Origin of the sequence: Alcaligenes parafaecalis (genome assembly GCF_026344135.1) — a bacterium.
GTDB lineage: Bacteria > Pseudomonadota > Gammaproteobacteria > Burkholderiales > Burkholderiaceae_B > Alcaligenes > Alcaligenes parafaecalis.
Genome location: NZ_JAPKNA010000001.1, coordinates 1,148,988 through 1,379,673 on the forward strand (window position 1 = coordinate 1,148,988; position 230,686 = coordinate 1,379,673).

At 55.9% G+C, this 230,686-nt stretch carries 207 protein-coding genes, 1 tRNA gene, 1 other RNA gene and 1 riboswitch (2 of these 210 only partly in view); of the genes, 67 read left to right on the plus strand and 142 right to left on the minus strand.

Going from position 1 to position 230,686, the window contains the following annotated elements; genetic code table 11:
* The 4 genes from guaD to OSH09_RS05385 form a co-directional block, all read left to right on the plus strand.
* Positions 1–258, plus strand: the end of a protein-coding gene (gene guaD, locus OSH09_RS05370) for a guanine deaminase (protein ID WP_266120389.1). The gene continues 1,068 nt to the left of window position 1, outside the view; the window shows 258 of its 1,326 coding nt (coding positions 1,069–1,326); its start codon lies beyond the left edge, outside the window; its stop codon occupies positions 256–258.
* A 193-nt stretch (positions 259–451) separates the two neighbouring features.
* The gene (locus OSH09_RS05375; RefSeq protein WP_266120390.1) at positions 452–1,753 is read left to right on the plus strand and encodes a methyltransferase family protein; all 1,302 of its coding nucleotides are present in this window, start codon (positions 452–454) and stop codon (positions 1,751–1,753) included.
* Positions 1,754–1,812: 59 nt separating this feature from the next.
* Positions 1,813–2,487: a response regulator transcription factor gene (locus OSH09_RS05380; RefSeq protein WP_266120391.1), complete on the plus strand. Its 675-nt coding sequence runs from the start codon at positions 1,813–1,815 to the stop codon at positions 2,485–2,487.
* Positions 2,488–2,490: 3 nt separating this feature from the next.
* Positions 2,491–3,795 (plus strand): sensor histidine kinase, encoded by a 1,305-nt coding sequence (locus tag OSH09_RS05385; protein WP_266120392.1) that lies wholly within the window; start codon positions 2,491–2,493, stop codon positions 3,793–3,795.
* A 42-nt stretch (positions 3,796–3,837) separates the two neighbouring features.
* On the opposite strand, the gene lhpI is transcribed toward OSH09_RS05385, so the two are convergent.
* Genes lhpI through OSH09_RS05400 form a run of 3 tightly spaced genes read right to left on the minus strand, consistent with a single transcriptional unit; the run spans position 3,838 to position 9,798 of the window.
* Positions 3,838–4,797, minus strand: a complete 960-nt coding sequence (lhpI, locus tag OSH09_RS05390; protein WP_266120393.1) for a bifunctional Delta(1)-pyrroline-2-carboxylate/Delta(1)-piperideine-2-carboxylate reductase — start codon at positions 4,795–4,797, stop codon at positions 3,838–3,840.
* 41 nt (positions 4,798–4,838) lie between these two features.
* Entirely contained in the window at positions 4,839–8,285 is a 3,447-nt protein-coding gene (locus OSH09_RS05395) for a molybdopterin-dependent oxidoreductase (protein WP_266120548.1), read from the minus strand.
* A 25-nt stretch (positions 8,286–8,310) separates the two neighbouring features.
* Complete coding sequence (locus tag OSH09_RS05400) at positions 8,311–9,798, minus strand: short-chain fatty acid transporter (RefSeq protein ID WP_266120394.1); 1,488 nt, start codon at positions 9,796–9,798, stop codon at positions 8,311–8,313.
* A gap of 133 nt (positions 9,799–9,931) precedes the next feature.
* Between OSH09_RS05400 and OSH09_RS05405 the strand changes: the two genes are divergently transcribed.
* Entirely contained in the window at positions 9,932–10,885 is a 954-nt protein-coding gene (locus OSH09_RS05405; protein WP_207875122.1) for a LysR family transcriptional regulator, read from the plus strand.
* Positions 10,886–11,028: 143 nt separating this feature from the next.
* On the opposite strand, the gene rpoD is transcribed toward OSH09_RS05405, so the two are convergent.
* The 19 genes from rpoD to ndk form a co-directional block, all read right to left on the minus strand.
* Positions 11,029–13,251, minus strand: a complete 2,223-nt coding sequence (gene rpoD / locus OSH09_RS05410; protein WP_266120395.1) for an RNA polymerase sigma factor RpoD — start codon at positions 13,249–13,251, stop codon at positions 11,029–11,031.
* 259 nt (positions 13,252–13,510) lie between these two features.
* The gene (gene dnaG, locus OSH09_RS05415) at positions 13,511–15,517 is read right to left on the minus strand and encodes a DNA primase (protein WP_207875124.1); all 2,007 of its coding nucleotides are present in this window, start codon (positions 15,515–15,517) and stop codon (positions 13,511–13,513) included.
* A complete protein-coding gene (gene rpsU, locus OSH09_RS05420) occupies positions 15,514–15,726 on the minus strand; it encodes a 30S ribosomal protein S21 (protein WP_003799344.1) in 213 nt (70 codons plus the stop codon). Before rpsU ends, dnaG begins: the two co-directional genes overlap by 4 nt.
* Positions 15,727–15,848: 122 nt before the next feature.
* Positions 15,849–16,394, minus strand: a complete 546-nt coding sequence (locus OSH09_RS05425) for a phosphoribosyltransferase (RefSeq protein ID WP_189390842.1) — start codon at positions 16,392–16,394, stop codon at positions 15,849–15,851.
* A 154-nt stretch (positions 16,395–16,548) separates the two neighbouring features.
* Positions 16,549–17,844, minus strand: coding sequence for an adenylosuccinate synthase (locus OSH09_RS05430; RefSeq protein ID WP_207875125.1), 1,296 nt, complete (start codon positions 17,842–17,844; stop codon positions 16,549–16,551).
* A gap of 74 nt (positions 17,845–17,918) precedes the next feature.
* The gene (locus OSH09_RS05435) at positions 17,919–19,076 is read right to left on the minus strand and encodes an ATP phosphoribosyltransferase regulatory subunit (protein ID WP_207875126.1); all 1,158 of its coding nucleotides are present in this window, start codon (positions 19,074–19,076) and stop codon (positions 17,919–17,921) included.
* 169 nt (positions 19,077–19,245) lie between these two features.
* On the minus strand, positions 19,246–20,136 hold the full coding sequence (hflC, locus tag OSH09_RS05440; RefSeq protein WP_207875127.1) for a protease modulator HflC: 891 nt from the start codon (positions 20,134–20,136) through the stop codon (positions 19,246–19,248).
* A gap of 9 nt (positions 20,137–20,145) precedes the next feature.
* Positions 20,146–21,462 carry an FtsH protease activity modulator HflK gene (gene hflK, locus OSH09_RS05445; RefSeq protein ID WP_207875128.1) on the minus strand — a complete coding sequence of 439 codons (1,317 nt, stop codon included), beginning with the start codon at positions 21,460–21,462 and terminating at the stop codon, positions 20,146–20,148.
* A complete protein-coding gene (gene hflX, locus OSH09_RS05450) occupies positions 21,446–22,534 on the minus strand; it encodes a GTPase HflX (RefSeq protein ID WP_207875129.1) in 1,089 nt (362 codons plus the stop codon). The genes hflK and hflX overlap by 17 nt, the downstream gene beginning before the upstream one ends.
* A 78-nt stretch (positions 22,535–22,612) precedes the next feature.
* On the minus strand, positions 22,613–22,849 hold the full coding sequence (gene hfq, locus OSH09_RS05455; protein WP_003799329.1) for an RNA chaperone Hfq: 237 nt from the start codon (positions 22,847–22,849) through the stop codon (positions 22,613–22,615).
* A 127-nt stretch (positions 22,850–22,976) separates the two neighbouring features.
* On the minus strand, positions 22,977–24,059 hold the full coding sequence (gene hisC, locus OSH09_RS05460) for a histidinol-phosphate transaminase (RefSeq protein WP_207875130.1): 1,083 nt from the start codon (positions 24,057–24,059) through the stop codon (positions 22,977–22,979).
* On the minus strand, positions 24,059–25,417 hold the full coding sequence (gene der, locus OSH09_RS05465) for a ribosome biogenesis GTPase Der (RefSeq protein ID WP_207875131.1): 1,359 nt from the start codon (positions 25,415–25,417) through the stop codon (positions 24,059–24,061). The genes hisC and der overlap by 1 nt, the downstream gene beginning before the upstream one ends.
* Positions 25,414–26,592: an outer membrane protein assembly factor BamB gene (gene bamB, locus OSH09_RS05470; protein ID WP_222667106.1), complete on the minus strand. Its 1,179-nt coding sequence runs from the start codon at positions 26,590–26,592 to the stop codon at positions 25,414–25,416. Before bamB ends, der begins: the two co-directional genes overlap by 4 nt.
* Before the next feature lie 3 nt (positions 26,593–26,595).
* Entirely contained in the window at positions 26,596–27,231 is a 636-nt protein-coding gene (locus OSH09_RS05475) for a YfgM family protein (protein ID WP_266120396.1), read from the minus strand.
* Between the two features lie 2 nt (positions 27,232–27,233).
* Positions 27,234–28,517, minus strand: coding sequence for a histidine--tRNA ligase (hisS, locus tag OSH09_RS05480; RefSeq protein WP_266120397.1), 1,284 nt, complete (start codon positions 28,515–28,517; stop codon positions 27,234–27,236).
* Positions 28,518–28,559: 42 nt separating this feature from the next.
* Positions 28,560–29,846, minus strand: coding sequence for a flavodoxin-dependent (E)-4-hydroxy-3-methylbut-2-enyl-diphosphate synthase (gene ispG / locus OSH09_RS05485; RefSeq protein WP_266120398.1), 1,287 nt, complete (start codon positions 29,844–29,846; stop codon positions 28,560–28,562).
* The gene (locus OSH09_RS05490) at positions 29,843–30,337 is read right to left on the minus strand and encodes a helix-turn-helix domain-containing protein (protein ID WP_207875134.1); all 495 of its coding nucleotides are present in this window, start codon (positions 30,335–30,337) and stop codon (positions 29,843–29,845) included. Before OSH09_RS05490 ends, ispG begins: the two co-directional genes overlap by 4 nt.
* Positions 30,334–31,482 (minus strand): 23S rRNA (adenine(2503)-C(2))-methyltransferase RlmN, encoded by a 1,149-nt coding sequence (rlmN, locus tag OSH09_RS05495; RefSeq protein WP_207875135.1) that lies wholly within the window; start codon positions 31,480–31,482, stop codon positions 30,334–30,336. The genes OSH09_RS05490 and rlmN overlap by 4 nt, the downstream gene beginning before the upstream one ends.
* 150 nt (positions 31,483–31,632) lie before the next feature.
* Entirely contained in the window at positions 31,633–32,058 is a 426-nt protein-coding gene (ndk, locus tag OSH09_RS05500) for a nucleoside-diphosphate kinase (protein WP_207875136.1), read from the minus strand.
* A 254-nt stretch (positions 32,059–32,312) separates the two neighbouring features.
* Here ndk and OSH09_RS05505 point away from each other — a divergent pair, with 254 nt between their 5' ends.
* Positions 32,313–35,165 carry a valine--tRNA ligase gene (locus OSH09_RS05505; RefSeq protein ID WP_266120399.1) on the plus strand — a complete coding sequence of 951 codons (2,853 nt, stop codon included), beginning with the start codon at positions 32,313–32,315 and terminating at the stop codon, positions 35,163–35,165.
* A gap of 226 nt (positions 35,166–35,391) precedes the next feature.
* Here the strand turns inward: OSH09_RS05505 and OSH09_RS05510 are convergent, their stop codons facing one another.
* Positions 35,392–36,264: a LysR family transcriptional regulator gene (locus tag OSH09_RS05510; RefSeq protein ID WP_266120400.1), complete on the minus strand. Its 873-nt coding sequence runs from the start codon at positions 36,262–36,264 to the stop codon at positions 35,392–35,394.
* 76 nt (positions 36,265–36,340) lie between these two features.
* On the opposite strand from OSH09_RS05510, the gene OSH09_RS05515 reads away from it, so the two are divergent.
* Entirely contained in the window at positions 36,341–37,327 is a 987-nt protein-coding gene (locus tag OSH09_RS05515; RefSeq protein ID WP_266120401.1) for a DMT family transporter, read from the plus strand.
* Positions 37,328–37,382: 55 nt separating this feature from the next.
* Here the strand turns inward: OSH09_RS05515 and trmD are convergent, their stop codons facing one another.
* The 7 genes from trmD to OSH09_RS05550 form a co-directional block, all read right to left on the minus strand.
* Positions 37,383–38,141 carry a tRNA (guanosine(37)-N1)-methyltransferase TrmD gene (trmD, locus tag OSH09_RS05520; protein WP_207875140.1) on the minus strand — a complete coding sequence of 253 codons (759 nt, stop codon included), beginning with the start codon at positions 38,139–38,141 and terminating at the stop codon, positions 37,383–37,385.
* A gap of 89 nt (positions 38,142–38,230) precedes the next feature.
* Positions 38,231–38,830 (minus strand): ribosome maturation factor RimM, encoded by a 600-nt coding sequence (rimM, locus tag OSH09_RS05525; protein ID WP_207875141.1) that lies wholly within the window; start codon positions 38,828–38,830, stop codon positions 38,231–38,233.
* Positions 38,831–38,863: 33 nt separating this feature from the next.
* Positions 38,864–39,124: a 30S ribosomal protein S16 gene (gene rpsP, locus OSH09_RS05530; RefSeq protein WP_189390859.1), complete on the minus strand. Its 261-nt coding sequence runs from the start codon at positions 39,122–39,124 to the stop codon at positions 38,864–38,866.
* A gap of 143 nt (positions 39,125–39,267) precedes the next feature.
* Positions 39,268–39,522, minus strand: a complete 255-nt coding sequence (locus OSH09_RS05535; RefSeq protein ID WP_207875142.1) for a sulfurtransferase TusA family protein — start codon at positions 39,520–39,522, stop codon at positions 39,268–39,270.
* On the minus strand, positions 39,522–42,149 hold the full coding sequence (gene alaS / locus OSH09_RS05540; protein ID WP_266120402.1) for an alanine--tRNA ligase: 2,628 nt from the start codon (positions 42,147–42,149) through the stop codon (positions 39,522–39,524). The genes OSH09_RS05535 and alaS overlap by 1 nt, the downstream gene beginning before the upstream one ends.
* 284 nt (positions 42,150–42,433) lie before the next feature.
* Entirely contained in the window at positions 42,434–43,366 is a 933-nt protein-coding gene (gene puuE / locus OSH09_RS05545; RefSeq protein WP_207875144.1) for an allantoinase PuuE, read from the minus strand.
* Between the two features lie 11 nt (positions 43,367–43,377).
* Entirely contained in the window at positions 43,378–44,133 is a 756-nt protein-coding gene (locus OSH09_RS05550; protein ID WP_207875145.1) for a GntR family transcriptional regulator, read from the minus strand.
* Between the two features lie 205 nt (positions 44,134–44,338).
* On the opposite strand from OSH09_RS05550, the gene uraH reads away from it, so the two are divergent.
* Entirely contained in the window at positions 44,339–44,692 is a 354-nt protein-coding gene (gene uraH, locus OSH09_RS05555) for a hydroxyisourate hydrolase (RefSeq protein WP_266120403.1), read from the plus strand.
* A gap of 58 nt (positions 44,693–44,750) precedes the next feature.
* Positions 44,751–45,983: a urate hydroxylase PuuD gene (locus OSH09_RS05560; protein WP_207875147.1), complete on the plus strand. Its 1,233-nt coding sequence runs from the start codon at positions 44,751–44,753 to the stop codon at positions 45,981–45,983.
* A gap of 137 nt (positions 45,984–46,120) precedes the next feature.
* Here the strand turns inward: OSH09_RS05560 and OSH09_RS05565 are convergent, their stop codons facing one another.
* The 9 genes from OSH09_RS05565 to OSH09_RS05605 form a co-directional block, all read right to left on the minus strand.
* A complete protein-coding gene (locus tag OSH09_RS05565; RefSeq protein WP_266120404.1) occupies positions 46,121–46,540 on the minus strand; it encodes a hypothetical protein in 420 nt (139 codons plus the stop codon).
* Positions 46,506–47,597: a hypothetical protein gene (locus OSH09_RS05570; protein ID WP_266120405.1), complete on the minus strand. Its 1,092-nt coding sequence runs from the start codon at positions 47,595–47,597 to the stop codon at positions 46,506–46,508. Before OSH09_RS05570 ends, OSH09_RS05565 begins: the two co-directional genes overlap by 35 nt.
* Positions 47,598–48,013: 416 nt before the next feature.
* Positions 48,014–48,610 carry a hypothetical protein gene (locus tag OSH09_RS05575; protein ID WP_266120406.1) on the minus strand — a complete coding sequence of 199 codons (597 nt, stop codon included), beginning with the start codon at positions 48,608–48,610 and terminating at the stop codon, positions 48,014–48,016.
* On the minus strand, positions 48,607–49,440 hold the full coding sequence (locus tag OSH09_RS05580; protein ID WP_376912112.1) for a TcpQ domain-containing protein: 834 nt from the start codon (positions 49,438–49,440) through the stop codon (positions 48,607–48,609). Before OSH09_RS05580 ends, OSH09_RS05575 begins: the two co-directional genes overlap by 4 nt.
* A gap of 260 nt (positions 49,441–49,700) precedes the next feature.
* On the minus strand, positions 49,701–51,014 hold the full coding sequence (locus OSH09_RS05585) for an extracellular solute-binding protein (RefSeq protein ID WP_207875152.1): 1,314 nt from the start codon (positions 51,012–51,014) through the stop codon (positions 49,701–49,703).
* 7 nt (positions 51,015–51,021) lie between these two features.
* Complete coding sequence (locus OSH09_RS05590; protein WP_266120407.1) at positions 51,022–52,275, minus strand: D-amino acid dehydrogenase; 1,254 nt, start codon at positions 52,273–52,275, stop codon at positions 51,022–51,024.
* Positions 52,276–52,312: 37 nt separating this feature from the next.
* Positions 52,313–53,347, minus strand: coding sequence for a CDP-6-deoxy-delta-3,4-glucoseen reductase (locus OSH09_RS05595; RefSeq protein ID WP_266120408.1), 1,035 nt, complete (start codon positions 53,345–53,347; stop codon positions 52,313–52,315).
* 61 nt (positions 53,348–53,408) lie between these two features.
* Positions 53,409–55,718 (minus strand): DNA topoisomerase IV subunit A, encoded by a 2,310-nt coding sequence (gene parC, locus OSH09_RS05600; RefSeq protein ID WP_266120409.1) that lies wholly within the window; start codon positions 55,716–55,718, stop codon positions 53,409–53,411.
* 20 nt (positions 55,719–55,738) lie between these two features.
* Positions 55,739–57,700, minus strand: a complete 1,962-nt coding sequence (locus OSH09_RS05605; protein WP_323178725.1) for a DNA topoisomerase IV subunit B — start codon at positions 57,698–57,700, stop codon at positions 55,739–55,741.
* A 234-nt stretch (positions 57,701–57,934) separates the two neighbouring features.
* Here OSH09_RS05605 and trxA point away from each other — a divergent pair, with 234 nt between their 5' ends.
* From trxA to gdhA, 3 genes are all read left to right on the plus strand, one after another.
* Positions 57,935–58,261, plus strand: a complete 327-nt coding sequence (gene trxA, locus OSH09_RS05610; RefSeq protein ID WP_207875157.1) for a thioredoxin TrxA — start codon at positions 57,935–57,937, stop codon at positions 58,259–58,261.
* A 69-nt stretch (positions 58,262–58,330) separates the two neighbouring features.
* Complete coding sequence (gene rho, locus OSH09_RS05615; RefSeq protein ID WP_009455931.1) at positions 58,331–59,587, plus strand: transcription termination factor Rho; 1,257 nt, start codon at positions 58,331–58,333, stop codon at positions 59,585–59,587.
* 141 nt (positions 59,588–59,728) lie between these two features.
* The gene (gene gdhA, locus OSH09_RS05620) at positions 59,729–61,069 is read left to right on the plus strand and encodes an NADP-specific glutamate dehydrogenase (protein ID WP_063690655.1); all 1,341 of its coding nucleotides are present in this window, start codon (positions 59,729–59,731) and stop codon (positions 61,067–61,069) included.
* A gap of 78 nt (positions 61,070–61,147) precedes the next feature.
* On the opposite strand, the gene OSH09_RS05625 is transcribed toward gdhA, so the two are convergent.
* From OSH09_RS05625 to OSH09_RS05655, 7 genes are all read right to left on the minus strand, one after another.
* Positions 61,148–61,768 (minus strand): flavin reductase family protein, encoded by a 621-nt coding sequence (locus OSH09_RS05625; RefSeq protein ID WP_266120410.1) that lies wholly within the window; start codon positions 61,766–61,768, stop codon positions 61,148–61,150.
* A 7-nt stretch (positions 61,769–61,775) separates the two neighbouring features.
* The gene (locus tag OSH09_RS05630; protein ID WP_266120411.1) at positions 61,776–62,375 is read right to left on the minus strand and encodes an aromatic-ring-hydroxylating dioxygenase subunit beta; all 600 of its coding nucleotides are present in this window, start codon (positions 62,373–62,375) and stop codon (positions 61,776–61,778) included.
* Positions 62,372–63,685, minus strand: a complete 1,314-nt coding sequence (locus tag OSH09_RS05635) for an aromatic ring-hydroxylating dioxygenase subunit alpha (protein ID WP_266120412.1) — start codon at positions 63,683–63,685, stop codon at positions 62,372–62,374. Before OSH09_RS05635 ends, OSH09_RS05630 begins: the two co-directional genes overlap by 4 nt.
* A 32-nt stretch (positions 63,686–63,717) precedes the next feature.
* Entirely contained in the window at positions 63,718–65,604 is a 1,887-nt protein-coding gene (locus OSH09_RS05640) for a dipeptide ABC transporter ATP-binding protein (RefSeq protein WP_266120413.1), read from the minus strand.
* A complete protein-coding gene (locus tag OSH09_RS05645; protein WP_266120414.1) occupies positions 65,604–66,488 on the minus strand; it encodes an ABC transporter permease in 885 nt (294 codons plus the stop codon). The genes OSH09_RS05640 and OSH09_RS05645 overlap by 1 nt, the downstream gene beginning before the upstream one ends.
* The gene (locus OSH09_RS05650) at positions 66,485–67,498 is read right to left on the minus strand and encodes an ABC transporter permease (protein ID WP_266120415.1); all 1,014 of its coding nucleotides are present in this window, start codon (positions 67,496–67,498) and stop codon (positions 66,485–66,487) included. Before OSH09_RS05650 ends, OSH09_RS05645 begins: the two co-directional genes overlap by 4 nt.
* Before the next feature lie 82 nt (positions 67,499–67,580).
* On the minus strand, positions 67,581–69,104 hold the full coding sequence (locus OSH09_RS05655) for an ABC transporter substrate-binding protein (protein WP_266120416.1): 1,524 nt from the start codon (positions 69,102–69,104) through the stop codon (positions 67,581–67,583).
* Between the two features lie 160 nt (positions 69,105–69,264).
* On the opposite strand from OSH09_RS05655, the gene OSH09_RS05660 reads away from it, so the two are divergent.
* Together OSH09_RS05660 and OSH09_RS05665 are read left to right on the plus strand one after the other, a co-directional pair.
* Positions 69,265–69,774 carry a 4-vinyl reductase gene (locus OSH09_RS05660; protein ID WP_243430288.1) on the plus strand — a complete coding sequence of 170 codons (510 nt, stop codon included), beginning with the start codon at positions 69,265–69,267 and terminating at the stop codon, positions 69,772–69,774.
* Positions 69,767–70,447 carry a GntR family transcriptional regulator gene (locus tag OSH09_RS05665; RefSeq protein ID WP_266120417.1) on the plus strand — a complete coding sequence of 227 codons (681 nt, stop codon included), beginning with the start codon at positions 69,767–69,769 and terminating at the stop codon, positions 70,445–70,447. Before OSH09_RS05660 ends, OSH09_RS05665 begins: the two co-directional genes overlap by 8 nt.
* A gap of 55 nt (positions 70,448–70,502) precedes the next feature.
* On the opposite strand, the gene bla is transcribed toward OSH09_RS05665, so the two are convergent.
* Positions 70,503–71,378 carry a class A beta-lactamase gene (bla, locus tag OSH09_RS05670; protein ID WP_266120418.1) on the minus strand — a complete coding sequence of 292 codons (876 nt, stop codon included), beginning with the start codon at positions 71,376–71,378 and terminating at the stop codon, positions 70,503–70,505.
* A 118-nt stretch (positions 71,379–71,496) separates the two neighbouring features.
* Positions 71,497–75,102: a YhdP family protein gene (locus tag OSH09_RS05675; RefSeq protein WP_266120419.1), complete on the minus strand. Its 3,606-nt coding sequence runs from the start codon at positions 75,100–75,102 to the stop codon at positions 71,497–71,499.
* Between the two features lie 100 nt (positions 75,103–75,202).
* Here OSH09_RS05675 and glnE point away from each other — a divergent pair, with 100 nt between their 5' ends.
* Together glnE and OSH09_RS05685 are read left to right on the plus strand one after the other, a co-directional pair.
* Positions 75,203–77,959 (plus strand): bifunctional [glutamate--ammonia ligase]-adenylyl-L-tyrosine phosphorylase/[glutamate--ammonia-ligase] adenylyltransferase, encoded by a 2,757-nt coding sequence (glnE, locus tag OSH09_RS05680; protein ID WP_266120420.1) that lies wholly within the window; start codon positions 75,203–75,205, stop codon positions 77,957–77,959.
* Positions 77,960–78,061: 102 nt separating this feature from the next.
* Entirely contained in the window at positions 78,062–78,760 is a 699-nt protein-coding gene (locus OSH09_RS05685) for an epoxyqueuosine reductase QueH (RefSeq protein ID WP_153230472.1), read from the plus strand.
* Between the two features lie 317 nt (positions 78,761–79,077).
* Here the strand turns inward: OSH09_RS05685 and clpB are convergent, their stop codons facing one another.
* Positions 79,078–81,669: an ATP-dependent chaperone ClpB gene (clpB, locus tag OSH09_RS05690; RefSeq protein ID WP_207875170.1), complete on the minus strand. Its 2,592-nt coding sequence runs from the start codon at positions 81,667–81,669 to the stop codon at positions 79,078–79,080.
* 324 nt (positions 81,670–81,993) lie between these two features.
* Between clpB and OSH09_RS05695 the strand changes: the two genes are divergently transcribed.
* Positions 81,994–82,722, plus strand: coding sequence for a helix-turn-helix domain-containing protein (locus OSH09_RS05695; protein WP_094197086.1), 729 nt, complete (start codon positions 81,994–81,996; stop codon positions 82,720–82,722).
* A 146-nt stretch (positions 82,723–82,868) separates the two neighbouring features.
* On the opposite strand, the gene OSH09_RS05700 is transcribed toward OSH09_RS05695, so the two are convergent.
* The 10 genes from OSH09_RS05700 to aceA form a co-directional block, all read right to left on the minus strand.
* Positions 82,869–83,123: a hypothetical protein gene (locus tag OSH09_RS05700; protein ID WP_207875171.1), complete on the minus strand. Its 255-nt coding sequence runs from the start codon at positions 83,121–83,123 to the stop codon at positions 82,869–82,871.
* A gap of 66 nt (positions 83,124–83,189) precedes the next feature.
* Positions 83,190–83,393 carry a FixH family protein gene (locus tag OSH09_RS05705; protein WP_207875172.1) on the minus strand — a complete coding sequence of 68 codons (204 nt, stop codon included), beginning with the start codon at positions 83,391–83,393 and terminating at the stop codon, positions 83,190–83,192.
* 19 nt (positions 83,394–83,412) lie between these two features.
* Positions 83,413–84,912 (minus strand): cytochrome c oxidase accessory protein CcoG, encoded by a 1,500-nt coding sequence (ccoG, locus tag OSH09_RS05710; protein ID WP_266120421.1) that lies wholly within the window; start codon positions 84,910–84,912, stop codon positions 83,413–83,415.
* A gap of 37 nt (positions 84,913–84,949) precedes the next feature.
* Positions 84,950–85,867 carry a cytochrome-c oxidase, cbb3-type subunit III gene (gene ccoP / locus OSH09_RS05715; protein WP_207875174.1) on the minus strand — a complete coding sequence of 306 codons (918 nt, stop codon included), beginning with the start codon at positions 85,865–85,867 and terminating at the stop codon, positions 84,950–84,952.
* Positions 85,864–86,037, minus strand: coding sequence for a cbb3-type cytochrome oxidase subunit 3 (locus OSH09_RS05720; protein WP_207875175.1), 174 nt, complete (start codon positions 86,035–86,037; stop codon positions 85,864–85,866). The genes ccoP and OSH09_RS05720 overlap by 4 nt, the downstream gene beginning before the upstream one ends.
* Positions 86,038–86,697, minus strand: coding sequence for a cytochrome-c oxidase, cbb3-type subunit II (ccoO, locus tag OSH09_RS05725; RefSeq protein ID WP_207875176.1), 660 nt, complete (start codon positions 86,695–86,697; stop codon positions 86,038–86,040).
* 10 nt (positions 86,698–86,707) lie between these two features.
* The gene (gene ccoN, locus OSH09_RS05730) at positions 86,708–88,195 is read right to left on the minus strand and encodes a cytochrome-c oxidase, cbb3-type subunit I (RefSeq protein ID WP_207875177.1); all 1,488 of its coding nucleotides are present in this window, start codon (positions 88,193–88,195) and stop codon (positions 86,708–86,710) included.
* A gap of 181 nt (positions 88,196–88,376) precedes the next feature.
* Positions 88,377–88,562 (minus strand): cbb3-type cytochrome oxidase assembly protein CcoS, encoded by a 186-nt coding sequence (gene ccoS / locus OSH09_RS05735; protein WP_207875178.1) that lies wholly within the window; start codon positions 88,560–88,562, stop codon positions 88,377–88,379.
* Position 88,563: 1 nt separating this feature from the next.
* Positions 88,564–89,532 carry a hypothetical protein gene (locus OSH09_RS05740; RefSeq protein WP_266120551.1) on the minus strand — a complete coding sequence of 323 codons (969 nt, stop codon included), beginning with the start codon at positions 89,530–89,532 and terminating at the stop codon, positions 88,564–88,566.
* Between the two features lie 591 nt (positions 89,533–90,123).
* Positions 90,124–91,431, minus strand: a complete 1,308-nt coding sequence (aceA, locus tag OSH09_RS05745) for an isocitrate lyase (protein ID WP_207875179.1) — start codon at positions 91,429–91,431, stop codon at positions 90,124–90,126.
* Between the two features lie 308 nt (positions 91,432–91,739).
* Here aceA and queF point away from each other — a divergent pair, with 308 nt between their 5' ends.
* Positions 91,740–92,567 (plus strand): NADPH-dependent 7-cyano-7-deazaguanine reductase QueF, encoded by an 828-nt coding sequence (gene queF / locus OSH09_RS05750; protein WP_266120422.1) that lies wholly within the window; start codon positions 91,740–91,742, stop codon positions 92,565–92,567.
* A gap of 168 nt (positions 92,568–92,735) precedes the next feature.
* Here queF and OSH09_RS05755 read toward each other — a convergent pair whose 3' ends face one another.
* From OSH09_RS05755 to orn, 15 genes are all read right to left on the minus strand, one after another.
* Positions 92,736–93,986: an MFS transporter gene (locus tag OSH09_RS05755; protein ID WP_222667071.1), complete on the minus strand. Its 1,251-nt coding sequence runs from the start codon at positions 93,984–93,986 to the stop codon at positions 92,736–92,738.
* A 5-nt stretch (positions 93,987–93,991) separates the two neighbouring features.
* Positions 93,992–94,564, minus strand: a complete 573-nt coding sequence (pgsA, locus tag OSH09_RS05760) for a CDP-diacylglycerol--glycerol-3-phosphate 3-phosphatidyltransferase (RefSeq protein ID WP_207875182.1) — start codon at positions 94,562–94,564, stop codon at positions 93,992–93,994.
* A gap of 39 nt (positions 94,565–94,603) precedes the next feature.
* Positions 94,604–96,427, minus strand: a complete 1,824-nt coding sequence (gene uvrC / locus OSH09_RS05765) for an excinuclease ABC subunit UvrC (RefSeq protein WP_207875759.1) — start codon at positions 96,425–96,427, stop codon at positions 94,604–94,606.
* Positions 96,390–97,445, minus strand: a complete 1,056-nt coding sequence (gene nagZ, locus OSH09_RS05770) for a beta-N-acetylhexosaminidase (RefSeq protein ID WP_207875183.1) — start codon at positions 97,443–97,445, stop codon at positions 96,390–96,392. The genes uvrC and nagZ overlap by 38 nt, the downstream gene beginning before the upstream one ends.
* Positions 97,442–97,900, minus strand: a complete 459-nt coding sequence (gene acpS, locus OSH09_RS05775) for a holo-ACP synthase (protein WP_207875184.1) — start codon at positions 97,898–97,900, stop codon at positions 97,442–97,444. Before acpS ends, nagZ begins: the two co-directional genes overlap by 4 nt.
* A 130-nt stretch (positions 97,901–98,030) precedes the next feature.
* Positions 98,031–99,344, minus strand: coding sequence for a phenylacetate--CoA ligase PaaK (gene paaK / locus OSH09_RS05780; RefSeq protein ID WP_207875185.1), 1,314 nt, complete (start codon positions 99,342–99,344; stop codon positions 98,031–98,033).
* 74 nt (positions 99,345–99,418) lie between these two features.
* On the minus strand, positions 99,419–99,880 hold the full coding sequence (gene paaI / locus OSH09_RS05785) for a hydroxyphenylacetyl-CoA thioesterase PaaI (protein WP_266120423.1): 462 nt from the start codon (positions 99,878–99,880) through the stop codon (positions 99,419–99,421).
* Complete coding sequence (gene paaG / locus OSH09_RS05790; RefSeq protein WP_042481663.1) at positions 99,880–100,671, minus strand: 2-(1,2-epoxy-1,2-dihydrophenyl)acetyl-CoA isomerase PaaG; 792 nt, start codon at positions 100,669–100,671, stop codon at positions 99,880–99,882. Before paaG ends, paaI begins: the two co-directional genes overlap by 1 nt.
* A gap of 14 nt (positions 100,672–100,685) precedes the next feature.
* Entirely contained in the window at positions 100,686–102,350 is a 1,665-nt protein-coding gene (paaN, locus tag OSH09_RS05795) for a phenylacetic acid degradation protein PaaN (RefSeq protein WP_266120424.1), read from the minus strand.
* Positions 102,351–102,433: 83 nt separating this feature from the next.
* On the minus strand, positions 102,434–103,516 hold the full coding sequence (gene paaE / locus OSH09_RS05800) for a 1,2-phenylacetyl-CoA epoxidase subunit PaaE (protein WP_207875188.1): 1,083 nt from the start codon (positions 103,514–103,516) through the stop codon (positions 102,434–102,436).
* Between the two features lie 4 nt (positions 103,517–103,520).
* Positions 103,521–104,021: a 1,2-phenylacetyl-CoA epoxidase subunit PaaD gene (paaD, locus tag OSH09_RS05805; protein ID WP_121740148.1), complete on the minus strand. Its 501-nt coding sequence runs from the start codon at positions 104,019–104,021 to the stop codon at positions 103,521–103,523.
* A 5-nt stretch (positions 104,022–104,026) separates the two neighbouring features.
* Entirely contained in the window at positions 104,027–104,791 is a 765-nt protein-coding gene (gene paaC / locus OSH09_RS05810) for a 1,2-phenylacetyl-CoA epoxidase subunit PaaC (protein WP_207875189.1), read from the minus strand.
* Positions 104,792–104,799: 8 nt separating this feature from the next.
* A complete protein-coding gene (gene paaB / locus OSH09_RS05815; protein WP_153230488.1) occupies positions 104,800–105,084 on the minus strand; it encodes a 1,2-phenylacetyl-CoA epoxidase subunit PaaB in 285 nt (94 codons plus the stop codon).
* Between the two features lie 94 nt (positions 105,085–105,178).
* Positions 105,179–106,171 (minus strand): 1,2-phenylacetyl-CoA epoxidase subunit PaaA, encoded by a 993-nt coding sequence (gene paaA / locus OSH09_RS05820; protein ID WP_207875190.1) that lies wholly within the window; start codon positions 106,169–106,171, stop codon positions 105,179–105,181.
* A gap of 286 nt (positions 106,172–106,457) precedes the next feature.
* Positions 106,458–107,003: an oligoribonuclease gene (orn, locus tag OSH09_RS05825; RefSeq protein ID WP_207875191.1), complete on the minus strand. Its 546-nt coding sequence runs from the start codon at positions 107,001–107,003 to the stop codon at positions 106,458–106,460.
* Positions 107,004–107,046: 43 nt separating this feature from the next.
* Between orn and OSH09_RS05830 the strand changes: the two genes are divergently transcribed.
* Positions 107,047–108,294: a M48 family metallopeptidase gene (locus OSH09_RS05830; protein ID WP_207875192.1), complete on the plus strand. Its 1,248-nt coding sequence runs from the start codon at positions 107,047–107,049 to the stop codon at positions 108,292–108,294.
* Entirely contained in the window at positions 108,291–109,190 is a 900-nt protein-coding gene (gene rsgA / locus OSH09_RS05835) for a ribosome small subunit-dependent GTPase A (protein WP_207875193.1), read from the plus strand. The genes OSH09_RS05830 and rsgA overlap by 4 nt, the downstream gene beginning before the upstream one ends.
* A gap of 79 nt (positions 109,191–109,269) precedes the next feature.
* Here rsgA and OSH09_RS05840 read toward each other — a convergent pair whose 3' ends face one another.
* Both OSH09_RS05840 and rplS read right to left on the minus strand, forming a co-directional pair.
* Entirely contained in the window at positions 109,270–109,941 is a 672-nt protein-coding gene (locus OSH09_RS05840; protein WP_266120552.1) for an NUDIX hydrolase, read from the minus strand.
* A 153-nt stretch (positions 109,942–110,094) separates the two neighbouring features.
* Positions 110,095–110,469: a 50S ribosomal protein L19 gene (gene rplS, locus OSH09_RS05845; RefSeq protein WP_207875194.1), complete on the minus strand. Its 375-nt coding sequence runs from the start codon at positions 110,467–110,469 to the stop codon at positions 110,095–110,097.
* 276 nt (positions 110,470–110,745) lie between these two features.
* Between rplS and OSH09_RS05850 the strand changes: the two genes are divergently transcribed.
* Together OSH09_RS05850 and OSH09_RS05855 are read left to right on the plus strand one after the other, a co-directional pair.
* Positions 110,746–111,021 (plus strand): biotin--protein ligase, encoded by a 276-nt coding sequence (locus OSH09_RS05850; RefSeq protein WP_207875195.1) that lies wholly within the window; start codon positions 110,746–110,748, stop codon positions 111,019–111,021.
* The gene (locus tag OSH09_RS05855) at positions 111,012–111,788 is read left to right on the plus strand and encodes a lipoate--protein ligase family protein (RefSeq protein WP_376912139.1); all 777 of its coding nucleotides are present in this window, start codon (positions 111,012–111,014) and stop codon (positions 111,786–111,788) included. Before OSH09_RS05850 ends, OSH09_RS05855 begins: the two co-directional genes overlap by 10 nt.
* Before the next feature lie 33 nt (positions 111,789–111,821).
* Here OSH09_RS05855 and OSH09_RS05860 read toward each other — a convergent pair whose 3' ends face one another.
* The 6 genes from OSH09_RS05860 to OSH09_RS05885 all read right to left on the minus strand — a co-directional run bounded on the left by OSH09_RS05860 (position 111,822) and on the right by OSH09_RS05885 (position 117,772).
* The gene (locus tag OSH09_RS05860; protein ID WP_207875197.1) at positions 111,822–112,016 is read right to left on the minus strand and encodes a hypothetical protein; all 195 of its coding nucleotides are present in this window, start codon (positions 112,014–112,016) and stop codon (positions 111,822–111,824) included.
* A gap of 311 nt (positions 112,017–112,327) precedes the next feature.
* Positions 112,328–112,969: a peroxiredoxin gene (locus OSH09_RS05865; protein WP_207875198.1), complete on the minus strand. Its 642-nt coding sequence runs from the start codon at positions 112,967–112,969 to the stop codon at positions 112,328–112,330.
* Positions 112,970–113,155: 186 nt separating this feature from the next.
* The gene (locus OSH09_RS05870) at positions 113,156–114,973 is read right to left on the minus strand and encodes an acyl-CoA dehydrogenase (protein WP_222667061.1); all 1,818 of its coding nucleotides are present in this window, start codon (positions 114,971–114,973) and stop codon (positions 113,156–113,158) included.
* 110 nt (positions 114,974–115,083) lie between these two features.
* Positions 115,084–116,013 (minus strand): electron transfer flavoprotein subunit alpha/FixB family protein, encoded by a 930-nt coding sequence (locus OSH09_RS05875; RefSeq protein ID WP_207875200.1) that lies wholly within the window; start codon positions 116,011–116,013, stop codon positions 115,084–115,086.
* Positions 116,014–116,763 carry an electron transfer flavoprotein subunit beta/FixA family protein gene (locus tag OSH09_RS05880; protein ID WP_009456000.1) on the minus strand — a complete coding sequence of 250 codons (750 nt, stop codon included), beginning with the start codon at positions 116,761–116,763 and terminating at the stop codon, positions 116,014–116,016. It abuts the gene before it with no gap.
* An 85-nt stretch (positions 116,764–116,848) separates the two neighbouring features.
* On the minus strand, positions 116,849–117,772 hold the full coding sequence (locus OSH09_RS05885; RefSeq protein WP_266120426.1) for a histone deacetylase family protein: 924 nt from the start codon (positions 117,770–117,772) through the stop codon (positions 116,849–116,851).
* An 11-nt stretch (positions 117,773–117,783) separates the two neighbouring features.
* Between OSH09_RS05885 and mltB the strand changes: the two genes are divergently transcribed.
* Positions 117,784–118,977 carry a lytic murein transglycosylase B gene (mltB, locus tag OSH09_RS05890; RefSeq protein WP_207875202.1) on the plus strand — a complete coding sequence of 398 codons (1,194 nt, stop codon included), beginning with the start codon at positions 117,784–117,786 and terminating at the stop codon, positions 118,975–118,977.
* Here mltB and cysM read toward each other — a convergent pair.
* The 14 genes from cysM to gyrA form a co-directional block, all read right to left on the minus strand.
* Positions 118,974–119,879: a cysteine synthase CysM gene (cysM, locus tag OSH09_RS05895; RefSeq protein WP_207875203.1), complete on the minus strand. Its 906-nt coding sequence runs from the start codon at positions 119,877–119,879 to the stop codon at positions 118,974–118,976. The two genes, mltB and cysM, sit on opposite strands and share 4 nt — an antisense overlap.
* 99 nt (positions 119,880–119,978) lie before the next feature.
* Positions 119,979–120,365, minus strand: a complete 387-nt coding sequence (locus OSH09_RS05900) for a ComEA family DNA-binding protein (RefSeq protein ID WP_266120427.1) — start codon at positions 120,363–120,365, stop codon at positions 119,979–119,981.
* Positions 120,366–120,481: 116 nt separating this feature from the next.
* On the minus strand, positions 120,482–121,480 hold the full coding sequence (gene rfaD, locus OSH09_RS05905; RefSeq protein ID WP_207875205.1) for an ADP-glyceromanno-heptose 6-epimerase: 999 nt from the start codon (positions 121,478–121,480) through the stop codon (positions 120,482–120,484).
* Positions 121,477–122,406 (minus strand): D-glycero-beta-D-manno-heptose-7-phosphate kinase, encoded by a 930-nt coding sequence (gene rfaE1 / locus OSH09_RS05910; protein ID WP_207875206.1) that lies wholly within the window; start codon positions 122,404–122,406, stop codon positions 121,477–121,479. The genes rfaD and rfaE1 overlap by 4 nt, the downstream gene beginning before the upstream one ends.
* Entirely contained in the window at positions 122,403–123,650 is a 1,248-nt protein-coding gene (gene lapB / locus OSH09_RS05915) for a lipopolysaccharide assembly protein LapB (protein WP_207875207.1), read from the minus strand. The genes rfaE1 and lapB overlap by 4 nt, the downstream gene beginning before the upstream one ends.
* A gap of 16 nt (positions 123,651–123,666) precedes the next feature.
* Entirely contained in the window at positions 123,667–123,999 is a 333-nt protein-coding gene (locus OSH09_RS05920) for a lipopolysaccharide assembly protein LapA domain-containing protein (RefSeq protein WP_207875208.1), read from the minus strand.
* A gap of 114 nt (positions 124,000–124,113) precedes the next feature.
* Entirely contained in the window at positions 124,114–124,473 is a 360-nt protein-coding gene (locus tag OSH09_RS05925; RefSeq protein ID WP_026482971.1) for an integration host factor subunit beta, read from the minus strand.
* 5 nt (positions 124,474–124,478) lie between these two features.
* Positions 124,479–126,197: a 30S ribosomal protein S1 gene (rpsA, locus tag OSH09_RS05930; protein ID WP_207875209.1), complete on the minus strand. Its 1,719-nt coding sequence runs from the start codon at positions 126,195–126,197 to the stop codon at positions 124,479–124,481.
* A gap of 84 nt (positions 126,198–126,281) precedes the next feature.
* Positions 126,282–126,959 carry a (d)CMP kinase gene (gene cmk / locus OSH09_RS05935; RefSeq protein WP_121739137.1) on the minus strand — a complete coding sequence of 226 codons (678 nt, stop codon included), beginning with the start codon at positions 126,957–126,959 and terminating at the stop codon, positions 126,282–126,284.
* On the minus strand, positions 126,956–128,278 hold the full coding sequence (gene aroA / locus OSH09_RS05940) for a 3-phosphoshikimate 1-carboxyvinyltransferase (protein ID WP_266120428.1): 1,323 nt from the start codon (positions 128,276–128,278) through the stop codon (positions 126,956–126,958). The genes cmk and aroA overlap by 4 nt, the downstream gene beginning before the upstream one ends.
* Positions 128,275–129,159: a prephenate dehydrogenase gene (locus OSH09_RS05945; protein ID WP_266120553.1), complete on the minus strand. Its 885-nt coding sequence runs from the start codon at positions 129,157–129,159 to the stop codon at positions 128,275–128,277. Before OSH09_RS05945 ends, aroA begins: the two co-directional genes overlap by 4 nt.
* A gap of 194 nt (positions 129,160–129,353) precedes the next feature.
* Positions 129,354–130,445 carry a prephenate dehydratase gene (gene pheA, locus OSH09_RS05950; protein WP_207875212.1) on the minus strand — a complete coding sequence of 364 codons (1,092 nt, stop codon included), beginning with the start codon at positions 130,443–130,445 and terminating at the stop codon, positions 129,354–129,356.
* Complete coding sequence (gene serC / locus OSH09_RS05955) at positions 130,438–131,547, minus strand: 3-phosphoserine/phosphohydroxythreonine transaminase (protein ID WP_207875213.1); 1,110 nt, start codon at positions 131,545–131,547, stop codon at positions 130,438–130,440. Before serC ends, pheA begins: the two co-directional genes overlap by 8 nt.
* A complete protein-coding gene (gyrA, locus tag OSH09_RS05960; protein ID WP_266120429.1) occupies positions 131,547–134,231 on the minus strand; it encodes a DNA gyrase subunit A in 2,685 nt (894 codons plus the stop codon). Before gyrA ends, serC begins: the two co-directional genes overlap by 1 nt.
* A gap of 439 nt (positions 134,232–134,670) precedes the next feature.
* On the opposite strand from gyrA, the gene ompA reads away from it, so the two are divergent.
* The 3 genes from ompA (at position 134,671) to gph (ending at position 136,775) form a co-directional block, all read left to right on the plus strand.
* Positions 134,671–135,267, plus strand: coding sequence for an outer membrane protein OmpA (gene ompA / locus OSH09_RS05965; RefSeq protein WP_207875215.1), 597 nt, complete (start codon positions 134,671–134,673; stop codon positions 135,265–135,267).
* 83 nt (positions 135,268–135,350) lie between these two features.
* The gene (gene ubiG, locus OSH09_RS05970) at positions 135,351–136,073 is read left to right on the plus strand and encodes a bifunctional 2-polyprenyl-6-hydroxyphenol methylase/3-demethylubiquinol 3-O-methyltransferase UbiG (protein ID WP_207875216.1); all 723 of its coding nucleotides are present in this window, start codon (positions 135,351–135,353) and stop codon (positions 136,071–136,073) included.
* Between the two features lie 6 nt (positions 136,074–136,079).
* A complete protein-coding gene (gene gph / locus OSH09_RS05975; RefSeq protein ID WP_266120430.1) occupies positions 136,080–136,775 on the plus strand; it encodes a phosphoglycolate phosphatase in 696 nt (231 codons plus the stop codon).
* A gap of 6 nt (positions 136,776–136,781) precedes the next feature.
* On the opposite strand, the gene OSH09_RS05980 is transcribed toward gph, so the two are convergent.
* Complete coding sequence (locus OSH09_RS05980) at positions 136,782–137,648, minus strand: LysR family transcriptional regulator (protein ID WP_207875218.1); 867 nt, start codon at positions 137,646–137,648, stop codon at positions 136,782–136,784.
* Positions 137,649–137,734: 86 nt separating this feature from the next.
* On the opposite strand from OSH09_RS05980, the gene OSH09_RS05985 reads away from it, so the two are divergent.
* Positions 137,735–139,270 (plus strand): MFS transporter, encoded by a 1,536-nt coding sequence (locus tag OSH09_RS05985; RefSeq protein WP_323178728.1) that lies wholly within the window; start codon positions 137,735–137,737, stop codon positions 139,268–139,270.
* Here OSH09_RS05985 and fdxA read toward each other — a convergent pair.
* Positions 139,267–139,599 carry a ferredoxin FdxA gene (gene fdxA, locus OSH09_RS05990; protein WP_207875219.1) on the minus strand — a complete coding sequence of 111 codons (333 nt, stop codon included), beginning with the start codon at positions 139,597–139,599 and terminating at the stop codon, positions 139,267–139,269. The genes OSH09_RS05985 and fdxA overlap by 4 nt on opposite strands.
* Before the next feature lie 138 nt (positions 139,600–139,737).
* Positions 139,738–140,811 (minus strand): linear amide C-N hydrolase, encoded by a 1,074-nt coding sequence (locus OSH09_RS05995; protein WP_207875220.1) that lies wholly within the window; start codon positions 140,809–140,811, stop codon positions 139,738–139,740.
* A gap of 236 nt (positions 140,812–141,047) precedes the next feature.
* Between OSH09_RS05995 and OSH09_RS06000 the strand changes: the two genes are divergently transcribed.
* Positions 141,048–143,066 (plus strand): ligand-gated channel protein, encoded by a 2,019-nt coding sequence (locus OSH09_RS06000; RefSeq protein ID WP_266120431.1) that lies wholly within the window; start codon positions 141,048–141,050, stop codon positions 143,064–143,066.
* Between the two features lie 61 nt (positions 143,067–143,127).
* Here OSH09_RS06000 and OSH09_RS06005 read toward each other — a convergent pair whose 3' ends face one another.
* Positions 143,128–143,457 (minus strand): hypothetical protein, encoded by a 330-nt coding sequence (locus OSH09_RS06005; RefSeq protein ID WP_207875221.1) that lies wholly within the window; start codon positions 143,455–143,457, stop codon positions 143,128–143,130.
* Between the two features lie 99 nt (positions 143,458–143,556).
* Between OSH09_RS06005 and OSH09_RS06010 the strand changes: the two genes are divergently transcribed.
* Together OSH09_RS06010 and OSH09_RS06015 are read left to right on the plus strand one after the other, a co-directional pair.
* The gene (locus OSH09_RS06010) at positions 143,557–144,372 is read left to right on the plus strand and encodes a hypothetical protein (RefSeq protein ID WP_266120432.1); all 816 of its coding nucleotides are present in this window, start codon (positions 143,557–143,559) and stop codon (positions 144,370–144,372) included.
* Positions 144,373–144,427: 55 nt separating this feature from the next.
* Positions 144,428–145,552 (plus strand): metallophosphoesterase, encoded by a 1,125-nt coding sequence (locus tag OSH09_RS06015; RefSeq protein ID WP_266120433.1) that lies wholly within the window; start codon positions 144,428–144,430, stop codon positions 145,550–145,552.
* A gap of 30 nt (positions 145,553–145,582) precedes the next feature.
* On the opposite strand, the gene OSH09_RS06020 is transcribed toward OSH09_RS06015, so the two are convergent.
* Positions 145,583–146,359 carry a HEAT repeat domain-containing protein gene (locus OSH09_RS06020; protein WP_266120434.1) on the minus strand — a complete coding sequence of 259 codons (777 nt, stop codon included), beginning with the start codon at positions 146,357–146,359 and terminating at the stop codon, positions 145,583–145,585.
* Entirely contained in the window at positions 146,356–146,844 is a 489-nt protein-coding gene (locus OSH09_RS06025; protein WP_266120435.1) for a MarR family winged helix-turn-helix transcriptional regulator, read from the minus strand. Before OSH09_RS06025 ends, OSH09_RS06020 begins: the two co-directional genes overlap by 4 nt.
* A 335-nt stretch (positions 146,845–147,179) precedes the next feature.
* On the opposite strand from OSH09_RS06025, the gene OSH09_RS06030 reads away from it, so the two are divergent.
* Positions 147,180–148,463, plus strand: coding sequence for a pyridoxal phosphate-dependent aminotransferase (locus OSH09_RS06030; protein ID WP_207875225.1), 1,284 nt, complete (start codon positions 147,180–147,182; stop codon positions 148,461–148,463).
* Positions 148,464–148,567: 104 nt separating this feature from the next.
* Here the strand turns inward: OSH09_RS06030 and OSH09_RS06035 are convergent, their stop codons facing one another.
* Positions 148,568–149,503 carry a LysR family transcriptional regulator gene (locus OSH09_RS06035; RefSeq protein ID WP_266120436.1) on the minus strand — a complete coding sequence of 312 codons (936 nt, stop codon included), beginning with the start codon at positions 149,501–149,503 and terminating at the stop codon, positions 148,568–148,570.
* Between the two features lie 192 nt (positions 149,504–149,695).
* Here OSH09_RS06035 and OSH09_RS06040 point away from each other — a divergent pair, with 192 nt between their 5' ends.
* Together OSH09_RS06040 and OSH09_RS06045 are read left to right on the plus strand one after the other, a co-directional pair.
* On the plus strand, positions 149,696–150,616 hold the full coding sequence (locus tag OSH09_RS06040) for a ketopantoate reductase family protein (protein ID WP_266120437.1): 921 nt from the start codon (positions 149,696–149,698) through the stop codon (positions 150,614–150,616).
* A 42-nt stretch (positions 150,617–150,658) separates the two neighbouring features.
* Entirely contained in the window at positions 150,659–151,960 is a 1,302-nt protein-coding gene (locus OSH09_RS06045) for an MFS transporter (protein ID WP_266120438.1), read from the plus strand.
* A 36-nt stretch (positions 151,961–151,996) separates the two neighbouring features.
* Here the strand turns inward: OSH09_RS06045 and OSH09_RS06050 are convergent, their stop codons facing one another.
* Complete coding sequence (locus tag OSH09_RS06050; protein WP_266120439.1) at positions 151,997–152,584, minus strand: TetR/AcrR family transcriptional regulator; 588 nt, start codon at positions 152,582–152,584, stop codon at positions 151,997–151,999.
* Positions 152,585–153,040: a MaoC family dehydratase gene (locus OSH09_RS06055; protein WP_266120440.1), complete on the minus strand. Its 456-nt coding sequence runs from the start codon at positions 153,038–153,040 to the stop codon at positions 152,585–152,587.
* Positions 153,041–153,669: 629 nt separating this feature from the next.
* Between OSH09_RS06055 and OSH09_RS06060 the strand changes: the two genes are divergently transcribed.
* Positions 153,670–155,412 (plus strand): ABC-F family ATP-binding cassette domain-containing protein, encoded by a 1,743-nt coding sequence (locus tag OSH09_RS06060; RefSeq protein ID WP_266120441.1) that lies wholly within the window; start codon positions 153,670–153,672, stop codon positions 155,410–155,412.
* A 96-nt stretch (positions 155,413–155,508) separates the two neighbouring features.
* Here the strand turns inward: OSH09_RS06060 and OSH09_RS06065 are convergent, their stop codons facing one another.
* The 3 genes from OSH09_RS06065 to OSH09_RS06075 all read right to left on the minus strand — a co-directional run bounded on the left by OSH09_RS06065 (position 155,509) and on the right by OSH09_RS06075 (position 157,360).
* Entirely contained in the window at positions 155,509–156,012 is a 504-nt protein-coding gene (locus tag OSH09_RS06065; protein WP_266120442.1) for a GNAT family N-acetyltransferase, read from the minus strand.
* A 33-nt stretch (positions 156,013–156,045) separates the two neighbouring features.
* Positions 156,046–156,537 (minus strand): RidA family protein, encoded by a 492-nt coding sequence (locus OSH09_RS06070; RefSeq protein WP_266120443.1) that lies wholly within the window; start codon positions 156,535–156,537, stop codon positions 156,046–156,048.
* A gap of 205 nt (positions 156,538–156,742) precedes the next feature.
* Positions 156,743–157,360, minus strand: coding sequence for a LysE/ArgO family amino acid transporter (locus OSH09_RS06075; protein WP_207875235.1), 618 nt, complete (start codon positions 157,358–157,360; stop codon positions 156,743–156,745).
* A 110-nt stretch (positions 157,361–157,470) separates the two neighbouring features.
* On the opposite strand from OSH09_RS06075, the gene OSH09_RS06080 reads away from it, so the two are divergent.
* Entirely contained in the window at positions 157,471–158,370 is a 900-nt protein-coding gene (locus tag OSH09_RS06080; RefSeq protein ID WP_266120444.1) for a LysR family transcriptional regulator ArgP, read from the plus strand.
* A gap of 115 nt (positions 158,371–158,485) precedes the next feature.
* Here OSH09_RS06080 and pdxR read toward each other — a convergent pair whose 3' ends face one another.
* Entirely contained in the window at positions 158,486–160,003 is a 1,518-nt protein-coding gene (gene pdxR / locus OSH09_RS06085) for a MocR-like pyridoxine biosynthesis transcription factor PdxR (protein WP_266120445.1), read from the minus strand.
* Between the two features lie 105 nt (positions 160,004–160,108).
* On the opposite strand from pdxR, the gene OSH09_RS06090 reads away from it, so the two are divergent.
* Together OSH09_RS06090 and OSH09_RS06095 are read left to right on the plus strand one after the other, a co-directional pair.
* Positions 160,109–160,762 carry an FMN-binding negative transcriptional regulator gene (locus OSH09_RS06090; RefSeq protein ID WP_266120446.1) on the plus strand — a complete coding sequence of 218 codons (654 nt, stop codon included), beginning with the start codon at positions 160,109–160,111 and terminating at the stop codon, positions 160,760–160,762.
* Positions 160,763–160,890: 128 nt separating this feature from the next.
* The gene (locus OSH09_RS06095; protein WP_266120447.1) at positions 160,891–161,355 is read left to right on the plus strand and encodes an Rrf2 family transcriptional regulator; all 465 of its coding nucleotides are present in this window, start codon (positions 160,891–160,893) and stop codon (positions 161,353–161,355) included.
* A gap of 10 nt (positions 161,356–161,365) precedes the next feature.
* Here OSH09_RS06095 and OSH09_RS06100 read toward each other — a convergent pair whose 3' ends face one another.
* Positions 161,366–161,989: a glutathione S-transferase family protein gene (locus OSH09_RS06100; protein WP_266120448.1), complete on the minus strand. Its 624-nt coding sequence runs from the start codon at positions 161,987–161,989 to the stop codon at positions 161,366–161,368.
* Between the two features lie 116 nt (positions 161,990–162,105).
* Positions 162,106–162,467, minus strand: a transfer-messenger RNA (tmRNA) gene (gene ssrA, locus OSH09_RS06105).
* A gap of 145 nt (positions 162,468–162,612) precedes the next feature.
* On the opposite strand from ssrA, the gene sstT reads away from it, so the two are divergent.
* From sstT to OSH09_RS06140, 7 genes are all read left to right on the plus strand, one after another.
* The gene (gene sstT, locus OSH09_RS06110) at positions 162,613–163,839 is read left to right on the plus strand and encodes a serine/threonine transporter SstT (protein ID WP_266120449.1); all 1,227 of its coding nucleotides are present in this window, start codon (positions 162,613–162,615) and stop codon (positions 163,837–163,839) included.
* Between the two features lie 158 nt (positions 163,840–163,997).
* Positions 163,998–164,630 (plus strand): LysE family translocator, encoded by a 633-nt coding sequence (locus OSH09_RS06115; RefSeq protein WP_266120450.1) that lies wholly within the window; start codon positions 163,998–164,000, stop codon positions 164,628–164,630.
* Positions 164,631–164,660: 30 nt separating this feature from the next.
* Positions 164,661–165,164 (plus strand): nucleoside 2-deoxyribosyltransferase, encoded by a 504-nt coding sequence (locus OSH09_RS06120; RefSeq protein ID WP_266120451.1) that lies wholly within the window; start codon positions 164,661–164,663, stop codon positions 165,162–165,164.
* 209 nt (positions 165,165–165,373) lie between these two features.
* The gene (locus OSH09_RS06125) at positions 165,374–166,210 is read left to right on the plus strand and encodes a MurR/RpiR family transcriptional regulator (protein WP_207875248.1); all 837 of its coding nucleotides are present in this window, start codon (positions 165,374–165,376) and stop codon (positions 166,208–166,210) included.
* A gap of 188 nt (positions 166,211–166,398) precedes the next feature.
* Positions 166,399–166,710, plus strand: a complete 312-nt coding sequence (locus tag OSH09_RS06130) for a DUF485 domain-containing protein (protein ID WP_088450401.1) — start codon at positions 166,399–166,401, stop codon at positions 166,708–166,710.
* Positions 166,707–168,371 carry a cation acetate symporter gene (locus OSH09_RS06135; protein ID WP_035272637.1) on the plus strand — a complete coding sequence of 555 codons (1,665 nt, stop codon included), beginning with the start codon at positions 166,707–166,709 and terminating at the stop codon, positions 168,369–168,371. The genes OSH09_RS06130 and OSH09_RS06135 overlap by 4 nt, the downstream gene beginning before the upstream one ends.
* Positions 168,372–168,499: 128 nt before the next feature.
* The gene (locus tag OSH09_RS06140) at positions 168,500–169,162 is read left to right on the plus strand and encodes a response regulator transcription factor (RefSeq protein WP_222667021.1); all 663 of its coding nucleotides are present in this window, start codon (positions 168,500–168,502) and stop codon (positions 169,160–169,162) included.
* Here the strand turns inward: OSH09_RS06140 and OSH09_RS06145 are convergent.
* Complete coding sequence (locus tag OSH09_RS06145; protein ID WP_266120452.1) at positions 169,149–172,592, minus strand: hybrid sensor histidine kinase/response regulator; 3,444 nt, start codon at positions 172,590–172,592, stop codon at positions 169,149–169,151. The genes OSH09_RS06140 and OSH09_RS06145 overlap by 14 nt on opposite strands.
* A gap of 30 nt (positions 172,593–172,622) precedes the next feature.
* On the opposite strand from OSH09_RS06145, the gene OSH09_RS06150 reads away from it, so the two are divergent.
* A complete protein-coding gene (locus OSH09_RS06150; RefSeq protein WP_266120453.1) occupies positions 172,623–173,042 on the plus strand; it encodes a hypothetical protein in 420 nt (139 codons plus the stop codon).
* A 10-nt stretch (positions 173,043–173,052) separates the two neighbouring features.
* A complete protein-coding gene (locus OSH09_RS06155) occupies positions 173,053–174,762 on the plus strand; it encodes a sulfate adenylyltransferase (protein ID WP_266120454.1) in 1,710 nt (569 codons plus the stop codon).
* A gap of 107 nt (positions 174,763–174,869) precedes the next feature.
* Here the strand turns inward: OSH09_RS06155 and OSH09_RS06160 are convergent, their stop codons facing one another.
* Both OSH09_RS06160 and OSH09_RS06165 read right to left on the minus strand, forming a co-directional pair.
* Positions 174,870–176,069: an MFS transporter gene (locus tag OSH09_RS06160; RefSeq protein ID WP_266120555.1), complete on the minus strand. Its 1,200-nt coding sequence runs from the start codon at positions 176,067–176,069 to the stop codon at positions 174,870–174,872.
* A gap of 11 nt (positions 176,070–176,080) precedes the next feature.
* Positions 176,081–177,271, minus strand: a complete 1,191-nt coding sequence (locus OSH09_RS06165) for a serine hydrolase domain-containing protein (protein ID WP_266120556.1) — start codon at positions 177,269–177,271, stop codon at positions 176,081–176,083.
* A 120-nt stretch (positions 177,272–177,391) separates the two neighbouring features.
* On the opposite strand from OSH09_RS06165, the gene OSH09_RS06170 reads away from it, so the two are divergent.
* On the plus strand, positions 177,392–178,324 hold the full coding sequence (locus OSH09_RS06170; RefSeq protein WP_266120557.1) for a LysR family transcriptional regulator: 933 nt from the start codon (positions 177,392–177,394) through the stop codon (positions 178,322–178,324).
* 282 nt (positions 178,325–178,606) lie between these two features.
* Here OSH09_RS06170 and speE read toward each other — a convergent pair whose 3' ends face one another.
* Complete coding sequence (gene speE, locus OSH09_RS06175; RefSeq protein WP_266120455.1) at positions 178,607–179,884, minus strand: polyamine aminopropyltransferase; 1,278 nt, start codon at positions 179,882–179,884, stop codon at positions 178,607–178,609.
* 172 nt (positions 179,885–180,056) lie between these two features.
* Positions 180,057–181,202, minus strand: a complete 1,146-nt coding sequence (locus OSH09_RS06180; protein ID WP_266120456.1) for a sensor histidine kinase — start codon at positions 181,200–181,202, stop codon at positions 180,057–180,059.
* Positions 181,203–181,994: 792 nt separating this feature from the next.
* Between OSH09_RS06180 and OSH09_RS06185 the strand changes: the two genes are divergently transcribed.
* Positions 181,995–182,621, plus strand: a complete 627-nt coding sequence (locus tag OSH09_RS06185; protein WP_207875258.1) for a helix-turn-helix domain-containing protein — start codon at positions 181,995–181,997, stop codon at positions 182,619–182,621.
* Between the two features lie 202 nt (positions 182,622–182,823).
* Positions 182,824–184,530 (plus strand): methyl-accepting chemotaxis protein, encoded by a 1,707-nt coding sequence (locus OSH09_RS06190; protein ID WP_266120457.1) that lies wholly within the window; start codon positions 182,824–182,826, stop codon positions 184,528–184,530.
* 5 nt (positions 184,531–184,535) lie between these two features.
* On the opposite strand, the gene OSH09_RS06195 is transcribed toward OSH09_RS06190, so the two are convergent.
* Positions 184,536–185,111: a TMEM165/GDT1 family protein gene (locus OSH09_RS06195; protein WP_207875260.1), complete on the minus strand. Its 576-nt coding sequence runs from the start codon at positions 185,109–185,111 to the stop codon at positions 184,536–184,538.
* Positions 185,112–185,288: riboswitch (yybP-ykoY riboswitch) on the minus strand.
* 91 nt (positions 185,289–185,379) lie between these two features.
* On the opposite strand from OSH09_RS06195, the gene OSH09_RS06200 reads away from it, so the two are divergent.
* Entirely contained in the window at positions 185,380–186,936 is a 1,557-nt protein-coding gene (locus OSH09_RS06200) for a glycosyltransferase family 39 protein (protein WP_266120458.1), read from the plus strand.
* Positions 186,937–186,941: 5 nt separating this feature from the next.
* Here OSH09_RS06200 and OSH09_RS06205 read toward each other — a convergent pair whose 3' ends face one another.
* Positions 186,942–187,850, minus strand: a complete 909-nt coding sequence (locus tag OSH09_RS06205) for a LysR family transcriptional regulator (RefSeq protein ID WP_207875262.1) — start codon at positions 187,848–187,850, stop codon at positions 186,942–186,944.
* A gap of 125 nt (positions 187,851–187,975) precedes the next feature.
* On the opposite strand from OSH09_RS06205, the gene OSH09_RS06210 reads away from it, so the two are divergent.
* Entirely contained in the window at positions 187,976–188,602 is a 627-nt protein-coding gene (locus OSH09_RS06210; RefSeq protein WP_207875263.1) for an FMN-dependent NADH-azoreductase, read from the plus strand.
* A gap of 247 nt (positions 188,603–188,849) precedes the next feature.
* Here OSH09_RS06210 and ribA read toward each other — a convergent pair whose 3' ends face one another.
* The gene (gene ribA / locus OSH09_RS06215) at positions 188,850–189,521 is read right to left on the minus strand and encodes a GTP cyclohydrolase II (protein WP_266120459.1); all 672 of its coding nucleotides are present in this window, start codon (positions 189,519–189,521) and stop codon (positions 188,850–188,852) included.
* A gap of 311 nt (positions 189,522–189,832) precedes the next feature.
* Here ribA and OSH09_RS06220 point away from each other — a divergent pair, with 311 nt between their 5' ends.
* Both OSH09_RS06220 and OSH09_RS06225 read left to right on the plus strand, forming a co-directional pair.
* On the plus strand, positions 189,833–190,345 hold the full coding sequence (locus tag OSH09_RS06220) for a hypothetical protein (RefSeq protein WP_266120460.1): 513 nt from the start codon (positions 189,833–189,835) through the stop codon (positions 190,343–190,345).
* 80 nt (positions 190,346–190,425) lie between these two features.
* Positions 190,426–191,124: a cytochrome b/b6 domain-containing protein gene (locus OSH09_RS06225; protein ID WP_207875266.1), complete on the plus strand. Its 699-nt coding sequence runs from the start codon at positions 190,426–190,428 to the stop codon at positions 191,122–191,124.
* Positions 191,125–191,279: 155 nt separating this feature from the next.
* Here the strand turns inward: OSH09_RS06225 and OSH09_RS06230 are convergent, their stop codons facing one another.
* A complete protein-coding gene (locus OSH09_RS06230; protein WP_266120461.1) occupies positions 191,280–192,926 on the minus strand; it encodes an ABC1 kinase family protein in 1,647 nt (548 codons plus the stop codon).
* Between the two features lie 267 nt (positions 192,927–193,193).
* On the opposite strand from OSH09_RS06230, the gene ypfJ reads away from it, so the two are divergent.
* Complete coding sequence (ypfJ, locus tag OSH09_RS06235; RefSeq protein WP_207875767.1) at positions 193,194–194,048, plus strand: KPN_02809 family neutral zinc metallopeptidase; 855 nt, start codon at positions 193,194–193,196, stop codon at positions 194,046–194,048.
* A gap of 72 nt (positions 194,049–194,120) precedes the next feature.
* A tRNA-Lys gene (locus tag OSH09_RS06240) sits at positions 194,121–194,196 on the plus strand.
* A gap of 144 nt (positions 194,197–194,340) precedes the next feature.
* Here OSH09_RS06240 and OSH09_RS06245 read toward each other — a convergent pair.
* The 4 genes from OSH09_RS06245 to OSH09_RS06260 all read right to left on the minus strand — a co-directional run bounded on the left by OSH09_RS06245 (position 194,341) and on the right by OSH09_RS06260 (position 197,735).
* Positions 194,341–194,508, minus strand: coding sequence for a hypothetical protein (locus tag OSH09_RS06245; RefSeq protein ID WP_207875268.1), 168 nt, complete (start codon positions 194,506–194,508; stop codon positions 194,341–194,343).
* A gap of 436 nt (positions 194,509–194,944) precedes the next feature.
* On the minus strand, positions 194,945–196,255 hold the full coding sequence (locus OSH09_RS06250) for an MFS transporter (RefSeq protein WP_266120462.1): 1,311 nt from the start codon (positions 196,253–196,255) through the stop codon (positions 194,945–194,947).
* Between the two features lie 36 nt (positions 196,256–196,291).
* Positions 196,292–197,116, minus strand: coding sequence for a TauD/TfdA dioxygenase family protein (locus OSH09_RS06255; RefSeq protein WP_266120463.1), 825 nt, complete (start codon positions 197,114–197,116; stop codon positions 196,292–196,294).
* A 142-nt stretch (positions 197,117–197,258) separates the two neighbouring features.
* Positions 197,259–197,735, minus strand: coding sequence for a MarR family winged helix-turn-helix transcriptional regulator (locus tag OSH09_RS06260; protein ID WP_266120464.1), 477 nt, complete (start codon positions 197,733–197,735; stop codon positions 197,259–197,261).
* Between the two features lie 855 nt (positions 197,736–198,590).
* Between OSH09_RS06260 and glnK the strand changes: the two genes are divergently transcribed.
* Entirely contained in the window at positions 198,591–198,929 is a 339-nt protein-coding gene (gene glnK, locus OSH09_RS06265) for a P-II family nitrogen regulator (protein WP_207875272.1), read from the plus strand.
* Positions 198,930–198,943: 14 nt separating this feature from the next.
* A complete protein-coding gene (locus OSH09_RS06270) occupies positions 198,944–200,185 on the plus strand; it encodes an ammonium transporter (protein WP_207875273.1) in 1,242 nt (413 codons plus the stop codon).
* Positions 200,186–200,304: 119 nt separating this feature from the next.
* On the opposite strand, the gene OSH09_RS06275 is transcribed toward OSH09_RS06270, so the two are convergent.
* Together OSH09_RS06275 and purB are read right to left on the minus strand one after the other, a co-directional pair.
* Positions 200,305–200,757, minus strand: coding sequence for a c-type cytochrome (locus OSH09_RS06275; protein WP_207875274.1), 453 nt, complete (start codon positions 200,755–200,757; stop codon positions 200,305–200,307).
* A 98-nt stretch (positions 200,758–200,855) separates the two neighbouring features.
* Complete coding sequence (purB, locus tag OSH09_RS06280; RefSeq protein WP_207875275.1) at positions 200,856–202,232, minus strand: adenylosuccinate lyase; 1,377 nt, start codon at positions 202,230–202,232, stop codon at positions 200,856–200,858.
* Positions 202,233–202,469: 237 nt separating this feature from the next.
* Here purB and OSH09_RS06285 point away from each other — a divergent pair, with 237 nt between their 5' ends.
* Positions 202,470–203,081, plus strand: a complete 612-nt coding sequence (locus OSH09_RS06285) for a glutathione S-transferase family protein (RefSeq protein ID WP_207875276.1) — start codon at positions 202,470–202,472, stop codon at positions 203,079–203,081.
* Between the two features lie 59 nt (positions 203,082–203,140).
* Here the strand turns inward: OSH09_RS06285 and OSH09_RS06290 are convergent, their stop codons facing one another.
* Entirely contained in the window at positions 203,141–203,986 is an 846-nt protein-coding gene (locus OSH09_RS06290) for a helix-turn-helix domain-containing protein (protein ID WP_266120465.1), read from the minus strand.
* Between the two features lie 83 nt (positions 203,987–204,069).
* Between OSH09_RS06290 and OSH09_RS06295 the strand changes: the two genes are divergently transcribed.
* Complete coding sequence (locus OSH09_RS06295) at positions 204,070–205,164, plus strand: alpha/beta hydrolase (RefSeq protein ID WP_266120466.1); 1,095 nt, start codon at positions 204,070–204,072, stop codon at positions 205,162–205,164.
* On the opposite strand, the gene OSH09_RS06300 is transcribed toward OSH09_RS06295, so the two are convergent.
* The 6 genes from OSH09_RS06300 to OSH09_RS06325 form a co-directional block, all read right to left on the minus strand.
* The gene (locus tag OSH09_RS06300; protein ID WP_207875279.1) at positions 205,151–205,963 is read right to left on the minus strand and encodes a sulfite exporter TauE/SafE family protein; all 813 of its coding nucleotides are present in this window, start codon (positions 205,961–205,963) and stop codon (positions 205,151–205,153) included. The genes OSH09_RS06295 and OSH09_RS06300 overlap by 14 nt on opposite strands.
* A gap of 9 nt (positions 205,964–205,972) precedes the next feature.
* The gene (gene mnmA, locus OSH09_RS06305; protein ID WP_266120467.1) at positions 205,973–207,088 is read right to left on the minus strand and encodes a tRNA 2-thiouridine(34) synthase MnmA; all 1,116 of its coding nucleotides are present in this window, start codon (positions 207,086–207,088) and stop codon (positions 205,973–205,975) included.
* A 219-nt stretch (positions 207,089–207,307) separates the two neighbouring features.
* Positions 207,308–208,729 carry an FAD-binding oxidoreductase gene (locus OSH09_RS06310; RefSeq protein WP_207875281.1) on the minus strand — a complete coding sequence of 474 codons (1,422 nt, stop codon included), beginning with the start codon at positions 208,727–208,729 and terminating at the stop codon, positions 207,308–207,310.
* A gap of 26 nt (positions 208,730–208,755) precedes the next feature.
* The gene (gene aroG, locus OSH09_RS06315) at positions 208,756–209,850 is read right to left on the minus strand and encodes a 3-deoxy-7-phosphoheptulonate synthase AroG (protein ID WP_279382253.1); all 1,095 of its coding nucleotides are present in this window, start codon (positions 209,848–209,850) and stop codon (positions 208,756–208,758) included.
* Between the two features lie 485 nt (positions 209,851–210,335).
* Positions 210,336–210,566, minus strand: a complete 231-nt coding sequence (locus OSH09_RS06320; protein WP_153230571.1) for a YbdD/YjiX family protein — start codon at positions 210,564–210,566, stop codon at positions 210,336–210,338.
* A 1-nt stretch (position 210,567) separates the two neighbouring features.
* Entirely contained in the window at positions 210,568–212,655 is a 2,088-nt protein-coding gene (locus tag OSH09_RS06325) for a carbon starvation CstA family protein (RefSeq protein WP_207875283.1), read from the minus strand.
* A gap of 523 nt (positions 212,656–213,178) precedes the next feature.
* Between OSH09_RS06325 and ehuB the strand changes: the two genes are divergently transcribed.
* The 4 genes from ehuB to ehuA all read left to right on the plus strand — a co-directional run bounded on the left by ehuB (position 213,179) and on the right by ehuA (position 216,296).
* Positions 213,179–214,042 carry an ectoine/hydroxyectoine ABC transporter substrate-binding protein EhuB gene (ehuB, locus tag OSH09_RS06330; RefSeq protein WP_266120468.1) on the plus strand — a complete coding sequence of 288 codons (864 nt, stop codon included), beginning with the start codon at positions 213,179–213,181 and terminating at the stop codon, positions 214,040–214,042.
* A gap of 105 nt (positions 214,043–214,147) precedes the next feature.
* Positions 214,148–214,819 carry an ectoine/hydroxyectoine ABC transporter permease subunit EhuC gene (gene ehuC / locus OSH09_RS06335; RefSeq protein ID WP_207875285.1) on the plus strand — a complete coding sequence of 224 codons (672 nt, stop codon included), beginning with the start codon at positions 214,148–214,150 and terminating at the stop codon, positions 214,817–214,819.
* A 2-nt stretch (positions 214,820–214,821) separates the two neighbouring features.
* Entirely contained in the window at positions 214,822–215,514 is a 693-nt protein-coding gene (gene ehuD, locus OSH09_RS06340) for an ectoine/hydroxyectoine ABC transporter permease subunit EhuD (protein WP_207875286.1), read from the plus strand.
* Positions 215,511–216,296: an ectoine/hydroxyectoine ABC transporter ATP-binding protein EhuA gene (gene ehuA / locus OSH09_RS06345; protein ID WP_243430293.1), complete on the plus strand. Its 786-nt coding sequence runs from the start codon at positions 215,511–215,513 to the stop codon at positions 216,294–216,296. Before ehuD ends, ehuA begins: the two co-directional genes overlap by 4 nt.
* Positions 216,297–216,424: 128 nt before the next feature.
* Here the strand turns inward: ehuA and OSH09_RS06350 are convergent, their stop codons facing one another.
* Positions 216,425–217,036, minus strand: a complete 612-nt coding sequence (locus tag OSH09_RS06350) for a DUF2239 family protein (protein ID WP_266120469.1) — start codon at positions 217,034–217,036, stop codon at positions 216,425–216,427.
* Between the two features lie 113 nt (positions 217,037–217,149).
* Complete coding sequence (locus OSH09_RS06355) at positions 217,150–218,349, minus strand: MFS transporter (RefSeq protein WP_266120470.1); 1,200 nt, start codon at positions 218,347–218,349, stop codon at positions 217,150–217,152.
* Between the two features lie 137 nt (positions 218,350–218,486).
* On the opposite strand from OSH09_RS06355, the gene OSH09_RS06360 reads away from it, so the two are divergent.
* A complete protein-coding gene (locus tag OSH09_RS06360; RefSeq protein WP_266120471.1) occupies positions 218,487–219,374 on the plus strand; it encodes a LysR family transcriptional regulator in 888 nt (295 codons plus the stop codon).
* Between the two features lie 136 nt (positions 219,375–219,510).
* Here the strand turns inward: OSH09_RS06360 and thpD are convergent, their stop codons facing one another.
* The 5 genes from thpD to OSH09_RS06385 all read right to left on the minus strand — a co-directional run bounded on the left by thpD (position 219,511) and on the right by OSH09_RS06385 (position 223,325).
* Complete coding sequence (gene thpD, locus OSH09_RS06365) at positions 219,511–220,434, minus strand: ectoine hydroxylase (RefSeq protein WP_207875288.1); 924 nt, start codon at positions 220,432–220,434, stop codon at positions 219,511–219,513.
* A gap of 14 nt (positions 220,435–220,448) precedes the next feature.
* Complete coding sequence (locus OSH09_RS06370; RefSeq protein WP_009456191.1) at positions 220,449–220,841, minus strand: ectoine synthase; 393 nt, start codon at positions 220,839–220,841, stop codon at positions 220,449–220,451.
* The gene (ectB, locus tag OSH09_RS06375; RefSeq protein WP_207875289.1) at positions 220,841–222,148 is read right to left on the minus strand and encodes a diaminobutyrate--2-oxoglutarate transaminase; all 1,308 of its coding nucleotides are present in this window, start codon (positions 222,146–222,148) and stop codon (positions 220,841–220,843) included. Before ectB ends, OSH09_RS06370 begins: the two co-directional genes overlap by 1 nt.
* Before the next feature lie 95 nt (positions 222,149–222,243).
* Complete coding sequence (ectA, locus tag OSH09_RS06380) at positions 222,244–222,774, minus strand: diaminobutyrate acetyltransferase (protein WP_376912138.1); 531 nt, start codon at positions 222,772–222,774, stop codon at positions 222,244–222,246.
* Between the two features lie 23 nt (positions 222,775–222,797).
* Complete coding sequence (locus OSH09_RS06385) at positions 222,798–223,325, minus strand: MarR family winged helix-turn-helix transcriptional regulator (protein WP_153230579.1); 528 nt, start codon at positions 223,323–223,325, stop codon at positions 222,798–222,800.
* A gap of 371 nt (positions 223,326–223,696) precedes the next feature.
* Here OSH09_RS06385 and yddG point away from each other — a divergent pair, with 371 nt between their 5' ends.
* Positions 223,697–224,614: an aromatic amino acid DMT transporter YddG gene (gene yddG, locus OSH09_RS06390; protein WP_222666981.1), complete on the plus strand. Its 918-nt coding sequence runs from the start codon at positions 223,697–223,699 to the stop codon at positions 224,612–224,614.
* A gap of 157 nt (positions 224,615–224,771) precedes the next feature.
* Here yddG and tldD read toward each other — a convergent pair whose 3' ends face one another.
* The gene (tldD, locus tag OSH09_RS06395) at positions 224,772–226,232 is read right to left on the minus strand and encodes a metalloprotease TldD (protein ID WP_207875292.1); all 1,461 of its coding nucleotides are present in this window, start codon (positions 226,230–226,232) and stop codon (positions 224,772–224,774) included.
* Positions 226,233–226,830: 598 nt separating this feature from the next.
* On the opposite strand from tldD, the gene OSH09_RS06400 reads away from it, so the two are divergent.
* Positions 226,831–227,109, plus strand: coding sequence for an H-NS histone family protein (locus tag OSH09_RS06400; RefSeq protein WP_376912094.1), 279 nt, complete (start codon positions 226,831–226,833; stop codon positions 227,107–227,109).
* 94 nt (positions 227,110–227,203) lie between these two features.
* Here OSH09_RS06400 and OSH09_RS06405 read toward each other — a convergent pair whose 3' ends face one another.
* A complete protein-coding gene (locus OSH09_RS06405) occupies positions 227,204–227,851 on the minus strand; it encodes a DUF4136 domain-containing protein (protein WP_266120472.1) in 648 nt (215 codons plus the stop codon).
* Between the two features lie 164 nt (positions 227,852–228,015).
* Between OSH09_RS06405 and pepN the strand changes: the two genes are divergently transcribed.
* Positions 228,016–230,686, plus strand: partial view of an aminopeptidase N gene (pepN, locus tag OSH09_RS06410; RefSeq protein ID WP_266120473.1) — the 5' portion only. The gene runs 8 nt beyond the window's last position; 2,671 of the gene's 2,679 nt are visible here — the first part of the coding sequence; the start codon lies at positions 228,016–228,018; the stop codon falls past the right edge of the window.

The following is a 230,686-nucleotide window of genomic DNA, read 5'->3' on the forward strand; positions in this document are numbered from 1 at the left end:
GCTGCCTCCATGTTCTACATGGCCACCGAAGGCGCCGCCCGTGCGCTGGACATGCAGGGCCAAATCGGTACGCTGGCTCCAGGTGCCGAGGCTGACTTTATTGTGATGGACCCCAAGGCGACGCCCTTGATGGCTCGCCGCAGCACCATGCTGAACTCGCTGGAAGAACAATTGTTCATGCTGGCCCTGCTAGGTGACGATCGCTGCATTCAAGCCAGCTACAGCGCAGGCCGCTGTGTGCATCAGCGCGATCACTAAGCCCATCTGAAACGGGTTCCTGCCTGGCAATTTCAACTATTAAAACCACTGCCAGGAACCCTCTTCTGCCTACTCAAAAAAGCATCTACACGCGTTTTGTGATTTAACGCGGATTTTACGGCGCCAGCGATACATTGATCCCGTCAGTAGGGAGCCAGCCCGGGCTCCTTCCTCTTCTTGGCGAGATTTCACTATGTCCGGCACATCTACACTGGTGCAACGCAACTCCCTGTTCTACCTGTTAACGCAGGTCGTGGGGGTGACTTTTTTATTTCTTTGGCTGGCCAGCCTGACGCAGAACTGGTCTCCACTCAACCCCTTATTGGCCTCCAGCCCGCAGCCCGGCCATATGGCTCATGAAATGAAAGAGGCTCAAGGCCTGCTGACCGGCCTGATTGCCGCTGCTGGCTTGTCTTTTGCCGCTTGGAAGCTGCTTCGTTTGCGCGGTCAGGATGGCTTGTCAGGCAAACGCATCCTGCTCCTGGGCACCAGTCTGTTTCTGGCCGTCCCTTTGCTGATGCTGTTCCTGCAAAGCTCCGCCACCTCTCCGGAGCTGGAGTCCGTCTATCGCTGGATGCCAGAGATCAAGCCTTTGCTGGAAGTCGGCGCAGTTCTGGCGGTCGGTGCTGGTTTGCTGCATTTGTACTTTGCGGGCTGGGCCCTGAACCAGGCTCGTCTGCGCTGGGGAGGCCTGCTGGCCGGTCTGGTGTGCGCCTTTTTGCTGGGTCTGCTGGAAGCTGATCAGGAACGTATCAAGCTGACCCAAGTGTTTGCCTCCTTGGCCATTGTCTGGCTCTTGGGCAGCATTGCTTTTTACCCCCTGATCGTGAACCCCAAGCGTTGGTCAGCCTCCCACAGTGAGCGGGCCACGGTAGAAGAAGCCTGGGAACACCTGGCCAGCATCCAGGTACAACGCCGTCGCACCTTGGGTGTCTTTGGTGGCCTGATGGTGGTGATCCTGCCGTTCTTTGCCTCCACCTGGGCCGCCGATTCGCTGGGGTTCCAGTTCACCCGGATGGCGGGTCTGGCTTTGGTGCTGATCGCCGTCCTGGGCCGTTGCTGGTGCATGCTGTACCTTGGCGGGCATAAAGGCTCCAGCCTGATTAGCCAAGGCCCTTACTCCATCAGCCGCAACCCCCTGTACCTGTTTTCACTTTGCGCCGTCATGGGCATGGGAGCGCTCTCGGGCAGCCTGCTTCTAGGCCCTGTGCTGGCCCTCTTTGTGTACGCCGTCTTTAATAATGTGATCGACGAAGAGCAAGTTCTGCTGCAAAAAGTCTTTGGCAACAGCTATCAGGTTTACTGCCAGCGTGTCCCCCGTCTGGTCCCGAATCTGCGTCTGTGGAATAGCCCCAAAGAGCTGCAAGTCTCTCTGACAGGTCTGGCCCGTACTCTGCGCGATGCCCTGCCCTACTTCCTGATCTGGCCTGTCTTTGCCCTGGCACAGTGGCTACAAATCCACGGCTGGGTCCCCGTACTACTACGTCTACCCTGATTAAGCCCAGGTGCAGTAAGCTGAACAAGAACTGTCCCAACCAAGTGGAACAAGCTGTCATGCGTGTTTTGATTGTTGAAAACGATACGACCATTGCCGAAAACCTGTACACCTATCTGGAACTGAAAGGCTTTGCCGTGGATGCCGCCTACGACGGCAATGGCGCGCTGACGCTACTGCAAGAGCAGGATTTTGATGCTCTGATCCTGGACCTGGGCCTGCCGGGCCTGGACGGTTTTGGGGTACTGCAGGCGCTGCGCCAGTCCAGCCAAACGCCTATTCCCACTCTGGTTCTGACCGCACGCAGCCAATTGGAAAGCAAGCTCACCGCCTTTGACCTGGGGGCAGACGACTACCTGATCAAACCCTTTGCTCTGGCCGAGGTCGAGGCCCGGCTCCGGGCTTTGATGCGCCGTGGGCCACCCCAGGTCCAACATGGCTCCCTGCATTGGGACAGCCTGGAATACAACCTGGATACAGCCCTGGTTACCGTCAAGGGACAAGACCTGCACCTGAGCTTCAAGGCCCGCCAACTACTGGAAGCCTTGCTACGCGACCCACAAGCCATTCTGACCCGTCGGGCACTGGAAAAAACACTGTGGCCCCTGGGTGCGCCTTCACCCGAGGCCTTGCGCAGCCAAATCCATCTCTTGCGACGCGCCTTGTCCGATGCCGGAGCAGGCTCCATCGAGACCTTGCCCGGCATGGGCTGGCGCTTGCAAAAGGATCAGTAATCAATGGCAAAAACCCTGCGCCGAAGCCGCTTCATGAGCACCCTGACACAACGGGTGTCCTGGGCCTTGACCCTGATTGCAGCCTTGCTGGTCATCATTATGGGTGGACTGGCCTATGTCGCTTTTGCACGCATGGAAGACGAAATGGTCAATGCCATGCTGATCTCCTACGCCCGCAACCCCACCTTGCTGCCAGACAGCGCCTACGACCGCAGCGAGGCACTGGGGGCCGAGCTGGACAGTTACTGGTTCTTGCCGGGCCAGGCTCTGGATAATCTGCCCGAATTTGCCCAAGTCCCCAAACCGGGCATTTACGAATTTCATATAGGCAGTGATACCTGGCACGTGCTGCGCCAGGACCAGGAGCAAGACCACTTGTATCTGGTGTATCGCGCCACCCCGCATGAAGACCGGGTGCGTGAATTTGGTCTGATTCTGCTGCTGATCGGTTCCGCCACCATTTTGCTGGTCTTTTTACTGGGTCGCCGCGTCGCCCGCCATGCCGTCGCCCCCATGCTGACCTTGTCCCGACACCTGGAAAACTGGGCACCGGGCCGCTCGGGCTTGCCCGAGCATCAGGACGATGAAGCGGGACGCCTGATTCGTGCCTTTAACCGCATGCAAGAGCAAGTTGAAGAGCTGCTCACCCACGAACGGGAATTCGCCGCCAATCTGGGCCACGAACTACGCACGGGCCTGACCGCCATACGCAGCGATTGCGAACTCTTGCTGCTGCAACTGCCCGAAGGCTCCCAACAGCAGCGCCTGCAGCGCATGATGGTCCACGCCGACGCGGTCACCGCCAGTCTGGATGCGGCAGAAAGCCTGGCCTATACCGCAGAGCGCCATGTCCGCGAGGTGGAGCTTCACGAACTGGGCCAACAAACCTGGCAGGCCGTCGCACTGCTGGACGCCGATAGCAGCAAAGTGCGGTGGAGTAATTTGCTGCCCGACACCCTGATCTACACCCTGGACCCTTATGCCTTGTCCATGCTGCTACGCATCCTGATGCGCAACGCCATCGACCATGCCGCCCCCTGCAAGCTGCAATTAAGCTGGATTGCCCCCTCTGTACTCGCCCTGCAGGACGACGGCCCAGGCATAGCCACGCAAGACCAGATCCTGATTTTTGAGCGCCACTTCAGTCAAGGTAAACAACTGGCGACAGGCTTGCGTGAACAGGGCCACCGAGGCATAGGCCTGGCGCTGGCACGCCAATTGGCCCTGGCCCAGGGCTGGAGCCTTAGCGTCCAAAGCGGAGCGAATGGGAAAGGCTGTGTTTTCATGCTGGATCTTGATCCGTCATAAGCCTGTTTGAAGTCAGACTGATACGCCCTTTCCAGGACCGGCTCAAGACACCGTATTCACCGCTGAAACTGAGCTCTCGTAAACCAGGATGGCCGCAGCCAGATCTTCCAAAGCGGTCCCCACCGCTTTAAAGACCGTGCGGCCATCTAAGTCCTTCCGGCCTTCAACCCGCTTGTTCACCAAATCCGCCAGGTCTCCGACCACATCACCCGGCGTAAAGACGCCACGCGACATAGGCCCCAGTAGCTCCCCACTCTTTTGCAGTGCCTCTTGCGTATCGATATACAGACGCGCATGACTGAAGCACGCATCATCGGCTTCTCGCATCTGCGGGGTGAAGCTACCAATCAGATCAAGGTGACTACCGAAACCCAGCAGCGCACCACGAATAATCGGCTCGGTAGCCAGCGTCGCACAACTAACAATGTCAACCTCGCCCACGGCGCTGTCCAAGTCTGATGCAAGCCGTGCATCAAAGCCTTGCTGGCTCAAACTTTTTACCAGCCTCTGCGCTGCCGTCACATCCCGATCCCACACCAGCACCCGCTCAATAGGCCGGACAACTCGGTAGGCTTCCGGGATCAGACTGCCCACACGCCCACACCCCACGACCAGCAGGCTCCGAGCCGCTGCAGGAGCCAGGTAGGCGGCAGCCAATGCCGATGCAGCCGCCGTTCGGCGAGAGGTAATTTCATTGCCGTCCAGTAATGCCAATGGCTCACCCGTCTTGGCGTCATACAGCAGATAACTGGAATGCAGGCCTGGCAGGCCACGTTCAGCATTGGCGGGGCAGATAGCAACTGTCTTAATACCCAAATATCGGTCTCCTTGCCATGCAGGCATGATCAGCAAGGTTCTGGGAGACGCCTCATCCGTCTCATGCAGTGAGTGAGTATGCCGCAAAGGAACGTGACAACCCGTGATGAACATCTGTTCCAGCGCGGGAATCAAACGATCAAAAGAAAGCGCCTGCCGTGTGTCCGCCGTATTAACAATTTTCATAGTAGTCATGTGTTTAAAAGGGAATGAAGGTCTGCGCGTCCTCACGCATCCAGGACAACATCCTCAATAGGAATCGCCTGACAGACCAGACAAACGCCTGGATCCTCTGGTTCACCACCATGAAGGTGACGTACCTTGCCAGAAACCAAACGCACCGCACAGCTTTCGCACTGCCCCACCCGACAACCGCTAGCCATCTGCAAACCCAGCGATTCAGCAAAGCTCAGCAGGGTCCCTTGCTGAGGCCTCCACTCCACGGCATCGCGGCCCGAGCGTAAAAAGCTGACCTTGAAACGCTGATCACCCTGCGGAGGTTCAGTAGGCGAACGAAAAATTTCGCTAAAGATGTCAAAACGGGGAACACCCCGCTCCACCAGTCCGGCGGAAACGATATCCATCATCATAGGAGGGCCACACATATACACCCGCGCACGCAATTCGATCAGCCTGTCATCGACCACACTGGCGTCGATATAACGCTGCTCCGTGAAATCGATTCCCTCCCGATCCCCTTCAAGCGGCGCGGCGTAATAGTTGAGCACCTTCAACTGAGGCAGACGGGACTGGTGATACAAGATGCGCTCACGAAATGCATGTGTGCGACTATTTTGGTTGCCGTAATACAGCCAGATTTCCGGCCCTTCCGCCCCGTTTGGCAGGGACTCCAGAAGACTGATGAAAGGCGTGATACCAATGCCACCCGCAAATAGACAAAGCGGCTGCTGGGATTGACGCGGCAAAACCCAGCCTCCGGAGGGCGCGCGCAGCGACACCACGTCACCCAGGCGGAGTCGACGATGCAACAGGCCAGACATGCGGCCCTCAAAGGGCACACCATCAGGCGATAGCCCCTTTTGATGGCGGACAGCGATACTGTAGCTGCGTCGATGAGGGACTTGAGCCGCAGCAGTCAGCGAATAGGCCCGCGACAAGGCGACTCCACCCCCTCCATCCCACTGAATTTCGATATGTTGCCCTGGTCTAAAGTCCGGCAACTCCAGCGCCTCTACAGACTCAAAATGAATACCCAGAACTCCCTCCGCTTCCGGATGCAATCTGCTGACTTTGAAATCACGATAGCCCGCCCATTTGCGTTGGCGCGCCTGAGTTTCAGGGTCCAGCTCCACATCACAGAGAAAAGAGCGCATGGGCACAGAACCACTGACAGGATCATGGTGGTCGGCAGAGATCAAGGTATTGAAATTGCTAGATTGAACACCCTCAATGGGCAGGTCCGGGCGGTCCAGCTCCGGACAGCTTTGCCACCAGCCGAACTCCGCCACAATCAGGTTTTCAGCGAGTTGTGGCGTGATACGGGCAACGAATCGTGCCTTGCCTAGACGGGTGCTGATGTGTATCCAGTCTCCATCCAAAATCCCTTTCGCATTCGCCAGCACAGGGCTCAACTCAGCGACCGGGTCTGGAGCGCGTTTACGCAGCGACACCAGACTGCGGTGCTGACTATGACAATAAAAACCGTTTTTAGCCGAGCTCAACACATAGGGAAAGCGCCCCTGCTGCGTCGCCTTAAGATCATGTGGTGTATCGGCTGGCTCAATAAAATTGGGCAGGGGCGGTTGGGAATGCTTCAGCAGCCTCTCTGAATAGAGTTCAACCCGCCGCGTCGGCGTATCAAACCCTCGCACTCCCTTTACGGTGGCACGCGCATACTTTCTTTCACTGGCATCAATAGGATAGGCAATACCCTGCGGCTGCTGCCGCAGTTGTTCCACCGACAGGCCCAAGGGCCCCAGAATATGATTCCACCCAGCATCCAGGCTACCCCCGAAGAAATCATCCCTCATGCCCAGTCGGCAGGCCAGGTCAAAAACGACATCATTGTCGGATCGTGACTCGCCTTGAGGCGGCACCATACGCTGACGCAGTTGCACCCACCCTGCAGCCCGATCAGTAATCTCAAAGCCGACGCGCAGGCCCTCACGCTCCCAGGGCGTATTGATGGGTAGCACAATGTCCGCATACTTGGCTGCTGGCGTCTCAAACAAATCGCAGTGCACATAAAACTCAAGCTGAGAAAGCGCCTGCTGCGCTTGCGCCGTGTCAGCCTGCGATACCAGCAAGTTCGTGCCAAACGCCAACATTCCGCGTACCTGGTACGGTTTTCCCTCCAGAATGGCCCGGTACGTATCGCGTGCTGTCACCCAACCTTGGGCGGGTGGGCCAATAGGCCGCTCATCAATCCCCAATGCCTTCATACGCTGACGATCAGCCAAAAGGGAAAGTGGATTCACTGACTGAGTAGGCGGCCCAATGCGCACTCGGTTAGCCCCTATACGATCAAAACTCCCAGTTAGTGCATACAAGCAGGCGACTGCCCGCTCCGTCTGCGTTGCATTGGAATGCTGTCCAATGCCCGTCCAGGCGTGATAGGCAATGCGGGCGCTGGACGCGAACAGTGCAGCAGCGGCACGCAAGGCCTTTTCCGGCACACCACTGATACGCTCAACCTCCTTTGGCTGATAGGCGGCACTGGCCTGAGCCAGCAGTTCAAATGCAGGATGGCAAAGAAGCCCTGCGACCTTTTCGGTATCAATTGAAAAAGTACCCCGCAAGCAAAAATGCTCACCACCTTGCTCCTGGGCGCTTTGCTCGGTGTCATACGGCACCGCACACTGATGCGCATCGCTCCACACTACATAGCGGTTCTGCCCGGCATGAGGCCAAAGGTCTTGCTCTCGTAAAAAATGCCCGTTATCGCTACGGACCAACAAAGGCCCGTTCGTCCAGTCACGGACAAATGCCTTATCGAAGCCCTCGTCACGTAGCATCAAGTGCATCAGGCCAAGCGCAACCGCCGCATCCGTGCCTGGGCGTACCGGCAGCCACACCTCGGCCTGGCGCGCTAATGCCGTTGGCCTAGGGTCAACCACAATCATCCTGGCCCCTTTTGCCCGCCCCTTGCCAATTGCATTGGCCTGCGCCAACCAGGTATTGGTGGGGTTGTGCCCCCACAAGACCATCAGATCTGCATTGGCATAATCAGCCGGTGGCATGCCACAACCAAAGGTAAAAGCATGCGCATAGTCCTTATGCCAATTGCACACCTCGGTTGCGTAGCAAATATTGGGACTACCAAACAGGCGGACAAAACGCTCAATCCAGTCGATGCTGTCACTGAGCGAGGTTCCACTGGGTGTCGTCACGGCAAACACGACCGCCTCCGCGCCGCTCTCGGACTTGATTCGGCCTAGCTGTTGCGCTGTCTCCGAGAGCGCCTCCTCCCAACTGATGCGCACCCACCCAGGATCAGCACTGCCTTTGGGCTGGGTGCGTCGCATCGGATAGTGCATGCGATGAGGGCTATGCACCATTTCAGGTGCCGACTTCCCCTTCATGCACATGGCCTCCCCGGTCGGATGCGACGGGTCGGGACGTACGGAAATCAAGCTTTCCCCACGCACCTCGTTGACCGTGCCGCAACGCGAACGACAAAGCGTGCAGTATCCCTGTTTGAATTCAGTTGGTATCACGATGAATCACACTCCCTCTGAATCAAGGCATCACAGGAGGGATGTAGGTCAAGGTACGCCCAAAGAACCAGAGCATGAACAGGACCAGCGGTGCATGCACCAGCAACTGCAAAAAGGTGAAGCCAACAATGTCGCGGGCTTTCAAGGCCAGCACTCCGAGCAGCGGCAACATCCAGAAGGGATTGATCAGGTTGGGCAGCGCCTCAGCCGCGTTATAGACCTGGACGGCCCAACCCAAATGTACCTTCAGTTCATTCGCTGCCTGCATGACGTAGGGGGCTTCAATAATCCATTTCCCACCACCCGAGGGGATGAAAAAGCCCAAAACTGCCGAATAGGCTCCCATCATCACTGCAAAAGTCTCTGTGCTGGAGATGCTGACAAACAAATGTGCAATACGGTCGGCCAGGGTCACTCCCCCGGCCCCCTTGGCGGCCGTCAACATAGCGGCAATGGCGCCGTACAAGGGGAACTGAATAATGACGCCTGCTGTAGAGGGGACTGCACGCGTTACCGCATCAAGAAAGTTGCGTGGACGCCAATGGAGCAACAAACCCAGCAAGAGGAACAAGAGGTTATAGGTGTTCAGCCCGGAGATTGCCACCAGAGGACTCTTGGCAATCAGCTCTTGTGCCAGCCAGCCAAAACCAAGAGCGCACAGAAGAATGGTCAGAATGGGGCTACGTTCAAACCATTCGCCCGGACGCCGGGTGGTGGATTCTTTATCAGCCGATTTGAATTCCGTCAGGTCCACACCCAGCTCCTGAGCCGTCACCGCCTTGGAAGCCGTTGGAGCGGACAGAAACGCAATCAGCACCGATACCGTGATCAGAATCACGGCCATGACCATGGACTGCCATAAAAAAATGGTCTGGCCGAATGGGATCACCCCGGTAATATCGAGAATGCTTTTAGGCAGACTGTCCGGATTAGCCTGCAACTGTGCGGCTGAAGAACTGAGACCCAAGGCCCACGTGCCACCCAGGCCCAGATACGCGGCGGCGCCTGCTGCGCGGTAATCCAGCCGCAAATCAGAACGACGTGCCAGGGCCCGTGCATAAAGCGCACTGAAAATTAATGACACCCCCCAATTGAACAAGGACAAAATCATGCTGATGGCCGCAACGCAAGCGATGCCCTGTCGGCCAGAACTGGGTACCGCAGCAAGGCGTTCAATAAGGCGGGCGGCCAGCGGCGAAGTCGCCACCACGTAACCACCAATCGCCACCAGAGCCATTTGCATCGTAAAAACGATCAGGCTCCAGAACCCGTCACCAAAGGCCTTGGCAACTGCTTGCGGGCTGGAGCCATTAACCATAGCCGCACATGCCACAACAACCACGGCAATCGCGGCAAACACATAAGCATCAGGAAACCAGCGCTCTGCCCAGGCCGTAAAGCGCAAACCTAGTCGACTAAGAACACCAGACTGACTGTCCGTATCGCCAGGCGCATGAGAAAGAGGTGTACCCCGCCCTATCCCGGCAGGGACTTTTGATGAAGATTGCATGAGTGTCTCCGTATATTGGAACTGTTGGCGTTCCTTGTTGCACATCGACAAACGGTGTGCTGATGGGGATCCTAGCAATCGTCATGTGATATTCATAATCCTTTAAATCTATGCAGTGATATAGAATAAATCTATGCAAATCACGATCAAACAACTGGAGCACTTCGTCGCTGCCGCCCAAACGGGGCAGGTTTCTCGGGCTGCCCAGCGTTGTTATGTCAGCCAGCCCTCGCTCACCACTTCCTTGAAAAACCTGGAATCTTTTCTGGGGGTGCAACTCTTTAGCAGGCATTCTGCTGGCTTGCGGCTGACCTTGCACGGCGAAGGCTTTCTGCGGCATGCCGAGCACATACTGGCATCCCTGGAAATGGCGGTCGCAGAGACCAAGGACGCTATTTCGTCCGTAGAAGGCTCAGTGAAACTAGCCATTACGGACACAGTCTCGGAGTACATGCTGCCCAAGATTATCGGTGCCATGCGCCGCCAACTCCCGCAGGTTTCCTTTGAGCCGGTTGAACGTAACCGCCTTCAAATCGAGCACGGAGTACGAGACGGCGAATTCGACCTGGCTGTCGTTCTTGTCTCCAACTTGACGCGCCGCTCAGACCTTCAGCAAGAACGACTACTGAAGTCCGAGCGCCGACTCTGGACAGCGCTGGATCATCCCTTGGCGACGCAAAGCTCTGTCTCCTTGCAGGAACTGGCTGATCAGGCATTTATCTTGCTGGATATGGATGAGCATGTGGCTACCGTCAATCGCTACTGGAGCGCAGCAAAGCTCAAGCCCAAGGTCGTTTTTCGTACGAAGTCCATTGAGGCGGTGCGCAGCCTGGTGGCCCAGAATGTCGGGGTCACTATTTTGTCAGACCTTGTTTTCAGGCCTTGGTCCCACGATGGCGGCAGGATACGCAGAACGGCCATGACCAGTGGCGTGCCCTCCATGGATTTGGGCCTGATTTATCGGCATGAGGCCCAGATGTCCAAAGCAGCCCTGGCCTGCGCCAACACCTTGCGTTTGCTGGCAAAAAGCGTTCTACGCGAATCCCATCTGATGACGGAAGGGAATGTGCAAGTACCCGGAAATTGAGCCCTAAAAGGCCCGCGCCAAACAAGCTGATCTGAATAAGCAATGCATAAAAAAACACCCCAAATGTCGGAGAAAACTCCAACTTTTGGGGTGTGATTCAGAAGGCCGGTTTTACTACCGACCCCGGCTGAAGAGCTAAAAACTTACTGGCTTTCCAGGAAGCTCTTCAACTTGTCAGCACGGCTAGGATGACGCAGCTTGCGCAAAGCCTTGGCTTCTATTTGACGAATACGCTCACGCGTTACGTCAAACTGCTTGCCCACCTCTTCCAGAGTCTGGTCGGTGCTCATCTCGATACCGAAACGCATGCGCAGCACTTTGGCTTCGCGTGGCGTCAGGGAATCCAGGACATCTTTCACCACATCGCGCATGGAACCGTGCAAAGCGGAATCCGATGGCGAAACGGTGTTGTTGTCCTCGATGAAATCGCCCAAGTGGGAATCGTCATCGTCACCGATAGGCGTTTCCATGGAGATAGGCTCTTTGGCGATCTTCAGGATCTTGCGAACCTTGTCCTCGGGCATGTCCATCTTCTGGGCCAGGGTTGCGGGATCGGGCTCGACGCCGGTTTCCTGCAGAATCTGACGATTGATACGGTTCATCTTGTTGATCGTCTCGATCATGTGAACCGGAATACGAATCGTGCGGGCCTGGTCAGCGATCGAACGCGTAATGGCCTGACGAATCCACCACGTTGCATATGTGGAGAATTTGTAGCCGCGACGGTACTCGAACTTGTCCACTGCCTTCATCAAGCCGATATTGCCTTCCTGAATCAGATCCAGGAACTGCAAGCCACGGTTGGTGTACTTCTTGGCAATGGAGATCACCAGACGCAAGTTGGCCTCGGTCATTTCGCGCTTGGCTTTACGTGCCTTGGCTTCGCCCGTGGTCATGCGTTTGTTGACTTCTTTCAGGTCCTTCAAAGGCAGCACAACGCTGGTTTGCAGGTCGATCAGTTTTTGCTGAACTTCCTGAATCGCAGGGATATGGCGTTCCAGAATGGAGCTGTACGCGTGACCAGCAGCCACTTCCTGAACTACCCATTCCAGATTGGTTTCGTTGCCTGGGAAAGCCTTGATGAAGTGTGCACGTGGCATATCAGCACGGTCCACACAGATGGTCAGGATTTCGCGCTCGTGCTGACGCACAATAGCGACCTGCTCACGCATGGTGTCGGCCAGCTTTTCCACCATTTTGGCGGTAAAGCGAATACCCATGAATTCGTTCAGGATGGTTTCTTGCGCCTGCACATAGCCCTGGCTCTTGTAACCGTCCGTCTCGAAAGACACGCGCATCTTGTCAAACCATTCGCCAATAATGTCGAATTTCTTGAGGGATTTGTTGCGCAGGTATTCGATCTGCTTGCTGCTCATGCCGCCAGCGGGACCTTCATCCTCGTCGTCAGCCGTCACACCCGAACCGGCGTATTCTTCGCCATCGTCGTCCACCAGACCGTCAACCACTTCGTCGATCTGCATGACGCCTTCGCGTACACGCTGAACGTAGGCCAGGATCTCGTTAACTGTGGTTGGGCAAGCGGCAATCGCCATCACCATGTGCTTGAGGCCGTCTTCGATACGCTTGGCGATTTCAATTTCGCCTTCGCGGGTCAGCAGCTCTACCGAGCCCATTTCGCGCATGTACATACGCACTGGGTCAGTCGTGCGACCAAAGTCGGAATCCACTGTGGTCAGTGCAGCTTCAGCTTCGTCCTCGACGTCGTCGTCGCTGGATGCCATGGGCGCGTTATCGCTCATGAGCAAGGTATCAGCGTCGGGAGCCTGGTCGTAGACCGAAATACCCATGTCACTGAAGGTGCCGATAATGCCATCAATGGCTTCGACATCGACCAGATCGTCAGGCAGGTGGTCATTGATTTCGCTGTAGGTCAGGTAACCCCGATCCTTGCCCAGCTTGATCAGTGCCTTGAGGCGATTGCGGCGGGCTTCCTGTTCTTCAGGGCTGAGCTGGCCACGTACACCGAACACGTCTTTTTCGGCTTTGGCACGCTTGGCACCACGTTTGGCCACCGGTTTGAGATCAGGAATGACCTCTTCTTCGCCCATTTCGTCGTCATCGACAAAGTCAATACCGTCGTTATTGGCATTTTTTGCGGGACGTCCACGGCGACCGCCGGTAGCGGCTTTAGCGGCCGTTTTCTTGGCAGCCGCTTTTTTGGCTACCGTTTTTTTCGCAGCAGCCTTTTTAGCGGCTTTCTTGGCAGGCGCTGCGCCTGGCTCTCCACTTTCGTGAAGTTCATCGAGCTCTACCGAGCTTGATGCCCCTGATTTTGCTGTCGCGGCCAAGGTTTTCTTAGCAGACCGAGAGACCGTCGTCGAGGTTTTACCAGTCGTTTGAGTCATATTTTCTTCCATAGACGCCATTTACCCCTGTGGCACTAAATATGTAGCCACCGAGTCGTACAGGCAAGAGCCTGATGATGAGCGTGTCCACAACCGGCTTGCTCCTGGGCGTGTTGCGCGAGCGAACCCTAAGTCATTTAATCCCTGGCTCATGGGCTCAAGGCATAAGGTGGTTCACAATCCGCTAACCCGCCGCATTTGCTCGCGTACCAGTTTTAACCCCCTGGCCGGCCACAAACACAACACATAACCCAATATTTTACTTCACTTGCCGAGTATAAGCAGCATTCAACAAAGCAATACGGCGTGTCAATTCTTGATAACGCTGACGCTGTTCAGGCTCTTGCAAGCCCGTAGCCACCAGTGCCGACTGCTCTGCTTTGATCGCATCCAGTTCAATGCGATGCAGCGCATCCCGCCATTCGCCTTGAGGATCGGGCAATTCTTCTTCGCCCAACAGCTCCGTAGCCAAGGCTTCCAGTACCGGGGCCAGGTCGGACTCGGGGTCCACGGCCTCCAGTAAAGCGCCTGCGTGACGCGCCGAGCTGGTATTGCTTAAGGCAATCAGCTCTTGCACTAATCGTAAGTGGGGACTTTGCGCCAAAATTTCAAGTTGTTGATCGCCAAGCCCGCCCACCAAGGTGGGATGCCCGATCAGCAAGCGCAGCAAACGCTTGGCCATCGGGGTCACGGCACGGCTGCCGCCCACGACTGCGCGTTCGGTCCGCTGGCGATTATTCTTGCCTTTGCCACGAGCGGCGGCAGGCCGTTCCTGATATTGTTCGGGCTGCGAATGCCAGTCCGGTTCGTCCTGCCAGCCTTCCATTGGCAGACTGTCGGCAAACGAACCGTCAAAGCCGTCCTCAAATGGCTCCATGCCATCCGACGACGGTGCAGGCTGCACCGGCACGGGTGGCCGGGCAACCAAACCATCCTGAGCCGGAGGCGTATCGACCACAGGCCGACGCACGGGTTCAACCGTGCTCAGGCGTTGTGCCAATTCGTCCGGGGTCAGCAAGACCATGCGGGCAAATTCATGTTGAATCTGCACTTTCAAGGTGCTGTCAGCCAACTCCAAGAGCAAGGGCAGCGCTTCATGCACGCAAGCAGCACGGCCTTCTGCCTCGTCCATACGATGGCGGGCAGCCAGCTCGTCCAGGAAGAAGCGCGACAAGGCGGGCGCTTCCTGGGCTTGCTCGCGAAACGCGACCGCACCGTGTTCACGGACAAAAGAGTCAGGATCGTGATTGTCCGCCAGGAACATGAAGCGGATGGACACATCGTCACGGACTAGCGGCAAGCAGGTATTGAGCGCACGCCAGGCGGCTTTGCGCCCTGCTCCGTCACCATCAAAGCAAAACACCAGCCGGTCGCTGGCGCGCATCAATTTGGTGATGTGATATTCAGTCGTCGCGGTGCCTAAAGTCGCCACGGCATTGTGCAAGCCATGTTGCGACAGCGCCACCACGTCCATATAACCTTCAACAATCAGGACAAAGCCTTCTTTGCGTATGCCCTGACGTCCTTCCCACAAGCCATACAGCTCGTGACCTTTGGAAAACAGCGTGGTTTCTGGTGAATTCAGGTACTTGGGCTCGCCCTTTTCGATCAGACGGCCGCCAAAGCCAATAATATGGCCCTTGCTGCTGCGGATCGGAAACATGACGCGCGAGCGGAAGCGGTCGTAGCGACGACCATCCTCGGACTCGATGACCAAGCCCGATTCAACCAGTTGCTTGTCTTCATACTGCGGAAATACAGCCGATAGTCCACGTCGCTCCGTGCCTGTCCAGCCCAAGCCGAAACGGGCAGCCGTCTCCCCATCCAGGCCGCGACGTTTTAAATAGTCGATAGCAATGGGAGATTGTTTTAGCTGACGTAGGTAATGCCCCTGGGCCGTCTCAAGAATGAGATGCTGGCGCGACAATTCGTCTTTACGACGGGCATCGGCAGCACGTTGACGTGGGGTGCGATCTGCTTCGGGCACGGTCATCCCGACGGAACCAGCCAAGCTGCGTACCGCCTCAGGGAATGAAGCCCCTGTGTGTTCCATCAGGAACGAGATTGCCGATCCGTGAGCGCCACAACCGAAGCAATGGTAAAACTGCTTGGTGGGACTGACTGTAAATGAAGGGGATTTTTCGTTGTGAAAAGGGCACAGGCCAAGCAAGTTGGCCCCGCCTTTACGCAACTGCACATATCGCCCGACGACATCTACGACGTCGACACGGGCGAGCAGTTCCTGAACAAAAGATTCAGGGATCAATACAAGCGTGGAGGCAGTTGCTGGCTGCGGATGCGTTTGTAGTGACGCTTCACGGCGGCAGCGTGCTTGCGCTTGCGCTCAGCCGTTGGCTTTTCGTAGAATTCGCGCGAACGCAGCTCGGTCAACAGACCAGTTTTTTCAATAGTGCGTTTGAAGCGGCGCAGAGCAACTTCAAAGGGTTCGTTTTCTTTCAGGCGAACAATGGACATGTAATCCCTGACCTTTGTAAAAAGAGTTAGCGTAACAGATAGCCCAATATGGTAGCACGATTGCAGGCATACACCAAGCAAGGCGCCATCAGGCTATCCACCAATTATCTGAATGCCAGCGATCAAGCCTGGCCAGTACCCTTGCGGATCCAAGCATCTAGCTGATGAGGGCGAATGCTATCGTAGTCCTCAAAAGGCTGATGAATCCAGGGATTTGTGGGCAACTTGGACACGTAGTAGTCCGGGTCGACCTGGGCGTGGCCTTTCCACCACAAAACGGCGGTTTTCAGCTCGGTGATCGCGGGAAACTGTGCACGCAAGTGATCACGCACACGCATAAAAGTCTTGCCCGTATCGACCATATCATCGACCAGCAGCACATTACCATCCAGGGTGCCACGAGTAATGGTGATGTATTGCGCAATATCCAGATCACCCTGTTCGGTACCGGCGGCTTCTCGATAGCTGCTGGTGGCCAAAATGCCCAGGGGAACATCATAGATACGCGAAATAACGTCTCCCACTCTCATGCCGCCTCGTGCCAGGCAAACAATTTTGTCGAACTTCCAACCTGACTCGTGAATGCTCAGGGCCAATGTTTCAATCAGGCGATTGTATTGTTCCCAGGAAACCCATTCATCAGTATCGCTATTTGGGGGCAGACTCATATGTATTCCAGATATAAATGCAATAGCTGCGCCTTTCATACCCGCAAAACAAGAGTCTGGTAGGCCGCGCAGCATCCAGAACGACAAAGCGGCCCTTCAGGCCGCTCTGTACGCACCGTACAACGGTGCAAGGCATTATACCGCGAGAAATCGCTTATTTGGTAAACGGATCGCGCAATACGATGGTTTCGTTGCGATCTGGCCCCGTAGAAACCATGTCGATAGGTACATCGCACAATTCAGCAATACGTTCCAGGTAACGACGGGCATTGATAGGCAGCTTGTCGTAGTCGGTCACGCCCACGGTGGACTCGGTCCAGCCGGGCATTTCTTCCAGAACAGGTTCGGCCTCAGCAACCGCGTGCGCGCCGTAGGGCAGCACGTCCAGGAACTCACCCTTGTAGCGGTAACCCACACCAATCTTGATCTGCTCAACGCCGTCCAGTACGTCCAGCTTGGTAATGCACAGACCGGAGATACCGTTGATCATCACCGAGCGTTTCATGGCAGCCGCGTCAAACCAGCCACAACGACGTGGGCGACCCGTTACCGAACCGAATTCCTTGCCGACGGTAGCCAAACGCATACCGGTGTCGTCCAGCAACTCGGTAGGGAATGGACCCGAGCCAACACGAGTGGTGTAGGACTTGGCGATACCCAGCACGTAGCTCAGTTCCTGAGGACCGACACCCGAACCTGCGGAGGCAGCACCGGACAGGCAGTTGCTGCTGGTGACGAAGGGGTAGGTACCGTGGTCAATATCCAACAAAGCGCCTTGAGCACCTTCAAACAAGAGCTTCTGCCCTGCTTTCTTGGCTTGGTACAGATTATTGGAGACGTCAGCCACCATAGGAGCAAGCTGTTCAGCATGCTTCATGGCCAGTTCACGAACCTGCTCGGCGGAGACCGCTTCGGCGCCCAGGTATTGGGTCAGCACGAAGTTGTGGTAATCCAGCGCTTCGGACAGTTTTTCGTCGAAGATTTCGGGATCGTACAGGTCCTGAACACGCAGGGCACGGCGTGCCACTTTGTCTTCGTAGGCTGGGCCGATACCGCGGCCGGTCGTACCAATCTTGCCGTCGCCTTTACGTTTTTCACGAGCCTGGTCCACAGCGATGTGGTAGGGCAAAATCAGCGGGCAAGCAGGCGAGATCTGCAGGCGCGAGCGCACGTCCAGACCAGCGGCTTCCAGCTCGGCGATTTCGGTCAACAGGGCTTCGGGCGAGAGCACCACGCCATTGCCAATGTAGCAAGTCACGTGCTCGTGCATGATGCCCGAAGGAATCAGGCGCAGAATCGTCTTCTTGCCATTAATCCACAATGTATGGCCAGCGTTATGCCCACCCTGGAAACGAACCACGCCATGCGCGGACTCGGCCAGCCAGTCGACGATCTTGCCTTTGCCTTCGTCACCCCACTGGGTGCCAATCACCACAAGGTTTTTGCTCATGTCTAGTATCAGAATAAAGGAGGCCGGCACAGTGCCGGACCAATAACAATCACCAACGCCGCAAGCTCTCTGGCTTACAGCGCCCTAACTTGCCACTGATCGTCCAACGAGACCAGCTCGCGGTCGATCACGAATTCATCCAGATTCAGCTCTTGTCCGGGCAGCATCTGGACCACAATTTCACCGCTTTGACGCAACTGCTTCACCGCTGCGATCAGGTCTGCATCGCTGCCCCAGGGAGCACGCACGGCACGCGCGGCTTGCGCCGGAGGCAGGCCAGCGGACAGCTTGCGCAAATCCAGACTGAAGCCGGTAGCAGGACGAGCACGACCATACATGCGGCCAATACCATCAAAGCGTCCGCCCTTCACCAGAGCGTCGTGCCAGCCCTCGGCGTACACCGAGAAAATCAGGCCCGAATGATAGGCGTAACCACTGCCTATGTCGGCCAGGTCCACCGTGATTTCATGGCCGGGCAAGGCATCAATAAAACGACGCAGACTGCCCAGGGCTTCACGCACCTCCGGCTCATCGGGCAGAACCGTGCGAGCACGCTCCAGCACGCTGCCATCGCCGTACAGCGAGGTCAAAGCCAGCAGATAACGGGTGGTTTCAGGCAGACAGCCCGACTCACGCCCCAGGGCGCGCAGGCCCGACACATCCTTGGCGTTCAGAAGCTCACACACCTCTGCCACGCGGGTTTTCAAAATAGGATCGCGCTCGATCAGGAAGCGCCCCAGATCGGGGTAGTTAAGGTCCAGGCGAGGATGATGCACCCCTGCCCGACCCACGCTTTCCAGCGCCAGTTGCACCACTTCCAGATCGGATTCAATACCGGCATGGCCAAAAATTTCAGCGCCGATCTGCAGCAATTCACGATCCGACAGCAAACCAGCCGGACGGGCATGCAGGACCGAACCACAGTAGCAAAGCCGAGTTACGCCTTCGCGGTTAAGCAAGTGAGCGTCGATACGGGCTACCTGAGGGGTCATATCGGCGCGTACGCCCATGGTACGACCCGAGATTTGATCGACAACTTTGCTGGTACGCAGATTCAGATCTGTGCCAGAAACCGCTTGCAGGGATTCCAGATACTCCACCAGAGGTGGAGCTACCAGCTCGAACCCGTAAGTACGATACAAGTCTAGCAAATCGCGGCGCAATTCTTCGATGCGGCGCGCCTCTGCAGGCAAGATATCAGCCAGGCTCTCTGGCAACAACCAATTGGACATACTCGTGCCTCGGACTACTTATAAACGAAAGTTCCAGCCAAACAAAAAGCGACTTGGGGCTTGTAAGCCGCCCAAGTCGCATGCGAAGTGGTGTTAGTAACTTACACGCTAGTATAAACGATCAGGGCCGCGGGTGGAACACCCGCGGCCCTAAGTTCTCTAGCGTAGATCAGTTAGCAGCCGGTGCTGCCGGTGATCCTTGCTTGCCCCAGTACTTGAAGAAATCAGAGTCGGGGCTGATGACCAAGGTATCGGTCTGCTGACTGAAAGCACTGCGGTAGGCTTCCAGACTGCGGTAGAAACGGTAGAACTCGGGGTTCTTGCTGTAGCTGTCGGAGTAGATGGCAGCGGCTTCACCATCACCCTGACCACGGATGGCCTGGGCTTGGGCGTAGGCGTCGGCCAGCAGCTCTTCACGCTGACGTTCCGCTTCAGCACGAATACGCTCACTTTCAGCGGCACCGGTTGCACGCAAACGGTTGGCTTCTTGTGTACGCTCGGCTTCCATACGACGGTAAACCGATTCCGAAATCTCCGGAGCGAAGTCAATACGACGCAAACGTACGTCGATCACTTCTACCCCCAGAGGGCGGGCACGAGCCTCAACAGCAGTCAGCACTTCGCGCATGATGGCATCACGCTCGGTAGAGACCACTTCTTTTACGGTACGTACGTTCACCGAGGCGTTCAGAGCGTCACGAATCTGGGCTTGCAAACGCTCGACAGCACCACGGTCGGTTGCGCCGAACGTCACGTAAAACAGGCGTGGATCGGAAATACGCCATTTAACGTAAGAATCGATCAGCAAGTTTTTCTTTTCAGCCGTCTGAATACGCTCGGGGTCCTTGGTTTCAATCGTCTGCAGACGCTTGTCCAGGAACACCACGTTTTCAAACGGTGGCGGCAGCTTGAAGTACAAACCGGGGGTCGTGATCGTACCGCGCACTTCACCCAGAGCAAAAACCAGCGCCGCATCGCGCTCACGCACGATAAATACGGAAGACAGCAGCAGACCGACAATTACCGCCAGGGCCACCAGAGCAGGAAATAAACGTTGCATCAAGCTCTCCTAGCGTGCGTATGGGGAATAAGGACTGACCAAAGAGCCAAGCGAGGTATCCAGATTGGCTGGATTAGCTGGCGCTGGCGCTTTAGGTGCCACAGCCGGAGCTGGACGGCTGACCTGTCCTTGCGAAGCGGCCGAGGCGACAGGAGCAGAAGGCTCCATATCGGTACGGCTACCCACCTGACGCACGATCTTGTCCAAAGGCAGATAGATCATGTTGTTATCGCTACGGGTATCAACCAGTACCTTGCTGGTGCGCTCCAGGATTTCCTGAATCGTGGACAGGTACAGACGATCCCGAGTCACACCCGGTGCCTTCACGTATTCGGCTTCAACACTGCCAAAACGTGCGGTATCACCCTTGGCGTCACCCACCACACGAGCCTTGTAACCCTCAGACTCCTGCATCATGCGAGCCACTTGACCAGCGGCTTCAGGCAAGACCTTGTTAGCGTAAGCCTGACCTTCGTTGATCTGACGCTCGCGGTCCTGACCCGCTTTGACGGCATCGTCAAAAGCAGCCTGAACCTGCTCGGGCGGCTGCACGTTCTGAATAGCAACCGTGCTGATCTGAATACCGGTACGGTAGCGGTCCAGAATGGACTGGGCCAATTGCTGTACATCGACCGCAATCTGGGTACGACCGGAGTACAGCACAGAGTCCATAGGCTGTTTGCCCACGACTTCGCGCATGGCGGTTTCAGCCGCCTGACGTACCGACTCGTCTGGATTATTGGTGTTGAACAGGTAATCCGGTGCGCCTGTAGGCAGCAAACGGTACTGAACCACATACTGCATATCGACGATGTTCTCGTCGGTCGTCAGCATCAGGGATTCAGGCAAGACTTTGTTGCGCGCACTTCCGCGATAGCCCACCTCGAAGGTACGCAATTGGGAAATATTGACGGTCTGGTGATCCTCGATCGGAGCAGGCCAGCGCCATTGCAGACCGGGATTCAAGGTCTTCGTGTATTCACCAAAGCGGGTGACCACGGCAACCTGACCTTCCTGCACGATGGTAAAGCCACTGGCCATCCACAGACCCACGGCCACCACACCGCCGATAATCAGCAGTTTGGGCGAGCCCTTGGGAATGGACGGGCCATTGCTGCCACCGGGAGGCATGCCACCGGGAGGGGAACGACGTCCCTTTTTGCCGAATAAAGATCCCAAGCGACTATTGAAGTCACGCCATACCTCGTCGAGGTCAGGCGGGCCATCTTGTTTCTCGGGGCGGCGAGGTGGCTCGGAACCGTTTTTGCCACTGTCTCGTCCCCAACCGGGATCATTGAGATTGAATATTTTATTGTTCAGACGCATTGTTTTCCGCGAAATGACCTGATTCGACGATTGCTGTACGCAACCCATCCAATCCGATGCGCTCTAAAGCGCTAACAAAGACTCGGGCAATAGTACCATGTTCGTCCCGCTCTACCCGTGGCTCGTAGCCTGCCTGGTCAATTTTGTTATAGACCAGAATCCGAGGTATTTCATGGGCCCCGATGTCCTCCAGAACCTTATGAACTTCAGCGATTTGCTCATCGCGCTGAGGGTTGGCGGCATCGACCACATGCAGCAATAAATCTGCATGGACGGTCTCTTCCAAAGTAGCGCGGAAAGCAGCAATCAAGGTCGGTGGAAGTTCACGAATAAAACCCACCGTATCCGAGATCACGACCTGCCCTGCCCCTTCAATCCAGATACGACGTGTGGTCGTATCCAAGGTAGCAAATAACTGGTCTGCCGCGTAAGCGTCAGCACGAGTCAGGGCATTGAACAGCGTGGACTTGCCCGTGTTGGTATAGCCCACCAGCGACACCGACAAGGTGCCACTGCGAGTGCGCGCCCGACGCTGGGTGCTGCGCTGACGCTGCACCTTGGCCAGACGTTCGCGCAGGGTACGGACTTTATCGCCAATCATGCGGCGGTCCATTTCCAACTGCGATTCACCCGGACCACGCATCCCGATACCGCCTTTTTGACGTTCCAGGTGAGTCCACATACGGGTCAGCCGGGAAGTCAGATGCTGCAACTGAGCCAGTTCGACCTGCAATTTACCTTCGTGACTTTGTGCACGCAGGGCAAAAATATCCAGAATCAGGGCGACGCGATCCACCACACGCAATTCCAGCTTGCGCTCCAGATTACGCTGCTGAGCAGGGCTTAAGGCATGGTCAAACAGCACCACTTCCGCCCCTGTAGCCTTGGCCAGCGCAACGGCCTCTTCCAGCTTGCCCGTACCGATATAGTAGGCAGAGTCCGGACGGGAACGACGCACCACCAGCAGCTCAACAATCTGGGCACCAGCACCTTCAGCCAGCATGACGAACTCTTCGGCATGAGCCTTGTAGTCCAGCTCGCCCATATCCACACTAATAACCAGTGCCTTCAACGCTTGCTCCAGAAACAAAGACCCGCCCGCGAGTACCGCGAGACGGGTCTTTCAGAGTACAAAGAACTGGGTGAGGATTTATTCAGCCTGCTCATCCGCAGCCAAAGTAACAGGGCGTGCAGGAACGACGGTAGAGATCGCGTGCTTATACACCATTTGAGTGACTGTATTGCGCAGCAGTACGACGTACTGATCGAAGGACTCGATCTGACCTTGCAGCTTGATGCCGTTGACCAGGTAGATCGACACAGGGATATGCTCCTTGCGTAGCGCGTTCAAAAACGGGTCTTGTAGAATTTGCCCTTTATTGCTCATTGGTGAGGCTCCGGTTATGTTGTTTTTCCAGAAATGGAAGCGAATCCCACTACTTTACCGGGTTTTCCCTGAATCCGCACGTTCCAAACTGGAGATTTTTATCTAATAGGTGTATATCAGGCGCCGATCAGGCACCTTGCCCTAAAATCTGCCGCAAACTGTTGCACAGTCGGGCACATTGCTCGGGCGATCCTACGGTAATACGCAAATATTGCTCAATGCGTGGCTGGCGGAAATGGCGCACCAAAACCCCTTGTTCACGCAAAGCCTGCTGAATACCTGCTGCCGAATGCTTAGGGTGCGTTGCCATCAAAAAGTTCGCTTTGGAAGGCAGAATCTCGAAACCCAATTGCTCCAGATCAGCACGCAACTGCTCGCGAGCATCGATCACGGCCTGACACTGGCGTTCAAAGTACTCGGTATCTTTCAGCGAAGCCACGGCACCCACCTGGGCAATCGTGTCCATCGGGTAAGAGTTAAAGCTATCCTTGACGCGTTCCAGAGCCTGGATGATCTCGGCGCTGGCCAAGGCATAGCCTACGCGCAGACCGGCCAGAGCACGCGACTTGGACATGGTTTGAATCACGACCAGGTTGTCGTACTTTTCCAGCAAGCCCACAGAAGACGTACCGCCGAAATCAACGTAGGCCTCGTCCACCACCACCGTGGTATCGGGGTTGGCAGCCAGGATGGCCTCGATGTCCGTCAAGGACAGCGGAATACCAGTAGGCGCATTGGGATTGGCGAAAATAATGCCGGCCGGTTTCAAGCTGCGCTCGCGCACATAGTCCTGCACATTCAGCGTGAAATCATCGCGCAGCGGCACGATATCAGCCGGGACACCAAAGTACGAACAGTACGTGGTGTAGAAGCTGTAAGTGATATCGGGTAGCAGTACGGGACGCACACCACGCAGGAACAAGGCGCTGAACACATGGGCCAAGACTTCATCCGAGCCATTGCCCAAAAAGACATTGTTCGCTTTTACGCCGTGATTATGGGCCACGGCGTCACGCAGTTCCTGCGCGCTGTAGGAGGGGTAAAGACGCAAATCATCGGTCGCCGCCTGGCGGATCGCTTCCAGCGCCTTGGGCGACGGACCGAAAGGATGTTCGTTTGTGTTCAGCTTCAAGAGGTTATCCAGCTTGACCTGCTCGCCCGGTACATAGGGAGAAAGCCCAGCTACATGATCACTCCACAAACGACTCATTACGCATCCTTCAGATAAGGGTTTTTAGATGATTTGAATTCAATGCGTAAAGGCGTACCTTCCAGCTTGAAGGCCTCGCGAAAACGCGTTTCCAGATAGCGGCGGTAACTGTCCGAAATAGCATCCAGGGCGTTGCCGTGAATCACCACAATCGGAGGGTTCATGCCACCTTGGTGAGCATACCGCAACTTGGGACGGAAAATGCCTTTGCGTGGCGGCTGTTGCTGTTCCACCGCTTCTTGCATGATGCGAGTGAGCTTGGGGGTAGACAGCTTGGAGAAAGCAGCAGCATGTGCGGCATTGATCGACTTGAGCACAGGATTGATACCCTGCCCTTTCAGAGCCGACAACGTGTGCATCTTGGCAAAGTTCAGGAAGCGCAATTTGCGATCAAACTCGCGCTTGATCCACTCGCGCTGGTACTCGTCCAGACCATCCCACTTGTTGATACCCACGACCAGCGCACGGCCCGTTTCCACCACAAAGCCCGCAATGCTGGCGTCCTGGTCAGAAATTTCTGTGTGCGCATCAATCATCAGCAAGACCACGTTACACGCCTCAATGGCCTGCAAGGTCTTGATAACGGAGAACTTTTCAACAGCCTCGAACACCTTGCCGCGCTTGCGCAGACCGGCGGTATCGATCAGGGTGTATTCCACCCCGTTGCGCTCGAATTCGATTTCAATGGCATCGCGAGTCGTACCAGGTTGGTCAAAGGCAATAACGCGCTCTTCACCCACCAGGGTATTGATCAGGGTGGACTTGCCCACGTTAGGACGGCCCACAATCGCCAGCTTGATACGGTGCTGGAAGTCCTCGTCATCCTGGCCATCGTCTTCAGACTCAGGAGCAGGAACTTGCTCCAGCGCCAGATTGATCAGCTCTTCCACGCCGTCGCCATGAGAAGCAGAGATCAGGTAAGGCTGACCCAGGCCCAGTTCGTGGAACTCCACGCCACCGGCCTCGTAACGCATGCCTTCGGCCTTGTTGACGGCCAACAGCACTTTCTGACCCAGCTTGCGCAGCAACTGCGCAATTTCCAGATCCAGCGCATTGACGCCTTCACGGGCATCAACCAGGAAGACGACCACATCCGCTTCAGCAATGGCTTGCTGGGTCTGGCGGGCCATTTCCAGCAACATGCCGGTTTTGGCCACAGGCTCAAAACCGCCCGTATCGACCACGATATAGGGACGGCTACCTACCCGGCCTTCGCCGTAATGACGGTCACGAGTCAGACCAGGGAAGTTCGCCACCAGAGCCGCGCGCGAACGCGTCAGGCGGTTGAACAAAGTGGACTTGCCGACGTTGGCACGACCGACCAAAGCCACTACGGGCTTAAAAGAAACGCTTTTCAATTGATTCCAACCAAGACCAAATTACCATTGCCGGTCTGGACCAGGACCCCACGCGAGGTTCCGACCAAAGGCGACACAATGGCACCACCGCCGACACTGACCCGGCCCAACAAGGTGCCGTCCAGTCGCGATAGAAAGTGAACATAGCCTTCCATGTCACCGGCGGCAAGCGCCTGGGGCAGGACGGCCAAAGGAGCCAGACCACGGTTACGCAAAGCATTCTGCGTCCAGATGGTTTGCCCGTCTGTCATGGCAAACGCTTCAATCTGGTCGCGGCTATTAGCGGCATACAACATATGGTTGTCCGCTGCGATACCGGTACCGGCCGAAAATTCCCTATCCCATACCAGACGACCACCTTGGGAGACGTCAAAGCAGGCAACGCGACCTTGATAGGTTGCACCGCACAGCAGGGGATCGATGACCTGGGGAGCACCCACGACATCATTAATGCGCTCCAGATCGGTCGCGCCGCGGGAAACAGAAATACTGCCTTCCCACACCAGATGACCTTGAGCCGCGTCAATCGCCATCAAGCGGCCATTGGGCATACCAGCCAGAAGCAGGCCGTCGATAATGCGCATTTGCATGCTGGTTTTCAGCGACAAGGCTGGACCGGGACGCTGCAGGCTCCAGCGCAGATCACCGGTGCTGGCGTCAAAGGCTTGCAGGCGGTAATCGCTGGTGCGAACCACTACGACACCGGCACCAACAGCAGGAGGCACATTCACGGCGCTGCTGCTACGGCTGCGCCACAATTCCTTGCCCGAGTCGTCAAACGCAATCACGTTGCCGTCCACCGAAGCAACCGCAGTCACTACACCGTCCGAACCGGCTCCGGCTGTCAGCTTCTTGCCCGCGTTGGTCGACCACTGCACACGACCCGTTTCCAGATCTACCTTGCTGACCTGACCGGATACGGCGGCTGCATAGACCGAGGAACCGGTCAACTGAGGTGCAAAGCCTGAATCCGCACCGCTACCAATGGATGTGCTCCAGCTAATCTTGGCGGCCACACCCGGTGTGTACTCCGTCAAAGGAGTCGGTTCAAAGCGAGGGTCCTTGCTGGAGAACATGGAGCAACCGGCCAAAGCGGTCAGGCTCAGAGCCAGTGCGCTCAAGCGCAGTGCACGCATGGCAGACGATGGGGATTTGCGAATAGAAGGAAGAGACATGAATTAAGCTCCTGCCAGGGCATCAAGTTTGATCTGTACCAACTGGGAAATAGGGTCTTGCTTGAGCAACTCCACAGCCTGTTTCCAGGCCTCGCGCGCTGCATCGTTCTGTCCTTGAGCGGCCAGAATATCGCCTTTGCGATCTGCAAACAGACCGGCAAAGCTGGCAGGAGGGTTCGTCAACTGAGCCAGGGCATCGTCGTAATTCTTCTGTTCCAGCAAAATACCGGCCAGACGCAGGCGTGCCAGCGGAGTCAGGGCTGGGTCGTGGTTGGTTTTGACCATCCACTCCAGTTGCTCACGAGCAGGCGTCAGATTGCCACGCTGCTGCAAAGCCTGGGCAGCCAGCAAAACACCACGAGAGGTGTAGCCGGACTTGGGGAAATCGTTACGCAAGGTCGTGCTGGCTGCTAGCACGCGGGCATCGGCCTCTTCGCCAGTCTGGGCAGCCGCGCTTTCCAGTGCCTCAAAGTAACCCATGGCCTGTCCTGCCTGATGGCCCTGATACCACTGCCAACCGCGCCAACCTGCTACCGCCGCCAAAGCGACAAACGCCAGCACAATGCACAAGGTGCCCCAGCGGTCCCACCATGCCCGCATGGCATCTAGTTTTTCCTGTTCTTCAAGATCGTAGGCCATGCTCAAATCCTTGCTGACAAAACACTGGCGAGTTCAGAAAAATCAACAGACTGTTGTTGCTCGGCGCCATCCGCAGCACGCAACCATTTCACACTGGCCTGTTCGTTTTGGAGTTCATCGTCACCCAAAATCACGGCAGCCTGCGCGCCACTGGCATCAGCCCGTTTGAACTGGGACTTGAAGCCACTGGAGCCTGCGTGGACAATCACCTGCAAACCGGCATCACGCAATTGCTCGGCCAAGAGCGAAGCTTTGCGTTGCGCCGCCTCGCCTTGATGAACCATATATACCTGGCATTCGGGGATGGCTGCCTGCTCACCATCTTGCGAGCACAGATCCAGCAAACGCTCCATACCGATAGCAAAGCCGACGGCTGGAGAGGGTTTGCCACCCATCAATTCGATCAGGCCGTCGTAACGGCCACCACCGCACACCGTACCTTGCGCACCCAGACGGTCAGTTACCCACTCGAACACGGTCAAGTTGTAGTAATCCAGACCACGCACCAGACGCGGGTTCAGTGTGTAAGCAATACCGGCATCGTCCAGACGGTCGCACACGCCCTGGAAGTGAGCACGAGACTCCTCGCCCAGGAAGTCGAACAGGCGTGGGGCCGCATTTGCCATTTCCTGCATGGCCGGATTTTTTGTATCCAGCACACGCAAGGGATTGGTGTACATACGACGCTGGGCTTCTTCATCCAGTACGTCTTTATGCGCTTCCAGGTGTTCGATCAAGGCTGCACGATGAGCCGCGCGCTCTTCAGCCTGCCCCAGGGAATTGAGTTCCAGACGGATATCCGTCAGACCCAGTTTTTTCCACAAACGAGCCAGCATCACGATCAGTTCGGCATCCACATCCGGGCCGGGCAAACCCAAGGCTTCCACGTCGATCTGGTGGAACTGGCGATAGCGGCCACGCTGCGGGCGCTCGTGACGGAACACGGGGCCCAGCGCATACACGCGATGTGGCCGATCGTACAAAAGATTATGTTCGATAGTGGCGCGCACCATGCCCGCCGTAAATTCGGGGCGCATGGTGAGCTTGTCGCCGTTCAGCGAGTCGGTAAAGGAATACATTTCCTTTTCGACAATATCGGTGACCTCACCAATACCACGGGCAAACAACTGGGTATGTTCCAGTACGGGCGTACGCATATTGCGATAGCCATAACTGGCCAACCATTCCCGCACAAGAGCCTCCAGGGCTTCCCACTGTGCGCTTTCACCCGGTAAGGTGTCTTTCATGCCCGTCAGGGCGCGGAGCTTTTGAAACTGCTGCGTCATAATTCTAATGGTTTGCTCGCCATAGACTGACAAGCGTGTTGATCAAGCCGTTGATGTTTTGCCGTAGCGGCGCTCAACGTAATTCTGGACAATGGTCTGAAATTCCTGAGCGATAGTATCACCCTTCAGGGTAACGACCCGCTCGCCGTCCACATAGACCGGTGCCGAAGGCACTTCCCCGGTTCCCGGCAAACTGATGCCAATATCGGCGTGACGGCTTTCCCCCGGACCATTGACCACACAGCCCATCACCGCGACGTTCATGGTTTCCACGCCGGGATACTGATCTTTCCAGACAGGCATCTGGTCACGCAAATAGCTTTGAATATCATTGGCCAGTTCCTGGAACACCGTGCTGCTGGTGCGACCACAACCTGGACATGCCACCACCATAGGAGTGAAGGCGCGCAGACCCATGGTCTGCAAGATTTCCTGCGCCACCACCACTTCACGGGAGCGATCGCCACCGGGTTCGGGGGTCAGGGAAATACGAATGGTGTCGCCAATGCCTTGCTGCAGCAAGACCGACAAGGCGGCGGTCGAGGCCACAATGCCTTTGCTGCCCATCCCCGCTTCGGTCAAACCCAGATGCAAGGCGTAATCGCAACGCGCGGACAAATCCTGATAAACAGTAATCAAGTCCTGTACATGGCTGACTTTGCACGACAGCACAATACGTTTACCGTCCAGACCCAATTCTTCGGCACGCTGGGCATTGCTGATGGCAGAAAACACCAGGGCATCACGCATGACAGCCTGTGCCGTCCAGGGATTCGCCCGTTCGTTGTTCTCGTCCATCATGCGTGCCATCAGCTCGTGATCCAGGCTGCCCCAGTTCACGCCAATGCGTACGGCCTTGTCATAGCGGCAGGCAATCTCGATCATCTTGGCGAAGTTGTCGTCCCTGCGCTTGCCACCACCCATATTGCCCGGATTGATCCGGTACTTGGACAAGGCTTGCGCGCACTCAGGGAAGTCCGCCAGCAGTTTGTGGCCGTTGTAATGAAAGTCCCCCACCAAGGGAACATTCACACCCATCCGGTCCAGTTGTTCACGGATAGCCGGAACCTCCCGGGCCGCTTCGGGAGTGTTAACGGTAATACGCACCAGCTCGGAACCAGCACGCGCCAGCTCTTTAACCTGAATGGCAGTTGCAATGGCATCGACCGTATCGGTGTTGGTCATGGACTGAACCACCACCGGCGCCGAGCCCCCCAGTTTCACCACATGATTGCCCCAACGCACGTCAACCTTACGCGTTACCCGCTTGGGTTGGGCACCCACCGGCAAGGGTTGGCAAGCAGAGGGAGTTTCTGGGCCCTGCGTCATTTCTTCAAATCCTTGAGCCAATCAAATACCAGCCATTCCTGGGGAATCCAGCCCCGATCAATGGCGTAAAAACCAGCGACCAACAACAACACAACAATGATCAGAATCCAGATCCAGCCAAAACCGCCACGGGAATCGGCATACAGGCTCAAATCCGCACTGGACAGGCCCGAACCGGACTGACTGCGGGGCACGGGCTTGGGCGCGGCCGTATCACTGACCTGCGCTTCCAGCATGACCAGTACAGCGGACACATCCGCCTCCAGAAAGCGCGCGTAATTGCGCACCATGCCACGCAAGGGCTGCCCACCGGGCAACTGGTCCCATTCCTGGGCCTCCAGGGCCTCTAGCTGGCGAACCGAAAACTTCAAGCGCGTGGAGGCTTCGTTCAGCGAACAGGATCGCGCCAGACGCAGTTCACGCAATGTAGGGCCTACACCTGAGCCCGTTTCCGGAGCCGATTGGTTGGAGGGGACCAGAGTCTCGCTCATGCACGTTCCTGTTTGATTTGAATAACAGCACGATCAGGCAAACGCTGTTCTATACGGGTGCGATCACGAATATCGCCCGCCAACTGTCCGCAAGCGGCAGCAATGTCATCGCCGCGCGTCTTGCGTACTGTGGTTACCACCCCACCATCCATCAGCCTTTGGGCAAATTGTTTGACCCGTGCTGCTGAGGAGCGTTTCAGACCGGACTGCGGAAAAGGATTGAAAGGAATCAAATTAAATTTACAACGCACGATACGTGCAATATCCAACAGTTCCTGCGCATGCTGGTCGGTATCGTTAATCCCGTCCAGCATGATGTATTCAAACGTGATGAAGTCACGCGGGGCGTGCTCCAGATAGCGATTACAGGCATCCAAAAGCTCGGCCAGCGGGTACTTCTTGTTCAGCGGCACCAGACGGTCGCGCAAGGCATCGTTAGGAGCATGCAGCGAGACGGCCAGCGCCACCGGGCAATCCTGGGCCAGACGGTCCATCATGGGCACCACGCCGGAGGTCGAAACCGTCACACGGCGGCGCGACAGGCCGTAGGCATTATCGTCCAGCATCAGGCGCAAGGCACCGAGCACCTGATCATAATTGAGCAAGGGTTCGCCCATGCCCATCATGACCACATTGCTGATGACGCGCGTACTGGTTTGCTCGGCATCGCCAATGCGGGCCGTTTCAGGCGCGCCCAGCAAAGCACGGCGGGCAAACCAGAGCTGGCCAATGATTTCAGAGGTCGTCAGGTTGCGGTTGAAACCCTGGTAACCCGTAGAACAGAATGGACAGGCCACCGTGCAACCAGCCTGGCTGGAAATACACAGGGTGCCCCGGTCGTCCTCGGGGATGAAAACCGCTTCGACGGCATTGTTGCTGCCAACATCAAACAGCCATTTACGGGTGCCGTCGGTAGAAATATGTTCATGCGACATGCTGGGCGCGGTAACAACACAATTGGCCGTCAACTGTTCGCGGAACTCGCGCGCCAGATCAGTCATCTGCCCAAAATCGTCCTGTTGACGCTGGTGTATCCAGCGCTGCAATTGGCGCGCGCGGAAAGGCTTGCCACCCCATTGGGCGACCAGTTCAACAAGTTTCTCCGGGCCCAGGCCCAGAAGATTGGTAGGTTCGAGCGATGACATAAAAAATAATACCTTCACGCGCTACGGCATTTACTTTTTTGCACAGGCGCAAAAAAGTCTCTTTCTGTTGGATTTGCCCGGCTCACCGGAAATCCGGTGAGCCGGGCAAGTCTTGCTCAGAGTGCCGCCAATACTGCGCGGTTTAACAAATTAACGGCTGTAGACGTTGCACTCTGGGAAGAAGAAAGCGATTTCAACAGCGGCTGTTTCTGGGGCGTCAGAGCCGTGAACAGCGTTAGCGTCGATGCTTTCTGCGAAGTCAGCACGGATGGTGCCAGCGTCAGCTTTCTTGGGGTCGGTAGCGCCCATCAGTTCACGGTTCTTGGCAATGGCGCCTTCGCCTTCCAGAACTTGTACGAATACAGGACCGGAAACCATGAAGTCGACCAGATCCTTGAAGAAAGGACGCTCGGCGTGCACGCCGTAGAAGCGCTCGGCTTCGCCACGGGACAGGTGAACCAGGCGACCAGCGATCACTTTCAGGCCAGCGCCTTCAAAGCGGGAAACAATCTGACCGATCACGTTTTTAGCAACGGCATCGGGCTTGATAATGGACAGAGTGCGTTCAATAGCCATGTGAAAATCCAATTAAGAACAATATAGTGTAGTCTTTGCTGCGTAAAGCAAAATGCAGATCCGACGGTTCGCGCTAAATTTTTTAATGAAAACAAGCACTTTCATCAGATTTACGGCAACCCGGCATTTTACCACGCCAAAGACGCGCGGCCACATCTTAAAATAGTGCATCTTACATTCGTTTTTTACCCAGGATTAGTCCAGCCTGACGCCGCGCCCTCCAGCACGTCACCAGGCAGACAGACCGCATCACCATGACCAACTCATCCGCAACGACCTCCGACGAGCAGTTATCCAAGAGCTTTGAACCCCAGGAAATCGAAACGCGCTGGTACGCGCGCTGGGAGCAAGCCGATCTTTTCAAGGGCGGCCAGCACGTCCAGCCCTTGGGTGACCATCAGTCCGAACCCTTTGTCATCCAGTCCCCGCCGCCAAACGTGACCGGGACCTTGCACATGGGTCACGCCTTTAACCAGACCATCATGGATGGCCTGACGCGCTACCACCGCATGAAAGGCGACGACACGGTCTATATTCCCGGCACCGACCACGCCGGGATTGCCACCCAGATCATCGTTGAACGCCAGCTTGATGCCCAGAACATCAGCCGCCACGACCTGGGCCGCGAAAAATTCCTGGAAAAAGTCTGGGAGTGGAAAGAGAAGTCGGGCAATACCATTACCGGCCAGTTCCGCCGCCTGGGCGCGTCCTGTGACTGGAGCCGCGAATACTTCACCATGGACGACAATCTGTCCCGTGGTGTGCTGGAAACCTTTGTCCGCCTGTACGAGCAAGGTCTGATTTACCGTGGCAAGCGCCTGGTGAACTGGGACCCCGTGCTGGGCACCGCCGTGTCTGACCTGGAAGTGGTCAGCGAGGAAGAAGACGGCCATCTGTGGGAAATCAGCTACCCGCTGACAACACCCCAGGGCGGCATCACGCATCTGACTGTTGCTACCACCCGTCCCGAAACCATGCTGGGCGACGTCGCCCTGATGGTGCACCCAGAAGACGAGCGCTACACCAGCCTTATTGGCCAGACCGTCACCCTGCCCCTGGTTGGCCGCTCTATTCCGATCATTGCAGACGACTATGTAGACCCGGCCTTTGGCACGGGCGTGGTCAAGGTTACGCCTGCCCACGACTTCAATGACTACGCCGTTGGCCAGCGCCACGGTCTGGAAATGATCAGCATCCTGACCCTGGATGCCCATATCGCCGACACGGCTCCCGAAGCCTACCAAGGCCTGGAGCGCTTTGCTGCCCGCAAGCAAATCGTGGCTGATCTGGAAGCCCAGGGATTTCTGCACGCTGTCAAACCTCACAAGCTGATGGTGCCACGTGGCGACCGCACCAATACGGTGATCGAGCCCATGCTGACCGACCAGTGGTTTGTCGCCATGAGCAAGCCCGCCCCTGAAGATTCGCTGCACCCCGGCAAGAGCATCACCGAGGTCGCCTTGGACGTGGTGGCCGATGGTCGCGTGCGCTTCTACCCCGACAACTGGTCCAACACTTACAACCAGTGGCTCAATAACATTCAGGACTGGTGTATTTCCCGCCAACTGTGGTGGGGTCACCAGATTCCTGCCTGGTACGCCGAAGATGGCCGCCTGTTTGTTGCCCGTTCAGAAGAAGACGCTCTGGAACAAGCCCGCGCCGCTGGCGTGACCGGCCCTCTGCGTCGCGACGAAGACGTGCTGGATACCTGGTTCTCCTCCGCCCTGGTGCCCTTTACCGATCTGGGCTGGCCGGAAGAAACGCCTGATCTGGCCCGATACCTGCCCTCCAGCGTGCTGGTGACTGGTTTCGACATTATTTTCTTCTGGGTTGCCCGCATGGTCATGATGAGCATGCACCTGACCGGTCGCGTTCCTTTCAACACCGTCTACGTTCACGGACTGGTGTGCGATATGGAAGGCAAGAAGATGAGCAAATCCAAGGGCAATACCATTGACCCGGTGGATTTGATCGATGGCATCGATCTGGAAAGCCTGTTGCACAAGCGCACCTTTGGCCTGATGAATCCCAAACAGGCACAAAACATCACCAAGCGCACCAAGAAAGACTATCCCGACGGCATCCCCGCCTTCGGTACGGACGCGCTGCGCTTTACCATGGCCGCCTACGCCACTTTGGGCCGCAACATCAACTTCGACATGAAGCGTTGCGAAGGCTACCGCAACTTCTGCAACAAGCTGTGGAACGCCACCCGCTTTGTGTTGATGAACACCGAAGGCCATGAGCTGCACACCGACGCCCCTGCCGAACTGAGCTTTGCAGACCGCTGGATCATCAGCCTGCTGCAAGGTCTGGAGCAGGATGCCGAGCGCGGTTTTGCCGACTACCGTTTCGACAACGTCGCCAACGCCATTTACCACTTTGTGTGGGACGAGTACTGCGACTGGTATCTGGAACTGGCGAAGACCCAGATCCAGAACGGTACGCCCGAGCAGCAACTGGGCACCCGCCGTACCCTGATCCGTGTACTGGAAGTGGTGCTGCGCGTCGCGCACCCCATCATCCCGTTCATTACGGAAGAGCTGTGGCAGAAAGTGTCGGTTGTCGCTGGCAAGCGCGCTGCTGACGAAACCACCAGCATTTCGGTCCAGCCCTACCCGATTGCGAACCTTGCGGCCATTGATGAGCAGGCCGTGGCCCAGGTTGCCGAACTAAAGGCCCAGGTGGACGCCATTCGTGCCCTGCGCGGTGAAATGAACCTCTCGCCCGCCCAGCGTGTACCTCTGGTTGCCCAAGGTGACGCCGCAATCCTGACGGCCAACAGCCCTTACCTGGCCAGCTTGTGCAAACTGGAAAGCGTGGACATCGTGGATCAGCTCCCCGCCGACGCAGGTGCTCCCGTCCAAGTTGTGGATACCACCCAACTGATGCTGCATGTAGAGATCGACGTGGAAGCGGAGCGTATCCGTCTGTCCAAGGAAATCGAACGCCTGCAAGGTGAAATCAGCAAGGCCGAAGGCAAGTTGGGCAACGCCAGCTTTGTGGAACGCGCACCCGCCGCCGTGGTTGAACAAGAGCGCCTGCGCGTGGCTCAGTTCGGTGAAACATTGGTCAAGGTAAAACAGCAGTTTGATCGTCTGGGCTAATTGCTTGAACTAAGCCCCGGTGACAAGAAAAGGCCCTGCAGTATTGCAGGGCCTTTTTGCATCTATTTACCCTCAACCCAGCACAACGATTCTGTTTACCCGTGACGCCTCCCGCTTGCCCATACAGCGCAAAAGAACAGGGGGACACCACACAAGCACAAACCAGTCGCACCAGAAAAACAGAACACCCGACGCAGCATCAAGAAGCAAAGCCGCCCTTACAGCATCACTTCTTGCGATGCATTTTCCGAGCGATCCGCAAAAAGGCCTGCGCGGCTGGGGAAAGCCGCTCGAAATTCAATGCAGCCAGAGCAATTTCACGCGGTCGGCGTGGCTCCAGACTCCGATAGATCACGCCCTCCGGGGGTTCTGGCAAAGCCAGCCTGCCCGCAATCGTCACAGCCACCCCTTGGGCCACAAAACCCAGCATGGAGGACAACTGCTCAAAACGAAACAGAGTCTTGGGAGTAGCACCCGCAGCCGCCAGAAACTGATCCACATGCGGCCCGGAACCCGCCGCCGTACGGATAAACGGCAGGCCATGAAAATCGCTGGCAGACACGCTGCTACAAACCGCCAAGCGATGCCCTGCAGGCAAGACGGCCACCAGCTCATCCTCGGCCACAGGCAGAACATCAAAACGCTCATCAGGCAAGATGACAGAGCCCAATTCGACGCGTCGCTCCAGCAGCCACTGCGCCACCTCGCTGTCTACACCCTCATCAATCAGCACCTCCACCTCGGGATGCGTCTGCCTGTAGCAGGCCAGCAAATGCGGCAGCACATGCAAGGACGAGGAAGCCCCAAAGGAAGCGATCCGCAAGGTGCCACGGGCAATACCCTGCTCGTAGCAGGCCTCCTGATGCAAGGCTTCTTTCTGCTGAAGGATGTCGTTGGCACGCAGCAGCAATTTGACTCCCACCTCCGTCAGCTCCACTGCCGTCGGACCGCGAGAAAACAGGCAAACACCCAGATCCGCCTCTAGCTGCTTGAGCGCATGGCTGACCGCACTTTGCGTAATCCCTAAAGCACTAGCCGCCCGAGAAAAGCTGCCGATTCTAGCCAGCATGGAAAAAATTTCAAGTTGGGTGAAGGTCATGAGCGTTTACTCATTCGACTATGAAGCAATAAAAGTAAATAGTACCCCTGCTGAAATCTCTCCCATAGTGAATTTAATGAAATCTCCCAACTACTCCGTACACCTGAGCATGATTGGCATGTCCGCCCTGTGGGGCGCTTCCTGGCCCTGGGGCCGGGTGGTCGCTCAAGCCATGCCACCCCTGGCAGCCGCCAGCCTGCGCTTTCTGATTGCCAGCGTGGTACTGCTGCTTTGGATGGGCTTGAGTGGTCGCCTGAAAACCCTGCGCACGCTTGACTCCAGAGAGTGGCTAGGCCTGCTCAATGCCTCTGCCTTTGGGGTGTTTGGCTATTCAATCTTCTTTCTTCTGGCACTGAAGCTGGTCCCCGCAGGCAAGGCAGCCATGGTTGTTGCGCTGAATCCGGTCTTGATCCTGATTCTGGCCTCTTTGCTGTTTCGCGAGCCCGTCAATAAAAAGATGGGCCTGGGCGTAGTGATGGCCGTTTCGGGCGCTCTGTACGCGCTAAGCGCAGGTTCTATCAGCAGTTTGATGCCCGGCCAAAATGGGATAGGCGAATGGTTACTACTGGGCTGTGCCCTGTGCTGGGTCAGCTATACCTTGATTGGCCGCACTGTGCTGACAACCGTAGATTCCCTGACCGCAACCAGCATGACCACACTGATAGGCGCAGTCCTCCTGTCCATCAGCAGCCTGAGCATTGAGGGCATCTCTGCCTGGAGCGGCCTGGCTCATGTTCCCACCCAAGCTTGGTACAGCATATTTGGTCTGGCCTTAGGTTCTACAGCCCTGGCCTTTGCCTGGTATATGCACGGCGTGAAGAGCCTGGGTGCCACATCCGCAGGCGCTTATCTGGCTCTGGTGCCGTTATTTGGTGTTTTGTTTTCCAGCCTGTGGCTTAACGAAGCCCTGAGCCCATCCTTGATAAGCGGCGGTTTGCTGGCGATTAGCGGGATGGTCTTGATGAGCTGGGGACGGCAAGCACTGAATGCCAAAGACGGCACCCCCGCGAAAAAATCGGGGCTACAGCTTGGCCAGTGCGACCAAGCAAAGCAGCTCAGATAAAAAACGGCCCGCTTGAAGACGGGCCGTTAAGATTTAGCGAACTCTTCAAGCAAGACTATTCGCCCAAGGAAGCCAGAGACGCCAAAAAGCGTTCGTCCGCCTTGCTAAGCTCACCACGCTGACGAGCCTGCTCGATCAGCTCGGGCCGACGCAAGGCAGTCAAACGCAGGGATTGCTCGCGTCGCCATGCCTGGATACGGCCATGATGGCCGGACATCAGGACTTCGGGCACAGCTTGATCGCGGTAAACCTCGGGACGCGTGTAATGAGGACTATCCAGCAAGCCGCTATTGTCAGCATGAAAGGAGTCCTGACGCGCTGAGTCGGCATCATTCAATACACCCGGCAAGAGCCGAATGACGCTATCGATAATGGCCAGAGAAGCGATTTCACCACCAGACAGCACAAAATCACCCAAAGACAGTTCCTGGGTAATACGCGCATCAATAAAACGCTGATCTATGCCTTCGTAGCGACCACAAACCAGAACCGCGCCGGGGCCTTGGGCCAATTCCTGCGCGACTGACTGATCAAAACGACGCCCTGTAGGGCTAAGCAAAATCACCTCAGGGCGATCACCACGATCAGCCAGGGCCTGATCCAAGGCGTCATTCAAAGGGTCAGCCAGCATGACCATGCCGGGACCACCGCCATAGGGGCGATCATCAACTGTGCGATGCACATCTGTGGTGTAGTCGCGCGGATTCCAGGTGCGCATCTGCCAGATGCCCTGTTTGTGCGCACGGCCGGTGACACCAGCTTCGCTGACCACATCAAACATGTCCGGGAACAGGGTCAGGGCATCAAATCGCATGAGGACTCGGCAAGAAAAAAGCGGATACGCTACAAAAAAACACAGGCCCAGTCAGGCCTCGGTGTTTCCAGCGCGCAGGATTGAAACGATCAAACAGCCCAATGGCTATGCAGTTCGCGGGCGGACATATCCACCGTATGCACAATAGCTTGCACAAAGGGGACCAGCTCTTCCAGCGGCTTGCCCTGCTCGTCTTTTTCAGGCGTAAAGACACCTTCGGCATCCCAGGAGCCACGATGCACGACCAAAATGGAATGGGCACTGTTATCCAGCACTTCCACCACTTGCCCCATGCTTTGCGCCTGGCCATCCTGCTCGCCAAAGAAACGGCAGCCGATCAGATCGACCCAATAAAATTCGTCTTCGTCCGCTTTGGGGAAAGCGGCGCGGGATACCCAAACGGTATGCCCCTTGAGAGCCTGAGCCAGCTCTCGATTATCCAGACCCTCAAACTGCGCCACGATGGTTGCACCATGCTGCTTTGCGGTTTGTATCTGTCTGGGTGATGCAGACGCAAAAACGCCCGCCTGAGATTCAGGCCGGGGCGTTTTTAACCACCACGTTTTTGCATTCAATAGCGCTTTGGTCTGCATAGAATGCGGCTGGATCTTGACCCAACCACGCACACCATAAGCGGAAACAATACGACCAAGCTCAACAAGGTCAGCAGGAATCGCAGTTTGTTTCACACTAAACGCTACTAAAAAAACAGGTGAATCAACTTAGGCAGCCGAAGCAACCTTAGCCGAGTATTCTTTCAACAGGCGAGCCACAGCAGGCGAAACCTGAGCACCGTTGTCGGTGAAGTGCTTTACGCGATCCATTTGCAGACGCAGGTTTTCATGACCTTCGCCAGCAACTGGGTTGTAAAAACCCAAACGTTCGATGAAGCGACCATCACGGCGTTCACGCGCCTCGGCGGCTACTACGTTGTAAAAAGGACGCTTTTTGGAGCCACCACGGGCCAAGCGAATTACCACCATTGATAATCCCTTTATTGTGTAAGGTAAACGGTAAACAAAAAATTCTAGCACTTTTCTGGCATGCATGCCAAAAGCAACACGCAAAAATACCAGATTCAGTGCTAGATACGCAACATACAAAGCAACATTCTACCGCCGACGGCTTAGCGACGGCGTAAAAAATGCAGTGTTTTTTCGGCTTGCTGGTCTTGAGCCAACAGTTCGTTGCCAGTTTGGCGACAAAAAGCCTGAAAATCTTGAATGGCGTGCTGATCGGTGGTGATGACCTGCAACACTTGCCCGGACTCCAACTGTGCCAAGGCTTTCTTGGCGCGCAAGATGGGCAAGGGGCATTTCAGCCCGCTGGCATCAACCTGCAGATCGCTGCTGGGCAAGGCGCCGGTATCCTGTACCGTCATTACGCGCCCAACTTGCTTTCGACCCAGGCCTGCACCGAGGCATTAGCCTGTGGCAAGACACTGGCATCGGTGCCACCACCCATGGCCATGTCAGGGCGACCACCGCCCTTCCCGCCCATTTGCGAGGCCACGAAGCCCACCAGATCGCCTGCCTTGACCTTGGCGGTCAGATCGGGCGTTACGCCCGCCACGAGGCTGACTTTACCGTCAGCAACGATGGACAGCAGAATCACAGCAGACTGCAGCTTGTTCTTCAACTGATCCGCCATTTCACGCAAGGCTTTGGCTTCTACGCCTTGAAGCGTAGCCACCAGCAAGCGGCTGTTGTCGTTCAAAGGCACAGCCTGAGCCAGCAGATCCTGGCCTGCCGAAGCAGCCAGCTTGGATTGCATTTGTTCGCGCTCGCGCTCCAGATCCTTGATCTGACCTTGCAAGGCACTGATACGGGCAACCAGACCTTCTGGCTGGGTACGCAGGCTGGCAGAGGCATCGTTCAGCAGACGTTCCTGGGCTTGCACCCAGTGCAGGCTATTGGTGCCAGTAATGGCCTCAACACGGCGCACGCCAGCGGCTACACCGCCTTCCGAGACAATCTTGAACAAACCGATATCGCCCGTGCGCTGAACGTGAGTACCACCGCACAGCTCACGCGAGAAACCAATATCCAGTACGCGCACTTCGTCGCCGTACTTTTCACCAAACAAAGCCATGGCACCACCGCTGACGGCCTCATCAAAGGACATCAACTGGGCTTGCACAGCCTGGTTAGCCAGGACCTGATCATTCACAATGGCCTCGACCTGAGCAATTTGCTCGGCCGACATGGCAGCATCATGCGCAAAGTCAAAACGGGTTTTTTCAGCGTCTACCAGGGAACCACGTTGTTGAACGTGACCGCCCAGCACCTGACGCAGCGCTTTGTGCATCAAGTGAGTAGCCGAGTGATTACGAATCACGCGTGCACGACGTTCGGTATCCACCTGAGCTTGCAGCGTCTGGCCAACACTCAACGTGCCAGCGTTCAGTACGCCCTGGTGACCGAACACCTGATTGGAAATCTTCTGGGTGTCCTGAACGTCAAAAGACAGGCCATTATCGCCGCTCAAGGTACCGGCATCGCCCACTTGGCCACCGGACTCGGCGTAGAAAGGCGTCGCATCCAGAACCACCACAGCTTGCTGACCTTGGGTCACGGATTGCACAGAGGTGCCGTCCACATACAAGGCGGTAACGGTGCCGCTACCTTCCAGCGTGGTGTAACCATCAAAGCGGGTTTGCACACCGGAATAGCTCAGGCCTTCAGCCGTTTTGAACTTGCCCGACGCACGCGCCATCTGACGCTGGTTTTCCATGGCGACTTCAAAACCGTCCAGATCGACCTCAATGCCACGCTCGCGGCAGATGTCGGCGGTCAGGTCCACAGGGAAACCGTAAGTGTCGTACAAGGTGAACAGTGTTTGGCCATCCAGCTTGCTGCCCTCTGGCAAGGCAGCCAAAGCCCCTTCCAGAATGCGCATGCCATTTTCCAGCGTTTCGCTGAAACGCTCTTCTTCCTGGCGCAGTACTTGTTCGATACGTTCGCGTTGAGCAATCAACTCGGGGTAGGCTTCGCCCATCGCCTGACCCAGATCCTGCACCAAGCGGTAGAAGAACAAACCCTTCTGACCCAGCTTGTGACCGTGACGCAAGGCGCGACGAATAATGCGGCGCAGCACATAGCCACGGCCTTCATTGCTGGGGATGACCCCATCAATGATCAGGAAGCTGCAAGCACGGATGTGGTCAGCAATCACCTTGAGCGAGTTATTGCTCAGGTCGCTGGTCTTGGTTTCACGTGCGGCGGCCTGAATCAGGGATTGGAACAGGTCGATTTCGTAGTTGGAGTGCACATGCTGCAGCACAGCCGAAATACGCTCCAGGCCCATGCCGGTGTCCACACAAGGCTTGGGCAGCGGTGTCATGGTGCCATCAGCAGAACGCTCGAACTGCATGAAGACCAGGTTCCATACTTCGATGTAACGGTCGCCGTCTTCTTCGGGCGATCCGGGAGGGCCACCCCAGACATCAGCGCCGTGGTCGTAGAAGATTTCCGAACAAGGACCACAGGGACCGGTATCGGCCATCTGCCAGAAGTTGTCCGAGTTGTAGCGCACGCCGCCCTTGTCGCCAATGCGGATGATGCGCTCTTTGGGCACACCAATTTCCGAGGCCCAGATATCGTAGGCTTCATCGTCTTCCTGGTAGACGGTGACCCAGAGTTTTTCTGCAGGCAGTTGGTAAACCGTCGTCAGCAGTTCCCAGGCATAGCGAATGGCGTCTTGCTTGAAGTAATCGCCAAAGCTGAAGTTGCCCAGCATTTCAAAAAAGGTGTGGTGGCGGGCGGTGTAGCCCACGTTTTCCAGGTCATTGTGTTTACCACCGGCACGAACACAGCGCTGAGAGCTGGTAGCACGGTTGTAGGGGCGGGTTTCTTTACCCGTGAACACGTCTTTGAACTGCACCATCCCTGCGTTAGTGAACAGCAAGGTAGGGTCATTACCTGGAACCAAGGAAGCCGAGGAAACGATGTGGTGTCCCTTGGATTCAAAAAAAGAAAGAAACTTCTGACGAATTTCTGAGGTTTTCATTACATGCAACGCGATGGAAAATTTAACTGCCTATTATAAGACGATCAGCCTTGCAGCCCATGCGCGCGCTGCGCTGGCACAACACCTGCCGCCCCGGCATAGCAGTGAGAAGCCCGGACGCCACACTCCCTGTACGAGCGGCTGCGTAAGCGTCAAATAGTACTGTTTTCAGCGGGCAGAAACAACAATTCCGACCCCGGAGAGTCGGAACGTGAGACTACTCTGCCCGGAATCGGGAGGTCGCCATGACAGGCCAGAGAGCGCTAACCCTGGCCTGGGGCCGATCAGGCCTTGGGCTGGTAGGGATGATGCTCGGCCCAGTGGCGAGCAATATCTACACGACGACATACCCAGACGCGTTCGTGCGATTGCACGTAATCCAGGAAACGCTGCAGCGCACGGAAGCGGCCAGGACGGCCGATCAGGCGGCAATGCAAACCGATGGATAGCATCTTGGGCGCTTCTTCACCCTCTTCGTACAACACGTCAAACGCGTCTTTCAGGTAAGAGAAGAAATGATCGCCTGTGTTGAAGCCCTGAGGAGCGGCAAAGCGCATGTCGTTGCTGTCCAGGGTGTAGGGCACGATCAACTGAGGTTTGACGCTGTTGTCGCTCATCGGGACTTCGGCCCAGAAAGGCAGATCGTCACCGTAGTAGTCGGAGCTGTACAGGAACTGGCCTTCTTCAGCCACCAGACGCAAGGTGTTCGGGCTGTCACGGCCGGTGTACCAGCCTTCGGGGTGGTGGCCCAGCAAGTCCGTCAGCACTTTCACACACTGACGCATGTGTTCGCGCTCTACCTCTTCGGACACGTTCTGGTAGTGAATCCAGCGGTAACCGTGGCAGGCAATCTCGTGCCCCAGACGCACAAATTCTTGTGCCAGCTCGGGGTGACGCTCCAGCGCCATGCCCACACCAAACACGGTCATGGGCAAGCTGCGTTTTTCAAATTCCTTCAGAATCCGCCACACACCGGCACGCGAGCCGTATTCGTAAATGGATTCCATGGACAGGTGACGGTCCGGGTAAGCCGCCGCACCAATGATTTCGGACAGAAACTGCTCGGAGCCCGGATCACCGTGCAAGACGCAGTTCTCACCGCCCTCTTCATAGTTCAAGACAAACTGCACCGCAATGCGCGCCCGATCAGGCCATTGTGCATGGGGCGCGTTTTTACCGTAACCGATCAGGTCACGAGGGTACTTACTCAAGGACATACCGTCTCCGTTTAGCGTTTTACGCTGAGTGCCAGCCAAGGATCGGCAGCACTGCCATCACCCGCTTCGCTCATGCGATGTTCACAATCACTTAAGTGATGATGCATAGCCAGATGCGCGCCGTCGGCGTCGCCCTGGCTAAGCTTGTCCAAAATCTCTTTGTGCTCGTAGAACGAGCAGGCCTGTTCGCCCGGTGTGTCGTGATAGGCAATGATGAGCGTGGTGCGCGCACACAAGGTATGCATCAGTTCAGTCAGCTCGTCATTGCCGGCGCAGCGCGCCAGCATCACGTGAAACGCATTGGACAGGCGCAACCAGCTAATGCGGTCGCCATGTTCAAAGGCGTGTTGTTCACGCTCCACCAGTTCATACAAGCCAGCCAGGCGCTCCGGCAAATCAGGAAAGCTGATCAGTTTTTTCAGGATCAAGGCTTCCAGATCACGCCGCAGTTCAAACACATCACGTGTTTGCTTGGCGGTGGGCTTCCAGATAAAGGCGCCGCGATTGGGTTCAATCACCACAATCTTGTCGTGTTCGAGGGCAGCCAAAGCAGCACGTACGGTGGCACGTGAGCACTCAAAAATCGTGCACAGCGTGGCTTCCGTCAGTTTGGTTCCTGGCAAAAGACGCCGATCGACCACTGCATCAAAGATCTGGCTATATACACGCCCGACCTCACTATCTGCCAAGCCTCCCTCTAGCAGCGAGGAGGCGCTTGGCGCTTGGGATTCGCTCGTCGTCCCCTCTTGCCGCCGTATCTGAAGCATAGAATTTCTCGTTATTGACTATTGACAATTATTCGGTACCCCGACAAAATCGTCAACATAAATTGTCGACAATCTGATTCCTCAAACAGAGCGACAGTTTCGGGGCCTCAACCCAGCGCACTGATCCTTGCACCGTTGGCCCCCGGCCGGTTCTCAAAACTGGGCTCGCTGGACCTTTTTTGATCACCATAAACCGGAGACATTTATGGGAAAGCTATCAACCCACGTCCTTGACACGACTCAAGGCCGCCCAGCCAGCGGCGTGCGCGTCGATCTGTACACCATCGAAAACGATCAACGCACTCTGATCAAAACCACTCACACCAATAGCGACGGTCGCTGTGATGAGCCCCTGCTGCAAGGCGAGGCCATGCGCACGGGCGTTTTTGAATTGGTGTTTCATGCAGGTGCTTACTTTGCCGCCAACGGTGTTGCCGTACCCGAGCCACGCTTTGTGGATCAGGTCGGCATTCGCTTCGGCATTGCTGATGCCAACGCCAACTATCACGTTCCCCTGGTCGTGACGCCCTGGTCCTGGTCCACCTATCGCGGTAGCTGATCGCGTATCCAAGTCGACTTTTCGCTTCTATACGAAACCACTCTGATACGAGATCTTTATGTACGCTTACCTACTTGAGTACGGCAACCTGCTGCTGCGCTGGTTGCACGTCATCGCGGCGGTCGCCTGGATTGGCGAGTCCATCTACTTTGTGATGCTGGACAACGGCCTTAAACCCCCGAAAGGCGAAGAAAGCAAGAAACGCGGTGTATTTGGCGAGATGTGGGCTGTCCACGGCGGCGGCTTCTATCACAATCAAAAGTACCTGACCAACCCGGCCGAGCTGCCTGATGACCTGCACTGGTCTTTCTGGAAGTCCTACACCACCTGGCTGTCCGGTTTCTTCCTGTTCGCCCTGCTCTACCTGACCAAACCCGAGTTCTACCTGGTCAACCCCAATAGCCCCTGGGAATGGGCTGCCCAAATGACCGGCACACAAGCCAACGTCATGGCCATTGCCTTCCTGGCACTGGGCTGGGTGGTTTACAACGGCCTGTGCCGTCTGATCAGCCCCAACATGAACCGCGACGGCCTGCTGAGTGTGGCTGTGGCCATCATGATGGTGGTGGTGGCTTACCTGAGCGCCCACATTTTCTCGGGCCGTGCTGCCTTCTTGCTGACCGGTGCTGTCATGGCCACCAGCATGTCGGCCAACGTGTTCTTCTGGATCATTCCCGGCCAGCGCCGCATGGTCAAGGCACTGAAAGCTGGTCAGGCGCCCAATCCTCTGGATGGCAAACGCGGCAAACAGCGTTCGGTACACAATACCTACTTCACGCTGCCCGTTCTGCTGCTGATGCTGAGCAACCACTACTCGTTCACGTATAACAATCCGAATGCGTGGATCATCATGGTGCTGTTCATCTTTGCCGGTGCCCTGATCCGTCAATACTTCGTGCTGATGCACGCTGGCATCAAAAAGCCTGCCTACCCCGCCGCCGGTGTTGTCCTGCTGCTGATCGTGGGTTACCTGGCTGCTCCTGCCAGCCTGAAAGGTGAAGTTGCCAGTGCTCCTGCAGCCGCTAACGGCGCAGAAACCGTCAGCGTTGCCCGTATCCAGGAAATCATGGATGCCCGATGTGTTCAGTGTCACGCCGTCAAGCCTAACGCCGACTTTGGCTTTACGGCTGCCCCTGCTGGCATGTTGCTCGACACCATCGACAACACCGTGCTGCACGCCGACCAGGTAAAAACCGTGGTGCATTCCATGTACATGCCCCTGGGCAACATGACGCAAATGACCGACGAAGAGCGCGCAGCCATTGCCGCCTGGAGTGGCAAGCGCGACTAATGCAGAACAAGGCTCAAGCCTGACGAGCGACAAGCTCCGTAGTAACTTCCAACCCCGATATGATGAAAAATCATGTCGGGGTTTTTTCTTGCTTCGGGCCTGCGGGCTTGCTGCATGCGTAGGCATACCCCCTCCCCCTATAAAGGCAAACAGAGTTTGATCGCTTGGGCGTGTTGAGGTGGCGCGTCCATTTCAAGCTCAATACAACGACTACTCAGCGACAACAAACGTATGTTTTGATCCCGCTCTCTCCCAATAGGCCAGCGTTGTCCTTGCTGAAATACAAGCAGACGCTGTTCATGCTGAACTTCAGCCAACAGTTGCGTATCTCGCCCATAAATCGCCTTCAGCCTTGGCACGTTCACGAGCTTTGGTGGTGGGCTCTGAATAGCATCGCGATGATGGCTCTCGCCCTCTGCCGCTCTGCTGCAAGACGACATATTCTGACGAGCCTGCTCGGCTTCCAGCAGCAACATCTCCCTGACTATCGACACCATGGCTTCCGTCGCCCCAGCCGGTGTACTAAACGTCAACATCAGACCAAACAGAATGCTCAAAAGTCTGCATGTGATCCGCCAAATCCTGGTCGGCCAAGTCCCGATCCACAGATTCATAAACATAGCCTTCCAGCTCCACGATAAAAGCACTGCCCAGCAGCGAGGGATATGACTGCGGATTCAAAGACAAGCTCAAGCGCTCCCATTGCAGATCAGGGAGCTGTGCCGCTAGCAAATACACCGAGCGCAATGGCGATTGACTGAGCCAGGAGCGCCGCCACATACCTGCCCCTGTTTTTGCGTTCTCATCAGCAGACTCGACCCACTGGGCAGGAGCCAATGACAAGCGCATGAAAGCAGGCTGCAGGGCTGCCAGCTCGGTATGCAAACGTGAAGATGCCGCAACTAGCAGTCGCTCCTGATCTGGACTTGCCAAGGAATGAGGATTCAATGCCTGATACCTCCGCCGGATACGCAACTCAGCCTGCCCTAGTCCGGTGAACTCCAGCTCATTCGGCTCTCGAGTCTGGCTATGCATGGCTACGCTAAAACTGTGCACATTCTCAAACCCATAGTGCGCCTGACAGTCCCACAAGGCAGTCTGACGACGACAATCCACCTGCTGCAATTGCCAGTCCGCTCCCTGAGCGGGGAGCTCCTCCATCAGGCCCAGCACAGCCTGGATACTCGTCAAACCGGACTCCTCTTCCTGGGCTGGGCTGAACTCCCAATCAGACACGTTGGTGGCTAAGCGCCCCCGCAGATCAGCGGACAACACGCCCCCAAGCGTAGCCATCATCAGCAAAGACAACAGCACCAGACGAAGCGGAATCTTTTCACGCCACCTCACGCGTCTGACAGGCTGGTGTTGCATACGGCTCTGTGGCCCTCTGCCCTGCTCCAGGCAAACCCATAAATCGTCAGGCTGTCGCAGCTCACGGATGGAGGGATAACGAGCCTGCATGGCCTGCCGCAAGATCTGCACCTGCCCAACCTGAGCCAGGAGACAATCGCTACCCTCCATCACCAGGCCATGCTCCAGCACCAGAAACCACAAACGGCCAGGAGCCACCGTCCATAAAAGAAAAATTGCCTCTTGCGGGTGATGGGCAGCCATACAAGCAGCCGCGGAATAGGCTTGGGCTCGCGTCAGTCTTGCTCTTGAGGGCCCGTTCTGAGCCAGGCGCAGGACTGACTGCGTCCGCCGAGTGTTGAGCCAACTACTCGGCACCCAACCCATTGTCTGCCCTGCTCTTAGCCCTGCAGTTTGTCCTGCTGTCTGTTCTACGGTTTGGCCTACGACCTCCCCATCAACCTCTCCCCACACTTGTTGTACTTCTGCCTGCCTCTCCATTCGCGTTTCTATTTGCCTTTCTGTTGGCTTGCCTGCCTGCTCTTTCAAATCCCCACCCGCTGCCATCGCGCAAGACCAATACGATTGATGCATCTGAGGGGTTTGAGTCCGATGACTATCTCGCCCGGTATTTGCCCATTGCAATCCGAACCAGTACTCCCGTTGGGATAGGGCTGCACTCATTTCGCGCCTCCATCGCTTGAGCCACCTGCCGATGACTGATCCATGCGCCGCAATCCAGACTGCGGCTCCAAAGCCAAGCGACGTGTTTCATGGCGGTACAGCTCGATACGGCCTGCCTGATAACGCCACTTCAGGCTATATACCGCTGTAATCTGATCAAGCAACGCTGACAAACGCAGTTGCTCAAAAATCAGACCACCTTGCTGAGTCGGTTCCAGCACCTCCTCCACACCTGTTCGTGGGGAAACCTGCGTTAACGACAAGCGAGCCTGCGGACTGATGAACACGGTCAGCTCAGACAATAAAGACAAACGACGCGCCAGTTCATCCAGATCGGGCAAAGGCGTTTCCAAAGAAAAACTGAAGGTTTGGCTGGAGCGTAATGCCGCAGGCAAGACAGCCTGTTTTCGTAAAGGGACGGCCTCCCCCAGCAACCAGGGCTTGTCGACAGACTGAGCATGGGGCATAAGAGCTGCGCTGCCGTCATCCAGTGATACGGCATCATCCAGCCACGCCTGATCGACGTGCTGCCCTCGTGTTTGCAAGGTGCAGCCCGTCATCAAAAGCAAAAACAATAGGCAGAGGTAATTCATGACTGCCCCTCAGGCGGCACGCTCGGATCGCAGGCGTGCGGCCAAGCCAGAACCCTAAGCACCTGATTGGAGTAAAAACAGGCCTGCAAAGGATGTGCATTCAGTTGGGCAGCCGCTAATAATTGAGCCACAGCAGACTCAAAGCTTCCCTCAAAACGGGCCGCTGCCTTGACGGGGAAATCAAGCTCCAAGGTCCAGTGTTCAGGTGCAAAAGTCCATTTCGCTTGTTTAGCCCATCGGACTAATGCCTGCCTTAAGGTTCTATCCTTTATTCGCAGCTCAAAAACCGACTGTTCACTGGACGCTGTATCCAGAACAAGGGCTGGAACTGGCAGCACCTCTGAGCGGGCTTGAAAGGCCTGTGTCTGCACCAATTTCACTGGTGCAAATTCCCCTTCCTTCTCTTGGGCCGCCACTAAATCTGACGCAAACTTCCCAGGAGAAAAATTACTTTGGGCGGAAGAACCGGCCCGAGAAGGACTTGATGAGAAATGGCCTAGTAGAGGGTGAGCAAGCTGAGAGTGGCTTGCTTGGGCAGACTGCAAATGATCTTGCTGGAGGCGATCCTGTGGCACGGCATCTGACTTTTCTACGCCAAGCCATACAGACCCCTCACCATGGACACTCTTGCGCCCTAAGCTGGCCTGTGCCTGTGCTCGCCCAGCACGAAATATCAGCTCCGCCCATAAGCCGTCAATCACTTGAAACTGCCCCAAGGGTTTCAAAGACAGCAATGTTTCCTGCCCATTCCTGCGTCCCAACACCGCTGGCAGCATTTGCTCCGGTGAAAAATGCAGCCAAATCCGAACCCCATTATCAAAGACCTGCATAGGGCCTACCTGTGGGTCGCCGGACAAGCGCCAATCGAAGTTAAAGACGCGTGTGCCCGGGTCAGCCAAACGACCATCCGGGCCCAGGCTGGTCTGACAGGCGGGCAGCCCCAAACCACACATCACCAACACGCAGAAACGGACAAGAAAACGCATCACAGACACCCAAAGAAAAAACCCCATGTCCCGTTCAAGGGCATGGGGTTTATCTTCCGTGATGCTAGCCTAGGCGGCTAGATCGGCTTGTACGCAGAGATAAATCAGCGTCCTTTCTGGGCCACCAAACGGTTGGCTTCAGTGGCTGCCGTACGCAAGGCAGTCATCGCGGGCTGCTGACCATCCAGAGCGCTTTCCAGGCTCTGATTGAACACGGCACGAATCTGGCGGTAGTTACGGAAATTGCCTTTGGCTGTACCCGAGGTACCGCTGCTATAGGCACCCACCAGGTGCATCCAGTCGCCCTTGTCCTTGTAGTAATCGCTGCCTGTAGCATTGAAGGCTTCACGGCTCACCGGCAAGAAACCTGTTTTCTGATACCAGCGTGCTGCGTTTTCGGGTTGGGCCAACCAGTTGATGAAACGCGCCGAAGCCTGATCCTGCTCGGACTTATGGCCTTTGACCGCCCACAAAGCCGAACCCGTCACAAAAGGCTTACCGGGGGTTTGGGTGACTTCCGGGTAGTACGGCAAACCTGTCACGGCGTACTTCAAGCCGCGTGTGTCGCTGTATTCACCGATATGACCCGAATTGGAGAACATGACAGCACATTCACCCTTGGCAAAGCGCTGGGGCGATTCAGGCAGCGTGCCAGGCTTGACCATCAGTTCGGACTTCACCCAACTGATCATCATGGACAGGTGGCGGATATACATGACGTCAAAGTCAAAACCGACCTTGCCTTTGACTTTGGGGCCGGGAGCCAGACCATAAATCTGGTTATTCACGGCAGCCAGATTCTCCAGATTGATGGAGACAGACTGGTCAGAGGTCAAAGGGCAACGACGCGAACCTTTATTGGCCAGATCGACCAACTGGGCCTGCAGATCCAGCCAGACACGGCTTGGGACCGCTGGCTCGATCTTGGCCTTATCAAAGGCATCCAGGTTGTAGTACATGACCGGGATTTCGGCCATGAAAGGGAAGCCTTGCAATTGGCCGCGGCCATTGCGCACAAAGGAGTTCGAGGCCAGGAACCAGGACACATTGTCCATTTTTTCCCGAGCCAGCAAGGTGTACATAGGCAAGATATAGGAGCGATCAGCGACCTCGTCCAGACCGGACATCTCGCCTAACTGCACCAGATTGGGCAAGTCTTTGCCCGCTTGCATGGCCTGATCCAAAGAGGTTTCCGTATCATGCGCCTTGACCGTCACTTTGACGTCTTTCTGGCTACGATTGAAATCCCGAACCAAGCTTTCAAACTCGTCCTGATTGTGCGAGTTCAAAGCGGTCCAGACCTGAATATCAACGGCTGCCAGGGCGGTGGACCCGAACAGCAAAGCGGCTGAGCCACCCGCTGCCATCGCCAAAGCCATAACACCACGTTTCAACAGTAATCCGCGTAGATTTTTCATACATCCTTCAAGATAAAAAAGGAAATTCAGGTTCGGGTTGTCGTCCCATGACCAGGTCCGCCAAGGCTCGGCCAGAGCCTATACCCATGGTCCACCCCAGGGTGCCATGTCCGGTATTCAGGTACAGGTTAGGAATGGAAGATCGGCCTATCAGTGGGACATTAGATGCTGTGGCAGGACGCAGTCCTGACCAGAAATGAACATTATCAAAATCCAATGCGCTTGGGAACAGATCTGCGACATGGGTTAACAAAGCCTGACAGCGGGCGGGATTCAAACTGCGGGAATAGCCCGACAATTCAGCGGTTCCAGCCACCCGCAGGCTATCGCCCAGACGGGAAAAAACAAGTTTTTTATCTTTGTCCGTCAGACTGACGGTGGGTGCCCCCTCGGGCACCAGCACCGGGAAAGTGGCCGAATAGCCTTTGGCCGGGTAAACGGGGCAGGAAATCCCCAGCGGCTGCAGGACCGTGGGGCTGAAACTGCCCATGGCGACAACAAAAGCGTCCGCCTGGATGGACTCGTACGCGCCATCAGCACCAATCACCTCAACTCCTACGACTCGGCCCTTGGTCGTCAGCAAACGGGTGATCTGTGTGGAAAAACGAAACTCCACCCCGGCGCGCCTGGCCATCGCGGCCAAACCACAAGTGAACTGATTGGCATCACCAGATTCATCGTCTTTGGTGTAATCACCACCCACAATCTGATCGCGGGCCGACGCCAGAGCAGGCTCAAGCTGCACCAGTTCGTCCACGCTCATGATGCGCCGGTCCACCCCCATATCGCGCATGACATCGGCCATTTGCTGGGAATCATCCAGACTTTGCGCATCACGGTAAAAGGTGATGATGCCCTTTTCCTGATGTCGGTAATCAAAGTCCAGGCTAGGCCGCAATTGCTTGAGCGTGCTGCGGCTGTATTCAGCCATCGCCACCAGGGCACGCACATTAGGCGCAACCCGGCCGGGCAGACACTCTCGCAGAAAAGACAGGCACCAGCGCCACTGACGCAGATCCAGGCGCGGACGGAACAGCAAAGGAGCATCGTCCTGCAGCAACCATTTCAGCAGTTTGAGCGGCATTTTCGGGTTGGCCCAGGGCTCGGCATACGACACCGAGATTTGCCCACCGTTGGCACGCGAGGTTTCTTGTGCGGGACCGGTCCCCCGATCCACGACCACCACTTCACAACCTTGCTGGCTCAGCCACCAGGCAGTTGAAACCCCAATAATGCCGCTGCCCAGAACTGCTACTTTCATGTTTACTGTCCGCTTGTTGAGCTATTGATCAAGACGCTTACTTTACGTCTGCCAGGGACGTAAAGGCATCTGCAAAATAATTGTCCGGATTCAGTTGAGCTTGCTCCACAAAATCCTTGCGAGCCGCCTCAACCATACCCGGCGCACCACAGGCGTAGACCTGCCAGGCCGACAGATCAGGCAAATCAGCCAATACGGCCTGATGCACAAAGCCGGTACGTCCCGTCCAAGCATCTTCGGGCTGAGCGTCCGAAATCACCGGGATGAAACGCACATTAGGCAGTTCGCTAGCCCACTTTTCAGCCAGTTCGGACTGGTACAGATCCTTGGGTCGACGACCACCCCAATACAGGGCCACTTCACGCTGGCTGCCGGTTTGAATCAAACGCTCGATCAAGGCCTTGATCGGTGCAAAACCCGTGCCGCTGGCCAGGAACACCATAGGAGCAGCGCTGTCTTCACGCAGGAAGAAAGAACCCAAAGGCGCTTCCACGCGCAGAATTTCACGCTCTTTCATGGCGGTGGCACCGGCACCGAACACGTGATCGGTAAACACGCCGCCGGGCATGTGACGGATATGCAATTCCACCTGATTGTCTTCCCGTGGCGGTGTGGCCATAGAGTAGCTGCGACGGCTGCCATCTTTCAGGATGAACTCCAGATACTGGCCGGGGTAGTAACGGAATGGCTCGGACGATGGCATTTGCAGACGCACCACCATCACATCATCACGTACCTTTTCCAGCCCCACGACGCGCGACGGCATTTTGCGAATCTGGATATCGGTCGCCATACGAATTTCGTGGGACTCGATCAGCATATCGCTGCTGGGCTTGGCCTGACAGAACAGGGTGTAGCCCGCCGCACGGTCGTCTTCGCTCAGCAATTGCTCGGGCGCACGGCCTGCATCATATTCACCTTCAATGACCTTGCCACGGCAAGACGAACAGGTGCCATTACGGCAGCTATAGGGCAAGACAATGCCCGCATTCAGCGCGCCATCCAGCACAGATTGTCCGGGCTGTACGTCAAAACTATGCCCGCTGGGCTGAACCGTGACTTTGAAACTCATATCCCACACTCAAAAAAGAAAGCTATCAGGCGGAGGGCCAGCCTCCGGCGACAATACAAATTCAGGACTCTTCAGGCCGATGCAAAACTGGGTCGTTCAATTTGAGCGACAGGGTCTTGCCCTTGCCTGCCCGCTTGCCCAGATAATTGGCCAGCATGTCCAGATCCATCACGATGGTGGACGGACGCTTGCGGTTTACTCCGCTAACCGCCAGACCAGTTTCACCAAAAGCCACCCACTGACTCAGCGTATCGCCTTCATTGAGCTTGATCAGCACGGTGCCACGTCCACCTTTGGACAGCACTTTCAGTTCCTTGATGTCCACCACCAGGAAACGTCCCTGCTCGCTGAGCAGGCCCACGTACTGGTCGTCTGGGCGTAAAGCCAGGGGTTTAAGCAGCTTTTTGCCATCTTCAATAGTGACAAACTGCTTGCCTGCTTTCTGGCGCGTATTCATGTCGCCTTGGGAGGCCACAAAACCGTAGCCATCGCAGGCCGCCAGCAAGTAGTTCTGCTCCAGAGGCGCGGCCAGAATATGTTCGATAGGCGCGCTGGAGCTGACTTCAATCATGGAGGTAATGGGCTGACCATCTCCACGCGCTGAAGGCAAGCTGGAAACCGGCACAGTATAGACCCGGCCATCGGTACCGATGGCGACCAGATCAGTGGTACTACGGCACTCCAGCGAATCGCACAGATCATCACCCGTTTTGAAGCTGAATTGCGAGGCGTCGTGACCGTGGCCCTGACGCGAACGCAGCCAGCCTTTGCGCGACACAATCACGGTAACTGGCTCGTCGACCACTTTGGTTTCCAGCACGGCGCGCTCGGCCGCTTCAATCAAGGTGCGACGCTCATCACCGTAGGTTTTAACGTCTGCTTCGATTTCACGAATCATCAGACGTTTCAAGGCCTTGGGATCATCCAGCAGCTTTTGCAAGGACTCCTGCTCTTCCAGACGCTCTTGCAGCTCTTTCTCGATCTTGAAGCCTTCCAGACGCGCCAACTGACGCAAGCGCATTTCCAGAATATCGTCGGCCTGACGTTCGCTTAACTCAAAGCGCTCCATCAAGGCTGCACGCGGTTCGTCAGATTCGCGAATGGTTTGGATGACTTCATCCACATTCAGGTACACCACCATGCGCCCTTGCAGCACATGGATACGATCAGTGACTTTGTCCAGACGATAGCGGGTACGGCGCTCCATCGTATGACGGCGGAATTCCAGCCAGCTTTGCAGAACCTGACGCAAGGAGCGCTGGCCGGGACGGCCGTCAGTATCAATACACACCAGGTTGATGGAGACGTTGCGCTCCAGACTGGTCTGCGCCAACAGGGTGGTCACAAACTCGTCCCGATCAATAGCGCGGGATTTGGGTTCAAAGACCAGACGCACGGCGGCCTGCTTGCCCGACTCGTCACGCACGGCATCGAGCATATTCAGCATCAAGGCTTTAGTCTGCTGTTGCTCGGTGCTCAGGGATTTTTTGCCCGCTTTGACCTTGGGATTGGTGCGTTCCTCAATCTCCTCCAGAATCTGCTGGGAGGAGCTGCCGGGCGGCAATTCAGTCACGACCAATTGCCATTGACCACGCGCCATTTCCTCGAATACCCAACGGGCACGAGCTTTGATGGAACCTCGGCCTTGCGCGTAAACCGCTGCAATGTCAGCCGAAGAGGAAATGATTTGGCCACCACCGGCAAAGTCCGGGCCAGGAACGATCTCGTGTATTTCCTGATCGCTCAAATTCGGATTGCGCAGCAGGCTCACGCAAGCCTGGGCAACTTCGCGCAGGTTGTGGGAAGGAATCTCGGTTGCCATCCCCACCGCAATCCCCGATGCGCCGTTAAGCAGCATGATGGGCAAGCGAGCAGGCAAGGTCACTGGCTCTTTCTGGCTGCCATCGTAGTTGGGGATAAAGTCCACCGTGCCTTCGTCCAGCTCGTCCAGCAGCAAACGCGAGAACGGAGTCAGGCGCGCTTCCGTGTAACGCATGGCGGCGGCATTGTCGCCATCGCGCGAACCGAAGTTACCCTGCCCATCGACCAGCGGGTAACGCAGCACAAAATTCTGTGCCATACGCACCATGGCGTCATAGGCAGCCTGGTCACCGTGCGGGTGGTACTTACCCAGCACATCCCCCACCACACGGGCCGATTTCACTGGCTTGGCAGTTGGGCCCAGGCCCATCGCGTCCATCGCGTAAAGAATGCGGCGCTGCACCGGCTTTTGGCCATCCGTCAGGTCCGGCAAGGCACGCCCGCGCACGACCGAAACGGCGTAATCCAGATACGCTTGTTCGGCGTACGTCGCCAGCGTGATGCTATCGTCCGATCCGGCCGGTTCAAAATCCAATTGATTGCTATCCATAAATAACTCTTAAGTCGGGCTCAGACGTCCAGATCGGCCAAATTGCCTTTTTCTTCCAACCAGGCACGGCGGGCCGAGGCCTCGCCCTTGCCCATCAGCATGGTGAACATGGTTTGCGTACCGCTAAGCCCATCCTCACCCCAATGCACAGGCAATAAACGGCGGGTATCGGGGTTCATGGTGGTATCCCACAACTGTTCCGCGCTCATTTCACCCAGACCTTTAAAGCGGCTGATGCTCCAGGACTCGTTGCGGATACCTTCATTGCGCAGCTTTTCCAAAGTGGCATCCAGCTCGCCCTGATCCAGGCAATAGATTTTGCGAGCCGGGCGTTTGCCAGCGGCAGGCACATCTACGCGGAACAAGGGGGGGCGCGCTACATACACGTGGCCCGTCTCGATCAGTTTGGGGAAATGACGGAAGAACAAGGTCAGCAAGAGCACCTGAATGTGCGAGCCGTCCACGTCCGCATCCGACAAGATACAGATGCGGCCATAGCGCAAACCGGACAGGTCAGGTTCGGACTGGGCATCGTGCGGATCTACGCCGATCGCCACGGAAATATCGTGAATTTCCTGGTTGGCAAACAAGCGATCACGATCCACTTCCCAGGCATTCAAGACCTTGCCGCGCAGGGGCAAAATGGCCTGAAACTCCTTGTCGCGCCCCATTTTGGCCGAGCCGCCTGCCGAGTCACCCTCGACCAGAAACAGTTCGGAGTTTTCCAGATCGTGGGATTCGCAGTCCGTGAGCTTGCCGGGCAAGACCGCCACGCCCGAGCTTTTGCGTTTTTCCACTTTCTGGGCCGAACGCGTGCGGGCCTGAGCCTGACGCACGGCCACTTCAGCCAACTTGCGACCTTGATCCACATTGGCGTGCAGATGCAGTTCCAGCGCATTGCGCACATAACCACTCACCAGACGTACCGCATCACGGCTATTGAGCTTTTCCTTGATTTGCCCTTGGAATTGCGGGTCCAGAACCTTGGCCGACAGCACAAAGCTGGCACGCGCAAATACGTCCTCGGCCTGCAGCTTGACGCCCTTGGGAATCAGGCTATGCAGCTCGGCAAAGCTGCGCACGGCTTGATACAGGCCATCACGCAAACCCGATTCGTGTGTGCCACCGGCACTGGTGGGAATCAGGTTGACGTAGGACTCGCGCACAATCTGCGAATCCAGCGTCCAGGCCACCACCCAATGGGCCCCCTCGCCGGGGGAGAAATTATCATCATCTTGCGGGGCGTATTGGCGGCCTTCAAACAAGGGCACCAGCAACTCCACGCCTTCCATCTCTTCCTGAAGGTAGCCACGCAAACCGTCCTGATAGCACCATTGCTGGCGCTGGCCGGTTTTTTGCTGCACCAGCTCCACGGTCACCCCTTCCAGCAAGACGGCCTTGCTATGCAGGATATGAGTCAGTTGAGCCAGAGGAATCTGAGCAGAGTCGAAATACTTGGGATCGGGCCAGACCCGAACACGGGTGCCCGTTTTACGCTTGGCCACCGTCCCCGTTTGGGCCAGAGGCTGCTCCAGCTCGCCATCGGCAAAGACGATTTCATTGGCTTGCCCATCACGCCAGACCAGCACTTCCAGGCGACGCGACAAGGCATTGGTCACCGAAACCCCCACCCCGTGCAAACCGCCGGAGAAGGCATAGGCCCCGCCATTGAGCTTGTCGAACTTGCCCCCGGCATGCAGCCGTGTGAAAACCAGTTCCACCACAGGCGCATTCTCTTCGGGGTGCAGGCCGACAGGAATACCGCGCCCATCATCCTCGACCTGGATACCGCCGTCCTCCAGCAAGGTAACCGTCAAGGTACGGGCAAAACCAGCCAGGGCTTCATCGGCCGCGTTATCGATGACCTCCTGCACAATATGCAGGGGATTATCCGTGCGGGTATACATGGCCGGGCGCTGACGGACCGGTTCCAGCCCTTTGAGCACCCGTATAGAAGATTCGTCGTAACGTGTAGTAGACAACTTGATTCCCGGTAGATCGTACAGAAAAACGCTATTTTACGAGTGGTTAGGCGCCAGTGGGGAAACGCTTTATTGGCGCGCGTTGCGCAGTGAATGCACATTATCAACCAGACGCAATGGTATCCTGTCAAAAATTGGCAACAAGACCGTCGCAATTGGCCGTAGAATACATTGTGCTCAGGTCACGCCACACGTATAGTTTTTCGTTATCTTTTAATTTTTTTGCATCTTGCCATGAGCGACTCCATCATTCACGTTACAGACGCCTCCTTTGAGAGCGACGTCCTCAATGCCGAACTTCCTGTTCTGGTCGATTACTGGGCTGCATGGTGCGGCCCCTGTAAAATGATTGCACCTTTGCTCGACGAGGCTGCCGAACTGTACAAAGGTCGTGTTATCATCGCTAAGCTCAACGTCGATGAAAATCCCGACACCCCTGCTAAATTCGGTGTTCGCGGTATTCCAACGCTCATGCTGTTTAAAGACGGCCAAGTCGCCCAGACTAAAGTCGGCGCACTGGCCAAGTCCCAACTTAGCGCGTTTCTCGACAGCTCCCTGTAATCTCTGATTAACCGCACGCAGGCCCTTCGCTGGCCTGCGGTCTGCTGCTGAAAGCCCTTCCCCACACCCATGCACCTGAACGAATTAAAAGCTCTGCACGTCTCGCAGCTGCTAGAAATGGCTGCCACTCTGGAAATCGACAACGCGAACCGCTTGCGCAAGCAAGAGCTGATGTTCGCCATCATGAAAAAGCACGCCAAAAAAGGCGAGCAGATTTTCGGCGACGGGGTGCTTGAAGTCCTGCCTGATGGTTTTGGCTTTCTGCGTTCGCCAGAAACCTCTTACCTGGCCAGCACAGACGATATTTACATCTCGCCTTCGCAGATTCGTCGTTTCAATCTGCACACGGGTGACTCCATTGAAGGCGAAGTGCGCACCCCTAAAGACGGCGAGCGCTACTTTGCCTTGGTCAAGGTGGACAAGGTCAACGGCATGCAGCCCGAGGCCATCAAACATCGCATCATGTTTGAGAACCTGACCCCGCTGCATCCCGATCAGCCCATGCGCCTGGAGCGCGACATCAAAAGCGAAGAGAACATCACAGGTCGTATCCTGGATATCTTCTCGCCCATCGGTAAAGGCCAGCGCGCCCTGATCGTGGCCAGCCCAAAATCCGGTAAAACCGTGATGATGCAGCATATGGCTCACGCCATCACGACCAATTACCCCGAGGCCATCATGATCGTCCTGCTGGTGGACGAGCGCCCCGAGGAAGTGACCGAAATGCAGCGCACCGTGCGCGGCGAAGTGGTGGCCTCCACCTTTGATGAACCCGCTACGCGTCACGTGCAAGTGGCCGAGATGGTCATCGAAAAGGCCAAACGCCTGGTTGAATTGAAAAAAGACGTGGTGATCCTGCTGGACTCCATTACCCGTCTGGCTCGTGCCTACAACACCGTGGTCCCTGCTTCGGGCAAGGTTTTGACCGGTGGTGTGGACGCCAACGCCCTGCAGCGCCCCAAACGCTTTTTTGGCGCTGCCCGTAATCTGGAAGAAGGTGGCTCCTTGACCATCATCGGTACTGCCCTGATCGAAACCGGCAGCCGCATGGACGAAGTCATCTATGAAGAATTTAAAGGTACCGGCAACTCCGAAATCCATCTGGAGCGCCGTCTGGCCGAGAAACGAATTTACCCTGCCATCAACCTGAATAAATCAGGTACCCGTCGTGAAGAGTTGCTGATCAAACCCGATCTTCTACAAAAGGTCTGGGTTCTGCGCAAGTTCATCCATGGGATGGATGAAATTGAAGCCATGGAGTTTATCCTGGACAAAATCCGGGCTACCAAGACCAACTCCGAATTCTTCGACATGATGAAGAAGTAAATCGAACATCCCGCGCAAGCCTCTCTATACGAGAGGCTTGCTTGCGATGGGCGTATGATCGGGTGCATTCCCGTGCATCCATTCTTTCAATCTGCTGAGTTCTACTCGAAATCTCAGTATTGCAAACAGAGTTCGCTTGCAATGAAATCTATCTCTCTAGAACAGTTCCTAGCCAGAGTGCAGTCCCGCGACCCTAACCAGCCTGAATTCATGCAGGCCGTACGGGAAGTCATGACCAGCTTGTGGCCCTTCATCGAGAAAAACCCCCAGTACGCCGATCATGGTCTGCTCGAACGTCTGGTCGAACCCGAACGCGCTATCCAGTTTCGTATCTCCTGGGTAGATGATCGTGGCCAGGTTCAGGTTAATCGCGGTTTCCGTATTCAGCACAGCAATGCCATCGGTCCTTTCAAAGGCGGCATGCGCTTTCACCCTTCGGTGAACCTGTCCATTCTGAAGTTCCTGGCTTTTGAACAAACATTCAAAAACGCCCTGACCACTCTGCCTATGGGCGGCGGTAAAGGCGGCTCGGACTTTGATCCCAAGGGCAAGTCCGATGGCGAAGTGATGCGTTTTTGCCAGGCCCTGATTGTTGAGCTTTACCGCCATCTGGGTCCAGACACAGACGTACCTGCCGGTGATATCGGCGTGGGCGCACGTGAAGTTGGCTTTATGGCTGGCATGATGAAAAAACTCTCCAATAGCGCAGCCAGTGTCTTCACCGGTAAAGATTTGTGCTTTGGCGGCAGTTTGATTCGTCCTGAGGCCACGGGATATGGCACCGTATATTTCGCACAAGAAATGTTGGCTCGCAAAGGCTTGTCCTTTGACGGCATGACAGTGTCGGTTTCCGGCTCGGGCAATGTGGCTCAATACGCCATTGAAAAATGCCTGGATCTGGGCGCGAAAGTGGTTACCGTTTCCGACTCGCAAGGTTGCGTGGTGGACATGGACGGCTTTACCCGCGAAAAACTGGCTTCCCTGATGCACGTTAAAAATGTGCAACGTGGTCGTCTGGTGGATTACGCCAAAGAACACGGCTTGCTCTTTCAAGAAGGCAAACGTCCTTGGCATGTCCCTGTGGACATCGCTCTGCCTTGCGCAACCCAGAATGAGCTGGATGGCAAAGATGCTGAAGTCCTGATCAAGAACGGTGTGCGTTGCGTTGCCGAAGGCGCCAATATGCCCAGCACGCTGGACGCGGTCGATGCCTTTATCCACGCCAAAATCTTGTATGCCCCTGGCAAAGCCAGCAATGCGGGCGGTGTTGCCGTATCCGGTCTGGAAATGAGCCAAAACGCCCAGCGTTTAAGCTGGACACGTGAACAAGTTGACGCCAAGCTGCACTCCATCATGCGTGACATCCACGAAAATTGTGTGAACTATGGTCAAGAAAGCGACTTCATCCACTACGTTAACGGCGCCAATATTGCCGGCTTTGTCAAAGTCGCCAATGCCATGCGTCATCAAGGTGTTTATTAAGTTTTGCGCCTTGCTCAGTAGTAAAAAAAACCGCCCACAAGGCGGTTTTTTTGTTGGTCCACTACGCGGAGCACAGACTCAAGGCAGAAGAATATCCCCACGCTGTGCATAATACGGCCCGGCCCACCGCGCCAAAGGCCGATACACCTCCAGATCTACTTTCCCCTTCTCGTCCATCAAGGACGAATCAACGTGAAAAGCCAGCACTTCCAGAATATGTAGCTGGTTCACGCCACGCCCCAAATCCACTACCTGATCCAGCTTGCACTCCATCTGCACGGCGGCCCCATCCAGGCGAGGCACGCGCACATACTGGCTGGGCACCAGACTCATGCCCAACTCCTGTACCTCGCTCTGGCCAGGCGGCAAAGCAGCCGCACTGCCGTGAACTGCAGCCAGATCAGACTGACGGCATAGCTGCACCACACATTCATTGCTGGCCTGCAAATTACGGGCAGTATCCTTCAAGCTGCCGTCATCATTACGGTTGATATTGATCGCCAGCATGGGCGGGCTGTGTGCCACGTAGTTAAAGGAGCTGAACGGTGCCAGATTCACACTGCCCGACTCCTCCAAAGTACATACCCAGGCAATGGGGCGCGGCACGATCAGGGACGTCAGCAGGCGGTAAGCCATGTTGTCGTCCATGCCTTCACAAGACATGCGGCGATAGCTGGGTGATGTGTCAGTCGTGTGCATAGCTGGCCTAAATGAAGAGCTGAATGGTAGGCAAATAGCCATCCACGCTCAACAAGTCCACCCGCTTTTCCACGATCTCCCAAGCCTGATCGACGGCGCGCAAACGGTAAGAAGCAGTAGCGGGCAGAACCTCGGTTTTTTGCTTCTGATACTCCGAATAAATCAGATTGGTGCGCACGGTATAGCAGCCGTCCTCGTCAGGATGTTCGGACTGAACGCGCGGGGTTTGAATCACGCGCAGACCACGCACGCCGGGTTGCAAGGAAAAGGCACGATGGTGCGACAGACGGTCAATACGCAAGCGCATCAACATGCGATTTTCCAAGGCAATGCACATGCGCCCTTCGGGGCTTTCCTGCCCGGATTCACCAGGAATCCAGTACAGGCCGTCTTGTGCAAACAACTCGTACCATTCATCAAAGCGACCCTGGTCCAGCAAGGCGTTCTCTTGCCATACAAAGTTCTGCAGGCTTTGTTGCAGACCCTCCGTTTGGCCCAGACGCTGGCCTTGCCCCTGGCTTTGCTGCTGATTCAACTGCTGCTGACCTTGCAATGCATCCTGTCCTTGGCCCCTCTGCTGGCCCTGCTCTTGCATCATCCCCATCATTCCTGCTCCTGCTGCGTCATGCCTTGCTTCCAGGCACGGTATTGATTGCGTATGACCCATTCATTATTAGCATCATCAAACGTGCCCTTGCCCTGCTCGCCTTCCTGCGCATCGTATTGACGCAGCAGGTTCACCCACGGATTGCCCTGGGCTTTCAGGCTGGCTTGCTGACTCTCGAACAAATGCACATCGTCATGCGCGACGACGCTCATGGGGGAATAGACCAAGCGACTGTAGGTCAGGCCGCGATCCAGCATTTCACGCGGTGCCCCTTTGGGCTGAAACACCCACACTTCCAGCAAAGTCCGGTCTACTGCCAGAGGCCGCAACACACGAATAATCTGTGGCGAACCCTTGGCCGCCATGCTGGGGTAGAACACCACGTTTTGTGGATTGAAACCCAGCACCCGAGCCGCTTTTTCCTCGCCCCAGGCTTCATTCATCATGGCTTCGTAGCCCGGAATTCCGGAGTAGTCGGTATGAATGCTGAACTTGGTGCCCAGAATGCTGTGCCCGTTCGGGTAGGTTTCCACGCCCATGCGTGAATAGAAGTCATAGCCCGAACCGAAGGGCAGCAATTGCTCCAGCGCAGTGGGGTCTTCTTCCTTGAACACTTCACCCACTTTGGCTGCCGAGCTGGAGGCCGACTCATGCGTGGAGATGGGATGCACGGTGTCGTTGATGTTCTCCATGTACATCTTCCAGTTGCAGTTGATGACGGTACGAATCGAACCGCCTGCCACCTGCAACTCCCCTTCCGGAGAGCGATCCGCCATATTATCCAAGGCCTGCAGCACATCACCGAAGTACTCTTGCAGGCTGAAGCCTTCTTTGCTGAGGCGGGCAAACACAAAGCCGCGATAACTTTCTACCGCCCCCGGTGTGGACAGGCCGCCCGCAGCAGGACATTGTGAAAACTCCGTGTTTTCGTAGGCATTTTTCAGCGGCACAGCCAGCAGCGAGCCATCCAGCTTGTAGGTCCAGGCGTGATACGGGCAACGCAGCATCTTGCCCACATTGCCACTGGACTCACTGACCAATCGGGCCCCTTTATGAGCGCAACGGTTCATCACCACTCGCACCGAGCCATCGCTATGGCGCAGCATGATGACAGGGCTTTGCGCCAAGGTCACCGATACATAATCGCCCGTCTTGGGCACCTGACTTTCATGGCCCACGTAGAGCCAGGCACGGCTGAACAGCCGCTCCATTTCCAGTTGAAAGACATCCTCGTCCAGATAGGCATCCCGATGGACCTGGTGGTCCTGGGTCAGGCCCGACAAGGCGGCCTCGTTATTGGCATAACTCATAGTGCTTCCTGTAAATACGAGTAGAACGGGATTCAGACCGCCATAGCGGGTACTAAAGCGGGCGCGACATCGCCCACGATTTGGGAAGGACAGTCCAGGGGAGCAGGCCAGATCTGGCTGGAATCATCCGGCGGCACGCTGCCCAGCAAAAGACGGGTATAGGGATGCTGCGGCTTGGCAAACACCTTGGCGGTATTGCCTTGCTCCACAACTTCACCGTTTTTCATCACCAGCACTCGTGTGCACAGATAGCGAATCACGGACAAGTCATGGGAGATGAACACCACCGCGACGCCCAATTCCTTATTCAGTCGCAGCAAGAGATTCAGGATCAGTGCTTGCACGGATACATCCAGGCCCGAAACAATTTCATCGGCGACCAGCAGACGCGGTTGCACGCACAAGGCGCGGGCAATGTTCACACGCTGCTTTTGCCCACCGGACAGCTCCGAAGGGAAACGCAAACCGGCATCCTGGGCAATGCCCACCTGTGCCATCAATTCGTCGGCTTTCTGACGACGCTGCTCGGGCGTCATCCCCGGCTGCAACTCCAGCACCTGCGTGACCAACTGCTGCACACTGCGGCGTGGATTCAAGGCCGAATCCGGGTCCTGAAAGACCATCTGAATCGTCTGCGACAAGGACTCGCCCTGCCCTTTGGCAAACTGCTCGCGGGACTGGCCTTGCACCAACACTTGTCCACCGCTAGGCTGCAACAAACCCACCATCAAACGGGCGACGGTGCTCTTGCCACTCCCGCTTTCCCCTACCACACCAACCATCTCGCCGGGGCGCACGCTCAGGGATAGGGGTCGCAAGGCAATCATCAGGCTGCGACGACCATTACGCGTCACACGGTAGCTGCGCTCCACATTCTGAAACTCCACCAAGGGAGCCAAGTCTTCAGACGGCCCTTGCGGCAAAACATGCAGCGCAGCCTGGGCTGCGGCGTCGCGCGTCAGACAGGGGCCTGCACAGCTCACCCAATGACCGGGCTTAACCGCTTCCAACTCTGGGACGCGCTGCTCACAAAGCGCATTACGAGTCGGGCAACGGCGCGCAAAGCGACAGCCAGGCAGATCCCGCATATCTTTCAGGCCGGGCATGATGTCGGCCAAGGATGGCAACGCGTATAAAGGGCCATTCAATGCCGGCGTGGCATTTTTCAGCGCCCAGGAATACGGATGCAAAGGCGTATCCAGCACGTCTGCAGCGGGACCTTGTTCGACCACATCTCCGGCATACAGCACGGCAACCTCATCACAAACGTGGGCCGCCATGCGCAAATCGTGGGTAATCAGAATCACGGCCGTTTGATGGCGCTGCTGCACATCTCGCAAAATACGGATGATTTGCGCTTGAGTAATCACATCCAAGGCGGTTGTAGGCTCGTCGGCCACAATCAGCTCCGGGTCGCCGGAAAAGGCCATGGCAATCAAGATACGCTGGCACTGCCCACCCGAAAGTTCATGCGCATATCGGCCCAGCATGGAGGGAGGATCGGGCAAACCCACCTCTTCCAAACGCTCCAGACAGTATTGCTCGCGCGATGCGCGGGGAATACCCAGTCGAGCCAAATGCTCAAACATCTGCTGGCGTATGGTCAGCACGGGGTTCAGGGAGGACAAGGGCTCCTGCGGCACAAAAGCCACTTTTCGGCCCAGCAGGCGACGCATTTGCGCGCCCGTTACCACCGAACCCTGAAAACAGACTTGCCCCGAAGACAAGCGAAGATTGCTAGGCAACATGCCTGAGATCACCCGCCCTATCATGCTCTTGCCCGCGCCGGACTCCCCGACCAGGCCCAAGGTGCGGCCTGCTTGTACTGCAAACGAGACCTTGCGCAGCAGCTCTACCGATTGCCCTTGCACCGGCACTGAGACACTGACTTGCTTGAATTCAATAACTGGCACGCTCATCAGTGCGCTCCTCGTTGCTTGAGCCGAGGATCCAGCGTGGTGCGCAAACCATCACTCAGCAAATTGAAACCCAGCACTGCAAACACAATGCCAATGACTGGAGCCATCAAGCCCCAACCCGCCTGGTAAATCTGGTCGCGGCCATCGGCCAGCATCACACCCCAGGCCACTACGTCCGAAGGCACAGACAAGCCCACAAAACTGAGGATCGCTTCAACCACAATAGCTACCCCCATTTGCAGGCTGAACAAGGTGACGATCAGTGGAGCCACGCTAGGGAGCACTTCGCGCAGCATGATGCGCAGGTGGGAAAAGCCCAGCAGATGCGCGGCATAGACATAGTCACGCTGACGCGCCACCAGAACTTCGGCCCGAACCACACGATAAAAACGGGTCCAATCCACCAGCACCACAGCCAGAATCACGTTGAACAGACCCGTGCCCAGTCCCACCATCAACATCATGGAAAAGACCACAGGCGGAAACGCCATCCACAGCACCACCAGGGAGCTGACACCTCGATCAAACCAGCCACCGATATAGCCAGCCAAAATAGCCAGCACCGTGCCCAGCACCATCGTGCCTGCCGCGGCGGTTACTGCCACCTGAAAGGCCACACGACTGCCATAAATCAGGCGCGACAAAATACATCGCCCCAGGCCATCCGTTCCCAAGGGATACTGCGCCAGACCGCCGTCCTGCCAGGCAGGTGGCAAGAGCGTTGCCAGCAAGTCCTGGGCGTTGGGATCATTCGGAGCCAGCAAGGGGGCAAACAAGGCCACCAGGGCAAAGATCAGTACCAAGGTGCCACCGACCAGCACCTTGGGATGGGCCAGCACAGGCCACAGCCGCGCTTGCCAAAAAGAATGTGGATGCGCGCTCATGCGGACCTCAGACGTGGATTCATAACGCTGTACAAGCCATCGACACAGAAGTTGACGGCCAGCACCATCAAACAGAACACCAGGGCCACGCCCTGAATCAGGGGAAGGTCATGGTTCTTGATGGCTTGCACCATCAGATTGCCGATACCGGGGAAGGAGAAAATGACTTCGATCAGCAAGGTGCCGCCAAACAAAAAGCCAAACTGCACGCCGATCAGGGTCAAGGTGGGCAGGGCCGCGTTTTTCAGCATGTGCACCAGCAGCACGCGCCATTCCGGCACACCGCGCAGACGAGCGACATTCACGTACTGGCTATTGGCCGTTTCAATCAGGCTGGAGCGCAAGACGCGAATCACAATGGGACTGAAAGCCAGCGCCAGGGCCAATGCAGGCAAGATCAAATGCGAGAAGGCATCCCACCAGGCCAGCCATTGACCGCGTATCAGCAGATCAAACAGCAAAAAGCCCGTGCCACCCTCTACGGCTGGCGTGCCTTCCATCCGCCCCATAAAGGGCAGGACCGGGAACAGCACACCAAACACCACGATCAAAATGATGCCCCACAGAAAGGACGGCACGGACAGCAGCAGCACCAGTACAAAGTCGGCCACAAATTCGATCTTTTTCTTGTCCAGCAAGTACAGAACAATGCCGCCGGGAATAGAGATCAACAAAGCCATCAGCAAGCTGACACAGGCCAGCTCGAGCGTGGGGGGCAAGGCCTGGGCCAGCAAACCTGTCACCGGCTGATGGAAGAAGATGGAGTTGCCCAGATTGCCGCGAAATACACCGCTCAACCAAACCTGGTACTGATGCAAGGCCGAGCCATCCATGCCCAGCTCAACACGCAGCGCCTGTGCATCGGCTTCGGTGGCCGAAGGAGGCAACATCATGCCCAGCGAATCAGCCGGAATGACGCGCAGCATGAAGAACACGATCATGGACAGCAGGAACGCCGTCACCAGCACGAAGACGAGCTTGCGCGCCATCAGGAAGCAAACGTTTTTCATGAAGAGAACCGCAGGAAAAAATACGCCGGGAGGAACCCGGTAGACCACCCCGCAGCATCACGCTGCGGGGCGCATGAAAGGCTTACTGCCAGGAATATTCCTGTGGCAGGATGTAGCCCGTCTGATAAGTGTTGAGCTTCAAGCCCTTCTTGTAGGCAATGGTGGAGATGGACTGCAGCACTGGCAGGCTCCAGGCCTGTTCCGCGGCTTCACGGTTCAGCGCCTGGTAACCGGCTACTCGCTTGTCCTCGTCCATCTGACGATTCAGCTCATCCAGCGTGCCCGCCAGACGCTCTTCTTTCCAGGTGGAGAAACGCAGGCGTGGGTCCAGAATGCGGCCCGTGAAAATCTCTGGATCGCCGGTTGCATTGGCCCAGCTATACAGCATGGCGCCCGTCAATTTGGACGAATGGCTCAACTCCAGATACTTGGCCACGGTAATTTCTTCGACCGTGGTCTGCACACCGATCTGGCTCCACATCTGCGCCACCGCACGGGCGACGTCATAGTCCGAAGGGAAGGTGTTATTGGTGGAGTACAAGGTGATGGTCAGCGGTTTTTCCGTGCTGTAACCCGCCTTGGCCAACTCCTCTACAGCCGCTTTCTTGTCGAAAGGAATGTTCAGATCAGGCACATCACCAGGCGAGCCTTTGGTAGCCAACACCGACAAGGGCTGAGCCACATTTTTATAGAAGGCACGGGACAGACCCGCCTTGTCGATCGCCATATTCATGGCACGACGCACATGCACGTCTTTGAAACTTTCTACATAGCTGGGCATTTGCAGAATGTAGATTTCGCTATAGGGATAGACCTTGGCTTCCAGCTTGGGATTCTTTTCCAGGCGGCTGATCTCACGCACAGGAATCTGCACAGAGACATCCGCCCGGCCTGACTCGACAGCAGCCACCCGTGCAGACGAATCCGGCACAATCTCGAACACCACTTGCTTCAAATCTGGCGCACCTTGCCAGTAGTCCTCGAAAGCTTCCAGGGTAATGCGGGAACCACGCTGATAATCACTCAGCTTGTACGGGCCCGCGCCTATAGGACGCTTCAGGAATTCCTCTTCCCCCACCTTCTCGAAATAGGCTTTGGGCAAGATATAGGCGGACAAGAAAGCCAGACCTTTCGGTGCTGTGGGTGTAGGCGAACTGAAATGAATGATGGCCTCCAGAGGGCCGGTAATTTCTACCGACTTCAGGGTAGGTAACATGCCATTCAATGCCAATGTTTTCTTGTTGATCGCACGATCAAAAGTGAACTTCAGATCCTCGGCTGTCATGTCACTGCCGTCATGGAATTTCACCTTGTCGCGCAGCTTGACCTTCAAAGCCTGACCAGTCTCATCCGCCCATTCCCAGGACTCGATCAGGCGGGGTGCCACCTTCAGATCGTCACCCACAAACAGGGGGGAATCAAACACCGCTTTGTAAATCGACTGGCCGGCCGGGAAAGTCACCGAAGTGGGGTCCCAGGACGGGATATCCACCGGGAAAGCAATCTTCAGCTCGTTCCCGGCTGCCAGGCTGGCCGTCCCACAGCCCATCATCAAGGCCGCCCCCAAGGCCAACCCCATCACGCTTTTTCGCAACGCTTTCACCATGTGTCCCCTTTTGTTATGCACATCATCCCAGCGGGAGTCCGCCTTGCTAAAAAGTATATAGTTTATTCTTAAATTAAATGGATAATGGTTTTCCCTATAATTTATTTTCTTTAATATCAACATATTATCTAAAAACAAAACAATATACTTTTTATTAAAAATGACTGAATTTAAAGATAGATTGCACTGGGATACGGCTCAGGGCCAGATTCTGGATGCAGATCGGCGTTACCTGATGATGCGTGCCGATGTGCTGATGGGGCTCTTTCGCCGCCTAGATGAACCCGCCCGAACACAGGCGCTGGATGCCTTGGGGCAGGCCGTGATGGAACAAGGGGGCTTGTCGGCCAAGGCCTATTGGGAAGCCATCAATCACGAGCCGCAGGCCTTGCTGGACAGCATTGCGGATATTTCGGCACAGCTAGGTTGGGGGAACTGGGATATTCAAACGGCCGCCAGCGCAGGTTTGCAGGTCAGTGTGAAAAACAGTCCCTTTGCCTGGGGGTTTGGGCCCCATGATCAGCCCCTGTGCCGACCTATCGTTGGTATGCTTACAGCCGTCGGCAAACTGATCTACGATCAGCACGTCCAGGTGCAGGAAACTCACTGCTGCGCACAGGGCCAACATGCTGACTGCCTGTTCACCGTCTTACCCAAAATCAATGAATAAAAACCAGCCTGCCGCCCCCAAACTGAACATACGCCAGCAGGTCTACAAGCACTTGCGCAGCCGCATGCGCAGTGGCGACATCAACTATGACAGCCGTCTGGTCGACCATGAAATTGCGGCTGAATTGCAAGTCTCGCGCATGCCAGTGCGCGAAGCCCTGCTGCAACTGACCAACGAAGGATTGCTGGAAGGCACCTCACGCGGCTTCATGCTGCGGCGCTTCACGCCTGCCGATATTGCGCAGATCTTTGAAATACGGATGTTGCTGGAGCCGGAAGCGGCGGCGGCGGCTTGCCTGCAAGCAGGTCTGGAAGGCCTGGCCTTGATGAACAAGGCCGCCACGGCAGCCGAAAAAGCACATGAAGCCGCAGACCCCATGCAATACATGATTGCCAACGATGCCTTTCGGGAAAGCTGGATCATGCTGTGCCCCAACCCGCATTTAAGCACCATGATCATGCGCCTGAGCGACCACGTGGAAGCGGTGCGTCTGGCGACCTTGCGCGATACGCGTTACCGGGAGCTGTCCATGCAGGCCACTCGCGGCATCCTGCAGTCCTTTCTGGATAAAGACCCGGAACAGGCCCGCGAGCATGTGCGCGGCAATCTGCGCCATGCGTCCATGAGCTATTACGCGACGCTGGACGAAATGCTGGAGCGCCAGACTGGCTAAGTGCCTGATTGCATAAGGCTGCGCACGGGGCTGCTGATGCTCAGCACAAGGGACGTCAAGGCTGCGCTTTCTGCTCCACCGACGCTGCAATGGCCTTGCCAATCCTGGCGATAGCCGCATTGCGCTCTTCCATCGATGCCTTGGTTTCCGTGATGTAAACGGCCGTCACCAAGGGTGCACGTTCTGGCGGCCACATCACTGCGACTACTCCGCGTGTGCCATGCCCCCCTGCCCCTGTTCGGTCTGCGACAAGCCAGCTTTCAGGCACACCGGCCCGCAATAAAGGCCCACCCACTTCGTTATGGCGCAGCCAGTCAATCAGCCGATCACGGGAAGGAGATTCAAGCCCCTCTCCCAGAACCAGCTTCTGCAAGGTTTGCACCATGGCCTTGGGAGTAGTCGTGTCACGAGGGTCGCCCGGCGTGGCTTCATTCAAGTCCGGCTCATTGCGATCCAGGCGAGTCACCGTATCGCCCTGCGTGCGCAGAAAAGAGGTGATGGCCTCTGGCCCACCCAACATTTCCAAGACCCCGTTAGCGGCCGTATTGTCGCTGTTACGCATCGTGATCGCACATAATTGAGCCGCCGATACATACTGACCAATCATGTTTTCCGTGGTGGGCGCATACGACTGTATAGCCTCCTCCTTGACCAGCCAGGCGGTCTTCATCGCCCCCTGTCCTCTGGCCAGCAACGCGGCACAAATCAGGGCTTTGCTGGTACTGGCCATAGGGAAACGCTCATCAGCACGGTACTGCCAAAGCTGCGCATCTGCGGTATCCAGGACAGCCACGCCGACACGAGCCTGCAGCAACTGTTCAGCCTCTTGAGCGGCCTGAACGACAGGATGGGTTTCAGTCCCAAACACATTGAAAGACAGGCCTGCTGCAATCAGCAGCGCCCCGAGTCGTGCCAGTTTATTTGTACTCATCGGCCTATCCTTTACACATCAGTTAACACACAGAAAAAACCTTGCTGCCGGACCGGCCTTTAACTTGAATCTGGCCCCATCAAGTCATGCCACCCAACTTGATGGACTACGGCGAACCTTAAGGTTCAATCCGCGGCGGCGGCTCTCTTTTCTCAGCGCTGACAACTGGGGCATCCAGCTCTTTCAATTGGGGATCATCAATTTTGCCGGTCACCGCGTAAGTCACTGACAAATGGCTGCTCATCGGAATTTGCATCAGCCACTGCGTCAGCAAAGCCCCTACCCCCACGACGGGGTTAACCGTGAAATACGCGGCAATCGCCGCACCACTCATATCCAGATTGGGGTTCACCACCGCCACCAGATCCAGCGTCTCGTCCTTGATGTCAATCCAGCCCTTCAGCTTGATTGCCCCCGCCGGGCCTTTGATCTGATAGTTATCCAACTCCAGCTTGCCCTGTGCCAGGTTCATGCGCCCAGTCAGGCTATCAAAAGCAAAGCCTGTTTTGACGGCTCCGAACAAATCCAGATCCAGTCGGCTTAAACGTGAAATGGACTGCAAACTCAAGAGCTCCAGCAACTTGGCCGAACGCGAGTTCAAACTGATAAAGCGCCCTTTTTTCAAATCCACATTGAACTGCCCGCTGATCTTGCGCTTGTCGAATGTCCAGGGGAAGTCGCTCCAGAACAAGGCAGCTTGTACTGTGCCGTCACCGTCTTTGATTGACTCAGTCAGCAAACCACTGACATCAACAAACTTCCCCAGATCCGCAACATAACTATTGGCAATCAACTCCAGGCCACGCTGTGGTCCACGCAATGCCAAGGAGCCCTGTCCTTGCAATTGCATACCGTCCGCACTCAGGGCAAAGTTCTCCAGCTTCCACTGCTGTCCCTTTCCGTCAGGCTTGCCCTTGGCTTCCAGCTTGCCAAAGCGCATGCCCTGAATCTGCAAGTCATCAACCTTGAGCGAGATCGCAGGCAAGAGCAGATCGTCGTCCATAGGCAAGTCGGCATCGGGCCAGGCCCAATCCGGGCGACGGCTATCAATATGCAAACGGGAAAAATTGGCACTGAACAAGCCGGTAAAACGTCCGTCCTGATGCTGCGCCTGCACATTCCCTTCTGCTTGCCGGGCTTTCAGACTCATGTACAACTTGCCTGCGGCATCTTCGGTACTTTCCAGTTCCAACTGATCAAGCCACTGCCCTCTGAAAAACGCTTGATCTGTTTTCAGGCGTACCCGTTCCAACAGGGGCAGCAAAGGACGGGCCGAGGAAGCCAGGGCACTGCCATCCAAATTCTGGCCAAACTCCTGCACGACCTGCTCCCACGCATCCAGATCTATCCGGTTGTAGCGACTGTGCAATTCCAGACCACGCTTGGGCCAGTTCACCAGACCGGGGGTTCCTATGCTTCCGCTCTGGAAATAACTGCCTTGGCGGGAGCCTTGCAGGTGCAGCAGATTCAGCAAAAAAGTCTGCCTGTCTTCCAGACTGATCTGCAAACGATCTAGCTTGGCGGCGGAGTCGCTACGCCAATCCGCCTTCAATTTAGCCGCCCGCTCCGCAGGCTTATGAAAAGGCTCGGGCAAGTTCAAGGCCAGCCCGCTCAGATCAGATTCCACACCAAAAGAAAAAGAGCTCTTGGCATCCAACATCATCAATGCGCTGTACGGTGTCTGGCCTTGCAAACGCTGCAGGCCTTTCAATTCCAGGTACTGCTCCAGACCTTGTGCGGTCAGCACGCCATTCAAACGCAAGCCGGGCTTGCCCGGCTCCAGCACACCGCTAATTTGGGTATCACCGCCCAGTAGCTTGCCTGACAAAGTCTGCGCGCTAATGCCTTTTTCGTTAAAGGCCAGCTCCCCCTTCAAGGCTGTCAAAGACGGCGCCTGAGGCATGTATTGAAACTCGCCATTGTCTATCTGGATCTGGCCCTGGACTTGTGTGTTGTCTGCATTATCCAAGGGAATCTGCAGCTTGAGAGGAACCGTCCAGTCCCCTTTGACCCGGCTCTCTGACAGCAAGCCATCCAGGAGCGAATCCAGGGGGGATTGATGCACCAAAGCCAGATAGCTGGTGGCCGGGGCTTGAGACAAGCCTTCCAGCTTCAAGAAGCTTTCTTTTTCCAAAGAGGTGATGTGTGTCTGGATATCCCGCAGGGCAATATCCTGATGCTTGGCAATTGGCATGCGCGCCTGCTGAGCCAGGATATCCAGATTGTCGTTGTGCATGCGTATGCTGCCCTGCACGCCTTCCAGACGCGGCCAGGCCAAGCGCTTGGGACGTGCAGGCTGGTAATCCACAATCCCGTTATCCAAGGCCCCCGCCACTTCAAAACTGCCATCTTCCGGACTCAAGCCATAGGGAAAGGTATCCAGACCGCCCTGCACACGAATCGTGCCATCACGTACCGCCCCTTGCACCAATCCAGTCTGCATCCATTCGCGGGCCAGCGGATTAACGGTTAAAGGCAGGTAATTCACCAAAGCGCCCAAATTCAGGTATTTGAATTGGCCCTGCCAATCCGCCACCCCGGCTTCAAAATGAGCATCTTCACGCCAGCTTCCACTGATCTGTGCATCCAGATCGGGATTACGCACACCCAGACTCATCTTGCTGATGCTCAGTCTGGCCTGCTCATCACGATGAAGGGTGCCTTGAGCAGCAAGCTGGTCCACGGCCAGATACTGGGCGAACACATCCGGTACACGCAGGCCAAAGCTATTCATAGCCAGCGCCCACTGCAGATCGCCACTTTGCTTGCCTTGAGCCAGCGCCTGCACGTCGTTCAGCCCGCCAGCCAGCTCAACAGCGGCCTGTTCCAGTTGCAGCCGATCTTCGCTTTCAGTCAGCACGGCCACATCGCGCAGTTGTGCGGCTAACTGCATCTGTATGGGCTGAACCGATTGGGTCTGACTGGCCTGGGCGCGCAGATCAAGCCAGCCCTTGTCCAGAACGGCAGGTACATCCAGCCAAGGGCGCAGCGCGGGAGTATCTACTCCTTTGGCCTGCACTGTCATCTCCCAAGGCAGGTCCATCACATCCACATTCTCTGGCAGACGACGCTTGCCTTGCACCCGCAAGGCAAGGTCCAGGGACTCTCCCAGATTCGCGGGCAAGGCCGTGGCCAGATTCACCTCGTGCCAGCCCTGTCTATACCCGATCTGCAACTGAATGGAAGGCAGGCCCAACACCGGCGCACCGCGCAAGTCGTCCTGCCACTGCAAGGATGTGCCCTGAATACGAATGCCCCGCTGTTCCAGCAGCCAACGAACCGGCCCTTGCCAAGCCTGAGGCTCAGTGTCCGTGCTGTCATCCTCCAGATCCAGCACTTGCCCCATCACCAGAATCTGGCCTTGAGGATCGCGCCGCACAGGAATCGTCAAACCTTGCACATCCAGTTGACGCAATTGCAGCGAGCCGCTGAACAGCGACTTCCAACTGATATCGGCTTCCAATTGAGGCAGTTGCAGCATGGGCTCCTGGCCCGGCTCAGCCAGGGACAGACCCGTCACCGCAATATGGGGATTCCAGCCTTGCCAGTCGCCTTTTAATTCTTGAATCTGGACGTTCAGACCGGTTTGCTCACTGATTTTCTGCACCAGAAAAGGACGCAGATTATCCAGTTGGGGCACGAGCAGGTAACGTAGCCCGACCAGGCTTAGCATCAGCGCAAAATAGAGCAGCAGCGCCAGTCGCACAAGCCCTCGAACTACCATGCAATCAATTCCCGAGTATAGTTAGATGCGGTCATTTCCGGCATTGTCAGACAAGTAATGGCACTTGCCGTTCCCCCTTCTCCGAAAAGCCTCTTATCGTATGAGCCCGTCCATTATATTGAAGCCCGTGATGCAATGGTCCGGCCCCTTGCGTCGAAAAGTAAACGCTCAGCCACAATTTGGAACGTGGCTGGAAGAGCAAGCCCAGCACGCGGTCACCCCCACCCTCATTACGCAATGGTATCGGACTTTACTGCCCGAGCCCGATAATGATCGTCTGGCACAAGTGCGCCAGGCCTTGCGCCAACTGCGTGAACGGGTCTTTCTGGTGCTGATGATCCGCGATATCAATGGCCTGGCGCCCCTGGAAGAAGTCATGCAGGCCATGAGTAGCCTGGCTGATCTGGCCGTCGCTCAAGCCTACGAAACCGTGGCCCGGCAACTGGCGGAAATCCACGGCATCCCAAAAAATTCGGAAACCGGCCTACCCCAGGAGATGATTATTTTGGGTATGGGCAAGCTGGGTGGGGGCGAATTAAACGTCTCCTCGGATATTGATCTGATCATGCTCTACGACGAGGACGGTGAAACTGACGGTCGCCGCCCCCTGAGCTATCACGAGTTTTACGGCAAAGTTACCCAGCGCATGATGCCCGTGCTGTCCGATACCGACGCCTTCGGCCAGGTGTTTCGCACCGACTTGCGCCTGCGCCCGGACGGAGATTCCGGGCCGCTGGCCTGGAGCATGCAGGCGCTGGAAAACTACCTGGTCAATCAAGGCCGGGAATGGGAGCGCTATGCCTGGATCAAGGCCCGCCCTATCAAGGCCCAGGCTTTTGAAGGCAGCAGCAGTGCAGGCGATGTGCATCACTTCGAGGCCCTGCGTACCCCATTTGTATACCGCAAGTATTTTGATTTTGATGCCTTGTCGGCCCTGCGTGGCCTGCGCGAGCGCATCCGCCAGGATTGGACCCGCCGCGCCCTGAACCGCAATGGCGTGGAGACCTGGCACAACATCAAGCTGGGCGACGGTGGAATTCGGGAAATTGAATTCGTGGTCCAACTGAATCAGTTGATTCGGGGTGGGCGACAGCCTTCCTTGCAAACCCCCAGCCTGCACAAAGCCCTGAAAGGCCAATGTGCCGCTGGTTTGCTGGATCAGGAGGTCTGCGACAAGCTGTTGGCCGCCTATACCTTCTTGCGACGCGTCGAACACCGTTTGCAGTACCGCGAGGACGAGCAAACCCATTTGCTACCTCAGGACGAGGAGCAGCGCACCGAGCTGGCCTCCACCTTGGGGCTGAGTCTGGCCGATTTCGACGAACAACTAGGCCAGCACAGAAAGTTTGTGTCGCACACCTTCCGCAATGCCTTCCGCCTGGCGGGTATGGGCGAAGAAGCTAGTGCCGAGCCGCCTGCGGCCACAGCTCCCACCCCCGAAGTCAACAGCGCCGAGCAGGATCAGGCTTTGCAGGAACGCATCGAACAATTGCGTCAGGCCCTGCTGAACAGCCATCGCCTGCGCAGCCTGCCTAATGCCAGCCTGGATCGCGTCCAGCGCTTGATCCCCTTGGCCGAAGATTACGCCTACCGCTCCGAAAACCCGGAAATGACAGCGACCCGGCTCTTCAATCTGATCGAGCTGATTGCCCAACGCAGCGCCTATCTGGCCTTGCTGGCCGAATACCCCGATACCCTGGCCCGCGTCGCCCGTATTGTCTCGGCCAGCCCGTGGGCCGCGCAGTATCTGGCTCAATACCCGCTCCTGCTGGACAGCCTGATCGAATGGCATTCCCTGATGGAGATTCCGGACTTCGCCGCTCTGTCCGAACAAATGTGCCGGGATCTGGACGCCTGCCGTCTGCCCGATGGGCAGGCCGATGTCGAACAGCAAATGAACATGATGCGCGACTGGCAGCATCAGATCACCTTCCAATTGCTGGCTCAGGATCTGGAAGGCGTGCTAACGGTTGAGGCCCTGGCCGACCAGCTCTCGGCCCTGGCCGATATGATGCTGGCCGAAACGCTGGAGCGCACCTGGCCACTGACGCGCCCCCGCAGCCTGGGCCCCGAACACGACACCCCGCCGCGCTTTGCCGTCATTGCCTACGGCAAGCTGGGCGGCAAGGAAATTGGCTACGCCTCGGACCTGGATCTGGTGTTTCTGTACGACGATCCCAGCCAGGACAATGTGGAGCGCTACATCAAACTGGCTCGCCGCATGACCAGTTGGCTGTCCGCCATGACCTCCTCCGGCCGCCTCTACGATATTGACCTGCGTTTGCGCCCGGATGGCGATGCGGGTTTGCTGGCTGTCAGCGTCGATGCCTTCGAGCAGTATCAAACCCGCAGCGCCTGGTCTTGGGAGCACCAAGCCATTACCCGCGCCCGTTTTGTAACCGGGGATGCCCAGATCAAAGAGCGTTTCGATGAAATCCGCCGCTCCATCCTGTTGATGGAACGTGATCGCCGCAAACTGCGTGCCGATATTCTGGACATGCGCGACAAGATCAGTGCCGGACACCCCAATCGCAGCGAACTGTTTGACTTGAAACACGACCGAGGCGGCATGGTGGATGTGGAGTTCATCACCCAATATCTGGTGCTGTGCCATAGCCGAGAGCATCCCAAACTGCTGGAAAATCTGGGCAATATCGCCCTGCTGGGCATTGCCGCCCAGGCAGGACTGATCGAAGTCGACCATGCCCAGGAAGTGGCAGACGCCTATCGCGCCTTGCGCCGTCGTCAGCATGCATTGCGTCTGGAAGGGGCAGAAAAAGCCCGTGTGCCGCAAACCGAGCTGACCCAGGAGCGGCAGGCCGTAACCCGGCTGTGGGATGAGGTCCTGGGGTACTAAGGCAACAGATTGATTTCACTAAACTTTGCCAAGAATCTACAATAGTCGCATTGATTTATTGTGCGACCGACTCGGGACGCCTTTTTACTCGGATTCAGATTCATGTCCACTCAGCTCAATCGTCCAGTTTTAACCATGCCGGAGAAGCGCGAGAAATTGCTGCTGCACTCCTGCTGCGCCCCCTGTTCGGGCGAGGTGATGGAGGCCTTGCACGCCTCGGGGATTGAATACACCGTTTTCTTCTACAACCCCAATATCCACCCTGCCCGCGAGTACGAACTGCGCAAGCAGGAAAACATCCGCTTTGCCGAAGAACACGGCATCGAGTTCATTGACGCCGATTACGACGTGGATAACTGGTTCGAGCGCGTACGCGGCCTGGAACACGCTCCCGAGCGTGGCGAACGCTGCACCGTCTGCTTTGACATGCGCTTTGAGCGTACCGCGCTCTACGCCCATGAAAATGGCTACGACATTATTTCTAGCGTGCTGGGTATCTCGCGCTGGAAGGACATGAACCAGATCAACGACTGCGGCGAACGCGCTGCAGCACGTTATCCGGAAATGAAGTACTGGACCTACAACTGGCGCAAAGGTGGCGGATCGCAACGCATGCTGGAGATCAGCAAGCGCGAGAACTTCTACCAGCAGGAATACTGCGGCTGTGTGTACTCGCTGCGCGACACCAACCGTCACCGCCGCTCGCAAGGCCGCCCTCGCGTCGAGATCGGCGTGAAGTTCTACGGCAAGGATGAACTGGACCTGACACCGCCTCCGGCTCCGGTTCAAGAGAATGCCTAAGCAAGACCTGCACGGTCTTTACGGGCTCAGTACACCTGGCTAAGACAGCCTCCGCCTGACCGATGTCCCATATACGAACATTGCATCGATGAGCCACACCAAGACTCTGGATAGCTTTGTCTTTGCTAAAACCCGAGTGGGTGGCACAGATCAGAGGTAAAGCAACCCAGGCTTGAAACATTCCGTAGAGCCGAAGAAAAAGCGCCTTGGGTACCCAAGGCGCTTTTTTACTGCCGTTTCAACTACGGTTTACTGCATGTGCTGGTCAGCTCTACTGCTCAACTCTCACCAGCACAGCAGTAATCAGAGTCTGCTTATTACTGGATACTGCGGCTGAACGTAAACTCGCCGTCCTTCCAGTCCACAGGCACCACATCTTTAGGACCAAAGCGGCCTTCTAGAATCAAACGTGCCACTGGGTTTTCAATGTGCTGCTGGATAGCACGTTTCAAAGGACGTGCACCGAACACAGGGTCAAACCCGGCTTTGGCCAACTGCTCCAAAGCAGCCTCGCTGACTTCCAGATGCATGTCACGCTGAGCCAGTCGCTGATCCAGACGTTGAAGCTGGATACGAGCAATAGACGCAATGTGTTCTGCTTCCAGACCGTGGAACACCACCACCTCGTCGATACGGTTCAGGAACTCGGGGCGGAAATGCTGCTTCACTTCTTCCCACACCACTTCCTTGATCACATCATAAGGCTCACCCGACAAACGCTGGATATGCTGCGAACCCAGGTTGGAGGTCATGATGATTACCGTATTGCGGAAGTCCACCGTACGGCCCTGGCCATCGGTCAAGCGACCATCGTCCAGCACTTGCAAGAGCACGTTAAAGACGTCGGGGTGTGCTTTCTCCACCTCGTCCAGCAAAATCACCGAATAAGGTTTGCGACGCACAGCCTCGGTCAGGTAACCGCCCTCTTCGTAACCCACGTAGCCGGGAGGCGCCCCGATCAAACGAGCCACCGAGTGCTTCTCCATGAATTCGCTCATGTCGATACGAATCATGTGATCCTCGGAGTCAAAGAGGAAGTTGGCCAAGGCCTTGGTCAGCTCGGTCTTACCCACACCGGTTGGCCCCAGGAACAGGAAGGAACCATAGGGGCGGGACGGATCAGACAAGCCCGCACGCGAGCGACGGATTGCATCCGACACCAGACGTACTGCCTCGCTTTGGCCGACCACACGTTTGTGCAGGTAGTCTTCCATCTGCAAGAGCTTTTCACGCTCGCCCTGCATCATCTTGGATACAGGAATACCGGTAGCGCGGGACACAACTTCCGCAATTTCCTCAGCACCCACCTGAGTACGCAGCAAGCGTGGCTTTTCCTGATCAGCCTTGTCCATATTGGCTTCGGCTGCTTTCAGGCGTTCTTCCAACTCGGGCAACTTGCCGTATTGCAGCTCGGCCAACTTGTCGAACTGGCCCTTGCGCTGCAGCTCGGCCATTTCGGCACGAACTTTCTCGATTTCCTCTTTAACGACTTGCGAACCCTGAACGGCCGCTTTTTCGGCTTTCCAGATTTCTTCGTAGTCGTTGTACTCGCGCTGCAGCTTTTCCATCTCGTCATTGATGGCCTGCAAACGACGCTGAGAGGCCTCGTCCGTGTCCTTGATGACGGCTTCACGCTCGATCTTCAATTGAATGATGCGGCGATCCAGCTTGTCCATGACCTCGGGCTTGGAGTCGATCTCCATACGGATACGGGCTGCGGCCTCGTCAATCAGGTCAATAGCCTTATCGGGCAGGAAGCGGTCCGTAATGTAACGCTGTGACAGCTCGGCCGCGGCCACAATGGCGGGGTCGGTAATCGCAACACCGTGGTGCAGCTCGTAGCGCTCCTGCAAACCGCGCAGAATCGCAATCGTGGACTCCATATCGGGCTCGTTCACCAGCACCTTCTGGAAACGACGCTCCAGAGCGGCGTCCTTCTCGATGTACTGGCGGTACTCGTTCAGGGTGGTAGCACCGATACAGTGCAACTCGCCGCGCGACAAGGCAGGTTTGAGCATATTGCCCGCATCCATCGCACCCTCGGCCTTGCCAGCGCCCACCATGGTGTGCAGCTCGTCAATGAAGACAATGGTTTTGCCATCGTCCTTGGACAGCTCTTTCAGCACGGCTTTCAGGCGCTCTTCAAATTCGCCACGATACTTGGCACCGGCCAGCAAAGCGGCCAGATCCAGCACTAGAACGCGCTTGCCCTTCAGGGTTTCAGGCACTTCGTTGTTCACGATACGCTGCGCCAAGCCTTCCACGATGGCGGTCTTACCCACCCCTGGCTCACCAATCAGCACAGGGTTGTTCTTGGTACGACGCTGCAGAATCTGGATAGTGCGACGAATTTCGTCGTCACGGCCAATGACCGGGTCCAGCTTGCCCAGACGGGCACGCTCGGTCAGGTCTGTGGTGTATTTATCCAGGGCTTCACGGTTGCTATCGCCTTCGGCGTCGCTCACGTTGGCACCACCACGTACGGCTTCAATCGCGGCTTCCAGGGCACGGCGCTGCAAACCGGCATCGCGCAGGGCACGCCCGGTTTCGCCTTTGTCATCAGCCAGGGCCAGCAAGAACAGTTCGCTGGCAATATAGGTATCACCGCGCTGGGCCGCTTCCTTGTCGGTCTTGGCCAAAGCCGCTTGCAGGGCCGAACTTAGCTGCTGCTGACCTTCCGCCCCTTGCACCTTGGGCAGATTGGAGATCAGGCGGTTAAGCTCACTTTCCAGACGAGGAATGGCAACGCCCGCACGAGCCAGCAAGCTGCCGGTGCCAGAATCAGCATCAGCCAGCAAGGCGACCAGTACGTGAGCGGGTTCCAGATAGGGGTTGTCTTCGCGAACAGCCAGGCTTTGCGCATCCGCTAAAGCCTGTTGAAACTTCGTTGTCAATTTATCGATTCGCATAGAATTTTCACTTCAGAAAATATGCGATAAGCTAAAGCAAACAGTTACTAAATACTGCTCGCCCAGATCTCGCAACAAATAACAGGATGAATTGAAGATAAGGACAAAAACCAAGTATTCAAGTGTTTAGATCGCTTTTAAACAACAACATGGCAGGGGTAGCTACAGTGCGCTGTACCCGGCATGGGGAGCCACTTCCCGCGTGGCGCGGGCCTTAAGAACTAAACATATTAAGGATTATCGGGAATACCAACCAATAAAAAGCTACAATTACACTTGATTTGACTCAAAGATTTAGCGTTTCGCCATCTGACATTATTCCTTATGCAAAAACGTATCTCGGTTACCGCTGACTCCATACGCTGCTCTAGCTGTATGCTCAATGAGGTGTGTCTACCTCTTGGGATGCCTAAGCATGAAATGGAGCGGTTGGACGAATTAGTCAAGGAGCGCATCCGCATCCCTAAGGGCGGCGTGCTGTTTCGACTGGCCGATTCAGTCGAAGGAATCTATGGTCTGCGCTCTGGTTCGATCAAGATGCAGTTGGAAGATTCCACCGGCCACATCCAGATTACGGGCTTTTTATTACCGGGTGAAATCCTGGGTATGGACAGCCTGGTTGAAAATCGCCACGTCTCCCACGCCATCGCGCTGGAAGACAGCGAAGTCTGTGTGATCCGTCTGGACGATCTGGATCGCCTGTCGGCCCAACTGCCTATCTTGCAACAACAGTTCCGTCGCCTGATGAGCAAGGAAATCAACCGCGCCCATCAATTGATGATGACCTTGGCCGGACTGCGTTCTGAACAGCGCCTGGCCGCCTTCTTGCTGAATCTGTCCCAGCGCCTGTCGCTGCTTGGCTATTCCCCTTACGAATTCATTCTGCGCATGAGCCGCGAAGAAATCGGCAACTTCCTGGGCCTGACGCTGGAAACGGTCAGCCGCCTGTTCTCGCGCTTTGCACGTGAAGGTCTGCTGAAAATCTCGCAACGCGAAGTCCACTTGCTGGACCTGGCTGCCCTGCGCTCCCTGGCAGGCACAGAGTGCGACTAAACGGCCCTGCTGCTGTCTAGGGCTCAAGTACATCGCTGAACACCCCTGCGGCCTGCTGGTGCCCTCCTGAGCACTCACTACTACAAGATAAAAAAAAGCACATGCAATTTGCATGTGCTTTTTTTATCTCTTCCCGACGATCTGAATCAATCCAGACTATCCGCCGGTTCAGTCAGTACAGCAGGCGACCCTGAGGACATATACAGACTAAGCGTACAAGCCACCGAGACGGCCACCCAAAACAGGAAAAACGCTACCGTATAAAAAGTCAGTCGATCTACTTGCATATGTCCAAGTACAACAATGTCCAACGGGTCCACCAAAGCAAACACAATTGCGCTTAGCACCCCAGCGACCAGGAATGAAGGCCACAGTATCCACATCAACGATCGGATGGTCATTCGTACCCCCTTCTTGAACGGAAACATACTTCTCTCAACCCTAGCGTAACGGTGAATCGACTGCTTTTAGCGCTGCTCGCGGGCAGGCTCTACTTTGGTGACAACCAGACCTTGCTTGACGCCACCATCCGTAACTCCTTGATTACTGAAGTTCTGGAAGGCCAGCACAATAGTGATGACGCAGCCCACGATAGCCAGAGCGGGGCCGGCCATCAGCAACCAGGGCCACGGCTCACGCCACCAGGGTCCACTGTCCTTTGATTCGTCCATGTTTTTGCTCTTTATAAAGTTACTGAGGAATATAAAAACTACTGCGTTCGTTCACGTAGGTCTTGCGGCCCCCTTCATGCTCGCCCACTGCCTGAATGGAAATATCATACAGGCCCGGCTTGGCACTACTAATTGGGACTTGCACCACAACCGGTAAGAGTCGGTTGCCTGCAGGCGCCACATGAATATGATCCTGACCATTCTCGGTCAGGTGAATACTCGCACCTTCCAGACCCGTCACCGACAACTGCAGCTCCATCGCCTCTTCCGAGGTATTGATCACCTGCAAGCGGAACACGTTTTCAATCAGGCCACCGGGCACTTCACGTCCCAGAGCACCACGATCCCGGATAACGTCCACACGCATCGGCGTACGAGTAGCCAATGTGTACACAAAGGCACCACAGATCACGGCCAGAATCAGAATGTAGGACAGAACACGTGGGCGCAGCATACGACGTCGCACTTCAGGCTGGGTCATGCGCTCTTTGATGGCGCGCTCCGAGGTATAGCGGATCAAGCCTTTCTCGTAGCCCATTTTGTCCATGACCTGATCACAGACGTCCACACAGGCACCGCAACCAATACACATGTATTGCAGGCCATCACGAATATCAATACCGGTCGGACAGACCTGCACACACAGGCTGCAGTCGACACAGTCGCCCATACCCGCTTCCTTGTGATCGATCTTGCGAGATCGACCACCCCGGGTTTCACCACGCACGAAGTCGTAGGTCACCACAAAGGTATCGCTGTCCACCATGGCACTTTGGAAACGAGCGTAGGGGCACATGTACTTACAGACCGCTTCGCGCATGAAACCTGCGTTACCCCAGGTGGCAAAGGCGTAGAACAAGAGCCAGAACCACTGCCAGGGGCCCAGGGACAAGGCGATCAGCTCGCCACCCAGTTCGCGGATAGGTGCGAAGTAGCCAATAAAGGTAAAGCCGGTCCACAAAGCCAGCACGATCCACAGGAAGTGCTTGGTGGCTTTGAGACGTAATTTTCGGGCGTTCCAGGCTTGTTCATCCAAGCGGATACGCGCCAGACGGTCCCCTTCCACCTTGCGCTCCACCCACATGAAGATCTCGGTGTAGACCGTCTGCGGACAGGCATAGCCACAGAATAAGCGGCCCGCCATGGCGGTAAAGAGGAATAGGGAAAAGGCTGATATCAGCAGCAGCACCGTCAGGTAAATAACGTCCTGGGGCCACAGTATCATGCCAAAGATGTAGAACTTGCGTTCCAGCAGGTCGAACAGCACGGCCTGACGGCCATGCCATTCCAACCAGGGCAGACCATAGAAAATGATCTGCGTGAAATACACCATCCAGATCCGCCAGCGGGCAAAGACGCCCTTGACGGATCGTGGATAGATTTTGCTGCGTACATCGACCAGCGCCTTCTCGACTTGCGGAGAGGTTCCACCCGCTCCCTTGGCGTTGCGTGGAGGTTGCCACTTGGGCACGGTTCCCTGCGCGTTATCAGCGCTGGGTTGGGGAGAATCACTACTCATTGCAAGTCCTGAAGGCGTCAGATCAATTTAAAACACACTAGTTAGCCTGGGCAGGCTCGGCATTGTTGGACAAGCCCCAGACCCAACCTGCCAGCAAACGAATCTGCTCAGGAGTCATGGTGGCTTTTTGTGCCGGCATCTGGTTAGTGCGACCCTGCAAGACGGTCTGAACGATAGTGGCTTCAGAACTGCCATACAGCCAGTAGTCGTCGGTCAGGTCAGGCGCACCCAACAAGGTATTGCCCTTGGCATCAGCACCGTGACAGGCAAAACATGCGCTGTCATAAACACGTTTACCAGCCACCAGGCGCAAAGGATCTGCAGCCAGGCCCGACAGGGAGCGCACGTACTGCGCCACATCGGAGGCTTGAGCTGGGGTGAATTGCGCTTGTGGCGGCATCATCCCGGTACGGCCTTCGGTAATGGTGTGCAGAATCTGCTCAGGCTCACCGCCCCACAACCAGGCTTTATTGGCCAGGTTAGGGAAGCTGGGCGCACCTTGTGCATCCGAACCGTGACACTGGGCGCAGTTGTTCAGGAACAGGCGCTGACCGATTTCACGGGCTTCCTGATCGCGAGCAATCTCTTCGATAGGCATTTCGCGGTAACGGGCGTACACAGGCTCCAGGCGAGCATTGATCTCGGCCTGTTGCTGCTTGACCTGTTGACCGGAGCTAAAGCCCAACGTGCCCTTGAAGTTGCCCAGGCCGGGGTACAACACCAGATAGCCCAAGGCAAACACACACAAACCGATGTACATCACGGTCCACCAGCGTGGTACGGGTGTATTCAGTTCGGTCAGGTCACCGTCCCAGACGTGGCCGGTTTCTTCTACGTCGACGGTCTTGCCCAGAAATGCGCGCTGGGTAAAGAGCAGCCACAAGCAAAACACGATGCCCAGCAAGGCGATACCGGAGATCCAGAGGCTCCAGCCATTATTAAAAAAGTCACTCATTCGGAACCCCCAGGGTTTTTATCGTTACTTCCCTCGTCGGGCAAGGCGAAAGGCAGAAGCGCTGCTTCTTCGTTGGCCTGGCGGCGTCCCCGAGAGAACGCCCACCAGCAAATGCCAAGGAAGGTAGCCATCGCCAAAGCGGTCACAACACCGTTGATGATGGCTAACATTTAGTGGCTCCCCTGCTCCACAGCCTTGGCGGCTGCGTCGCGACTCGCCACACCCAGGCCTTGCAGATAAGCAACCACCGCGTCTTCTTCGGTCTTGCCTACCAGCTCCTGAGGAGCAGCATCAATTTGTTCCTGCGTGTAAGGCACACCCAAAGTACGCAAGACGTTCATGCGATCCTGAATGTTTTCGCCTTCCACCGAGTTTTTCTGCAGCCAAGGGTAGGCAGGCATATTGGACTCTTTGACCACGTTACGTGGGTTGCGCAAGTGAATGCGGTGCCATTCGTCGCTGTAGCGCTGACCCACACGAGCCAGATCAGGGCCGGTACGCTTGGAGCCCCACAGGAAGGGGTAGTCGTACACGGACTCACCCGCCAGCGAGTAAGGACCGTAGCGCTGCACTTCGGACTGCAGCATACGAATTTGCTGCGAGTGACAGCCCACACACCCTTCACGGATGTAGATATCGCGACCCATCAGTCTTAACGGCTCGTAAGGCTGAATGCCTTCGGTAGGCTGGGTGGTCGAGTGTTGAAAGAACAAAGGTACGATCTGCACCAGGCCTGCGAAGGAAATCACCAAGATACTCAGGATGATCAGCAGCCCGGTGTTTTTCTCGATCGTGGCGTGCGAAAAGCGCTTATTAGTGTCATTAGCCATGATTTACTCCTTAGGCCAGCAAAGTGGTTTGACCCACCAGCGCTGGATCGCGGGCGTCCGGATTCTTGAGAGGCACAACAGGGTTGATACCTTTCTCACCTGCACGAATGGTCAGGAACACGTTCCAGGACATCAGCAAGATACCGGCCACAAAGAAGGCGCCGCCCAAAGCACGGATTGCGTAGAAGGGGTACGTAGCCTTCACGACTTCCACGAAGCTGTAGGTCAAGGTGCCATCAATACCGGTAGCACGCCACATCAGACCTTGCATCACACCGGCAATCCACATCGCGGCGATATACAGCACCACGCCAAGGGTAGCCAGCCAGAAGTGCAGGTCGATCAAACGTGGACGGGCCATTTCCGTACGGCCGTACAGACGTGGGATCAGGTAGTACAGAGAACCGAAGGTAATCATGGCAACCCAGCCCAGCGCACCGGAGTGCACGTGACCAATGGTCCAGTCGGTGTAGTGCGACAGTGCGTTCACTGTACGGATGGCCATCATGGAGCCTTCAAAGGTAGACATACCGTAGAAGGACAGCGCCACCACCATGAACTTCAGGATCGCGTCAGTACGCAGCTTGTGCCAGGCACCCGACATCGTCATGATCCCGTTGATCATGCCACCCCAGGAAGGAGCCAGCAGAATCAGGGAGAAGGTCATGCCCAGGGACTGGGTCCAGTCTGGCAAGGAGGTGTACAGCAAGTGGTGAGGACCGGCCCACATGTACGTAAAGCCCAGCGCCCAGAAGTGAACGATGGAAAGACGGTACGAGTAGATAGGACGGTTGGCCTGTTTGGGGATGAAGTAGTACATCATGCCCAGGAACGAGGTCGTCAGGAAAAAGCCCACGGCGTTATGGCCGTACCACCACTGCACCATGGCGTCCTGAACACCCGCGTAAGCCGAGTAGGACTTCATGAAGCTGACGGGCAGTTCCAGGTTATTGAAAATGTGCAGTACAGCGATGGTGACGATGTACGAGCCAAAGAACCAGTTGGCCACATAGATGTGACGCACGCGGCGCTTGACGATCGTGCCAAAGAACACAATGGCGTATGCCACCCAGACCAATGTGATCAGGATGTCGATGGGCCATTCCAGTTCGGCGTACTCTTTGGAGCTGGTGTAGCCCATAGGCAGCGTGATGACAGCGGCTACCAGCACGGCTTGCCAACCCCAGAAGGTGAAGGCTGCCAGCTTGTCGCTGAACAAACGGGCCTGACAGGTACGCTGCACCACATAGTAGGATGTCGCGAACAAGCCGGTGCCACCAAAGGCAAAAATCACAGCGTTAGTGTGCAGTGGACGCAAACGTCCAAAACTAAGCCACGGTGTGTCGAAATTGAGTTCTGGCCAAATCAACTGCAAGGCAATAAAGAGGCCTATTGCCATGCCGATGACGCCCCAAAATACGGTCATGATGGCGAACTGCCTCACAATCCCGTAATTGAAGACTTCGGCGTTATTTCCGACTGCATCGGAAGTGCCCATTTGCTTCCCCTAAACAAACATTGTTAATACAAGCGACAACAAGCTACATCATCCAGCAAGTCGGTAATTCGCTACTTGATGCTTATCAAAAAACTTCGGAAAGCACGCACTCGCGCGTGTTTCCGCCCCGCAGACTGTGTGTCGCCGACCATTTGCAGGGCTAAAAACCAATCAGTAGGTATCAGGTATCGGGCGGACGCTTTACACCCGACAGGCTGGCCGTGGAGTCATCATCAAGCAAGATGGAATCAGCCGCATTGCCCGTATCTTCAAACTGACCGGCAAAAATAGCCCACCAGAATGCGATGCCGATGACAACGACCAGGAAAATGGAGATGGGGATCAGGACCAGCAGGGAGCCGAACATATCAGCCCTGCCTTGCTGCTGGACCGGTCCATTGCGCCGGCACCTCGCGGGTGCGGCTGCGATAGATGCGCCAGGAGTTGGCCGCAACGGCCAAAGAGGACACCAGCATGCTGACCGCGGCCAACCAAGGGGCCACAATACCCAAGGCAGCCAACGGAGTCATGAGCAAATGCCAGACAATCGAACCGTACAAGTTCTGGCGAGCGATGCGGCCGGTTTGCTGGGTCAATTGAACAACTTCAAATTCGTTCTTGGCGGGTCGTGCCAGTAGACCGGCATGGGCCGACGCCACGGCCGAGGGCACCGACATGGACATGGCACAGGGACAGCTCATGACCAGCATGGCGACCACGACGGGGACCACATGCGAAGGGTCCATCCAGTACCAGACCAGACCAAAGGCGGCAGCCAGCACCAACTGAATACTGACGAACCAAAATGCCAGCGTATTGGAATGACCTGTCACGGACTGGCGAAAGCGCTCGATCAGATCATGGGAAGCGGATTGCGTAACCGACTGGCGCGCACAAAGCTCCAGATAACGAGCGGTCAGCAAAAAGGCCACGAACATCGTGACCGAGTCGTAATAGACCTCGCCTTGCTGGGTCCAGGTGTTATAGACGCTGGGCAGGAAGGCGCCAACAATACCCAAGGCCACCGGCACATCCATGCCAACGCGACCTTCGGACAGGCTTTTGACAGCCCCTTTCAGAATAGGCCAAGCACAGTACAGGACAACAGGCATGGTCAGGCACAGGCCTGCCCAGTTCATGAGCACGATGACTTGCGAGAGGGATTCAATGTCTTCAGGCCGGGTGCTGAAGGAGCGCATATAACCGGGGAAAGCAAACATCATCACCTGCATGGCCGCCAGCCATGCTAGGCCCAAACGGGCTAAGGTGTGCCGCCGACGCGACCGCTGCTCATCAGTGAGGGGCTTGGGAAGAGAAAAAATCGAATATGCGCGCATGGAAGGACTATAAGCCACTGATATTTCTTCATTCTTGATTTAAATCAATACGACTTTGCTTCGATCCTATATCGTTGTCCTTATGCATCTTGTTCAGGCCGTTACCCCCCCAACACGGCGCTAACTGTTCAATGCTTTCAAGGCTGCTCATTGGCAGCCTTTTTTTTATTCCCTACCCGCAAGGTTGGACAAGAATTCCGCACCCAACAATCCCCCCTTGCGCGGCCAAAGTCTACCACGCCTTTTCCCTATGAGAATGCCTTGATTATCAAGACTTTTCATACCGAAATTACATGACCCTGAGAATGCAAATCAATTCATGAAAAGTTGAACCTTGAATATAAAAAGGGGTAACTCTCGCCGCCCGCTTTGGACGCCTTCCCGAGCTTGTTTTCAGGCGCAATAAACAGCCTTTTTGAGGCCTATTCAAACCCGGTTTTACAAATATCAAGCCTTCAAATTTGATATTTTAAATATGTAGCTTTTAAGCAAAAGAATTAGAGACTCAAACAAAAAAGCAGCCCACCGACTGGAGCGTACGGTGGGCTGCCTGCAACCAGGAAAGGGGCTATCTACCCTTCCCTGTCCTGCTTATGCCTCGGACGGTGCAAACTGCTCGGCTTCTGTCGAGCCAGCCAATGCGGTTGTCGAAGACTTACCGGCTTCAACTGTCTGTGTGACAGCGTCAAAGTAGCCTGTACCCACTTCGCGCTGGTGCTTCACAGCGGTAAAGCCCAGTGGTGCAGCGGCGAACTCTTTTTCCTGCAACTGAACGAAGGCGCTCATCTGGTTGCGAGCGTAGCCGTGAGCCAGCTCGAACATGCCGTAGTTCAGTGCGTGGAAGCCAGCCAGGGTGATGAACTGGAACTTGTAGCCCATGGCACCGAGCTCACGCTGGAACTTGGCAATCGTGGCGTCGTCCAGGTTCTTCTTCCAGTTGAACGAAGGCGAGCAGTTGTAGGACAACATCTTCCCTGGGAACTGGCGGTGAATGGCTTCGGCAAAACGGCGGGCGTATTCCAGATCCGGCGTGGAAGTTTCGCACCAGACCAAATCGGCGTAAGGAGCATAGGCCAGACCACGAGCAATGGCTTGATCCAGACCAGCCCGGGTACGGTAGAAACCTTCAACCGTACGCTCGTCCAGAATGAAAGGACGGTCGTATTCGTCGACATCGCTGGTGATCAGGTCAGCAGCATCTGCGTCGGTACGAGCAACCAGAATCGTCGGCACGTCCAGAACGTCAGCCGCCAGACGCGCAGCCACCAGCTTGGAGACGGCTTCACGTGTAGGCACCAGTACCTTGCCACCCAAGTGACCACACTTCTTGGCCGATGCCAGTTGGTCTTCAAAGTGAACGCCTGCGGCGCCAGCCACAATCATGGCTTTCATCAGTTCAAATGCGTTCAGCACACCACCGAAACCGGCTTCCGCGTCGGCCACGATAGGAGCGAAGTAATCCACGTAGCCTTCGTCGCCTGGGTTCACCCCTTCCATCCACTGGATCTGATCACAGCGGGCCAGGGAGTTGTTGATGCGACGCACCACGGATGGCACCGAGTTAACGGGATACAGCGATTGGTCAGGGTACATTTCGCCAGCGCTGTTGGCGTCGCCCGCCACTTGCCAGCCCGACAAGTAAATCGCTTTCAAACCAGCCTTGACCTGTTGCATGGCCTGGTTACCCGTCAGGGCGCCCAGTGCATTCACAAAGGGTTCCTGATTGATGGATTGCCACAGACGCTCAGCGCCACGGCGAGCCAGAGTGTGCTCCTCGACCAGAGAACCACGCAAACGAATCACTTCCTCAGCGGTGTAACCACGCTTGATCCCTTGCCAGCGTGGATCTTCTGCCCAGCGTTTTTGCAAATTGCGGATCTCAGTTTCTCGAGCATTCATGATGGACTCCTAAGATGGATTTAACAGTGAACAAGATGACTACAGTCTACCCAAATGCTGCACCGCACCCATGTTTTCTATCTTATATAAGAGTAATTATTTTTTTATTTAAAATCATATAGATAAATAATTAATTTCGAGATATGAAACGACTTACCTGTTAGTGAAATGAAAAACTGTGCGGCGCGACAGCCGTTTTTTGCATACTGAGACAAGGATTTCACAATGTGGGATAATCGCCTTTATACCGCCCGGTGGGCGCCTGCTCGCTGCACCGGTTTCCTGTTTTATTTCTGCAGCACCCGCCAATGAGCAACACCTCCCCTCTGAAAGACTCGCCTCTTGGGCACGATGTGGTTTATCCCACACAGTACGACCCCAGTGTCCTGTTTGGCATTGAGCGCTCCCTGAACCGCCAGGCGCTTCACGTTCCCGAGCAATGGCATGGCGCCGATATCTGGAACGGTTACGAGATCTCCTGGCTCAATCCCAAAGGCAAACCTGTGGTTGCCCTGGCCCGGTTCGTGATTCCCTGGAATAGCCCACGCATCATCGAGTCCAAATCCTTCAAGCTCTATCTGAATTCGTTCAACGATGAAGTCGTGGAAGACTGGAATAGCCTTGTTCAGCGCATGGAGCAGGACTTAAGCGCCGTGGCAGGCGCAGCCGTTCATGTGACACTGCTCCCTCTTGGCGCCTTGAATGGCCAGCCCATTGCCCAATTGGAAGGCCATTGCATTGATGAGCTGGATATCAGCATTCAGGACTACACGCCTCAAAGCGGGCTGCTGACATGCCTGCCAAACGCTCCCATCGTGACCGAGTCCCTGGTCTCTGACCTGCTCAAGTCCAATTGCCCGGTAACTGGCCAGCCAGATTGGGGTAGCGTGCAAGTGCGTTACACCGGCCCACAGATCGACCCAGCGTCCTTGCTGCGTTACATCGTCTCCCTGCGCCGCCATACCGAGTTCCACGAACATTGTGTGGAGCGCCTTTTTAGCGATATTCAGCAAAGCTGTCAGCCCGAGCGTTTGCTGGTGTACGCCCGTTATACCCGCCGTGGCGGCCTAGACATCAACCCCTGGCGTAGCAGCCATGCTGATAGCGTTGAAGAGCCACGACTGGCTCGTCAATAATCTCTATATAGTTGGGCTCAGAAAAAGTAGAAAAGCCGGACACTTTTCTGCGACTACAGCATCAAGCTCTGTCTTGGCACAGGGCAAGAAAAAACCCCAAAAACACAGTACGTTTTTGGGGTTTTCTTTTAAAGCTGTTTGAGGCAGCTATTCCTCTCACTCAGCGAATCAGGATTTGCTGGCACGACTTACCGTAGAAGCCACATACACGGCCAAACCGGCCGCAGTCCAATATCCAATGGCCGCTCCGTACCAGGGAGCCTGGGTCAAACCCACGTCCAGCAGCAAACCAAAGCCGACTGGCGCCATGGACGAACCCACATCCATCCCCGAATACACCAGGCCATACACCGCCCCGGTCGAACCTTTAGGGGTGACGCGGCGGATCAGCATATCGCGCGATGGCGAGGCAATACCGGAACAAAAGCCCGCCGCCCCCACCACAAACAGCGCCAGGGAAGGCATCACCCACCCTGCCCCCAATACCAGGAGCAAGGCCCCCGATACGCATAGGGAAACAAAGACGATGAGTTCCGAGCGCGGGGTCGTGGAAGCAATAAAGCCACCTACAAACATGCCTGCTGCCGAGGCCAGCATAAAGCCGGACAGTGCTGTACCCGCCACCACCTTATCAATACCGTAGGTGTTATGCAGCATGGGGATGGTGTAGTTCTGTACCACCGCCATCGCGGCCGTCGCAAAAGCAAAAAACAGGAAGGCGCCCCACAAGGAAGAACGCGACAGCAAGGTGGACAAGGTCGTCCAGACCGACTCTTTGCTTTGCGGCCGGGCCTGTGTACCACCCGCAACCGTCCGCCCCGCCAGGGCATCCCTATTCAGCAGCACCAGCACCAGAATTGACGCAATCAAGGCGGCCGCTGCCAGCACTGCTACGCGCCAGTTGAAGTAAATCGTCAAGCTTGTGATAAAGACAGGCGTCAGCGCCCAGCCCAAGTTCCCGGTCAAGCCGTGCGCGCTAAAGGCATGGCCCAGACGAGCCGGACTGACACGGTGATTCAAAATGGAGTAATCCACCGGATGAAATACGGCATTGCCCACGCCACCTATCAATGCAGCGGCCAGCAACATGCCATAGCCATTGGCCGTCCCGATCAGCAAGGCCGCGACCACAAAACAGGACAGCCCCACTTTCAGTACCGGCAAGGCACCAATGCGATCAACCAGAAAACCCGAAGAAGCCTGCCCAAAACAGGACACCAGATAAAAGGTAGTGACCAGACCACCCAAGGTCAGGAAGTCGTAACCGAACTCCTGGCCCAGGGAGATATACAGCGTAGGCAGAATGAGCTGAAAGAAGTGCGAACTGGCGTGTGCAATACCGATAACGCCAATAACCCGCCAGTCCTGTGAACCATCAGGCCCCGCCCCATCCAGCGTCGTTGTTGATGAATTAGCCATTTGTCTCAGAGTTGCTTTTTCTTGATTTCCGGCCAGGCCTTTTGCAGGTAATAGCACATGGACCAGACCGTCAGAACCGCGGCCACAATAATCAGGGCTTGCCCAATAATCCGTGTTGGCAGCCCCATGACGGGGGACCAGTACAGCAGACAAGGAATGGCAACCATTTGCGCGGCGGTTTTGAATTTACCCAAGCGATGCACTGCCACACTACCACTGGCACCAATCTTGGCCATCCATTCCCGCAACGCCGAAATGGTGATTTCGCGGCCAATAATAATCAGGGCAATAAAGGCATCGACACGACCCAGGTCCAGCAAAACCAGCAAAGCGGCGCTGACCATGAGCTTGTCGGCGACGGGGTCCAGAAAGGCCCCGAAAGAGGACGTCTGGTTCCAGCGTCGAGCCAGCCAACCGTCAAACCAGTCCGTTGCGGCGGCCACGATAAATACGGAGGCGGCCCACAGATCGCGCGTCTCCATCGTCAGCCAATGCTCTGGCAAATAAAACAAGGCGACGATCAAGGGGATCAGAACGATACGAAGCCACGTCAGGGCAATGGGCAGATTAAAAGGCATAGCTTGGATACCAACCTAATTTAAAACAAAGGCTCTCGCCTATCGTAAAGCATGATAAATGCGTTCGGCCAGTTCAGTAGATATTCCATCAACCGCACTAAGCTCATCAATACTTGCATCGGCAACGCCGCTAAAACCACCAAAACGAGCCAGCAAACGCTGACGCCGTTTAGCGCCAATCCCGTCAATATCTTCCAGGCGTGACACATTGCGCGTTTTGGCACGTTGGGCACGCATGCCCGTAATGGCAAAACGGTGCGCTTCATCACGCACCTGAGCGACCAGCATCAGTGCCGCAGACTCCACGCCCAAAGCCACAGGCGGGCGATCATCGGCAAACACCAGGGTTTCCAGACCTACTTTACGCTTTTCCCCCTTGGCAACACCGACCAGGACGTGAATATCCAGGCCCAGTTCCACAAAAACCTGGCGGGCAATTTCAACCTGGCCCTTGCCACCGTCAATCAAAACAATGTCCGGCAAAGGTGCCAAACCTTCGGCAACCCGCGAGAAACGTCGGTTCAGCACTTGGCGCATGGCCGCGTAATCGTCGCCCGGCGTGATGCCTGCAATGTTGTAGCGGCGATAAAGCGAGTTCTGCATTTCGTGGTGTTTATAAACCACACAGGAGGCCTGGGTGGCCTCCCCCGCCGTATGGCTGATGTCAAAACATTCGATGTGCAGGGTATCGAGCTGGGCCTCGTCCAGATCCAATTGCAGGGCTTCGGCCAGGGCTCGGGTACGGTCGGCACGGGCGGTGGATTCGCTCAACACTCGGGCCAGTGCCAGACCGGCGTTCTTGGTGGCCTGCTCCAGCCAGATCTTGCGCACCCCTTGCGGGCGCACGACAACACGCGCTTTTACGCCCGTTTGCTCGGCCAGCAGTGGCATCAGGTCCGCATCGGGCAAAGCGTGCGAACAGACCAGAACCGGCGGCATGCGGCGTTCCAGGTAGTGCTGGGCGATAAACGCCGCCAACACATCACTGGGAGTGTCATCGTTGATTTGTGTGGGGAAGAAAGCACGGTCACCCAAGTGACGTCCGCCTCGCACCATGGCCAGATTCACACAGAACTTACCGCCCGCGTTCAGAACCACAATAATATCTACGTCTTCCTTGCCCACCTGCTCCATGCTTTGTTGCTGCAGCACGGCCGACAAGGCTTTCATCTGGTCACGCAGGGCCGCCGCCTGCTCAAAGTCCAGGGAATCAGACGCCTGCATCATGCGCTCTTGCAGCTCGCCCAGAATTTCCGCCGTATTGCCGTCCAGAAAACTGATCGCGCGCTGCACGTCGAGCTGATACTGCTCGGGCGAGATCAGGTTCACACAGGGGGCCGAACAGCGTCCGATCTGATGCAGCAAACAGGGACGGCTGCGGTTGGCGTAGACGCTGTCTTCACAGGTACGCAGGCGGAACACCCGTTGCAGAATCTGTATGGTTTCGCGCACCGCCCAGGAATTGGGATAAGGACCGAAGAAATGTCCCTTCCCGCTGGTACTGCCCCGGTAATAGGCAATACGCGGCGCCTGGTGGGCGCTGATCATCAGGTAGGGGTAGGACTTATCGTCCCGGAAAAGAATGTTGTAGCGCGGCCGTAGACGCTTGATGAGGTTATTTTCCAGCAGCAAGGCCTCGGCCTCGCTGCGGGTCACAGTGACCTCGATGCGCGCGACGCGCGCCACCATATGGGCAATACGGGGACTGCTCAGCGTTTTCTGGAAGTACGAGCTGACACGGCGCTTGAGATCACGCGCCTTGCCCACATACAGTACCTCGCCCTGATCGTCGATATGCCGGTACACGCCCGGCAGATTCGGCAGATCAGACAGATAGGATTTTAGATTGAAGTCCGCGGGCATATTGATAGTGTTCATCCGCTTGCAAAGCGTCCCAATCCAAAGCTGGCGTCGTAGGCATCAGACGACGAATGCGATTTTGCGATTCCTCGGAAATCGTGAAATCCAGGCGCGACAGCAAATCGTCTGCCAGGTCTGGGCGATTGCACACCAGCACCATATCGCAACCCGCCCCCAGAGCGGCCTGGGCACGAGCCAGGATGTCGCCCACAACGGTGGCGCCTTCCATGGTCAGGTCGTCGGAGAAAATCACGCCGTCATAAGCCAGCGCCTTGCGCAGTACACGTTGAATCCAGTAGGGCGAGAAACCGGCAGGCAGCGGGTCTACCTTGGAGTAGATCACGTGAGCGGGCATCACCGATGGCAGTTGCAAGGTGCCCAGCCAGCCATAGGGGGCGGCATCCTCGTCCAGAATCTCTTCCAGCGTACGCTCATCAACCGGAATTTCGTGGTGTGAGTCCGCCTCTACACCACCATGACCGGGAAAGTGCTTGCCGCAAGCGGCCATACCCGCCTTGTTCAAACCACGAATCAGGCCAGCAGCCAGCATGGAGACGGCACGAGGGCTGCGGTGGAAAGAGCGGTCGCCAATTACCTTGCTGACACCCCAATCCAGATCCAGAACGGGCGTGAAACTCATGTCCACACCACACGCGCGCAGCTCGGCTGCCAGCACGTAGCCTGTGTCTGCGGCAACAGCAGCCGCCTTGACCGCGTCACGGGTCCAGAGCTGTCCTAGCTGGCTCATGGCGGGCAAGGTCGTGAAACCGTCTTCGCGGAAACGCTGAACGCGGCCACCTTCGTGGTCTACCGCGATCAGCAAGGGCTCGTTACGCGCTTCGTGAATGGACTGACACAAAGCAGTCAGTTGGGCACGGTTTTCAAAGTTGCGGCTGAACAGGATCACGCCACCCACCAAAGGATGACGCAGGCGCTCGCGCTCCTGATCCGTCAGGACCATGCCCTGCACGTCCACCATGACTGGGCCCGGAGGCAATACGGCTTGCGAGGAAGAACTCATTTAGTGTCAGACTCAGCTAAGGATAAGGAAGGGATGGCAGGCGCTTTGACTTCCAGCACAACAAAGGCCATGGCCATATCAGACTCGTCGGTCAGGGAAATATGAACAGCCCCGTAGCGGGCATCAAACCAGCTTTGCAGATCTGCGGACAGGCGCACCACCGGGCGGCCGCCCGGTGCATTCAGGGTTTGCATGCGCGACCAGGCCATAGGCATGCGCATTCCCAGGCCCACGGCTTTGGAAAAGGCTTCTTTGGCTGCAAAACGGGTGGCCAGATAACGCAGACCACGCACCGGATCACGTGCCTGACGGCGGGCGTAGACTTCGCGCTCTTGCTCGCCCAGGATGCGCTTTACAAAGCGATCACCATGACGAGCCAAGGCGCGCTCGATCCGGTCAATACGGATCAGGTCGGTGCCGATGCCGGCAATCAAACCGGGCTGTATTGGGGGCATGATGTTATCGAAAAAAAAACGCAAAAACGGCCTGCGCCGCCTACCAGCTTGCAATGATACCGTGAGAGCGCCGAATACAAAAACGGCCCTGCCTGGGCAGAGCCGTTTTTTTACTTCAGGCCAGGTACGTTCAGAACGCGCGTTTGTCGATCACACGTTTGGCTTTACCTGTCACCGTACGCTCCACCATGCCGGAGGACTGCACACGGATACGTGCGCTGACCCCGATAAAGGTCTTGATAGAGTGAGTCAAGCGACGAGCCAGTTGCTCGCGCTGGGCTTCATTCAAATGATTGAACTCGGCACGCACTTCCACCAGAATTTCCAGCTCGTCCATATTGCCGTTACGGCTCAGAACCAATTGGTATTGGGCGGCCAGCTCAGGCATTTTCAGAACCAGTTCTTCGACCTGGGTCGGGAACAGGTTCACGCCACGCACAATCAGCATATCGTCACTGCGGCCAGTAATCTTGCCGATGCGGCGCATGCTGCGCGAAGTGGGTGGCAACAATTGCGTCAGGTCGCGAGTGCGGTAGCGAATGACGGGCATGGCTTCTTTGCTCAAGGAGGTGAAGACCAGCTCACCGCTTTCGCCCTCAGCCACCGGTTCGCCGGTTTCAGGGTTGATGATTTCGGGGTAGAAATGGTCTTCCCAGACCACTGGGCCGTCCTTGCTTTCCACACACTCCATGGCCACGCCTGGGCCCATTACTTCGGACAGACCGTAAATATCTACCGCATCGATACCGGCACGCTGCTCGATATCCAGACGCATCTGGCCTGTCCAGGGCTCGGCACCAAAAATACCGATGCGCAGGGAGGTGTCACGTGGGTCCATGCCCTGGCGCTCGATCTCTTCCACGATATTGCAGAAGTACGAAGGGGTCACCAGAATCACGTCGGGACGGAAATCCTGAATCAACTGAACTTGTTTTTCAGTCTGACCACCGGACATGGGGACCACGGTACAACCCAGGCGCTCTGCACCGTAATGCGCACCCAGACCGCCCGTGAACAAGCCATAGCCGTAAGCCACGTGGGCGATATCGCCAGGACGAGCACCGGCCGCCCACATGGAGCGGGCAAACAGATCGGCCCAGGTGGAAATGTCATTGGCGGTGTAACCGACCACGGTAGGTTTACCAGTGGTGCCGCTGGAAGCATGAACGCGTGCTACCTGTTCGCGGGGAACCGCAAACATCTTGAAGGGGTAGTTATCACGCAAGTCTTGCTTGGTCGTGAAGGGAAACTTGGAAATATCCGACAGTTGCTTCAAATCATCGGGATGCACGCCCGCTTCATCAAATTTCTGCCGGTAATGCGGCACATTGTCGTAAGCATGCTTCAACGTCCATTTCAGACGTTCCAGTTGCAAGTTACGGATTTCGTCAACACTTGCATGCTCGATGGCATCGCGGCCAACCTGTTCTTTAATTGCTGTCATGGTGTACTCCTGCCCTGCCGCTGGTGTGGTACTTCCGACCCCCCCGGGTCCACAGGGTATGTATCTTCAAAAAGTTATTTTTTCTCAATTCCGCCCAGTACCGTGCCATTCAGCCGGTACGAGCGCCCACGGAACAAGGCAATACGCTTGTCGTTCTGGTTGACCACTTCGATGTCATACACACCAGTGCGACCTGCCAGGGAGGCCTCGACAGCGCGAGCCGTCAGGACATCCCCTTCAAAGGCAGGTGCCAGGTAATCAATGGTGCAACCTGAAGCAACGGTCGGTGCATTGCGAGAATTGCAGGCGAACGCAAACGTGCTGTCAGCCAAAGCAAAAATGAAACCACCGTGACAGGTCTTGTGGCCGTTAAGCATGTCGGCGCGGACCGTCATGCTCATATTGGCCGCACCGGGTGCCACGGTATCCAGGCTCAGGCCCAGAGCCTGGGATGCCTGGTCATTGCCATACATATGCTCGCTGACCTGTTGGGCCAGCACTTGTGGATCTTCAACAGCAAGTGCGTTGCTTTGCATCACTTTCCTTTGAATTGGGGGGCACGTTTGCCCAGGAATGCATTAACACCCTCGCGATAATCCTCGGATGCACCCAGCTCACGCATCAGATCGCGCTCCAGGTCCAACTGCTGATCAAGCGAATGGGCATCACTGGCATAAATCGCTTTCTTGGCGTAGGCCAGACCTTTGGTCGGCGCCTGCGCAAAATGGGCAGCCAGCTCGTTCAGGCGAGCCTGGAACGCGTCATCGTCGACACATTCCCAGATCAGGCCCCACTGAGCCGCCTGCTCGGCCGAGAGCTTATCGCCCAGCAAAGACAGACCCATGGCGCGTGCCGTACCCACCAGACGCGGCAAGAAGAAAGTACCGCCGGTATCAGGCAGCAGGCCCAGACGGCAGAAAGGCTGGATGAAGCTGGCCGAGCGAGTGGCGATCACGATGTCACCGGCCAAGGCCAGGTTGGCCCCGGCACCGGCGGCCACACCATTCACACCCACTACAACGGGAGCCGCCAGCGCGCGCAGACGACGCACCAGGGGTGCGTAGTATTTTTCGATGGTGCCACCCAGATCCACGGGAGCATCACCGGCGCTCATCTGACGCTCGGACAAATCCTGACCCGCGCAAAAACCACGGCCATTACCCGTCAGAATCAGTACGCGCAGATCCGCGCACTGTTCGACTTTATCCAGCGCCTGAGCCAGCTCACCGTGCATATCGGCCGTAAAGCTGTTGAGCTTGTCGGGACGATTCAAGGTAATGCGTGCTACGCCATTTTCTAGCTGAAATTGAATACTTTGGTCAGTCACCTGGCCACCCTCCTTTAGAAATGCCAGCGAGTCTGAACGACACGGAAACGGTTAGCGACATAGGCCGAATCCGACAAGGATGCGTTGGCAGCCGGGTTGGCGCCCGTGCCGTGGAAGTCGCTGTAGGCTGCAGTCTGGTTAATGAACACAGCGCCGGTCAGGTTCAGGGACAGGGACACGCCGGAACGCTCGGCCATACGCTGAATCTTGGCAGTCACAGCATCATCGGTGCTGTAAGCCGACAAGGTCAGTGCGCCGTGCTCGATCACGTTGCGACCTGCCACTTCAATGCTTTGCTCGGTCGACTCGGTTTGCACCACAAACACGATGGGGCCAAACCATTCTTGCTGGATTTCAGGCTGGTCCACACGGGCCTGCAAAACCAGCGGTGTGCGTACGCGGGCACCGGGGAATGCGGGGTGTTCCAGCGTCTGGCTGTCAGCCAGGATAGGCATGCCCAGTTGGCGAGCCTGATCAATACGCTGTGCGCAAGCGTCGTTTTGCACGGCGCCGGTAATTTCAACGGCACGGGCCGGGTCAGACACCAGTTTTTGTACAGCCAGAGCCAGGCCTTGAGCCACTTCATCAAAGCTCATCACGCCGTCGGCCGTACGGATACCGTCACGAGGCACGTAGATGTTCTGAGGAGCGGTACACATCTGGCCGGAGTACAGCGCAAAGGAGAAAGCCAGGTTGCGGGCAACGGCCTTGAAATCTTCAACCGAATCAATAATGACCTGGTTCACACCGGCTTTTTCGGTGTAGACCAACGCGTGGCGGGCATTTTCTTCCAGCCAGTTACCGTTTTGGCTGCTGCCGGTAAAGTCGATCAGCTTGACGGCCTTGTTCATCGCCAGTTGCTGTGCGGTATCTTCCGAAGGGTCGTGAGCGGCCAGCAAGACCACATTCGGATTGAAACCGGCTTCAGCCAGCACTTCGCGAGCGATAGCAACGGTAATAGCCAAAGGCAGGATTGCACCAGGGTGCGGCTTCACAATTACCGTGTTACCGGTTGCCAGGGAAGCAAACAGGCCTGGGTAACCGTTCCAGGTCGGGAAGGTGGAGCAACCAATCACCAGACCAATGCCACGGGGCACCACTTTGAACTGCTTCTTCATCTGGATGGGATCGTGCTTGCCCTGAGGCTTGATCCAGTCAACCAGACCGGGAATGCGAGACATTTCCTGCCAGGCGTAGGCCACGGCTTCCAGTGCGCGTTCCTGAGCGTGAGGACCACCAGCCTGGAAAGCCATCATGAAGCCCTGACCCGTGGTGTGCTGCACAGCGTGCGCAATCTCGAAGCTGCGCTGATTCAGACGATGCAGAATTTCCAGGCAGATACCGACCCAGGCTTGTGGGCCCGCGTCACGCCAGCTATCCAGCGCCAGTTGCGACTGGGCCAGCAATTGGTCCACTGGCACTTTGGGGTAGCGGATGCCCAGATCAAAACCAAAAGGCGATTGCTCATTGCCCACTTCACCTTGTGCGCCTTCCAGCGTCAAAGGAAAGGCCTTGCCACGGTAGGCTTCAAAAGCAGCCTGACCATCCTGAGCCGCGGTTTCACCATAGGCGCGCGGGCTGGGATTTTCAGGGTAAGCGCTCCAGAAGTTGCGCTCCAGAATACTGCTCAAAGCTTGATCCAGCGTCGCCCGATGCGTCTTGAAAAAATCTGCTGCCATACAATGTGCTCCTGAAACTAGTAGGACGCCAAGCTGGGAAGCTGGCGTCCAGATTCTTGAAAAACCGCTTGTTTGCTGCGGTCTTAGGTTTCCTGATCGAAGTCAATGACCACCCGGTCGGTGACCGGGAAGCTTTGACAACTGAGCACGAAACCGCGGGCTACTTCGTAATCTTCCAGTGCAAAGTTGGCGTCCATGTCCACTTCGCCCTCTACCACTTTGCAACGGCAGGTGGAACAAACCCCACCTTTACAGGAGTAAGGCAATTCCAGCCCTTGCTCCAGCGCCGCGTCCAAAATACTGCTGTTGCTCTTGCTGATGGTCAGGTTGCGGGTGATACCGTCCTGAATCACGGTCAGCTCGCACTCTTCCTTGCCCGGAGCCTTGCGCGACTCCTCGCCCGTACGCAGGGCACGGGGGCCTTTAGGCGCACCAAACAGCTCGAACTTGATCTGGGATTTTTCCAGGCCATTTTCCTGCAAGGCAGCGACTACCTGCTCGCTCATGTCCTGGGGACCGCAGACAAAGGCCACATCCACACTGCTGGGATCAAACCATTGCTGCATCAACTGGCGTACTTTTTCGCCATCCAGACGACCATTGAAGAGGTCAATATCCTGCGTTTCCCGGCTCATGATATACACGATGGAGAAACGTTCCATATAGGTGTTTTTCAGGTCCTCGATCTCTTCGCGGAACATGATGGCCGAGGAAGCACGGTTACCGAAAAACAGCGTGAAAGTGGAATTAGCCTCGGTATCCAGCGCGGTTTTCACCAGCGACAGAATCGGCGTGATTCCGCTACCCACCGCAAAGGCAGCGTAACGGTGAGCCTGGCTGGGATCAAAGTCCACAGTGAAATTGCCATCCGGTGGCATCACTTCCAGGGAAGCTCCCGCCTCCAGATTGCTATTCGCCCAGGTGGAGAACGCACCATCATTCACACGCTTGATCGCCACACGCAGCAAACGGTCGTGCGGCGCCGCACAGATCGAATAGGAGCGACGCAGTTCCTGGCCGTCCAGATGGGTACGCAAGGTCAGGTACTGACCGGGGCGGAACTGAAACACATCCTGCAAATCGTCGGGCACGGTAAAGGCCACCACCACGGCGTCGCGGGTGCTGCGGGAGACCGAGGCCACAGGAAGAGAATAAAACTGACTCATAGGACTAATGCGCCTTAAAGTAATCGAATGGTTCACCGCAGCTAATGCAGCGATACAGCGCCTTACAGGGTGTGGAGCCAAACTGGCTGATCACCCGTGTATGCGTGGACCCGCATTGAGGACAGGCCACCACGGGCGCCTCGGGCTGACGGAGCAAACCAGAAATATCAACCGCATTTTGGGCTGGAGGAGCGATGCCGTAATCGCGCAAGGCCAGCTTGCCCTGCTCGCTCATCCAATCGGTCGTCCAGGCCGGAGACAACTTGGTATCCACCCGAACCTGCTCGATACCGGCCTGCTGCAAAGCCTGCTCAATGGAGTGGCTCATCTCGTACATCGCCGGACAACCGGAGTAGGTCGGTGTGATGGTGACCACACACACGCCCTCCTCCCAGTTCACATCACGCACAATGCCCAGGTCCAGCAAGGAGATCACGGGGATCTCCGGATCGGGAACCGTAGCCAATACGTGCATGACCTGCTCGGTGCTCCAGGTCTGTGTCATGACGATCACCAGCGAGCGTCGGGGTACATACGTGGCAGATGCTGCATTTCTGCCAGCAGAAACCCTAACGCTTCCGTGTGACGGCCTTGCGGGCCACCGCGATACGCTTTGTGCTGAGCATCCTGCTCGGCCGGGCAACGCAAGGTGGCGCGTTCCAGCACAGACTGAATGTAAGCCAGGCAAGGCTCCCACAGGCTGGCCATCAAGGGCACGGCCTGACGCTGGGCCAGTTCCTCGGTGACTTCGTCATCCAGGAACAATTCGCCGGTGTAGTACCAGGCCTCATCAATCGCTTGTTGCATGCGCTGATGGCTTTCTGGCGTACCGTCGCCCAGACGCACGATCAGATCGGTCGAGCGGCGCAGGTGATACAGCACTTCTTTATGCCCTTTCTGAGCAATGGCACGAATCTGCTCGTCGCTGGATTCGACCAACTGCTCCAGCAAGAAGCAATGCCAGGCATCAAACAGGAATTGACGTGCCAGGGTTTCGCCGTAATGACCGTTTTCACGCTCGACCAACAGGTAGTTGGTGTACTCGTGCACATCACGGTGATAAGCCAGACGATCTTCGTCACGGCCCTGACCTTCGGTCTCGCCAGCCAGTGTCAGCCACATGCGGGCCTGACCCAGCAAGTCCAGTGCGGTATTGGCACAGGCCAGCTCTTCTTCCAGTGCCGGACCGTGGCCCGTCCACTCACCCAGACGCTGAGCCAGCACCAAGTTGGAATCGCCCATGCGCAGGGCGTAGGAAAATAAGGCTTTATCCATACCGATTCCTACATATTGATGCCGTCAGGCATGGGGAAAAACGTAGGGTGACGATAGACCTTGGTGTTGGAAGGCTCGAACAGCGGGCCTTTGTCGCCAGGGCTGGACGCCGCGATATCTGCCGCACGCACAACCCAGATGCTCACGCCTTCGTTACGACGGGTGTAGACATCACGGGCATTGTTGATCGCCATTTCGGCGTCCGGAGCGTGCAGGCTGCCTACGTGTTTGTGGGCCAGGCCGTGCTGGCTGCGAATAAAGATTTCCCACAGGGGCCAATCGTTCTTGCTCATAACTGAAAATTCCTTGCTGTGCAGCGGCGCGGTCAAAGCGCCTGCTGCGAATCGGATCGAATCAGAAACCGTGCCGGTTTCTTAGCCTTATTGATCAGGCCACCTTGCGGACGGCTTCCTGCTTTTGGGCATGTGCCTCCAGGGCATCACGGAACCAGGCGCCGTTCTCGTGGGCCTGGACTCGAGCCTGGAGTCGCTCACGATTACAGGGACCGTTGCCCTTGATCACTGCCCAGAATTCTTCCCAGTCAATCTCGCCAAAGTCGTAGTGACCGCGCTCTTCGTTCCAGCGCAGATCAGGATCAGGAATGGTCAGGCCCAGGTATTCGGCCTGAGGCACGGTCTGGTCCACCATCTTCTGGCGCAGCTCGTCGTTGGAGAACAGCTTGATCTTCCACTGCATGGACTGGGCGCTATTGGTGGAGTCTGCGTCCGAAGGACCGAACATCATCAAGGCAGGCCACCACCAGCGGTTAATGGAATCCTGAACCATGGCCTTTTGCTCTGGTGTGCCGTGCAGGCACATCTGGATCAACAGGTCGTAACCCTGGCGCTGGTGGAAGGACTCTTCTTTACACACGCGCACCATGGCACGGGCGTAAGGGCCGTAAGAACAACGGCACAGCGGAATCTGGTTGATGATGGCTGAACCGTCGACCAGCCAGCCAACCATGCCAATATCGGCCCAGTTCAGCGTAGGGTAATTAAAAATGCTGGAGTACTTGGCTTTGCCCGACAGCAGGTCGTCGACCAGCTTGTCACGGCCTACGCCCAGTGTTTCAGCAGCGCTGTACAGATACAGACCGTGACCGGCCTCGTCCTGCACCTTGGCCATCAAAATGGCTTTGCGCTTGAGCGAGGGTGCGCGGGTAATCCAGTTGCCTTCAGGCAGCATCCCGACGATCTCGGAGTGCGCGTGCTGAGAGATCTGGCGCACCAAGGTTTTGCGATAGGCTTCGGGCATCCAGTCCCTGGCTTCGATGCGGACACCCTCATCGATGCGCTCTTGGAACCGACGTTCTTCGTCGGACATCTGCTCGATATCCTGGACCTGCTTGACGCCTGTCTCTACAAGTTGTGCATACATGACCATCCCCGGTAAGAGTGCAGAAAGCGCCAAACAAACTTTGTTTCGACGCAAACCATATACACTTCATTATTTAATACGAAAAATGTGATGTCAATCGCAAAACCGTATCATATGGCCTCAGAACAGATGCTTTAAGGGTAAATACTTAGACATAAAAAAACCGAGGAGCGACAAATCGCTATCCTCGGTTTTGATCCTGCCAATGCGTCTTTGCTCAAGGGCTGCAGACAGGTCGCAGACCATGCCTGGGCCAACGCAACATCCGCCTTGCCCCCCTCTCCGTTTACAGGCGGATAAAGTGCTCGCGGTAGTGCTTCAGCTCGTCAATGGACTCGTAAATATCAGCCAAAGCCTCGTGGCGGCTTTGTTTGACGAAACTTTTAACCACTTCAGGCTTCCAACGCAAAGCCAGCTCTTTCAAGGTGCTGACATCCAGATTGCGATAGTGGAAGAAGGCCTCCAGACGAGGCATGTAGCGGTACATGAAACGACGATCCTGGCTGATGGTGTTGCCACACAAAGGGGACTTGCCAGCCGGAACGTGTTCTTTCAGGAACTCCAGCAACTGGTCCTCGGCCTGCGCTTCGGTCAGGGTGGACGCTTTGACCTTGTCGATCAGGCCACTGCGGCCATGCGTCCCTTTATTCCAGGCATCCATGCCGTCGAGCAATTGATTGCTTTGATGAACCACCAGAACCGGACCTTCGGCCACCAGGGTCAAGTCTGCCTCTGTGACTACAACCGCAACTTCGATGATGCGCTCTTTGTCCGGATCCAGTCCCGTCATCTCCATATCGAGCCAGACCAGACGCTGTGTATGAACCGCCATATAATCATTCCTCAAAACGCCCATTTTACATATAGCTGCCTACATGCTGACCTTGTTGTTCATTATCTTTCTGCTTGCGGATGTTTTGCTGCGCTTTTATTTAGGCCTGCGGCAGATCCGGCACGTGTACCGTCATCAGAACGAAGTACCTGCCGAGTTTTCCGAACGCATTGGCCTGCATAGCCACCAGCGTGCAGCGCGCTACACCATTGCACGCACCCGATTGGGCTTAAGCGAACGCCTGGTCGAAGCCATTGTCTTGCTGGGCTTTACGCTGTTGGGCGGCCTGGAATGGCTGGATATCGTCCTGAGCAACTGGATCAGCCACGAGTTACTGCGTCAACTGAGCCTGATTGGTGCCGTGCTGGCGATTATGGGGGTGGTTGGCCTGCCCTTTGCCTGGTATCGCAAGTTTGTGCTGGAAGCCCGTTTTGGCTTTAACCGCATGAAACCCGCCCTGTTTTTTGCAGACACCGCCAAAACCTTGATCATCGTGCTGATTCTGGGCACGCCCTTGTGCGCTGCCCTGCTTAGCCTGATGGCCTGGGCAGGTCCTGCCTGGCCCTGGTATGGCTGGGGCTTGTGGCTGGTGTTCAATTTGCTGGTGCTGTGGCTGTACCCACGCGTCATCGCCCCCCTCTTCAACACGTTCAAGCCGCTGGACGACGCCAGCTTGCGTGACCGCATTAATGCTCTGGCCCAACGCTGCGGTTTTCAGACCAATGGCTTGTACGTGATGGACGGCTCGCGCCGCTCGGCTCACGGCAACGCCTACTTCACCGGCCTGGGCCGCCAAAAACGGATCGTTTTTTTTGATACCTTGCTGAACAAGCTGCAGCCTGAGGAAGTGGAAGCCGTATTGGCCCATGAACTGGGCCACTTCAAGCATCGCCATATTCAACGTCGACTGCTGATCAGCGTTGTCACCTCGCTGATCTTTTTCCTGCTGGCAGGCTGGGCCTGGGGGCACGTCGACTTTTATACGGGCCTGGGTGTGATTCCTCAACTGGATCACGCCAATGATGCCCTGGCCCTGATTCTGTTCTTCATGGTGGTGCCCACCTTCACTTTCTGGATGGGCCCCTTGAGCGCCCTGCTGTCACGCCGTGACGAATATCAGGCGGACAGCTTTGCGGCCGAGCACAGCCAAGCCCAGGACTTGATCAGCGCCCTACTGAAACTCTATAACGACAACGCAGCTACCTTGACGCCCGACCCCATGCATTCTGCCTTTTACGACAGCCACCCCAACGCGATTGATCGCATCCGACACCTGAAAAGCCTGGCATGACATCAAAATACATTAGCGGTCTTGTGACTGCCGCCCACGGTCGCCACTACTTTGTCGAGCTGCCTGACGGAGAAACGATCAAGTGCTTTCCACGCGGCAAAAAAGCAGGCATCGCCGTTGGCGATCAGGTCGATGTGCTGATGCAGGCCAAGGGGGAAGGCTCTATTGAATCGGTACAGGAACGGCGCAATCTGCTGTATCGCTCTGACGATTTCCGCACCAAACAGTTTGCTGCCAATATCGACCAGCTTCTGATTGTGGTCGCGCCGGAACCAGCCTACTCCGAAGACTTGCTGGGGCGTGCCCTGGTAGCAGCCTGGAGCGTGGATATTGAACCGGTCATTATCTTGAACAAGGCCGATCTGGGCACCCATCTGGAACGAGCACGCAAGAAGCTGGCCCCTATTGCCGCTCTGGGTGTACCTATTCTGGAAATGGTCGCACTGGAGCCCGAACAGACCCGTCAAACCCTGGCACCTTGGCTGGCCAACAAACGCACCTTGTTGCTAGGGCAAAGTGGCATGGGTAAATCTACGCTGCTCAATGCCCTAGTCCCGGATGCAGGTGCACTGACCCAGGAATACTCCATTGCACTCGGAGCCGGTCGGCACACCACCACCAGCACCCGCCTGTACCACTTGCCCAATAGCGGCGACCTGATCGACAGCCCCGGCTTTCAAGCCTTTGGCCTGTCGCATATGACACAGGAAGATATTGCCCACGGCTTCCCCGATTTTCGAAAGGCGGTGGAATCCTGCCGCTTTTATAACTGCACCCACAGGCATGAGCCGGGCTGCGGTGTACTGGCAGCTATCGAAGCAGGCAGCATTCACCCCGAGCGACACGCGCTATACCAGCGCCTGCTGGCCGAGCACGAAAACAAGCCACGCTATTAAGAGAATAAGGGGCGAAGCAGAACGCCCCTTTTTTGTGAAGGCTAGGTCCGCTGCCAGAGCGCTCGCCTGACAGGCCTGTTTACAGGCCCTTGGCGCGTGTATCTCCACCCGCAGACAACTGCACCCAGGCAGCCGACAGGTGGTGGTAGAGATTGCGAATCAAGACCGCTGTGGCACCCCAGATAAAGTAGGGGCCCCAGGGGATAGAAAAGTAGTAGCGGCCTGCCCCATCGGGCAAATCCGCGTGGTGCAATTGATGGCGCTGCGGGTCCAGCAAGACAGACAGTGGTACCTCGAAAACCTCGGCCACTTCAGAGCTATCGGGCAGCACCTGAAAACCTTCTTGCAGTTCGCCAATAATGGGGCGCATCGCAAACTGAGTGCTGGTCACAAAAATAGGATGCTGGCCCAGATAACGCACAAAGCGCGGCTCGATGCCGATTTCTTCCTGCGTTTCGCGCAAGGCAGCCTCTACCGGCCCCAGGTCTGAGGCTTCAATACGACCACCCGGAAAACTGATCTGCCCGGCATGATTATGCAGGTGCATGGCCCGGCGCGTGAAAATAACAGTTGGCCCTTCCGGGCGCTGCATCACGCCAATACAGACGGCGGAGCGCACATTCATGGAACCAGGCAAAAACTCTGGATAAAAGGAGCTGCGAAACAAAGGCTCTACCTGCCACTGTATGGGCTGAGCAAAAGCACTACGCAGAAAATCCAGTTGCTGGGCCTGAGCAGGCAAATCAGGCAAGGGGTCTAGAGCAACCAAGGGCTGGCTGCGAGGGTCGAATCCAGGAACGATAACGGGCCTGATACGAGGCTTATCCATATGAACTGGTATGTGATCCCACATAAAAACAAAGGCACCCGCCTGGGTGCCTTTGCATCGCTGTTCGCTTGGGAATTAGTTACCCGAACGACGAACGAGTTTTTCTTTGATGCGAGCGGCTTTACCCGAGCGTTCGCGCAGATAGTACAGTTTAGCACGACGCACAGCGCCACGACGCTTGACTTCGATGCTGGAGATCTGCGGGGAATAAAGCTGGAATGTACGCTCAACAGCTTCGCCAGAAGAAATCTTGCGAACGATGAAAGAAGAGTTCAGACCACGATTGCGACGGCCGATAACCACGCCTTCGTAAGCCTGGACACGCTTACGCGTACCTTCAACCACGTTTACGTTCACAACAACGGTGTCACCAGGACCGAACTCGGGAGGCAGTTTGCCACCGGTCAGGCGCTGGATTTCTTCTTGCTCAAGAATAGCGATCAAATCCACGATTAACTCCAAAACCATCGTATCAGCCGCACACACAATTAAAACAGCGCTGACAGAGGATGAAAAAATGATTAGCCCATGATTCTATCAGCAAAAAGCAGGAATTACCAAGCTTTTTGACAGATCAAGGCGTCGTTCAAGGGCGTTTAACTACGCTAAAATACGACACTTTGGGCATGGTGCCCCAGCATTAAACGCAGTGCGAGTGACATTTTACTCGTGCCGCCCGCCCCCGTTCCTCCCATGGGGGCCGACCTTAGCAAAAGGACATAGTCTATGCATGCTGAATACAAAGTTCCTGGCGGCAAGCTGGTCGTGGTCGATCTGGACGTCAAAGACAATCTGATCGAACAAGCACGATTAAGCGGCGACTTTTTTCTGGAACCCCCCGAAGCGCTAGGCCTGATCAATCAGGCCTTGTTAGGCCTGTCCGTCAATAGCAGTGCTGAAGAAATTGCTGCTCACGTAAGCCGTGCCCTGCCTGCCGATACCGAAATGTTTGGCCTGGACCCGCAAGCCATTGGCGTGGTCGTGCGGAGGGCATTGGCATGATGAGCTGGAACGAGTTGCCCTGGGAACTGGTCCATATGGAGCCACAACCGGCTGCCCTGCATATGGCACTGGATGAAATTATCACCCAAGAAGTCAGCGAAGGCACCCGCGCCCCCACCCTGCGTATCTGGGAATGGCAGGAAGCCGCGGTAGTGATTGGACGTTTCCAGTCCTTGCGTAACGAGATTGAAGCCGATGCGGCTGCCCATCATGGTATTCGAGTCGTACGCCGCATCAGTGGCGGTGGCGCCATGTTTATTGAGCCAGGCAACACCATTACCTATTCGCTCAGCGTGCCCAAGCAGTTTGTAGCAGGCATGACGTTTCAGGAGTCCTATGAGTTTCTGGATTCCTGGGTGATTGAAGCCCTGCGTGAAATCGGTATTGATGCGTGGTATCAGCCCTTGAACGACATTACCAGTGCCGGAGGCAAAATTGGTGGTGCTGCACAAGCACGTCGCGGCAATGCCGTTTTGCACCATGTGACCATGGCCTACGACATTGATGCCGACAAAATGCTGGAAGTCCTGCGCATCGGCAAGGAAAAGCTGTCGGACAAAGGCACAACCAGTGCCAAGAAACGTGTGGACCCTATCCGTAGCCAAACCGGCATGAGCCGCGAAGCAGTCATTGACGCCATGCTGGACGTATTCCGCAAGAAAACGGCACTGAAACCCAGCACACTGGATGCCCCTACATTGGAACGGGCCGAGAAACTGGCACGGGACCGCTTCCTATCGAACGAATGGACACAACTGGTGCCCTGATCGCCCTCTGAAGGGCAGCGTTGCAGTGCCGGTTCAGAACCCGCCCATGCTGCCCAGCCACAACAAGCCAGGAATGCTGGCACCCCACACAGCAACCAAACACACATCCATGACTTTGGCCTTCAAGGTCAGGGGTTTGGTGAACGGACCCGATGTCGCAGCAGAACGTACTGGCCCACGAAAACGTGGTGTGGCTTGAGGACGGTAATGGCGGCTTGGACTGGTCATGGTTAACTCCGTTTACTGTTTTCTTATACAGTACTGTACTTAAAACCAGCATCTAGTGCAATCAGTACCTGCAGTGATGTTGCGCCCACCCCACTGACAGGCTGAAACCCAGTCCTGACGCCATTCACAGCCAACTCCCCACCCAACCGGCCATGCCTTCCCGAATCATTGTCGGGGCTAAACAGTCATATTCACCCAGTACTTTATACAGTAGTTCTGTACAGCCACGCTCCCCATAACACCCACAAAAAAGCCCTCGTGCCACTATGGCAGGAGGGCTTTTTATCTGAACCCGAAGGCCCAGCTAATGCTTACTTGTTAGGCTGAGGCGTCACACGCAGGTAAGGACGGATCTCGGTAAAGCCTTTGGGGAATTTCTGCTTCAGAACTTCAGGATCTTTCAGGCTAGGAACGATGATCACGTCGTCGCCGTCTTCCCAGTTCACTGGCGTAGCCACGCTGTGGCTGTCAGTCAGTTGCAGGGAATCGATCACGCGCAGAATTTCGTTGAAGTTACGGCCCGTGCTGGCTGGGTACGTAATGATCAGACGCACTTTCTTGGCAGGGTCGATGATGAACACCGAACGCACAGTCACGGTGGTGCTGGCGTTGGGGTGGATCATATCGTACAGATCCGACACCTTGCGGTCAGCGTCAGCCAGGATAGGGAAGTTAACAGTGGTCTTTTGGGTTTCGTTGATGTCATCAATCCACTTGCCGTGGGAATCAACATCGTCAACCGAAACGGCAATGACTTTTACGCCGCGCTTGGCGAACTCGTCCGCCAGTTTGGCGGTGTAGCCCAGTTCGGTGGTGCACACAGGCGTGAAATCGGCTGGGTGGGAGAACAAGACGCCCCAGCTATTACCCAAGAACTCGTGAAACTTGATGGTGCCAGCGGAGGATTTTTGTTCAAAATCAGGGGCCAGGTCACCCAGACGAAGTGTAGCCATTACGTTCCTCTTTTCTAAATGCAGCAGCGATTAGGAGATCACTGACTTAAATAATCAGGACTAGTCAGATGATTTTGTCAGTATAAAGAGTGCGTTTCAAATAATTAAAAGCTATATTAATATACCCAAAAAAGGCCCGGCAGCCAAAGAGGCGGCGCGGGCCTTTATGCCTTGCGGCTTGTCGACTTACAGCAGTTCAGTCGACAGGTAAGGAGTCAGCTCCACACCATCCGCCACAGACTGAGCCAAGGCACCGGCACGTGGCAGCAAGTGGCTGGCAAAGAACACGCTGGTCGACAGCTTGCGGCGCAGGAATGGATCCTGATTGCCTTCGCTCAATGCTTTTTCTGCAGCCAAAGCAGCACGAGCCATTTGCCAACCCGTCAGCACGTAACCGGACAGCATCAGGAATGGCACGCTGCCCAGGAATACCGCGGACAGGTCTTTCTGAGCGTTCATCAAGGTGAACATGGCCGCACGTTCCACGCTCTTCACACCTGCTTCCAGGCGATCAGCGATCAAGCTCAATGCAGCTTTGTGCTCACCGCCTTGAGCAGCGCGTTCACGCAGCTTGGCAACGGTTGCACCCAGCTCTGGAGCCAGACCCTGGATCACAGCACCTGCATCACGCAGCACCTTGCGACCGATAAAGTCGTTGGCCTGAATCGCTGTGGTGCCTTCGTAGATAGGCAGAATGCGAGAGTCACGGTAGTGCTGAGCGGCGCCCGTTTCTTCGATAAAGCCCATACCACCATGCACCTGCACGCCCAGGGAAGTCACTTCCAGGGACATTTCAGTGCTGAAACCCTTGACCACAGGCACCAGGAACTCATACAGAGCCTGATAACGCTTGCGAGCATTTTCGTCTGCGCTGTGACGTGCCTTGTCATTTACACCGGCGGCAAAGTAAGCCAGCGCACGGGAGCCTTCAGTCAGGGCACGCATTTGAACCAGCATGCGCTGCACATCAGGGTGATGGGCGATGGAAACGGCTTTACCGCCCGTCAGGGGAGCACCCTGCACACGGTCGTTCGCGTATTCAACCGCTTGTTGCAAAGCACGTTCAGCCACAGCAATACCCTGCACGCCCACAGCGTAACGGGCTGCGTTCATCATGATGAACATGTACTTCAGGCCTTCGTTTTCCTTGCCGACCAGGTAACCAACAGCGCCCTCGCCTACATCGCCCTTGCCCGAGCCGTACAGCAGCACAGCAGTTGGGCTGCCGTGAATGCCCAGCTTGTGCTCCAGCGACGCACACCAGACATCGTTACGCTCACCCAGAGAGCCATCGTCCTTGACCATGAACTTGGGCACGATGAACAGCGAGATACCCTTCACACCGGCAGGCGCATCAGGCGTGCGGGCCAGCACCAGATGAACGATGTTCTCGGCCATATCGTGCTCACCGTAGGTGATGAAAATCTTTTGACCGCTGATACGGTAGCTGCCGTCATCCTGAGGAACGGCACGGCTGGCAACCTGGGCCAGATCCGAACCGGCCTGAGGCTCGGTCAGGTTCATGGTGCCGGTCCAGCGACCTTCCATCAAAGGCGGCAGGAAACGTTCTTTCTGCTCGTCCGAGCCGACCATGGACACGGCTTCGATCACGCCGTCGGTCAGCAAAGGACACAGGGAAAAAGCCAGGTTGGCGGCATTGATGTTCTCACATGCCACAGCACCAATCAGCTTGGGCAGGCCTTGGCCACCCAGCTCGGCTTCGTGTTGCAAGCCTTGCCAACCGGCTTTTGCAAATTCTTCAAAGGCTTTTTTAAAGCCGGGTGTGGTGGTGACCACACCGTCATTCCACTTGGCGCCATTCTGATCACCGGCGCGGTTCAAAGGTGCTACTTCCTGCTCAACGAAGCGGGCGTTCTCATCAATAATGGCATCGATCAACTCGGCCGAGAAATCCTCAAAGCCAGGCAATTCCAGCACACCAGGTAGATCAGCCAGCTCTGTAAGTGCAAAGCGGATGTCTTGGGTGGGTACACGATACGTCATGAACACTCCTACACAGAAACAAAAAGGACCGAAGCCACAATCAGGCCCCCCAGGATATATACGTACTGAAAAAAAGCCTGCTGGAGAAACCCCAGCAGGCCGATTGGCGCTTAGAGCGCTTTTTCTAACTCAGGCACGGCTTCAAACAGATCCGCAACCAGACCGTAGTCGGCCACGCCAAAAATAGGCGCTTCTGGATCTTTATTGATAGCAACAATCACTTTGGAATCTTTCATGCCAGCCAAGTGCTGAATGGCACCGGAGATACCGACGGCTACGTACAACTGAGGAGCCACGATCTTGCCTGTCTGCCCCACCTGCCAGTCGTTCGGCGCATAGCCAGCGTCAACAGCCGCACGCGAAGCGCCCAGTGCCGCACCCAGCTTGTCTGCCAGACCGTCCAGCAACTTGAAGTTTTCGGCACTGCCCATACCGCGGCCACCGGAAACCACGACACCTGCACCGGCCAGTTCTGGACGGTCGCTCTTGGCCACTTCACGGCTGACAAAAGTCGAACGGCCCGAATCAGCCACAGCGCTCAGTTCTTCAACCGCAGCACTACCACCTTCAGCGGCCACAGCGTCAAACGCGGTAGTACGCACGGTGATCACTTTAACGGCATCGCTGGACTGAACCGTTGCCACCGCGTTACCGGCATAAATAGGACGGGTGAAGGTGTCAGCCGACTCAACGGACAAAATGTCCGACAGTTGGGCAACATCCAGCTTGGCCGCAACGCGAGGAGCAATGTTCTTGCCCGAAGCGGTAGCGGGGAACAGGATGTGGCTGTAGCCGGATGCAATGGCCAGCACTTGAGCGGCCACGTTTTCAGCCAGACCCTCAGCCAGTGCTGGGCCATCAGCCAACAGTACTTTGCTGACACCCTGGGCTTTGGCAGCCGCCTGGGCCACGCCAGCAGCCTGGTTACCTGCGACCAGAACATGCACATCACCGCCGATTTTCTGAGCGGCAGCCAGAGCGTTGAGCGTTGCAGCCTTGAGCTGCTGATTATCGTGCTCGGCAATAACAAGGATAGCCATTTAAATCACCTTCGCTTCGTTCTTCAGTTTCTCGACCAGTGTCGCTACGTCGGGCACCATGATGCCAGCGGCACGAGCTGGGGGCTCTGTCACTTTCAGCGTTTTGATACGGGGAGCCACATCAATGCCCAGCTCTTCAGGAGTCAGGGTTTCCAAGGGCTTTTTCTTGGCCTTCATGATGTTGGGCAGGGTCACGTAACGAGGCTCATTCAAGCGCAGGTCAGTCGTGATCACTGCGGGCAGGCTCAGTTTCAATGTTTCCAGGCCGCCATCCACTTCACGGGTAACCGACACGCTGTCGCCCGAGACTTCAACCTTGCTGGCAAAGGTGGCTTGTGGCCAGTCCAGCAGCGCAGCCAGCATCTGGCCGGTTTGGTTGGCATCGTCATCAATCGCTTGTTTGCCCAGGATCACGAGCTGAGGCTGCTCTTTGTCCACCACGGCCTTGATCAGCTTGGCCACGGCCAAAGGCTGCAATTCTGCGTCGGTTTGCACCAGGGTGGCCCGATCCGCACCAATGGCCAAGGCCGTGCGCAGCGTTTCCTGGCTTTGTGCAACGCCGCAAGAAAGCGCGATCACTTCAGTGGCTGCACCGCTTTCTTTGAGGCGAGTAGCCTCTTCGACAGCGATTTCGTCAAAGGGGTTCATGGACATTTTCACATTGGCAATGTCCACCCCGGTTTGGTCAGATTTCACGCGCACCTTGACGTTATAGTCAACTACGCGTTTCACGGGTACTAACACCTTCATGTAATGTTCTCCAGTGCAGTCTTAAATAAAAATTGTTCTGTTGAAATAAGGCTTTAGAAGAATTCCAAAGCCCGGAGCCACTTGCCTAAAGCCCGGCAAGGGCCCTGATGTGGGCCACCACGCTGCGTCCCAGGGACGAGGGATCGTACCCCCCTTCCAACATACTGACCAGACGTTGTCCGGCACTAGGCGCACAGGCTTGAACCACCATCTCGGTCAATTCCGCATAATCGGCTTCCACCAGGCTTAACTGTCCCATCTCGTCTTCGCGGTGAGCATCAAAGCCTGCCGAGAAAAAGACCATTTCAGGGGCAAACGCCTCTATGCGGGGCAAACAAAGCTGTTTGAACAGATCGATAATCTGCGCAGACTTGGTGTAAGCCTCAACCGGTATATTTACCATGTTTTGCGCCGCCGGGTCCTGAAAGGAATCAGGAAAAAACGGGGACTGAAAGAAACTGCACATCAGAACCCGCTCGTCACCGGCAAAAATCTGTTCGGTCCCATTGCCGTGATGCACGTCAAAATCGACGATCAACACGCGCTTGAGATCATATTTTTCCATCGCATAGGCCACGGCCACCGCGATATTGTTGAAAAAACAAAACCCCATCGCCCGAGCCCGTTCGGCATGATGTCCGGGGGGCCGCACTGCACAAAAAGCACCGGTCGCTCCCTCGTTCATGACGCCATCGACCGCATCCAGACCCGCCCCGGCAGCGGCATAGGCCGCTTCCAGGGTATGGGGATTCATCAGGGTGTCAGGATCGATATTGAAATACCCCTGCTTGGGCAATTGCTCTTTGAGCTTTTGCAGATAAGCAGCATCATGCACCCGCAGGATATCCTCATCCGTCGCCAGCCGAGCTTGCCGCTGGGCCAGATAGGATGCCAGACCGCTGGATAGCAGTTGATCGTTTATGGCATCGAGTCGCTGCGGACTTTCCGGATGCCATCGACCCATCTCATGCAAATGGCACGATGGATGGATAAAATATAGTGTCTCCATGAGGATGGATTATGTTCAGACCCACTCGAATTTTGCAAGCAGTACTGATCGCGCTGAGCACTGCCGGCTGCGCCACAACCACCACCCAAGCCCCGGCCTTGGACTCCAAACCCAGTAAAGACGCGGCTTCCCAAGCCTCTTCAAAAAAACCAACGATCGTCGCCATCAAGGCTTTGGACGAGCCGGTGTCCATTCAGGCCGGTGAATCTCGCTCCGGACGGACACAATTTTTTAAATTAAACGGTGAATTAAACGATGACATTGCGGCCTATGCCCAAGAAGTGGCAAGTGCACGCAAGATTCCATTGGATCTGGTCACCGATATTTTGCAGCAAGCTCAATATAACGAGACCGCTGCCAAATTAATGCGCCCTACAAAAGGTCGTATCAAGCGCAGTTGGGTCACGTACAAGCAGCGCAATGTGGACCCTGCCCGTATTCAGGGTGGCGTCCAGTTCTGGCAAAAACACCGTCTTGCCCTGGACCAGATCTCCCAGACCTACGGTGTCCCCCCGTCTATTATTGTGTCGATTCTGGGAGTGGAAACTGTCTACGGCAAAATCATGGGGGACTTCAAGGTACTGGATGCCTTGTTTACCCTGGGCTTTGCGTACCCGGATGACAGCCGCCCCGAACGCGGCCAATTATTTCGCGATCAACTGGCTGACCTGATCGAGCTGCACTATCAAGGGGAACTGGATGCACGTATTGTTCAGGGCTCGTTTGCTGGTGCGATGGGTATGTCCCAATTCATGCCAGGTAGCCTGATACGGTATGCAGTAGACGGCGACGGCGATGGTCGAATCGACCTGCGCAATAATCCGACTGATGCAATGGCCTCGATTGCCAACTTCCTGCGCGCCCATGGCTGGGAGCCAGGCCTGCCAGTCTTTGCCCCGGCCCAGCTTAGCAATGCCAATAAAGGCATGGTCGATGGCGGCATCTACCCCAAACTGAACTGGACACAGTTGCAAGCGGCCGGAGCCAGCGTAAAAGGCCAGAGCCAGAATACCGGCCCCTGGCAGCAGGCTCAACTAGGCGTCGTGAACCTGGTGGACGAACCGCGCAACACGACAGAATATCGCCTGGGTACGCCCAACTTCTTTGCCATTACCCATTACAACCGCAGTTATTTTTATGCCAGCTCGGTGGCAGATCTGGCCTCCGAACTGGCTAAACAAATGGGCTATGGCGACCCTAATTAATTAAAGATACCGGTAGACAAGTAGCGGTCGCCACGGTCGCACACAATAAAAACGATCGTGGCGTTTTCTACGCGCTGAGCAACGCGCATGGCGGCAACCAGTGCCCCACCCGAAGAAATACCAGCACAGATCCCTTCTTCCGCGGCCATACGACGCGTCATGATCTCGGCCTCTTGCTGACCAATTTCCTCGAACATATCCACTTTGGACGGATCGTAAATCTTGGGCAGATACGCCTCAGGCCATTTACGAATACCAGCAATCTGCGCACCGGGCGCAGGCTGTGCACCCACCACCACAATGCCACTGTTCTGGCTGCGCAAGTAATTACCTACACCCATGATGGTGCCGGTCGTCCCCATGGCGCTGACAAAGTGAGTGACCTGGCCGTCGGTCTGCTGCCAGATTTCCGGGCCAGTGCTGTGTACGTGAGCTGCCGGGTTGTCCATATTGGCAAACTGATCCAGCACCTTGCCCTGCCCTTCGGCCTGCATCTTCATGGCCAGATCTCGGGCATACTCCATGCCGCCTTGATCTGCTGGTGTCAGAATCAGCTTGGCACCGTAAGCGGTCATGGAAGCGCGACGCTCCAGCGACAGATTGTCGGGCATGATCAAAATCATTTTGTAGCCACGCACGGCGGCGATCATGGCCAAGGCAATACCCGTATTGCCGCTGGTAGCCTCGATCAAGGTGTCTCCCGGCTTGATGTCACCGCGGCGCTCGGCCTCTTGAATCATGGAGCTGGCTGCACGGTCTTTCACCGAACCGGCGGGATTATTGCCTTCCAGTTTGGCCAGCAAGACATTACCGCGTGCCTGCCCAAACTCGCCGGGGATACGCTGCAAGCGCACCAAGGGGGTTTGGCCAACGGTATCTTCAATGGTGGGATAATTTTTCATCGATCAATCTCTTACCTTGAGCAAGAAGGCAGCCAGCTCACACTGACTGCCCATGCAGACTAAACAAACTACTAGCTTAAAGCGAGTCTACGCCCAGAGCTACGGCTTTCTTCTTATATCCGCGTCGGCCGTATTGGAAACTGCTTTGGTGGCGGCCTTGGCTGACTCCACTTTCAAGCCGGATTGCTCCATCGTAATGATCTTTTTCGCGCCTATGCCTTTGACGCGATCCGCCAGATCCTGAAGAGAGTCAAAAGGACCACCACGCTGACGCTCTTCCAGAATCAATTCCGCAGTACGAGGGCCTATGCCTTTAATCTGCTGCAGTTGCTGAGCATCTGCAGCATTCAGATCCACCGCAGCCGCCAGGCCGAACGGCCCAAACAAACATAGCGCCAGCAAGAACCGCAGCACAGATCCGCGCCAGCCTTGCATCAAGGACAAGCGACGAGGGGCGTCAAAGGAAAATTTCAAGCAGATAGACATGATAAAGGCTCCTTGGAAAGAAGCCTTTATGGTGCTGCCTGCGGGATCACAACGCCTGTTGGAAGACAGCGTTTAGCCATGCGTGGCAGCCCGCATGGACTTTATCGTCCGAATACTTAGCGCAAAGCCCCCGACTGCAGCAGACGACGTACATACTCGGCCACGCCAGTCTGTACATCATGGAAAGGTTTGTCGTAACCAGCAGCCCGCAACTGAGTCAGATCCGCTTGCGTATGGCTTTGATAGCGACCTTTCAGATCATCCGGGAACGGGATGTATTGCAGGAACTGCTGCGTCACCAGGTCTTCCAATGGCAAAGCGGCCAAGCCGTCATGCTCACGCAAGGTATTGACGACCGTCTGGGCCACATCATTGAAAGGCTGGGCACGACCCGAACCGCAGTTAAATACACCGGACTGATTGTCCTGACCCAGGAAATGCAGGTTTACCGATACAACGTCATCAATAAAGACGAAGTCACGTTGCTGGCCACCATCCACATAACCATCCCAGCCACCAAACAGCAGCACATGGCCATCACGGCGGTATTGCAGCATATTGTGATACGCCACCGACGCCATGCGACCTTTGTGCTGCTCTTGTGGACCATAGACGTTGAAGTAACGCAGGCCCACCACCGGCGCACGCAAGCTATCCAGATGACGACGTAGTACTTGGTCAAACAGGAACTTGGAGTAACCGTAGACATTCAAGGGCGCTTCATTACTCAGATCTTCGGCATACAGGGGACCCGCACCATAAACAGCGGCCGACGAGGCGTACAACAAGGGAATACGTTTGGCCTGGCAATACTCGAAGATTTCCAGCGTCACGCGGTAGTTGTTGTCCATCATGAACTGACCATTGCGCTCGGTGGTATCCGAACATGCGCCCTGATGCAGAACCGCTTCAATATTGGAAAACTCGTCCCGAGCCAGACGGGCACGGAAATCGTCCTTATCCATATAGTCAGCAATTTGGCCATGCACCAGATTGACGAACTTGTCGCCATCACTCAGATCGTCCACCACCAGAATATCGGTCACACCCTGCTGGTTCAGACCCTTCACCAAATTGCTGCCAATAAAGCCAGCGCCACCGGTCACTACGATCATGCCAATTCCTTTGCCGTCACAATGGACGTACCCAATTTTCCGACTACGATACCGCCCGCACGGTTTGCCCAGCGCATGGCCTGCAACCAATCCAGGCCCGCGGCTCGCATTACCGCCAGCGTCGCCAATACCGTGTCCCCTGCACCGGAGACATCAAACACTTCTTGTGCCTGAGCATCCACATGCTCACGCCCCTGTTCGGTGAACAAGGTCATGCCTTGTTCGGAACGGGTGATCAGCAGGCATTCCAGATTCAGCTTGCGACGCAAATTCTGGGCACGCTGCATTAAATCGTCTTCATCTTTCCAGGCCCCTACGGCTTCCTGCATTTCCGAACGGTTCGGTGTCAGGATAGTGGCGCCCTGATAGCGCTCGTAGGTCTTGCCTTTGGGGTCGACCAAAACGGGAATATTCTTGGAGCGTGCCAAAGCAATCAGGCTTTCAACCTGCGCCAATGCACCTTTGGCGTAATCAGACAGAACCAGCACCTGATGCTGATCCAGCAAGTCGCTCATGTTTTGCTGTAGCTGCTCCAGAGCGCCGTCAGCGGGGCTTTCTTCAAAGTCCACCCGCAACAACTGCTGCTGACGACCTAGTACCCGCAACTTCAAGGAAGTGGGCATCAGAGGGTCTTGCACCCAGTGGGCCTGAACATGGTCGGCTTTCGCCAGATCTTGCACTGTCTTGCCTGCTTCGTCCTGCCCAATCACGCCCAGCAAACTGGCTTGAGCACCCAAAGCGGCGATATTGCGTGCCACGTTGGCCGCACCACCCAAACGATCCTCCACTCGACCCATCTTGACCACAGGAACAGGCGCTTCGGGGGAGATACGATCCACATCGCCGAACCAGTAACGGTCCAGCATGACATCGCCCACGACCAGCACACGGCTGGCAGCGACGGCTTCACCAGGAAACGTCATCATTTCAACTCCTCAAGACGTCGAGGAGCATAGGTTTCCCAGGAGTTGCAACCGGGACACTGCCAGTAAAAATGGCGTGCCTCAAAGCCGCAGGAACTGCAGGAATAACGATCCAGACGCTGGGTGTGTCGATGAATCAAAGAGCGCAGCAGGCTTAGATCGGCCCCTGCAATAATCTGGTCTACGCCGACGGCATCCACACCCTCGACACCCTCTTTGTTTTGCCCTTGATCCTGAAGTTCGACCTCCAGCATCTTGTCCAGACCCAACAAGGAAGGATGAGCGCGCAGGGCATCACGCGCAAACGCCCAGGCCTGCAAATGGCCTTCCTGTTCACGCAGAACACGGAACAGCACATTGAAAATATCCAGGCTGGGGTGCTGCTGATAATGGCTGCGCAACATGGCAACGCCTTCTTCAGCACGACCCAGCTTGCGGTAGCTGTCCAGCAGCTCCGTGGCGTACAGGCCCACATATTCTGGAGCACTGCTCAAAATGGAGACCAGGTAAGCACGCTCTTGCTCGCTCTGCCCTTGCATCCGGGCCACGCGAGCACGCAAACCGGCGACTCGAGCCTGAGATGCGTACATACCTTGACCAGTCCCCAGTTTGCGAATGGCATTATCAGCCTCATCCAGCGCTTTGGCGGCGCGATCAAAATCCGGCTGCTTGCCCTGCAAGGCCCCTTCGGCCTGCTCACACTGGTAATGCACCAGTTGCGGCACGGGTTCGTCGACCAAGGCGCGCAAGCGGCGCACCGCTTCAATGGCACGCGGCCAATCGTGCTCGGACTCGTAAATACGGATCAGGGCGCGCATGGCAGGAATGGCAAAACGGGTTTCGCGCACTGCCTCAAAAGCGGCCTCCGCCCGATCCAGCATGCCTGCTTTCAAAAAGTCCTGGGCGATCTGGAACTGGGCGTTTTCACGGTCAGCAACGGGCAAGTCTGCCCGCGACAACAAACTTTGGTGCACACGAATGGCACGCTCCATTTCGCCACGACGACGAAACAGGCTGCCCAGCGCAAAGTGCAGCTCGGTGGTTTCAGGGTCCAGCTTGGCCACTTCCACAAAGGCGTCAATGGCACGATCCGGCTCTTCGTTAAGCAGGAAGTTCAAACCCTTGAAGTAGGAATCCGGCAAAGTACGGGTTTCGGACATCATTTGCCGAAAGTCCACCCGCGCCGCGACCCAGCCCAAGGCAAATAGAATTGGTACAAAAACCAACCACCAGGTTTCAAAATCCACTGTTTACTCCAACGGCTTACAAAGGCGCCAAGGGGGCGACGGTCTCGGGCGCAACGGCTGCCGTATTCACGGGCGCTTGCTGCATTTGCTCCAGCCTGTCTTGCAGACGGTCCATTTCGCGACGCAAGCGGTTGACCTCGCGACGACGACGCATCACAGCACCGACCATCAGAAGCAGTCCCAACACCAAGCCTAAAATGAACGCAGCCAGCATCACGACGATCAGTGGAACGTCTTGAATAATATGCTCGGCAAAAAAGCTGACCTGCACGGGCTCCGTGTTCTTGAGTGCAAACAGCAGCACGATCACAAAAACGAGCAGACGCAATACCCAGACTAGATAGCGCATTATTAGGGCTCCAACAGTGTTTTTATAATGTCTGATTGTACGTGCAAGCGGAATTTAGCGCACACGCAAAACAGGCCCTAAAAAGGGCCTGTGTAATCAGTGTGCAAGTAGGTCTTAACCGTGACGGACTCTTGCATTGAGCTGCTCGAAGGCAGACGACTGGTCGTCTGCTTCGATTTGCTCTTGCTCAAGAAAGACAGAATCAACTCGCTCGCGCAATTCTTTACCGGCTTTGAAGTGCGGCACCTGTTTACCAGGCACCATCACTTTCTCACCCGACTTGGGATTGCGCCCTACCCGCGGCGAGCGGGTAGAGAGCGAAAAACTGCCAAACCCGCGGATTTCGATCCGTTGACCACTGGCCAAGGCCTGGGTCATTGAATCCAAAACCGTTTTCACGGCGAAATCCATGTCGCGCAGAGCCAGCTGCGGATAGCGGCTGGCCAACAGCGCGATCAGCTCAGACTTTGTCACGCTGATTAACCGTCGTCACGTTGCTGCTGGTCCAGCTTGGCACGCAGCAGAGCACCCAGGTTGGTCGTACCGGACGAAGCGCTAGCTTCGGTCAGACGGGCCATGGATTGAGCGGTTTCGGCGGTATCACGTGCCTTGATGGACAACTGAATCGAACGGGTCTTGCGATCCACGCTCAAGATCATGGTGTCGATTTCCTGACCTTCTTTCAGTGCGGTCGTAGCGTCTTCCACACGGCCCGAGGAGATCTCGGAAGCACGCAGGTAGCCTTCAACGTCCAGCGACAGCGTTACAACAGCACCCTTAGGCTCAACCGACTTGACGACGCCGTTTACCACAGCACCCTTGTCGTAGGTGGCTACGAAGTTGTTGAACGGATCGCCTTCCAGTTGCTTGATGCCCAGGGAAATGCGCTCTTTGTCGGTGTCGATACCCAGAACCACGGCGTCAACTTCGTCGCCCTTCTTGAAGTTGCGAACGGCTTCTTCGCCAGTCTCGGACCAGGACAGGTCGGACAGGTGAACCAGACCGTCGATGCCGCCAGGCAGACCAACAAACACGCCGAAGTCGGTGATGGACTTGATGCCACCGCGAACCTTGTCGCCGCGCTTGAAGTTGATGGCGAAATCTTCCCATGGGTTGGCACGGCACTGCTTCATGCCCAAGGAGATACGACGACGATCTTCGTCGATTTCCAGAACCATGACTTCGACTTCTTCACCCAAGGTCACAACCTTGCGTGGGTCGACGTTCTTGTTGGTCCAATCCATTTCGGATACGTGAACCAGACCTTCGATACCGTCTTCCACTTCAACAAATGCACCGTAGTCGGTCAGGTTGGTAACCTTGCCGAACAAACGGGTGTTTTGTGGGTAGCGACGTGCCAGGCCGATCCATGGATCTTCGCCCAACTGTTTGACGCCCAGGGAGACACGGCTCTTTTCTTGATCGAACTTGAGAACCTTGGCTTCGATTTCCTGACCCACCTGCAGAACTTCGGATGGGTGACGAACACGGCGCCAGGCCATGTCGGTGATGTGCAGCAGACCGTCGATGCCGCCCAGATCCACGAACGCACCGTAATCGGTGATGTTCTTGACGATACCTTTGACGATAGCGCCTTCGGACAGGGTTTCCAGCAGTTTCTGACGCTCTTCGCCCATGGAGGCTTCCAGCACAGCGCGACGCGACAACACGACGTTGTTACGCTTGCGATCGAGCTTGATAACCTTGAATTCCAGGGTCTTGCCTTCGTATGGCGTGGTGTCCTTGACAGGACGCAGGTCAACCAGCGAACCAGGCAAGAAGGCACGGATGCCGTTGGTCATGACAGTCAGACCGCCCTTGACCTTACCGGTGATGGTACCGTTGACCAGCTCGCCGGACTCAAGCGCTTGCTCGAGGGACAACCAGGCCGACAGACGCTTGGCGCGGTCGCGGGACAGGATGGTGTCGCCGTAGCCGTTTTCAAAGGCATCGATTGCCACGGAAACAAAGTCACCAGCTTGAACTTCCAGTTCGCCCTGATCGTTCAGGAACTCTTCCAGAGGGATCAGTGCTTCGGACTTCAGGCCAGCATTGACCAGCACGTAGTTGTGGTCAATACGCAGAACCTCGGCGGAGATAACTTCGCCGCTTTTCAGGTCTTGGTTTTTAATGCTTTCTGCAAACAAATCGGCAAAACTTTCGCCGCCCGTTGCGTCTGTGTGAAGGTTAGTGGACATTAAATCAATCCGTTAGCCAAAATGGCCATAAAAAACACACCAGGCAGAACCCGGTGGAGTGAACAAAGCCCGATCAGCACGGGATTAGGCTGTCGGGACCGCAATACCCGACCAAAGGTCGAGCACCTTATTTACAACTTCCTGGATGCTGAGCTGGGAAGAATCCACAATGTGGGCACCCTGCGCAGGCACGAGCGGGGCATGGGTTCGAGAACGATCACGTTCGTCGCGCGCACGCAAGTCCGCCAAAAGACTCGTAAGATTAGCAGAAATACCCTTTTCGCTCAACTGTTTACAGCGTCTTTGGGCTCGCACTTCGGCATCTGCCAGCAAAAATATCTTTAAAGGCGCGTCCGGGAACACAACTGTGCCCATATCGCGCCCATCGCCCACCAAACCGGGTGCAACGCGAAAATCCCGCTGCCGTTGCAAAAGTGCCTCACGCACCAGCGGCAAGGCGGCTACTTGCGAAGCCAGATTGCCCACCTCTTCCTGGCGGATGGCATCGCTGACATCATCGCCATCCATGTAGATATGGGGGTAGTCAAAACGCACATTCAGGTTCTGGGCAGCGTGCTGGACCTGAGCCTCGTCCTGCACATCGACGCCACGACGCAAGCAGGACAAGGCTGTCAGGCGATACAAGGCCCCGCTATCGAGCGTATGCCAACCCAGTTTCTGCGCCACCAGCGAGGCAATGGTGCCTTTACCGGAAGCGGTCGGACCATCAATGGTAATGACGGGAATGGTTTGTTCGGTCATGCCTGCACCAATTGTTCAAAAACAGAAAAATACTCGGGGAAGGTTTTGCTGACGCAGGCGGGGTCCAGAATAGTGATCGGCACCGGGCCAAAACTGGCTAATGAAAAGCACATGGCAATGCGGTGGTCATCATAGGTCTCGATGCTGGCCGAACGCCATTGATCAGCCACAATAGGATGGACTGTCAGCCAGTCCGGGCCAGACTCCACGGTCGCACCCAGCTTGCGCAACTCGGCCTGCATGGCATCAATACGATCCGTTTCCTTGACCCGCCAGCTCGCGATATTACGCAAGGTGCAAGGACCATCGGCGAACATGGCCATGGCAGCGGCAGTCATGGCGGCATCAGGGATGTGATTGAAGTCCAGATCAAAGGCTTTCAGCTTGTCGCCCTGCGCCACACACAGGCCCGAGACGATCAGCTCATTGGCATGGCGCTCGATACGAGCCCCCATGGCCTCGGCCACATCGGCAAACTGGATATCGCCTTGCAGGCTTTCTGTACCCACGCCCTGAATACGCAGTGGGCCACCGCCAATCGCTCCCAGCGCAATGAAGTAAGAGGCAGAGGAAGCATCGCCTTCCACCACATACAAACCGGGGCTGACATAGGCGGCATCAGCCGCTACGGTAAAACTGCTCCACCCATCCCGATCCACCTGCAAGCCAAAGCGCGCCATCATGGCCAGGGTGATTTCAATATAGGGTTGGGAGATCAGCTCCCCTTCCACCTCGATGCGCAAGGGCTGTCCGGTACGGGCGGTCAACAAGGGGGCGGCCATTAACAAGGCCGTCAGGAACTGACTGGACACCGAGCCTTTTACCGAAACCCGACCTTGATCTGCCTGAGCCAACTCACCAATCGCCAAGGGCGGATAGCCTTCCGCACCCAGATACTGGACATCGGCACCCAGACTGCGCAAGGCATCTACCAGATCACCGATAGGACGCTCGTGCATACGGGCAATGCCACTCAGATTGAAGCGGCCACCCATCAGAGCCAAGGCGGCAGTCAGAGAACGAAAGGCCGTACCCGCATTACCCAGGAACAGATCCGCATCGCGATGTGCAAAGGGGGCACCGCCGTCAATCACGACCGTACCCTGCCCCAGATCCTGTACCGCCACGCCCATTTGCTGCAAAGCAGCCATCATGACACGCGTGTCATCAGAGTGCAGCAAGCCTTCCAGACGCGTTTGCCCTTGGGCCAAGGCGGCTAACAACAGGGCTCGATTGGAAATACTTTTGGACCCTGGCAAGGACAGTTGTCCGCTGGCACGACTGACGGGATTCAAAACAAGACTGTCGCTCTGGCTCATTGCAAACCACTCCTACTTGCCCAAAAACGGCGCGCCAAAGCAGCGCGCTCCAAGAATTCGTATAAAGCCTGGCCGTCCTGATCCTGCAAAGCCTGCTCTGCCTGATCCAAAGCCTGACGTACTTCCTGCAACTGCCCCAAAACAGCCTCGCGATTGCTCAGGAAAATATCACGCCACACCTCCGGCGAACCGGCAGCAATACGGGTGAAATCCCGAAAGCCCGTCCCCGCCAAGGCGAAGCGTTGATCCGAGTTCGCACTGGAGGCCACCTGCCACATAAAGACCGAGGATAGAAAATGCGGCACATGGCTGACCGAGGCCAGCACTTCATCGTGGGTCGCCGGGTCCATCAACATGACCCGCGCCCCGCAGGCTTCCCACACGGCAATCAAGCGTTCGCGCGCACTCGCGCTGTTTTCTTCCAGGGGAGTCAAAATGACATTGCGGCCATCATAGAGATCGGCACGCGCCGCTTCTGGCCCTACTGTTTCCGCACCCGCAATGGGGTGGCCGGGAACAAACTGGCCGATACGATCACCCAGCGCGTCACGCGCCACACTGACCACATCCACTTTAGTGCTGCCGGCATCGCTGATCAGAGTGTCGTCGCGCAGATGGGGACGTAAAGTTTTCAGTGCCGAAGCCATTGCGCCAATAGGCGTAGCCAGCACAATCAGGTCTGCTTGTTGGGCAGCTTGTTCAAGCGTGGCGACCTCGTCGATCAGGCCCAGCTCCTGGGCGCGTCGCAGGCTTCTTAGCTGGCGACCTACACCCAGCACTTTCCCTACAGCCCCAAAGCGCTTGAGCGCCAAAGCCAAAGAGCCGCCAATCAAACCGACTCCGACGACCGCCAGCACCGGAACCAAAGGCGGCGGCGCCATAGTTTCTGATGACGCTATCATGATTAATTCCGTTCCCTCTCAGGCCGTCCATGCTTGGCGTATTGCGTGAAATATCGCTAGCAAAACCGGGATATTGATGCAGACTTTGCCTTGCTGTCGCGTGAACTCAGGCAAAAGGCCTTGAGGGGGAAAAGCGAAACCTTCCCCACTCAGGCCTTTCTTGTTTCTGATGCTTAAAAGTCGTTTACGGGGTAAGAACCCAGAATCTTGAAAAAGGCGACTTGTTTCTTCAACTCGCTCAAGGCGGCTGCCATGGCAGGCTCGTCACGATGACCGATCAGGTCAACGTAGAAATAATATTCCCACTGCCCGGTACGGGCTGGACGGGATTCCAGACGAGTCATGGACACACCATGCACCGCCAGGGGAGACAGCATGTCATAGACTGCACCGGCCCGGTTGGGCACGGCCAGAATAATGCTGGTTTTGTCATTGCCGCTAGGCAGGGACTCGACATTGCCGATGGCCAGGAAACGGGTGCGGTTATGCGGATCGTCCTGAATACCGGCTTCCACCACGCCCAGATTCCAGGCAGTGATGGCGGTATTGCCAGCAATCGCCGCCACGCTAGGATCAGAGGCCGCCAGGCGAGCCGCTTCCGCATTGCTGGAAGCCGCTTCACGCGAAAGCTGAGGGTAATGCTTTTGCAGCCAGTTCTGACACTGCGCCAAAGCTTGAGGATGGGCCATCACACGGGTGATGCCTTCCATCGTGCCGGACTGGGTCAGCAGATTGTGGTGTACGCGGATGGATCGCTCACCCAAAACGCGCAAGGGCGAGTTCAGCAGCAAATCCAGCGTGCGGTTCACAGCACCTTCAGTCGAGTTTTCGACCGGCACCATGCCGACCTCAGCCTGACCCACTTCAACGCTGCGAAAAACCTCGTCAAAGGAATCGCATTGCAGGCCATCCAGAGCATGGCCGAAATGCTCGTACGCGGCCTGCTCGGAGAAAGAGCCTTGTGGGCCCAGGTAAGCCACGCGCAACACACTTTCCAAACCGCGGCAGGCAGAAATAATCTGCCCCCAGACGGCTTCCACCGCTGCCGGAGTAAACGGGCCATCATTTTCAGACTGCAAACGACGCACAATACGTGCCTCGCGCTCGGGCTTGAGGATGACTTCCTCGGTATTGAAGTCCTGCTTGATCTTGCCTACTTCCAAAGCCGCACGAGCACGCTCGTTGAGCAGCTCCAGGATCTGGCGATCCAGCTCATCAATACGATTGCGCCAAGGGAGCAGGCGCTCAGTTAAGGTATTAGCCATTCCGTCGTTCAAAATCAGTCATGAAATCGATAAGTGCCTGCACACCCTCCAGCGGCATGGCGTTATAGATCGAAGCGCGCATACCGCCCACGCTCTTGTGTCCTTTCAGGGAGGTCAAACCTGCTGCCGTGGCCTGTTCCAGGAACAAGGCATCCAGGGACTGGTCACGCAAGAGGAACGGTACGTTCATGCGCGAGCGGTAGGCCGGGTGCACGGTATTGGTGTAGAACTCCGAGGAATCCAGATAGCCGTACAAGGCCTGCGCCTTGGCCGCGTCACGCGCCTGCATTGCCGCCACACCACCTTGACGCTCCAGCCACTTGAACATCAGGCCAGCCATGTAGATCGAGTAGGTCGGCGGCGTGTTGAACATGGACTGCTGCTTTTCAATGTTGGCGTAGTTGAACGCCGACGGGCACAAGTCCATAGCGTGCCCCAGCAAGTCCTTGCGGATCATCATCAAGGCGATACCGGACATGCCTGCGTTCTTCTGCGCCCCAGCGTAAGCCACGGACACACGCGAGAAATCAATCGGGCAGGACAGGATGTTGGAGGATACGTCCGCAACCACCGGAACATCCAGCTTGGGAATATCGTTGAACTCTACGCCGCCAATCGTTTCATTGGTGCAGACATGCAGGTAAGCCGCATCCGGGCGCACATCCCATTGGGAGGGCTCGGGAAACCAGGTCCAGGGCGCCCACTCTTTGCCCTGATCCTGCCAAGCCTGACCACTGGTACCGGCGACGTGAATGTCGCCGTAGCGCTGAGCCTCTTCGCAGGACTTGACCGACCAACTGCCCGAAAGCACGTAGTCGGCCTTGCCGCTGCCATTGCGCTGAATCAGGTTCAAAGGCAGCAGGCCGTTCTGGCCCTGTGCCCCACCCTGAACAAACAGCACGGCAAAGTCGTCCGGCACAGACAGCAGGCTGCGCAAATCGGCTTCCGCCTCATCACGCACACCCATATAGTCTTTGCTACGGTGGCTCATTTCCATGATGGACATGCCAGTGCCGTGCCAATTGGTCATTTCAGCAGCGGCTTGTTCCAGCACTTCCAACGGCAGCATCGACGGGCCTGCCGAAAAATTCCATACACGCATTACTCGTTTTCCTCGCCGGAAGGGTCCGCCTGGTCTTGGGCGGAATCAGTTTGATTGTCCTGCTCAAGACTTTCTGGCGCTTGACCGTCTTCGGCCAGCTCGGCATCGACCTCGTCGTCGGTCTCTACCACGCGGTACACACCAGAGAGTTCGCTGTCGTCATCCACGCTGATCAAGGTAACGCCTTGCGTTGCACGGCCCATCTCGCGGATTTCAGCCACGCGAGTACGGACCAGCACACCGGCATTGGTAATCAGCATGATTTCGTCGGTTTCACGGACCAGCACAGCCCCCACCACCTTGCCGTTACGGGCAGAGGTCTGGATGGCAATCATGCCCTTGGTACCGCGACCGTGACGCGTGTATTCGCCAATCGGGGTGCGCTTGCCGAAACCGTTCTCGGTCGCAGTCAGCACGGATTGGGTTTCGTCTTCAGCCACCAGCAAGGCGATCACGGACTGACCGTCTTCCAGCGTCATGCCACGCACACCACGGGCTGCACGGCCCATTGGACGTACATCACCTTCGTCAAAGCGCACGGCCTTGCCCGCATCCGAGAACAACATGACGTCGTGCACACCATCGGTTAGCTGAGCACCGATCAGGTAGTCGCCCTCGTCCAGGCCCACGGCGATAATGCCGGCCTTGCGGGGGTTGGAGAAGTCGGACAGCGGGGTCTTTTTAACCGTACCGCGCGAGGTCGCCATGAACACGAACTGATCTTCGCTGAATTCCTTGACGGACAGCACCACGTTGATCTTCTCGCCATCTTCCAGAGGGAACATATTGACGATAGGACGGCCACGCGAGTTGCGCGAGCCTTGTGGCACTTCCCAGACCTTGAGCCAGTACACACGGCCACGGTTCGAGAAGCACAGCAGGTAATCGTGCGTGTTGGCAATGAACAGCTTGTCGATCCAGTCGTCCTCTTTCATGGCGGTGGCTTGTTTGCCACGGCCACCACGACGCTGTGCACGGTACTCGGACAGCGGCTGGCTCTTGATGTAGCCGGTATGCGAGAGCGTCACCACCATATCCATGGGGGTGATCAAGTCTTCAGTATCCAGCTCGGTGGCGTTGTGCTCGATTTGCGAGCGACGCAGATCCTTGCCTGTGGCCGAGAATTCGTCGCGCACAGCGATCAGTTCATCACCAATAATGGCGGATACACGCGACGGACTGGACAGAATATCCAGCAAGTCAGCAATCTTGTCCATGACCTCGCGGTACTCCTGAACAATCTTGTCCTGCTCCAGGCCAGTCAAGCGCTGCAAGCGCATGTTCAGGATTTCCTGAGCCTGCACTTCGCTCAAACGGTACAGACCTTCCGAGCTCATGCCGAACTCGGCGCCCAGATCATCAGGACGGTACGCGTCGCGCCCACCCACAATGGCGCTGGTGTCAGCACGAGCCAACATCTCGCGCACCAGACCGGAATCCCAGGAACGAGCCATCAGCTCGACGCGGGCAACCGGTGGAGTAGGAGCGGCTTTGATGATTTCGATGAACTCATCAATATTGGCCAGGGCTACAGCCAGACCTTCCAGCACATGACCACGCTCGCGCGCTTTACGCAGTTGGAATACGGTACGGCGTGTCACCACTTCGCGGCGGTGGCTCAGGAAGTAATCCACCAACTGTTTCAGGTTGAGCAAACGGGGCTGGCCATCGACCAGTGCCACCATGTTCATCCCGAAGGTTTCTTGCAGTTGCGTGTTCTTGTAGAGGTTGTTCAGAACAACTTCAGGCACTTCGCCGCGCTTCAGTTCAATGACCAAACGCATGCCGTCCTTGTCGGACTCGTCGCGGATATCGGAGATACCCTCAATGCGCTTTTCGTTGACCAGCTCGGCAATACGCTCTTGCAGCGACTTCTTGTTGACCTGGTAAGGAATGGCGTCGACCACGATGGCCTGACGATTGCCCTTTTCCATGTCCTCAAAGTGCGTGCTGGCGCGCATGATAACGCGACCACGACCCGTACGGTAGCCTTCGCGCACACCGGACATGCCATAAATAATGGCGCCGGTCGGAAAGTCAGGGGCCGGGATGTATTCAATCAGTTCATCAACCGTGCACTCGGGGTGGCTCAGGCAGTACAGACAGCCGTTGACCACTTCAGCCAGGTTATGCGGCGGAATATTGGTCGCCATACCCACAGCAATACCCGAGCTGCCGTTGACCAGCAGATTGGGCAGGCGCGAGGGCAACAGGGCCGGTTCTTTTTCGCTGCCATCATAGTTAGGCACGAAATCCACGGTTTCCTGGTCGATATCGGCCAGCAACTCGTGGGCGATCTTGGCCAGACGGATTTCGGTGTAACGCATGGCAGCGGCGTTATCCCCGTCGATGGAACCAAAGTTACCTTGTCCGTCGACCAGGGTGTAGCGCATGGAAAAGTCCTGCGCCAGACGCACGATGGTGTCGTAGACGGCAGAGTCACCATGAGGGTGGTACTTACCGATCACATCACCGACGATACGAGCCGACTTCTTATAGGCACGATTCCAGTCGTTATTGAGTTCATGCATGGCGAACAAGACACGGCGATGCACGGGCTTCAAACCATCTCGCACGTCGGGAAGAGCACGGCCCACAATCACGCTCATGGCGTAATCGAGGTAGCTGCGGCGCATCTCCTCTTCAAGCGAAACGGGAAGCGTCTCCTTGGCAAAGGAATCCATAGGTCAATTCTTTATAGATATGGGTTAAGCAGTAAGCCAGCCGTAAACGGACAAGAGGAAATTCTAGCACTTTCACATAGAGGGACGCAGCGTCGGGCAACGACAAGGCGGACGATGTGCAAGTGAAACAGCAGATTCACCAAAAATCTGTCGTCCACTAATCGTATCGATCATCGATCCAGTAAGCTGCCCCACCCTCAGCCTGTTGCCTAAAACCAACAATAAAAGGAAAGAACAAGGCTAATTCCACGCATCTTCACGAATCGTTCCCCGTCCCCCTCACGCATGTGGCCGAAATGTCTTAAGATTCGACCTAACACGCATGAAACCCAGCGCAAGCAGTCTTTAATCCGTTCAAGGGATTGCTATACTGGTTCCGTTAATCAGCGGCAGGGGTTCGCTGCGGTCACTTAACAGCATCAGCTCAACGAGGAGAAATATGAACAAACCCTCCAAAATCGCACTTGTACTCGCCATTGCCGCCGCATCGGCCACCAGTGCAGTTTCCGCACAAGAGTCCGGCGAAGTTAACAACTGGCGCAATCCGTTTGGCGACGTTTGGAAAAACGGCACCAACGAACTGTGCTGGCGTAACAACTTCTGGACACCTGCTACAGGTATTCCAGGTTGTGACGGCGTGCCCGTTGCTCAAGCCCCCGAAGCTCCTGTCGTCGCTCCTACTGTCACTAAAGTGACTTTGAACGCTGACACTTTCTTCGACTTCGACAAAGCCACCATCAAGCCAGAAGGCCGCCAGGTTCTGGATCAAGTAGCTGACACTGTTCAGTCTATCGATCTGGAAACTCTGATCGCTACCGGTCACACTGACTCGATCGGCGCTGAAGCTTACAACCAGAAGCTGTCCGAGCGTCGCGCCAATGCTGTTAAAGCATACTTGGTCAACAAGGGCGTATCCGCTGACCGTATCTACACCGAAGGCAAGGGCGAAGCTCAGCCAGTGGCGTCCAACAAGACCCGTGAAGGCCGTGCCCAGAACCGTCGCGTAGAAATCGAAATCGTGGGCAACCGCAAGTAATTCTTGCCGCATCACGTATTTCTGTAGCTAAGGCTACAATTAAGGCTCCGCTTTTGCGGGGCCTTAATTTTTTTGGATGAGCCATGACTGCTTCCACCGCCACTAACGTCAATGTCGATCCCGCAGAGATCGATAAATTCAGCGCACTGGCTTCCCGCTGGTGGGACCCAGACAGCGAATTCAAACCGCTGCACGCTATCAACCCTTTGCGTCTGGACTGGATTCTGTCCTACACCGGCTCCCTGGCGGGCAAGCAGGTACTGGACGTAGGTTGTGGTGGCGGGATTTTGTCGGAAAGCCTGGCTCAAGCGGGTGCTGAAGTCACTGGCATTGATCTGGCTGAGCGCTCCTTGAAGATTGCCCGTTTGCACAGCCTGGAGTCGGGCGTGCCGGTCAAATACGAGATGGTCAGCGCCGAAGACATGGCCGATCAGCATCCTGGCCGTTTTGATGTGGTCACTTGCATGGAAATGCTGGAACACGTCCCGGACCCGGGCTCCATCATTCAAGCCTGCTCCAAACTGGTTAAACCCGGTGGCTGGGTCTTTTTCTCGACCCTGAACCGCAATCCCAAATCTTTCTTGTTTGCCATTGTCGGTGCCGAGTATCTCTTGCGCCTGATCCCCAAGGGCACACACAGCTATGAAGGCTTCATCAAACCCAGCGAGCTGATTTCCTCAGCCCGTCGCAGTGGTCTGGATGCACTGGCTTTGAAAGGCCTGGAATACAACCCGATTACCGAGCACTATCGCCTGTCCGGCGACACCTCCGTCAACTACCTGCTGGCCAGCCGCCGCCAAAGCTAAGCCCTCATGAATAAACTGGTTCTATTCGATTTTGACGGCACTCTGGCCGACTCCGCCCCGGATCTGGCCGCTACCGCCAATCGCATGCGTCAGGCCCGTGGCCTGCCCGATCTGCCCTACGAAGCCTTGCGTCCTTACGCCTCTCATGGTGCTCGGGGCCTGATCAAGGTGGCCTTGGATATCAGCACCGACCACCCCGAATACGCACAACTGCGCACGCATTTCCTGCAGGACTACAACGATCACATGACCGAGTTGACCCATTTGTTTGAAGGCGTGGCTCCCATGCTCAAACAACTGGAACAAGCAGGCTATACCTGGGGCATTGTGACTAACAAGTTGGAATATCTGGCTCTGCCACTGATTCGTCACCTGGGTCTGGAAGCGGGCTGTGCCGTCACGGTGGGCGGCGATACGACGCCTCATACCAAGCCTCACCCGGCGCCCCTGCTGCATGCGGCCCAGCAAACAGGTTTTGATCCTAAGGATTGCCTGTACGTCGGTGACGACCTGCGTGATATTCAGGCAGGCCAGGCAGCCGGTATGGCCACCATGATTGCCGCCTACGGCTATTGTGCACAAGACGATAGCCTGAGCACGTGGCAGGCTGACCTGACCGTGCACCACGCCGATGATATCTGGGAAGGCGTACAGCGCTGGGCGAACGACCAACTGTCCCGCCCTTCCCCACTGGCCTGCTAAATCAGCCTAAGGCAGCAGCTCCGACAGGCGCTGCTGCATCCACACCGCTGCCGGGGGCAAAGACTGCCCCTGCCGCCACAGCATACGCACTGGTAAAGGTGGCAACACCATCTCCTGGCAATGCAACTGCGCCAGCTTATTGCGCAAGTTTTCATACTCCGCAATATTCAGCGGCAAAATTGCCCAGCCCATACCATCAGCCACCATATCGGCAATTACATAAAAACTATCTGAGCGCCACACACTGGGGCTGACGACGGTTTGCTCCATCCCCTCGATATGAATCAGCAACTGCCTGTGCGCGGTCAACTCCTTACGGCTGACTTGATCCTGGCTGGCCAGTAGATGCGTACGCGCAACACAAATCGCCTGAGGCACGGCACCGATATAGCTTTGCGCAAACGAAGTCGTATCAGCACCCCGATCAAACTGAAAAGCCACATCCGAGCGACCATCGCTGACGTAATCCATCACCTCGGATGCCGTTCCATTCCAGATCGTCAATTCCAGAGCAGGCCAGCGTAGAGCCAGTTCTTTGAGCAGCAGACGTAGCGGCTCTTGGGGCAGGGCCTCATCCAGACTGATTTCCAATCGCGCCGACTGCCCCTGCGACAGATCCAATGCCCGGCGATTGAGCACATCCACCTGACGCAATAAAGCCTTGGCCTCCAGCAGCATGATTTCTCCCGATACTGTCAGACTCAAGCTGCGACGCGAGCGATCAAACAGCTCCAGGTTCAGGTCGGCTTCCAATAAGGCAATAGAGGTGCTGACCGCAGACTGCACCTTGCCCAGATCTTTGGCAGCCTGAGTCATGGTGCCGGTTTCCGCCACGGCCACGAAATGTCGAATACGTTCTAGTGTCCAATCCATACATCTATTTTAGAGATGCTAATCAACTTTGTCTGTTGATATTATTGATAGATCATAAGGGCTTTTCCCTACCCCTCTGGTTTTATATGCTGCACAGCTCGATTACCCATCAAGCCCAAACTCCCCCGCTGTCTTCAAGCCGTCGCTGGTTGATCCTGGCGATTGTATCGGCAGCACTCTTGTTGATCGTGGTGGACATGACGGTGCTCTATACCGCCCTGCCACGCTTGACGCATGATCTGCAAGCTTCGGCCTCGGACAAGCTGTGGATCATCAACAGCTATGCCCTGGTCGTCTCCGGACTGCTCCTGGGCATGGGTACTCTGGGTGACCGCCTGGGGCATAAACGTCTGTTTCTGTCCGGTTTGGCCCTGTTTGGGCTAGCCTCGATAGCGGCTGCCTACTCGCCCAATCCGACCGCCCTGATTGCCGCTCGCGCCTTTCTGGGCGTCGCCGCGGCCATGATGATGCCCGCCACCCTGTCGCTGATTCGCATCACTTTCCATGATGAGCGTGAACGCGCAGTCGCCTTTGGTGTGTGGGCCTCGATCGCTTCCGGTGGCGCAGCCTTCGGCCCCGTGGTGGGCGGTTTTCTGCTGGAGCATTTCTGGTGGGGCTCAGTCTTCCTGATCAACGTCCCTATCGTGCTGATTGCACTGCCTGTAGGCTGGGTGCTGGTACCACGCTCGACTCCCGATGCTTCCCGCCCCTGGGACATAAAAGGTTCTTTGCTGATTATGGTGGGGCTGGTCGCCAGCACCCTGGCCATAAAAGAAATGGGCAAGCTGCACACCAACTGGAGCCTGACGGCTGCCGCCTTGATCATTGGCATTGCCTTTCTAAGCTGGTTTGTCCGTCAGCAGAACCGCAGCCGCTTTCCCTTGCTGGACTTTGCCCTGTTCAAAGATGCGACGCTTAGCACCGCAGTCTTGTCTGCACTGACAGCCTCGGCTGCCTTGATTGGCATGGAACTGGTCTTTAGCCAACGTCTGCAACTGGTACTGGGTTTCTCGCCTCTGGAAGCGGGCCTGGCCATTATTCCTTTGCCACTGGCCGCCTTTATTGCGGGCCCCCTGGCCGGTCGCCTGCTGACGGTGATTGGCAGCAAGCACTTGCTGATTGGCTCCTTGAGTCTGGCCGGAGCCGGGATGGCCGCTTACCTGGCCTGGCATAACAGCGCACAAGGGCTGCAAATCCTGGGGCTGGTGATGTTGGGCCTGGGTGTCGGCGCTGCCATGACAGCGGCCTCCAGCACCATCATGCAAAGCGTGCCGCCCTCACGGGCCGGGATGGCCGCCTCGGTAGAGGAAATGTCGTACGAGCTGGGAGGCGCCCTGGGCGTCACCATCATGGGTAGCCTGCTGTCCTTCGTGTACAGCGCCAGCTTGATCTTGCCCAAAGAGCTGGGCGAGCACTCCCTGGCCTATGACAGCCTGGATCAAGCCTTATTGATGGCCGAAACCATGCCACAAAATTTGGCACTGAACCTTAGCGAATTGGCTCGCGATTCTTTTGACAAAGGCTATGTTGCCGTGCTGGCCAGTTGTACCGCCCTGCTACTGATGGCAGCCGTGGCAGTCTGGTATTTCCAGCGTACGACTCGCCACCCTCAGGCCCATTAATCCCGCTGTAGCAGCGCCAACTTGCCGGTCTGAGTCGCCCAGTGTTCATGATCCGGCAAGGGCGCTTTTTGCTGGCTGATTCGCTTCCAGGCCGGGTCCTCGCTCAAGGTCCGATTCAATTCCACATAGATCTGCTGCTCTGGCGTCACATCCTGATCGCTGACAATCGCTCCCACCGGACATTCCGCTACGCAAATGGAGCAATCAATACATTCGTCAGGATGGATGACCAGAAAATTCGGACCTTCAAAAAAACAGTCCATCGGGCACACCGTGACGCAATCGGTGTACTTGCACTGGATGCAAGCTTCCGTCACTACATAGGTCATGAGACAGCTACTTCAACAAATAAAGACGGGACATAGCATAACAGCCCAACATGGAAATCATGCGTTCGCTGTCGGCCATGTCCCGATTAGCTCGCCTGACCTCAGGCTTGCCCCGGACGGCTTACACCGCTGCCACGCTTAAATAGCAGGTGGCTTCACGGGCAAGAAGTGGAAAGGCTTGGAGGGTTTGAAGTGCTCCAGCACCTCGCCCATATAAACCGTGCTTTGCTCTGGTCCCAGCTCCAGCTTCATGACCTTACCCGTTTCAGCCGAAAAATCGACCTTCTTCATATCCAGCCAGAAAGCGCCGGGCGACAGAACCGAGTCAAAGTAGTACAGGCTACGCTGATGGTCGAACACGGTACGCCAGCGGGTCGAGGAGTTGTTAGGCTGATCCGGCACGGTCATGCCGTAAGGTGTCGAGGCATTGCGAATCACGCTCAACACACTGGCCACTGCCTTGTCATCACTAAGATTGCGCGGCACCGCATTGATGTAGAAAGAAGCGCGGGCAAAACGGTCTGCCGCACGGCTCGTGCCTGGCAACATATTCAATCCGCCCACATCCTGCCAGTAGTCCTTGATGGCCAACTGCTGATCGTAGGTGGGCGAGTTCGTCATCACCTGATATTTGCGGTTGTGGTGGATGTGCTGCTTGCCATCGATGTACTCGATAATGGCGCTGTCGCCGGACGCATCCGACATGGCCATATGCAGCGTTGCCAGACGCTCCTCATCCGGCATCTTGTCTGTCAGCACGACAAAGGGATTCTTTTCCAGCGCCTCTACCGCTTCAGCCACTGTTGCGAAATTGTCCAGTACATACTGCCCCCACAAGGACAGACTCATGGTCTTGTCACCTTTTTTCGGGGTGGGAAACTGCGACTCGGGCAACCACAAAAGGTTGACGTTCAAGCCCTTTTCATTCGCGCCATCGGTTGATGCAATGTCATAGCCCGAGGCAATGACGCTGCCATACTTCGAGGTCCATTCCAGTGCGGTAGGACCTGTTTCACCATTCCGTTTTTCGCCACGCGGAAAAATCCAGAGATTCGTTTCGACATCCCTTTTCCAGTCCATGGAACGACCGGTAATGACCTGCCCGTTATCACCCAGAAAAACTGCTCGGGTACACGCCTGAGAGGCCGCAGGCACTAAAGCCAGCCCGACTGCGCATGCCAGCAAAGTACGACGACATTTTTTTAGCAACATCTTTCTCTCCAGAGACGGCTAGCCGCCCAATTAATCAAATAAAAAAACAGACTGTTTGCACAGTCGATACATTGGACACGGGTGTAACAAAAACAGGATTAAATCGGCTCGTCAAGCGAGGTGCCTAATTGTGGCAGAAGACCTACAGATACATGAAAAAGAGCCCTCTTAATTTGAGAATCGGGTCGATTAGATAATAATAACTGTTCTCATTATTGTTCCTTCTTCTGATTTCTATGTCTTCCTTGTTCCCCCTTTCTCCGGCGGCCCGTGCCGTAGCCATTCTTGCTGGCTCCATTGCTCCCTTTTCCTGTTCTTTGGCCCAACAAAGCGTTAACCAGCTCGACAATATCGTGGTTACAGCTTCCGGCTTTGAGCAAGCAGTTCAGGATGCCCCGGCCTCCATCAGCGTAGTGCCACGTGCCGAACTGGAAAAGAAGGCCTATCGTGACGTCACTGATGCCTTAAGGGATGTTCCCGGTGTTGTGATTACTGGAGGAGCCAGTGGCAGCGATATCAGTATCCGTGGCATGGCATCGGCCTACACCCTGATCCTGGTTGACGGCAAACGACAAAATTCGCGTGAGACACGTCCTAATAGCGACGGTGCCGGTATCGAACAGGGTTGGTTGCCGCCCATGCAGGCAATCGAACGTATTGAAGTGATCCGCGGCCCGATGTCGTCCTTGTATGGCTCAGAAGCCATGGGTGGTGTGATCAATATCATTACCCGCAAAGTCCACCAAGAATGGACCGGCTCCTTACGCACGGAAGCGACCGTCCAGGAGGACTCCAAGTCCGGCAATATTTATCAAGGCAATTTCTATCTGGCAGGCCCCATCAAGAAAGACATGTTGGGCCTGCAGATTTATGGTCAGGAATCCCGTCGCAACGAAGACGAAATTCTTAACGGCTTCAACAAGCAGAACACCTCCTCGGGTACCGTCAAGCTGACCTTGACCCCTTCTGCCAATCACGACTTTACTGCCGAGTTCTCCCGTACCTTGCAAGAGCGTACGTCTACGCCCGGCAAGACCATGGAAGCTGTAACCTGCCGCAAGGACGGTCAATGCTCACCCAACCCGATCTCCACCAGCAAGTACTCGCGCAATGTGTTCTCCGTGGGCCACAACGGCCGCTGGGGACAGGCTGTCTCCAACACCTACGTGCAACGTGAAGAGATTGATAACCCCGGCCGTAGCATGTTCCTGAAAAACACTGAGTTCAATACGCAATGGAGCCTGCCTTTGGGCAACCATATGCTGACCTCGGGCTTTCAATATCTACATGAGCAACTGCGCGACAACGGCAACCAGTACAAACCTGATGTCAATCGCCTGAGCCGTGAACAATGGTCGGTATTCGCTGAGGACGAATGGAGCATGACCGACAACTTTGCCCTGACTGGCGGCGTGCGCATGACTCACGACGAGAACTACGGCAATCACTGGACTCCCCGTCTGTACGGTGTGTGGCATGCGACTGAGCAGTTAACGTTGAAAGGAGGTGTATCCTCCGGCTTCAAGGCCCCCTCCCTGCGCTCTGCCGTGGCGGACTGGGGCCAGATCACCGGTGGTGGTGGCGGTGGCGCACCTGCCGTGATCGTTGGCAACCCGAATCTGAAACCGGAAAAGAGCCTGAGCCAGGAACTGGGCATTGTTTGGGACAACCAGAACGGTATGGTCAACAGCCTGACCTTCTTCAATACCAACTTCAAAGACAAGATCTCTGAAACTCGCCGTTGTACAGATCCGGATAGCCTGCCTAATTGCCACGTTTTCCCAGGCGATCAAGGCTACAAATTCATCAGTGACCGCGTCAACGTAGACAGGGCCATCATGCGCGGTGTGGAAGCATCCACAACCTGGTCGATTACTGATAACCTACGTCTGGCCGCCAACTACACCTACACCTACTCCAAACAAAAGAGCGGTGACTTCTCCGGTCAGCCTTTGAACAAGATGCCCAAGCATATGTTTAACGCCACCCTGGATTGGGATGCCAATGAACAACTGGGATTGTGGACCCGTGTCAACTACCGTGGCAAGACTTCAGACTACCTGGGCCGCACCAGTATGGCTCAAGGCACCCCATCCTTCACTTTCCTGGATGCTGGCCTGAACTACAAATTCAACAAAACCACCACGGTTGGCTTTGGCGTGTACAACATCTTTGACAAACGCGTCACGGATGAAACCTTTGATGCTGTGTATGATGGCCGCCGTTACTGGGCACAATTGACCGTTGGTTTCTAAAAGCTATCGCCTCATACAGAATCAAAAAAACGGCCCTTAAGGGGCCGTTTTGCAAATCTGCCTAAAACTCCAGACATTCAAAAAAGCCTGGCAAACGCACGTAGTGATTCATTAACTCTTCAATCAGATATGTGCTGTCACGGGTTTCCAGCGCCAGCAGATTCTCCCGATAATCCTCATCTGCCAGCCCTACCGCCCAACGCCCTGGATCGACACGGGCACCGGCCAAAAGCTCGGACAACTTGGGATCTTGCAAAGCCTCCAAGGCCGTACGCAGGGCCAGCTCCTGATCCGTGAAACCAATCTGTCCATCACGATCAGCTTGTAACGCCGCTTGCACTAGGGGCAACAAATTATCAATATCTTGCTTGCTAAGGTAAAACACATGCATGACACCTTCTCCACGGTTGGTGATCGGCTGTTCCAGCATACCGAAAGAAACAAGACTGGCGCCAGTACGCCATCATTTACAGAATTAGAAAGGGGGTCCATGACAATGATGCGTCAACTCAATCATTACCGCTGGCTATTGCTGGGACTCTTGCCGCTAGCCAGTCTGGCTCAAGCCCAAGTCAGCGTGCCAAACTCTGCCCCCTTGCCTGACACGGACACGGTCGTCTCGTCGCCTTACACCTTGCAGATTACCCCCTACGCCTGGATCACCGGCTTGTCCGGGGAGTCCTCCCCCTTCAAACGCGCACCCTCTCTGGATATTGAGAAGTCCTTTTCAGATGTGCTGCACGATCTGCGTGCGGCTGCCTTTCTAAATGTCTGGGCGCGACGCGACCGCTATGTGCTCAATGGCGACCTGCTCTACGTGAACACGCGGGAAAGTGAAGTGGTCGGTGGCCTGCCCTTGGTGGGAGCCGCAGAAGGAACGGTGGACACGCGTCTTTTCATGGCAACGCTGCAAGGGGGATACCGTGTCTATGACTCCGAACAAGCCAGCGTGGATGCACTGGCCGGTTTTTCATTTTGGGATATCCGTACCCGTGCTCACCTGAGCACAGCAGGCCGAACCCGGCACCATCAGGAAAGCTTTAGCTGGGTTGACCCCACTATCGGGCTGCGTGCCTTTTATCGCTTTACCCCTGAACTTTCCACTCAGGCCCAGGTCCATCTGGGGGGCTTTGATGTGGGCTCACGCCTCAGCTATCAGGCCACCCTGACCCTGAACTACGACCTGTCGGACAATTTCTCTGTGGCTGCCGGGTACAAGATGTTGAATGTGAACTATCGCCGCTCTGGCCATATTTTTGACACGCGCATGTCCGGGCCGGTAATCGGTCTGACCTGGCGTTACTGATCCCGCCCAAGACTCACGCCCCATCGCGTGACCCTGCTATTTTTTGGATGATTTTGTGTTTCAAGTCGCTGCCCTTGTTTTTGCCCTGTATGTCGCTTGGCGACTGATCAAACCCCTGAAGATCAAACCCTGGATCAAGTGGCTGCTCAGTGCCTTGGCTGTTGCCGCCACCTTGCATCACTACACGGTTGCCCTGTTCTGGGGCACCCGCGCCTCTCCGGAAGTTCCTGCTCAAGTCATCATGGTTCTGGGCTGGGCCTTTGGTGCCGTCTTGCTGGCGGCCTGCTTCACCTTGCTGACCGATCTGGCTGGCCTGGTGATGCGCGTCTTGTACAAACCCGCCGGACTGATTCTGCTGCGCTCTCCTGCCTTGCGGGGAGTGCTGGGTGTGGCGGCAATCAGCCTGTCGGCGCTGGGCGTCTGGCAGGCGGTGAAAGTACCCGAGATCAAATCCATTGAGGTACAGCTAAAGGGCTTGCCTGCCAGCCTGGATGGTTTCAAGCTGGTTCAACTGACAGACCTGCACGCCAGCCGTTTGCTGCAAGGCCCCTGGATTCAGGCCATCGTGGACAAGACCCAAGCCCTGAACCCTGATCTGATCGTGATTACCGGCGACCTGGTCGATGGCACCGTCGCCGCGCGCCGTAACGATGTCGCCCCTTTGCAGGCGCTCTCCGCTCCACAAGGCGTCTATGTGATTGCGGGCAATCACGAGTACTACACCCAATATCAGCCCTGGATAGAACACTTCAACAGCCTGGGCCTGCGCTTGCTGCTGAATGAGCACAGCATCATCCAACAGGGCGATGCGGCTTTTGCCTTGGCCGGTATTACGGACAAATCAGCCGCAACACATGGTCAGCCTCTGCCCGATATCGCCGCTGCGGTAGCAGGAATTCCGTCAGGCATGCCCATCATCATGCTGGCCCACCGCCCGGACACCGCCAAAGAAAGTGCCGCGGCTGGAGCAGCCTTGCAGCTTTCCGGTCATACCCACGGCGGTCATATTGTGGGCATGCACAAGATTGTGCAGATGGCCAACGACGGCTATGTGGGTGGGCTATATCAAGTAGGTGATATGAAGCTGTATGTCAGCTACGGAGCAGGCTTGTGGGCGGGCTTCCCGCTGCGTCTGGGACGCGCCTCAGAAATCACCTTGATTACCTTGCGGGCTTCCTGAAGTCCATCTCTCAAGGCCTGAACGCCCCCATCACGACACGCTGCGCAGCGCCCTTCGACACAGGCGCTGTACAGCGGCACTCTCCGGCGACTGCGCCAGCCACTGAGCACATAGATCACGCACCCACTGCGGCTGATCCTTGGCGGCATCGTTCAAATAATTGGCCACGGAATCCTGCACATACACACTGCTATCACGGTACAGAGCATCCAGAATCGGCAACATGCGTTCAGGCTCCTTTTTCAGAATAGCAATATGTGCGCACCACACTCCCCGAGGGCGCAGAGCTTCACACGCAAAGCGACGCAGATACTCCGAGTCTGAACGCGCCCACTGCTGCAAGTTCTGAATCGACACATCCAGCTCAGCCACCAAGTGCGGGCGTACCGCCATCCAGGCCCATTCACGCACACCAAAATGCGGATCATCAGCCAAGGGACGCAGTGTCTCCAGGCGCTGGGACACGCTTAATGATTCGCGCGCTCCCACCATAAAGCAGGCCCAGCCACGCACCACATCAGCCGGGTGCGCGAGGCAACGTGTCCAGGCCATCTCGCCATAGGTTTCCAGCAAGTACTCTCCTACGGCTTTCATGCGCTTGAGAATACCCAGTTCGGCCAAGGTGGCGATCTGCTGCACGCCCTGCTCATCCATGTCGGGGAAAACCGTTGCCACCAGCACACGCTGATCAATAGCCAAGGACTCGGTCAACGTAGCGCCCTGAATTTCCCCCTTGGACAGGGCCAGCAAAATATCAGCCGGTATGTCCGCAACCCTGGCATAAGCCTTGCGGTTTTCTGTACTCATGATGCCTGCTCTCCATGGGCGGCTTTGTTTAACAGGGCGCTTAGCTGCGTGCATTCGGTCTCGGACAAATGCTGGAACAATTGGCCTATCCACCGGGCGTGGGTTCCTACCAGCGTCTTGGCCAACTCCGCCCCCTGAGGACTGAGTTTCACCATGACGGAACGCCGGTCCGTCTCGGCTGCAAAGCGCTGCACCAAGCCCGCTTTCAGCAGCCCATCAACCAGAGTTGTGACGGTTGCTCGCGTAACGCCTGCCCGTTCAGCCAGGATGTGGGAGGGCATGCCGTCTGGTGCCTCTTCCAGCAGGAATAAAAGCACAAAACGGGCTTCGCTCAAGCCATGGGGGGCCAACAAGGCGGCGCAGTCTTTATCGATACGAGCAGACAAGGACAGAAGTTGAAAACACAGAGACATGCCCTGCACGTTAGCGCCCTTCTGCTGCTCGGCATGCGAGAGCAAAGCCTGATATTTCGCTTCCAGTTTCATAGTTCGACATCAAATTATTTGATGTCAAATCTTAATATTGAAGCCCATTAAAAACAAGAAAAATAAAGGAAGTCTCCTGGTAGAAAATAAACGTGGGCGAATTTCGCATCATGCCAACTCAATTCACAAAGCGGAATATGCCCAGGTAGTAAGGAGTCCATCAGCAAAGACAGCCGATTTTTTGACTAAAGAGTGTCGCCAAAATTCGACAATGCCAAATTTTAAGCTTGATGCTTACGAGAGAGGCTCACGCATGCGGTAAGGTATAAGGCTGGCCGGGCAACAGGCCCGCCACCGATTATCAGCAGCACACATGGAATCCGATTACCAGCATCATGAATAGCATCAAGAAATCGAGCAAATTGGCGAATGTTTTGTACGATATTCGCGGCCCCATCATGGACCGGGCCAAGCAGATGGAAGACGAGGGCCAACAACTGATCAAGCTGAATATCGGCAACTTGGCGGTATTTGGTTTCGACGCCCCGGAAGAAATTCAGCTCGACATGATCCGCAACTTGCCCAATTCCTCGGGCTACTCGGACAGCAAAGGTATTTTTGCAGCGCGTAAAGCTGTCATGCACTACACCCAGGAACAAGGGATCAAGGGCGTGACGCTGGAAGACGTGTACCTGGGTAATGGCGCATCGGAACTGATTGCCATGGCCACCAACGCCTTGCTGGACGATGGTGACGAACTGCTTTTGCCCATGCCCGACTACCCGCTCTGGACTGCAGTGACCAGCTTGTCAGGCGGCACACCCGTGCATTATCTGTGCGATGAAGCCAATGGCTGGATTCCCGACCTGGACGATATACGCGCCAAGATCACACCGCGCACCAAGGGTCTGGTCGTGATCAACCCAAATAACCCCACTGGCGTGCTCTACCCCGACTCGGTCCTGCAAGCCCTGGTCGATATTGCCCGTGAATTCAATCTGGTGCTGCTGGCTGACGAAGTCTACGACAAGGTCTTGTTCGATGACATGAAGCACACTGCCATGGGCAGCCTGTCCAACGATGTGCTGACCTTGACCTTCAACTCCCTGTCCAAGAGCTACCGCGCCTGCGGTTACCGGGCTGGCTGGTTGGTGATTTCCGGCGATAAAAAAGCCGGTGCCGATTACATCGAAGGTCTGAGCATGCTGGCCAACATGAAGCTGTGCGCCAACGTGCCCGGCCAATGGGCCATTCAGACCGCCTTGGGCGGCTATCAAAGCATCAATGACCTGGTTTGCGAAGGCGGACGCCTGCGTCGCCAACGTGATCTGGCGTACGAGCTGATCACCGCGATTCCAGGGGTAAGCTGCGTCATGCCCCACGCGGCGCTATACATGTTCCCGCGTCTGGACCCCGAGATTTACCCTATCAAGGACGACCGTCAGTTCTTCCTGCAACTGCTGGAAGCCACCCGCGTGATGCTGGTTCAGGGCACGGGCTTTAACTGGCCGCATCCAGACCACTTCCGCATGGTATTCCTGCCACACGAACCGGACCTGCGTGAAGCGATCAACCGCATGGCCAAGTTCCTGAAGGACTACCGCATCAAGCACGGTACAGAACGACCTGAATTTGCTCAGGCAACCCTGCCTGCCGTGGGTAGCGCCGAAGCCGTGTAAGCCCGCAAGCAATGGGCTGGCGACATCGCCAGGCTCTACCGCTATAAAAAAACGCCTGATGCCATCGCATCGGGCGTTTTGCTTTCCAAGCCTCTGATCCGCATTCAGGTTTTCACAGATTTCTTGTTGATCAGATTCTGGATCTCGTCCAGGAACTTCAAGGCTGGGCCGGGCAAGCGGCCAAAGCGGCGGTAATAGGTAGAAAAGCGCCGCTCCTGATTCATGCCTTCCACCATGATTTCCTGCACCATACCGGCCTGCAATTCAGCCAAATACATGGGGCGGCCCAGCCAACTAATAAAACCGGATTGCGTAACCAGGCTTTTCAATAAGGGAATGGACAAACTGGAAACCGTGACCGTAGGTGCAGACAAGCCTTCATCCAGAAACAGGGCCATCAAACGATTGTGTGGCTCGGTATTTTTAGGCACGAAGCACCAACGCTCCTGCAGCAAATCTTCCATCGTCACTTGCGGCCTGGACAATAAAGGATGCTGCGCCCCCACCACCACCCGCATGGTTTCGCTCCATTTCTCGTCACCGGCAACGGTGCGCTCGGTTTCTATGGTTTCAGGCGCAATCAGCAAGTCCAGATGGTAGTTCTCCAACTTTTCTACCAGACCATTCCAGATCCCTTCCGTGACCTCGATCTCTATCCCCGGCCAGCGATCCAGATAGGCCGCAATCGCCGTGGGCGCAAAAATGGCTGAGGTTCCCGCTGTCACTCCAATACGCAACACCCCGGTAGCCAAACCCCGTAGGCGATTCATCTCATTGCGGGCAATTTGCTCTTCCTGACTCAGTGTTTGCGCATGTGGTGCCAAGGCCGTGCCAAATGCCGTCAAACGCATGCCTCCCGAATGACGCTCAAACAGAGGCTCCCCAACCGCCTCCTCCAGGCGCTTGATGATGCGGCTCAAGGCAGGCTGCGTCAGGTTCATTTTGTCGGCGGCTCGACCTAGGGATCCAGTCTCGACCACCGCCAAAAAAGCGCGTAGTTCATTCAAGTTGTAGACCATACCAAACTGTAATGACTTCACCCTTAAATAGCAATATTCAGGAATACCCCTCGCTCCTACACTATCGAAAAAAAGATCAATCCTTGGGGGACAACAACATGCTTGAACTAGCACACCACCTGGCCATCACGCGCCACGTATTCCTTTTTTAAAAGATGGCCTGCCTTGCGCAAGCCATCCGCTTTCATCTTCCAAACCATGAACACAGCAACCATGAAAATTTGCATTGGTGGCGGCGGAGCTATGGGCAGCCTGTTTGCGTGGCAGCTCTGGCGCTCCGGTGCCCAAGTCCATATTTATGACCCCTGGGTCGAACATGTACAGGCCATACAGGCACAGGGTCTACGGGTGGATTACGCCCAGGGCCAGGACAGAGCAATGATTTCTGCCAGTACCGACGCAGGCGAGATTGGCCCCTGTGACGTCTTGATGATTTTTGGGAAATTCCATCAGACCGAAGCCCTGATTCAGGCCTGTCAGCCTGTGCTCCGACCCGACACCCTGATCCTGACCTTGCAAAACGGCCTGGGCAATATCGAGATTCTGAAAGCCGCCAACCCTCGGCATCGCCTGGCTTTTGGCCTGACCACCCTGACCAGTGAGCTACATGGCCCGGGCCATATCGAGTCCAGCTACAGCGGCATGGGCGAGACATTTTTCTGGCCCTTGGACGGACAGATCAGCAGCATCGAAACCCGCCTTGGCCACTTGCTCAGCAGCCCTATCGGCACCATGAGCCTGGACGCGCAAATTGAACTGCGTATCTGGAAAAAACTGGTGATCAATTGCTGCCTGAACACCGTCTGCGCCCTGGCCAACAGCAATGTGGCCCAGGTCGCGTCCACAGAAGGCGTCTGGCAACTGTTCGAGAACATCATCAGTGAAATCGTGACCCTGGCAGCCATGAAAAAAATCCCGCTCACACGTGATATGGCCTTGTCGTATTTAAGCCAAGTGTGTGAGGACGCTGCGGATCACTTCCCGTCCATGGTGATGGACATACGGCGTGGCAAACGCACCGAGATCGACTGTCTGAATGGCGCCATCGTCCAGCAGCTTAAAACGCGTGGCATCCCTGCACCCTGCAATGAGACGGTGACCTCGCTCATCAATGTTTTAGAGGCGCGAGCCTGAATACCCAAAAGAAACCATAAAAAGCACTATCAGGAGGAAATAATGGCTGGAACGACTTACTCGGGCGCTGCTTGGCCAGTGCCCACCCGCATCACCTTACGAGTTGTATTTCTGTGTTTTTTAGCCATCTTGTTTGAAGGCTACGACGTCGGCGTCATGGGGGCGATCTTACCTGCCCTGGCGGCTGATAAAGCGTGGGAACTGACACCACTGGAGCTGGGCGCACTAGGCAGCTACGCCTTGCTGGGCATGTTTTTTGGCGCACTGGCCATAGGCACACTCAGTGATATGGTCGGCCGCAAGAAAATGCTGATTCTGTGTGTGGCGGGGTTCTCCCTGTCCATGGCAGGCGCAGCCTGGGCTCCCACTCCGACTGTCTTTGGCATCTTCCGCTTTTTAGGAGGGCTGGCGCTGGGTGGTGTGATTCCTGTCGCTGCGGCCTACACCATCGAGTTTTCGCCCCCGCAGCGCCGTAGCCTGAACTATGGCCTGATGTACTCAGGCTACTCCTTGGGAATTTTATCCTCGGCCCTGTTTGCCATCTGGCTACTGCCCCAGTTTGGCTGGCGAGAAGTCGTCGCCGTGGGTGCCCTGCCTATTATCTCCGTCCCCTTTTTGATCAAGTTTCTGCCTGAATCACTGGATTACTTGCAGACCAAAGGACGTCACACAGAGGCCTTGGCGCTGGCAAACAAGCTGGGCATGAACGCCCTGCCCGTCGCCAGCACTACCGAACCGGTACAAGCCAACTGGCGCAGTGTGCTGCGAGCCATCTTTGGCCCCGGCTATCTGCGTGCCACCGTCTGCTTCTGGATGGCCCTGTTTTTCGGCATGATGCTGGTCTATGGCCTGAACACCTGGCTGCCGCAAATCATGCGCCAGAACGGTTTTGATCTGGGCTCCAGCCTGATGTTCCTGGTGGTATTCAGCCTGGCCTCGGCCATCGGTGGTGTATTCCTGGGAAGCCTGGCGGATCGCAGCGGCCCACGCCGTATTGTCTTCCTGTTTTACCTGCTGGGTGGCCTGGCAATTCTGGGCCTGATGCTGGGGAATTCACTGGTGACCAACTACATTCTGGTGGCGCTGGCGGGCATAGGCAGTATTTCCACGTCCCTGATTCTGACGGGCTATCTGACCAACTACTACAGCCCCCATGCGCGTGGCACGGCAACCGGCTGGGCAATGAGTTTTGCCCGCCTGGGGGCTGTTTGTGGTCCGCTGGTAGGGGGCTATATCGGTAATCTGGGCTTGGCCGTAAGCTGGAACTTTATTGTGTTCTCGGTGGCAGGCCTGGGGGCGGCATTGATGGTAGCCGCCATTCCGGCTCGCCCGGCGGGGGAGTAGACCTATGCGTGACCCTGCACCAGCCGATCTCATTTTTTAATCGGATTCACTACCCGGCAAGGCTGCCAGCACGGCAGCCTGCATGGTTTGCGCAAATGCCGTTTCACCCACGGCACGGCTGATCATGCCTGTGCCCAGCATGGCCGCAAACAAGAGCATGACTTGTTCTTCGGACTGCTCGGCACCGGCCTGCAGCGCAACCGCCCGGAACTGCTCGAACAGGCTCTCCACCCCTTCGCTATAAACCGCAGTGGTCTGGGCATCCGAAGGCGAACTGCTGGCCAATGATGAAAAGGCCAGAATCGGGCAGCTTTGGGTTTGGGGACGGTGCTTGAAGTAACGCCGCATCAAGGCTTGAAAACCCTGCACCGCATCCTGTTCATAACGCTGATTGATCCGTTCCCAGGAATCAAAGGACTGCGTAAACGCAAAGCGTGACGCTTCCTCAACCAGGGCCTCTTTGGACGCGAACTGCTTGTAAAAAGCGCCTGCCGTCAGGCCAGCATCTTTCATGATGTCGCCAATCGAGACCCCTTCCACCCCCTGTTTGCGAAACAGTCGGCAAGCCGTTTCCAGCACCCGCTCACGGTTTCGTTCGGCCTGCTCACGCGAGACTCGCCCCATTCAAAGCTCCGGACGACGAAAGGCAATCAGCTTGGCAATCAAGCGCTGACACAACTCGTTATTCTGGTTCAGGGTGTGCGACTCTACCGTCACCATCCCCCTGTCCGCTTTGGAGCGCGAGGGCTGAATGTCAATGATTTTACTGACCACATGCAAGACATCGCCCGGACGCGTTGGGCGCGGCCAATCGATCTGCCCACCGGCCCCAATAATCCCTTGGCTGAACACCAGACTATCTACCAACAACTTCATGGTGATGGCTGCTGTATGCCAACCACTGGCCGCCAAACCTTGGAAAAACGTATCCTTGGCCGCTTCTGCATCCAGATGAAAGGGCTGCGGATCAAACTGGCGAGCAAAGCTGACAATTTGCGCTTCATCCATCGCATGTTCCGCGCTGCGAAACTCCATTCCCAGGGCCAGATCTTCAAGATAGACAGGTGCTGTAAGGCTCATCCGAATGCTCTCCAGAAAGTATGTGAGTGCGACTCACTGCCCGCACAAATAGATTATGTCTGGCAGCTATCCTGTCACAGCCATTTATCAAAAGCAAGAATAGATTATTCTCATACTCTATTTTGATAAGAGTGATCATTCGGCTTCATCTGAAAGACAGTGGCGAATCCCCAAAGACACCGCAGCTACAAAGACCGTGAGTATGCGCCTTCAATGCGACACATCCTCACAAAATCCACCGCCTTTGTTTTCCAAGCCCCGCCATCCTGTCTACAATTGCATCCTTGCGGTTTTTGCCGGGGTGCACGGTGTTTCATACCTGCCTTGGCACAACCAGTCCTTACCCTGCTCCGAGGCCGCAAACCCGTTCACAAAACGGCCCGTTGCATCCGCTTCAAGCATGGCTAACCCATCGATTAAGAGGAGATCCTACACCTATGTGCAAATTCATTTATGCACTCTTCTTTGGTATAGAGAACGGCTCAAGTTTTCGATTTCGCAGCGCGATAATCTAGACTTGAGCGAAGCAAAGACCGACTGAATTACTTCACTCAGGCCTCAAGAATTATCGTCAGCTTCTATTGACGAGGATGTGCTGTACCCGCGCACCTGAAAAACTTGAGCATGTCATGAGTACATTACTAGCAGTCCACTCCCTCTCTTACGAGACCCCATCCGGCCCTTTATTCAAAGAGCTGTCCCTCACTATCAAGGCCGGGGATCGAGTTGGACTTATTGGCCACAACGGTTGTGGCAAAAGCACCCTGATCAGCCTGCTTTGTGGCGAACTGACGCCCAAGCAAGGCAGTATCTCGCGATCTAACCATTGCATCCTGGCACGTGTTGAACAATACCTGTCAGCGGATCTGCACGCCTTGAGTTTGCTAAATGCCGTACTGGCTGCCCTGCCTGCGGAGCAGCACAGCACGGATGCCTGGCGAGCAGAAACTCTACTGTCTGAAATGGGCTTTCAGGAGCGGGACTGGCACACCCCCATTCATGCCTTGAGTGGCGGGCAATACACACGCCTGCTGCTGGCTCGGGCCTTGATTACCCAGCCCGACCTGCTCTTGCTGGATGAACCCAGCAACCACCTGGACTTGCCCTCTTTGCTGTGGCTGGAAAGCTTTTTAAGCAATTGGCGTGGCAGCTTTGTACTGGTGTCTCACGACCAGCGCTTGCTGGATCGGGTGACCAACAGCACCATCATTTTGCGCGATCGATCACTCTCTTTTTTCTCGCTACCTTGCTCGGCAGCGCGTGAGGAACTGCAAAACCGGGATGAGGCGGATTTCCGTCGTCATCAAGGCGAGCAAAGGGAAATTGATCGCATCGAACAAAGCGCAAAACGTCTGGCCACTTGGGGACAGGTTTACGACAACGAAACCTTTGCCCGAAAAGCCCAAAGCATGGAAAAACGACTCTCCAAGCTGCGGGACAGCCAAACCGATCTGACGGACGGCACGCCCTGGACCTTGCAACTGCATGGTCTGGACATGAAGGCAGATCGTCTGCTGGATATCGTGGATATGGCCGTCAGCCCGGCAGAAAACCTGCCTGCGCTCTTTCAAGTGCAAGGCCTGCAAGTGCGCAGCGGGGATCGCATTGGTTTGGTGGGGCGTAACGGTTGCGGGAAGTCCTCTTTGCTGCGCCAGCTATGGCGACACTGGCAGGCAAAGGCCGAGACCACAGCCTTGAAGTTTCACCCACAAGGTCGCGTGGGCTATTACGACCAGGATCAGCAGCTATTGGACGGCTCCAAAACCTTGCTGCATGCGCTACAGGATTTTTCGTCCCTGCCGGATGATGCCAGAAAAATGGCGCTGATCAGTGCCGGTTTTCCGTATCTGCGGCATGCGCAGCGGGTAGATAGCTTAAGTGGTGGCGAGCGCGCTCGGCTGATGTTTATTGCCCTGTCACTGGCCAAGTATCATCTGCTTTTTTTGGATGAGCCCACCAATCACCTGGATCTGGAAGGCAAGGAAGAACTGGCAGAGCAACTGTGCCAATTCAAAGGTGGTTTTATCCTGGTCACCCACGACCGGGAACTGCTGGAGAAAAGCTGCAATCGCTTCTGGCTGGTGGACGATAGGGCTTTAACTGAGAGGCAGGATTTGACGCAGTTATACGCCTCACTAGTCCAGGCCGACCATCCTGGCGCATCCACACCTGCTGTGAACCCAGGCACACCTGGTCACAAGACAACTGAATCAAGCACATCCAGCGACGACACCTTGCTGGAGCAATTGATTGAGCTTGAAAGCAGGCTGGAGGCTGATTTGGCACGCAAACCCAAGCACCAGAAAGTGGCCTTGCACGAGGGCTGGCAGGCGGAAATCCACCGCCTACGCAAAGCCTTGGACCTGGAGTAAACCAGACCTTATGCCCCGCCGGTTCGACAAACCCGGCAAGGCATAAAAAAACAGCCCCTGCTTGTCAGATTCAAGCAGGGGCTGTCCTTATTTTTTTTAATCCGCTACATTCAACACCAGAGTCTGTGACATCAAAGGCGAGCCGTCACGCAAAGGCTCCACCTCTCCGTTCGGGGCAAAGCCATAATTGGTATAGAGCCTAACCGCTGCTTCATTGTTCTGTGTCACTCCTAAACGCACACAAACAACCTGCCTGCTTTTCGCCCATGCTACCGCTGCATCCAGCAAGCCATAGCCCGCCCGCAATCCTCGCGCAGACGGCGCCACCCACATCTGATAAATGTCAGCCAGACCAGGCTCCGAGTCAGACAACTTGCACCAGATCAGACCGCAAGCCTGCCCTTCTTTCAGAGCGAATAACACACAGTCCACCTCGGACGCGCACGCGACTTGAATCCGTTCCTGCCAGAAATGTTCAGGATGTGTGATCTCCAGCCCATAGGTACTCCCAAAAGCATCAGGCGAGTCGCGCAGGGCACTTAATCTCAGCGTTTGATAGGTACGCCACTCGTGCGGCTGAACCGGGCGAATAGAGATCACAACACATCCTTTAAAACAAGAGTCTGGCGACCATCAAGGCCGTACGGCTGTCACTTCAAGCTCGACCAGCCAGCCCGGGTTCACCAGAGCCTGCACCGCCATAGCGGATCGCACTGGCAGATTCGGCTGCTCCTTGGTACCAAAGTACTTGGAGTAACCCGCCATGAAACCATCAAAATCCAGCTTTCCACCCTCTGGGGCAACCAGGAAAGCCTGCATCTTGATAATGTCCCCAACCGACATCCCCATGCCTTCCAACTGAGCCTTGATCTGCTCCATGATGGACTCGGTTTGCTGCTGCATGGTGCCATAAGCGGCAGCACTAGCCGCATCGGCCGACTTGTTTCGTACAGCCGGGACAGTGCCGCTTAAATAGACCGTGGTTTTACCGGCGGGCACTTCCACCGCCGTCAGAATCGGGAAATCCGAATTGGGAATAGGATGGCGCTTCACATCCTGCGCCAGCGCCGGGGCAGCCAAACTACTGATGAGTGCAGCACCAGCAAGCATCTTCACGACATTCATCGTTCTCTCCTGATTGAAGGTTCAAAAATCAAGACTTCATTAGGTTTACGCTCTTCCCTGAGTCTATTTAATTTCAGAAACCGGCTCACCGTTCAATCCGTTATCTTTTGATTCAAAAAACCTGGCTCGCTGCGCACCACAGTACAGATCACCGTTCACTGTCGGTGTGGGCTGTTCAGGCACAAAATGCAGGTGAAAATACGGTTTAGTGCAAAGGCCGCATCAAGAGCAACGCACACAAGGCCAACATGAAAACCGCAATACTGCCATCCAGCACCCGCCATGCCAGAGGCTGACGAAAAACGGGTTGTAGCAGCCGGGCACCATAGCCTAAAGCCAGGAACCAGGTCGCACTGGCGATACAGGCTCCCAAGGCAAACGCCCACTGCAATTGGCCGGGATAAGGCGTAGACAAGCTACCCAACAACACCATCGTGTCCAAATACACATGGGGATTTAAAAGGGTGAAAGCCAAACAAGTCAGGACGATACGACGGCGCTTACGCTCGCTCCCCTGCCCTGCCAGCAAACTGCCCTTGCCCGTCCAGGCCCGTTGCGCGGCCAGCAGCCCATACCAGGCCAGAAACGCAGCACCACCAAAACGTAGCACTTGTAGCAAACCTGGCCATTCGCGCACCAGGGTGCCGATACCGGCTACCCCACACAGGATCAACACAATATCGGCCAGCGCACAGATGCCTACCACCAAGCCCACATGACTACGCTCCAGGCCCTGTCGCAACACAAATGCATTTTGCGTGCCAATGGCCATGATCAAGCCCGCACCCGTCAGAAAGCCAGTTGCGACAACGGAGAAGAACATGCCATCTACCCACGAAATTTGAAAACTGCGCTATGGTGCGGTCATTTACGGATTAAGAAAAGCTAATTATTCTTTATCAAGTTAAGAACAGCTAATCAAACAGGCAAATCATGGATCTGCTGAATCCACAGCTAAGAGCATTTACAGCCGTTCTGGAAGAAGGCAGTTTTGAAGCAGCCGGACGCACGCTCTACATCACAAGCTCGGCCGTCTCGCAACGGATCAAAGCGCTGGAAGACAGATTGGGACAAGTGCTGGTTCTGCGCCAACCACCTTGCCGTCCGACACCCGCAGGGGAGCGACTGCTACGCCGCGTACGCCCCATGCAAGTGCTGGAAGCGGAGGCACTGGCGGACTTTCTGCCAGAAAAAAATGGGCCTCGCCGACCTATTACGATTGCAGTCAATAGCGACTCTCTGGACACCTGGTTTCTGGCTGCCTTGGCCAAACTGAGCCAGGATCACGGCTACTTGTTTGATGTGCGCGTGGACGACCAGGACCACACACTGGAGCTGATACGCAATGGTTCCGTGCTGGGAGCCGTCACCGCCGAACCCACGCCCTTGCAAGGTTGCGAGGTCCAGGACCTGGGCATCATGCGCTATCAGGCCATTGCCTCCCCGGCATTTGTCGCCCGTCACTTTTCCTTGGGGGTGGATGCCAGGACCTTGGATCACGCTCCCATGATCGTCTTTAATCGCAAGGATGAATTGCAGTGGCGTTTTATACGTCAGATCACGCCAAACACGGTGGCTCCACCGATTCACTACTTGCCCACCTCAACCGGCTTTGTGAAGGCGGCGGCACTAGGGCTAGGCTGGTGTCTGGCCCCGGAGACCCTGGTGAATGAGGCCTTGGCGGCGAAGGAGCTAGCATTGATCGCCCCCGGTCTTTGTCTGGATGTCCCCCTGTATTGGCAGCATGCCGCGATTCGATCCAGCACCTTGAAAAACATGAGTACGGCACTACAACAGGCGGCCAGCACCTCTATGCGTTCAGCTCAGAACTAATCCGTTTTCTCCTGCTTTTTGCTGATTTTTCAGGCTTCAATAGGCAGGCTTTGAGATACCGATGAGCACATTGCATCCGTGCCCTATCAGCTCAACTTTTAAGCAAGCAACACGGTCAACTAGCGTCAGATTTCTTCTTCGATTTATGGGCTTGAGCCAGCTCGGCAATAATGCGCGCCAGCTTTTTAGCAGCCTTTGTCATTTGCTCCGGACTAAACGCACTCAAGCCTAAAATCAGCCCTGGCCTCCCATCACCAGCCTTGTACATGGTGGACACCGGACGCACTGCCACGCCCTCTTTCAAGGCTCGTTGAGCCACCGCCACATCATCAATATGCTCAGCCAGCCACAGCACAGAATGCATGCCCTGATCGCAGGGCTGCAAGCGTGCCAATTCGCCCGGCAGGACCGCGCTGACAATCTCAAAAAGGTGATTGCGACATTGGGTATAGATCCCGCGCATGCGTCGGATATGACGCTCCAGATGCCCCTCTGAAATAAAGCTGGCCAACACGTGCTGATCTGCACTGGGCGGGTGTCGATCCAGCAAGATACGCGCCCCGCAAAAGGCCTTGACCAACTGCGGCGGCACAATCGCATAAGCAAGGCGCAAAGACGGAAAAAGCACCTTGCTAAAGGTCCCCAGATAAATCACCCGCTCCGGGTCCAAACCCTGCAAGGAAGGAAAGGGATGACCGGAATAGCGGAACTCGCTGTCGTAATCATCCTCGACAATCCAGGCGGATTTGGCACGTGCCCAGGCCAGCAAGGCATTACGTCGCGCCATGCTCATGGGCATACCTAAAGGGTATTGATGCGAGGGAGTCACAAAGGCCACTCGCGCATCCGCTTTCACGCGTATCCCCGCCTCTACATCCAGGCCCTCCTCATCCACGGGGACACGAACCATACGATCCGGTGCACCTACCGTATTCAAAATAGCGGTGATACCCGGATAAGCCGGATTCTCTACCCAGGCAAAATCCTCTCGGCCCATCAAGATCAGGCAAGCCAGAAACAGGCCTTGCTGAGTGCCTGTCGTCACAATCACCTGTTCTGCTTCGCAACGGACCGAGCGGGAGCGTCTTACATACTCCGCAATGGCTTCCCGTAACGGCAAAGCACCTTGCGGATCTCCATAACCTCCCGGCGCCCCCAGACCATGAGATCGCAGGCGATTCCCCAAACGTCGCCACACCGGTCCAGGCGAGGCAGCGCCAAGCGGAATCGACACGGCAAAAGGCACAGGGGGCAGCGGCTCAAATTGTGCGGCCACGGCATTGAACGGCTCGGCAGAGGGTGGCGACGGTTGGGTGGCAAGGGCCACGTTGCGGTGTTTGGTGGACCGAGCTTCAGAGCTGCTCAGTGCATGAGCAATGTACGTGCCTACGCCCGGAGAAGACTCCAGAAAACCTTCAGCAATCAGTTGCTCGAACGCCTCCACCACCGTTCCCCGCGCAACCCCCAGCGAACTGGCCAAGGCGCGGGTAGAGGGCAAGGCATCACCCGCTTTAAGTGCACCACCTTTAATCGCCTCACGCAGTTTCTGAGCTAACTGGCGCCCCAACGCACCGGCACTGCGGTCCAGCTCGCCAAGGGATGGAATCTTCGGGTTAAGGGCCGTTCGGGACATGCTTGTGGTCCATAAAAATAGCACGAAACTGGTACAAGCCAGTAAACCAGAATAGACCAATAATAGACACATCGAAGCTGAACCCCAAGCCCTTCAAAAAGAACGATGTATATTCCCGCCCACTTCAATGAATCCAGACCTGAGCAACTGCACGAGCTGATCGCCCAACATCCTTTGGGCATTCTGATTGCCCATGGCAAAAGCGGCTTGAGCGCCAATCACCTGCCCTTCATGCTGCACCCCAAAGAGGGCGAGCAAGGCGTCTTGCACTGCCACGTCGCCAGAAACAACCCCGTCTGGCAGGACATCGACAATGGGGATGAAGTGATGGTGATTTTTCGGGCCGGGGACGCCTATATCTCCCCACAATGGTTTCCGAGCAAGCACGAAACACACAAGCAGGTGCCGTCCTGGAACTACATCGTGGCCCACGCCTATGGACGGGTGACGATACGCGATGAGGAACGCTATGTTCGCGGTGCCGTGGCACGTTTGACCCGCATCCACGAAGCCAGTCAGCCTGTGCCCTGGAAAATGACGGATGGGCCCAAAGACTATATCGATGCCATGCTCAAAGCCATTGTCGGGATTGAAATTGAAATCACGCGACTAATTGGCAAGACCAAACTGAGTCAGAATAAAGAGGCTCGGGATGTGGAGGCAGCATCAGCAGCGTTAATCAGCCAAGGTGATCATTGCATTGGCAATGCGATGCAGGCGGTGGCAGCAGACAAACGGGCACAAGAAGCCGAGAAATAAACAAGGTAATGGCCCGCGGCAAGGCATCAGCCCTCCCCGATCTGACTATCCGCTTCCTGCTACTTATAATGTGACATCGTGCACCGAGACACCCTCCCCCTTCTCCGGTGCATCACGAGGTCAAGAATATGAGAAGTGATAGTCGGCTCTCCCGCATGCTGCATGTTTTGCTGCACATGGCCAGGCTCGATCAGCCATTTACCTCCGAGCAAATCGCCACCATGCTCAGCACCAATCCCGTGGTCGTCCGACGCACCATGGCGGGCTTGCGCAAGGCAGGCTACGTGCGCTCCGAAAAAGGGCACGGGGGCGGCTGGACACTAAGCTGTGATCTGAAAGAAGTCACGCTGCTGGACATACACAAAGCGGTTGGGGGACCGCACATCTTCTTTATCGGCCACGAGAACGAGAACCCAAGCTGCGGTGTCGCCAAAGTGGTCAACGCCGCCTTGGGCGATGTGCTCAAGGAAGCAGAGGCCCTGGTCATGCAAAGGCTGGAAGCCATTCCCTTGGCAGAGCTGCTGGCCGAGTTTGAGCAACTCCATGAGGCAGAAAGGCGTTACGCCGTGCTGAACACAGCGCAACACACCTAGAGAATGTCGCTCAGGCGGCGGCCTCGGCCACCGCCTTGCGCACAGCTTCACGTGCCCCTACCCGCTCCAGATAGGCACTGAGTTTGGGAAATTGGCTCATATCAACCGAGTCGCCTTCCAGCCAGCCACCGACGGTATACAGGTACGCATCGGCCACGCTGAACTGCTCGCCCAGCACCCAGGGACCGGCAATCAAGGATTCCAGATACGCCGCACAAGCCCTCATGTTTTGCGGCACCTTGGCACGCATGGCTTCTTCCGCGGCAGGATCATCTGCCCAACGGGAACCACGACGCTTGTGCGCGTGAGCCACATGCACGGTGGATGCCAGATAGCTGTGCAGCTCCTGCATACGGGCGAACGCAAAAGGGTCATTCAAAGGAGCCAGCTTGGCAGCCGGAAAGCTCTGGGCCACAAAAGCCAGCAAAGCCGGGGTTTCCGTCAAAGCACCCTGCTCTGTCACCAGCGCCGGAACACGCCCCTTGGGATTGACGCGCAGAAACTCCGGGCTTTGCTGTTGATTCGCACCAAAATCCAGCTTGACCACATCAAAGTCAGCCCCTGCTTCATGCAGTGCAATATGAGTTGCAAGCGCGCAGGTTCCTGGCGCGGAATAGAACACCCAACGAGACATGTCGATCTCCTTTTGTCCATAAAACGAAGGGATCATTATGACGCTGAAGTGTTGTTGGGCAAGCAAAAAACAAAAAACCCAACAGCCGTTAAGCTGTTGGGTTTCTTGGGATTTCTTGGTGGAGTCGGGGGGAATTGAACCCCCGTCCGCAAGCCGTCCACAGACAGTTCTACATGTGTAGTCAATTAATTTTAAGTTTTAACCTTGGACTGTGCCAATTGACAGGCCTTTCCTTGGCGATCCACTAAGTTTTAGAACCGGACTACGTGGCACAGGCCGATTCGATTCTTTGTAAATAACACTGCTGTAGGTTGCCCTACCTAACCCAAAGACAAATTAGTGCAGTGGCCCAGCCTTAAGCGGCTAGAGCGAAACGCTCGTCGTTGGCGTTTATAGTTTTCCAGTGGATTTACGAGCGTACTGGTGCTCGACACGCCCTGTGCTGCTTCTTGACCCACGTCGAAGCCATGTCGACCCCATGTGGATTAGCAACCATATCACACTGGCTACAAAATGTATAGCTCGTGGTGCTAGAATAACCCTCTTCCGCGCTCTGGCTGAGTCCTCGCCAGAGCGTTTTTTCACGTACTTCACACCTACCCTTTTGTCTGGAGTCGCTTTTCATGGCCCATCCCGCCAATCAAGCCAGAGGCCCATTAGGCTTTATCCTGCATGGCAGTCTTGTTACTCAAATTGTGATCGGTTTGATCGCCGGTATTTTGCTGGGGCGCTTTGCTCCTGATGCCGCACACTCGATCGCCCTGCTTGGTCAATTGTTTGTCTCTGCCTTGAAGTCGGTAGCGCCGATTCTGGTGTTTGTGCTGGTGATGTCTTCCATTGCCAATCAGAAAGCCCAGTCCTCCAGCCGCATGGGCCCGATTTTGCTCTTGTATGTTCTGGGCACTTTCCTGGCCGCGCTGATTGCCGTGATCGCCAGCTTTGCCTTCCCGGTCAAGCTCAAGCTGGATCTGGCCGACGCCACCCTGAACCCACCCGGCAATATCGTTGAGGTGTTGCTGGATCTGCTGACCAGCATTGTCGTCAACCCGGTTGATGCCTTGCTCAACGCCAATTACATGGGCATTTTGGCCTGGGCTATTGCTCTGGGCCTGGCGCTGAAACACGGCTCGCAAGGTTCGCGTGACCTGCTGACCGATATGGCCAATGCCGTCTCCTCTCTGGTGCGTCTGGTCATTCGCTTTGCGCCACTGGGGATTTTTGGTCTGGTCGCGGTCACCATTGCTGAGTCCGGCTTTGACGCACTGCGCCAATACGGCTTGTTGCTGCTCGTACTGGTAGGCTGCATGCTGGTGGTAGCCTTGGTCATCAATCCCTTGATTGTGTTCGCCAAGCTGCGTCGCAACCCTTACCCGCTGGTATTCACCTGCCTGCGTGAAAGCGGTATCACAGCCTTCTTCACCCGCAGTTCGGCTGCCAACATCCCTGTGAACATGGCTTTGTGCGAACGTCTGGGCCTGCATAAAGACACCTACTCTGTTTCTATTCCGCTGGGTGCCACGATCAATATGGCCGGTGCTGCTGTCACGATTACCGTGCTGACGCTCGCTGCAGTGCATACACTGGAAATCCCCGCTGACCTACCTACCGCTCTGCTACTGAGCCTGGTTGCTACGATTGCTGCATGCGGTGCATCTGGCGTCGCTGGTGGCTCTTTGCTGCTGATTCCACTAGCATGCAATATGTTCGGTATCTCCAACGATGTTGCCATGCAGGTTGTTGGCGTAGGCTTTGTCATTGGAGTGGTGCAAGACTCGGTAGAAACAGCCTTGAACTCCTCAACCGATGTGCTGTTTACCGCTGCGGCAACACTCGAACCAGGCCGTGCCTGATTTGACACCTTGACGCACAAGGGGCCAGCCATTCAGGCTGGCCTTTTTTGTATATAGTCCAAGCCAAACCCGATCGCATCAGCCCAGACAGCAGCCATACTGTAGCGTGCTGGCTCCGCCAGATGCTCCTGCAGCCTAGCCTTTATCAAGGAATCTTCGTGGATTTAGCCAGCCTTTCTCTGTATATCATTGCCGTGTCGGCCGTCACTATCATGCCGGGCCCAACCATGCTGCTTGCCTTGAACAATGGCGCGCGTGGCGGCAAGCGAATTGCGGCCTGCGGTATTGCGGGTGCCGCGCTCTCGGACCTGATTCTGATCGCCGCCGTGGGCTGTGGACTGGGGGCGCTGCTGCTAGCTTCCGAGCAGCTTTTCAGCGTGGTGAAATGGATTGGTGCAGCCTATCTGCTGTATCTGGCCTATGGACTCTGGAACGCTCCGGTCAGCGCTATCCAGGCAGAAACCTCCACAGAAAAAGTCCTGTCTGGCCGGGCCGCCTTTCTGCGCTCCTTGCTGGTCGCCTTGTCCAACCCAAAAGGCCTGCTGTTCTTCTCTGCCTTTCTGCCGCAATTCATCCGCCCGGAAGACGCGATTGCCAGCCAGTACATTACATTGGCGCTGATTACCGCCTTTATTGATATTGCCCTGATGACGGTCTACGCCGTAGGGGGCCATCACGCCATGCGACTGCTGTCGGGCCAGGCCATGCGCTGGCTGAACCGGGGCTGCGCAGGCATGCTTGCAGGCCTGGGTATTGCGCTAAGCCTGTATCGACGCGGCAACTCCAACTAAGCCTGATTGTTTGCTCACCAAGGAGCCAATATGAAGCGTATCTATTTAGCGGGCCCTGACGTTTTCTTCAGCGATGCCACCGAGCGCGCCAAGCTGCACAAGCAATTGGTACGGGACTTTGGCTTCAAGCCCTTGCATCCCGTTGACCAGGAAGAGATCGAGGCCTCCTCCATCTACCACCACAATATTCGCCTGCTGGACCAGGCTGATGCTGTCGTAGCCAACATCACCCCTTTTAGAGGGGCAGAAATTGATACCGGCACCGCCTTTGAAATTGGCTATGCCGTGGCCCTGGGTTTACCTGTTTTCACCTACCGCTCCACGGCGGACACCGTACTGGATACGGTGCGCGAACACTACAGCCCCGTCGTACTGAACCCCGCCAGCCAGATCTGGCGTGATCGCAATGGGGCCCTGATTGAAGATTTTGGCTTGCCCTCCAATTTGATGGTGGCGATCAGCACGGAGTTTGTACACGGCTCTTTTACAGATGCCCTGATTGCGGTGCAAGATTATTTCAAAGCCATAAGCTGATTCGTTCATCAGAAAAACTCTGCTTATTAATCAAGAAGAAGGAATCAAACAGGGCTGAAATTAAACGGATTTAGACGAAATTAAACGCTCTGCGCACTCAGGTATCATGTGGCCTTGAAATCTTCGACCAGGCAATACAAGCCGCAACCTTGGCTCTATAGCAGCACCCGCTTTCCTTGATTGAAAAAAACAGGGCAACGCCCCGCACCATGCCAGACATCAGCAACATTTCCTTTTTTGACCGTGTACGCGCCATCCTCAGCGATCTCCCCGCCTCCGAGCGACGTCTGGCTCAATTCACGCTGGAGTTTTCAGGTGATCTATCCAGCTACAACGCGTCGGAACTGGCCAGCCTGGCGCACGTCTCCAATGCCACCGTCACACGTCTGATTCGCCGTCTGGAATACGTGAACTACGAAGCCGCACGCAAACAGATTCGTACTGAGCGAAAAGACGACTCCCTCACCACGATCACACAGCCGCTTTCCCCCGGTGAAACGGCTCTGAACACGCATCTGCAAGAAAGCTATAGCAAGCTGGGCAATACCTACCGACACCTGTCGCACTCCGTTTTGCTTGATGCCAGCCAGGCCATTAGCCACGCGCGCCAGATTTGGCTGGTGGGTTTGCAGGCAAACTACTTCCTGGCGGGGCATTTTTACTGGCATTTATCCCGATTCATGCCCGGCGTAAGGCTGATCCCCGGAGCAGGCCAAACCGTCTCGGAGTACCTGGCCGACATCAATAGCCAGGATGTCATCCTGATTTTTGATTTGCTCCCCCGACATGCTCAGATGCCGGAGCTGATCCGTCTTCTGGAAAGCCGCTGTGCGGATATTGTGCATATCACGGACCAGGACTACAAAGAGCGGCCCAAAACGCGCTGGCCTCTGCCCTGCCAGCCAGGGCTTGAGCAGCAGCCTGATAATGCGGCGGCCGTTGCCAGCGTGTCTCATCTGCTCTTGTCTGAAGTTCTGAAGGTCAGCGGCGTCACTCACCGGGACAAGCCAGCACAGGAACTTGCCACGGCCGAAGCGCTTTTTTAATACCGTCCAGAGCATAAAAAAGGCACCGCCTCCCCCCTCATCTACGACCAAAGTCGCCTGTCAGGAAAAGTTGATTCGTTCTATACATGCTGTACATAGAGCGCCCCCAAGCGCCCACTCTTTGTACATGCACTGTGTTCAGAGAGCCTCGATGCTAAGAATCATCAAACCTATAAGGAGACATAACGATGAGCTCAGCCAATACTGTCGTCACGGCAGTAACCCAGCACCCCGCCTATCAAGAGTTGCTCAGAAAACGTAACCGCATGAGCCTGATCTTCTTTGGCTTAACCGTCATTGTTTACGCAGGCTTTATCTTGACGCTGGCCTTTGATCCCGAGCTCTTTAGCCGCTCCGTGGGCTCCATGACCATGACCATTGGGGTGCTTAGCGCCGCCATTGTGCTTATCAGTGCCGTTGTTCTCGTTTCCACGTTCGTCTACATCTCCAACAAGGTTTATGACCCCTTGCTGGCTCAAATCATGAAGGACGTGACATGAAGAAACTACTTCTGAGCCTGGGCCTGTTTGGTATGGCCAGCGGCAATGCCATGGCGGCCTCATCTGGCCAGGCCAATACCTCTGCCATCGTCATGTTCCTGATATTTATTGCCGGGACCATGGTCATTACCTGGTGGGCGGCTCGCCGCACACGCACCACATCGGACTTTTACACGGCGGGTGGCGGCTTGACCGGCTTTCAAAACGGCCTGGCAATTGCCGGAGACTATCTGTCCGCCGCCTCCTTCCTGGGGATTGCGGGCATGGTGTACGTCAGCGGTTTTGACGGCATGATTTACGCCATCGGCTTCATGTTCGGCTGGCCGGTTGTGATGTTCCTGATTGCCGAGCGCCTGCGCAATCTGGGCCGCTACAACTTTGCCGATGTGACCTCATTTCGCCTGTCCCAGAACCCCATGCGGATTCTGGCGGCCAGCGCCTCCCTGCTGATCATTGCCCTGTATCTGATCGCGCAAATGGTCGGCGCAGGCAAGCTGATCGTGCTGCTGTTTGGTCTGGACTACAACGTGGCCGTGGTGATTGTGGGTTCCTTGATGATGATTTACGTCACCTTTGGCGGCATGACAGCCACCACCTGGGTGCAAATCATCAAGGCCGTACTGATGCTGTTCGGTGCCACACTGATGACGATTCTGGTTCTGGCTGCGTTCTACTGGGATGTGGACAGCATGCTGGCCGCCGCCGTGGAAACACACCCTACCGGACACGCCATTCTTGAACCCGGCGCTGCCGTCAGCAGCAACCCGCTGAACGTGCTGTCCCTGGGTATTGCACTGGCCTTCGGTACCGCAGGTCTGCCCCATATCCTGATGCGTTTCTTCACCGTGGCCGATGCCAAGGAAGCCCGCAAATCGGTTATCTACGCCAGCAGCTTTATTGGCTACTTCTACCTGCTGACCTTCATCATCGGTTTCGGTGCCATCGCCTTGCTGGTCAAGCATCCCGAGTACTTCCAGACTGGCCCGGATGGCTCCTTCAACATGCTGACCAACCTGATTGGTGGCACCAATATGGTGGCGGTGCACCTGGCCAATGCAGTAGGCGGCAATCTCTTGCTGGGCTTCCTGGCAGCAGTCACCTTCGCCACCATTGTGGCCGTGGTCGCAGGTTTGGCTCTAGCTGGTGCCGCAGCCATTTCGCATGACTTGTACGCCAACGTCATAGCCAAAGGACGCGCAACCGAAAAAGACCAGATGCGCATCTCGCGTATCTCCACAGTGGTTCTGGGTGTGCTGGCGATTTTGCTGGGCATTATTTTTGAGAACCAGAACGTCGCCTTCATGGTGGGCCTGGCCTTTGCCATTGCAGCCAGTGCCAACTTCCCGGTCCTGGTGCTGTCGATTGCCTGGCGTGGCTGCACCACGCGTGGTGCCACCATTGGCGGCTTCCTGGGCTTGGTCACCGCCACGGTGTGGGTGGTCTTGAGCAGCACGGTATGGGTGGATGTATTCGGTTTTGCCGAGCCCATCACCCCCTTCCCTAACCCTGGCATCCTGTCCATCCCGCTGGCTTTCTTCTCGATCTGGCTGTTCTCAACCCTGGATAACAGCGCCCGCGCTACCCAGGAACGCGAAGCCTTCGAGGCTCTGACCGTACGCAGTCAAACCGGCATTGGTGCGGCCAGCGCCAGCGCTCACTAAAGCTTTTACGCTGATTTGATCAGCATGCAGGAACAGAAAACAGGGCATTTCGGTGCCCTGTTTTTACTGATGTGCAGCTCATCCTGGCAGGCACCATTACAGAACCTAGGACATGGCATAATCCCCTCATGAATGAACTGCTCATTGCTGACGATCACCCGCTATTTCGTGAAGCGTTACGAGGAGTCGTAGCCAGCCTGTTTCCCGGCACGGCCATCTACGAAGCGGATCGTATCTCCAACTTATATCCACTGGTCGACGACCATCCTGACGCCGATCTGCTCCTGCTGGATCTGGATATTCCGGGGGCCATTGGTTTCAGTGCGCTAGTCCATTTGCGCGCGACCTACCCCTCCCTGCCCATCATTCTGGTCACCGCCCATGAAGAGGCCCGTTTCATGCGCCGCGCCATGGATCACGGCGCCATGGGTTTCATCCCCAAATCCATTGATGCACAAACACTGGGTGTGGCCTTGCAAGTGGTTCTGGATGGCGGCACCTGGCTGCCGGACATTGGCTCCTCCGCCCCCGGCATCAGTCTGGACGAACGCGAAGTGGCCGCGAAACTGCGCGAGCTGACGCCCCAGCAGTTTCGCGTGCTGCAAATGCTCAGCACCGGGCAACTGAACAAGCAGATTGCCTATGATCTGAATGTCTCGGAGGCCACCATCAAGGCGCACATGACGGCCATCCTGCGCAAGCTGGGTGCTTCCAATCGCACCCAGGCCGTCTTGATGGCCAGTCATCTTGGCCTGAACCAGGATGAAGCCCAGGACGCTAATACGTTTTAATCTGTGCGGTCAAAAAAGCTCGCAGCGAAGCGGGCTTTACCGGCTTGGTCAGCACCAGATAACCGTATTGGCGGGCAGCGGCTTTCAGTTCATCACTTCCGTCCGCCGTTAATAAAGCACCTTGTGCGTGGGGCAAATGCAGGCGCAATAATTGCAGTGCCTGCAAGCCGTCCAGACGATCATGCAAGTGATAGTCCACCAACAAGACATCCGGGTTCAGCTCAATTTTCTCCAAAGCACTATCCACTGTATTCGCGGTAATAATCTGTGCCCCCCAACGGCCCAGCAATACCTCCATGCCCGCAAGAATATCCAGATCATTATCCAGGCACAGTACCCGCAAACTTTTCAAAGCCAAGCCATCGGCAGGTTGGCTGGACTCATTGCTTGGGTGACTGCTGGCCTCACAAGCCTGACTCAAGGGCACACGAATCGAAAACATGCTGCCGCGCCCCACTTCTGATCGCACATCCAAGGTATGGCCCAGCAGGACGGCAATCCGCTGGCAAATCGACAAGCCCAGACCCAGACCGCGGCCATCCCAATCAAAAGCCTGCTCGTAGCGATGAAATTCCGCATAAATCTGCTGAATGTGATGAGGCGGTATACCTTGGCCGGAGTCCCAGACCTGAAACTCCAGCTCCTCGCCCCGAACCCGCACACCGAACACTACCCGCCCTTCCTGGGTATAGCGCAAAGCATTGGCCAGAAAGTTCTGCAGCACCCGCCGCAGCAAACGATGATCGCTATACACCCGCAGCGGGCGGGCATGTATCCGCAACTGAATGCCGCGCCGTGCCGCCATGGGAGCATATTGATCCGCCAAATGCTGCAACAGGTGCTGGACATTGATCACGCCCAGATCCGGCTTCAAGGCACCAGCATCCAGCCGGGAAATATCCAGCAGGCCTTCCAGCAATTCCTCCGCCGTACGCAAAGAGGTATCGACCCGTTCAGCCAGATTGGGCATTTCCACAAGATCATGGGTATCGCGCAAGGCCGAGGCAAACAGGCGTGCCGCGTTAATCGGTTGCAGCACGTCATGGCTGACCGCAGTCAGGAAACGGGTACGGGACTCCTGCGCTTTTTCCGCCTCCTGCGTGCGCACCGCAACGCGCTGCTCCAGACTGTCGTTCATCTCACGCAACTCGCGCTCCACACGCTTGTATTGTGTGATGTCGCTATAGCTGGTGACGTAGCCGCCGCCCGGCAAAGGCCGCCCCCGCAACTCGACCACCTGCTTGTCATTCAACATGCGCTGGGTCACATAGGAAGAGCCTTCGCGCATGAACTGAATACGACGTTCGATAGCCTGCTCCACCCCTATGCTTTCCACGCCATCAACCTTGCCCCGCTCCGCATTAAAACGGATCAGGTCCGCCACAGATCGGCCTACATACAACATGCTGGGCGGGTAATCGAATAGCTGTTGGTAGCGTTGATTCCAGGCGACCAGACGCATATCTGCGTCCACCACACTGACGCCCTGATCAATATTTTCCAGCGTAGCCAGCAAAATATCCCGGTTGAAACGCAGCTCCTGGCCCGCCTCATCCAGCACGGCCATAATGGCCGCTACCTCCATGCCCGAACCACGCAAGGCACTGGTCAAGACCAAACGAGCGGACGCTGCTCCCACTGCGGCCGCCAGCAAGAGCTCGGTGAAATGCACCCAGGCACTGTCAGCCTTCAAACCCGGTTCCAGCGATTGCTTGAGCTGTCGGGCCTGCGTCTCAAACCCACGCCGTGCCATCTTCTTGCCAACAATACGCTCGGCCAGCAGCAGCAAATCCTGTACCGACAAATCCCCATACGCATGTCGTGCCGCCAGGGTCTGACGTTCCGCATACGGATTCAGAAACGGCTCGGCACGCAAGCGCTCCCCCAGCCCCGGACGTCTGCGCCAGGACACCCACAGAAAGGCGCTGATATTGCACAACAAGGACCAGAACGTGCCATGCGTCAGCGGGTCCCAACCCTCCAGCCCGAAGAGCTGATAAGGGCGCAACCAGGACAGCCCCAAGGGCCCCTGATGCAACCAGTCATCTGCCAGCAAACCGACCTCGGTCAGCGTTGGCAGGAGCAAGGTATAAACCCAGATCGCAAAGCCCAATAAAAGACCGGCCTCCACCCCTTGCCGACTGGCACCGCGCCAATACAAACCACCGATCAAGCCTGGTCCAAACTGAGCAACTGCCACAAAGGCCATCAAGCCATAGGCCGCCAAGGTCGTGTCACTGCCACTGAGCATGTAATAACCGTAAGCCACTCCGGCCAGCACCATGATGGCGACACGACGTATCCATAGCACCGTAGAGGCCACAGTGCTCTGTTGGTACTGGGCCCAGCCCCGGCGCAGCAACAAGGGCATGACCAGATCGTTACTGACCATGGTGGAGAGCGCCACGCTGGTCACAATGACCATACCCGTCGCCGCAGAAAAGCCGCCGATATACACCATCAAGGCCAGCCCCACCTGGTTTTGCGACAAGGGCAATGCCAGCACAAAGCTATCCGGTGCCACGCCCTCGGCCCCAGTGCCAAACAGGCTGACACCCGCTGCTGCAATGGGTAAAACCATGACACTGACCAGCAGCAGATACGCCCCAAATAACCAACGTGCCCGTCGAATATCGACCACATCACCACACTCGACAATGGCCACATGGAACTGGCGGGGCAAACAAATAATGGCGGCAAAGGCCAGCAGGGTCTGCCCCACAAACCCCACCGGCGGGCTGCTCTCGAACAGGGTACTGACGGCCCCCACCATATTGAGTTCAGCCTTTCCGAACCAGCGAACAGCGAACAGACCGACAGCCACCAACGCCACCAGTTTCACCACGGACTCAAAGGCCACCGCCAACATCAGACCCGGCCTGTGCTCGGTAGCATCCACTTGGCGCGTGCCAAACAGAATGGAAAACAAGGCCATCAGGATCGCCACATACAGGGCCGGATCCCCCAGAAAACTGGCATGAAATTCCGTGCCAGCCAGCACACTCAAGCTCAAGGCCACGGCCTTGTACTGCAAGGCCAGATACGGCACCGCTGCCACCACAGCGATCCCGGCCACCATCGCCGCCAAACGCTGCGAGCGTCCATAACGGCTGGCCATGAAGTCAGCAATGGAAACCGTATTCTGGGACTGGGCCACCAGGGCAAGCCGTTCAATAATCCGCCAGCCAAACAGCAGCATCAAAAACGGGCCTAAATAAATAGGCAAAAAACCAATGCCATAGCGCACAGCCGAGCCAACCGCCCCGTAAAACGTCCAGGACGAACAGTACACAGCCAAGGCCAGGCTGTAGACCGTGGGTCGCAACCAGGGGCGCTGGGTATACAAGGGATTCCTGTCCCCGAACCAGGCAATCGCGAACAAAATTGCGGCGTAAATCAAAGAAGCCAACACCACCCAAGCTGGCGTCATCTGCACTGTCTCCTACTTTGGTATAACGCGATGATTTTTCTCGCGATTGTGAGTAATACTAAGACAGTTCCTGCGGGATCTGGACTTGGAAAACTAGGGCTTATCACCTATACCCAATTTGAATTTCAGGACGGATCTCTTGGGGCAAGCAGCACACGCAGCATCATGGGCTACGGTGAAGATCACCTCACCATCCAACAGGCCCGAAACAATGTCTGCATCCCTGTCGTCATGCCGTATCAAACGACCGCAGCAAAACAAGGCGCAGGCGGTATTCAAGCCAGCGCTGCATCACCTGTTCAGACAAGGATTTCTCGTCTGACATCACAAGAAGAAATAGAGCGTTTCAAACCCAGGGACCAGGGTCCCGGTCTGGAACTCATCTATCACTCGCAAACGGAAACGCCCCGACAAAAAAACTATCTTTCATCGTCATGCGGGGCAAATTAAAGGAGGCAATATGAACCACTCAACATTGAACTTTGATCGCTACCCACAGCAACCGCACGGTGGAACGCTGGTCAATCAGGTCGTCCCGGAAGATCGCGTCAAGGACGAGATTGAGCGTGCGCGCTCCCTGCCCAGCATCCGCGTGGATCTGGAAGCCGTCATCACTATCGAGATGATTGCGACCGGGGTGCTCTCCCCCAACAAAGGCTTCATGAACGAGGCCGACTACAACTCCGTGCTCAAAGAGGGTCGTTTGAGTAATGGTGTGGTGTGGCCTGTGCCTTTGAGCTTCGCCCCGATTGGCGATCGCAACCGCGACATTATTAAAGGACTTTCGGTCGGCTCCGAGGTCGCGCTGACCAATAGCCAGAACGAGCCGGTAGCCATCCTGAGCATCGAGGACATCTTCTCCTACGACAAGGAGCAGCGCGCCCAGCAATTGTTTGGCACTACGGACAGAAACCACCCCGGCGTGGACTCCATTTACCGCCGCATGGGCGATGTGTCCCTGGGTGGTACGTTGCACCTGCTGCAGCGTGTGGACTGGGGCCCGTTCGAGAAGCTGCGTCGCGAGCCCAAAGACACGTGGCGTCTGTTCTACGAAGAAAAGAAATTCAATTCCGTAGCAGGCTTTATCACCGGCGCAAACCCGCTGCACCGGGGCCATGAGTACATACACCGCAATGCGCTGGAAGGCATTGATGGCCTGTTCCTGCAGCCACTGGTGGAGATGGCCAAGCGTGAATACGTGCGCCATGAATTCCGCATGATGGCCTACCGGAACGTGCTGGATACCTACTACCCCAAAGAGCGAGCCATCTTGTCGCCGCTGCGTGTCACCTATATTTTTGCTGGCCCGCGCGAAACCATTTTGCATGCCCTGATCATGAAGAACTACGGGTGTACCCATGCCCTGATTGGACGGGATCATGCCGGGATTGGCAGCTACTACGACAAGTACGCCAGCCACAGCATTTTCGATCAGTTCAGCCCCAAGGAAATGGGCATTGATGTGCGCCTGTTCCACGAAGTGTTTTACTGCACGCGCTGCGCCTGCCATGCCACTTCCGAGACCTGCCCGCACGATGATCGCTTCAGGCTGACCATCTCCGGCACCGGCATTCGCGAGATGCTGCGCCACGGCATCATGCCGCCCAAGGAGATTTGCCGCCCCGAATCCATTTTGCCCGCCATGCAAGGCGTGCAACCCAAAGGACTGTGCGAGGAGGGCGAAGCTATCCAGCCCGTCAGCAAGGTTATCCAGAGCATGTTCCCCTACTACACTCAGTACACCCGTCTGGGCGGGGCCAAGCGTAGCAAACCGCTGGATCCGTCTCAGCTAACCGTACGCGATCTGGAAATTGCCAGTCACGACGTCCGGCACCATGCGGGGGATATTTATAACGGGGTGTACACCGAGTACAGCGCCGTGGTGGACCACAACCGCAGCATGCAAGCCTCCTGGATTGAAGATGCCCGTGCAGCCTTGCGCTTCCAGCAAGAACGTCTGATCAGCGATCTGGAGGAAAAGCAGCAGCAAGCACCGGAAGAAGCCTCGGACGAGTTCATGTATCAGGACAAGCAAGAGGTCGTGCGGGAGCTGCATTCGGCCCGCAGTTTGCTGGACGATATTCCGGCGGTGATTTCTGCCAAGCAACTGACCACACGTACCTGGAACGTCCTGCCCTACCAGCGTTATCGTGGGGCGGATAAGGAATAAGGCGGTATCTTGCTGCACCGTCCTGCTCGGATTGAAATCGAGCAGGACGGCTTGAAAAAAATTGGGCAATTAACCGTTCAAGATCAAACATCAAGGCGTGCTGGGAATCACCAACCACGCCCCGCCTGACTGTTCACTACAGTGACTGCTAATGCTGCGACGAGCAGCGCCAGCACACTCCACGGAAAGGCGGACACGCTAAAAGTTTCGAGCAGAATGCCGCCTACGATTCCGCCACCGGCAATGGCGATATTCCAGACCGTCACCATCATGGATTGCGCCACATCGGTGGCTTCCCCTGCTGCCTTGGCCAAAGCCGTTTGAAAGAGCGTTGCCGAGCCGCCAAAAGCTAGCCCCCAGATGGCGACAGACACGTAGACAGCAGCTGGTACGGTGCCGACAAGGCCAAGAGCCAATGCGGCAAGTGCGAACAAGGTCGTGCTGATCAGCACCAGTTCACGCAAGCAGCGGTCGATCAACACACCCACAATCCAAATGCCCAGTAGCGCGGCTGCGCCAAAAACCAGCAGTACGAGATCGGTCCGATCCGCGATACCGGCTGGAACGAGAAAGGGCGCAATGTAGGTGTAGAGGATGTTATGAGCCAGCACATAGAATAGAGTGACGAACAGAATCGGCCGAATACCCGGTAGAGTAAAAACCATCCTGAGCGCGAACCCCTTTCCGCGTGCTTGCCCAGGAAAGTCCGGCACCTTGGCGATCACCCAGAACACGAGAATCACGGTCAGCAAACTGATAAGACCAAAAGTCGCGCGCCAGCCGTAGGCCACACCCAGAAATGTACCGGCTGGAATACCGAGAGAAAGCGCAATCGGTGTGCCCGCCATGGCAACCGCAATAGCGCGCCCCTTCAAGTGTGCGGGCACCAAGCGCGCTGCATAGCCAGCCACCAGGGCCCAAAGCAGCCCGGCAAATACACCGGCGAAGAAGCGAGCGACAAATGTGACGGTGTAGCTGTCAGAGACGGCGGTCACCATATTGACCAAGGCGAAGCCGCTGATGGCGATCAGCAGCAATGGCCTGCGCCGCCAACGCTGCGTGACCACCGTCCATGGAATTGCGGCAAGCAGTGAGCCAATCGCATAAATGGTGACGAGTTGGCCGACTAATGCCTCCGATACCGTCAGGCTTTGCTCCATCAAAGGCAGCAGGCCAGCAGGCAAGGCTTCGGTCAGGATCGTGATGAAGGCTGCCATCGCCAAGGTCAGCAAGGCAGGCAGCGGCAGACGATCCTGATTGTTCACAAGTGTCTCATTGTCTTCCTGCGAGCAGGCTGATCTGTTCATAGCGGTCGAACTCATTGTCCAGACTCCAAAGCAGCATAGACTGCATCACGCAAATCGGTGACGAAGCGGCCAGACATCCCTTCGTACAAGGTGTTGGAGAAGGCGACCACAGTGAGCCTTTGCGCCCGGTCGACAAACCATGAATGGCCGTAGGCTCCACCCCAGCGCCAGGTTCCATTGGACTCGGGCGATGCAGCCAGTGTCCGGTCCCGCAGGACCGAAAAGCCCAGTCCAAACCCGAATCCCGGTGCATCCGGCAGTTCGTCGCCATTCGTCTGGTCCCACTCCATTTCCGCGACCATTTCGCTGGGCAGCAGGCCGCCGCCCCCTTGGCGCAAGGCCTCCAGCAAGCGCAAGAAGTCACCTGCCGTACCCGCCATGCCCGCTCCCCCCGAAGGAAATGCCTGCGGATCGAAGATGCGCGCAGGACTGAAAGGGATACCCACCGCCCCCTCAAAGGGCGAGACCGTTTCGCCTTCTTGCAGTAGATGCGGCTGAGGTGTGCCATTTACATAGGCAGTCGCCACGCCTTGCGCATCCCGCGCGATAAAACCGGTATCCGCCATGCGCAGCGGACCCGTCACAAGCTGGCCCACGGCCACATCCAAAGGCGCGCCATACACCTGCTCGATCACGGCACCCAGCACGTCGATTGCCAGGGAGTAGCCCCAGGCCGTTCCTGGCTCGTACAGCAGCGGCACAGTGGCGATGCGACGCAGATTCTCTCCCAGACTGATACCCGACGCATCCATACCGTCCGACACACCAGCCCGTGCATAAGGACCCTGCGCATCAGTCTCCAGGAAGCGATAGCCCAATCCGGCCGTATGGCTGAGTAGTTGCCGAACCGTGATCTGCGCAAGCCGACCATCAGCCAAACTCGGCCGGAATTCAGGCAGCCAAGAGTGAATGCTGTCATCAAGCCCCAGGCGCCCTTGCGCCACCAGTACCAGTGCGGCGGTGGAGACAATGGGTTTGCTCACGGAGGCCAGGCGAAAGACCGTATCCACCGTCATCGCACGACGACTTTCATGATCGGCCCAGCCATAAGCCTGGTGATGGATCAGCTTGCCATCCTGGGCCACCAGCACGACCGTGCCGACCAGGCGACCTTGGCCCAGTGCCTGTTGAACAAGGGTCTGCACACGGGTGGAAAGATGCGCTGACGGGACGCTGGCGCCTGGCGTAATTACTGAAGTCATCACGGATAATTCCTTTCATCAATGGAGCGAACTGCCATGATAGAAAGCCTGAAATTAAAGAAAAAGTCAGGTAGAGTTCCGTTTTAAGCGGAACTTTATGTCCGTAATCGAGGTGTGATGATGGACAGTCTCAACAGCTTCACGGTGTTCGTTCAAGTGGCTGAAGTACGCAGCTTTGTTGCGGCTGGTCGGCTGCTGGGCGTGTCGGCATCCGCTGTCGGCAAGAGCGTAGCGCGGCTAGAGGAAAAGCTGGGTGTGCGCCTGTTCCACCGCAGCACTCGCAGTGTCACGCTGACAGCCGAAGGCACACTGTTCCTGCAACGCAGCCGTCGCATCCTTGCCGAAATCGAGGCAGCAGAGCAGGAACTGTCACAAGCGACCACGACGCCACGTGGCCGTTTGCGGGTCAGCTTGCCGCTAGTCAGCTCACTGGTGCTGCCCGTCCTCGGCGACTTCATGCGCGAGTACCCCGAGATTGAGCTGGATCTGGATTTCACCGACAGGCTGGTCGATGTAATTGAGGAAGGCTTCGATGCCGTGATCAGAACAGGGGACCCCACTGACTCGCGCCTCTCCGCCCGTCGGCTTGGCTCCTTCCGGTCGCTACTGGTCGCTTCACCCGACTATCTGGCGCGGCAAGGAATACCCAAAGTAACTGCTGATCTGCTGAATCACACCTGCCTGCACTACCGCTTTCCCAACAGCGGCAAGCTGGAGCCATGGGCCTTGCGCCGCGCGACCGATGAGCCCGAACTGACGCTACCCAGCTCGATGATCTGCAACAACATCGAGACGCGCGTGTGCTTTGCCTTGCAAGGCCTGGGCATTGCCTACCTGCCGGAATTCTCGGTCAGGGAGCCTCTGGCAGATGGGCGACTGCAAGCCGTTCTGGCCGACTATGCAGAACGCACTGGCGTTTTCCACATCCTCTGGCCCGCCAGCAAACATCCTTCACCCAAGGTCAGGGCCTTCATCGACTTCCTGTACGCCCGTGTATTTCCGGCTTCTCAGGACAAGCCCCAAGCCAAATCCCGCCGCAAGGACAGCCGATAGAGGATTGGTCTATCTGTCCCTCTTCCCACGCCCCCACTGCCGCGCACGTTGCCCACCGTTGCGATGACCTTCTGCCTCAATGAGAACTTTCGACACTCGCACAGGCTTCGATTGACCTCGTCTCAACAATGGAGAATCCACTGTATAAAACTTCGATTGAGCGCTGAACGGAGCCATACAGACACCAGCGCGAAACAAAAAAGCCCCTGATCTTGTTGCGATCAGGGGCTTTTTTTATTGCAGGACGGACATCCAGCCCCGCCCTCTATGCCGACGAGCTGCTTAGCAAATCTCGGCCAGACTTGCCTCATTCACAGGCATCAGGCGGCGGTAGAAGGTAGGCAAGGCAAACAAGGCGCCATGCAAGTCCGCATTATAGAACTGCAAGGACTCCTGATTCTGGCCGCTCATGCGCTGATCCAGACGTTCCTGGATTTGCTCTGCCGAACATGCACGCGGGTTCAGATCGTCGGAGGCAATCGCCAGACCCCAGTAAGAGCCGTACAGCGGAATATGCAGGCCGTAACCATGCACTTGCGCAAAGACTTCAGCCAAGGATTCGCTCAGGTTCTGAACTTGCTGGCTTTCATGGAACGGCGAACCCAGGTGCAGCACCAGGGCTCCACCACTTGCCAAAGCACGTTTGCAGGACTCGAAGAAAGCCGTGGTGTACAAAGGACCGGCAGGCGTTTCAGGGTCCGTCAGATCCAGATAAATCAGATCAAACTGTTCCTGTGTATTGGCCAGGAATTTTGCCCCATCTTCAATCTGAATGTGCACGCGCGGGTTATCAAACGCGCCCTTATGAATGGACTGCAAGTGCTCGCGGGCCACTTCAATCACTTCACCATCCAGTTCAACCAGAGACACGTGCTCCAGGCTCGGGTATTTCAGCAGTTCTTCCAGCGCGCCGCCATCACCACCGCCCACAATCAGGGCACGGCGTGGATTGGGGTGAGCCAGGGCCGCCGGGTGAATCAGGCCTTCGTGGTAGAAGAACTCTTCGGCCTCGGAGGTCATCATGCAACCGTCCAGACGCAAGGTCTTGCCCAGCGTTTCGGAGCGCAGCAATTCCAGACGTTGAAAAGCGGTTTGACGCTCCAGCAAGCGCTCGGTAAAGCGGAAGCCGTACAGGGCGTCTTGGTTCAGGTTTTCCGTCAGCAGTTCGCCAGCATGGGCCGGGCCGTCGGCCTCGCCACGCCACAAACGATTACGTTGAGCCTGACCGGGTTTGAAAGCCTGCTCAATTCCGTTGATCAGGCGGGTTGCCTTGCCGGAGTTGTCCTGCATGAAGTTGCAGACATACACGTCCAGCGTCACGCCATTGCGTTCTGGCCAGGTATGGATAGCCAAATGAGACTCGGCCAGCAACAGAACACCGGTGACACCACCGGGCTGCCCTTCAAATTCGGGAAATGCCTGCCATTCTTCACCAACAATGGTCAGCCCTGCATCGATAGTCTGCTGGCGGCAAAAATCAGCCAGTTTCTGGGCATCGATCAGCAGCTCCGGGCTGCATGCACATTGGTAAAGGTCTGCGGTCAAGTGCAAGCCTTGCATAATCGTGTGCTCCTTTAACGGATTTGCGTCCCCTACCAACGAGATGACCGCAACATAAAAACTTCAAAGCGAGGTGCACCTGAAATGGCGATCACCTCGCTTCACGAAAAGAGCGCAAATTGTACCTTATATCAAACTTAAATATATGAAAATAACCCTATTTTAGAGAAGATTAAGGTATATACGACGCGGAAGGCAGCAGAACCAATTCCATGACCAAATGCGCGCCCGGCCCCGGATGCTCCTTGAAGTAGACCCGCCCCCCGTGGTGCTGCACAATCGATCGCACAATAGACAGGCCCAAACCACTGCCCTGCACCTGCTGACCGGGAAGGCGGAAGAACTTGTCAAACACCTTCTCTTTATAGAGGGGCTCAATACCCGGCCCCTGATCCAGAACTTCGATACAGGCCCAACCGGCTTGGCCGGGCTGCAAACGCAAGGTTACCAGGGTGTCCGGCGCAGAATACTTCAGGGCATTTTCCAGCGTATTACGCAGAGCCACTAATAAAGGAACAATATCCACCTTGGCCCACAAACCATGTTCGGGCAAATCCAGGCAAATGCGGTGACGCTGCTCGCTGAAGGCACGCAGGCTCAGGCGCAGCACGGCACGCAAATCCGACTCGCGCCATTCTTGTGTTCCCGCTCCCTCGTACTCCATGCGATTCAAGCGCGTCAAATCGTCCAGCAGGACATCTACGCCACGGACTTTTTCATGTAATTGGGTGTAAATCTTGCTGGCCCAGGCTGAAGGGGTCGCCTCCAGTTGCAGCAACTCGATATAGCCGCTGATGGCGGCCAGTGGGGAGCGTATTTCATGGGCCGCTACGGCAAAACAGTCGGCGCGCTCGCGTTCCTGTTGCATTTTTGCGCTGACATCGCGAATCATCAGCAAGGTGGCGGTGTCTGACTCGGAGGCGGCATAGGCATGAAATTCCAGGGCGCGAGCCTGCTCCCCTTCGCCATCCCGGTGCATGCAGTAAAAGGGATTTTTCGCGCGGTGAATAACCTGGCTAATTCCAGGCAGCAAATACGCTAAATCCGCCTTTATTCCTTTTTCCAGATTCTGGAAAAAATCGATTAAATCATCGCTGCCATTGGCTAATTCCGGTATATCCAGCAAGCGGCGCATGGCCCGATTACAGCCTTCAATTCGCCCACAGGAATCGAACATGACAATGGCATCAGGCAAAGCATCCAGCATTTGCTCAAAACGATGCGCTTTTTCATAAGCCTGCCCCGGCCATTTGGGCACGCTGGCTCGTTCAAACAAACGTTGCCCGATCAAAAAACTGGTAAATAGTGTGAGCAACAAGCCAATCCCCTATTTTCGTCCCAAAACAAGCACTGCGCCTGCCTCAGTGCGGTTTCAATCTCCATGCGACAAAAAGCCAGTCCAGCGGATAAACCAAGCATTTTTCTTGATGGGATTACTGACATGCCAATGCCCTTGCATCAGCCTGGGTGAAAAAAAGTTAAGCGCCTAATAAATGAATTTCATAACAATTAAGCGGGAAAATGGGAAAGGTATCAGTACGTTTTAAAAGTTTTACTCCAAAAATAGACGCCATACTGCTTAACGGGATATTTAGCCGTATCATAAGGCGCATAAATTTTCTTTGAGGAAACAAGGGGGCTTGTACAAAATAGATTCCTATTTATTCCATAAAGGCTGACTAGGATCAAGACTAACGATAAAAACAAGTGCTAGGGTGCTAACACCCTTTTTTCTTGGCCCGACAAGCCAAGCACCGCCCGGACCCGCCCACATCACCAACACTTATAAGTGTGTTCAGCTACCCACACTGGGCCCGTCCGGTAACACGACAGCGCAAGGGATACGCGTAAAATCAACAAGGCTGGCCCAGGTTCACAGGCCCGCCCGATTGAAGTGATCCCCTGACAAAGCATGAACATCTGAAAATCGGAGATATTAGAAGCATGTGTGTCGAATACTCTGCCTATCACTTGGCGTGAACAGGCCACTATCCATTGCCATTATTAGTATTTCTGTACTTACTAATACCGTCTCTACACTCTGCACTGCTACATCGGGGCACACAGCCTTCTTTTCCCCGGTCTGGCCTGCTTTCATTTTGTTGACTCCATGAACGACGCCGTTTACTCCACTCGGCAGGCTGCTGATTTACTGGGCGTATCTGTACGCACCGTACAACTTTGGGTAGAAGCCGGGACACTGAAAGCCTGGAAAACCCAAGGTGGGCACCGACGCATTGACCGCGACTCCGTCCAAGCCATCTTGCAAGAGCGCCAGGGGCACGCCAGCCCCCAGGTCGCACCCGATACCCCGATCACACCCAGCCTGCCCGTTTGTAGCAGTGAACCCTGCCTGCGTGTATTGGTCGTTGAAGACGATCTGGATCTGCTGTCCATCTACCGCATGGCGATGGAGCATCTGCCCTTCCCGGTCGAATTGCGCTGCGAGCAAGATGGCCTGAAAGGTCTGATCGCCGCTGGCAATTTCTACCCCGACGTTCTGATCGTGGATCTGAACCTGCCCAAGCTGGATGGCTTTGCCATGCTCAAGGCCTTGGCCGATGCGCCCGAAACAGAACATACCTTGATCTACGTGATTTCTGCCTTGAGCGCCGCCGATATCCACGCGCGTGGCGGCCTGCCCGGCAAAGCAACCGCACTGGCCAAACCCATCCCTATTGCCCTGCTGCTGCAATTGCTCAGCGAAGCCTTTCACGCCCAGTACCTGCCCTCCTGAGCCCACCCGCTTCCCTTTATCAGCACGGATCAATTTTTTCAATTTCGATCTATTTGTGACAAATATTTTCATTTGATTATCATTTTTTTATTTTTAGACATAAAAAACGAATCAAATGATACTATTCACGAAAATTCACAACAAGAAATTGATCCGTTTATCTTGAGTCTTTTGCTGATACAAAAAAACAAAGGGAAAGGCTATGCGTAAGAACCTACCAATTACCGGCATTGAAACCGAACTGCTGGACGAGCAATATCTCATTTCCAAAACAGACTTGGCAGGCCGCATCATTTATGCGAACCCTGCATTTGTGGAGGTCAGCGGTTTTAGCCGGGAAGAGCTGATCGGCGCGCCACATAACATTGTGCGGCACCCCGATATGCCGTCTGAGGTCTTTGCCGATTTATGGCACACCCTGAAACAGGGGCGTTCATGGGTAGGGGTAGTAAAGAATCGCCGTAAAGACGGCGGTTTTTATTGGGTTCTGGCCCATGCCAGCCCGATTATTGAACAAGGTGAATTAACGGGCTTTGCGTCGGTACGGGTACGCGCCAAAGCCCAGGATATTCAAGCCGCCGAACAGTTTTATCAGGAATTGCGCGAAGGCAAAAATCGCTCACGAACCATACGGGCTGGCCAAATTACAGCCCGTAGTTGGCGACGCCCCTTTGCAGGCCTGCGCTTTTTGGCCGGTCCCAGTTTACTGGCCGCGTTTTTACGTAAAGGCTTGTTAAATCTGGGGATTACCGGCGGGATTATCGCCATGATCCTGAATACGGAAATGCCACAGCAAAGCATGGTGATGCTGGCTAGCGCCCTGGGCGTAGGCACTCTCATGATTCTTGGCTATCAGGCTGTATTGATGCGACGCGTTTTAGGATCGTTTAAAACGGCCACGCACATCGCCCAACAAATTGCAGCGGGTAATCTGACCGTCAACACTCGGGGGCCCGAGGTCAAAAAACTGGAAACGCTGGGGCAGAACCTGGATCTGATGCGTAAAAGCCTGATGAGTATCAGCACCGATGTTGACCAGAGCTGTGGGAACAATCAAGTCGTGTCCCGCAAGCTGTCGGACAATAGCGCCTTGCTGGAAGCCCGGACACAGGAACAAGCCGCGTCCATGCAAGAAACCACCGCCAGCATGAGCTCGTTTGGACAGGCCGTTTTGCAGACCGCCGAAAACGCCAAAGCCAGTCATGAACTAGCTAGCCGCAGTGCGGATATTGCAGGCCGTGGTAACGAAGCGGTTCAGAAGGTCAGCTCGTCCATGCAACAGATTCTGGAAAGCTCACAACATATTGGCAATATCGTGTCGATGATCAATAACATCGCCTTTCAGACCAATATCTTGTCGATTAACGCATCTATTGAATCCGCCCGTGCCGGAGAGGCAGGCAAAGGCTTTGCGGTGGTCGCCTCAGCAGTCCGTTCGCTGGCTCAACAAGCCGCGCAGGCCGCCGATGAAATCAAGCAACTGGTCACCGAAACCCAAACCCTCAGTGCTGAAGGTGCAACCCATGCGGCCCACGCTGGCCAGACCATGCAGGAGATTCTGACATCCGTGTCTGAAGTCGCCGGTCTGATGGGTGAAATTTCTGCGGCCACCGGCGAACAAAGTATTGGTTTGGGCCAGCTCACCCAGGCCCTGAAACAAGTGGACCAGATCACCAGCGATAATGCCGCCCTGGTTCATGACTTGAGTGAAACGGCTCAGGAATTGAACCAGAACGGGGCCGAGTTGCAAGAGGCGATCAGTGTCCTGAATCATGGCGATCACGGCAAAGTCCACCATCAAATGCGACCTGCTGCGGCCTTGACGCTGGCCCCGGTCCTGACGATGGATGCCGCTCGTCGTCGCCCTGCCGCAACGGGCCGACTACGACAATTGGCATCCAGTACCTAGCCTCGCTAGAAGCCCAGGCTTTCTGCGCCGCCCAACAAAGCCAGCACACCCAGCACGGCAAAGATACAGGCGGCAATCCGGTGCACCAACTGAGTCGGCAAGCGGCGGGCAATACGCTCGCCAAACAGGACGGCCGGCGCATTGGCCAGCATCATGCCCAGGGTCGTACCCAGTACCACCCACCAGAACTCCTGATATTTAGCGGCTAAAGCGACCGTGGCGATTTGGGTTTTATCGCCCATCTCGGCCAGGAAGAAGGTAACCAGGGTGGTCCCGAACACACCAAATCGAGTGCGCGTAGTTTCGGCATCGTCGATCTTGTCGGGAATCAGAATCCAGATGGCCATGGCCAGAAAGGAAATACCCAGCACCCAGCGCAGCACTTCGGGGTCCAGCAATGCAGGAACCCAGGCACCAATGGCACCGGCCAGACCGTGATTAACTAAGGTTGCTATGAAAATAGCGAGAATGATGGGCCAAGGGCGCTTGTAGCGGGCTGCAAGAATAAAGGCCAACAATTGGGTTTTGTCCCCAATTTCTGCCAAGGCAACCACACCCGTGGAGATAAACAGCGCTTCCATAACAACTCCTGGCCGGATAAGAGACAGATGACCACAAACCCTCCCGGCCAAACGCGAAGGTCTATGGTCAAAAGTCTTGCCAGGCTAGTTGCTACCAGCGCCATGACCCTGTGTAGGCCAAGTATGTTGACGCTGGTCTTCGGTAATCCGAAGCGGCTACTCCCTAATGACGAAGCGCATCGTAGCCCAGATTGGCGCACCTGTCCAATCGGCTCTTTTTCAACGCCCAGACGGTACACTTGCTTATTTACCTTCCCCACCGATTTGCATGAGCGCCCAACTCCCTGCCTTCACACCCCAAAAAAGCTACCAGCGCACGGTGCTGCTGTACCTGTTTCTGATGGTTGTCATGTGGACAGTCTTGATGGCAATCAGCCACAAAGCGCCGGATCTGGACGGCATGGAGGAACTGGTCTGGTCATCCAGCTTTGAACTGGGTTATTTAAAGCATCCCCCCTTCCCGTCCTGGGTCATGGCCGCACTGACCAGTGTGTTTGGTCGCCCTATCTGGCTGACGTTTGCGGCAGGGATGACGGCCTCGGTGCTGGGCTTATGGTTTATCTGGAAACTGGCCTGCGAGTTTCTGAATCCCGAGCGCGCCCTGATGGTCTTGCTGATCAGTTCGGTCAGCATTTACTTCTCTTTGCGCGGCACCATTTTTAATCACAACACGGCACAACTGTGGTCCGTCACGGCAGCCACCTGGTTTTTCTATCGTGCCAGCCGGGATCAAAAACCCGCGGACTGGTTATGGTTAGGAGCCGTCGCGGCCTTCGCTACCGTCACCAAATACAGCGCCGTGATTCTGTTCACTGCTTTCTTTTTGTATTTTCTGCGCAGCGGCATGTGGCGCCAGCGGCAAACCTGGACAGGGCTGGGTCTGGCCCTGATCGCGTATGTACTGGTCCTCTCCCCTCATCTGTACTGGCTGGCCGCGCACGACTTCGCCCCCTTCCGCTATATGGACGGCTCCCTGGAAACGCATACACGCTTGGAAGCCTATAAGGAACTGCTGGCCTTCAGCCTGGACCAGCTCGGTCGTCTCAGCCCTATGCTGGTGGCCCTGATTGCGCTAGCCGTCTGGAATCGCCGCGACTCCAAAAGACTCGCTCCGACGGATGCTGCCTTGCAAAACAAGCAGCGCTATTCTGATGATATCTCCCGTGCCGACAAGCAATTCCTGCTCTGGGTGGGCCTGACTCCCATTATCAGCACCGTGCTGATTTCGGCCATTATGGGCACGCGTTTGGTGGCATCCTGGGCCACCACCTTTTTTGTGCTGTATGGTTTTTTTGCCCTGTGGGTCATGCACGGCAAAGACAAAATCCAGCTACGCAGACTGGCAATTATCGTGATCGTGCTGCAGATTTTGCTGGCATCAGGCTATGCCTTCGCCCGAGGCCCCCTGGCCTGGCACAAAGGGCGGGACTCACGTTCGACATTTCCAGGCCCTGAAGTCTCTGCCCAGATGCAGGCCATCTGGAAAGAACACATGCCTGGCATTCCCTTGAAAGTCGTGGTCGCGGACACCTGGTTGGGTGGCAATATTGCCGTCCATGCCGGTCAGGATGTTCTGGTCTTTATTGATGCAGACCCGGCTGCTTCACCCTGGTTAACACTGCCACGCGATCTGGACTGCGGTGCCCTGATTGTCTATAGCCTGAAAACACGAGGACCCGCCCCCGCTGCCTTGCTTGAACTGTACGAACAGGCCCCGATCAAAGGTCGAGCAGAACAGCGCTGGTCCTCCGAGCGCAGCCCCATGATTGATCTGAACTGGGCCATTTTGCCCGCCCAGAGCGGCTGCGCATCTGCCGCACCTTGACCGTCTTAAACCCTGGGGTGATGCACGGGTAGTTGCTCACCCAGATAATCCAGAAAATGACGCACCGCCGGGGCCATGCCTCGGCGCGATGCAAACACGGCGTGAATAATTCCTGGCAAGGGTGCCCATTGCGGCAAAACCTGCACCAGACGCCCTGCCTGCAAGGCATCGCAACACATATAGTCGGGCAAAATACCCACGCCTATGCCTTGCTCTACCCCTTCACGCAAGGTCAGCAAATCCGAGGCCATATAACGGGGCCGATGAGTCACGGTCAGGCTGGCTCCATCAGGGCCATACAACTCCCACTCGCCTTGTCCCTGTCGGGCTGACATGGCGACGGTGGGCAGTTTGGCCAGATCAGCAGGCCCGCGCACCGGATCAAAACGAGCCAGCAATTCCGGCTGCGCAACCACAATAGCGCCGGTCTCGCCCAGGCGTTTCACGATATAGCTGGCGCTATCACTTAAGGTGCTGCGTACTCGCAAAGCCACATCAATTCCGTCGGCAACCGGGTCCACGACACGATTACTGACTTCCACCTCCAGCTCGACCTGAGGATAACGAATCAGAAACTGCGCAAATACTGTCGACAACACCGTGTGCGCCAAGGTGACCGGACAACTGATGCGGAGCAAACCACGCGGTTCTTGCTGCACTTGGGCGACAGCCGCATACGCGGCTTCGGCCTCGTCGCGCATGGCCTGGCAATGGCGTAAGAACACCTCGCCCGCAGGCGTCAGGGACAGGCTGCGGGTGGTGCGTTGCAGCAGGCGGACACCGACTTCAGCCTCAAGGCGGCTCAGGCGTCGCGACACACGCGATGGCGGCATACCCAGGTGACGGGCGGCGGCACTAAATCCACCGCGTTGCACCACTTCGGTAAACAGCACCATGTCATTTAAGTCATACATACAGGGATGTTTTCCAGGATTACAGACAAAAGTAGAATAATCTTTCTCAGAAAAACCGGCTTATCAAAGGTATGGGCATCAAACATAATGACACCATTCCTTCATCGCTTTGGACACCAAACATCATGAAACTGCTACACGTAGACTCCAGTATCACCGGCGCCAACTCCGTTTCCCGCGAACTTTCGCAATTTGTAGTTGATCAACTGCGCCAGCAAAATGATCAGGTCCAAGTGGAGCATGTTGATCTGGCCCTGAATCCGCCACCTCACTTCTCGGCAGACTCCCTGGGCATGCGTCTGGGTCTGGATCCCGCCACCCTGAGCGAGCGTCAGCGCGCCGAAAACGCGATCACCGAACAATACCTGAGCCAGTTCCTGGCCTCGGACGTGGTCGTGATTGGTGCCCCCTTCTACAACTTCACCATTCCTAGCCAACTGAAAGCCTGGATGGACCGTCTGGCTCAAGCTGGCCGTACGTTCCGCTATACCAGCAATGGCCCAGAAGGCCTGGCTGGCGACAAAACGGTGTACCTGGTTCTGAGCCGTGGCGGCATCTACTCCGAGTCGGAGCAAGGTCAGGCCATGGAACATCAGGAAAGCTACCTGCGCGTGATGTTCGGCTTCATGGGCGTGACCGACCTGCGTATTGTCTACGCTGAAGGCCTGGGCAAGACCCCTGAGCTGCGTGATCAGATTATAGAAAACGCCAAAGCCGGTGTCAGCGCCTTGCTGGAAAAGAGCGCAGCCTAAGACAGAGAGGGTCTGGTTCGACCCGGCCTTTCTTGTTTAGTTCTGCAAGGCTCAGGCATCTGTCGCTTCAACGACCAAGCCTGGCCCCATAAAAAATAAAGCCAGACCCGAATCCCTGTATGGATTTCCGGTCTGGCTTTATTTTTGAGCTCGGAAAGACAAAGGGCCAATTGATGGCCCTTTGTTTTGATACCGATAAAAAATGAGCGGAAGAAAAACAGAATCAAATTCTGCCCGCACACTTTTTTTATTCGTCTGTTTCCAGCCAATGGCCCAAACGCAGACGCTTGGTATTCAGGTAGCTCTCGTTAAAGGGATTACCTTCAATCTGGTGCGGCACACGCTCGACCACATCAATCCCGATTTCCTGCAAGGTTTTTACCTTGCGTGGATTATTGGTCATCAGGCGTAGTTTCTGAATACCGACATGATCCAGCATGTCCTTGCAGATATCGTAGCGGCGCATATCGGCCGGAAAGCCCAGCTTCTCGTTGGCTTCCACCGTATCCGCACCCTGATCTTGCAAGTTATAGGCACGAATCTTGTTTACCAAACCAATGCCCCGCCCTTCCTGGCGCAGATACATCAAGGCACCGCGGCCGGTGGTGGCAATACGCTCCAGCGCCAATTGCAACTGAGGACCACAATCACACCGCAGGCTGAACAGGGCGTCGCCTGTCAGACACTCGGAGTGGACACGAGCCAGAACGGGTTCACCGTCGGCCACCTCTCCCAAGGTCAACAAGACGTGTTCTTTTTGATTGCTGCGCTCTACAAATACATGGATCTGAAACACAGCCCAAGGCGTTGGCAAACGGCTGGAGCTGACATAGTCCAATAAAGCGCCGGGTTTAGCCTGCTGACCAGCAGGCGTAGAGTCCGATTCTGACGCCAGTGCGGCATCCGGGATGGATTGCATAATGAGTCTCTGCTGCAACGAAGAAATGCGGCTTGGCCCCATCCGGGGCAACTCAGCAATGATAGCCTAATTCAGCCTGTTTCTTTAAGCCGGGGACAAGATGCTTTTCAGGACCAAATTAGCCGGTTCCCCCATGACACATAGATGAAACATTCACCTTATGTCCCTATCCTTATAGCGAAAAATTCTGCTATCCGGTATTCTACGCAACAAGAAAATACATAAAATGTTATGAAACTTACAAATACAGATGATCTATGGCGCTTTGTGTTTTTTCACTAGCCCTGACCATCCCCCAGACTTGATTGATCATGCCCGCCCCTAAGGTCTTTATTCGCTATGTTGTGATTGGGCTCTCGCTAGCCCTGCAACCGTTTGTCGCCCATAGTGCGGCAAGTCAGACCTGGCCCCAGCCTCCTTCACAGTTAAGTCTGGACAGCCCCTATGGCACCTTACAAGTCAGCCAGAGCGATTATGTCTATGAGGCACAACTGCAACTGGATACGAAAATCATCGCGCCTGAGCTCAAAGGCCTGATCAACATCCCCTATGCCTTCAAGCAGCCCAATAATCAGACAGCCTTGATTTCGGTCGACAATGGCCTGGGTGGTTGCTCTATCAACTACCACTGGGTCACCGTGTCCTCCAAGGGCTATACCGTCTCGCCTGCCTTTGGTTCCTGCAGCGCGCAGATTCGGGTGCGCCATCATGGTCAGACTCTGATCATGGAAACACCCAGCCTGGAAAATCCCACCCTGATCGACGAATACCGTTACGACGGGCGCAAAATCAGTTTGCGCAAACGACGTTACACGGTGCAATAGCGGGAACCTTGATACGGCCCCCCGGACTCAAACGGAACACTGACTATAATCAGGTGTCTACGTCTCTCCGGATTTTCCCTATGCAAGCCTCCTCGACTCGCCCTTTACTCATCTGGGATTTACCCACCCGTTTGTTCCACTGGCTGCTGGTCATCAGCATCGTAGGCTGTTTTGTGACGATCAAGGCAGGTGGTCTGTGGATGGACTGGCACGTCCGCTTTGGCCTGCTGGCTTTAGGGCTGCTGGCGTTTCGCCTGGTCTGGGGCCTGATCGGCGGCTATTACTCGCGCTTCAGCCACTTCCTGCCCAATCCGGTACGTAGCCTGCGCTACTTGCGCGACAAACCGGCGGTTTACCCCGGCCACAATCCTGTCGGTGCCTGGTCGGTCTGGATCATGTTGATTGTGTTCGGTTTTCAGGCTGTTTCCGGCCTGTTTGCCAATGACGACATCTTCACCACCGGCCCCCTGGCCTATCTCAGCAGCGACTGGTCCAAAACCCTGACCGGTCTGCACAAGGCAAACGAATGGGTGATGCTGGCCATTATCGGCTTGCATATCCTGGCTATTTTCCTGTATCGCGTGCTAGGTGGTCAGAAATTAACCAGCGTCATGGTCAAAGGCAGCATGCCTGTCCCCAGTGAACCGGCCCTGCCTGCCAGCAAAGATACCTGGAAAACCCGTTTTCTCGCTCTGATCATCGTGGCATTGATTGCCTGTGGCATCTATTGGATGACCGGTCTGGCTCCGGTTGGCGGTGGGATGGACGACTTTATGTAAGCCCGACTTATCCCCAGAAGCTGTGAATAAACCTGGGGATAATGCGGGGATTGTTTGGGCTGAGCCGCATTTTTACTGGTCGTCTTTTAAACTGGACGGAGACTAGCCGCTTGAGCACTCTCTGCACAAAACGCGAGAGCCCAAACCGGATTTCCTTAACGCCGTCGCCAAAATCCCCACAAGACCAGGACCAGACCCGCCAAAGCGGCCAACAAGCCTGCCCAGCTAAAAATGGTCAGGCCCAGCCAGGACGGGCCGCGTGTTACCAGCACCGGCCCCAAAATCAGCACAAAAGCCGCCGTCACAATCGCAATCGCTAAACGAGTGGCGGCTTTTTCCAGGGCTGTGGCCAGACGCGGCATCCCCTCTATCTGAATTCGCGCAGAAATTTTCCCCTGCCGCACCCGGTGCATCAGCAAACGCAGCAGTTGCGGTGCATCCATCGCCAATTGCCGCGACTCCAACAGGCTGCGCTGCAAATCCGCATAAACACGACGGGGGGAATACTGTTTACGCATCAAGGCCATGATCACAGGCTGCGCGACCTCGACCACATCAAACTGAGGGTCCAACCGTTTCAATACCCCATCCGCGGTGATGAAGGCTTTGAACAGCAAGGCCAAATCAGGCGGCAGAATCAAATGGTTTTCACGGGCCAAGGCCATGAAATCCAGCAAGGCGGCGGAGATGGACAAGAGCCCGCTACTTTGTCTGGCCACATAACGCTGGGCACTTTCCTCCAGACGACTCCAGTCAAAGTCCTCCGCTCCCGACCAATCCAGCAGGGTGGTGGCGACCCCATCAGCCTGACCATCCACAATGGCTCGCAATAAAACCAGCAATTGCTGACGGCGACGTTCCGTTAAATGGCCGACCAAACCGAAATCAATAAAAGCGACTTTATTGCCGGGCAAGGCCATCATATTGCCAGGATGCGGATCGGCATGAAACAGCCCATCTTCCAGCACCATATGCAAAAAGGCCAAAGCACCACGACGTGCCAGCAAGGGGCGATCTGCCTCTATCGTCAGTAGCTCCTGCTCCTTGATGGGGGACACACCCGGCACAAACTCCTGCACCATGACGGTTGCGCTGGTCCACTCCATATAGACACGCGGCACCACAATGTCCTTAAAGGGCTGCATATTCTCGCGCACAGCGATGGTATTCGCCGCCTCACGCGTAAAGTCCAACTCATCGGCAACCGCCTCGGCCAAGGCTCGCACGATATCGTAAGGACGATATTCAGGCAGCAAACCTTGTTGTTGAACCAGACGGGCAATTTGTTTGAGCAAGCGCAGATCTGCCTGAATCAAAGGCTCCAGGCCGGGGCGCTGAACTTTCACCACCACTTCAGTGCCATCACGCAAACAGGCGCGATACACCTGGGCCATCGAAGCTGAAGCCAGGACATGGGTATCAAAGCGGGCAAAGGCTTGCTCTACCGTTTGGCCCAACGCTTGTTCCAGCTCGGGCCGGATGATGTCCCAGGGCACAGGCGCGGCCTGTCCTTGCAGTTTCTCCAGCTCCTGCGTCCATTCAAGCGGCAATAAATCATTGCGAGTCGCCAGAATCTGACCAAGCTTGATAAAGGTAGGCCCCAGCTCTTCCAAGGCACGGCGCAGCCGTTCAGGCGCAGAGCGTTCAGGCATTTCTGTTGCCATGGGAGTCTTGCTGCCAGGAAGCAGGTCCGACAAGCCCAGGCGATGCATCACATCCCCAATCCCATATCGAGCAATAACCGCTCCAATTGCTCGTACTCGTGCATGGTCGCGCAAGGCCAACAAGGTTCCTGCCAACATACTCGCTCTCCAATAGGGTACGCCCTGAGAAAAATAACATACCCCGTCTCAGCCAGCCGGGCTCACTTATCCACTTATCCACATTTTCAGTGGGCAAGCTCGGGGATAGCCGCTGGACAAGTCACATTAAGCCAAGCAATTCAATGACTTGTCATGGCAGGGTAATTTAAGCCCCCTCACTGTTGGAGGGTGACAAGAATGGAAAATGCCCCTGCTCTGGACCTGAAATCAGAGTACATTGACGTTTTCAAATTCAAGGAGAGCGTGATGCGTCTGGATAAATCTCGCTCCAGCCGTAATGTCGAGGACCGCCGTGCCAATGGGCCACGTCTGAGCGGTGGCAAGATCGGCTTGGGGACCATCGTTCTGGCACTGGTGGCCATGTACTTTGGGGTCGACCCCAGTGTGGTGCTGAATCTGGCTGAAGGCCCGACCAGCGCCCCGCAATCGCAATCTGTCCCCAGCTCCGATGCACAGGGCCAAACCATTGCCAAGATCCTGGGTGAAACCGAGGATGTCTGGCGTGATGTTTTCGCCAAGCAAACCAATGGCAGCTATCGCGATCCCGTGCTGGTCTTGTATCGCGGCTCGACGCCAACCGCCTGTGGCGCAGGCCAATCCGCGATGGGTCCGTTTTATTGCCCCGCTGATCAGAAACTCTATATAGATCTGGGCTTTTTTACAGAGATGGAACGCAAGATGGGGGTCAAAGGCAACTTCGCCCCGGCTTACGTTATTGCTCATGAAGTCGGCCACCATGTTCAGAACCAATTGGGCATGATGCGCCGCGTGGATGATGCCCGCCGTAATGGCTCGGCTTCCCAGGCCCGTCAGGCATCGGTCCGTCTTGAACTACAGGCCGACTGCTACGCCGGTATCTGGGCGAACCACGCCGATGCACAACGCCAGATTCTGGAACCCGGCGATATTCGCTCTGCTCTGGATGCCGCCCAAGCGGTGGGAGATGACACCTTGCAAAAGCAATCCCAAGGCTATGTGGTGCCCGACTCCTTTACCCATGGCAGCTCGCAACAACGCATGGCCTGGTTTATGGAAGGCTATAAAAGCGGTCAGTTGAAAATGTGCGATACCTTCGCTCGTCCGGATCCCGTTTCCCGATAAACGTAAAATTATGTAACCACTGCTTGTGCAGAATAATTTTCGCTCTATAATCTTTTTCTTCGCAGGAAACAGGGGTCGTTAGCTCAGTTGGTAGAGCACTGGACTCTTAATCCATTGGTCGACAGTTCGAGCCTGTCACGACCCACCAAATATCCTGCTGCTTACGGTACACCATGCCGTAACACCGTAAATTAGCCCGCTATTGCAGCGGGCTTTTTTGCGTCTGGAAAATGCTTAACTCTTCCAGCATGCACTGTTGAAGCCTTGCCAGGCTCCAAGCTGTCGCCAGAAATTAACCCGAATGTGCGCGCTTGCCGGGATTCTTCTTGCTGCGGGTATGCGCGCCACGCTCCTGGCTAACACGCTGGCCACGGGTTTTCGTGCTCAGGGTCACGCCCTTGGGTGGAACGGGAGGAGGAGTACGCTTACGGTCGGCTTCAGTGACAATTTTGGTGCTCATGAAAATCTCTCTAGTTTGGTTAATTAACGCTTATTTTGCGTTCATTCGGTTTAATCTTGGCAGCAGGAATCATCACGGATATGCTGCCACCTTATCTAGCATAGCAGGCATTAGTCAAACCGGCTCGAACGCCCCCTATGGGGCGATGACATACACCCAGGGCGTGACGCACTTATACCAGGCGAGCTTCTACCTCCAGCATTACCGCCTTCAGGTGTTGGCCTCTTAATCCATTGGTCGACAGTTCGAGCCAACCACGACTCACCAAATATCCTGCTGTTTACGGTACACCATGCCGTAACGCCGTAAATTAGCCCGCTATTGCAGCGGGCTTTTTTGTGTCTACACGCGGCAATCCATGACTGCGCAGCCCTGCTCTTGCACAGACCTGGCAGGCTGACGCCTCTTCATGCCACAGCGTCAGCCTACGTCACACCTACACAGAAGCTGGACCCCCCAAAGCACTGCCCGCCTTGGCCTGAATTTGCGACAAGGTTCGGGCCGGATCGACCAGAATAAAACCCAACGCCGCACCCGCCAGCAAGAGCAGCGCCGTCAAGGCAAAGCCTTGATGAAAGCCTGCAATGCCTGGCTCGGCCTGAATCAAACGCCCCATCACAATCGGTGCGACCAGACCTGCCGTTGTGGACAAGGAATTGGTAATAGCCAGAGTAGAACCGCGCTTTTCAACCGGGCTGATCTGAGCGGAAATGGCCGAGCACAATACAAAGCCCACTTGCGGGAAACTCAAGCCCAAAGCGATCAGCACAATCCCGGCTGTGGGTCCTGGATTCAGATAGGCCGCAGCCAACAGACACAGTGCCCCCGCCAACAAGAAACCCACCGTGACCTGACTGCGTGCTACTCGCGAGGAATAGCCCTGACGCAAGAAGCGATTGGACAGGTAGGAACCACCCGAGACAATCGGGATCGCCACAAAGATACACAGGGAGAACAACCAGCCCGCCGTATCAGACGAAAAGCCCAGGCCACGCTGCAAATAGGCAGGCAACCAGGTAAAGACCAGGGCCGCGCACCAGTAAGCCACCCAGTACATCAGCAGATTGCCGATAAAGCTGCGGTTCAGCAGCACATGACGGTAGGAACTACGAGAGGAACTCGTACTCTTGCCTGTATCCGTCGTGGGTGCCGCTGTGGCACTGATCGGACCATCTTTACCCAACAAAGCCCACACCACCAGCCACAACACGCCTGCTGCTGCCGTCACCCAAAACACCGAGCGCCAGCCGTGGCTGATTGCCAGGTAACCCACCAAAGGACCAGCCAGCAACATCCCCACCTGCCCGCCTTGCATGACGATGGCGGTGGGCCAGGTTCGCTCCTGATCGGGGAACCATTTATAGCAAGCATGCAATGCCAGAGGATAAGCAGGCCCCTCCCCTACACCCAGCAAAATACGGCAAGCCATCAGAGCGGCGATCGTGCTGACCCCCATGGCGATGGGCACCTGTGCTATAGACCAAACGACAACCAGCCCCACCAGCAGCAAGCGCGAGGACACCGTGTTGGACATAAAACCCACCACAATGCCCGAAATCGCAAACAGGAAGAAAAAACTGCCTGCAATCGTGCCAAACTGCTGCGGGCTGATGGCCAACTCCTCCATCAACGGAACCGCTACCAGACCAAAGATCGCCTTATCCGCGAAGTTGATCACCATGAACAAAAACAATAACAACACCACGACGTACCGCTGTCCTGGGAAATACTTTTTCTGGTTTTCCATGTCTCCCCCCAACTTGTCAAAAGTGCAGCGATACGATCAATAAGGACGGTCACCCACAATGGTGGCTCGGGCCATTTGGCGGGGCAAAGGGAAGTAATCCTGAACAGCATAATGCTGAGTCGCCCGGTTATCCCAAAACGCGATGGTATGAGGCTGCCATTTCAAGCGCACCTGATACTCGGGATGACGCGCTTGATCCACCAGGTACTGCAACAGAAAGTGCGCGCCGCTTTGCAGCTCGGGCATGCCACGGAAAAAACCGGTTTCGATGTAATTGGCCAGATGTGTGGTCCAGCTACTGACGTACAAAATTCGCTGGCCGGTTTCGGGGTGGGTGCGCACGACGGGGTGGGTCTGAGCCGGGAAACGATCCCGCAAGGCAGCCCTCTCCTCTTCAGGGATACGGTCGATAAAGCCGGGCAATAAATCATGCACCGCTTCCAGCTCGTGCAAAATATCCTTGATATGCGGTGGCAGGTTTTCGTAGGCCAGCGCCATATTGCACCAGATCGTATCGCCACCTGCAGGCGGGCATTCAATACAACGTAGGATGGAACCCATGGAAGGTTCAGCCCGCCAGCTCACATCGCTGTGATAGATATTCTCCCGCCCAGGCTGTGTATTATTACCACCCAGCAACACCAGTTCGGGATGCTCCGGGTCATGCGGGAACACCGGGTGCAACTCCAGTTCACCAAAACATCGCGCAAACGCAACGTGCTGTGCGGCGTTCAAAGGCTGGTCGCGAAATACCAGCAATTGATGCTTCAACAATAAAGAACGCAGTTCCTGTACCTGCGTTTTCTCCAGAGGCTGAGTCAAATCGACTCCGGCTACCTCTACCCCGATAGCGGGCGACATGACCCTGGTTTCCAAGCGACTGGCTGCGATTGGGCTGTCTACGGCCTGCATCATTATCATCTCCTGAATATTGTTTCGTTTCAAACGAAACAATATTAGCGTGATAAGAATCCAGCACCACTCCGTGATTACCCTTGAGACTTCAAATATGTGCGTCGCCGCTGAAATCGCTGCCGAAACGCTGCACCATGCGATTTTCCAGGCGCGTCATCATTTGCTTGAAAGAACGTAGCTCTTCTTCGCTCAGCACGGCAGTCAGCTCTTGCTCCAGATCCAGAGCGATAGGCACGATGCGATCATGTACCTCTTGACCTTGTTCGGTCAGGCAGAGCAGATTGCTGCGCATATCGTTTTCATTATCGCGACGTGCAATCAGCTGGGCGGCAGTCAGGCGGGAGACAGCGCGGCTGACTTTGGCTTTATCCATGCTGGTACGCTCGGTCAGACTGCCCGAGGTCAGGGTTCCATAGCGACCCAGGGTGGCAATGATGCGCCACTCTGGTATGGACAAACCAAATTGCTGCGCATGCTGGCGCGCAAACGTCACCGCAATATGCGAGGCCAGTATCGTGACTTGATACGGGAGAAAATTCTCCAGGTCCAGGGTGGTTTTTTCCAACTCGCTTCCCAAAGCGCTAGTCCGCTGTTTTCAAGGCTTTTGATCATAGCATTGCCCGGCAAGCCCCTGCCCCGATTTTGCTAAGCAATCCGTCCGTCATAGTTGTTTACTTTGCTAGCCAGAAAAATCCGATAGGCTGAAAGATCATTCAAATCAGGAGACTGTCATGCTGATTGCTATTGATCCGACCAAAGCCCCCGACACGACACCACCGGGCAAAACACCGAATCCCGAGCCTGATCCCAAGAAGATTCCGGGCAATGAACCGCCGGGAAAATCTTAGGGCTGAAAGACGAACCTCACGCCCTCTGCACGCATGAAGTACAGGCTGAGTAGCAGGGAAAGAGGGGCACGCAACCCTCCCCTGCTCCAGCCTTTCCCTCTCATTGGGTCCGCCGTTTTGCAGCAGGAAAATGTTGCAAAGTTAAGACTATTAAAAAAAAACTGCATAAAATTCGCACGTGTTGCGCTGCAACATATATTATTTTTCCATAGTCGTTGTTCCTGCGGTGGTGAGATGAGCGGAAACAGGCGTCACAGAGCGCTGCTGTTATCTCGCTACCCACCGACTAGGCAAGACCGGGGTCACGTGCCTAGCTAGCTTACTCGCCTTGCCGGAATTGTGTTGCTCTTCAACCTACAACACAGGTCCGCTTGCCTACCACTTGCGTTCGCGCTGTCGCACACCCTGCTGACAGCCGGAGAGTCGCTCAAACCGGCGCTGCCCGGTTGCACTCAAGCCATCCACCAGGATTATCCATCCCGGTCGGCCCCCTCTCAACCGTCTCCTACCCCCCTCGGTGTTCCATTGCATCCGCAAGGCCAGCTTTGCCTGTGTTTACTTCAGGAACACCTATGAAACTGATTACCGCCATCGTCAAACCCTTCAAGGTTGACGAGATACGCGAGGCCCTTTCCGATCTGGGCATACAGGGGATGACACTCACTGAGGTCAAGGGATTTGGTCGCCAGAAAGGCCACACCGAGCTTTACCGCGGTGCGGAATATGCAGTCGACTTTCTGCCCAAGATCCGCATTGAACTGGCCATTCCCGACGAGCAATTGCAAAGCGTACTGGAAGCCATTCAAAACAGTGCCCGCACCGGTCGTATTGGTGACGGCAAGATCTTTGTCCAGCCGCTGGACCATGTCGTCCGCATTCGCACCGGCGAATGTGATGAGCAAGCCCTGTAATCGGAGAACCCATCATGAACAACGCTGATCTATCGTGGATGCTGGTCTCCACGCTTCTGGTACTGATGATGGCCGCGCCGGGCCTGGCCCTGTTTTACTCGGGGATGGTGCGTCAAAAAAATGCTTTATCCATGCTGTCCCAGACCATGCTGGTGTTTTGTCTGGGCGTCGTGCTGTGGTTCATTTACGGCTATTCGCTGGCCTTTACCGCTGGCAATCCCTTTATCGGCAGTCTGGACAAGGTGCTGTTCAATGGCATGTTCAATGCGGCGGACCAGCAATTTTCCATGTCGGGTACTTTGCCTGAGCTGCTGTTTGCGTCCTTTCAAGCTACTTTCGCTGGTCTGACTTGCGCACTGGTCGTTGGCAGTCTGGCTGAACGTGCCCGCCTGTCTGCCATCCTGGTCTTTACCGTGATCTGGTTCACCCTGGCTTATCTGCCTATTTGCCATATGGTCTGGTTTGCAGATGAACAGCACGGCGGCTTGCTCAACTCCCGCGGCGCGCTGGACTTTGCGGGTGGAACAGTCGTGCATATCAATGCCGGTATTGCAGGCCTGGTCGGTGCCTGGATGATTGGTCCACGACTCAACTACCGTCGTGAAGCCATGCCCCCTCACAACCTGCCTTTGACCTTTATTGGTGCTGCTCTGCTGTGGGTAGGCTGGTTCGGTTTCAACGCTGGCTCGGCTCTGTCTGCCAATGAAAACGCGACGCTTGCTTTCTTTAACACCATGTTGGCAGCCGCCATTGGCGTTGTGGCCTGGACCCTGGGTGAGTGGATCAGCAAAGGCCATCCTTCCTTGTTAGGTGCGTGTTCAGGTGCGATTGCAGGTTTGGTGGGCATTACCCCGGCCGCCGGTTTTGTGGCTCCCTCCGGTGCCCTGGCAATTGGTCTGCTGACCTCCCTGGCTTGCTTGTGGGGCGTCAATGTCCTGAAGCGCTGGTTGCGTGCCGACGATACGCTGGATGTATTTGGCATTCATGGTTTGGGCGGGATTGTGGGCGCTTTGCTGACAGGTCTGTTCAATGCTCCCGTTTTGGGTGGCCCTGGCACAGCCGCGGGCAACAGCATCTGGATGCAACTCTGGATTCAGACAGAAGGCGTTTTGATTACCTTGGTCTGGTCGGGTATTGCCGCCTGGATTGCCTTCAGAATTGCCAAAGCAGTCTGCGGTGGTTTACGTGTCGATGCCGACCACGAGCGCGAAGGTCTGGATATCCGTACCCACGGTGAAACGGGTTATCAACATTGAGTCTTCATCATGATTCTTGCTAATCTTGCCTGCAGGCAAACTGCACCCTTTAAACACAGGCACAGGCCTAAAAGAAAAAGCCCTCTTTCGAGGGCTTTTTTTATAAGCAAACGAGCTGCTTATTTTTCTTTGCGGTAAGCGTCGTGACAAGTCTTACAGGACTTGCCCACATTACCAAATGCCACGCGGAAGGCATCAAAGTCGCCGGAATCGGAAGCGACTTTCAGCTTGTCGATAGCCACGGTGAAATCGTCCGTTGCTTGTTTGAAACCTTGGGCATCGCTCCAGGCTTCAGCTTTGGTCTCGCCGCCTTCAGTACCGGCACCAAAGGCGCCCCAAGGCAAAGCAGCCAAAACCGTCAACACTTCCACGTTTTTAGCGATAGCAGCCGCATCATACGGTGCTTCTTTTTTGGCGACGGGAGCCATACGGCCAAAGTGCGAACCAATCAGCGACATGCTGGCTTGACGGTAGTTCACGGCCTGTTCTGGCTTGGCAAACTGAGCGGTAGCGGGCGTAACAAACGCAGCGCACAGGGCGGCAGCGGCAGTCAGAAACGCGAATTTTTTCATGTGAACTCCTGTGTGATGAAACATAAAACACTTCATAAAGCACTGGCTCAAAAAACCCGATCCGGCTGTGCCTTATGCAAAGACACAGCCGTTTGGATTTAAATAGCCTGAGCCAACTTTACCGCCACACCCAGATAGCTGCGTGGAGTTAGCTCAAGCAAATAGCTTTTAGCGTCGGCTGGCAGTTCCAGACCACCAATAAACTCGCGCAAGGCATCCTGAGTAATACCACGGCCACGTGTCAGAGCTTTGAGTTGCTCGTAAGGCTGGGGCAAACCGTAACGACGCATGACCGTTTGAACGGGTTCAGCCAGAATTTCCCAGCAAGCATCGATGTCTGCATCGACCGCCGCCGCATTCAATTCCAGTTTGCCCAGACCGCGCAGGCAAGCATCGTAAGCCACTACGCTGTAACCCAGGGCCACGCCCAGGTTACGCAGCACGGTGGAGTCGGTCAGGTCACGCTGCCAGCGCGAAATAGGCAGCTTCTCGGACAGGTGACGAAGCATGGCGTTGGCCAGGCCCAGATTGCCTTCCGAGTTTTCAAAGTCAATCGGGTTGACCTTGTGCGGCATGGTGGACGAACCGATCTCGCCTTCTTTCAGCCGCTGTTTGAAGTAACCCAGGGAGATGTAACCCCAGACGTCACGGTTGAAGTCCAGCAGGATGGTGTTGGCGCGAGCAATCGCGTCAAACAGGGCCGCCATCCAGTCGTGGGGTTCGATCTGAATGGTGTAGACGTTTTGAGTCAGACCCAGGCCGCCCAGCACATTCTTGCTGAATGCGGGCCAGTCAATTTCGGGGTAAGCCGAAAAGTGTGCGTTGTAATTACCGGTGGCACCGTTCAATTTAGCCAAAGGCTGAACGGCAGCAATCGCCGTAATGGCGTTTTGCAAACGAGCGGCCACGTTGGCGAACTCTTTACCCACGGTGCTGGGGCTAGCAGGCTGGCCATGGGTGCGCGAGAGCAAAGGCTGCTCGGCGTGCAAGCGGGCCTGTGCCTTGATGGCATCACACACTTCCTGCAACTGCGGCAAGATGACCTGTTCACGAGCACGTGTCAGCATCAAGGCGTGTGAGGTATTGTTGATGTCTTCGGATGTGCAAGCAAAGTGAATGAACTCCGCGGCGGCGGACAGCTCGGCGTGATCAGCCACTTTTTCTTTCAACCAGTACTCCACGGCTTTGACGTCGTGGTTGGTGGTGCGTTCGATGGCTTTGATGCGGGCCGCATCGTCTTCCGAGAAGTTCTGCACCAGGCTCTTGAGCACCTCGCGGGCTTCGGCAGAGAAGGTAGGCAGTTCGGGCAGACCCGCATCGGACAGGCCGATCAGCCAGGCCACTTCGACCTCCACGCGATGCCACATAAATGCGGCTTCGGACAACAGGCCACGCAAGGGGGCGGTACGACTGCCATAACGCCCGTCCAATGGCGACAAGGCATTCAGAGTGCTCAGGGTATCGGCTATGTGCATCGTTCTACAGAAAAGAAGAGGGGGAATAAAGTCAGCCCGCATTCTAACATTGCGTGCTGACACCCGTATGCCGCGTGTTCAGCATGGGGTCAGAATGCGACGGCTGTTCGAGGCTTTGACGAATAAACCACAGTTTTCCGACATTGTTTCCAGCGACGGGGTCAGGCCCGACCCACGGGGCGTTCGCCCATAGGTTCCTGCTATACTTTTTGAGCCTGCAACTTTTGATAGCTTTTTATGAAACTTCTAGCTTCCCTCACCAGCCCATACGCGCGCAAAGTGCGTGTTGTCATGGCGGAAAAAAAGCTCGATTACGAGCTGATTCTGGAGGATGTGTGGGCCGATGACAGCGATATTCTGAAACACAATCCACTGGGCAAAGTCCCCTGTCTGATTATGGATGATCAGGCAAACTTGTTTGACTCCCGCGTGATCGTCGAGTATCTGGATACCCTCTCGCCCGTCGGCCGCCTGATTCCCCAAGCCGGACGCGATCGCGCTGCGGTCAAATGCTGGGAAGCCATTGCCGATGGCTTGCTGGATGCCTGCGTCGCCATCGTGGTGGAAAAACGCCGCCCCGAAGAGCTACGCCTGCCCGCCTGGATCGACCGCCAAAACAGCAAGATCACCGCTGCCCTGCAATCGATGAACAATACCTTGGGTGACCAGTCCTTTTGCATGGGCACCAGCTTTAGCCTGGCTGACATTGCTGTTGGCTGCGCACTGGGTTATCTGGACCTGCGCTTTCCTGAACTGGACTGGCGCTCGCAGTACGGCAATCTGCAACGCCTGGACGAGAAACTCCAAGCGCGCCCCTCGTTTGCAAGCACCTTACCGCCTATTCAGTAAGGGCTGCTCAAGCAAGCCAGGGCCCATTCTTTTGAATGGGTTTTTTTATGTCTGCTGACTCAGAATTCGCCCAGCAAACGGTACATCCAGAAGGCCTCATCGGTTTTCATGCGCTGGGCGAACTGGGCAGGTGAAAAGCCCGAAACACGTTTGACCTCTCTGCCGAAATGAGACTGGTCGCTATAACCCGCCTGCAAAGCCACTTCTGACCAGACCGGATTTTCCTGCTGCTGTACCAGGGCAAAGGCACGCTCTGCCCGCACATACCGTTGCAACTCACGCTGGCTTTGCCCTGCCCAACGCTTGAACTGTCTTTGCACCTGGCGCAGGCCAGTTCCCGTGCGCGTCGCGGCCATTTTCACCATCAGCCCCGTCAACCAATGATTGAGTGTCAGCGTCCCTCTGGTCGCTACGGCACCCTGGGCGCATTGATCAATGGCAGCCTCAAGCTGATCAAACAAGCCCTCCTCTCCCGGCGGTATCTGCCCCAGAATCTGGCAGGCAGACACCGGCAGTACCTGCTCCATGGGAAGGACAAGATCAATAAAATCGCTAGCCTGAAGACCAAACAAGCGCTTGAAGGCATCGGGATAGATCCCAATCGAAATCGCATGAACGGGCCCGGGTGACCAGCTCATGGAAGGCCTGCGTGAAGGCCCCGTAAACAGCATTCCGGCAAGCGCCTCGGACAGCACCGGGGTGCCACCTTCAGCAGGCATCTGAACACGATGCAGTTGCCCATGAAAAATCCACGATAAAACGACCAGGGGCGAGGCCGGATAGACGTTCAGACGCTGCTCCGGCCGCAGGTCCAAACCACGAGTGTCGCGTTCCACGCCCAGGTGGATACCGGTCGCCGTCAGTCGGGTTGGGTGATGCAGACGAGCAGAAGGCAAAGTGGTCATAGGAGGTCGTTTCCGTTCTATCCGGCCCACGCTGGGCAGGCCACACTGAAAGCCCTCTTATCCTACTTCAGCTAAACAAACTTATGCCCAAAACTGTACTTCAAGGATTCTGGTCCCATCGTTGCCGCAGTGCCCTGACACTCTGGGCCACCACCGTGGATGTATTGGCCAGACGAGCAATCGCCAGACCGCTGGTGCCCGGCTGGTCTATCCCCTTTGAAATCGCCACGCTGTTCTATCGCAAGCAGTTCAACCACGCTTTTAGCCTGCCAAGCATGTCAGAGGGCAGAGCCTACTTTGATAGCCTCTATACCATTGCCGAGCCCAATCTGCCCGTCCAAATCCAGGCTAATACGGCCCAGGAGCCACGCGGGCACTGGTTCATTCCACGCAGATCCACCCGTTCCAAAACCATGCTGTACTTTCATGGTGGTGGCTATGCGTTTTACCCGACCGTCTCACGCCAGTTCATCGCCCTGCTCGCTCACCAGCTTCAGATTTCCATCTTCGCTCCCGACTACCGCCTGACTCCAGAACATGCGCACCCGGCGCAACAGGATGATGCACTAGACGCCTATCGATATCTGCTGGAGCGCGGCACCCTGCCTGAAGACATTATCCTGGCCGGTGATTCGGCGGGCGGACATCTGGTACTGATGACGCTAGTCAGCCTGCGGCAAGCCGGGCTCCCCCAACCCTCTCTGGCCCTGGCACTTAGCCCCTGGACGGACATAGGCCGACGAGGAGCCAGCCAGTTTGGATATGATCGCTACGACATGGTGCAGGGCTATCAGACACTGCAATATGGCCAATGGTTGAAAGGAAACGGAAACTGGAGTGATGCCCAGCTCTCCCCTATTGCCCAGGACCTGCGCCAACTGGCACCTCTCTATATTCAGGCCGGAGGCAAAGAAATTCTGGTCGACATGATTCGCGATTTTGCCCAAGAGGCTAAAACCCAGGGGGCCGCCGTACGCCTGGATGTGTGGCCAGACATGACGCATGAGTTTCACGCCTATGGCAGCACGCTAACTTCCAGCGAACAGGCAATCGCCGCGCTCTTGGCGGCGATTCAATGGACAGAAGGAGGAGTTTTCAACTCGCTAGAGGAAACCGAGCTGGATGGGCTGGGCTCTGTCTTTAACAAAGCCCAGCCTGAACACATCAAGCCTGAGTGATGGCCTGCGTAATCATGTAAATCGCCAGCACGGTCAGCATGCCGGCAAAGATGCGTTTGAGCGTCGCCTGGTCGATCTTGTGAGCCAGGCTCGCCCCCAAGGGAGCGGTACAAATACTGGTGGCCGACACAATCAACAAAGCGGGCCAGTAGATAAAGCCGATCATGCCCGGATGGCTGCCGAAGCTGGCCTGACCCGACCAGATATAGCCCAGACTATTAGCCAGGGCGATGAAAAACCCCAAGGCCGCGGAGGTGGCCACAGCCTGACGCACCGGTACGTTGCCGCGCAACATGAAGGGGACGGACAAGAAAGCCCCGCCCGCGCCCAGCAAACCGGAGACAAATCCAATCAAGGCGCCCATCGCGGCAATCCAGAAGGGAGCCGGCAGTGATCGGCCTTGCACAGGTGCCGACTTGCGCGCCATTTTGGAGGCCGAATACAGCACAAAAACACCGAACACAATGGCCAGCGCCGTGCTGTTGATCATGGCAAAAATGGCACCACCTGACACCAGCCCGCCCACGATCAGACCTGGCACCATGACTTTGACCACATCCCAGCGGATGGCCCCATGTTTATGGTGAGCCCGCACACTGGACAGAGAGGTGAACAAGATCGTCGCCATGGCAGTGGCAATGGACGCATGGACGGCCAGTTCCTGCGGCACGCCAAACAAAGGCAGCAAAAAGGTCAGGAAAGGCACAAGAATCATCCCGCCACCAATCCCTAACAAACCCGCGGCCAAGCCGATGCCTGCGCCCAGCACCAACAAACTGATGACAAGAATGGGGTCCATCGCCGCCTCTTATTGAATAATGCCGCCGCCCAGGCAGCGGTCACCGTCATACAGAACGACAGATTGGCCCGGTGTTACGGCCCACTGAGGCTGGTCAAAATGCACGGACAAGCTCTCGCCCTCTGCAGCCAAGATGGTGCAGGCCGCATCGGCCTGACGATACCGAGTCTTGGCATGAATGGGGCCCAATGCAGGCGGATGACCCGCTACCCAACTGGTTTGCTCCGCTTTCAGCTCAGACTGCAGCAACCAGGGGTGATCGTGCCCTTGCACCACATACAAGGTGTTCGTAGCCAGATCTTTACGGGCGGCATACCAGGCGTCAGCCGTGCCATCCTCGCGCTGCTTGCCTTTCACACCGCCAATGCCCAAGCCCTTGCGTTGACCATAGGTATGGAACGCCAGGCCTACGTGCTGACCCAGCACCTGCCCTTCCGGCGTTTTGATGGGGCCGGGTTGAGTGGGCAGGTAGCGATTCAAAAATTCGCGGAAAGGCCGCTCGCCAATAAAGCAAATGCCGGTCGAGTCTTTTTTAGCGGCATTGGGCAGCTTCAGTTCTTCGGCAATACGGCGCACTTCCTGCTTGTTGATCTCGCCCAAAGGAAACAAGGTGCGCGACAACTGCGCCTGATTCAGGCGGTGCAGAAAATAGCTTTGGTCTTTGGACGCATCCAAGCCTTTCAGCAACTGAAAGTCCGTTCCGCCACCCGCCATCGGTACGCCACGCACGCGAGCGTAATGGCCGGTCGCAATCCAGTCAGCGCCCAAGGTCATGGCGTGATCCAGAAAGGCCTTGAACTTGATTTCCGCATTGCACAGAACATCCGGATTCGGCGTACGGCCAGCCGAGTATTCCCGCAAGAACTCCGCAAACACGCGATCTTTATATTCTGCCGCGAAGTTGACTGCTTCAATCTCAACGCCTACCAGATCGGCCACACTGGCCGCATCCAGCCAATCCTGGCGTGAGGAGCAGAATTCGGAATCGTCGTCGTCTTCCCAGTTCTTCATGAACAGGCCGACAACCTCATAGCCCTGCTCTTTAAGCAACCAGGCTGAAACGGAGGAGTCCACGCCGCCGGACATACCGATAACGACGCGACCTTTTTTGGTGGAAATAGTCATTGCAATGATGATGAGCGGTGCTGCTGATACCGGGCTGTATCGCCCAGCGCGCACCTGACTAACTAAAAAAGGCATTGTACGCCTGCCCTGACGCATGTACAGGCAGACACCGCCCACGGCTGGGGTTTATGGAAAACTGTGCTGCCCAGAACACACAAATAAAAAGCCCGGACACGCGGTCCGGGCTTTCAGAACGACTCAAGTGTGACTCAAGTGCGATCAGTCCTGAGGACGTGGAGGCAACATTTTCCCTGGGTTCATGATGTTATGAGGATCCAGCGCCTGCTTGATGCTACTCATCACATCCAGCGCATCCTGACCGTGCTCGGCCAGCATGAACTCCATCTTGTGCAAGCCCACACCGTGCTCGCCCGTGCAGGTGCCTTGCATGGCAATGGCACGCTCCACCAGACGATGGTTCAGACGCTCGGACTCGTCCCACTCTTCCTGGCTGTCAGCATCCAGCAGCATCAGAACGTGGAAGTTGCCATCGCCCACGTGACCCACGATGGTGTACGGGAACGGCGCCTGGTCCATATCGGCCGCTGTTTCAGCCACACACTCCGCCAGAGCGGAGATAGGCACACACACGTCGGTGGTACTGGAGCGGCAACCGGGACGCAATTGCAGACCGGCAAAGTAGGCATTGTGTCGAGCGGTCCACAGGCGGGAACGGTCTTCGGCTTTATCAGCCCACTCGAAATCCATGCCGCCATTGTCTCGCGTGATTTCCTGAACGACCTGAGCCTGTTCCTGCACACCGCTGGGGCTGCCGTGGAATTCAAACAGCAACAGAGGCGATTCTTTCAGGGTCAGTTTGCTGTAGGCATTGGTTGCACGCACCGCCGCCGTGTCCATGAACTCGACACGCGCAATGGGGATGCCCATCTGGATCACTTCGATCACGCTTTGCACGGCAGAGCGCAGATCGGAGAAATTACAGATTGCTGCCGAGATGGCTTCCGGTTGCGGGTACAGACGCACCGTCACTTCCGTGATGATGCCCAGTGTGCCTTCGCTACCGATGAACAAGCGAGTCAGGTCGTAACCGGCCGAGGATTTCTTGGCGCGGTTAGCCGTATTGATAACGCGGCCATCGGCCGTCACGACCGTCAAGGTCAGGACGTTTTCACGCATGGTGCCATAACGCACGGCGTTGGTGCCCGATGCACGGGTTGCCGCCATACCGCCCAGGCTGGCATCCGCACCGGGATCGATGGGGAAGAACAAGCCAGTGTCACGGATGTGTTCATTCAAGGCGGTACGTGTCACGCCCGCTTGCACCGTTGCGGTGAAATCTTCGGCATTGATCACCACGATCTCGTCCATACCGGACAGATCCAGGCTGACACCGCCTTGAATAGCCAGGAAATGCCCTTCCAGCGAGGAACCGGCCCCATAAGGAATCAGAGGCACATGATGTTCATGGCAATGACGAGCCACCCAGGCTACTTCTTCCGTGCTGCGAGCAAAAACAACCACATCAGGCAGCATGGGTGGATACGGCGACTCATCCCGTCCATGGTGTTCACGCACGGCGTGAGAAAGCGAGCAACGCTCTTGAAACTGAGCCTGCAAGGCTTCGATAAAACCTTCAGGTAAAGGGCGCCGCGCTAATTCGGCATGACCGGGTGCATTCATGAACATTCCAAAAAGGCAAAACCCTATTATGAGTGGCTAAGTGCCCCCTCTTCAAGAGCGACTCGTGTCTTGCGACGCTGACGCACGGCCTCAGCCAATTTTTCCAGCACAAGGATGGTGTCATCCCAATCGATGCAACCGTCGGTAATGCTTTGGCCGTAGGTCAAGGGCTTGCCTTCCACCACGTCCTGACGACCGCCCACCAGATGGCTTTCCACCATCACACCGCAAATGCGCATATCGCCACCCGCAATCTGGCCGGACACATCAGCCAGTACTTCGGGCTGACGACGGTAGTCTTTATTGCTGTTGGCATGGCTGGCATCGACCATCACGCGGGGAACCATACCGGCCTTGATCATGGCCTGGCTGGTGGCTTCCACGTTTTCAGCGTCGTAATTGGGAGTCTTGCCGCCACGCAGAATCACGTGACAGTCGTTATTACCCACGGTAGACACAATGGCAGAGTGACCGCCTTTGGTGACCGACAGGAAATGGTGCGGCTGGGAAGCGGCTTTGATCGCGTCCAGGGCAATGCGAATATTGCCGTCTGTACCGTTCTTGAAGCCCACGGGGCAGGACAATCCCGAGGACAATTCACGGTGAACCTGACTTTCCGTCGTACGGGCACCAATCGCGCCCCAGGAAACCAGATCCGCAATGTACTGAGGCGTGATCATGTCCAGGAACTCGCAACCAGCGGGCAAATCCAGTTGGTTCACGGCCAGCAGCAATTCGCGGGCGGTGCGCAAACCCTGATTGATGTTGAAGCTGCCATCCATGAACGGATCGTTGATCAGGCCTTTCCAACCCACCGTCGTACGAGGCTTTTCGAAGTACACACGCATCACGATTTCCAGCTCGGGCGCAAAGCGCTTGCGCTCTACCGTCAGGCGGCGGGCGTAATCCAGAGCGGCTTCGGTATCGTGAATGGAACAAGGGCCCACCACGACCACCAGACGATCATCCTGTTCGTGAAGGATTTTGTGAATGCTGCGGCGTGCCTTGTGAACCGTGGTCGAGACAGCAGAAGTGCACGGGAACTCGCGCATCACGTGGGATGGGGGAGACAGCTCCTTAATTTCACGAATCCGTAAATCATCAGTATTGTGCGACACGATTGAACTCCAGTTGGTTTGCCAGGTTCGGGGGCAAACGAAAAAAAAGCCGCCCGGACGATGCTGGCGGCTTATTTCAGGATTTAGGTCTTACTTATGTTTGGTGCAACCCGTCCTTTCCTCCACCAGCGGCATTGGAAAAGCATAAAAATAAAAGTAGAAGACAGGGGTTGCGAAAGTCATGAGAAAAATCCTAACACAGTTCCTGACGCGCCGCCAACAAAACTCGCAAGATTCATCCACAAAAACGCAGGAAGACAGAATATTTATACCAATAAGCCCTTAAAAATTATCACTAAACGAAACTATTATTTCGTTTAGCTATTTTTATTGGCCCTTTTGTTTCGTGTTATCCCGAAAAACCACGATAAATCGTTTCGATGGCTGGTTTGTCTTATTTTTACATCTACATACAAACCTGATGACAGGCTGCCCTGCTCAAACGCAAAAGGGCCAGAACACTGGGTTCTGGCCCTTAGCCGCCTAATTTAGCAGCACGCTATACGTCCTTTCCCACCATAACGAGCTTGCTGTCGCTCACGGAAAAATTCGGCGTACTCCATCGGCTTCTGATCGGGGTGATTCACCCGCATATGCGTCAGATACGTTTCGTAGTCAGGCACGCCCACCATCAGGCGCAAGGTTGTGGCCAGATAACGCCCGGTACCCCGCCCTGCCTGGGCACTGCGCGAGATGGCTCCTGTCAATAATCCTTTCATATCAAACTCCTGCTGCTGCCTGAGCCGGTAAAGGCTCGTACGGAGTCTCGGCAGAATGCGGCACCGTGCTGCGACGCGCTTTCAGCACGCAACGTATGCCAAAGAACACCATGCTCAAGACCACGAAAATGAACAAACCGCACAAGGTCGAGTTCACGTAATCGTTAAAAATAACCTGCTGCATCTGCTCCAGCGACTTGGCCGGTGCCATGACGGTTTGTTCCGCCAGCCCTTTCTGATACACCTTGGCGTGTGCCAAAAAGCCAATCTTGGGGTCAGGGTGGAACATCTTCTGGAAGCCTGCAAACAGCGTGCAAATCAGCAGCCAGATAGTGGGGACCACCGTCACCCATGCATAGCGATCTTTCTTCATCTTGAAGAGCACCACCGTACCCAGCACCAGCGCTACCGCCGCCAGCATCTGGTTGGCAATACCAAACAAGGGCCACAAGGTATTGATGCCACCCAGCGGATCAACCACGCCCTGATACAGGAAATAGCCCCACGCCGCCACACATAAAGAGGTAGCAATCAGGTTGGCAACCAGGGACTCCGTACGCCGCAAGCCCGGCACAAAGGTGCCCATCAAGTCTTGCAGCATGAAGCGGCCTGCACGTGTACCGGCGTCCACTGCCGTCAGAATGAACAGGGCTTCAAACAGAATGGCGAAGTGATACCAGAAGCTCATCATCGCAGGCCCGCCGATGACGTTGTGCAAGATGAACGCCATGCCCACTGCCAGGGTGGGAGCGCCACCGGCACGGGAAATAATGCTGTTTTCACCTACGTCGCTGGCCATCTGGGTCAGATCCGCCGGGGTGATCAGAAAGCCCCAGCTAGAGACAACCTGAGCCGCTTGTTCCGGCGTGGTGCCAATCAGGGCCGCCGGGCTATTCATGGCGTAATAAATACCGGGCTCGATCACGCAAGCGGCAACCAAAGCCATGATGGCCACAAAGGATTCCATCAACATGCCGCCGTAGCCGATATAGCGGGCCTGGGTTTCGTTTTCGATCATCTTGGGCGTGGTGCCCGAGGAAATCAAAGCGTGAAAGCCAGACACGGCACCGCAAGCAATGGTGATGAAGAGGAAGGGGAACAGGCTACCCGACCACACTGGGCCCGTGCCATCAATGAACTTGGTGGTGGCGGGCATTTTCAGCTCCGGCGCCACAATCACAATCCCGATCGCCAGACCCACAATGGTGCCGATTTTCAGGAAGGTGGACAGGTAATCACGCGGTGCCAGCAGCAGCCACACGGGCAGCACAGCGGCAATAAAGCCGTAAATAATCAGTGCCCAGGTCAGCTCCTCGCCATCCAGCGTGAAGAAAGGCCCCCAGACGGGATGCGCAGCCACGTCCTGGCCGTACACAATGGCGGCCAGCAAAAAGACCAGACCAATGACCGAGACCTCGCCAATACGGCCCGGCCGCAAAAAGCGCAGATAAATCCCCATGAAAATCGCCAGCGGAATCGTGGCGGCCACCGTAAAGGTGCCCCAGGGCGAGTTGATCAGGGCTTTGACCACAATCAGCGCCAGCACGGCCAGAATAATGACCATGATCATGAAGGCACCAAACAAGGCGATCACACCGGGCACGGTGCCCAGCTCGGATTTGATCAGATCCCCCAGCGAACGACCGTCGCGGCGCATGGAGATGAACAGAACCGTGAAGTCCTGCACCGCCCCCGCAAACACCACCCCGGCCAGAATCCAGAGCATGCCGGGCAAGTAGCCCATTTGCGCAGCCAGGACTGGCCCCACCAAAGGCCCGGCCCCTGCAATCGCGGCAAAGTGGTGCCCGAAGAGCACATGCTTATTAGTAGGAACGTAATCCAGACCATCGTTATGACGCCAGGCAGGCGTCATGCGGGTCGCGTCCAGCTCAAAGACCTTACGAGCAATAAAACGGCTGTAGTACCGGTACGCAATCAGATAAACGCAGACTGCGGCAACCACGATCCACAGCGCATTGATACTCTCCCCCCTGCTCAGTGCCACCGTCCCCAGGGCAAACGCCCCCAGCACTGCAACCAACACCCAAATCAAATGCTGCTTTATAAAACCGCCCTCTTCTCTGCTCATAGAGCCTCCACGATTTTGCATTAAGTAAGCCTGTCACCAACTTTTTCTTCTGGCTGCACTTCTGATCTGAAGAAGCCGCCAACTGCCGGCACAAAGGGTCTGACACCGCGTGGGGTGGCAGTCTTTGCAGGAAAAACACAGCCTGTTGGTGCTGTGTCTTTCCCGAACCGGCAGGGGTCGAAAGCCCGCTTTCGCGTGCTTTCCAAAAGGTTGTCGGCGCACCAGAAGGCGCGCCAAACTCATTCATGAATCGATCCGGGGTAGGCATAAGCCAGGCGCTTTTTGGGGGGCAAGCGCTCTTTAATCCTTGGGAGCATAGTAAAAACGCGTACTCAGGACACCACGCATTTTCCCTAAGACCTGCTGCTTTCCATATATAGAAAGGCTAATCAGTCCTTACGTCCGATAGTTTCTATACATTTAATTTGAGCACGAATGATTTTATACGCTATGATTTCCCTGCAAATCTTTCGTAAAACAAATCATTCATAACGAAATGGTATAGGCGAAAAAAGGACTAATGATGAAACTACAATCCAAGCCCCTCTGCGCGTTGGCCTTTGCCCTGCTGGGTACGATGGCCGCCGCATCCAGCGTACAAGCTGTCACGCTGGAGCAAGTCAAAGAGCGCGGCGTCATTCGCGTCGCCGTTGCTAATGAAATTCCGTACGGATACATGGACATGTCCGGCAAAGCCCAAGGCGCTGGCCCCGAAGTGGCCCAGGCCATCATGGAGCGTCTGGGTATCAAAGAGATCAAATGGGAAACTGCCAACTTCGGTTCGCTGATCCCCGGCCTGCAAGCCAAGCGCTTTGATATGGTGGCCGCCGAGATGGCGATCCTGCCCCAGCGCTGCAATACCGTGCTGTTCTCGGAACCGAACAGCTCTTACGGTGAAGGCCTGCTGGTCGCCAAGGGCAACCCCAAGAACATTCATTCCTATGAAGACTTCGCCAAGACCGATCACAAGATCGCCATCATGGCCGGTGCCGATCAACTGGAAATGATGCAAGCCCTGGGGGTGCCGGACAATCGCATGATCACCATCTCGAATAATGCGGATGCCATTTCCACGGTAGCCACTGGCCGGGCTGATGCCTACGCGGCCACCGGCCAGACAGCCAGCGACCTGGCCTCCAAGAGCGGTGGCAAGGTAGAACTGGCTGCCGAGTTCAAGGACCCCATCATCAACGGCCAAGCGGTCCGTAGCTGGGGCGGCTTTACCTTTGCCAAGGAATCCGAAGACCTGCGCGATGCCGTCAATAAAGAACTGGCCGAATTCAAGAAAACCGATGAGTGGAAAGCCATCCTGAACAAACACGGCTTTACCGAAGAAGACGCCACGCACTCGTTTGAGAAATCCACGGAACAGCTGTGTAAAGCCTGATCCTTCACCTGCGGGTAAGGCGGCCGCAGCGGCCTGCGCGGCCCCGGACAAGGGCCAAGCACGCAGCACCGATGTGCCCCGCCCTGCCCTTGTCTGGAACCTGATATGGATTGGTTAAGTTACAGCTCGGCCCTGATGGAAGGGGCCTGGGTCACGATACAGCTCACGTTTTACTCTACAGTCGTGGGTGCCATCGCCTCCTTTGCTCTGGGCATAGGCAGGCTGTCTCACTCTTTAGCCCTGCGTTCGCTGTCCATTACAGTCATCGAAGTTTTTCGTGGCACCTCTTTATTGGTGCAGCTCTTCTGGCTGTACTTCGCCCTGCCGATTCTGGGCGAGTCCATGGGCCTGGACTGGCGCCTGGACCCGGTCGTGGCGGGCACGCTGGCCTTGGGCCTGAATATCGGTGCCTACGGTGCCGAGGTGGTGCGCGGCGCCATTCAGGCTGTGCCGCATTCCCAACTGGAAGCCGCCAAGGCCCTGGACTTTACCGAGCGCCAAACCTTATGGCGCATCAGTCTGCCCCAGGCCATCCCGGAGATGATGCCCAGCTTCGGAAATCTGGCCGTGCAGAACCTGAAAGATACGGCCCTGGTGTCTTTGATCAGCCTGGGAGATTTGAGCTTTAGAGCCGAACAAATACGCAACTTCACCCAGGACAGCACCACCATCTACACCCTGCTCTTGCTGATGTACTTTGGCATGGCACTGGTGCTGACGGTCCTGATGAAATTGCTGGAACGCGCAACCGGCCGCTGGCGCGCGCAAAGGAGCTGAACATGCTGTTTGGTATTGAATGGGACACCAGCAGCAACGGAGCATTTGCGCTGTCTATCCTGCCTATTTTGCTTAAAGGTTTATGGGTCACCATCCAGGCCGCGGTGCTGGGCTTTGGTGTTGCTGCCGTTTTAGGGCTGATTCTGGCAGGCCTGAAAAGCGTGCGTCTGCGCCTGATTTCCTGGCCCGCCTATGTGCTGACCGAATTCCTGCGCGACACGCCCTTACTGGTGCAATTGTTTTTCCTGTACTACGTGCTGCCGGACTACGGCATTGTGCTGCCCGCCTTCCTGACCGGCGCACTGGCGCTGGGTGTGCAGTACAGCGCCTATCTGTCCGAGGTCTATCGGGCTGGTCTGGAATCGGTCACCCACGGCCAGACGGAGGCGGCCCGCGCGCTGGATATTTCCCCGCTGCGCACCTTTATGGTCATCACCCTGCCCCAGGCTATCCCGCGCATCATTCCCGCGATGGGCAATTACCTGGTCTCCATCATGAAAGACGTGCCCGTGCTCTCTGTGGTGTCGGTGCTGGAAGTCCTGAACGTGGCCAAGATTATTGGTGACCGTACTTTTAACTACATCATTCCCCTGTCCATGGTGGGCGGCCTGTATCTGCTGCTGACCCTCCTGGCTTCGGCTGGGGTACGAACGCTGGACCGGCGTTTGCCCAAGCAAGGAATCCCCCTGCGATGACTGACACAACAAGCCCCATCATTCAATTTGACAATGTCACCAAGAAGTTTGGTGATGTCACCGTCCTGGACGCCTTGAACTTTCAGGTGGAACCGGGTGAGAAAGTCACCATCATCGGCCCTTCTGGTTCTGGTAAATCCACCGTGCTACGTATTTTGATGACGTTGGAGACAATCGACGAAGGCCTCATCACGGTAGCTGGCAAGCCTTTATGGCACGAACGGGTCGACGACAAACTGGTGCCCGCCAGCCAGAACCATTTGCGCGAAATGCGCAAAGAAATGGGTATGGTGTTCCAGCAGTTCAATCTGTTCCCGCACATGACGGTGATGCGTAACGTGACGGAAGCGCCGACCCATGTGCTGGGTCTGTCCAAAGAGCAGGCACGCGAGCGGGCCACCAAATATCTGGATCTGGTGGGCCTGATCGACCATGCGGACAAATTCCCCAGCCAGCTCTCCGGCGGACAACAACAGCGTGTAGGTATTGCACGGGCCCTGGCCATGGAACCGAACATTCTGCTATTTGACGAGCCCACCTCGGCTCTAGACCCGGAGCTGGTGGGCGAAGTGCTGGGCGTGATTCAAAAGCTGAGTCAGGAACAGGATCTGACGATTCTGCTGGTGACCCACGAAATGCAGTTTGCCAAGGAAGTGTCAGATCGCGTCTGCTTCTTTGATAAAGGCGTGATCGTGGAATCCGGCCCACCAGAACAAGTGTTCTGCAATCCACAGGAAGCACGGACACAGGCTTTTTTAAGCAACTTCATTCAGGCGGCCTAGTCATTCACCATGCCTCTTGGTTGAAGACTATTTCAACACCTCATTCCGGCGATAAAAAACGGGCTATTAATAGCCCGTTTTTTTATCGCCTGTCCCTTGGAAGCTCAGCCCTTCCACGCCCTCAAAACTTACTCGGCCAAAGAAAATACAGGGGATTGCGCCAGCTTGATCGCATGCTCCCGCACATCCTCCGGCCAGGCAGCCAGCAGGGCGTTGAAACGCTCAAGCTCATCAGCAAACAAGGCCCGCATGGCTTCTTCAAAACCGGGCAAATCACCACCAATTGCGGTCATGAAGTTATAGGCCCGCTCCTGCGCCTGACGGCGCTGATCTTTAGCCGCGCTGGCACGACGCGCTTCCTCAACCAGTTTGCGTAGCGCAACCGAGGCACCACCGGCTTGAGTCGCCAGCCAGTCCCAATGGCGTGGCAACAAGGTCACTTCACGGGGAACCACGCCCAGCTTGGGGCGACCACGGCCTCGTGGGGCCTCCTCTTCGGTCTGCTCGACCTCAGCTTCAGACACATCCACTGCCGCATAGCGTTGCGCCAGCTCCTCGTCCGTCCCTTGGGTATTCACATCCACAAAGCGGCCCGTCACATCGTCAAAGATCAACACGGGATCGTTAACCCGGCTCTCCAGAACTTTTTTCACGGCCAGCACATTGGCCAGCATGGGGCCGGACGCGATACGGCGGTGACCCATAAAGCTGGTGTAGGTATTGGGGTAAGTCGTTTTCATAGCAAAACCAATGCTTCGATTAAGAAGTCTCTATTTTTACCCGGGTAATATAAATCAGTCAATATTATCCGGGTATAAATGGAAAGGTGTTGCTAAAGCGACTCACAACTGCCTCAGGCCCGACAAAGTTGGCAACGCAAAGCCCGATTCATAAAAAAGACCGTGCCCAACAGCGAAGTCATCAGAATACTGATCGCCACCCAAGCAAAAGACTCGGATCCCAATTGATTCAACAAGAGCCCGCCCAGTGCACCACCTGCGGCGACCCCCGTATTCCAGACCGTTGTATACATGGACTGCGCCACATCGGCTGAATCCCCTGCAAAGCGGGACAAAGCAGTTTGAGTAATGGTGGCAAAACCGCCTACGGCCAAACCCCAGATCAATACCGAGACAAACACGATCGACACCACATCCCCCCACACACCAAGAACCAAAGCAGCAAAGGCAAAAGTCAAAATGCTGGCTACCGCCAGCCACTGCAAACGCCGATCAACGATCGCCCCTACAAGCCACAGGCTCAAGATTGAACCCAGGCCGAAGATGAACAGAACAAGATCGACCTGATCCTCCAAACCCGACCGCTGTAAAAAAGGCTCCACATAGATGTAAAGCACGTTATGGGCGACCACAAAGCTAAAAACCACAAACAACACGGCACGAATTCCACTTTTCAGAAAAACACGCGTCAGGGGCTGGCGTTGCTCTGAATGTCTGCCTGCGAAATCAGGCAAAATCACCCGCCCGCACACAATTAATAACAGCGCCAGGCCACTCATCAAGGCAAAGGCTCCCTGCCAAGCTATATAGCGCCCCAACAAGGCACCCAATGGCACACCCAGCACCAGAGCGGCCGTCGCACCCGCTCCTGAAATGGCAATGGCCCGCCCACTCAGATGCGTCGGCGACATGCGAATCGCATAACCGGCCAGCAAAGACCAGACAATCCCGCCAAAAACCCCAGCAAAGAAGCGCGCAACCATGGACAACAGATAATCAGTAGAGAGTGCCGTCAATAAGTTCACCACGGCAAAGCCGAAGATGGCAGACAAGAGCAAAGGCCGACGACGCATGCCTTGGGTCAGGGCAGTCACCGGAATCGCCGCACAGAGCGCTCCGACCGCATAGGCTGTAATAAATTGCCCGGCCAGGCTCTCGGACACCACCAAACCCTCTGCAATCGCAGCAAGCAGCCCGGCTGGCATGATCTCCGTTAACAAGGTAATAAAGGCAGCCATTGCCAGAACAAGTAGCCCTCCCAAAGGCAATCGCTTCCGCTCAGTAGTGGCAAGGGGGGAATAAATCTGATTCATCAAACAAGGTCCTTACGTTCACAAACTTCAAGACGTGCCCACGCACAACAGCGTCATGATGCGACCTTATTCATTAAAGAAAAATAGACTATATTTAAAAATACTTATGACTCAAGAGTCATTAATAAAGGAAGCGTGTGGAGAACCTGGGATCATTGGATATTTTTGTACGGGTCGCTGAATCGCGCAGTTTTACTTCGACTGCACGGCAACTGGGCATCTCGGCATCCGCCATCAGCAAGGCGATTGCGCGGCTGGAAGATCGGCTGGAAACACGCTTGCTCCACCGTTCCACACGGACGGTCACACTAACCCCGGAAGGCAGTCTGTTTCTGGAGCGCTGCAAACGCATCTTGTGCGAACTGGAGCAAGCGCAAGATGAGCTTGCCCTGTCCCAGCGCGCCCCTCGTGGCAAACTGCGTATCAGCCTCCCCTCCGTAGGTTTGTTATTCATGCCGCAGTTTGTCGAGTTCAATCATCGCTATCCAGATATCGAATTTGATATTGACTGTACCGACCGTCTGGTCGATATCATCAATGAAGGCTTTGATGCAGTCATCCGCACAGGTGAACTCAAGGACTCGAGCTTGAGCGCCCGCAAGCTGGGGACCTACCGCCGGACGATTGTCGCCACCCCTGCCTACCTGCAAGCACGGGGTATCCCCAAAAAGCCTGAGGACTTGCGCCAACACCGTTGCCTGCACTATCGCTACCCCAGCAGTGGCAAAACAGACGCCTGGCCCTTGGGGGATACCGACATTGACACCCTGCTTGAACTGCCAGGCTCTATGGTCACCAATACACTTGAGCCTTTGCTCTGCTTTGTTGAGTCCGGTTTAGGCATTGCCTGCATCCCCAGTATCGCGATTCAACAGCAACTAAAAAGCGGCACCTTGATTCCTGTGCTGGACGAGTTCAATCACGACATCACGACCTTGCAAATACTCTGGCCCTCCAACAGACACCTTGCCCCAAAACTTCGCGCCTTTATCGACTATCTGACGCAATCCCTGCAACTGGATTAAGAAACGGCTCGACTCCCACCCATAACCGGCTCATCCACTTGCTCGAAGGCCCCCGCAACAAAAAACGCCCCCTGGAAATAAATCCAGGGAGCGTCTTATCCGGCCAAGTCTGCACCCAAGGCACAGACCTTCTTGCTCAGGACTCCAGCAGCGGTCCATTCAAGGGCGTCAAGGCAGAGAACTGCCCCCGAGTGGCCACATGCGCAGGACGTGGCGTCAGTCCCTGTTTGGGATCACCCACACTGTTTTCCACGCTGTTATAGACCGTGAACACATTGGCTCGTGGCCAAGGCGAGATATTGCTGGCCGAGCCGTGCAAGGTATTGCAGTCAAAAAAGATCACCGAACCGGCCTTGGCGGTAATGGCTTCTATACCGCCCTGATCCACCAGCAAACGCAGGCTGATCGGATCGGGCACGCCATACTCCTGCTTGCGCAAGGATTCCTTGTAATGATCGTCCGGTGTTTGACCTGTGCACGAGATGAACTGACGGTGCGAGCCCGGCACCAGCATCAAGGGGCCGTTGCACACATTATTGTCAGTCAGCAGCACCGAGCAGCTTAACGCCCGCATCTGCGGCATGCCGTCTTCGATATGCCAGGTCTCAAAGTCCGAGTGCCAGTAGAACTCCTTGCCGGTAAAGCCCGGTTTCAGGTTGGCACGAGACTGGTGCACATAGACATCCGAGCCCAGAATCTGACGGGCCACATCCAGCACACGCGGATCGCGTACCAGGCGGGCAATCAGCTCGCTTAGCTCATGCACTCGAAAGATCGAACGCACAGCCTGGCTCCCCTTTTCCACCACGGCTTCTTCCCGCGACAAAATGCCGGGGTCGGCACTCATGGCTTCCACATTGCCCAACAAAGCCTGTACTTCCTGCGCATTGAACAAGTCAGGCAGCAACAAAAAACCATTGCTCTCGTATTCACGCAACTGGGCCTTGTTCAGGGGCTGGCTACCTACCGGGTCCGGGTACACCACCGGCTCCTGGCGGCTGACGATGGCCGCCGTTCGTTCTGTACGGGATGTGTACAGATCGCTCATGGTCACTGTCATGATGCTCTCCTTCCTTAGTCTTCCACGATGGCTGGGTAAACCCCTTTCTCATCGTGAACTTCCTGGCCGGTCAGGGGCGGATTGAACACGCAGATCACCCGCAGCGGCTCTTTGCCACCGCGCAGATAGTGTTCATCGTGCTGATCCAGCGCGTAAACCACGCCTGGACCCAAATCGTATTTCTTGCCGTCGGCAACGGTTTCGATTTCGCCATCACCCTCAATGCACCACACCGCTTCCAGGTGATTCTGGTAGTGGATATGCGTCTCGGTGCCAGGAAAAATAACGGTTTCGTGAAAGGAAAAACCCATGCCATCTTTCTTGAGCAAAACACGGCGGCTGACCCAGGTGTCTGTACGCACCTCGTCGCGGGTTCCAATCACATCTTGTACGTTTTTCACCAACATTAGCGTGCTCCTCCAATCTTCAGAATCTTGGCCTGGCTACCGCGCTTGGACAGGCACTGGGCCACGCTGCGTTCAATAATGTCCAGGCCTTGAGTCAGCTCTTCATTGCTGATCGTCAGGGCAGGCAACAACTTCAGAACTTCATCGTGGGCGCCCGAGGTTTCAATCACCAGACCTTGCTTGAAGGACTGAGCGGCAATTTCATTGGCCAGACCGGCTCCGGGTGGCGTCACCAGGCCTTGAATCAGGCCGCGACCACGTACGCTCAAACCACGGTCGGGGTAGCTGTGCACCAGGTTTTCCAGCCAGTCACGCACTTGGCGCTCTTTAGCCAGAATTTCATTTTCAAATTGCTCGTCCGCCCAGTAACTTTCCAGCGCTTGAGCCGCCGTCACAAAGGCCAGGTTATTGCCACGGAAGGTGCCGTTATGGGCGCTGGGCTTCCACACATCCAGTTCAGGACGCAGCAAGACCAAAGACATGGGCAAACCAAAACCGGACAGGGATTTGGACAGAGTGATGATGTCGGGGCTGATACCCGCTTGTTCAAAGCTGAAGAAGCGGCCAGTACGTCCGCAACCCACCTGAATGTCATCGATGATCAGCAGCATGTCGTGCTCGCGGCACAGCCGTTGCAGTTCACGCAGCCAGCGCTGTGTAGCGACGTTCACGCCTCCTTCACCTTGCACAGTTTCCACGATGACCGCGGCAGGATGGTCCAGGCCACTGCTGGGATCTTCCAGCAAGCGCTCCAGATAAGCCATCGTGTTGACGTCCGGTCCCAAGTAGCCGTCATAAGGCATGAACGAGGTATTACCCAGGGCCACACCCGCTGCACTACGAAACTTGGAGTTCGCCGTCACTGCCAGGGAACCCGTGCTGACGCCGTGGAAACCATGCGTAAAGGAAATCACATTCTGGCGGCCCTTGACCTGGCGTGCCAATTTCAACGCCGCTTCCACGGCATTGGTGCCCGTAGGCCCCGTAAACTGCAGGCGGTAGTCCCACCCGCGCGGTTTGAGCAAAACTTTGTCCACCGTTTCAAGAAAGTATTTCTTGGCACTGGTGGCCATATCCAAACCGTGTACCAAGCCGTCGGTGTTCAGGTAGTCAATCAGCTTTTCTTTCAGATGGGGGTTGTTATGCCCGTAGTTGAGCGTACCGGCCCCACTGAAAAAATCGATGTATTGCCTGCCTGACTCGTCCTCCAAGACCGAGCCTCGGGCTTTGTTGAAAATGACCGGAAAGGACCGGACGTAGCCCCTTACTTCAGACTCCATCCGGTCGAATATTTTTAAATCAGTCATATTTCCTCTCCTGGTTATAGAACGGCGTGTCTTGAGCCGACAAACAACAATCAGCGAACCAGACCGGCTCTACCGTTCTTTTGCGTAAAGTCCCCTTATCCAGAGTCCAAGGGGCCGATTCGTAATAGAGGTTCTGCCTCGTGCGCCTGATCGGCGAACAAGGCGGTATCGAAAAATTCCTGTTCCTGCATGGGCGCAGCCCAATGCCGGGCCATGGCCGCAAACAGGCCTCGCGAGGCCCGATTGCCGGGGCTGACCGTTGTTTCCAGATAGCGTAAGGAACGACCACGCAAGCGTTGCTTCAAATGCTCCAGCATGGCCTGCCCCAGACGCCGCCCACGGGCGCGCTCATGCACGGCGACTTGCCATACAAAGAGCACATCAGGACGGTCGGGGAGAAAGTAGGCAGAGATGAAACCGTCTATTTGTTCCCCGTTCTGCGCCACGACGCAGGTTTGGGCGAAGTGCTCGCTGAGCAGCAAATAGAGATATTCAGAATTCAGATCCAGCGGCGGGCAATCGGCAATCAACTGATGGATGGCCGCTGCATCGCGCAACAAGGGCGCACGCAGTACCAGCGCCGGTTTACTGGGGGCAGACTGGGCAGTCGTCACATTGACTGCCAAGCTGCCCGGACTAGGTCGATCCGTCAAACCACCAACCCGGATTCGGGGGGTACATCCCCTTCCGGGACCTCAAGAATAGGCGAGGCCGTATCGTCGGCCTCCAGCACAACATCCGGGTCAGCATCAAGCAGACGAACAATACGCTCCAGGGACAAGGTCATGGTGGCCTGTTCCAGCTCGGGCAGTTCTTTCAAAGCGTCCGACAGCTTCTTTTGCAAAGGGGACGGGGTATCGCGTGCCAGCGTCACCCCTTCAGGGGTCGCGCTGACAAATACAATGCGCCGGTCTTCACGGCCACGCTCACGCAGCACCAGTTTTTTATCTTCCAGGCGATCCAGAATACCGACGACGGTGCTGGGGCTGACATGCATCTCGCGGCTGATAGCCGTGGCCGTCAGCGGGCCTTTTTCGATAATGGTGCGCAGGCAGATCAACTGGGGCGCGGTGATATTGCTGTACGCCGACAACTGCCTGGAATGCAGGGCAATCGAGCGCGTGATCTGGCGCAAAGCCCGCAAAATTCGTAAATCGTAGTGTTGATCTGTGGTCATTTAATTAGCCAAACAAAATAATTCAGCACGATTAATTCGTGTTGAAATGATATGCCTAGAAAAGATTCAAGTCAAACCGATTTACACTCAAAATTATAGAGAGTGGAAACGCAGGGATCTGACTCGAAATCCAAAAAAATGTAAGTGCCAGCTCTTCCGGGAGCGGGCCAACAAGGCGTAGAACGATGCCCTGCTCTATCCTTTTTCACCAAGAGCGGTTCAGGACGACACGCAGCTTACAGTAAACTGCCACGAGTCCTGCTTGCGAACCACCCAAGCCTGAATCCAACCCGGCCCATTAACCCATAAGTCTCTTGGCCAAGTAAAGCCGCTGCCCGTTCACGGCGCACCTTGCAGACATTGAAACCAGCATGAAGCAATCTGATAAGGCAACCCTGATTGGTCTGATCGCCATTGTTCTTTGGAGCACGATTGTCGGCCTGATCCGCAGCGTCAGCGACTATCTGGGTGCCACCGGCGGCGCTGCCCTGATCTACACCCTGGCCTCGGTCTTTCTTCTTTTATCTGTGGGTTGGGTGCGCCTGCGTGAGTTCCCGCGCCGCTACCTGATTTGGGGCAGCATCCTGTTTGTCTGTTATGAGCTGTGCCTGGCCCTGTCTATTGGCTATGCCCATAACAGCCAGCAGGCGATTGAAGTGGGCATGGTCAATTACCTATGGCCTACCTTCACCATCGTGGCGGCTATTTTGTTCAATGGGCAAAAGGCCAACTGGCTGATCGCACCGGGCCTGCTGCTCTCCATGATGGGTATTAGCTGGATTCTGGGGGGTGAGCAAGGCTTGAGTCTGCACAGCATCTGGCTCAATGTGCAGGACAACCCGCTCAGCTATGGCCTGGCGTTTACGGGAGCCCTGATCTGGGCGGGCTATAGCACCATGACCGCCCGTATCGCTCAGGGCAAAAACGGCATCACCTTATTTTTTATGCTGACAGCGGGCGTGCTGTGGATCAAATACCTGGGCCAAGGAGCCACCGAGATCGTGTTCACGGTTCCTGCGCTGGTTTATTTGCTGCTGGCAGCGATTGCCATGGGATTTGGTTATGCCGCCTGGAACGTGGGCATTTTGCATGGCAATGTCACGATACTGGCGGGTGCCTCTTACTTTATCCCGGTGTTCTCGGCTGCCCTGTCCACCTTTTTGCTACAAGCACCCTTAACCCTGACCTTCTGGCAAGGCTCTGCCATGGTGTGTTTGGGTGCCTTGCTGTGTTGGCTGGCCACACGCACTCGCAGACTCAAAGTAGCGAAAAATACGCAGGCCTCGTAAGACAAGAATGAATGTCTCGGCGAACTCAGTACCCCGAACCGAACAAAAGACAAAAACTTTTTGCTGCGCTGCAATAAAAGCAGCATAAAAAAAGACCGCCCAAATGAATATCATCTTGGGCGGTCTTTTTATCGGTTTTATTAGGCACCAAATTAAATCAGGCCGTACCACCGACAGTCAGGTTTTCCATCCGCACGGTAGGAATCCCCACCCCGACTGGAACACTTTGTCCTTCTTTGCCACACGTACCCACACCCGAATCCAACTGCATGTCATTACCAATCATGCTGATCTGATTCATGGCATCCGGGCCGCTGCCAATCAAAGTGGCCCCTTTGACGGGGTACATCAGTTTGCCATTTTCAATGACCCAGGCTTCCGAAGTCGAAAAAACAAACTTACCGCTCGTAATATCGACCTGACCGCCACCGAAGTCTACGGCATATAAACCTTTCTTCACCGAGGCAATAATTTCCTGCGGATCTTTATCCCCACCCAACATAAAGGTATTGGTCATGCGTGGCAAAGGCAAGCTGGCGTAGGATTCGCGCCGGCCATTTCCCGTGACAGCCGCACCCATCAGGCGAGCATTATGGGTGTCTTGCAAATAGCCTTTCAAAATACCGTCCTCAATCAGGACCGTACGTTGCGTGGCATTGCCTTCGTCATCCATATTCAAGGAGCCACGGCGGTTTTCCAGCGTGCCATCATCAATAACGGTTACGCCTTTAGAAGCCACCCGCTGCCCAATACGACCTGCGAACAAGCTGCTGCCACGACGATTGAAGTCACCTTCCAGACCATGACCCACCGCTTCGTGCAGCATGATGCCAGGCCAGCCTGGGCCAAGAACTACCGTCATCTGCCCTGCGGGGGCAGGTTTGGCTTCCAGATTGGTCATGGCCGAACGCACGGCTTTGTCCACATAGCTGCGCAGCATGTCGTCGGAGAAATAAGACAGGTCTACCCGTCCGCCACCGGCTGCCGAGCCGCGTTCACGGCGGCCTTTATGTTCCACAATGACCGACAGGGACAAATGCACCAGAGGGCGTACATCCGCTGCCAGACGGCCGTCACTACCGGCAACCAGCACGACATCGTATTCCGCACCCAGGCTGGCCATGACCTGTACCACGCGCGAATCCGCGGCGCGGGCCAGCGCATCCAGCCGTCCCAGCAAAGCAACTTTGTCAGGTGCTGGCAAGCTGGCGATAGGATCTGTACCGGTATACAAGGTAGGTCGCTGCGAATCACTGGGCACCAGGATGCCGCTTTTACCCGAACCGCCCTGGCGCGCAATCGAGCGCACCACACGCGCCGAGGACAACAAGGCCTCCGGGCTCAAGGAATCCGAATAGGCAAAAGCGGTTTTTTCACCACTTAATGCGCGTACCCCGACACCCTGCTCGATTGAAAAGCTACCGCTTTTGACAATCCCTTCATCCAGCGCCCAGCCTTCGCTGCGGGTGTACTGAAAATATAAATCGGCATAGTCAGCCTGATGGGTGAAGATCTCACCGAGCGCGCCGGACAAGTGGCTTTCATTCAAGCCCCAAGGGTCAAGCAACAGTCCACGGGCGCATTCCAGGGCATTGATAGCCGGATCAACTAGCTTCATCGTTTATTCCTACTGACAGATCCCCCGCAAACCCAGGGCTGCAAGGGACGAAAATGGGTACCAAGAGACGTGCTGACAGCCACTTGGCTTTCCGTCTATCTGAGCATTAAAACAGAATGTGCCACCGTATGCGATGCCGACGTACTGATCAGGCCCCTTCCGGGCATTCTGAAGCAAAAATCAGCCTATTGAACTAATCGGTTTGAAAATTCCACTTACGACATTTTCTGATACGGAATTAAAACTATTTTAAAACTTCCCTAATTAGAAACGCACCTATATGGTTTTGATATAAACCCATTCAAATTCATGATAACCCCTGATTAGATTAAATAATCAAGAGCCATAGAATTGTCTAATGAGCTTAAATAATTACAAAAACCAAACACCTTTTTGATTAAGCGTTTATTTTTTATCCAAACTACTTATATTTTCAAGAAAATCAAAGTACACTGTTTTCGCATGATAAACATGAGCTTGTGCAGGCAGGGTTTATCAGATAACTACAAACATGAAACAGGAATCCTATATGTCAGTCGAAACTTACAGCTCCGCAAAGCAGAAGATAGAAAAAGAGATTCTGCGTCTGCAAAAACAGATGAAATCTCTTCGTGTCAAACAGCGTCGTCCTGTCATCGCGTCTATCGTCAAGTCCATGCAAGATAACGAGATCACGATTGATGAAGTCGCTGAAGCTCTGGACAACTCCGCCCGCCGCGGCGCTGGTGCTGGTTCCGACGGCCCCAAGACCAGCCTGCCTCCCAAATACCGCCATCCCGGCACTCAGGACACCTGGACAGGCCGTGGCCGTCCACCACGGTGGATCATTGATGCTGAAGCCAATGGCCGCAGCCGTGAAGAGTTCCTGATCAAATAAGTGTCGGAACCAAACAAAAGAAAGGGACCGCTTGAAAAAGCGGTCCCTTTCTTGTTTTTATAAATCCCCTACATAAAGCCGGGTTTCTTCCTGCTCAATCCCGTGGTAAAGGATATCGGATATCAATCACCTGTCCACTATTACCGGGGAAACCATCAAATATGGCCTGGGACAAAAATGGCATCTGCTGGTCCAGGTTGTCAGAATGGCTATAAGAGACGGCTGTAGCGCGATACACTTCTGCGCCCGAGTTTTGATTATCTGTAATGATTACATTTAGATAATTTTTATACACAGTGACCGGGACATTCACCACATTCGGAGAATAAAAGAAACCGCCGCCCCAACCGTCATTTGGCGCATAATAGCCGCGCCCGATTCCCCAAGCCGATGGGCCATAAAAACTATCTGCAAATTGAGGCACCCAGCTTTGTTCCTGCGGATTGCCATAATCCATTTGCACCACAAAACGCGCAGACTTCAGATCCGCCGCTTGCACCAGTCCGGTAACGCCAATAGAAGCCCGTACAGAATCTGCAAAAGACTGATATTGCAGATTGCTGCTTTTATCGGCTGCAGACTTGATGTAATACGTATCGCCACTGGTAGCCGTGGGCCACTGCTGATAACGCGTCAATTTGGCAGACCAGCTAGGCGCAGCGCAAGCCGTGGTCAATACCGCCAATGCCAGGCTCATCAGGCGTAGGGCGCGCCAGGAAAACCCTTCAGAAAATAACGTCATAATCTCACCCTTGCTTGTTTTTCGCTTGCACGTTCAAGCCCGTTTAATGACAGCGCCATAGCGCTGACGAACAATTAGTTTACTGCCTGTTTCTGGCGTCCAGTGTGTGCGTTCAAACAACATTACAATAGACCATCTTTTTTCGATTGCCGGACCAGGATCACATGCGCACAGACACCTTACCTACGATCTCCCGCCACGATTACCAGCCCTACCCCTATCAAATAGAGAAGGTACGACTGGAATTTGATTTGGCGGCCGAGCAAACCTTGGTTCGTCTGGCTTTTCGAGCCAGCAGCCAGGACGGCCAGATCCGCCCCCTGGTACTGGATGGCGAAGACATTGAACTGCTTGAAGTCAGTATCAACGGCGTCACCCTGACTGCCCAGGATTACCAGCTTGATGAACAGGGCCTGACGCTCTCGCCCCAGACCGCAGAATTTGATCTGGCGCTGGTGAGCCGCTGCCGCCCGCAAGACAACACCATGTTGATGGGCCTGTATGTATCAGGCCAGAATCTGTTTACCCAATGTGAAGCCCAGGGCTTTCGTCGTATTACCTTCTTCCCGGACCGTCCTGATGTGATGTCCCGTTATGAAGTGGTGCTGCGCGGCGATGCCAAGCTTTACCCGTATCTGCTCTCCAACGGCAATTTGCTGGAAAGCACCACGCTGGACGATGGCCGTACTCAGGCAAGCTGGGAAGATCCTTTTCCAAAACCTTCTTATTTATTTGCACTGGTTGCTGGCGATTTTGATGTGCGCGAACGCGAAATCAAAAAGGCCAATGGTCAGCCTGCCCTATTGCAGGTTTATTGCGATCGTGGTGATGGCGATAAAACAGAATGGGCCATGGAATGCCTGGAACATTCCGTACGTTGGGATGAACAGCGCTTTGGCCTGGAACTGGATCTGGACCGCTTCATGATTGTGGCCGCTCGCGACTTCAATATGGGCGCGATGGAAAACAAGGGCCTGAACATCTTTAACGCCGCCTACGTGCTGGCCGATGCACAAAGCACCACCGATGCGTCCTTCCATGCCGTGGAAGCCGTAATTGGTCACGAATACTTCCATAACTGGACCGGCAACCGCGTCACATGTCGCGACTGGTTCCAGTTGTCCCTGAAAGAGGGCCTGACGGTTTTCCGCGATCAGGAATTTTCCGCTGACATGCTGGCCCAAGGGCTGGATGGCGCTCAAGCCGCCAGTGCCCGTGCCGTCAAACGCATTGATGATGTCAGCGTGCTGCGCGCCGCTCAATTCCCGGAAGACGCTGGCCCGATGGCCCACCCTATTCGGCCAGAAAGCTATCAGGAAATCAGCAACTTCTATACCGCCACCATTTACGAAAAAGGCGCGGAAGTCATTCGCATGCAGCACACCTTGCTGGGCGAAGAAAACTTCCAGGCCGGTATCCGCGAATACTTCAAGCGCCATGACGGCCAAGCTGTCACCTGCGATGACTTCGTGGACAGCATGGGCAGCGTGTATCGCCAGGTCAAACCCGGCCAGAGCCTGGAGCAATTCCGTCGCTGGTATCAGCAAGCCGGCACACCGCGCGTTAAGGTCAGCCTGACACATGATCCTGCTACCCAGACCGCTACCCTGACGTTGCGCCAAAGTAATGCGCCCGCCGGGATCGAGAATAAATCCACACCCAAGCCGCCTCTGCATATCCCCTTTGCACTGGGCATGCTGGATCAGCAAGGCACACCGCTGACCCTGCATCTGGACGAGCAGCAAGGCGATACCCTGGTGCTGGATTTCACCGAAGCCGAACAAAGCTGGACCTTCACGCAGATTCCTGAGGCGCCAGTTCTGTCCTTGTTGCGCAATTTCTCCGCTCCCGTACGAGTGGACTACTACCGTCCGGATTCCGAACTGGCGCTGCTAGCCCGTCACGACACTGATCCGTTTGCACGTTGGGAAGCCGCTCAGTTGCTGGCTACCCGTCTGATCTTGTCCTCTGCATCGGGACGCACACCTTCGGCCTCACAATTGGCGACCGTCGTGCAGACCTGGCACGCCCTGGTACAAGATCCTGTCCTGAGCCCAGCGTATAAAGCCCGCATCCTGTCTCTGCCCAGCGAGCGTGAATTGCTGGAGCAAACCCAGCCCATGACCCCGCGCGCCATTGTGCAGGCACGCCGTCAGCTACAACGCGAACTGGGCTTGGCACTGACCCCTTACTGGCAAGAGCTCTACCAATACCTGAGCCTGGAACAGGCTCCATACAGCCCGGATGCCCTGCAGGCGGGTCAACGCTCCTTGCGCAACCTTGCCCTGAACTACCTGCTGGTCGCTGGTGTGAATACCGGCCCGCAACTGGCACGTAACCAATACGATCAAGCCAGCAATATGACTGATCGCATGGGTGCCTTGAGCGCCCTGGTCAACTACGGCGATGCCGAAGATCGCCAGGACGGACTGGATGACTTTTTCCAGCGTTGGCAGGACAATCCCCTGGTGCTGGATCGCTGGTTCAGCTTGCAGGCCACCGCCCCCAGCACGCAAGTCGCCCAGGTACGCGCCCTGATGCTGCATCCGGCCTTCTCGATGCGCAATCCCAACCGTGCCCGCTCTCTGATTTTCCAGTTCTGCATCAACAATATGCAGGCTGTACACACGCCGGAAGGCTATGATTTCTGGGCCGAGCAAGTCATTGCCCTGGACAAGCTCAACCCAGAAATATCGGCCCGTCTTGCCCGTGTGTTTGATAATTGGGCCCGCTTTGAACCCGAAGCCCGCGACCCGCTGAAAGCGGCGCTGGAGCGTATTCAGGCCGAACCCGGCCTGTCGGGCAATGTGGCCGAAATCGTACATAAAGCATTAA

Excerpts from the sequence above, each read along its gene's own strand:
- OSH09_RS05375 (WP_266120390.1), top strand. The coding sequence starts at position 452 with ATGTCCGGCACATCTACACTGGTGCAACGCAACTCCCTGTTCTACCTG.
- OSH09_RS05380 (WP_266120391.1), top strand. The coding sequence starts at position 1,813 with ATGCGTGTTTTGATTGTTGAAAACGATACGACCATTGCCGAAAACCTG.
- OSH09_RS05385 (WP_266120392.1), top strand. The coding sequence starts at position 2,491 with ATGGCAAAAACCCTGCGCCGAAGCCGCTTCATGAGCACCCTGACACAA.
- lhpI (WP_266120393.1), bottom strand. The coding sequence starts at position 4,797 with ATGAAAATTGTTAATACGGCGGACACACGGCAGGCGCTTTCTTTTGAT.
- OSH09_RS05400 (WP_266120394.1), bottom strand. The coding sequence starts at position 9,798 with ATGCAATCTTCATCAAAAGTCCCTGCCGGGATAGGGCGGGGTACACCT.
- OSH09_RS05405 (WP_207875122.1), top strand. The coding sequence starts at position 9,932 with ATGCAAATCACGATCAAACAACTGGAGCACTTCGTCGCTGCCGCCCAA.
- rpoD (WP_266120395.1), bottom strand. The coding sequence starts at position 13,251 with ATGACTCAAACGACTGGTAAAACCTCGACGACGGTCTCTCGGTCTGCT.
- rpsU (WP_003799344.1), bottom strand. The coding sequence starts at position 15,726 with ATGTCCATTGTTCGCCTGAAAGAAAACGAACCCTTTGAAGTTGCTCTG.
- OSH09_RS05425 (WP_189390842.1), bottom strand. The coding sequence starts at position 16,394 with ATGAGTCTGCCCCCAAATAGCGATACTGATGAATGGGTTTCCTGGGAA.
- OSH09_RS05430 (WP_207875125.1), bottom strand. The coding sequence starts at position 17,844 with ATGAGCAAAAACCTTGTGGTGATTGGCACCCAGTGGGGTGACGAAGGC.
- OSH09_RS05435 (WP_207875126.1), bottom strand. The coding sequence starts at position 19,076 with ATGTCCAATTGGTTGTTGCCAGAGAGCCTGGCTGATATCTTGCCTGCA.
- hflC (WP_207875127.1), bottom strand. The coding sequence starts at position 20,136 with ATGCAACGTTTATTTCCTGCTCTGGTGGCCCTGGCGGTAATTGTCGGT.
- hflK (WP_207875128.1), bottom strand. The coding sequence starts at position 21,462 with ATGCGTCTGAACAATAAAATATTCAATCTCAATGATCCCGGTTGGGGA.
- hfq (WP_003799329.1), bottom strand. The coding sequence starts at position 22,849 with ATGAGCAATAAAGGGCAAATTCTACAAGACCCGTTTTTGAACGCGCTA.
- hisC (WP_207875130.1), bottom strand. The coding sequence starts at position 24,059 with ATGAGTCGTTTGTGGAGTGATCATGTAGCTGGGCTTTCTCCCTATGTA.
- bamB (WP_222667106.1), bottom strand. The coding sequence starts at position 26,592 with ATGTCTCTTCCTTCTATTCGCAAATCCCCATCGTCTGCCATGCGTGCA.
- OSH09_RS05475 (WP_266120396.1), bottom strand. The coding sequence starts at position 27,231 with ATGGCCTACGATCTTGAAGAACAGGAAAAACTAGATGCCATGCGGGCA.
- hisS (WP_266120397.1), bottom strand. The coding sequence starts at position 28,517 with ATGACGCAGCAGTTTCAAAAGCTCCGCGCCCTGACGGGCATGAAAGAC.
- ispG (WP_266120398.1), bottom strand. The coding sequence starts at position 29,846 with ATGACGCAGGGCCCAGAAACTCCCTCTGCTTGCCAACCCTTGCCGGTG.
- OSH09_RS05490 (WP_207875134.1), bottom strand. The coding sequence starts at position 30,337 with ATGAGCGAGACTCTGGTCCCCTCCAACCAATCGGCTCCGGAAACGGGC.
- rlmN (WP_207875135.1), bottom strand. The coding sequence starts at position 31,482 with ATGTCATCGCTCGAACCTACCAATCTTCTGGGCCTGGGCCCGGAGAAA.
- ndk (WP_207875136.1), bottom strand. The coding sequence starts at position 32,058 with ATGGCTATTGAACGCACTCTGTCCATTATCAAGCCCGATGCCGTTGCT.
- OSH09_RS05505 (WP_266120399.1), top strand. The coding sequence starts at position 32,313 with ATGACCAACTCATCCGCAACGACCTCCGACGAGCAGTTATCCAAGAGC.
- OSH09_RS05510 (WP_266120400.1), bottom strand. The coding sequence starts at position 36,264 with ATGACCTTCACCCAACTTGAAATTTTTTCCATGCTGGCTAGAATCGGC.
- OSH09_RS05515 (WP_266120401.1), top strand. The coding sequence starts at position 36,341 with ATGAAATCTCCCAACTACTCCGTACACCTGAGCATGATTGGCATGTCC.
- trmD (WP_207875140.1), bottom strand. The coding sequence starts at position 38,141 with ATGCGATTTGATGCCCTGACCCTGTTCCCGGACATGTTTGATGTGGTC.
- rpsP (WP_189390859.1), bottom strand. The coding sequence starts at position 39,124 with ATGGTGGTAATTCGCTTGGCCCGTGGTGGCTCCAAAAAGCGTCCTTTT.
- OSH09_RS05535 (WP_207875142.1), bottom strand. The coding sequence starts at position 39,522 with ATGACGGTACAGGATACCGGCGCCTTGCCCAGCAGCGATCTGCAGGTT.
- alaS (WP_266120402.1), bottom strand. The coding sequence starts at position 42,149 with ATGAAAACCTCAGAAATTCGTCAGAAGTTTCTTTCTTTTTTTGAATCC.
- puuE (WP_207875144.1), bottom strand. The coding sequence starts at position 43,366 with ATGTCCTTGAGTAAGTACCCTCGTGACCTGATCGGTTACGGTAAAAAC.
- OSH09_RS05550 (WP_207875145.1), bottom strand. The coding sequence starts at position 44,133 with ATGCTTCAGATACGGCGGCAAGAGGGGACGACGAGCGAATCCCAAGCG.
- uraH (WP_266120403.1), top strand. The coding sequence starts at position 44,339 with ATGGGAAAGCTATCAACCCACGTCCTTGACACGACTCAAGGCCGCCCA.
- OSH09_RS05560 (WP_207875147.1), top strand. The coding sequence starts at position 44,751 with ATGTACGCTTACCTACTTGAGTACGGCAACCTGCTGCTGCGCTGGTTG.
- OSH09_RS05570 (WP_266120405.1), bottom strand. The coding sequence starts at position 47,597 with ATGGCTGCCCATCACCCGCAAGAGGCAATTTTTCTTTTATGGACGGTG.
- OSH09_RS05575 (WP_266120406.1), bottom strand. The coding sequence starts at position 48,610 with ATGAATTACCTCTGCCTATTGTTTTTGCTTTTGATGACGGGCTGCACC.
- OSH09_RS05580 (WP_376912112.1), bottom strand. The coding sequence starts at position 49,440 with ATGCAGGTCTTTGATAATGGGGTTCGGATTTGGCTGCATTTTTCACCG.
- OSH09_RS05585 (WP_207875152.1), bottom strand. The coding sequence starts at position 51,014 with ATGAAAAATCTACGCGGATTACTGTTGAAACGTGGTGTTATGGCTTTG.
- OSH09_RS05590 (WP_266120407.1), bottom strand. The coding sequence starts at position 52,275 with ATGAAAGTAGCAGTTCTGGGCAGCGGCATTATTGGGGTTTCAACTGCC.
- OSH09_RS05595 (WP_266120408.1), bottom strand. The coding sequence starts at position 53,347 with ATGAGTTTCAAAGTCACGGTTCAGCCCAGCGGGCATAGTTTTGACGTA.
- parC (WP_266120409.1), bottom strand. The coding sequence starts at position 55,718 with ATGGATAGCAATCAATTGGATTTTGAACCGGCCGGATCGGACGATAGC.
- trxA (WP_207875157.1), top strand. The coding sequence starts at position 57,935 with ATGAGCGACTCCATCATTCACGTTACAGACGCCTCCTTTGAGAGCGAC.
- rho (WP_009455931.1), top strand. The coding sequence starts at position 58,331 with ATGCACCTGAACGAATTAAAAGCTCTGCACGTCTCGCAGCTGCTAGAA.
- gdhA (WP_063690655.1), top strand. The coding sequence starts at position 59,729 with ATGAAATCTATCTCTCTAGAACAGTTCCTAGCCAGAGTGCAGTCCCGC.
- OSH09_RS05625 (WP_266120410.1), bottom strand. The coding sequence starts at position 61,768 with ATGCACACGACTGACACATCACCCAGCTATCGCCGCATGTCTTGTGAA.
- OSH09_RS05630 (WP_266120411.1), bottom strand. The coding sequence starts at position 62,375 with ATGATGGGGATGATGCAAGAGCAGGGCCAGCAGAGGGGCCAAGGACAG.
- OSH09_RS05635 (WP_266120412.1), bottom strand. The coding sequence starts at position 63,685 with ATGAGTTATGCCAATAACGAGGCCGCCTTGTCGGGCCTGACCCAGGAC.
- OSH09_RS05640 (WP_266120413.1), bottom strand. The coding sequence starts at position 65,604 with ATGAGCGTGCCAGTTATTGAATTCAAGCAAGTCAGTGTCTCAGTGCCG.
- OSH09_RS05645 (WP_266120414.1), bottom strand. The coding sequence starts at position 66,488 with ATGAGCGCGCATCCACATTCTTTTTGGCAAGCGCGGCTGTGGCCTGTG.
- OSH09_RS05650 (WP_266120415.1), bottom strand. The coding sequence starts at position 67,498 with ATGAAAAACGTTTGCTTCCTGATGGCGCGCAAGCTCGTCTTCGTGCTG.
- OSH09_RS05655 (WP_266120416.1), bottom strand. The coding sequence starts at position 69,104 with ATGGTGAAAGCGTTGCGAAAAAGCGTGATGGGGTTGGCCTTGGGGGCG.
- OSH09_RS05660 (WP_243430288.1), top strand. The coding sequence starts at position 69,265 with ATGACTGAATTTAAAGATAGATTGCACTGGGATACGGCTCAGGGCCAG.
- OSH09_RS05665 (WP_266120417.1), top strand. The coding sequence starts at position 69,767 with ATGAATAAAAACCAGCCTGCCGCCCCCAAACTGAACATACGCCAGCAG.
- bla (WP_266120418.1), bottom strand. The coding sequence starts at position 71,378 with ATGAGTACAAATAAACTGGCACGACTCGGGGCGCTGCTGATTGCAGCA.
- OSH09_RS05675 (WP_266120419.1), bottom strand. The coding sequence starts at position 75,102 with ATGGTAGTTCGAGGGCTTGTGCGACTGGCGCTGCTGCTCTATTTTGCG.
- glnE (WP_266120420.1), top strand. The coding sequence starts at position 75,203 with ATGAGCCCGTCCATTATATTGAAGCCCGTGATGCAATGGTCCGGCCCC.
- OSH09_RS05685 (WP_153230472.1), top strand. The coding sequence starts at position 78,062 with ATGTCCACTCAGCTCAATCGTCCAGTTTTAACCATGCCGGAGAAGCGC.
- clpB (WP_207875170.1), bottom strand. The coding sequence starts at position 81,669 with ATGCGAATCGATAAATTGACAACGAAGTTTCAACAGGCTTTAGCGGAT.
- OSH09_RS05695 (WP_094197086.1), top strand. The coding sequence starts at position 81,994 with ATGCAAAAACGTATCTCGGTTACCGCTGACTCCATACGCTGCTCTAGC.
- OSH09_RS05700 (WP_207875171.1), bottom strand. The coding sequence starts at position 83,123 with ATGACCATCCGATCGTTGATGTGGATACTGTGGCCTTCATTCCTGGTC.
- OSH09_RS05705 (WP_207875172.1), bottom strand. The coding sequence starts at position 83,393 with ATGGACGAATCAAAGGACAGTGGACCCTGGTGGCGTGAGCCGTGGCCC.
- ccoG (WP_266120421.1), bottom strand. The coding sequence starts at position 84,912 with ATGAGTAGTGATTCTCCCCAACCCAGCGCTGATAACGCGCAGGGAACC.
- ccoP (WP_207875174.1), bottom strand. The coding sequence starts at position 85,867 with ATGAGTGACTTTTTTAATAATGGCTGGAGCCTCTGGATCTCCGGTATC.
- OSH09_RS05720 (WP_207875175.1), bottom strand. The coding sequence starts at position 86,037 with ATGTTAGCCATCATCAACGGTGTTGTGACCGCTTTGGCGATGGCTACC.
- ccoO (WP_207875176.1), bottom strand. The coding sequence starts at position 86,697 with ATGGCTAATGACACTAATAAGCGCTTTTCGCACGCCACGATCGAGAAA.
- ccoN (WP_207875177.1), bottom strand. The coding sequence starts at position 88,195 with ATGGGCACTTCCGATGCAGTCGGAAATAACGCCGAAGTCTTCAATTAC.
- ccoS (WP_207875178.1), bottom strand. The coding sequence starts at position 88,562 with ATGTTCGGCTCCCTGCTGGTCCTGATCCCCATCTCCATTTTCCTGGTC.
- OSH09_RS05740 (WP_266120551.1), bottom strand. The coding sequence starts at position 89,532 with ATGCGCGCATATTCGATTTTTTCTCTTCCCAAGCCCCTCACTGATGAG.
- aceA (WP_207875179.1), bottom strand. The coding sequence starts at position 91,431 with ATGAATGCTCGAGAAACTGAGATCCGCAATTTGCAAAAACGCTGGGCA.
- queF (WP_266120422.1), top strand. The coding sequence starts at position 91,740 with ATGAGCAACACCTCCCCTCTGAAAGACTCGCCTCTTGGGCACGATGTG.
- OSH09_RS05755 (WP_222667071.1), bottom strand. The coding sequence starts at position 93,986 with ATGGCTAATTCATCAACAACGACGCTGGATGGGGCGGGGCCTGATGGT.
- pgsA (WP_207875182.1), bottom strand. The coding sequence starts at position 94,564 with ATGCCTTTTAATCTGCCCATTGCCCTGACGTGGCTTCGTATCGTTCTG.
- uvrC (WP_207875759.1), bottom strand. The coding sequence starts at position 96,427 with ATGCCCGCGGACTTCAATCTAAAATCCTATCTGTCTGATCTGCCGAAT.
- nagZ (WP_207875183.1), bottom strand. The coding sequence starts at position 97,445 with ATGAGTTCTTCCTCGCAAGCCGTATTGCCTCCGGGCCCAGTCATGGTG.
- acpS (WP_207875184.1), bottom strand. The coding sequence starts at position 97,900 with ATGCCCCCAATACAGCCCGGTTTGATTGCCGGCATCGGCACCGACCTG.
- paaK (WP_207875185.1), bottom strand. The coding sequence starts at position 99,344 with ATGACAGCAATTAAAGAACAGGTTGGCCGCGATGCCATCGAGCATGCA.
- paaI (WP_266120423.1), bottom strand. The coding sequence starts at position 99,880 with ATGCAAAGCAACGCACTTGCTGTTGAAGATCCACAAGTGCTGGCCCAA.
- paaN (WP_266120424.1), bottom strand. The coding sequence starts at position 102,350 with ATGGCAGCAGATTTTTTCAAGACGCATCGGGCGACGCTGGATCAAGCT.
- paaE (WP_207875188.1), bottom strand. The coding sequence starts at position 103,516 with ATGAGTCAGTTTTATTCTCTTCCTGTGGCCTCGGTCTCCCGCAGCACC.
- paaD (WP_121740148.1), bottom strand. The coding sequence starts at position 104,021 with ATGACACAGACCTGGAGCACCGAGCAGGTCATGCACGTATTGGCTACG.
- paaC (WP_207875189.1), bottom strand. The coding sequence starts at position 104,791 with ATGGATAAAGCCTTATTTTCCTACGCCCTGCGCATGGGCGATTCCAAC.
- paaB (WP_153230488.1), bottom strand. The coding sequence starts at position 105,084 with ATGAGCAAGAACGATTGGCCCCTGTGGGAAATCTTTATTCGCAGCCAG.
- paaA (WP_207875190.1), bottom strand. The coding sequence starts at position 106,171 with ATGTATGCACAACTTGTAGAGACAGGCGTCAAGCAGGTCCAGGATATC.
- orn (WP_207875191.1), bottom strand. The coding sequence starts at position 107,003 with ATGGCGGTTCATACACAGCGTCTGGTCTGGCTCGATATGGAGATGACG.
- OSH09_RS05830 (WP_207875192.1), top strand. The coding sequence starts at position 107,047 with ATGCTGACCTTGTTGTTCATTATCTTTCTGCTTGCGGATGTTTTGCTG.
- rsgA (WP_207875193.1), top strand. The coding sequence starts at position 108,291 with ATGACATCAAAATACATTAGCGGTCTTGTGACTGCCGCCCACGGTCGC.
- OSH09_RS05850 (WP_207875195.1), top strand. The coding sequence starts at position 110,746 with ATGCATGCTGAATACAAAGTTCCTGGCGGCAAGCTGGTCGTGGTCGAT.
- OSH09_RS05860 (WP_207875197.1), bottom strand. The coding sequence starts at position 112,016 with ATGACCAGTCCAAGCCGCCATTACCGTCCTCAAGCCACACCACGTTTT.
- OSH09_RS05865 (WP_207875198.1), bottom strand. The coding sequence starts at position 112,969 with ATGGCTACACTTCGTCTGGGTGACCTGGCCCCTGATTTTGAACAAAAA.
- OSH09_RS05870 (WP_222667061.1), bottom strand. The coding sequence starts at position 114,973 with ATGACGTATCGTGTACCCACCCAAGACATCCGCTTTGCACTTACAGAG.
- OSH09_RS05875 (WP_207875200.1), bottom strand. The coding sequence starts at position 116,013 with ATGGCTATCCTTGTTATTGCCGAGCACGATAATCAGCAGCTCAAGGCT.
- OSH09_RS05880 (WP_009456000.1), bottom strand. The coding sequence starts at position 116,763 with ATGAAGGTGTTAGTACCCGTGAAACGCGTAGTTGACTATAACGTCAAG.
- OSH09_RS05885 (WP_266120426.1), bottom strand. The coding sequence starts at position 117,772 with ATGGAGACACTATATTTTATCCATCCATCGTGCCATTTGCATGAGATG.
- mltB (WP_207875202.1), top strand. The coding sequence starts at position 117,784 with ATGTTCAGACCCACTCGAATTTTGCAAGCAGTACTGATCGCGCTGAGC.
- cysM (WP_207875203.1), bottom strand. The coding sequence starts at position 119,879 with ATGAAAAATTATCCCACCATTGAAGATACCGTTGGCCAAACCCCCTTG.
- OSH09_RS05900 (WP_266120427.1), bottom strand. The coding sequence starts at position 120,365 with ATGTCTATCTGCTTGAAATTTTCCTTTGACGCCCCTCGTCGCTTGTCC.
- rfaD (WP_207875205.1), bottom strand. The coding sequence starts at position 121,480 with ATGATCGTAGTGACCGGTGGCGCTGGCTTTATTGGCAGCAATTTGGTG.
- rfaE1 (WP_207875206.1), bottom strand. The coding sequence starts at position 122,406 with ATGATGACGTTTCCTGGTGAAGCCGTCGCTGCCAGCCGTGTGCTGGTC.
- OSH09_RS05920 (WP_207875208.1), bottom strand. The coding sequence starts at position 123,999 with ATGCGCTATCTAGTCTGGGTATTGCGTCTGCTCGTTTTTGTGATCGTG.
- rpsA (WP_207875209.1), bottom strand. The coding sequence starts at position 126,197 with ATGTCCACTAACCTTCACACAGACGCAACGGGCGGCGAAAGTTTTGCC.
- cmk (WP_121739137.1), bottom strand. The coding sequence starts at position 126,959 with ATGACCGAACAAACCATTCCCGTCATTACCATTGATGGTCCGACCGCT.
- aroA (WP_266120428.1), bottom strand. The coding sequence starts at position 128,278 with ATGAGCCAGAGCGACAGTCTTGTTTTGAATCCCGTCAGTCGTGCCAGC.
- OSH09_RS05945 (WP_266120553.1), bottom strand. The coding sequence starts at position 129,159 with ATGGCGCCGCCGCCTTTGGTTCCGGTGCTGGCGGTCGTCGGAGTCGGT.
- pheA (WP_207875212.1), bottom strand. The coding sequence starts at position 130,445 with ATGGCTAATACCTTAACTGAGCGCCTGCTCCCTTGGCGCAATCGTATT.
- serC (WP_207875213.1), bottom strand. The coding sequence starts at position 131,547 with ATGCGTGTATGGAATTTTTCGGCAGGCCCGTCGATGCTGCCGTTGGAA.
- gyrA (WP_266120429.1), bottom strand. The coding sequence starts at position 134,231 with ATGGATTCCTTTGCCAAGGAGACGCTTCCCGTTTCGCTTGAAGAGGAG.
- ompA (WP_207875215.1), top strand. The coding sequence starts at position 134,671 with ATGAACAAACCCTCCAAAATCGCACTTGTACTCGCCATTGCCGCCGCA.
- ubiG (WP_207875216.1), top strand. The coding sequence starts at position 135,351 with ATGACTGCTTCCACCGCCACTAACGTCAATGTCGATCCCGCAGAGATC.
- gph (WP_266120430.1), top strand. The coding sequence starts at position 136,080 with ATGAATAAACTGGTTCTATTCGATTTTGACGGCACTCTGGCCGACTCC.
- OSH09_RS05980 (WP_207875218.1), bottom strand. The coding sequence starts at position 137,648 with ATGGATTGGACACTAGAACGTATTCGACATTTCGTGGCCGTGGCGGAA.
- OSH09_RS05985 (WP_323178728.1), top strand. The coding sequence starts at position 137,735 with ATGCTGCACAGCTCGATTACCCATCAAGCCCAAACTCCCCCGCTGTCT.
- fdxA (WP_207875219.1), bottom strand. The coding sequence starts at position 139,599 with ATGACCTATGTAGTGACGGAAGCTTGCATCCAGTGCAAGTACACCGAT.
- OSH09_RS05995 (WP_207875220.1), bottom strand. The coding sequence starts at position 140,811 with ATGTTGCTAAAAAAATGTCGTCGTACTTTGCTGGCATGCGCAGTCGGG.
- OSH09_RS06000 (WP_266120431.1), top strand. The coding sequence starts at position 141,048 with ATGTCTTCCTTGTTCCCCCTTTCTCCGGCGGCCCGTGCCGTAGCCATT.
- OSH09_RS06005 (WP_207875221.1), bottom strand. The coding sequence starts at position 143,457 with ATGCATGTGTTTTACCTTAGCAAGCAAGATATTGATAATTTGTTGCCC.
- OSH09_RS06010 (WP_266120432.1), top strand. The coding sequence starts at position 143,557 with ATGACAATGATGCGTCAACTCAATCATTACCGCTGGCTATTGCTGGGA.
- OSH09_RS06020 (WP_266120434.1), bottom strand. The coding sequence starts at position 146,359 with ATGAGTACAGAAAACCGCAAGGCTTATGCCAGGGTTGCGGACATACCG.
- OSH09_RS06025 (WP_266120435.1), bottom strand. The coding sequence starts at position 146,844 with ATGAAACTGGAAGCGAAATATCAGGCTTTGCTCTCGCATGCCGAGCAG.
- OSH09_RS06030 (WP_207875225.1), top strand. The coding sequence starts at position 147,180 with ATGAATAGCATCAAGAAATCGAGCAAATTGGCGAATGTTTTGTACGAT.
- OSH09_RS06040 (WP_266120437.1), top strand. The coding sequence starts at position 149,696 with ATGAAAATTTGCATTGGTGGCGGCGGAGCTATGGGCAGCCTGTTTGCG.
- OSH09_RS06045 (WP_266120438.1), top strand. The coding sequence starts at position 150,659 with ATGGCTGGAACGACTTACTCGGGCGCTGCTTGGCCAGTGCCCACCCGC.
- OSH09_RS06050 (WP_266120439.1), bottom strand. The coding sequence starts at position 152,584 with ATGGGGCGAGTCTCGCGTGAGCAGGCCGAACGAAACCGTGAGCGGGTG.
- OSH09_RS06055 (WP_266120440.1), bottom strand. The coding sequence starts at position 153,040 with ATGAGCCTTACAGCACCTGTCTATCTTGAAGATCTGGCCCTGGGAATG.
- OSH09_RS06060 (WP_266120441.1), top strand. The coding sequence starts at position 153,670 with ATGAGTACATTACTAGCAGTCCACTCCCTCTCTTACGAGACCCCATCC.
- OSH09_RS06070 (WP_266120443.1), bottom strand. The coding sequence starts at position 156,537 with ATGAATGTCGTGAAGATGCTTGCTGGTGCTGCACTCATCAGTAGTTTG.
- OSH09_RS06075 (WP_207875235.1), bottom strand. The coding sequence starts at position 157,360 with ATGTTCTTCTCCGTTGTCGCAACTGGCTTTCTGACGGGTGCGGGCTTG.
- OSH09_RS06080 (WP_266120444.1), top strand. The coding sequence starts at position 157,471 with ATGGATCTGCTGAATCCACAGCTAAGAGCATTTACAGCCGTTCTGGAA.
- pdxR (WP_266120445.1), bottom strand. The coding sequence starts at position 160,003 with ATGTCCCGAACGGCCCTTAACCCGAAGATTCCATCCCTTGGCGAGCTG.
- OSH09_RS06090 (WP_266120446.1), top strand. The coding sequence starts at position 160,109 with ATGTATATTCCCGCCCACTTCAATGAATCCAGACCTGAGCAACTGCAC.
- OSH09_RS06095 (WP_266120447.1), top strand. The coding sequence starts at position 160,891 with ATGAGAAGTGATAGTCGGCTCTCCCGCATGCTGCATGTTTTGCTGCAC.
- OSH09_RS06100 (WP_266120448.1), bottom strand. The coding sequence starts at position 161,989 with ATGTCTCGTTGGGTGTTCTATTCCGCGCCAGGAACCTGCGCGCTTGCA.
- sstT (WP_266120449.1), top strand. The coding sequence starts at position 162,613 with ATGGCCCATCCCGCCAATCAAGCCAGAGGCCCATTAGGCTTTATCCTG.
- OSH09_RS06120 (WP_266120451.1), top strand. The coding sequence starts at position 164,661 with ATGAAGCGTATCTATTTAGCGGGCCCTGACGTTTTCTTCAGCGATGCC.
- OSH09_RS06125 (WP_207875248.1), top strand. The coding sequence starts at position 165,374 with ATGCCAGACATCAGCAACATTTCCTTTTTTGACCGTGTACGCGCCATC.
- OSH09_RS06130 (WP_088450401.1), top strand. The coding sequence starts at position 166,399 with ATGAGCTCAGCCAATACTGTCGTCACGGCAGTAACCCAGCACCCCGCC.
- OSH09_RS06135 (WP_035272637.1), top strand. The coding sequence starts at position 166,707 with ATGAAGAAACTACTTCTGAGCCTGGGCCTGTTTGGTATGGCCAGCGGC.
- OSH09_RS06140 (WP_222667021.1), top strand. The coding sequence starts at position 168,500 with ATGAATGAACTGCTCATTGCTGACGATCACCCGCTATTTCGTGAAGCG.
- OSH09_RS06145 (WP_266120452.1), bottom strand. The coding sequence starts at position 172,592 with ATGACGCCAGCTTGGGTGGTGTTGGCTTCTTTGATTTACGCCGCAATT.
- OSH09_RS06150 (WP_266120453.1), top strand. The coding sequence starts at position 172,623 with ATGATTTTTCTCGCGATTGTGAGTAATACTAAGACAGTTCCTGCGGGA.
- OSH09_RS06155 (WP_266120454.1), top strand. The coding sequence starts at position 173,053 with ATGAACCACTCAACATTGAACTTTGATCGCTACCCACAGCAACCGCAC.
- OSH09_RS06160 (WP_266120555.1), bottom strand. The coding sequence starts at position 176,069 with ATGAACAGATCAGCCTGCTCGCAGGAAGACAATGAGACACTTGTGAAC.
- OSH09_RS06165 (WP_266120556.1), bottom strand. The coding sequence starts at position 177,271 with ATGACTTCAGTAATTACGCCAGGCGCCAGCGTCCCGTCAGCGCATCTT.
- OSH09_RS06170 (WP_266120557.1), top strand. The coding sequence starts at position 177,392 with ATGGACAGTCTCAACAGCTTCACGGTGTTCGTTCAAGTGGCTGAAGTA.
- speE (WP_266120455.1), bottom strand. The coding sequence starts at position 179,884 with ATGCAAGGCTTGCACTTGACCGCAGACCTTTACCAATGTGCATGCAGC.
- OSH09_RS06185 (WP_207875258.1), top strand. The coding sequence starts at position 181,995 with ATGAACGACGCCGTTTACTCCACTCGGCAGGCTGCTGATTTACTGGGC.
- OSH09_RS06190 (WP_266120457.1), top strand. The coding sequence starts at position 182,824 with ATGCGTAAGAACCTACCAATTACCGGCATTGAAACCGAACTGCTGGAC.
- OSH09_RS06195 (WP_207875260.1), bottom strand. The coding sequence starts at position 185,111 with ATGGAAGCGCTGTTTATCTCCACGGGTGTGGTTGCCTTGGCAGAAATT.
- OSH09_RS06200 (WP_266120458.1), top strand. The coding sequence starts at position 185,380 with ATGAGCGCCCAACTCCCTGCCTTCACACCCCAAAAAAGCTACCAGCGC.
- OSH09_RS06205 (WP_207875262.1), bottom strand. The coding sequence starts at position 187,850 with ATGTATGACTTAAATGACATGGTGCTGTTTACCGAAGTGGTGCAACGC.
- OSH09_RS06210 (WP_207875263.1), top strand. The coding sequence starts at position 187,976 with ATGAAACTGCTACACGTAGACTCCAGTATCACCGGCGCCAACTCCGTT.
- ribA (WP_266120459.1), bottom strand. The coding sequence starts at position 189,521 with ATGCAATCCATCCCGGATGCCGCACTGGCGTCAGAATCGGACTCTACG.
- OSH09_RS06220 (WP_266120460.1), top strand. The coding sequence starts at position 189,833 with ATGCCCGCCCCTAAGGTCTTTATTCGCTATGTTGTGATTGGGCTCTCG.
- OSH09_RS06225 (WP_207875266.1), top strand. The coding sequence starts at position 190,426 with ATGCAAGCCTCCTCGACTCGCCCTTTACTCATCTGGGATTTACCCACC.
- OSH09_RS06230 (WP_266120461.1), bottom strand. The coding sequence starts at position 192,926 with ATGTTGGCAGGAACCTTGTTGGCCTTGCGCGACCATGCACGAGTACGA.
- ypfJ (WP_207875767.1), top strand. The coding sequence starts at position 193,194 with ATGCGTCTGGATAAATCTCGCTCCAGCCGTAATGTCGAGGACCGCCGT.
- OSH09_RS06245 (WP_207875268.1), bottom strand. The coding sequence starts at position 194,508 with ATGAGCACCAAAATTGTCACTGAAGCCGACCGTAAGCGTACTCCTCCT.
- OSH09_RS06250 (WP_266120462.1), bottom strand. The coding sequence starts at position 196,255 with ATGGAAAACCAGAAAAAGTATTTCCCAGGACAGCGGTACGTCGTGGTG.
- OSH09_RS06255 (WP_266120463.1), bottom strand. The coding sequence starts at position 197,116 with ATGTCGCCCGCTATCGGGGTAGAGGTAGCCGGAGTCGATTTGACTCAG.
- glnK (WP_207875272.1), top strand. The coding sequence starts at position 198,591 with ATGAAACTGATTACCGCCATCGTCAAACCCTTCAAGGTTGACGAGATA.
- OSH09_RS06270 (WP_207875273.1), top strand. The coding sequence starts at position 198,944 with ATGAACAACGCTGATCTATCGTGGATGCTGGTCTCCACGCTTCTGGTA.
- OSH09_RS06275 (WP_207875274.1), bottom strand. The coding sequence starts at position 200,757 with ATGAAAAAATTCGCGTTTCTGACTGCCGCTGCCGCCCTGTGCGCTGCG.
- purB (WP_207875275.1), bottom strand. The coding sequence starts at position 202,232 with ATGCACATAGCCGATACCCTGAGCACTCTGAATGCCTTGTCGCCATTG.
- OSH09_RS06285 (WP_207875276.1), top strand. The coding sequence starts at position 202,470 with ATGAAACTTCTAGCTTCCCTCACCAGCCCATACGCGCGCAAAGTGCGT.
- OSH09_RS06290 (WP_266120465.1), bottom strand. The coding sequence starts at position 203,986 with ATGACCACTTTGCCTTCTGCTCGTCTGCATCACCCAACCCGACTGACG.
- OSH09_RS06295 (WP_266120466.1), top strand. The coding sequence starts at position 204,070 with ATGCCCAAAACTGTACTTCAAGGATTCTGGTCCCATCGTTGCCGCAGT.
- OSH09_RS06300 (WP_207875279.1), bottom strand. The coding sequence starts at position 205,963 with ATGGACCCCATTCTTGTCATCAGTTTGTTGGTGCTGGGCGCAGGCATC.
- mnmA (WP_266120467.1), bottom strand. The coding sequence starts at position 207,088 with ATGACTATTTCCACCAAAAAAGGTCGCGTCGTTATCGGTATGTCCGGC.
- OSH09_RS06310 (WP_207875281.1), bottom strand. The coding sequence starts at position 208,729 with ATGAATGCACCCGGTCATGCCGAATTAGCGCGGCGCCCTTTACCTGAA.
- OSH09_RS06320 (WP_153230571.1), bottom strand. The coding sequence starts at position 210,566 with ATGAAAGGATTATTGACAGGAGCCATCTCGCGCAGTGCCCAGGCAGGG.
- OSH09_RS06325 (WP_207875283.1), bottom strand. The coding sequence starts at position 212,655 with ATGAGCAGAGAAGAGGGCGGTTTTATAAAGCAGCATTTGATTTGGGTG.
- ehuB (WP_266120468.1), top strand. The coding sequence starts at position 213,179 with ATGAAACTACAATCCAAGCCCCTCTGCGCGTTGGCCTTTGCCCTGCTG.
- ehuC (WP_207875285.1), top strand. The coding sequence starts at position 214,148 with ATGGATTGGTTAAGTTACAGCTCGGCCCTGATGGAAGGGGCCTGGGTC.
- ehuD (WP_207875286.1), top strand. The coding sequence starts at position 214,822 with ATGCTGTTTGGTATTGAATGGGACACCAGCAGCAACGGAGCATTTGCG.
- ehuA (WP_243430293.1), top strand. The coding sequence starts at position 215,511 with ATGACTGACACAACAAGCCCCATCATTCAATTTGACAATGTCACCAAG.
- OSH09_RS06350 (WP_266120469.1), bottom strand. The coding sequence starts at position 217,036 with ATGAAAACGACTTACCCCAATACCTACACCAGCTTTATGGGTCACCGC.
- OSH09_RS06355 (WP_266120470.1), bottom strand. The coding sequence starts at position 218,349 with ATGAATCAGATTTATTCCCCCCTTGCCACTACTGAGCGGAAGCGATTG.
- thpD (WP_207875288.1), bottom strand. The coding sequence starts at position 220,434 with ATGACAGTGACCATGAGCGATCTGTACACATCCCGTACAGAACGAACG.
- OSH09_RS06370 (WP_009456191.1), bottom strand. The coding sequence starts at position 220,841 with ATGTTGGTGAAAAACGTACAAGATGTGATTGGAACCCGCGACGAGGTG.
- ectB (WP_207875289.1), bottom strand. The coding sequence starts at position 222,148 with ATGACTGATTTAAAAATATTCGACCGGATGGAGTCTGAAGTAAGGGGC.
- OSH09_RS06385 (WP_153230579.1), bottom strand. The coding sequence starts at position 223,325 with ATGACCACAGATCAACACTACGATTTACGAATTTTGCGGGCTTTGCGC.
- yddG (WP_222666981.1), top strand. The coding sequence starts at position 223,697 with ATGAAGCAATCTGATAAGGCAACCCTGATTGGTCTGATCGCCATTGTT.
- tldD (WP_207875292.1), bottom strand. The coding sequence starts at position 226,232 with ATGAAGCTAGTTGATCCGGCTATCAATGCCCTGGAATGCGCCCGTGGA.
- OSH09_RS06400 (WP_376912094.1), top strand. The coding sequence starts at position 226,831 with ATGAAATCTCTTCGTGTCAAACAGCGTCGTCCTGTCATCGCGTCTATC.
- OSH09_RS06405 (WP_266120472.1), bottom strand. The coding sequence starts at position 227,851 with ATGACGTTATTTTCTGAAGGGTTTTCCTGGCGCGCCCTACGCCTGATG.